Origin of the sequence: Streptomyces sp. HUAS CB01 (assembly GCF_030406905.1) — a bacterium.
GTDB classification, from domain to species: domain Bacteria; phylum Actinomycetota; class Actinomycetes; order Streptomycetales; family Streptomycetaceae; genus Streptomyces; species Streptomyces chengbuensis.
Map to the genome: position 1 here is coordinate 56,060 of NZ_CP129137.1, position 228,460 is coordinate 284,519.

Genomic DNA, 228,460 nt, shown 5'->3' on the forward strand with positions numbered 1-228,460 from the left:
AGCTTCCCGTCGAGGTCGAGGTACGCCGCGGAGCCTTCGATGCGCTTGAACTTGACCGGCTCGTTGCGCCGGTACAGGTACGCGTCGCGGCCCTCGAACCCCTGCCTGGTGATCATGTCCTCGTAGATGCCGACCAGATCCTGTCGTCCCACGCCCGCCTGCCGAAGGACTTCGCCCCGGCTGTGGTGAATCCACGAGCGCATTGGCCTGATTTCCACTGGAATACCTCCTGGGCTGTGTCCAGCTGTTGAACACGATGCTGCACGCCACGTGCCGGCAGTGGAACGCCCGATGTATACGGGTACTCGCAGGGAGACGCCGCCGCACGATCGAGCCGTTCGTATCTCCAAGTAGCCGCGTACGTCCGCTCTTCGTGCCTTAGAGGACATCTCATTTGGCGTGTTCGATAGTCTGCGGTCGTGGACATCGTGGAGCGTCTGGTGCCGGATGAGCTGTGGGAGTTGTTCGCGCGGGTGGTGCCACCGGCCCCGACCCGGCCTCAAGGTGGTGGCCGACGGCGGTATGGAGATCGCGAGGTACTGGCCGCGATTGTGTTCGTGGCCACGTCAGGGTGTACATGGAAGCAGTTACCGCCGTCTTTCGGCCCGTCGGGGCCGACCGCGCACCGCCGGTTCAGCGAATGGAGCAGGGCCCGCGTCTGGGCCAAACTGCACCGCCTGGTGCTGGACGAACTCGGCGCCCGCGGAGACCTGGACTGGTCGAGGTGTGCGATCGACTCGGTGAACATGCGGGCTCTGAAAGGGGGGACCTGACAGGTCCGAATCCTGTCGACCGGGGCAAGAAAGGCTCGAAGATCCACCTGATCACCGAGCGGACCGGTCTGCCCATCTCCGTCGGCATATCAGGCGCCAACCTCCACGACAGCCAGGCCCTGCAGCCCCTGGTCCGTGGGATCCCGCCGATCCGCTCCCGCCGCGGCCCACGCCGACGCAAGCCCGCCAAGCTGCACGCCGACAAGGGCTACGACTACGACCACCTGCGTCGATGGCTGCGCAAGCGCGGCATCACCCACCGCATCGCACGCAAGGGCATCGAATCCTCCACACGACTGGGTCGTCACCGCTGGACGATCGAGCGCACCATGGCCTGGCTCGCCGGCTGCCGTCGGCTCCACCGCCGCTACGAACGCAAGGCCGAACACTTCCTGGCCTTCACCGCCATCGCCTGCACCCTCATTTGCTACCGCCGACTCGCCAAATGAGACGACCTCTTAGTGTCGGCGGTTTGGGGCGGTTGCTACCGCATCTGGCTGCAGTGATGGTGGAGTCGGCCGAGCCGGCGGATCGCCGGTTCACATCCTTGGCCTGCCGGACGAGACCCTCAGTTCGGTTCGGTCAGGTCTCCGTGCCGCCGACGGCCGCCCGACCGGAGTGGCACGGACTCTGGTGCCTTACGGACAACGCTTCCGCACCAACGGACTTGGCCTGCTGCTCCTGCCCGGTCCGGGCGGCATGACGGAGGACGCGCAGCGGCCCGTCGAACAGCTCGCCCGCGTCGTGGGCCGGAAACTCACGTCGTCGGGATCGTCACCGAGGCCGGTCGTCCACGCGTGGATCCGCTCTTCAAGGCCACTGTCAAGGACGACACGATCGCCAGCGTCACCTTCACCAAGAACCCCCTCTACCGGGGCAGTTTGAAGACAACGACAAGGTCGTGGTACGCGCCTTCGAGGGCCCCGAAGCCATGGGCGCCGCGATCGACAAGGGTGACATCGAAATCATGGCCCGCGCCATGTCCCCGGAGCAGATCAACAGGCTCGATGCGGGCACCGACGGAAACGTCGAACTCGTCGACCTGCCGGGTCTCGAGATCAGGTGCCTGGCCTTCAACACGGCCGCGTCCACAGTGAAGTCCAAGGCCGCCCGCCAGGCCATGGCAGAGATCATCGACCGCAGCGAACGTCGCGGCCTGCCGCCGGCGGGGTCGAGTCGCCGGCCCACACCCCGGGCGTCGGCCGATGTCCGCCGGGTGGGTCAGCTGGCAGGGCCCACTTCTGGTTGGCGCTGCCCGCGGAGTCCCAGATCTGCAGTCGGGTTGCGTCGGCCGAGCTCGGCCCCGTCGCGTCGAGGCACCGCCCGGACTGCGGTTGACCAGGACGCCGGACGCGCCCGTGGGTCCAGCTGTCGAGGGCGTACCTGGCCCACGTCTCCGCTGTCGCCGGGGCTGAGGCCCAAGCAAGTCGGCGACGACGATGGGCGTGCTGTCGTTGAGGCAGCGGTGCGGCCTTTGGTCGTACTCGTCGGCCGTTTGGAAGTTGACGGCGAACGAGCATCCTCGCCTGGGCAGGTCGAGTGGGCCGGTCAGGCCCCGGGCTGTGGCCCAGCGGATGAGGTTGCCGTTCACGGCGTGCGGGGTGGTGTGGCTGGCGAGCCAAAGGTCGAAGTCCGTTTGGTCCAGAGTGCCCGGTTGCCGCTGAAGGCGGCACGGATGGCCGGCATGCGTTTCACGCCCTCATGCTGCTGATCCGCACAGGGAGGCGTGGTGGGCCGTCGAGGTGAGGCCGCGCCGTTCGGTGTTCATTGGGGTTCTCGGTGGCCTCGGGTCGGTCCTTGCGTACCGATACGTCACTGTTTAGGATGGTGACATGCACGCATTTCCTGGAGGTGCCCTGGCCCTCGACTTCGCAGGAACGCTGCGCTACCGGCACCGCTCCCAACCGCGTGAGGACATGCCCACACCCGAGAGCCTCGGCGCGTGGTTTCGTGAAAGCGGAATCACGGAGCGCGAGATCACCGTCAAGGCCGCGGACCTTCGAGAGGCCCTGACACTCAGGGAAGCCGTCTATCGGCTCATCCTGGCGACCATGTCCGGCCAGGACTACGACCGGGACGCCTTGACACTCGTCAACGACTACGCGCGCAAGCCCACCCCAGTTCTGCAGCTCACCTCGAGAGGGCGGCACGTCGAAGCGTCTGTCGAGCAGGCATTCGCCGCTGTTGCCCAGGACGCCGTCTCGGTCCTCGGAGGGCCGGACGTGCGACTGCTGAAGGAGTGCAGCGATCCCGAGTGCTCGCAGGTCTACATCGACCGATCCCGGGGTGCGCGTCGGGAGTGGTGTGCCATGGACCCGTGCGGCAACAAGTTCAAGGCCGCGGCGTACCGCGCCCGCAAGCGGTTGGGTGGAAAAAGCAGGGCATCCAAGGTCTCGCCGTAGCCCTGGAAGGCTCGCGACAGGTTCGGCCCCGTCGCGCCATGACGCCCCTTGCCGTGGTGCCGCCGTCGAGCCTGGCCCCGTCCGTTCCCGCCCGGCGCGGGTTGCGCCCCGTGGGGCCGACGGGCCCCGGGGCCGTCGTGGATGTGCGCCACTGCCGCTCGGCGGGCGTCGAGATGCGAGGCGCGCTGAGCGATCGTGATTCGTCACTAGCTTGACTGGTGACCTCTTTTGATGCCATCATGCCGTCACCTGATGAACAGGTGATGAAAAAGTCGCCTGAGGACGCTCGTGGGCTGCGGATGATTTGCAGCTCACGCCATGAAGGAGATGACATGGCGCGATACACGGGCAACATCCCCGTCGTCATCGACGCCGCCGCCGTCTGGTGCCGAGAAGTCCGGTGACGGTTCGGGGGCGGAACTTCTCGCCGTCGTCCTTCGTTCAGCGGATCACTAGGGTATGTGCCCCTCTTTCGCCGGGGCGCGGCATGTCGGGCCGAGCACGTCGGTCCGTGCCGCTCCTGGATCCGCAGGACCGTCCGGCGTATCCACCTCAAGGATCCACGTGGGCCTCTGTCACCCACAGGGGACGGACCGCAGTCGAGCACCCCGCGAGGGGTCTGCCAGGAGGCGTTGAAATGGAACAGGAAAGCAAGTCGGTGGACGCGGCGCAGTTGCAGCGCAGCCTGAGGTTCTCCAAGCTTCCGGACCGCATCCGGCTGGAGGACACCGTGGAAGAGCGGCCGGCCGTCCCGCACGACGCGGACGGCGGCGCCTACAACGCGGACTGGTGGCTCATACGCATGGGCGGTCTGTGACCCGACGCCTTCCGGCCGGGCACGGCGCATTGACGCACCGGAGTCCTGACGGCGTACCGCGTCGACACGACGGCGGGCCCGGACTCCCGGCGGTCGCCTTCACCGTTGGCCGGAGTGCCCCTGGCGGAAATCGAGACATGAGCCGTCCGGCCCGTGACACGGAGACGTGACGCTCCGCGAAAGGAACCCTTTGAAGCCCCGGAGAATCCTCCTCAAACTGACGTCGATCGCGGCCGCGGGCGCGGTCACGAATCGACGAGTGCGGCCTGCTGGACCTGACCCGCACGGTCCTCGACTCTGCGTACGTCCGGGCCAAGAAAGGGGGGCGAACTCACAGGTCCGAGCCCCGTGGACCGGGGCAAAGCGGGTTCCAAGATGCACGTCCTGTCGGACGCGAACGCACTGCCCCTGGTCGTCGGCATCTCCGCAGCCAACACGCACGACAGCCGCGGACTGAAGCCCATGGTGGCCGGTCTCCAATCGAGACACGACCCCGACCGCGGCTGGCACTACAAGCCCCGCAAACTCCACGCCGACAAGGCCTACGACATACCTGAACTGCGAAAATCGATACGCGGCAAACGCATCGCAGTCCGGATCGCCCGCAAAGGCACCGAATCCAGCAAACGACTCGGCCGCCGCAGATGGGTCATCGAACGCACCATGTCCTGGCTCACCGGCTACCACAGACTCAACCACCGCTACGAACGCCACCCCCGCAACTACCCGGCCTTCCTTGGCCTCGCCACCGCCCTCTGCTGCTACAAACGACTACTCATCCGCCTCACCACATAGGACACGGCCTTAACGCAGAGCGCGGTCCCCTTGTCGACTGGGCGGCAGACATGTTCCGGAAGGCACATAGAAGTGGAGACGCCTCAGAAGAGTACTGGGCTGTCGAATCGCCCATCGCAGCGTTCGACTTAGTAATCGAAGCTCTCAAACTTCACGTACTCTCCAACTGTCCATTCCAGTACTGACCTTCTCAGGCTGGGGCCGGTGCATACGTAGAACCGTCGCCGTCCCGCCACTCCTTCGGCCAGGACGTCGGCTTTCTCGATTCTCCGGGTGTGTACTTGAGCACCAAGCCGCCGGAGATTTTCGATCTCTCCGTCCTGTCCGGCATCGACCGCGCCGGTCACGAACAGCTTGGTCGTCGTTCCCAGCCCGTCGAGTCGGCCCAGGACATCTACGGCAAGAGGCAGGTCATCCGCTCTCAAGCTCCAGAGGACCTTCAGTCTCCGGCCGGATTCCAGTGCCGGTTGCGCCTGCGCCATGAGAGGCGTGATTCCTACACCGGCAGCCACCACAACGGTGTCGTCGTCCGCGTCGGCTTCGGCTGTGGTATCAGCGAATCTCATGTCCGCTTCGCCCCCGAAGCCCAGAACAGCGACCTCAAGCGATGAACCGGGGTTCCACCCGGCGAGGAGATTCGTGACCGGACCCCTTTTACGGACCGTGATTTCGAACTCGGCACCGGTCAACGACTCCGGCTGCTCCGTTCCTGCGGTGTGCCCTGTGAGAGGAGCGGGCGGGCTCGTAATGGTGAAGGACCTGATGTAGTCATCGTTGAGCGATCGGGGGTCGTGCTCGCGCATGTGCGAGTAGCCGCGATCAAGCTTGGCGGAGAAATCCAACAGGACATGCTGTCCCGCACGCCACGGCTTGAGGTTCGAGAATTCATCGCTCGACCTGGAGGAAGACGGGTCCGGAGCGAGACGGAAGGTGTACCGCGATATCGTCGGCGTGACAGCGGATTTGCGAATCAGTGTCGCGGTGGCTACACTTGTCGCCTTTCCGTCCGCATCCGTCTTGATAAAACCGGAGTCCGATCCGTTGATTTCGCGAGTCAGCTTGCGTACCGGCGGGTTGTAGGGAGACTGGTCCAGCAGTCGCCCACGGAACGGCAGCCCGTCCCTCACGAAGCGGGCCGCTTCCACCTTCACCCGGACAGCGAGCTTGCTGTGCGGCAGCACCGACGCGGCATCTGCGCCGATCAAAATCTCTGCCCGCCCCGCGACATAGAGAATGTCGCCGGTTTCGAAATCGGGAAAAGTAATTCCCACGGTCGGGTCGGACTTCAGATTTCCCAGCGTCTGATAGAGCTGGTTCCCAGAATACTCAGGATAGACCAGGCTGACATCGTCTGCGGCGGAGTTGCTGAAGACCCGCACGAACCCGGGTGCCCCACCGCGGACATTGGTGTCCATGGTCTCGGTGCCGTGCCTGCTGGTGATGAGGAAAATATCGGATTTGCCGATGAGTGCCACGGCCTCGGGCGGCAACGGGAGCACATCACTCACCAGGGTGGGAGATGCTTCATGGGGCCATACGATTTTCCTGTTCAGGTACTTCGGGCAGTTGCCCAGTGTTTCATCGACGGCAACAGCCATCTGTACGTTCACCGGTCCCTCGTCTCCGACGGCAGCCGCATTTTCTTCCGGCTGCCTTGCCAGGACCGCACCACCGAGCATTCTGCCGGCGAGCTTGACTCGTGACCTGGTCTCCAAGTTGATCGCCAAACCGGAGACCTGCTTTCCGCTCCCTCCATGATTGACGACTCTTGCGTCGCGGGAAGGTCCGTCCCCACTCGCTTCTCTTATCCCGTCATCAGCTTCGGAGATACGGCTGCCCTTGTCGGAGAACAGCGCCTCCAGTACGGGGTCGAATCCAATTCGCTCCCCGTTGCCCTCCTCCGGTCGACGTTCCAGATGAGCGAGGGAGCTCAGTGCCAGCACTCCGGCCCCGATGGGCCTGGTTGTTCCAGGCTGGCCGCCGAGAATGGTCGTCCAGAGATGGCCGTTTTCGTCGACTGTTCCCAGCGCGAAAAGGGGGCTCTGTGCCATCCAGAGCCCGTACTCCATCGGCAGGCCGCGCGTCGTGGGATTATCGAAGTACGGCACCCCGAGAAGCCGCTGCATCGTTACCTCGCCGTGGTGCCATGGGTACCGGGAATCAGAGAGGTTCGTTGACATGTTGTTGTCCCTTCCAGCTTCTGGCTTACGCGAGCGGGCGGTTTTGAGGGGGCGGTGCGGTGTCTTTGTGTGCCGGCCGCGACTGCCGTATTTCAAGGAGCCGCGATCAAGCGCCTGGAGCGGTAAGCGGAGCGCGTGTCAGTTCGGGACGGCCATGACGAGGGCGAAGCGGGTGGCCGGATCGGTCCACCAGTAGCGGACGGTGAAGCCGCCCGTCTTGAGTTCGGCGGTGAGAGTGTCGCGGCGGAACTTGCACGACAGTTCGGTGCGCAGGTCCTCGCCCATGGCGAGGTCGAGGGAGAGACCGAGGCCGGGGATGTTGACGGTGTGGGCGGTGCGGGAGCGCAGTCGCACCTCGATGCGTTCGCATTCGGTGTTCCACGGGGGCGATGTGGTCGAAGAGGCCGAGGTCGAAGTCGGCGCCGAGTTCGCGGTTGAGGACGTGGAGCACGTTCTTGTTGAAGTCGGCGGTGACGCCGGCCGCGTCGTCGTATGCGCGGACGAGGACCTCGGGGTCCTTGACCAGATCGGCGCCGAGCAGCAGAGCGTCGTCGCTGCTGAGCGTGTGGGACAGGGTGCGGTAGCCGCGCTGCTCGGCGTCGAAGTTGCCGAAGGTGCTGCCGAGGAAGGCCAGCAAGCGCGGGCCCGGCTCGTCGGACAGAGCGAGGTCTGTTTCGAAATCGGCCACCGTGGCGGAAACGGTGAGCCCGGGGTAGTCACGGCCGATCGCGCGGCCTGCCTCGTCGAGGGCGGTCGCGCTGACGACCAGGGGCGCGTAGCGACGGAGGGTGCCGTCGGCGCTGAGGGCGTCGAGCAGCAGCCGGGTCTTGCGGGAGGAACCGGAACCCAGCTCGACCAGGGTGGCGGTCCGGGTGAGCTGGGCGATCTCAGGGGCGCGGCGGGTGAGGATCTCCTGCTCGGCCCGGGTCGGGTAGTACTCCGGCAGCCGGGTGATCTGTTCGAACAGCTCGCTGCCCCGTTTGTCGTAGAACCACTTGGGCGACAGGGTGCCTGGCGCGCTGCCCAGGCCGTCGCGGACATCGGCGTGGAGGGTGGTGGTGAAATGGCCGGCGGGCAGCCGGTCGGCGAGGGTGAAACCGCCTTCGGCCATGGGGCGTTGTCCCTCGGGGTGTGGGTGCGGGGAGTGCAGGGGGACGATCCGCACGCCGACGGCGGTCGCCAGGAGCAGGGAGCGGTCCGGGACTTCGCGCCAGTCACCCGATGTGTCGTCGGGTTCGGAGGCGACCAGCGCGGTGGCGGGGCCGGAGCGGTACCACAGGTGCGGAAGGCGACGTGGCCTGCGATCGCTTCCACGGCCTCGTAGCGTTCTTCGTAGACCCACACCACGTCCGCGATGGCCTTCTCGGGGGTGACCAGGCTGAAGTACGACGCCTCCACCTCGTGGAGGCCCGGTATCTGCCGGAGGAACCCCGGCGCCGGCCGCGAACTGGCGCCGACCCTTCCGGCGACGACCGCCGCCTCGGAGGTGAGGTTGAGACTCATTCCCGATTCTTGAACTGCGGCTACAAAACTTGACCATAAAAAACTCCGCCAGTTGCGACGTCCGGGGTGTGAGCTAAAGAGAGTCGACCGTCGCGTCAATCACCCGGCGAAGCCGACCCGGCTCCTCGGTGACGCGCGCCAGGAGCCGCAGCCCCACCATGATGCTCAGGAGCATGCTGCCCAGGGGTACGGGGTCACGTTCCGGAGCGATCTCTCCTGCCCGCTGGCCTTCCTCGATCAACGCCTGGAAGACACTCTCGACCAGGTCGAAGTCGCGGCGGACCACGCGGACCGCCTCCTCGTCGGTTCCCGCGAGTTCGCCCGCGGTATTAACGACCATGCAGCCTCGGGCACCCTCCTCGGCCATGAACACCAGCGCCTTGCGGAGGCGCTCCTTGACCGGGGTGGGCTCCTCCAGCAGCTCCGCCAGGGCGCGAAGCCGGACGTCGACATAACGGCGCAGCGCCCGTTCGAACAGCGCACGCTTGCTCCCGAACGCGTTGTAGAGGCTCCCCATGCCGATGCCGACTGCATCCGCGAGGTTCTGCGGGGTGGTGGCGGCGTATCCCTTCCGCCAGAACACCTCCATGGCCTGCTCGACGGCAACATCCGGATCGAACTGCTTGGGCCTTGCCATGGCTACACGCTAACACCATTCTTGAACTGTAGCTCAAATTGGTGAGTGTGATGAAGCACATCAATTTTGTGTGCCGGCAGGCCCGAGCGGAAGCCCAGACGCCCCAGAGGGGCGCTCGCGAAAACCTGCCGGTCCCATCCAGCCGCAAGAGCCGGGCCACCGTGGTGGGCACCACCCAGAGTGAGACTCTCCGCGAAATCGCCGACCGTCACAGCCGCGCATACAACACACTCCGCAACCAGTGGGCACGCTCTGCGGGCCACTTCTAAAGGGGCGTCGGCGGGGGACGAACTGGAAGATCCGGAACGCGCGGCGGCTGGTCAGGCGCTCGGTCGGTCCCGCGGCGGGCCGGCCACCAAGGTTCACCTCGCCTGCGACGGCCGGGGCTTGCCCCTGGCCGTCGTCGTCCCGCCGGGCAACGTCAACGACTCCACCGCCGTCGACGCGGTCCTGGACGCGGTGAGAGTGCCCCGGACCGGCGTCGGGCGGCCGCGTCGCAGACCCGACGCGGTCATCGCCGACAAGGCGTACTCGTCACGGGCGATCCGCCAGACGCTGCGGCGCCGGGGCATCCGGGCGGTGATCCCGGAAAGGGCTGATCAGAGGGCCAACCGGATGCGGCGCGGCCGGGCCGGCGGCAGACCGCCGGCCTTCGATCGTGACCTCTACAAGGTCCGCAACGTCGTCGAACGCTGCTTCAATCGGCTCAAACAGTTCCGGGCCATCGCGACCCGCTTCGACAAACTCGCGGCCCGCTACCGGGCCGGACTCCACCTCGCAGCACTCGTTCTCTGGCTCCGCGAACCCAGCCAAGATCATTTTTCAGTCAGGTCCTAGGAGTTCCGGGCTTCCTTGGCACGCTGATAGTGGCGCCGGGCCTTCATCCGGTTACCGCATTCGGCCATGGAGCACCATCGGGCACTGTTGGGCTTGCTTCGGTCGAGAAGGAAGCGTTGGCACTGCGGGTTTGCGCAGGGCCTGAGCCGTCCCGGCTTGGTCTCCTGCAGGCTGGCCCAGGTCAGCACCGACTCAACTGCCATGCGGCGCGCGGCGGGTACCTGAAGGGACCATTCGAGCTTCCCGTCCGCGATGTCGGGAATGCTGTTGACTCCCTTGAGGAACTCACCCAGGCACGCCGGTTCGCGCTCCCCTCTCACGACGTCTTGAAGGGCGTCGCGTGCGGCGATGAGGCAGCTGAGTTCGTCACTCGCCCCGCTCCCCCCATGCTGGCGCGCCCATGCTCGACCCTCGGAAGGAGTGCCGAGAGCATCGCGCGTCGAGCCCGCGACCACGGGGGTCGTGTTGAGTAGCTCCAGCAGCAGGTCTTCTTGATTCCTGTCTATCACCACGACCGGCCCCTAACCCCTTTTCCACTGTCGACAGGTTACCTGACTTTGTTGCCTAATCTAACCATCACGCCTCAGTATACAGGTTAAGGTGCGGGTCGGCGGGACACCACGCTCTCGCCCCAGCCCCCACCAGCCGCTCACCCTCCGTACGCCACTCGCAACCATCGGCTACAGGCAGGGGGGTTGCATGCAGACAGCAGCACCCCCGTGCGCATACACGGCACCCCGGGGCAGCCCCCGTCCCCGGGGGTCGAGGCCCGAGTCCGAGTCCCGGTCCGCGAGGCAGATTCCGGCCGCGGACAGGGTGCGCCGGTCCCGCACGGGCCCTCGAGCGGCGCCTTCGTCACCGTCCTCGCCGTGCCGGGGGCGCTGATCTGGTCGAACGCCAGCCTGCGGCGTACGAGTCGCGGCGACGCTGTCCGATGCGATCGAAGGGGCACGGGCACGCACATCACCTCGCCGCTCCGGCGGCTCCCAGGGTCCGAGCCGAGGGGGCGTCGGCGCACTCCCGCGTGATTCTGCGTCAGGCTGCACTCGCCGTACCGTGCACCACCTTCCCGGCCGGCGAAGCGGCCGAGGGCACAAACAGGGCAGCCGCAGGCGTGAGCGGGCAGGCAGCCGCATAGCCCGATCATGGCCGGGCAGTGCGCGGGTTCGCACCGGCCGCCCTGCAACGGCGACGGCGGCGATGCAGATCTCCTGAGGGAAGGCCGTCGCCTCGGCTCGCGAATCCGCCCCGCTGCGGCCGCGCATGCCTTCCGTTGCATCTTCACCGGTCTGCGACGCCCAGAGGGAGCCACCGGCCGGGGAGGCACCGAGGGGCCGCAAAAACCCGTCGGCCGCATGCCGCGGACACCGTCCCCTGTCCCGGGTTCTGGCGGATCTGCCGACTGTTCGCCCCCTCCCTGCTCGGCCCGCAGGGATGCGTGGGGCTCGGCGGATTACGGGCCACCACCGAGCCCACCGGCTCCGGCCGCCGTACCGGGCACGGGCCTCTAGGCGGAATCCACACCCCCTGCAGACCGATGACCTGCCCAAGGGGCCGGGTCATCCGCGAAGGGCCGGGCACTGCGAGGGCCGGAAACCAGCAAATCTAACCATTAAAAATCACTTGACAGGTTAGTCATTGCGTGTTGAACTGCTTCTAACTACTCAAAGAAAACATGGAGGTCGACATGAGCAGCGTTGTGCATCACCGCACCGCCACCGTCAACGGCATGGATGTCTTCTACCGGGAGGCCGGAGACCCGCAGGCGCCGGCGCTTGTGCTGCTTCACGGCTTCCCCACGAGCTCGCACATGTTCCGGAACCTGATCCCGGCACTCGCCGACGCCTACCGCGTCATCGCGCCCGACATGATCGGCTTCGGACAATCGGCCATGCCGACGATCGACGAGTTCGACTACACCTTCGCCGCCCTCACCGACGTGACCGCCGGCTTGCTTGAGCAGATCGGTGTCGACCAGTTCGCGGTCTACGTGCAGGACTACGGAGCGCCCGTCGCCTGGCGGCTCGCCACGCGGTCTCCGCAGAGCATCACCGCGATCGTCACGCAGAACGGCAACGCCTACACCGACGGGTTCGTCAAGGAATTCTGGGACGGGCTGTTCGCCTACACCGAGAACCCGACACCCGAGACCGAAGCCCCCGTCCGTGGAGCCCTGTCCCTCGAAATGACCCGCTGGCAGTACCTCAACGGGGTCGCGGATCCGAGCCTTGTCAGCCCGGACAACTGGACCATCGACCAGGCGCTGCTCGACCGCACGGGCAACGACGCCATCCAGCTGGCACTGTTCCGCGACTATCCGACCAACGTCGCCCTCTACCCCCAGCTGCAGCAGTACTTCCGCGACAGCCAGGTGCCGCTGCTGGCCGTATGGGGGGCCAACGACGAAATCTTCGGCCCCGACGGAGCACGCGCCTTCCAGCGCGACCTGCCCGACGCCGAGATCCACCTCCTGGAGTCCGGACACTTCGCCCTGGAGAGCCACTTGGAGGAGATCGCGGGCCACATCCGCGGCTTCCTCGCCCGCGTCACCTCCTGACACGCACAGGCTGCGCGCCACCCGCTGACCGGCCGACAGGTAAGCCCTCCGGCCGGTCCGCCACAGCAGAGCATTTTCAGCAACCGCCCAGGACCGGACATGTACCACCTGCAGCGCACCTTCGATCCGATACCGCAATCCGTCGGCCAGGCGCGAGGGTTCGTCACCTCCGCCATTGGCTGCCACGTAGACACCCCGCGATGCGACGACATCCGCAGCTGTGTCTCCGAGCTGGCCAGCAACGCCATTCTGCACACCGGCGGCAGCGGCAACCCTTTCGTCGTCCGGGTTTCCACCGACCAGCACGGATGTGTCCGTCTGGAGGTTCACGACCAGGCCCGCGATACGGGACCAGTACTGGCGGACCACCAGGACACCGACGCGACGGACGGACGGGGAATGCTCATCGTTCAACTCCTCTCGGACGACTGGGGCGTCGATCCATCCCCCACAGGCAAGGTGGTGTGGTCACACTTCGCCAGCGCAGCGCAGGCCGCGGAACATGCCGCCTGCAAGCCACCGACCGGGCCGGCCGCGCGACCCGGCCTCCCGACGACCTGACACACATGGCTCCCACAAGGCAGCGCTGATCGAGGCTCGCCTCGACGCGGGTCCGGCGGCGACTTCGGCAATAGCCGACTTCAGCTCCAACATCGCCGGCCTGGTCAATGCGGCTGACTACCTGCGCAGCACGTTCCGAGCGCCCAGCATTCTCGTTCGTCGGCCGGTGAGCATTTTCAGCATCGTCTCTCCAGGGTGAGGACGGTTTTGGCGATGACGCTCTGCGGTTGGGGCTGATGCGGGATCTGCGGAAGATCTGCCAGGACTTCAGCCGTGCCATACCGCGTTCGACGGGAGCTCCGGCCTGGTCGAGTGTCCGGTTGACGGTCCGTTGGGTGAGGGTGAACTCCCCGCATCGCCCACGACACCATCATGATTCTCAACATCCTCGGGCCCTGCCCCCGAAGAGTGGACACCTGTTCATGTCGTTATGCGGCGATTGTCAGGGTAGCTGACTGTCGCTCGTAGGCGATCGGCGTTGCTGTCCGTTCGCCGAGTGCCGTCGGCGGGTGTTGTAGCGCGTGGTCCAGCGGAAGACGGCCAGGCGGCAGGCGCGGGCCCCGTCGAAGCGGCGGGCGCCACGGCGTGTCTCGCGTTTGAGGGCCGCGTTGAACGATTCGGCGAGGGCGTTGTCCGCGCTGGTGCCGACCGCGCCCATCGACTGCCGCACCCCAACTCGGCACAGACAGCGGCGAATTCGCGAGAGGTGTACTGGGCTCCGTGATCACTGTGAAAGACGGCGCCGGCCAGGCTGCCGCGGACCTGGGCGGCTGCCCGGAGCGCGTCGGTGACCAGCGAGGGCGCATGTGGTCGGCGATCGACCAGCCCACCAGGCGGCGCGAGAAGCAGTCGGTCACCGTCGCCAGATACAGGAATTCGCCGTCGCCTACCGGCAGGTAGGTGATGTCCCCGACGTACTTGGTGTTCGGCACCGCGGCGGTGAAATCGCGCCGGAACAGGTCCGGCACGGGCCTGGCGGACGACTCGGGCACGGTAGTGACCTGGCGCTTGCGCAGCCGCAGCCCGGCGATGGCGACCTTACGCATCACCCCTCCGACACGCTTGTGGTTCACGCACTCGCCGTCGCCGCGCAGCTCGGCGGTGATCCGGGGGCGGCCGTAGGTGCCGTCCCACTCGGCATGCACGGCCCTGATCCGCTCAGCGAGCCGCGCATCGGCCCGCTCCCGCGCGGCGCGGGCCACGCGGCCGGCCCGCCACTTGTAGAAGCTGGAGCGGGCGACCTCCAGCACAGCGCACAACCGCTTCACGCCCCAGGCGGGGTGGTGGTCCTCAATGAACTGGCCGCGGTTCACCAGGTCATCTCTTGTGCGAAAAACTTCGTCGCCTTGCGCAGGATGTCCCGTTCCGTGGACAGTTTCTGGTTCTCCTTGCGTACGGTCTTCAGTTCCGCGCGCAGGGCCGCGATCTCGGCCTCCAGTTCCTGCCTCGTGGCCTCGCTCACTGGTCCCGGAACAACTGCCGGGTGACTTCGCGCATCCACGCACCCAGCAGGTCCTCCGACTACGCGTGCGTCATCACCGCAGCTTCCGGAGCCGCCAACTCCGTACACGCCGCAGCGAACAGACCCGCCGAGGCGGCGAAAGCGTCCTCACACTCCGCGAGCGCGTCTTGGGCCAGCCCCCACGACGCTCACCACCCTTGCTTCCTGCCCTCGACCTTGAACAGCCCGGATGAAGGCTCGGCCAGGATCCCGCGCTCCACCAGCCGCTTCCGCTTCGAGCGCATCCCCTCGACATGGCGCGGCTCGGTGCCCAGACCCAGAGAACCTTGACGCGGCATAGCCGCTTCGCGGATATCCACGGGTAGGGCAGGGTGCGGGCGGCGTATCACTCGCACCCTGCCCACTGATCGGTTCGGCAGTCCCGTTCGCTGCCTACGGAGCGAGGACCACCTGTGCGGCGTAGGCCAGTCCGGACCCGAATCCCAGTAGCAGGGCGGGTGCACCGGAGGGGATGTCGCCGGCTTCCTTCATCCGCGACATGGCGAGAGGGATCGTGGTGCCGGAGGTGTTGCCGGAGGTGACGATATCTCGCGCGATCACTGCGTTGGGCAGACCTATGCGGGTGGCCAGCGTATCGATGATGCGCAGATTGGCCTGATGAGGTACGAAGACAGCGATGTCCTCAGGGAGGAGCCCCGCCCGCTCGATCGCGGCTGTGGCAACGGGCGCCATCTGAGTGGTGACCCAGCGGTAGACGGTCTGTCCTTCTTGTCGGAAGTAGCGGGTGTGCTCGTCGATGGTCACCGCGTCGTGAAGGTCGCCGGAACTTCCCCAGACCACGGGGCCGATGCCGACGTGATCGGCAGGGCCGACAACGGCGGCGGCGGCACCGTCACCGAGGATGACAGAGGTCTTCCTGTCGTTCATATCCAGCCACCCGGAGAAGCGTTCAGACGCGACGACCAACACGTGGCGGGCCTGCCCTGTCTGGACCGCAGCGCTGGCGACACCGAGACCATAGACGAAGCCGGAGCAGCCTGAACCGATATCGAATGCGCCGGGTGCAAGGGCGCCGAGCCGGTGGGCCAGTTCGGGTGCGGCTGCCGGGACCGGGGAGGGGAGCGTGGAGGTCACGACGAGCACCAGATCGATGTCACGTGCCTCGACTCCGCTGTCGGCCAGGGCTTTGCCGCTGGCGCGCTCGGCCATGTCGATGACCGTCTCGTCGGGGTCGGCCCAGTGTCGCTCGGTGATGCCGACGCGGGTGCGAATCCATTCATCGCTGGTGTCGACACCGCGGTCGATGAGATCGAGGTTGGTGACCGTGTTCGTCGGGCGGTAGTGGCCAACGCCCAGAATGCGCGTTCCGGGGGTGATGGGGGTCGCGTTGAGGTGGACGGTCATGGGAAGGCTGCCTCGGGTCTGTTTGTAGCGAGTCGTCTAACGGGAAATGGTGAATGATCCCGTGATACTAGACTGTTGTCGTGTTCGATATCCAGTACGCGCTTGGACCGGCCAACCGGACTGGTCGACCAGCTCGCCGACCGTGACGCTACGGCCGGATGGCTCGCCGGAGAGCTTGGCTACGACTCTCCCGATTTCGGGACGCGACCACGCGGGCTGCTTGAAGACCGACCACCGCATCGTGGTCCTGGGTGCCGGATCGGCGGCGATCGGGGTTGCCGACATGATCTCCACCGCACTCGTGGATGAAGGCCTCACCCAGCAGCAGGCGGCCGACCGCTTCTGGTTCGTCGATATCGACGGCCTGCTGGTGCGATCCCGCAGCGAACTCACGCCCGAGCAGCGCATCTACGCGCGCGACGACACGGAGGTACGGCACTGGGGCGCGGGTGCACAGGCGGCCGGTGTCGCGCGGGTGGAGGGGGCCCAGTTTCGCCAGGGCGGCAGGGATCGCGGAGAATGGGACGGCAGGCACGGGACCTCGTTGTGATCAGCCGGCGTAGACACGCTGACGATCACCGGTCTCGTGCCTGTGCTGTTGCCACGTCAACTCCTGCTGAGCACGGACGATCTACGCGATCCCGGAACCTGCAACCGCCCTGTCACAGTGACCCTTCGCCGAAGGGCTCGGCCAGCGGTGGTGGTGCGGGGTCGGCGCGAAGAGGACGCACTGGACCGAAGAGCACGGCAACCAGGATCTCCGACAGAGTCAGGCCACCGCAGTGCGGCCACGCACCCATGTCGGGCAGGGTGGCGACCGCCACACGGATCTCCTCCGAGCACTCCCCCGCCGCGGCCGGCCCACCTCCGCCCGCTCCATCGAACTGCGGGATCAGCCTGTCGTCCGGCCCCGGCGTTCTGAGGTCAGAGGGCGACGGAGGTACTGAAAACGCGCTGTGCCGGGGGCGCGGCGAGGAAGGCTCCCAGCTCGCTGGGCGCGCCTTCGGGGGTGGCCCGCCATGCGGCGTAGGCGTCGTGCGCGGCTGCGGTCTCCCATCGCTCGATCACGATGTACCGCTGCCTGTCCGCGTCGTCGATGATGACTTCGAGTCCCAGGCAGCCGGGGAAGTCGGCTGTCTGTGCCAGCAGCCGCTGAATGACAGCCGTGACGTCTCCGGCGTCTTCGCGGATCACGAGTTCAAGCAAAACTGTTGTAGACATGGTTGATCTTTCGGGTGGTATGGACAGACCCCCCCAGAACGGGGCCGGGTCAACGGATGTGCATCTGGCGGTGCCGACGGCACGGCGTGGTGGAGGAGGAGGTCCCCGCGCGTGATGCCGTTGCGCGGTGCCGTAGTTCTTCCGTGCCTCGTCTTGCAGTATGCCGATGTCGGGCGGGCCTCCGTGCGTGGAGGCGGGTCCCTGACGTCAGCCTCGGAACAGCGCGCCCGAATCGGGAACCGGGGCATAGGCGTTGAGTGAGGACAGCAACTGCCACGACGTGGCGGTCGCAGCGGTGACGACCGGCAGGTCGACGACGGCTTCGGCCGCGGGAATCGCCTCCAGGGACGGCATCTGCACGCACGCGCTCAGCACCACCGCGTCGGCCCCGCGCGTGTCAAGTCGACGCACGATGTGGGGCAGCCGTTCCGGGTCGAGACGTCCGACGGCGAGGTTGTCGTCCACTTCCAGGCTGATCGCGTCCTGGACCTCGATGCCTTCGCCCTCGATGTAGTCAACCACGAGGGCGGTGAGCGGCTTGAGGTACGGGGTCACGATCGAGACCTTGCGGGCGCCGAGTCGGTGCAGGCCGGCGATGAGAGCCCCCGCGCTCGACACCACGTCCACGGGCGAACCCACGTCCGCCGATGTGTGGGTGAGCCGCTTCTCGATGTCTCGGTGCGCCCCACGGCCTTGGGACATGATGGCGACCAGGCAGGCGTAGGCCATCACGTCCACCGAGGCGTCGGCCAGTTCGACCACCGCGCGGTCGGCGTCCGCGTTCATCGCGGCGAGCTCTTCCGCACTGACCGTCTTCATCCGCATCCGGCTGGAATGGAAGGTGAACCGGTCGCCGGTCACTGCCGAGACCCGTCGCAGTACTTCGGGGACCTCCGTCTCCATCGTCGTGTTGGAGCTCGGCACCAAGAGTCCAACGCGGTAGTCATTCATGACCATTCACCTTTCGCGAGCGACCGGGTATGGCACAACCGTTTCACCGAGTACCTCGTCGTGGAACGCCCTGCCGATACCCCCTCCTCGCGGGGCGAGGACCGCGTTCTCCCGAGGTACGGAGGAAGGTCGTCAGTGCGGCGGCTCACACATGCAGGACGGTGTGCCGCGGGGCGTAGTAGGCGCTCTCGTGCTCCGCGATCGGCACGGCGCGAGCCCAAGACCGTGTCCTATGTGGTGAGTCGAAGGAGTCGTTTGGAGCAGCGGAGGGCGGCGGCGAGGTCGAGGAAGGCCAGGTAGTTGCGGGGATGGCGTTCGTAGCGGTGGTTGAGTCGGCGGTAGCCGGTCAGCCAGGACAGGGTGCGTTCGATGACCCACCTGCGGCGTCCCAGCCGCTCGCTGGACTCGACGCCTTTGCGGGCGATGCGGACTCCGATGTGCTTCCCCCAGAGCCACTTCCGCTACGACTCGCGCTCCTGCCAAACCCCGGCTGAGCAGGAACGTCCACCGTACCGACGACAACATCAGCCGCCCCGGGCGGTGGAACCCGGCGCCCACCCGACGCGACAGCCGGGCCACCGGCCTGCCCACCATCAACTCCGGCAAGCGTGAGGGTCCGCCGACTCCGTCGGCGGACCCTCACGAAAGATCGAGATCAGAAGCGCAGATCGGGTGCCCTGCGGCCGACGAGCGCATGGGCGTCGGCGGACTCCGGCGGATAGGCGACCGACAGGGCCGAGACGGCCTCCGACCGGTACCGCGAGAATGCGGGCTGCCGCGCATGTGGTCGAGGAGCGCGACGTCCCTACGGCCGTGTCCGCGAGGCGGTGCGGCCGGCCACATGTCTACGCAGTTGTCTGAGGTACTGCCGGACTTCGCCGACGTGGACGGGTTGGGCGGCGCGGACTGTCCGGCGGGCGGGCACTGCGCGGCGCTCGCCCGCGGCGGAGCCGGGTTCGCGCTGAACCGCGGGCCGGCCGCCCGAACCAGCGGGTGTCCGCCGCCGAGGCAGCGGGCACCCGGCACCCGTGCCGAGCGGATCGGTCACTGGGACGCGGCGAGCGTGATGGCCGTGGCCACCGCGACGATGACGAACAGGACCGGGACCATGGCGGCGGAGCGGGAGGCGGTGTCACCGTAGTCGCCCCACTTCACGTGGAAACCGATGGCACCGAGGAACAGGACGGCCATCCCGACGGCGGCCGCGATGCCCAGCGGCTGCCACCAGATGCCCGCCACGAGCCCGGCCGCCGCCGCCACCTCGGCGAGGCCGATGAGACGGACCAGCGCGGAGCTGAGCCCCTTCGCGACGAGACCGTCCGGGACGTCGCCCTTGAGCTGCGCCTTCGGGGCGCCCGCCGCAAGGGAGACAAGGGCGAGGAGAACACTGAGGATGACAGCGGCGATGTACACGAGGGTCCTTGAGGAGAGAGCAGAGGAAGACGGGGATGGGTGTGCGGGGCCGCACCGGTCCGTCCGCGCGGATGCCGCGGGGACAGGGGATTCGGTGGTGCCGCCCCTGTGGATGCGCGCCGACCGTTCGTACGGCGGCGGTGACCGCCGCCAGGGCGTGCCGGATACGGGTGCGTCGGCGCGGGTGACGCGCTTGACCGCGCTCCCGGACCGATGTGTTGCGAACCCCTGGACCTGTGTCAGCCGCGGGGATCGTGGCCGTGCCGCGCGTCAGGTACCGATGGTGCGCAGGGCCGCCGCGAGCTTGCCGAGGTCGAGCCCCGCCAGATGGTCCAGGAAGTTGTGCCGGACGGAGGCCAGGTGGGTCGGCCAGGCCGTCCGCAGCCGGGTGAGGCCCTCATCGGTGAGGACGGCGTTCCAGCCGCGGGCGTCCTGAGCCGACTTGACCCGCTGGATGAGCCCCTCTTTCGCCAACCGGTCCGCCAGGCGCGACATACCGCTGCCCGACATCTCGACCGCGGAGGCCAGGTCGCCCATGCGCATCTGCTGGTCCGGAGCTTCGGAGAGGAAGGCCAGGGCCATGTATTCGATCAGGGAGAGGCTCTGCTCACGCAGCATGTCGGCGTCGACTGCGCGCGGCAGGGCGTAGATGACACGAGCGAGCGACCTCACGACGGCCTCTTCGTCCGTGGTGAGGGGCTGTGGCACGGGCACGGCGGAATCCGGCTGCCCCTCGTCGTTCGACACGAGGACATGATAGTCGGCTGTCAGGGGAACCCGCCAAGCTTGCTCGGGTGGGAGCAGAGCTCAAGTCGCCACGACGTGCTCTCACCGGCCGCGGACCGCGCCGTGGCGGTCCGTCACGGCGCATGCGGACGACGACCGGACGGGCCCTTCTGCCGGCCCGCCGCCGTGTGTCCTGTCGAGAATGGGCGACCGCCGGGCTCCCGCAGCGCCGTCCACGCTGTCGGCCGGGAGCCGCCCGGTCGCACCTGTGTGTCGTGTGCCCGCTACGGGCTCCGCGGCCGCTCGGGGGAGGCCGCGGATGTGGGGACGTTACGCGGCGCGCAGCGGGGCGAGGGCCTTGCTCCAGGCCAGCACCTGGTCCAGCGTGGTGTTCAGGGCCTCGAGCTGGAACTCGCCGGGCTTGAACACGCTGAAGTTCTCGAAGTCGTGGAACAACGACAGCGACACCTGCGAACGCACATCCGCCATCTGCAGCTCACCCGCGATCAGGCGCAGGTGCTCCACGGCGCGGGCGCCGCCCAGACCTCCGTAGCCGACGAAGGCGACGGCCTTGTTGTTCCACTCGGCGTAGAGGTAGTCGATGGCGTTCTTCAGGGCGCCGGACGTCGAGTGGTTGTACTCGGGCGTCACCATGACGAAGCCGTCGAACGAGGCGATCTTGCTCGCCCACTCCTGCGTGTGCGGCTGGGCATACTGGCCCAGCGACGGCGGAAGCGCCTCGTCCAGGTGCGGGAGCTTGTAGTCGAGGAGGTCGACCAGCTCGAACTCCGCGTCGGTGCGCTTCGAGGCGACGTCGTGCACCCAGCGGGCGACAGCCTCGCCGTTGCGTCCCGGACGGGTGCTGCCGAGGATGATTCCGATCTTGGTCACGTCAAAACCCTTCATGGATGATGGCCCCGTGCCCGTACGGGCGTGCATGCAGCCCTGACAACCGGACGGGGGATATACTTGCTTCGACAAGCAAGCTAGTAGGAAGAGATTGTTTCGTCAAATAAATGGATCGCCCTCGCGACGGGTCCGGGATGTGACCTGCCTCGCCCCACGGGGACTCCTGGCCGGCCCCTCCCGACGGACGGCCGCCGACCAGGTCCGCTGCGAGCGAAAGGTCATCACCGCAGGCCAAGACCGATCCGGTTTCACACGGTGAGGAACCGCGGGGCTCGGACGAGAGCACCACGGCGAAGCACGGAGCCGGACCGGTCGACCGACGGAAGCATTTTTCACCGCACACACACGAGGTATGTCCCGATGGCACGCAAGCCCACCCCGCCCACAGAAGCACCGCAACCGCTCACTCCCGAGGAGGAAGCAGTCGTCCGGGCTCTTCCCTCCCTCCTGTACGCCCTGCCACGCGCCATCGACGCCCAGATGTCACGGGAGCAGGGGCTGTCGAACACGGAGTATCTGACCCTGATGCGTCTGTCGGAGGCACCCGATCGACAGTTGCGCATGCACGAGCTCGCCCGCGCCATCGAGATGTCCCTCAGCGGTACGACCCGCATCGTGAACCGGTTGGAGGGCGAGGGCTACATCCAGCGGCTGCGCTGCGACAGGGACGGCCGCAGCTGGCACGCCTCGCTGACCGATGCCGGCTTCGCCCGCCTGGAAGAAGCCTGGCCCACCAATCTGGCCGCGATACGCCGGCACTTTCTCGACCACCTGACGGAGCTGGACCTCAAGCAGCTCGCGACCGCCCTGCAGAACGTCGCGACCTGAGGCGTCACCGCGGACGGCCACGGCGCGATCGCACCCGGCCAGCTTCGGACGACCGGCGGTGAGCGGCCGACGGTGAGCCGCTTACGGCCCGTCGGCTTCCGGCCGGCGGCGAACGGCGGTCGGCAGTCCGTCGGCGACGAGCGTGCGGTCCGCGGTGAGCGGCCGGCAGTCCGTCGGCGCCTGGTCGGCGACGCGCGTGCGGCCGGCAGTCCGTCGGCGGTGCGCCTCCGGCCAGTGGCCGACGGCCGGCGACCGCGCGTCCGGGGTGCGTGAGCGGCGGTCACGGCCGAAGGAATCGCCCACGTGACCCCGAGCGCACCCCTCGTCCATCACGGCCGCGACGCGGCGCAGCGTGGACCACGCCCTTCGGGTGTGACGCAAGGTACAGATCCCCGATACCCACAACCGCTCCCGAGCCGGTTATATTTGCTTCGCGTAGCAAGTAAACGCCTGTGCGCCCTACCGTGTCGTCACCTCGCGGTGCCGTGCCGAACGGATCCGAACCGATCCACTCGTGCAACCGTCACTCGTCGCACGCCGCGCGGCCGACCTCCGATTCCGCAAGACGGCGCACGACCGATTCTCGGGAAGGAAACCCATGACTCTCATCATCGCCAACGCGCGGACCGGCCTCTCCCTGCCCGGGAGGGCCGTCGACGGGACGGGCTCCGGGCGGCACCGGGGCATGCGTGCCGATGAGGACGGCTGGGCACCGGAAGGCGAATTCGCGGGACATGGGCGGCACCGCAGAGTGGACGGCACCGGATGGCTGCCGTCGGCGGACGCCCCCGGCGACACCCGCCACAACGACGCCGGCCAGACCGGCCAGGACGAGAGCGCGGGCCCGGACTGGGAGCACCGCGTCGCCGGCGACCTCGCGGCCCTCGAGGCCCTGATCCTGCGGGAGAAGGCCCTGTGGACCGACCGCGCGCAGGATCTCTGACCCGCGCGCGGCGTATCGCTCAACAACCGGACACACAGCCCTCCGCGCGCCGAAAGACTCGCTGCCCCTTCGCCGACGACACGGCGGAGTCCACCATCGACCCAGACCCAGCGAACAGGATGTACTTCGGAATCGCTGACGTCGTCCAGCGCTCCAACCCCCTGTACGCGATCTAACGGCAGCACCGAGGCTTCTCCCCCATCGCCATCAACGTCGGCTTCGACGTGTACGCGATGGACGTGCTGGTCTCGCTCCTGGTCTTCGGGAGGATCTCCGATCAGGTGGGCCGACGCCCGGTGTCCCTGACGGCCCTGCTCGCGCAGGCCCTGGCGACGGACCTGGCCGTATGCCCGCCGCCGTCGCCGACCGCGCCGGCTCCCGTAGCCGACCGCGCCGGCCGCCGGTGCCGACGGTCCGCGACGCCCGGTCTCACGACGACGAAACCGTCACCCCCTTGACTGGTTACGCAGGAAGGGGCCACGATCTCACCTGTCCAACCGGTGACGCACACGATGTGCGCCCCGTCCACGAACAGAGAAGCGAAGATGGATCTGAAACTCGAAGTTGTGGTGCTGCCCGTCTCGGACGTCGACCGGGCCAAGGCCTTCTACGAGAAGGCGGGCTTCCGTCTCGACGTCGACTACGTCGCCGACGGCAGCTACCGCGTGGTGCATCTGACACCCCCCGGATCGCAGTGCTCGATCCTCTTCGGCACCGGGGTCACCACGGCCACACCCGGTTCGGTGCAGGGCCTGCACCTCGTCGTCTCGGACATCGTGGCGGCCCACGCCGAACTCGTCGACCGCGGCATCGAGATGAGCGAGGTCTTCCATGACACGAGTGGGGTCTTCCACCGCGGCACCGAGGAGGGACGCGTCAGCGGCCCCGCGCCGAAGCGCGCCAGCTACGGTTCCTTCGCCACGTTCAGCGACCCGGACGGCAACGGGTGGGCGCTCCAGGAAGTGACGACCCGGCTTCCCGGCCGGTGACAACCGCCCCGCACCCGCACCCCCTCAAGACACCGCCCCGGCCGGCTCGCTTCCGGCGGAGCCGCACCCTCCCCTGAGCGACAGGAGCAGTGACGGACGAGGCCTTCCGCGCCTACGACGTGATCGTCATCGGCGCGGGCCCGGTGGGTGAGAACGTGGCCGACCGGGCCAGTGCCGCCGGGCTCACCACCGTGATCGTGGAGCGCGAACTGCTCGGTGGCGAGTGCTCGTTCTGGGCCTGCGAACCCAGCAAGGCTTGCTGCGGCCCGTGGTGGCCCGCGCCGACGCGCCGCGTACCGGGACTGGGTGACGCGGTGAGAGGACCGCCGGACGTGGACGCCGTCCTCGCGCACCGCGACAGGAGGGCCGCCCACTGCAAGGACGAGGACCAGGTCGACTGGCTCGACCCGGTCTCCGTCGACCTGATACGCGGTCACGGCCGCCTCACCGGCCCCCGGGTATCGGTGAGGACCCCTGACGGAGACACCGCACGGCTGACCGCGCGCCACGCCGTCGCGCTCTGTACCGGTACCGGCACCGCCCTGCCCGACATCCCCGGCCTCGACGCCGCGGCCCCGTGGACCAACCGTGAGGCGACCAGCGCCGGCCGTGTGCCCTGCCGCCTGGTCGTGGTGGGCGCGGGTGTGGTCGCCGTCGAACTGGCCACCGCCTGGCAGGCGCTCGGCTCCCAGGTGACCCTCCTCGTACGCGGCGACGGCCTGCTGACGAGGAGGGAACCCTTCGCCGGCGAACTGGTGGCGGACGGACTCCGCGAGGCCGGCGCCGACATCCAACTGGGAACCGAGGTCGTCTCCGTGGAGCGCCGCCCGGGCGGATCGGGCGAGGAGGTACGCGTCACCCTGACCGACGGTGAGGAACTGAACACGGACGAGATTCCGTTCGCCACCGGCCGCGCACCGCGGACGTCGGCCCGGAGACCGTCGGCCTCACCCCCGGGGACTGGCTGACCATGGACGACACCTGCCGGGTGACCGCCGTCACCGACGGGTGGCTCTACGCCGTCGGCGACGTCAATCGCCGGGCGCTGATGACCCACCAGGGCAAGTACCAGGCCCGGATCGCGGTCGCGGCCATCGCCGCCCGCGCCGCGGGAACGCCGCTCGACGACGGCCGCTGAGGCGCCCACGCCGCGACGGCCGACCACACCGCCGTGCCACAGGTGGTCTTCACCACGCCCGAGGTGGCCTCCGTCGGCCTCACCGCGCACGAGGCGATCGGCCGCTCCACGGTGCGCCAATCCGGGCGGCCGCCCCCGCTACCCGTTCTTGTCGCTCCGTCAAGGGGGCCTCCGGTCTTCGGGTCCGGCATGACTTCCCCCTTCCGTTGATCATCCAGGGGTGCCGCCACCAGCTCCGGAGGCATCGACGGACCGCTGACGAGAGAGTCTTGAGCACCGGCTTTGCCCAAGGCCGCAAGAGGCCTCCGTGACGTGGATGCGGCGCCTCGGCGCCCGGGCAAGGCCGGACGAAAGCGTGACGGAGGAGCCTGCCGTCATCGACATAGGCGACATCGACGTCTTCCTCGGCGCGGACGTCGGCAAGGGCGGCCACCAGGCCACCGCCGTCACCTCGGCCGGGAAAGAGACCTTCGACAAGCACCTGCCCAACACCGGACCCAGCTCCACGAGTTGTTTGCGAAACTCCGGACCGAACACGGGACCACGCTGGTCGTGGCCGATCAGCCGGACTCGATCGGGGCCCTGCCGCCGGCGGTCGCCAGGGACATCGGCTGCCCGGTCGCCGGCCTATTGGCCAGCCTGGACAATTCCGGCGTAGACGCGCAGGTCAGAGTGCCTGGTCGGCACCTTCCACCGGCGGAAAGCGTCCATGACACCGGACGGCCAGCCGGCCTCGTCCTGGTCGGCGACGAAGCGCACGCCACGCCGCTGCACGTCGCTCAGGTCGCCGAAGGACTGAGGCGGTCCGAAGGGATCGTCCGGGAAAACCAGCCTGAACAGCGTCTCCGCCGTGTAGTACCTGTCGTCGAACGCCTCGACGCGCCTGCAGTCAGCCAGGCCGACCAGCATGGCATCGACCGCCCGGAGCGTCGTGGCTTCGGATCACCACGCCCGCCGCCCCTGCCGTCAACGACGCCGCCGCCGGCTGGGATCCGGGGCCGCCGTGCCGCGAAGTCGAGCGGCACGGCGGGCACTCCCTCAGCGCAGGACGACCGCGCTGACCCGGTTGGTGTTGGCGTCCTCGATGCAGCCACGCAGACGCATCACGTCGTGCGGGGTCAGCGCGGGACGGATGACCCCGACGTAGACGCCGTCGCGCACCCGGGTGAGGTCGGCGTCGTTGTTGTGGGCGGCCGTGGAGCGACGGCACGTCGCCCAGAGGTTGTCGGCGGCGAGCGCGATGTCGCCGTCCCGGGTCTGCACCGTGAACACCATGGTGGTGCCCTCCGCGCTGGACGCGGGCTCGGGCCGGGTCTGGGTCGCGTCCGCCAGGGCGGACCAGAGCAGGGGGACGATCAGCAGGCCGACCACCGTCACCACCGCGTTGAGCGCTCTGCGCCCCGGCCGTGCGGACGGCAGCGCCGGGCGATCGTCCCAGGCCGGCGTGCCGCCGGTCGGCGGCGCGGTCAGGCCCGTCAGCCGTCCGGCGAGACGGCGCTCCGCTCCTCGTCCGACGCTCGCGCCCGCGATCTTCTGGATGACCGTCGCCAGGCCGGAGAGGACCGCGCCGGCCACCATCAGCACCGGGACGAAGACGAAGGTGCGCTGGGTGTCCCCCAGACCGTTCAGGTCGGCCGGGGCCAGCCAGGCGAAGCGGTCGCGCCGCGCGCCCCGGGTCTGGTCCAGTCGGCCGCGCACGTCCTCGATGCGGCTCTCGGACCGCTCCAGCCGGGTCTCCAGCCCGGAGACCCGGGCGATCAGCAGGACCGTGGCGAGGAAGACCTCGATGATGAGGAAGAGCATCGCGCAGATCAGCGCCCGCTGCCATTCCCATCGGGTCAGGTAGAGGACCGTGTAGTAGCCGGCGTAGGCGCCGGAGAGGCCGCCGAAGGTGTATCCGACCAGTTTCAGTGTCTTCACGCCGCCGGCTCCTGTCCCGCCGTCACGGAGGCGATCCGGGGCACGTCGCGTCCGGTCACCGCTCCCGTCCCGCCGTCGACGGTCAGCGGTGTGCCGGCCGGGAAGCGCACGGTCGCGCCGATCACACCGACGGCCGTGGGCACGTGGTACTCACGGGCCAGGACGGCGAGGTGCGACAACGGGCTGCCCGTCTCCGCCACGAGCCCGGCGAGGTCCGGCAGCAGAGGTGCCAGAGCGGGGTCCAGGGAGGCGACGATCAGGACCGGACGCTCGGGGCGCTGGCCCTGCCCGTCCCAGGCCGTGCCGGCGCCGAAGCCGCCGCCCGCCCCCTGTCCCTGGTCCGGCGCCGACGACGCCCCGGTGGGCGCGGCCACGGGCACGCCGTCGGCCAGACGAAACGCGACGGGGAGCGTACCGGCGTCCGGGCGGGACACTCTGTCGGCGAGGTCGGCAGGCAGTCCCCCACCCTGTGCCGCGTGCACCACCTCGTCCCAGCGCAGCAGTGCCAGCCGGGACACGGGGAGCGTCCCGTGCCCGCCAGCCAGCCGGTCGGCCAGCTGCGCCAGCATCCGTACCTGCATCTCCTGCACCCATCGGATGCGCAGCCGCAGCCCTTCACGCGCGGGCAGGACACCCACCCCGCGCGGCAGCGCGGTGACCGGGTCCGTCGCCGGCAGTGGCGGGCGGGCGGCCAGTGCGGGGGGCAGCAGCGTCAGCACGACCGGGTGGCGTGCGATGAGCTGCTCGTCGGTGAGCTTGCGGCTACGGCCCTCGGCCAGTTCGGCCAGCGCCTCGCCCGCGGCGGTGGCGCCGTGGTCCGCGCGCAGGAGCGCGCCGGCCAGGGCCTCCTGGGCGTGCAGGGCGGACAGCGTCTGCCGTCCCCAGGCGACCGCGTCCACCAGCCGGCCGCTGAGCATCTCGGCGGGCGGCGGGAACTCGGCCAGGGCACGGTCCACGTCGGCCATGAGGTCGAGCGCCAGCAGCGGGAGCGCGGAGCGCAGCCGGCCCACTCGCCAGGCCGCCGCCGCACGCCGTGCTCCGGGTGCGGGATTGACGCGGTCGAGGAGGGGATGGGCGGGGGGTACGACTCCGAGCAGCCGCAGGTCGGCGACGGCCCTTCCTCGTACGGTGCGCACCACGGGCAGGCCGCGCAGTCGGCGCCGTGGCGCGGCTCCGGCGATGTCGAGCGCCAGTGTGAGCCCCTGGGACATGGGAGTCAGCCAGAGGTCTTCCTCCAGGGGCTGGAGCACTCCGGGAAGTGTCTCGGCGACGGGCCCGGGTCCGAGCAGGCGGGCGCCGCGCGGCGGACGCCGGGTCATCGCGGTGATGGGACGTGCCTGGAACAGCCACAGGCGCCCCTCACCGTCGAAGCCGAACTCCATGTCCTGCGGGCTGCCGAAGAGACGCTGGGTCTTCCTGGCGAGGCTCACCAGCCGGACCAACTGCCCTCGGGAGAGCGGGCCGTCGTGCGCGGCCGAGTCGCCGCCCACCACGCGGGCGTACCGGGTGAGCTGGTAGCGCGTACCTTGGGTGCCGCCCCCGACGAGCTGGTCGGGGCCGCCGCGCACCGCGCTGACCAGGATGCGGTCGGTACGGCCCTCGACGGGGTCGGCTCCGAACATCACACCGCCGACGGCCGAGGTGAGCATCGGCTGCACCAGCACCGCCATGTCGTCGCCGGTCGGAGGCTGTTCCGCGGTCGGGCGCAGCGGCCTGATCCGCCGGGCGGAGGCGAGGACGGTCCTTACCGCCGAGACGAAGTCCTCCCAGCCCCGCACGTCCAGTACGGAGTCGAAGTGCCCGGCCATCGAGGACTCCGCGGAGTCCTCGTGGCGGGAGGAGGAGCGCACGACGAGCGGCAGTCGCGTGTCCCGCTCCTCGGCCAGCGTCCGCCAGGCGGCGCGCAGCGCCTCGTGACCTGTGCGCGGTGGCTCCGGGCCGATGGTGGCTCCGGACACCCGCGAGGCGGGCACCAGGACGAATCCCGGCAGGACGGGCAGTCCGGCCATGGCGGCGCGGGCCAGGTGGGCGGCCTTGGCGCCGATGATGGACGGATCGTGGGCCAGTGGGTTGTCCAGTGGCACCACGGCCCAGTCCGCAGCCTCGAATCGCATGGCTCATTTCTCCTGTGCGTGGGTGAAGTCGTGGAGGGCTCTGCGCACCGAGGGCCTGCTGGGCCCGCCCGACGCGACGACCGCGGAGCTGGCGGGCGGTCGGTGGCGTCGGCGGCGCGCGCGGATCTTCACGACGATGAGGGCCGGCACGGTGACCGCGGAGAGGGCCAGGGCGCCGACCAGGCCGGCCGAGTGCAGGAATTCGATCGCCGCGGCACCGGCGAAGCAGCCGAGGGCCACCGTGCCGCAGCCCCAGACCAGTGACGCCGCGGCGCTCCAGCGCAGGAAGCGGCGGTACGGCATGCCCGACGCGCCAGCGGCGTAGGGCACGAAGGTCCTCGCGAAGCCGATGAACTTGCTCGTGAAGACCGCGGCCGCACCGTGGTGGGTGAGGAAGGCACGGGCGCGTCCTGTCCCATGGCCGGTGAGGGCGTTCGACGAGCGCCGACGTCCCTGATCGGTGGTCGCGTGCGACGAACGCCGGCGTGCTTGGCCGGTGGTGGCGTTCGACCCGCGCCAACGTCTTTGGCGGGTACCGGCGTTGTACGTCCGTCGGCGTTCGCGGTGGCCTCGCGCGCACCGGCGGCCCAGTGCGTAGCCGAGGCTGTCGCCGGTGACGGCACCCGTCACCACAACAGCCGCGAGGAGGAAGGCGTTAAGTTCGCCCCGGCCCGCGATCGCGGAGGCGAGGAGAACGACCGCCTCACCGGGCACCAGGAGCCCGATGAAGGCGCTCGTCTCAGCGGCCGTCAGGAGGAACATCACGGCGTACGACCACCAACCGGCCGCCTCGATCACACCGTTGAGGTGCATGGCGGTCAGCCCGCCCGTCCCCACCGCACGGTGTCGGGGGTGTGGGCGTGAGCCGGTGCCCCGGCCGCCCGGCCCCGGGGCGGGGACTGGCCGTCGTGTCGCAGCTCGGCGCGCGGCCTCAGCGGCGCGACACGTCCTTCCGGCTCCCAGGCGTCGGCGGGGCCCGGGCCGCGGACGTCCTTGCGCGGCAGGCGCCCTGCGGCGAACCAGGTCAGAAGCGGTACGACCGCGCCCAGTACACCGGCGGAGGCCGGGTGAGGGGAGGTCAGGACGGACGTCGCCACGCCGCACACCGCGGTCACCGCGAGGGCGATGCGTGCGCGGACCGAGGCGATGGCGGTGATCACGGCCGAAGCCAGCAGCAGGTACCAGCCGGTGAGCGCACCGGGCATCGTCAGGTACTCCCGGAAGAGCGAACTCTCGTGCGCCGGGAGGTGCTCGAGGGGAACCGACCAGGTATAGGCCAGGCCGATCGCGCTGGACAGCAGCAGCGCGACGGCTGCACGGGTGTAGACGGCCAGCCGTTGGTGCGCCAGCCAGAGCAGGATCAGCGCCGTCAGGGGCCAGGGGGCCAGCGCGTAGACGGAGGCCATCACCCGCGTCGTGTCCGTCCAGGCGAGGTCGGGATAGGGGTCGGCACCGGAGGAGAGACCGAGCAGGGCGGCGTGCAGCATCGCGATCGCCGCAGCGCCCGTCGCCACGTGCCGCAAGGTCGTGCGGACGATCGCTTGTTGTGCTTGTCGCGCTTGTCGGGTGTCGCGGGGACGGCTTCCGGCCGGCCTGCCGGCCGCCAGGGCGGCGGCGTGCGGCATCTGCGTGGGATGGGTCACGACTGGTCACCTCGCTTAGTTGATGAATAGGCACGTTTTGTGGTGGGTCCGTCGGGCGTGCGGCCGACCGGCCTCGCGGTACGGGTGGCGACCCCGTGGACGCGAGGCGCCGCGGTTCCGGCGCCGGGCGGCCGAGCAGCGCACCGACCCGCACCCCGACCGGGGGCGGGGCCGCGCTCCCGACTCGACGGCGGGCACGTCCGCACCACCGGGCGCCTCGCCTCGCTGATTGACACGTCAAGCATGCAGGGCAGATACTTGTTTCGTCAATCAATAACTTCGAGCGGCCGACGCCAGCGCGATCACCGGTGGAGGAGAGCATGACGCCCCAGACCTTCGAGATAGGCCTCAACTCTTTCGGGGAGGTCGCCACGGACCACGGCCGGACACTCAGCGACGCCGAGACCGTCCGCCTCCTCGTCGAGGAGGCGGCACTCGCCGAGTCCTCGGGGCTGGACGTCTTCAGCGTCGGCGAGCACTACCGGGCGGGCCACGTCGACAGCGCCGCTCCCGTGCTGCTCTCCGCGATCGCCACCGCCACGGAACGCATCCGCCTCGGAACGTCGGTGACCGTACTGAGCACCAACGATCCCGTACGGCTGTACCACGACTTCTCGACCCTGGACGCCGTGTCGAACGGCCGGGCCCAGCTCGTCCTCGGACGGGCGTCGGCCACGGAGTCCTTCCCCCTGTTCGGCTACGACCTCGCCGACTACGAGGAGTTGTTCGAGGAGAAGCTCGAACTCTTCATGCGTCTGCAGCGGGAGGAGACGGTGACGTGGTCCGGCGCGCTGCGGACACCGCTCGTCGAACAGCGACTGCGCCCCCGGATGCCCTCAGGAGGTATCCCCACCTGGATCGGCGTGGGCGGCAGCCCTCACTCCGTGGTCCGCGCCGCCGGCTACGGCCTGCCCCTGATGATGGCCATCATCGGCGGACGCCCGCAACGGTTCGAGGGCCACGTCAAGCTCTACCAGCAGGCACTGCAACAGGCCGGGCACGAGCCGCTGCCGATCGGCCAGCACTCCCTGGGGCTCGTCGCCGACACCGACGAGGAAGCGGTCGAGACCTGGTGGCAGTACTGGCAGCCGGTCGTGGCCCACGTTGCCGAGGAGCGCGGGTTCTACAAGCCCACCCGCGAACGGTACGAGGCGGAGATCGAGCAGGGAGCACTCTTCGTCGGCTCCCCGGAGACCGTCGCCCACAAGATCGCCCAGACCGCGCGCGACCTGCACCTGAACCGCTTCGACCTCAAGTACGACATCATGCACCTGCCCCGTCAGGCCCGCGCCCGCACGATCGAACTGCTGGGCCGCGAAGTCGCCCCCCGGGTCAGGGAACTGCTCACCAAGGAGTCCACCCGTGGATGACCTCGCTTTCGGCCTGGACACATTCGGGGACCTGCCCTTGGACGACTCAGGCGTCCCGGTCTCCCACGGCAGGGCGATCCGGCAGGTCGTCGCCGAGGCCGTCCTCGCGGACGACATCGGCGTCGACGTCATCGCGCTCGGCGAACACCACCGCCCCGAGTACTCGATCTCGTCCCCCGAGACCGTGCTCGCCGGCATCGCCACCGCCACAAAGCGCATCCACCTGTCCTCCGGCGTGACAGTGCTCAGTTCCGACGATCCCGTCCGGGTGTTCCAGCGCTTCGCGACGGTCGACGCCCTCTCCGACGGCCGGGCCGAGATCATCCTCGGCCGCGGCTCCTTCACCGAGTCGTTCCCCCTGTTCGGCTACGACCTCAACGACTACGACGCGTTGTTCGAGGAGAAGCTGGAGCTGTTCGCGAAGCTGCTGGAGGAGAAGCCCGTCACGTGGTCAGGCACCCTGCGCGCGCCCCTGGAGAACGCCGAGGTCTTCCCGACCACCGAGTCGGGGCACCTGACCACCTGGGTCGGCGTCGGAGGTTCACCCCAGTCGGTCATCCGCACCGCCCGCCACGGGCTGCCGCTCATGCTCGCCGTCATCGGCGGCTCCCCCGAACGCTTCCTGCCGTACACGGACCTCTACCGGCGCGCCGCGGCCCAGTTCGGCACCACGGAGCATCCGGTGGGCATGCACTCCCCCGGATTCATCGCCGGCACCGACGAAGAGGCCCGGGAACTGTTCTGGCCGGGCTACCGGCTCATGCGTGACCGTATCGGTGCGCTGCGGGGCTGGCCGCCGGTGCGCCGGGAGGAGTTCGAGGCCGAGATCGAGCACGGCTCCATGTACATCGGGTCGCCGGAGACGGTCGCCCGCAGGATCGCCGCAGCGGTACGCGGACTCCGCGTCGGCAGATTCGACCTCATATACACCGCGGGCTCACAGCCGGTCAGCGCCCGTCTTCACGCGGTCGAGCTCTACGGCACGAAGGTCATCCCCATGGTCCGCGACATCCTCGCCGGTTGATGCCATGGAAGGAAAGGCAATGAACACGCAGGACATCCGCACGATAGGCATCCTGGGCGCCGGAAAGGTGGGCACCGTGGTGGGCCGGCTGGCAGTTTCGGCGGGCTTTCACGTGCTGATCGCCGGCTCCGGGGCGCCCGAGGACATCGCGCTGACCGTCGAGATCCTCACGCCCGGCGCGAGCGCGGTCACCGCGACGGAGGCGGCGGCCCGGGCCGATGTCGCGATCCTGGCCCTGCCCCTGGGCAGGTACCGCGGCATCCCGGTCGACGCGCTGCACGGCAGACTGGTCGTCGACGCGATGAACTACTGGTGGGAGGTCGACGGTGTACGCGACGACCTGACCGACCCGCGCACCTCCACCAGCGAGATCGTCCAGGCGTTCCTCCCGGGCTCCCGCGTGGTCAAGGCGTTCAACCACATGGGCTGCCACGACCTGGAGGAGGAGGCGCGGCCCGCGGGGGCGCCCGGCCGCAAGGCCATCGGCATCGCCGGCGACAGCCCGGCGGACCGGGCCGCGACCGCACACCTCGTCAACGCTCTCGGCTTCGACCCCGTCATCGTCGGCCCGCTCGCGGACGGCGTACGACTCGAACCTGGGACCGAACCCTTCGGGGCCGACGTCAGCGCCGACGAGCTGCGGGCCATGCTGGACCGCTTCCCCTCCTCGGAGCGCGGCCGGGCGGTCCTCCGGGCCCGCGCGTCCGCCACGGCCCGGCCCGCCGACGCCGCGTAGGGGCCGCCTGTGCCGAGGTCTCGGCAGGGGGACGGGACCCGGCCCGAAGGAACCGGTTCCCGATCCGAAGTAGCCCGGCCCGCCGGGGACCTGCCGAAGCCTCGGGATCAGGCCGGCCTCGCGGGCGATCCGGGCCGTCTCCGCGACGGCGTGGTGACGAGGGCCGGTGGCACACGCCACCCACCAGCGCCGCCCTGGTCGCGGCCGTTGAGGACCACCGCCGTACCACCGGCGCGAGCCTGCTCGCGGTCGGCCACGACCGCACCCTCCTACAGCGCTGGTGCGACCGCACGGTCCACTGGGACGGCACAGGGAAAGACGTATCGGCCCGATGACCCGGACCGTCACCGCGCCACCGCGCGCCACGGGCCGCCGGTGAGGACGACGGATTCCGTCACCCTGCGCCAGCGCCTGGCCCTGTCGGCCTCCTCGCCTGTGCGGGCCTCACCAGGACCAGTGCCGTCGACGAGCACGCCCCGAGGACAAGATCAAGATCACCGAGCCTCGGTGGGCGGCGCCTTCGGCGACATACGGCGGATTTGTCTGCCCCGTTCGGGCACCTCCTCGACTGCTTGCCGCGCAGCAGGTCACCGCCACTACGAGGACCTGTTCGAGCCCTGCGTCCGCCGGCAGACGGTAGCCAACACCTGATTCGGCTGCCGAGACAGCGAGTCGTGTCCTATTTCTACGAATCGGTCTCGATCCGGGCCGCCGCTTGGGCGCCGAGGGCGGTGCGGCAATCATGGGGCCATGCACCGGCCGCCGCTCCGCCTCCACGCTCCCGAGTGGTTCACAGTCGACGAGTCGACCCTCAATGTCGCGTTCGTGTATCCGATGCAGGGGCCTGCCGGGATCTTCGGCCCCACCTGCGAGGCATGCGCGCGGCTGGCCGCCGAGGAGATCAACAAGGCGGGCGGTGTGCTCGGCAAGGAACTGCGACTGCTGGAGGTGGACGGCGGCGCGGATCCCTGGCGGGTCGCGGACGAGGTCGAGGCCCTGGTGGCGACGGGTGCGGTGCAGGGCGTCACCGGCTGGCACATCTCCTCGGTGCGGCAGGCGGTGGCTCCGCGGATCGCGCACCGTGTGCCGTACGTCTACACAGCTCTGTACGAAGGCGGCGAGCGTACCGAGGGTGTCTTCATGACCAGCGAGACCCCCGCCTGGCAGCTGCTGCCCGCGATGCGGCTGCTCGCCGAGGCGCGGGGCGTGCGCCGCTGGTTCGTCGTCGGCAACAACTACGTCTGGCCCCGGCGCACCGCCCGGGCCACCCGCCGTTACGCGCGCGACTGCCGGGGCCGGGTCTGCGGCGAGGCGTACCTTCCGTTGGGCACCGACGACTTCACCGACGTCCTGCGGCGCATCGAACGGGCCGACGCCGACGGCGTGCTGATGCTCCTGGTGGGCAGCGACGCGGTCCGCTTCAACCGGGCCTTCACCGCTGCCGGACTCGACCAACGGTGCCTGCGGCTGAGCACGCTCATGGACGAGAGCATGCTGCTGGGCAGCGGCCCCGAGGCAACCGCCGACCTCTACAGCACGGCCGGGTTCTTCGCCTCACTGGCGGATCAGAACACGATGGACTTCCACGGCCGGTACGCCGGCCGCTACGGGGTGGACGCTCCGGTGCCCGGCAGCCTGGGCGAGTCCTGCTACGAGGGTGTGCTGCTGCTCGCGGCGCTCGTCGAACGGGCCCGCAGCCTGGATATGTCCGCCATCGCAGCGGCCGCCGAGAATGTCGCGTACGAAGGTCCGCGCGGCCTGCTGAGTCTGGACGGCCGGCATGTGCGCCAGCGCATCTACCTGGCGCAGGCGGACGGGCTCGACTTCAACGTGCTCGCCCAACTGCGCGCTCCGCACGAGCTGTTGTGACGCTGCCGTCGCCTTCCAGTGTCCCGGCCAGCTGATCGAGCAGGGTCTTCAGCTGCTCGCCTTCGTCCTGCCCGGGCGGGGGCTTCAACTCACCCCAGTCGTCTCGGACCGCGCGGGACAGCCGCTGCGAGCGCTGCATGCCCCGTGGGGTGAGCTGGGCCAGGATGCGGCGACGGTCAGCGGGGTCGACGCGGCGGAAGACCAGGTTCTCGTCGACGAGTTGGTCGATCAGCTTCGTCAGGGTCGGTGCCGGCAGGAAGGCGTGGTCGGCGAGGGCCGTCATGTTGTGGCCCGCGCCGTCGGAGAGCAGGTCGAGTACCCGCCACGCCTCGATGGAGCAGTCGAACTCGTCGAGCACCGACTGGACTCGGCGCACCGAGAGGCGCTCGGCCCGTGTCAGCAGGTGGAGCAGTTCCTGGGGCTGCCTCGCCATTGCACTCCTCGGCTCGCATCCGCACGGTCCCCGCCGCGGGGATGCCGTGAGCCTACCGTCGATCACCTCACTCTTGACAGAAAATTCCCCGAATCTGATCCTTTCTGATGGAAGCAATAAATGCCGTTGCTGAGATGCCGTCAACCGTGCGTCTTCAGTGACGGCTTTTCTCTTTCTTGGCCCACGGCAATACTTCCGCTGGAAACTGTTCTTCAATTGCGCCGAAACGCGGTTGAAACAGTTCCGCCGCAGGCTGTGGACGCACTTCAGCGACCAGCCCGGAGGTCACCCCGGAACGGCTGGGGGACTCGTGCGCCAACGCCGCCGTCTCTGAAGCGCGTCCCGTCCACTCCTTCCATCCCTTCCCCAGCGTCTTCCGCTCACTTCGCACCGCCCTTCGGGGCAAGGAGGTTTTGCATGTCCGGGCTCAGCATCAGCAGACGCGGTCTCCTGGCAGGCGTATCCGCCCTCGGCGCATCGGCCGCCCTCAGTGCGTGCGGCGCCAAGACCGGCAGTGACACGTCGTCAGGCGCCGGCGCCAAGGCGGACACCTCAGGCGACACCGTCAAGGTGGGTCTGCTGAACTCCCTCTCGGGCACCATGGCCATCAGCGAGGTGACCGTCCACAACGCGCTGCTGCTCGCGGTCAAGGAGATCAACGCCGCCGGCGGCGTGCTCGGCAAGAAGCTCAAGCCCATCAGCCAGGACGGCGCCTCCGACTGGCCCACCTTCGCCGAGAAGGCGCAGACCCTGATCACCGACGACAAGGTCGTCGCCACCTTCGGCTGCTGGACCTCCGCCAGCCGCAAGGCCGTCAAGCCGGTCTTCGAGCGCAGCAAGTCGCTGCTGTTCTACCCCGTGCAGTACGAGGGGCTGGAGCAGTCCCCGTACATCTTCTACACCGGCGCGACCACCAACCAGCAGATCGTGCCCGCGCTGGACTACCTCAAAAAGCAGGGCCTGACCAAGCTCTACCTGGTCGGCAGCGACTACGTCTTCCCGCGCACCGCCAACAAGGAGATCAGGGCGTACGCGAAGGCCAACGGCATGGACGTGGTCGGCGAGGACTACGCGCCGCTGGGCTCCACGGAGTTCAGCACCATCGTCAACAAGGTCAAGGACGCCGGCGCGGACGCCGTGTTCAACACCCTCAACGGCGACAGCAACGTGGCCTTCTTCAAGGAGTACAAGTCCGCCGGGCTGACCGCGAAGAGCCTGCCGGTGCTGTCGGTCTCCATCGCCGAGGAAGAGGTCAAGAGCATCGGCACCCAGTACCTGGAGGGCCAGCTGACGGCCTGGAACTACTACCAGACCACTCCGGGCGCGGCGAACGAGAAGTTCGTGAAGGCGTACCAGGCCGCGTACGGCAAGGACAAGCCGACGTCCGACCCGATGGAGGCCGCCTACATCTCGGTCTACCTGTGGAAGGAGATGGTCGAGAAGGCCGGTTCCTTCGACGTGGCGAAGGTGAAGGCCGCCTCCGACGGCATCACCTTCGACGCCCCCGAGGGCAAGGTCACCGTCGACGGCGCGACCCAGCACGTCTACAAGACGGCCCGGATCGGCAAGGTCGGCTCGGACGGCCTCATCGAGGAGGTCTGGAACTCGGGCAAGCCGATCAAGCCGGACCCGTACCTGAAGGGCTACTCCTGGGCCTCCGGTCTTTCTTGAGCCCAGTCCTCTCGTGGTGGGACCCGGCCTCGTCGCGAGGCCGGGTCACGCCCTCGGAAAGCCCGCACCTTTCGCCCCCGACCCGGAGCCGCTTCATGACGGTCATCCTCAACCAGTCCTTCACCGGCATCAGCATCGGCGCCGTGCTCCTGCTCATCGCGCTCGGCCTGACCCTGACCTTCGGGCAGATGGGCGTGATCAACATGGCGCACGGCGAGTTCATCATGACCGGCGCCTACACCACCTACGTGCTGCAGAAGTCCATCAGCAGCGCCGGCCTCTCCCTGCTCGTCGCCCTGCCGCTGGCATTCCTCGTCGCCGGCGCCATGGGAGCTCTGCTGGAGTGGCTGCTCATCCGGCGCCTGTACACCCGGCCGCTGGACACCCTGCTGGTCACCTGGGGCGTCTCCCTGATGCTCCAGCAGCTCGCCCGTGACATCTTCGGCGCCCCCAACGTGCAGACGCACGCCCCCGACCTGCTGATCGGCAACGTCTCGGTCGCGGGCGTCACGCTCGCCAACAACCGGCTGTTCATCCTCGGCCTCGCCCTGCTGTGCGTCCTCGGCCTCACGCTGATCCTGCGGCTGACGTCCCTCGGGCGCCGCATCCGGGCCGTCGTGCAGAACAGGGACCTGGCCGAGGTGTCGGGCATCGCCACCGAGAGGGTGGACCGTACGACGTTCTTCATCGGCTCGGGTCTGGCGGGTGTGGCCGGCGTCGCGCTGACCCTGGTCGGCCCGATCGGCCCGACGATGGGCACCAACTACATCGTCGATGCCTTCCTGGTCGTGGTCGTCGGCGGCATCGGCCAGCTCAAGGGCAGCGTCATCACGGCGTTCGGACTCGGCGTACTGCAGTCGGTGCTGGAGTACTCGAGCACCGTGAGCGTCGCGAAGGTCGTCGTGCTCGTGGCGATCGTCGCCTTCCTGCAGTGGCGGCCCCAGGGCCTCTACACATTGCGCACCCGGAGCCTGGCATGACGACAACGACTTCCCCGACCAAGACGACGTCCGTGGCGCAGCCGTCGGTGTCCCTGCTGGAACGCTTCCGCGTGCCCGGCGCCTTCCTCCTCGGCGCCGTGCTACTGCTCGGCATCGCCCCGCTCGTCCTCTCCGACTTCCGCCTCAACCTCCTGACCAAGTACCTGTGCTACGCGATCGTGGCCGTCGGCGTCAGTCTTGCCTGGGGCCGCGGCGGGCTGCTCGTCCTCGGCCAGGGCGTCTTCTTCGGCCTCGGCGGCTACGCCATGGCCATGCACCTCAAGCTCGCCGACGCCGCCGACACCGGCCAGACGCTGCCCGACTTCATGCAGCTGTACGGCACCTCGGACGCGCTGCCCTGGTGGTGGAAACCCTTCGCCAACCCGGCCTTCGCGCTCGCCGCGACCGTGCTGCTGCCCATGGCGGTCGCCGCGCTGCTCGGCTTCCTCGTCTTCCGCCGCCGGGTGAAGGGCGCCTACTTCGCGATCCTCAGCCAGGCGCTGGCCGCCGCGCTGTCCATCTGGCTGATCGGCCAGCAGGCCACCACGGGCGGCACCAACGGACTGACCGACATCCAGGGCTTCTTCGGCTACTCGCTCAACGACCCGGTCAACCAGCGGATGGTGTACTTCATCATTGCCGCCGTGCTGCTGTTGCTGATGGCCGCCGCCCGCCAGCTGTTCGTCAGCCGCTACGGCGAACTCCTCGTCGCCGTACGGGACTCCGAGGAACGGGTCCGCTTCCTCGGCTACAACCCGGCCAACGTCAAGCTGGTCGCGTACGTCGTCGCGGCCGGCATGGCGGGCCTGGCAGGCGCGCTGTTCGTCCCGGCCGTCGGCATCATCTCCCCGGCCTTGATCGGAATCGTCCCGTCCATCGGCTTCGTCGTCGGCGCGGCCGTCGGCGGACGGGCCAGCCTGGTGGGCGCTGTTCTCGGCGCGATCGCGGTGGCCTGGGCGCAGAGCACGCTCTCCGACGCCTTCCCCGCCGCGTGGACGTACCTCCAGGGCCTGCTCTTGGTCCTGGCGGTCGGCTTCCTGCCCGGCGGCCTTGCCTCCCTGGTGACCCTCCTGCGCAACCGTCGCACCCAGACCCGCACGACTCCCACAGCTTCCACGGCTCCTACAGGAGAGACAGCATGAGCGGCCCGGGACTGATCGTCCGCGACCTGCGGGTGACGTTCGACGGCTTCAAGGCCGTCGACGGCGTGGACCTGGACATCCGCCCCGGCGACCTGCGCTTCCTCATCGGCCCCAACGGCGCCGGAAAGACCACCCTCGTCGACGCGGTCACCGGCCTGGTGAAGGCGACCGGGTCGGTCCGCTTCGGCGGCGAGGAACTCCTCGGCAAACCCGTGCACCGCATCGCCCGCATGGGCATCGGCCGTACCTTCCAGACGGCCACGGTCTTCGAGGAATTGACCGTCCTGCAGAACCTCGACATCGCGGCGGGCGCCGGGCGCGGTCCGCTGACGATGCTCCGGCGCCGCAAGGGCACCCCCGAGCCGGTGACGAAGGCGCTGGAGACGACCGGCCTGACCGACCTCCGTGACCGCCCGGCGGGTGTGCTGGCCCACGGCGAGAAGCAGTGGCTGGAGATCGGCATGCTGCTCGTGCAGGACGTGAAGCTGCTCCTGCTCGACGAGCCCGTCGCCGGCATGAGCCACGATGAACGCGAGGCCACCGGCGAACTCCTGCAACGGGTCAGTGGTGACCACACGGTCGTCGTCATCGAGCACGACATGGACTTCATGCGCTCCTTCGCCCGCAGCGTCACCGTCCTGCACGCCGGCAAGATCCTCAGCGAGGGCACGGTCACCGAGGTCCAGGCCGACGCCAAGGTCCAGGAGGTCTACCTCGGCCGCGCCTCCGAACCCGAGCCCGCTGCTATTCCTGTCGCCGAGGAGGCGTGACGCCCATGCTGGAGATCAACACCATCCGAGCGGGCTACGACCGCACCACCGTGCTGCACGGAGTGACCGTCGCGGTGCCCAAGGACGGCGTCGCGGCCGTCCTCGGCCACAACGGTGCAGGCAAGAGCACCCTGCTGCGGGCGGCCATGGGGTTGATCAAGCCGACTGGCGGGACGATCCTGCTGCACGGCGAGGACATCACCCGCCTCGCTCCGCACCAGCGGGTCGCCCGCGGTATGGCGTACGTCCCCCAGGGCCAGCAGTCCTTTCCGCACCTCACCACCGCCGAGAACCTCCAACTCGTCGCCGACGGACGCCCCGACGGCAAGGAGGCCATCGCCGAGGCACTGGACCTCTTCCCGGTCCTGCGGGAGCTGTCCGGCCGCCGCGCAGGGCTCCTCTCCGGCGGCCAGCGCCAGCAACTCGCCATCGCCCGCGCTCTGATCACCCGGCCCAGGCTCCTCCTCCTCGACGAACCGACCGAGGGCATCCAGCCCTCCGTCGTCGCCGAGATCGAGGAGACGATCCTTGCCCTCACCCGGCGAGGCGGGCTGTCCGTCCTCCTCGTCGAACAGCACGTCGGCTTCGCCATGCGGGCCGCCCAGCAGTACTACGTACTGGAAGCGGGACGCGTCACCTCCTCCGGAGCGGGAGGCACCGAGTCCGAGCAGACCGTACGAGCAGCGCTCAGCGTGTGACGGAAGGGGTAGGCGCCACCGAGTGCCTGCCCCGCTCACTACCTGACCTCCCCGCGGTAACGCCGACGCGCGTCAGGCCAGGGCCATGCACCGCATGCGTTCGCCTCGCGCTTTCACGAGACGGGCTGTCCAGCTGGTGATCAAGAAAGCGGAAAGCGCCTCTGCCGAGTAGCCGAGGGGATTTCACCCCTCGGCCCTCACAGAGCCTCTTTCATCCTGAATAGTTGCAGGTCAGTATTGATCAGAAACTCATGGGGTTCTCGTCCAGGACGTAGCGGACGTGCGAGCCGCCGAAGTAGCCGGACGCCCGCGTGGCGCAGGGAGTACGGCACGTCAGCCAGCAGCGAGGCTGCCTCGGACTCCGTGAGCACCGCGAGCCGGGCCGCCTTCCACACCTCTCCGTACTCCTTGGACAGGAGGTGGCCGCCCTGTGCGGCACGGAACAGTCGGCCATCCTCGGCGGTGCCGAACTCCTTGATGTGCTCGCGGACCAGGCGCACCAGGACGGGTGGGATCGGAACCGGCCGGGTCGCCTTACGGGCCCGCTTCTTCAGGCCGCGCGTATCGAACGACTCGCCTGTGTCGGTCCAGCCGGAGCCGACTCGGGGCATGCTCGTCGACAACAGGACTTCGCCCCAGCATTCTTCGGGAAGAGTGAAGTCGTCCTCAGGAGGCTGGCGGCCTCCCCGGGGCGGTTGGCCGCGTACTAGAGGCAGCCGAAGAACGCCATCAGGTGTCGTCCGCGTGCGCCCTGCTCACCGACGGCGTCAATGAGCGACTTCGCCAGCTTTGGCCCGGGGACGAACCGGAAGTCGATCTCGTCGTCAGTGAGCCCTTTCCAACTTGTGGCAGCAGCGAGCCAGTTGGGATGACAACGTGGTGAAGCCCCTGGTAGATGGGTTTTCGACCAAGAGAACCGTCTCCACCAGAGGCTTCGCATGCTTGTCTACCCTTCGGGCGTCGACGTGTCCAGCTCTGCCCTGCGCTTTCTGTCCGCCCGTCTGCGGCAGCACCGTCGCGCGATCGGCTCCCGCTGGAGGCGTCTGAACCCCGGCCGCCAGGCCCTGCTCGCACTCGCCCACCTGCGGATGGGAAACACGTATGCCCAGCTCGCGGCCGGATTCGGTATCGGAACCACGACCGCCTACCGGTATGCCACCGAGGCTGTCGAACTCCTGGCAGGCCTCGCGCCCACCCTGGCCGACGCGATCCGGGTCGCGTCGACGAAGGCGTTCGTGATCCTCGACGGCACACTCCTGCCGACCGACCGCATCGCCGCGGACCGGCCCTTCTACTCCGGGAAACACAAGAAACACGGGATGAACCTGCAGGTCCTCACGGATCCCTTCGGCCGGCTGCTGTGGGCCTCGCCGGCCCTGCCCGGCGCCGTCCACGATGTCCGCGCGGCCCGCGAGCACGGCATCGTCGACGCCCTTGCCGCAGCCGACATCAAGTGCTGGGCGGACAAGGCATATCGGGGTGCCAGCGGGACCGTTCGCACCCCCTACTGGGGCCGCTGGGAAACCCTTTCCACCGGTCAGCAGGCCGTCAACCGGTCCCACGCGAAGATTCGCGCACTCGTCGAGCAGGCCATGGCCACCCTCAAATCCTGGCGGCTCCTCCGCAAGCTCCGGTGCTCGACCGCCCGCGTCACCAGCCTCGTCCGGGCCGTCCTCGCCCTGCATCTGGCCAGCTCAGAGTGAGGATGGAAAAGGCTCAGTCTCGGGCGGGGTCCAGTCGACCTTGTCCAGGGGCAGAGCCGTCAGCAGCTCCCTTTCCACGGCGTACCGGAGACCGTTGCTGAAGACCGTCCGCTTGCGGTTCACCGTGTTCTCGGCAGCGGCGGTGCCGTCCTGCTTCAGCTTGGGCGCGTCGAGCGCCGTGCGCACCACCGAGCCCTGCCTTGCCTGAGTCCCCTCGGGACGGCTGCTGCGCGTTCGGCCCTTGCTGCCTCGAGTGCGGCTCTTGACCCTCACGTGGCGTCAGACTGCATAGTCGGTGCCGTGGAGGATCACTGGACCGTGGGACGCGTGGCCGGGCTGGCCGGCGTGAGCGTCCGCACACTGCATCACTACGACGAGATCGGGCTCGTTCGGCCGTCGGCGCGGACCGCGGCCGGGTACCGGGCCTATTCAGCGGGCGACGTGGAGCGGCTGCGGGAGGTACTGGCCTATCGGCGACTGGGCTTCGGGCTGCGCGAGGTTGCGGCACTGGTCGGCGACCCGTCCGCCGACGCGGTCGCGCACCTGCGCCGACTGCGCGGCCTGCTGCTTGAACGGCGCGATCGCGCCGACGCGATGGTGACGGCCATCGATACGGAAATCGAGGCACGGGCAAAAGGACTGAGGGTGACACCGGAGGAGCAACTGGAGATGCTCGGCGCACGGCTGTACGACGCGATCGGCAACGCGTACACCGCGACACGGCGTACCGACCCGCGGATCGCCGCGCAGATCTGGGACGCGCTGGGCGACGCGCAGACGGTGCTGAACGTCGGGGCCGGCACCGGCTCCTACGAGCCTGCTGATCGGGACGTGACCGCGGTGGAGCCATCGGCGGTGATGCGTGAGCAGCGGCCTGCCCGCGCGGCGCTGTGCGTGGCCGCCGCCGCGGAGCGTCTGCCGTTCGAGGATCAGTCCTTCGACGTCGCGATGGCCGTCTCAACTGTTCACCACTGGGGTGACCCGATGGCGGGGCTGCGCGAAATGCGGCGCGTGGCCCGCCGCGCGGTGGTACTCACGTTCGACACCGACGAGCCAGGATGGCAGGACCGGTTCTGGCTCACCCGCGACTATCTGCCCGAGTTCACCACCGTCCTTGCTGAATTCCCTTCACTTGCCGGGATGGCCGACGCGATCGGCGCCCGCGCTGAACCGGTACCCATCCCGTGGGACTGCATCGACGGCCTGTTCGAGGCGTACTGGCGTCGGCCGGAGGCGTATCTGCAGGATCACGTGCGCCGTGCGATGTCCGTGTGGACGAGGGTCGGGCCGGAGGCCGAGCAGCGGGCGGTGCGAAGCCTGAGCGACGACCTCCGCTCCGGCCGGTGGGCCAATCGCAACAGCGACCTCGCCGACCTCGACACGGCGGACCTCGGCCTCCGCCTGCTCATATCGGGACCAAACGCCAATCCCGGTCATTGAACTGGTGCCTTGGGCGCGGCTCAGGGAGTGTGCGGACGGCGTCTGCACGGCGACCAGGTCAACTGCTGTGATCCGGTCGGCGCCCTCTGCCGATCGCCCCCACGGGCCAAATGCTCGAATCAGCTGCCGGTGAGGGCGCCGCGCCCGGTGTCCGACGCGTCGGTGTACGGGTTCGGCCACTCTGGCGAGGGGCGAGGCCGACTCCTCCTGCGCGAGGGCGCGCTCGTACAGGAGCTCGCCTGTCATCCCGGGAAGGAAGCAGCCGGCGGGCCAGCTCCTCTGGCACGGGGGCGGGTCGATGACCACCAACCGCGCCCCGTCCACGGCCGGGATGTCCGTGGGTTTGCCTTCGTTCCACACCCACTCTGCTTCGGTGCGCTGACGAGATTGAAGGAGCCACAGGTCGCCACCATCCCGGACTGGTCGCGGCAACAGACGACGGCTTCGGGCGTCGAGGCCTCGCCCTCGACGAGGCCCCTGCGATCAGAGCGTCGCCAAGGAGGGTGTGCAGTTGGAAGTTGTCGCCGATGCCGGACAAGCGCAGCACGAACCCGGCGCCGCTCAACCGTTCGAACGCGATCAGCGGCTCAACACCGGCTGCTCCCGGCGGACCTCGGCCGGTGTGAAGGATTCGCCGGGCCCCGGTCAGTCCCAGAGGGAGATCGCCAGGACCAGGGCGGCGACCGGGAGCAGCAGCCACGGCTCTGCCAGGACCAGGAGGCCGATGGAGATCAGGGCCAAGTACGCCAGTGCCTTGGCGGTGCGCCGCCGGGCTTTGCCCTGCTTCTTCGGGCCCTTGTCGTGCGGCGCCGCCGCTGCGGCGAGGGGCGCATCGAGGACGCCGGTGCCGGCGGCAGTGCCCGCGGCGGTACCGGTTGCGGTTGTCGCGGTGCCGGCTGCGCTTGCGGTGTTCGTGTCTTCGTTCGTCATGGGATTCAGCCTCGTCGTGGCAGCACCGTCCTCGCGTCGGCGATCGCCGCCTATCTGGGTGATGACCACCGACGCGTACGCAGTACCGGTGCGGCGAGAGTCGGCCCTTGGACACGGTCTTGGATCGGACGGAGATCATCTTGTGGGTACGACGTGCGGACGGCCGCTGGTCGGACAGGACGGTCTGGGTGGTGGTGCTCGACGGGGAGGCGTACGTCCGCTCGGCGTTCGGGCGACGCAGTGCCTGGTACCGCCAGGTTCTGCGGCACGCGGAGGTCGAGGTGGAGGTGGCCGGGGCCCAGCTGACCGCCACCCTCCGGCCCGCGGAGGACCCCGAGCTCGTCCGACGCGTCTCCGACGCCTACCGGGCCAAGTACGGGCTGAACTGGCTTGGCCCCGTGGACTCGATGAACGCGCCCGAGGCCGCGGCCACCACCATGCGGCTGACTGATGTCGGGCAGGTCGCGCAACTGCCTGCGTGACGTGAGCTGGAGCTTGCGGAAGATGTTGCGCAGGTGCGCGTCGACGGTCCGCGGGCTGAGGAACAGCTTTGCCGCCACCTCCTTGGAGGTGGCGCCGTCGGCGACCAGGCGTGCGATGTGCACCTCCTGCATCGTCAGCTGGTCCGACGCCTTGGCGGTCCGGCTCCGGGCCTGTTCGCCCGTGGCCCGCAGCTCGCCGGCGGCGCGCCATCATGAAGCCCAGTGACGGCCGCTTGGCCCACACCTCCTCGTCGGCGTCGGCGAGGACCGGTCGCAGCATGTCCCCCGCCACCGGATGCCCGTCACCGACCAGACTGATCATGCCGGTCAGGACCGCCGCCGCGCCGGATGCGGCTCGTCCGCCGGCGGGGCCTTCCGTGCGGCCTCCACCACCTGGTCGAGGCCGCCGAGCAGCAGGCCCATCTCGATGGCGTCCAGACAGCACTCCCGTGACCAGGCGGGGTCGGCGGCCGCCAGGTGTCCGGCGGCACGCAGGAGGTACGCAGTGGGGCCGTCCTCTCCCCGTCGGCGGACGAACGACAACCTGCCGCGGAGCAGGTCGGCCCTGGTGGCCTGGCGCGGATCGTCGGTCACCGCTGTGGTGAGCAGGTCGGCTGCGGTGTCGTAGTCGCCCACCGAGAGCTTGGCCCGGACTGCGGCGAGGACCCGCTCGGTGCGTCGGTCCGGGCTGGTCGTGAGCGCGGCGGACCGTTCGAGGAAGGCCGCGGCGAGGCCTTCGTCCGGCTCACCGCGATGGCCTCCGCAGGTCTCGCGGCCGCCGACAGCGGCCTGGCCGGCGGGCTGGTCAACGCCACCCGGCAGATCGGCGGAGCCGTCGGCCTCTCCTTCCTGACCCTGTTCCCCTCCCCCGGCGCCGCCTTCCTGGCCTGCGCCGCCCTGACCCTGCTCATCTCCGCACTCGTGACCCGAAAGGCATGAGCATGACTCTGGAAAAGCCCTACATCAGCGGCCACTTCACACCCGTCACCGACGAGATCACCAGCCACGGTCTGAACGTGCGCGGCACTCTCCCGCCCGAGCTGAACGGCCGCTACTTCCGCAACGGCCACAACCCGAAGCCGGGTGTCACCCCCAGCCACTGGTTCCGTGGCGAGGGCATGATCCACGGCATCCGCCTCAAAGACGGCCGGAGTTCGTCGGGCGGCATGTCGATGTCGGCCAGCGTTCGGACGGCTGTCCGCAGCCGTCCCATGGTGGCGGCGGCGTGAATGCCGTGTCCGACCACATCGCCCACCACCAGGGCGACGCGGGCTCCGGACAGTGGGATGACGTCGTACCAGTCGCCGCCGACGCCGGCCTGGGCCTCTGCGGGCGGGGAGCGACAAGCGATCTCCACGGCCGACTGCTCTGCGGTGTGCTGCGGGAGCAGAATGCGCTGCAAGGTGAGGGCAGTCGCACGCGCGTGCGTGTAGCGGCGGGCTTTGTCAACGGCCGCCGCCGCCCTGGCGGCGATCTCCTGCGCGAGGAGCAGGTCCTCGTCGTCGAAGGGATCGGGGTTGCGGTGCCGGATGAACTGCGCGAAGCCCAAGGTGGAGTCTCGGGCCCGCAGTGGCACCACCGGCGTCGAGTGGGACCGGTGGTCGCCAGCGTCACAGGGCGCTGGCGGGCCGGTCTGCCGGGAGGGCTGTCAGCCCGCGCGGTTCACCGTCGGCTCGCGCTCTCGACACCGGTCAGCCTTGCCGATGAGCGGCGAGCCATGGAGCGCGGGAAGGTGGGCGCTGCGAAGCAGGTAGCGGGTTGCTTCCGCACAGCGGCTGGTCTCACCGGGGCGGGTCGGCCACGGAGTGGCCGCGAACATCCTGACCGAGGCCCGCGTCGACCCGGCCGCCCACGACGCCCCGACCGCGGACATCCACTCACCATGGCGGGTAACACCGTGGCGTAGACGTCCGTGTGCCTGCCTCAGGTCGCCCCCTGACGCGACTCACCCTTCGGCGAGGAAGTGCGCCAGCAGGCGGTCGAAGTCGCTGTGGCGGAGTTCGGCCCCCCGTGGCACTACTGCCTCCGTTTCCCGCAGGAACGCCTTGAATTCCCGCTCTGGGGCCTTGAGCAGGGCCGTACCGGACGGCGAGTTGAGAAGGATGTACAAGTCGCGGTAGCCCTCCTCGCCGGTGGGCCATATGCGAACGTCTCCCTCACCGGCGGGACCCTCCAGGCCCTCGATCAGCAAATCGCGCCCGATGATCCATTCCACCGACTCGTCGCTGTCGACATCGGTGGTGAATGCGGCATGGACCACATAGGGATCACTCGGCTCGTACCGCAGATTCATGATCATGGGCAAGGACGTCGCATGCACGCCGACAAGCTTCACAGGTAGCCCCTGGATCACAGTTCTCAATGACTTCATTGGGTCTTACTCCTGGCTCTTCGAGTCACCCGGGGAGGGCCGCCGGAAGGGCTGTCGTCGGATTCAAAGGGGCTGCACAGAGACGTGGTTACTGCGAGGACTGGTGGCGGTCGGCACGAGGACACCTGCAGGGGCAGTTCGTCGTGCCGTCGCGCCCGGCCGGCGGGAGCGGGCGAGGCCACCACTGCCTGGCCGGATCCATCACGAAGACAAAGGGCGCCCTTGGTCTCAGCGATCGACGCTGTACCGGTCGTGGTTGTGGTGAACCGACTCGTCACGGTCCCCACCTTGACGCCGGCGTGATTGCCGTCCCACACGTAGCTGACGCCGCGGCCTCAACCGCAGTCTGCCTTCTGGCCGCATCATTCGTCACAGGCCGACCGTCAGCGCAGGGGTGAGTCCACGGTGGGCGTCAGGAGGGTCTCGTCGAGGCCGACGATCTGGCTGATGTCGAAGCCCTCCATGTCCGCGCGGAATTCAGGACTCGACAGGTATGCCCCCAGCCGCTCCTGCACGTCGTCGGCGTCCTTGTAGGAAACAAGGGCGTACAGCCGGGGAGTGTCGCTTTCGGGCGCCGCGGGCACCGTCCAGACGCCGTGGGTGGTGATCCGGTGCTTGGCCATGCCGGGAATGTGCTGCGCCCAGATCTTCTCGTAGGCGGCGAGCGCGTCGGAGTTGCGCAGGGTGTAGACGCGAAGTTGGTACTGGGACATGACACTGGTTTCCTTTTCTTCTGAGCTTCTTCTGAGCATGGATGGTCGGCGGTCAGAGCCTCGGGGCAGGAGGTGTGCCAGTTCGGCATCCCAGTCGATGAGTCCGGACTCGGTCCCCCGTGGCACCAGAGCCTGGGTGTCCTGAAGGAAGGACGAGATGTCCTGCACGCAGGCCTCGAGCAAGGCGGTGCCTGCGGAAGACCCGAGGGCGATGTAGATCGACTCGTCGACCCGCCCCGCGGACGACCAGATCCGGACATCCGCGTGGCCTGCGGAAGCCTCCAGCCCGTCAGCCAGAAGATCCCGCCCCAGTACCCATTCGACCGGTTCGGCACAGTCGACGAAGAAGGCGGCACGGACGACATGGGGATCAGCGGGCTCGTAGCACAGATGTACGCAGAGGGGCAACGAGTGGACGTGCGAGACGACCAGTTGCACGGCCACCCGCCGTTCTACGGACTTCAAGGACTTCTTCATCGGCTTCCCTGGGTAGGGCTCAGCGGTGCCTCTCATCGGCCTGTGATGAAGAGACAGCGCGGGCGGGAGGCGGTAAAGCAGGGGGCGGGCGCAGGACGGCACCCGCGCACCGCATGAGGAGTGGCGCTGAACTCACTCGGCCGGCGGTCGGGGACGTCGCCCCCCGACCGCCAGCGGGATCCCCGCCGCCGGCAGGGACAGAGCCGAGGGGAACTTCTTGCGCACACGACCGATACCCGTCTCACCGGTCGTCGTCGCGGCTCAGGTCATGGTGGTGCCTGCCCGCGCCGTCGTGCTCGTTTCGGTTCCCGTCGTGGCGGTAGGACCTGTCGTACGTCCGGCCGTGCCCCTCGCCCTCCCAGCGGTAGAAGTGACCATCGCGGTAGTAGAGACCGTCGCAGTCGTGCCGGGTCGAGTCGGTGCCGTGGTGGTCCTGGTGCCAGCCGCGGGCCTCGTCGCAGGAGTAGCCCCGCTCGAGCAGGTAGCCGACACCGTGGTCCCAGCTGTAGTCAGCGGCCACGGCCCCGTCGGTCGGGCGCTGGGCGTGCGTGGACGCAAGGGGTGCGGCCGAAGCGGTGCCACCGGCACCGAGGACGGCGGCACCGGCGACCGCGACGGAGGAGACAGCGAGGGTGATGCGCTTCGCGAGCTTGTTCATGATCTTTCCTTCACGAGGGGATCTGCGCCAACGGCGGTTCTGACAGGTGATGCATGACGCCCGGTGGGGTCCGAGCGAGCAGTTCCATACGTCGTACGGAAGAACGCTTTCATTGTTACCATACGTCGTATGGAAATGTCGAAGTGACGAAGGTAACCGCGGCTGGCGCGAGCGCCGACAGGTGTCGCTCTTCAACGTGACCTGCCCGTCGCCGTCCCCCTCGGCACGCCGACCCTCCTTGTCATGACCGCGGTATTGCGTGTCCACCCGGGGCCCGCGCCAGGACGCAGCCGGGTTGGCGAGTGCGCGAGTTCCGGGCCAGCGGCCGGATCGTCATCGTGGGTGCTTCTCTGGCCGGGCTGCGGGCCGCGGAAACACTGCGCGAGGAGGGCTTCACCGGTTCCCTGACCATCATCGGGGACGAGCCGTACGAGCCCTACGACCGGCCTCCGCTGTCCAAGCAGGTACTCAAGGGCTGGGTGCCGGCCGACCACACCAAACTGCCCCGCATGCGAGAAGTTGACGCGGACTGGCGGCTCGGGACGGCCGCCACCGGGCTCGACCGCGCCACGAAGCAGGTAGGCCTGGCCAACGGCGAGCAGATCCCGTACGACCGGTTGCTGATCGCCACGGGCACCCGCGCACGCCAGTGGCCGAACCTGGACGAGGCAGCCCTGCACGGGGTCCACACGATCCGCTCGCGTGACGATGCGGAGCAGCTGCAGAAGGAGCTGGCCGAGCCGCCAACCCGGGTCGTGATCATCGGCGCGGGGTTCATCGGCTCGGAAGTGGCCTCAGTCTGCCGGGAACTCGACGTCCCGGTGACCGTCGTCGAGCGGGGTTCGGCGCCGCTGGTCGGCGCGCTCGGCGGGGTGATCGGGGAGATCGCCGCGCAGATGCAGCGCGATCACGGCGTGGACCTGCGCTGCGGGCTGGGCGTGTCGTCACTGGAGGGCGACTCGGGCGGGCACGTGCGGCGGGCGCACCTGTCCGACGGCACCACTGTCGACGCCGATGTGGTGGTGGCCTCCTTGGGGTCGATCCGCAACGTGGAGTGGCTGGAGGGCTCCGGGCTGGCCGCCGGCTTCTGGGGTGTCGGGTGCGACGCCGGTGGTCGTGCCTTCGACATCAACGGAGTGGTGACCGACAGCATCTACGTGGCAGGGGACGTGGCGCGTGCGCCGCATGTGCTGTACGAGTACCAGTTCCTGGCGATGGAGCACTGGGACAACGCCGTTCTCGGCGCCGAGGCCGCCGCGCACAACATGGTGAACCTCGAGCCACACTATCGCCCGCATCTGCTGCTGCCCGGCTTCTGGTCCGGTCAGTTCGGCGTGAACATCAAGTCCGTTGGCGTGCCGCCCTTCGGTGACGAGATCGTCTTCACCCAAGGGTCTGTCGCGGAACGCCGTTTCGCCGCCGCCTACGGTCACCGAGGCCTCATCGTCGCGGCCGTCACCTTCGATCACGGCAAGTGGCTGGAGTACTACGGGAAGCTGATCGAGCGATCCGGTCCGTTCCCGCCCCCGCCGCCGGGCTGGGACCAGCCGCCCGACATGAAGCCGGTGCCGGCCGAGTTCCCGGACCCGAGGGCCCCGACGGCGGCCCCAGACGTCGTCCTGACCGGCCACGCCCCGAGCGAGCGGACGGCCAAGTTCCGGCCCCGGCGCCACTGACGCGCTCGTCGGGCCAAGCCGGTAGGCGGACAGCATCGACAGGAGAAGGAGGGGAGCCTCGTGGTCGAGGAAACCCCCTGGCAACAGGCCCTCCGTTACGCCAACCGCACCAATCCGTACCCGTTCTACGAGGAACTACGCAAGACACCGGTGGCGCGGCAGCCGGACGGCACCTATGTCGTCAGCACCTACCGGGAGATCGTCACGCTGCTGCACGACCCCCGGGTCAGCTCGGATCCACGCAAGTGCCCCGTCCCGACCGCGGCCCCGACCGAGGGATCGGTGGAGGCGGAGGCGGAGCCGATCACGGAGGCGGTCATCTCTTTGGAGCCGAACATCATCACCCAGGATCCACCCGAGCACGATCGAGACCGCCGGATGATGATGCCGCATTTCGTCGGCCCTCCCCATTCCCCTCACCTGATCTCCGACCTTGAACCCGAGATCCATCGCATCGTGGCCGGACTCCTGGACGACATGCGGGGCAAGACCCGGATCGACGCCGTCGACGACTTCGCCTACCCCCTGCCGGTGACCGTGATCTGCAAGGTCCTGGGCGTGCCACTGGAGGACGAGCCACGCTTCCACCACTGGATCGAAACGGCCCTGGACGCTTTGGACTTCGGTCCCGAGGCGAGACCCGGCGGCGAAGCAGGCCGCGGACAGTCGACCGGGATGAACCTCCGCAGAGCCGATCGAGTGACCGAACGCGGAAGAGCGGTGGGCCCTCTGGATATTGCACCCGCCGCAAAAAGAATGGAGGCACTTTCCGGGAGAGAACAAATCGAATAGGAGTGAGTATGCGACCTGGACAAGGGGTCATGCGGTCGCGAGTGCACCGCTCTCGCTGGTCACGTCCGGCATCCGTTGCCTTCATCGCGCTGCCCGCCATCGCGCTCGTAGGTGTACTGGGCGCGGTACCGGCGGCGGCTCAGGGCCTGATCACCGACCCCGAACCGACCGTCGTGTACGCCGACGGGGCCGCCCTCCCCTCCGTCAGCTCCGCCTTCCCGTGGGACAGGGACAGGGACAAGGACAAGGGCAAGGACGGGGACGGGGACGGGTGCTTCGAAATCGACACCGTACGTCAGGAAGCAGCCGGCGGCGGGGCCTTCTACGCCGCGACCAGTGGCGGAATCGCCTACGTCGGCGACGAAACGAGCCCGCTCGGAAGCATCGACTGGGACGACCTCTCTGATGAAGGCGGAGACGTCCCCGAGGGTGCCTGCGGAGTGTCCATCGACGTAGGCCCCACCAGCCAGGGCAGCGACGTCGTCATCGACGTGATCACGACGGCCGGCACCGTACACACCATCACCTGCGACCGTATGGGTTCCGTGATCACCGACTGCGGTACCTGGGTCCAGCGCGACACGCCGACGCCCGGCGACGGCTGATCCGCGGCCCGCGATGGGCGCGTGGTGAAGCGGTTCCGGTCTGGCGTCGGGACGAGAACCGAGTGCCGTGCCCGGCTCCACCCGGACACGGCACTCGCGCTGGGCCGCTGCAACTGCGCCCGTCGCGTGCACCATTGACTGCTGTGGTGTGTGCTCACCGCGCTGGATTTGGTTGCGTCCTGGGAAGTGGTGTACGGGTTCGACCTGATCCGGGGGTTTGCTCCGGCATCGGGATGAGGCCCGCATAGACGAACGGCCACCGGCTGATCTTCGAAGTGTCGAAGCCTCGAAGGAGATCAGCACGATGACCGCACCCGACAGTCTGCCCCTGCACGCCCTCGCCGAGAACAACCTCGCCGCGGCGAGTCCCGATCTGCTGCGCGCGATGGTCAAGACGTTCGCCGACGCGCTCATGTCCGCGGAGGCCGACGCCCTCTGCAACGCCGAGTACGGCCAGGTCAGCGACGAACGCGTCAACCACCGCAACGGATACCGCCCACGCGAGTGGGACACCCGCGCCGGCACCGTCGAACTCGCCGTCCCCAAACTCCGCAGCGGGAGCTACTTCCCGCACTGGCTCCTCGAACGCCGCCGCCGGGCCGAGCAGGCCCTCATCTCGGTGGTCGCCACCGCCTACCTCCTCGGCGTCTCCACCCGCCGGGTCGAGAAACTCGCCGAGTCCCTCGGCGTCACCCAGCTCTCGAAGTCCCAGGTCAGCGCGATGGCCAAGCATCTCGACGAGCAAGTCACCGCGTTCCGCAACCGACCGCTCGACGCCGGCCCCTACACCTTCGTCTGGGTCGACGCACTGACCCAGAAGGTGCGCGAAGGCGGCCGGATCATCAACGTCCACGCCCTGGTCGCGGTGGGCGTCAACGCCGACGGACACCGGGAGATCCTGGGCCTGGACGTCGCGACCGCCGAGGACGGCGCGGGCTGGCTCGCCTTCCTGCGCTCGCTCGTCGCCCGGGGCCTGTCCGGCGTCCAGCTCGTCGTCTCCGACGCCCACGCCGGCCTCGTCGACGCGATCGGCGCCACCCTGCCCGGCGCGTCCTGGCAGCGCTGCCGCACTCACTACGCGAGGAATCTCCTGAGCCAGGTCCCGAAGTCGGCCCAGCCCTGGGTGGCGACCCTGCTGCGGACCGTGTTCGAACAACCCGACACCGACGCGGTGACGGCCCAGATGGCCCACGTTCTGGACGCAATGGAGGCCAAGTTCCCCAAAGCGGCAGCCCACTTGGACGCCGCCCAGCACGATCTGCTGGCATTCACGGGCTTCCCACGTGAGCTCTGGCGGCAGATCTGGTCGAACAACCCCCAGGAACGGCTGAACAAGGAGATCCGCCGCCGCACCGACGTCGTCGGCATCTTCCCCGACCGCACCGCCGTCGTCCGCCTGGTCGGCGCGGTCCTCGCCGAGCAGAACGACGAGTGGACCGAGGCCCGCCGCTACATGGGCCTCGACCTCCTCGCCAAAGCCCGCCTCCACCCGATCGAGTCAGAAACCGACGACACCGCCCTGCCCACCGAACTCACCGCATAGCCTCAACACGAGATCACCGAGTGGCCGTCGATACACCACTCCAGCGGACGTGACCCTGGATTTCGGCAGGGACACGGGACAACTCTGGCGAGCCGTCCTGGCACATCTCCGATCGCGTCCCCCTGTGGGTCGAATTCGCCATCCCCACAAGACGAGCGCCGCTACCGCCGGTCCTCCGTCAACGGCTGATCTTGGTTGTTGAGGTTCAGTGAGTCCCCTGGCGGAAGAGTCGTGGCTTCCCGCACGACGCCTCGGCTGGGCTGCGAGGTGAGTTCGCCGCTGACGGCGGCCCTCCCCGGGATGTGCACGGGAGCACGTGGTTGACCTGGGCCGAGCTGGACACCACGGAAGGGCAGGAGACCGACGCCTCAGGCACACGGACCCGCGCCTCAGCCGCAGGGATCGACACCGAGTGGGGCCGGGTCTGGACCGTCATGCACATCCTCAGCGAAGTCCACGGAGCCGGGAACGTACGTCTCGTCGTCTGGTTCCACTCACTCGTGGCTGCGTACTTGGTTGGACGGACTGGCCAAATACGACGCTCATTCACAGTGGTCGGGGTCGGCGTCATGCGTGGCCGGCCTCGTGGTCGGGCCTGCGGTCGCCCCAACCGCGACGGCCCGACCCGTGCAGGGCCGGCACCCCGGCAGGTGATCTTCCCCTCGCGTACGCGGGCGCGGTCCCAGCGGTGCGCATCCAACTCGCTTGCTTTTAGGATGTATTCATAGTTTTCATGTGTTCTGCCATGTCCTGTCCGACGCTTCCGGCAAACGAGAGGTGATCTCGCTGTTGCGCCGACCGGTTGTTGGCCATCTCGATCCACAGGTGGCCATCGCCCCGTTTCGGCTTCCCCGTAAGGGCTCAGGTGTCTGACGGAAACTCATCCGCTCGTCTCAGCTCGGTGACCCTCGTCACACCCGGCTCCTGTCAGCAAACGGGGCGCCGTCTCGTTCAAGGGGCACACGAACGAGACAGGAGCAACGCCATGAAGCACCGCATCGTCGTCCTCGGCGCCGGATACGCCGGGGCCTTCGCCGCCGGAAACCTGGCCCGCCGCCTCTCGCCCGCCGACATCGAGATCACCGTCGTCAATGCCGTGCCCGACTTCGTCGAGCGGATGCGGCTCCACCAGCTTGCGATCGGCCAGGACCTGGCGGTCCGCAAGCTCGCGGACGTCTTCGCGGGTACCGGGGTTCGGCTGCGCCTGGCGCGCGTCACCGGCGTCGACCCCGGGCGCAGGACCGTCGCTGTGACCGGCGAGGACGGCGACGGCGAGCTCGTGTACGACACGCTCCTCTACGCGCTCGGCAGCTCCGTCGCACACCATGGCGTCCCCGGCGTGGCCGAGTACGCATTCGATGTGACCGGTCGGTCCTCGGCCCTGCGACTGCGCGAGCGCCTGGCCGGCCTGGGCGACGGCGGCACCGTGCTGGTCGTCGGTGAAGGGCTGACCGGCATCGAGACCGCCACCGAGATCGCCGAGGCGCGGCCCGACCTCTCGGTCGCACTCGCCGCCCGTGGCGAGCTGGGCACATGGCTCTCCTCGAAGGCCCGCCGCCATCTGCGCCAGGCCTTCGACCGGCTCAGCATCACCGTCCACGAGCACAGCGGAATCGAAGCCCTCGAGCCCACACGGGCGATCGCCGCCGACGGTACGTCCCTCCCGGCCGACGTGACCGTGTGGTCGGCCGGCTTCGCCGTGCACCCCATAGCGGCCGCCAGCGGCCTGAAGGTCGCCGAGACCGGCCAGATCGTCGTCGACCGGACGATGCGCTCGGTCTCGCACCCGGACGTCTACGCCGCCGGCGACTGCGCCTACGCGATCGGCGATAACGGCCGACCACTGCCGATGTCCTGTGGCACGGCCGGCTACACCAACATGCAGGCGACCGCCGCGATCATCGCGCGCCTCACGGGCAGCGAGGTCCCCACCACCGGGCTGAAGTACTACGGCAACCACATCAGCCTCGGGAAGCGGGATGCGATCTTCCAGATGGTGGACGGGAACGCCCGGTCGAAGTCCTGGTACCTGGGCGGCCGGACCGCCGCGCGGCTCAAGGCGGGCGTGCTCAAAGGAGCAGGGTGGAGCATCTCCCACCCGACCTTCGGCATGCCGAAGCGCAGGCGCCGCCTGGCCACCGTGCCTGACCGGTCCGGCGTGAGCGTTGCCGCCTAGTCTGTTCCACATGGACAGCGCAGCCCTCGATCGGTTCGAGGCCAGCCGAGGCCGGCTGGCCTCGCTCGCGTACCGTCTACTCGGCTCGGCCGCCGACGCCGAGGACGCCGTGCAGGACACGTTCCTGCGCTGGCAGGCCGCGCACCGCGACCGGGTCGAGGTGCCGGAGGCGTGGCTGACCAAGGTCGTCACCAATCTCTGCCTCGACCGGCTCCGCTCGGCGCAGGCGCGCCACGAGCGTACGGCCGGTGTCTGGCTGCCCGAGCCACTCCTCGAGGGCGACCCGATGCTCGGCCCGGCCGACACCTTCGAGCAGCGCGAATCGGTGTCCTTGGCCGTACTGACCCTGATGGAGCGCCTCTCGCCGGTCGAGCGGGCCGCTTACGTCCTGCGTGAGGCCTTCTCGTACCCCCACGCCGAGATCGCCGTGATCCTCGACATCACCGAGTCCGCGAGCCAGCAGCATGTCCACCGTGCCCGGCGTCGGGTCACCGCCGAGCGCCGCGGCGGCGGCGAAGTGGATCCCGCGTCCGCGCGTCGAGTCGTCGAGGAGTTCCTCGCCGCCGCCACGTCGGGGCGTACCGAACGGCTGGTGGCACTGCTCACCGACGACGTGACGGCGGTCTCGGACGGCGCCGGACTCGCCAGGCGGCTGCTGCTGTACAAGACGCGCGAGCGCGTCGCCTCCTACGTGCGGGCCGGCTTCAAGCCCACGCCGGCGAAACGGCGGCTGGCCGGCGGCTCGCCCGCGCTCCATATCGCGCTGGTCAACGGCTCCCCGGCCGTCCTCGCCGTCGTCGACGACCGAGTCGTGGGCGCCGTGGCGTTCGAAGTCACCCACGGCAAGGTCGCGTCCCTGCGCGGTATCGCCGCCGCGGACCGGCTCGCGCGCCTCAACGCGGCCTGGCGGCAGCACGAACCAGAAGCGCCGGTCATCCAAGCATGGTGACCAGAGCCACCGGAATCCAGTGACCTGAGCCGGAGCGAGGACGGCACCCCCTTCGGCCCCCCGCGCTGCACAGCAGCACGGGCGCGAAGCACGTCCGCCTCCCGAATCGGTGCGCGGTTGTCCAGGTGGTGCAGCAGTTCCAGGGTGAGGGACACGGCGAGGCGGTGCTCGGCGCCCGGGTGCCCCCGGAGCGTTTCGGCGCCGGCGATCCCTGCAGCACGGTTCTTGCGGTGGGTATGCAGGAGTTCGGTGTTCGTGGAGCGTTGCCGCCTTCGTCGAGGTGGACGCGCAGGGTGGTGCGGAGCGTCGCTTCCGCCGGGGCGCCGCCGCACAGGGGCCCCGGGGTGGGGGTGATGAACTCTCGCTGCCCAGCGGGGCCTTGCGGGCAACCCGGCCGGAGAACAGCTCACCGCCTGTCCTCCAGGCAGGCGTCGAATGCGTCGGTCCCCTGTGAACTGCTCAACCCCCTTCTGTGGCAACAGAGTTGTCAGACAGTCGAGGACGACGCGACATCGAAGCCGTCGCCCTTGCCGGCCAGGACGAGCAACGCATGGAAGGCCGCACCGCGCCCGGGCGCGTGTCCGGCTGCACCACCGCGAACGGCTGCCCGCGATCTTCCACTCCGCACTCCGCGGCTGATCAGGAACGAGCGCCCTCATGAACCTCAATGAAGGGCTTCTCCCACTAGATACGTGACTGTCAGTTCCGTTATTGTCCCCGTCATGCCGGAGCGGCACTGAACTCTGAACGGCCGCGCCGCGGCATCGACTTGTCACGCTGCGATCCCCCCACTCCGAGGGAGCCGCCATGCCCACGCTCGACCGCCAGGACAATGTCTTCGTCCTCAATCTCGGAGACGGCGAGAACTGTCTCCACCCCGACTGGATCGCTTCCGCCAACACCGCGCCGGACGAGGTGGAGAATGCCGACGCACCGCATGCCCTGGTGACCGCCGCCACGGAGTTGACCGTGCGGCCCGGCACGTAGACGGGCTTGTGGCCGCGGGCTGCGAGGAGGGCCAAGCAGCGCGGACGCGGTGGTGAAGATGCGACGGCCCGATGGCCGGCATCGGCCCGCCCATATCCGGCCCCTCGCTCATTCATCCTCCCCTCCTCGTTCCGAGCACTTGCCGTCGGCTCGCGGAACACCCCGCCCTCAGCTGCGTCATCAGCGACTACAGCACACCCCTCGATCAGCAGTCAGGGAGCCCCGAAGAGCCGGACGGCCACTCCTGCCGAGTCACAGAGGACAAGCCGCCATCAGCCATGCCCGACCCTTCTGGACCGCCACCAACGTACGGAGACCGCCATGACCCACCCGCACGTCCCCCGCCTTCGTCATCGCCCGCGGCCTCACCGCCCGGGTGTGTCCTTCGCCCTGGTCAACGGATCGGCCTTCGCCGTGCACGTGCTGCTCGCCTGCTCCGCAGCCGAGTTGATGGCCACCCGCGTCTGGGGAGAGACCAGCATCGGCGTCCTGGCCCTGCTCTTCCAGGGCTCCCTCCTGGTGTGGACGGCGACGCGGTACGACCGCCGCGCGGACGGACACCCGACTTCCCAGGGTGAAGGGCAGGAGAGCAGATGAGTCCGCGGATCCTGCTCGCCGCGCCCGGCGCCCTGGACAGCGACACGCAGGCCTTCGTCCTGGTGGGCTTTCTGACGCTCATCGTCCCCATCCTGTTCATCTGCGTCCTCAGCGGCCCCGAGAGGGACCGGATCAACGACTTCTACACAGCGGGGCGCGGGCTGAAGCCCCTGCGCGGGGCCCTCGTCCTGTCCGGTGTCTACCTGCCCGCGGCCGCGGTGCTCGGCACCACGGGAAGTGTCGCGGTCTTCGGCTACGACGGGCTGTTCATCGCCCTGTGCACCGTGCTGTCACTCGGCGTGCTCCTCCTGCTGGCGCGCCCGCTGCGCGAGCGCGGCGGCTACACGCTGGGCGACACGTTCGCCCTGCGGGCTCCGGGGCCCGGGGCGAGGATCGCGACCGCCGTCGTGACCTTGAGCGTGTGCGTTCCCGTTCTGGTCGTGCAGCTCTCCGGCGCGGGCGTGACCACCACGGCGCTGCTGGGAATGACCGGGCCTGGCGCCGAGAAGACAGCCATCGTCATGATCGGCGCACTGGTCGTCTGCGCCACGGTGTTCGGCGGCATGCGCGGCACGATCGTCATTCAGGTGATCAAGACTGTGGTGCTGCTCGGCTCGGCCCTGACGGTGGCGGCGGTGCTGCTCCATCGTTTTCACTGGAGCGCCGATTCCTTGATCGACGCCGCCAGAGAGGGCAGTGGCCGTCCCGCCGGCTATATGCGTCCCGGCCTCCGGTACGCCGCGAGCAACGACCCCGAAGGCACGCTCGACTTCATCGGCCTGATGATCACCGTCGTGCTGGGAGTGGCGTGCCTGCCCCACGTCGCCATGCAGCTCAGCACCGCTCCCGACGGGGCCACCGCGCGCCGTACGGTGCGCCACAGCATCGGCATCGTCGGCACGTTCTGCCTCACCACTGCTCTGATGGGCCTCGCGGGCGCCGCGTTGATCGGCGCGCCGGCGATCGTCGCCGCGGACCCCGGCGGCAACAGCACCCTGCTGCTGCTCACCGGCGAACTGGCGGGCGGCTCGTCGCCCCGGACGAACGGCGCGCTTCTCGTCGTCCTGGTTTCCTGCGCCGTGTTCCTCACCACGCTGGCCGCCGTGGCGAGCATCACCCTGGCGGCCGCGGGGGCGATCGCCCACGACCTGTACACGAAGGCGCTGCGCCGTGGGTGCACCACCGAGGGCCGCGAGGTGGCCGCCGCCCGCCTGGCGTCCACCGGGGTCGGAATCCTGAGCATCGTGCTGGCGGTCTGGGTGCAGGGATGGAACGTCCTGTTCCTGACGACGATGTCCCTGGCGGTGGCGGCCTCCTGCCTGCTTCCGGCGCTGGTGTACTCCCTCTTCTGGAGCGGTTACACCCGAACCGGGCTGCTCTGCACTCTGTACGGGGGCCTGTGCTGCACCGTCGGACTGCAGATCTCCAGTCCGGTCTTCTCCGGCACCCCCTTGGCGCTCTTCCCGGAGCGGCACATCGACTGGTTCCCGCTGGAGACGGTGGCCCTCGTGTCGATTCCCGCCGGCTTCCTGTTCGGCTGGCTGGGCAGCGGCGCCGGAAGGCGAGGAAGGAAGGGAGGGCAAGGACGTCCGGGACAGCCGAGTGGTCGACGGGAGCCCCAGACCACCGAGGCCGACTGGGCCACTTGACCTCGTGGCGGCCGGAGCCCGCGATCCAGCGGTGTGCCGCCCGGACCCGTATCCCGAGGCCCTGCGCCACGCCTGCGCCTACTGGTCCGAGGACGGCACGAGATCACCGGCTCCACGGCGCACGCCGGCCACCGGGGCCCGCCGACGGACCTGCAGCGACCGGCACCGGGCCGCACGGGCCGGAGAGTCCGGTCGGCGTGACGACACGGGGTCGCTGCGCCGGCCCGGGCCGTCTTCCCGGCGCGCTCCGCTCACTCGCCTGCGTCGAGGGCGTCGGCGAGGTGCGGGTCGATGTGTCTGAGCGCCGCCACGGCGAACTGGGTCGTGAACTCGGCGGCCGATGCCGGATTCAGCGAGTCTGCGACGAGCGTGTACCTCGCACCCTCGACGACCAAGCCGACGACGAAGGAGGCGCAGAGCTCGGCACTCGTCCCCCAGGTGCCACGGCCGTGGCGCTTGGTGAAGTACCGGATCCGGCGCGTGATCTCCCGGGAGGCGGCCGACATCAGCCGTTGCCTGGCCTCGGCCGCCGACCCCGTCGCGTGCGCGCCGAAGAGCAGCCGGAATCTCGCCGGATGAACGTCCGCGTAATCGAAGAACGAGGCCACGCCGGCGCGCACCTGCTGTTCGAGCGGGAGATCGGCCGCTGCCGCGTAGGCCTCGAAGAGCGCACTCGCCAGGGTGTCGGCTGCGAGGTCGGCGCATCTGCCGAACAGGTCCTCCTTGCTGCCGAAGTGTGCGTACAGCGTGGGTTTGGTGGATCTCGCACGTGCGGCAACGACGTCCATCGTCGCCGCGTGGAATCCGGCCTCGCTGAAGACCGCGGCGGCCGCGTCCAGCATCTCGTCGTCGGTCGGGCGGGCCGCAGGGGGGCGGCCCGTTGGACGCCGTGGCGCGGAGCCGGCCTCGGGCAGGTGATCAGCCATGACCACCACTTTACTTCCGGGTAAACCGGGATTACGGTTTACTCCGTAGTAAATGCGGATGTGCACGACTCCCTGACTGGAGAAACCGGCCAGGGCCTTGTGGAGGCTTTCATGCACCACACTCACCTCATACGGCCCGCCGCGACCGCCGCAACGCGCCCCGTCCCCGCCGCGCCCCTGGGACTCGCCGCCGACCGGGAGCTGACCGTCGCCGGCCCCTGGCGGCTCCCACGGACCCCCGACGCCTGCGGCCAGGCCCGGAGTGCGGTGTGCGGCATCCTGGCCGACTGGGGCCTGGACCAGCTTGCGGACACGGCCGAACTCCTGGTCAGCGAACTGGTCGGCAATGCGCTGCTGCACGCGTACGGTCCCGTCTCCCTCACCGTGGTACGCCGCGAGGTCATTTGTTGCCAGGTCCGGGACGGCAGCCGGAAACTGCCGCAGCTCCGTCCGGCGCAGACCACCGACGAATTCGGCCGCGGCCTGCGTTTGGTTGACCAGATCGCGAGCAAATGGGGAGCCGACCCCACACCCTGGGGCAAGGAAGTCTGGTTCGAACTTCCGGAAGCGCCGGACCCCCTCGCTGGAGGGTGGGACTGAGCGAGGCGCCCGCGCCTGAGGTTGCGTCCTGAGAGGTGCTGTACGGGTTCGACCTGATCCGGGGTTTGCTCCGGCGTCGGGGTGAGCCCCGCACAGACGAAGGGCCACGGGCTGATCTTTCAGGACGGCCAGGTGGGGGCTCGGTGCACCGTTGACGCGGGGCCGATGAACGCAGGCCCGGCCCTGGGCCCGGACTGACGGACGTGACCGACAGGTGGGTCCCCCATGTCCGGGAGCCCTGCGTGATCGCGGGCTGCCACGGCGCCGGGAAGTGGGCAGCAGTGGCATCGCGCGCACCCCCGGTCCGACGTGGTCGGGCGAGATCGTAGGCTCTTGGCATGGCGGGTACACAGTCGCGCGGGGCGGAGCGGGGGCCGGGACGGCCGCGGGAGGAGCGGGTCACCGGGGCGGTCCTGAACGCGGTCGTCGACCTGGTCACCGAACAGGGAATCGGGGCCGTCACGATGGATGCCGTCGCCGCACGCGCCGGCGTGAGCAAACCCGCCATCTACCGGCGATGGCCCACCAAGCAGGACCTGATCATCGCCGCTGCCGAGACCCGAATCGGCGTCCTGTCGGTACCTGATCTGGGCGACTTCCGTGCGGAACTCCGTTTGATACTCACCACTCGTCTGGAGGCGTACCGCCTGCCGGGATCGGACCGGCTGATCGCGGGCCTGATCGGCGCGGCGGCCGAGACGGGCGCGGTGCGGGGCCAGTACGTGGAGTACACCGAGCGGATCACGAGCGAGACCAGGCGCATCCTGGAGCGCGGGATCGCGCGCGGTGAGGTGCGGCCCGACACCGACGTCCGGGCCGCGGCGACCCTGGTGGCCGCACCGCTGCTCTTCCGGCTGATCGTCGAGCAGGAGCTGCCCGACGCCGCGCTGGTGGACACACTGGTGGACCTCGTCAGCCGCGCGGTCCGCTCAGCCGCCTGAGCGGTCTCCCGCCCCGGATCTCCGGCTCGAATTTCGATGCCTGCGGACCCTTGTCTCCGCGCACCCTAATAACGATACTTCCAGTAACGATTTCCCCCCCGTTACGGAGGACTCATGGACAACGTCGTGACCGCCCCCGCCCCCGCGCTCGACAAGCCCCTGATGCACTACGGGAAGCGCACGCTCGAGCGCATCGCGCCCGGCATGCCCCAGCCCGACTACCGGCTCCTGGACGTCTGCCCGCTCACCCCGCACATCGGCGCCGAGATCGAGGGCGTCGACCTCTCGCTCCCGATCGGCGAGGACCTCGCGGAGGAGATCAGGCAGGCCCTGCTGGAGTGGAAGGTGCTGTTCTTCCGCGATCAGCACGCCTTCGACCCGCAGTCCCAGCTCGCTGTCGCCGGCCTCTGGGGCGAGCCGGAGCCCAACCCCTTCTTCCCCAAGGGCGACACCGTCGGCGTCTCCCGTCTGGCCAAGGACGCGATGGCCATCGGCACCGAGAACATCTGGCACAGCGACCACTCGTTCATGGCCGCGCCGGCCCTCGGCTCCGTCCTGCGTGCCGTCGAGGTCCCGTCCGCGGGCGGCGACACCATGTGGGCGGACATGTCGGCCGCGTACGACAACCTCTCCGAGGCCATGAAGGCCCGGATCGAGGGGCTCACCGCCGTGCACGACTGGGTGCCGAGCTGGGGCTGCTTGATGACCGAGAGCCAGATCGCCGCGCACCGCGAGAACCTGCCGGCCGTCGAGCACCCCGTGGTCGTCCGCCACCCGCGCACCGGCCGCAAGCTCCTCTACGTCAACGAGCCCTTCACCACGCGGATCGTCGGGCTGTCGGACCCCGAGAGCCGCGAACTGCTCGAGGAGCTCGTGCTCCAGGCCCGGATCCCCGAGTACCAGGTGCGCTTCCGCTGGCAGCCGGGCTCCGTCGCGATCTGGGACAACATCGCCACCCAGCACTACGCAATCAGCGACTACTTCCCGCAGCGCCGTGTCATGGAGCGCATCGCAATCGCCGGCGTCCCGCTGTCCTGAACAGGCAGGCACCGGCCCTCCCCTCCCCATCCAGCCTCCGCGGAGCCCTTGTGACCGACACCGAAGTCGCACCCGCTGTGCCCGTCGGCATCCCGAAGCCGACGAACAGATCGAGACGCCGAGCGTGGATCGTCACCGCGCTGCTCGTCGTCTTCATGATGATCAATTTCGCCGACAAGTCCGTGCTCGGTCTGGCCGCAGACCAGATCCGCGAGGACCTCGGCCTGTCCGCAGCAGCGTTCGGACTCGCCAACAGCGCCTTCTTCCTGCTGTTCTCGGTCTGCGGCGCCGCGGTGGGGCTGCTCGCCGACCGCATACGGCCCAAGTGGCTGCTGCTGGCGATGGCCGTTCTGTGGTCCGTCTCCCAGGCTCCGCTGGCCGTGGGCGGAGGGTTCGCGGTGCTCATCACCTCGCGTGTCCTCCTCGGCGCCGCCGAGGGGCCCGCCTTCCCCGTCGCGCAGCAGGCCACCCTGTCCTGGTTCCCCAATCACCGACGGAACCTGCCCGGGGCGCTGATCGTGCTGGGGGTCACCCTGGGAGTCCTGGTCGCCGCTCCCGTACTGACGTGGGTGATCCACCACCACGGCTGGCGCTCGGCCGTCGCCGTGGTGGCGCTCGCCGGTGTGGTGTGGGCTCTGCTGTGGATCCCCTTCGGCGGGGAGGGACCGTACGCAGCCGCGTCGGACAAGGGCTCCCCGGCGTCGGCCGGCCCCGGCGACGGGACGGGGACGGGTGAGGGGACGGGGGCCGGAACCGGGACGGGCCCGGCCCGGCACAGGACGCCGTACCGCCGGATCCTCGCCACCCGTACCTGGATCGGTGCGACGACCGCCTACTTCGGTACCTACTGGGTCATCGCCTTCGCCCTGGTCTGGCTCCCTTCCTACCTCCACGACGGGCTGGGCTACTCCTCGGCCGCGTCCACCCGGTTGCTGATGCTGTTCTGGGGTCTGAGCGGCGTCGTCGTGCTCGGACAGGCGGGCCTGACCGGATGGCTGCTGCGCCGCGGGATCGCGAGCCGGTGGGCCCGTGGCAGGGTCGGCGGAATCCTTCTGCTCATCGGCGCCGCAGCATGCCTGGCCCTGCCGTCGGCCCCGGCCGGCGCCGCGTCCGTCGTGCTTCTGGTCGCCGGATTCGGGCTCGCCGGAGCGATGGGCAGCGTCGCCGCCACCACTGTCGCAGAGCTGGTCCCGGCCGATCGCCGGGGCGGCGCCCTGGGCATCATGAACGCCGTGGTGACCATCGCCGGTCTGATCGCCCCGACACTGATCGGCCGCCTCGTGGACACCCATGGAGCGGGGGGCTACCCGTACGCGGTCCTCATCACCGGTGGCGTGCTGCTGCTGAGCGGAACCGCCGCCGTCACGCTGATCGACCCGGACCGCGACGCGCGCCTGCTGTCCGCGTGACGACGCACCCTCGTCCGGTCATCTGTGCGCCCGGGGCCGGTCCCCGCACAGCGCCGGGAAGCAGCCCCAACCGCCCGGCTCCCGACCTTCCACAGGGAATGACATGAACACCAGCACCCTCGACACCTCCTTCCTCGACCGCACCGTGACCGACGTACGCGGCAGCGCCGAGTCCTGGTCCGCCACCCCGCTCACCGAACGCATCGCCCTCCTGGAGCGCCTGCTGCCGCGTGTGGTCTCCCGTGCCCCCGAGCTGGTCGCGGCCGGTGCCCGCGCGAAGGGGTACGCCCCCGATTCGCCGTGGGCCGCCGAGGACTGGATCGGCGGGCCGTGGGCCCTGGCGCAGAACGCCGCAGCGTATCTGCACGTGCTGCGGCGGATCGCCGCGGGCAAGGATCCCGTCGGCGCCGAGGCCGTCCACGAGGAGGACGGCCGCACGCGGGTCGACGTCTTCCCCGCCACCGGCTGGGACACCCTCCTGTTCAACGGCTTCACGGCCCAGGTGTGGATGCGCCCCGGCACCACCGCGGAGCAGGCACGGAGCCGTGCGGCGGGCGAGTACCGGGACAGGCCCGGCCGCCCGGCCGTGGCTCTGGTGCTCGGGGCCGGCAACGTCGCCGCCATCACCGCGCTGGACATCCTGCACAAGCTCTACGCCGAGGGCCAGGTCGTCATCGCCAAGATGAACCCGGTCAACGACTATCTACGCCCCCACTTCGAGTACGTCTTCGCCGAGTTCGTCGAACGCGGCTGGGTGCGTTTCGTCGACGGCGGTGCGGCCGAAGGCGGTTACCTCGCCGCCCACGGGGACGTGGACGCCGTTCACGTCACCGGCAGCGACCGCACCCACGACGCCATCGTCTGGGGCACCGACGAGGAAGCCGAGCAGCGCCGCCATGAGGACCGGCCGCTCATGGACAAGCCCTTCAGCAGTGAACTGGGCGGTGTCAGCCCCTGCATCGTGGTGCCGGGGCCCTGGAGCGACGCCGACTTCCGCTTCCAGGCAGAACACATCGTCACCAGCAAGATGAACAACTCCGGGCACAACTGCATCGCCAGCCAGATTCTGGTCGTGCCGCGCGACTGGGACGGCACCGAGCGGCTCCTGGCAGAGATCCGGCGGCTGCTGCGCGAACTGCCTCCGCGCACCGACTACTACCCGGGCGCCGGCGGGCGCCTCGCCTCCGTCCTCGCCGCCCACCCGCAGGCGGAGACTCACGGCGACGGCTGCCGACTGCTCGTCCCCGACATCACCGACCACGACGACGTCCTCATCACCGAGGAGGTCTTCGGCAGCGCGCTGGGCGTCGTACGCCTGCCCGGACCGACTCCGGCCGCATTCCTGCGCCACGCCGTCGACTTCGCCAACGACACTCTCCCGGGCACGCTCGGCGCCACTCTGATCGTCCACCCGAGGACCGAGAAGGCCCACCGGGAGGCGGTGCGCACCGCGATCGCCGACCTGCGCTACGGCACCTTGGGCGTCAACTGCTGGTCGGCGGTCGGCTTCCTGCTCGGCTTCACCCCGTGGGGCGCCCACCCCGGGCACACCCGCCAGGAAATCGGCAGCGGCATCGGCTTCGTGCACAACGCGTTCATGCTCGAGGACATCGAGAAGACCGTGCTGCGCGCCCCGTTCACCCCCGCTCCGCGTGGTCTGGTCACGGGCGACCCGTCACTGTCCCCCCGCCCGCCGTACTTCGTCACCAACCGCACCGCACTGACCACCGTGGAGCGCGTCACCCGCTTCTCGGCCGCACCCAGCGTGAGGAAACTGCCCGCTCTCCTCGCATCCGCGTTGCGGGGCTGACGACTTTGCGCCTGCTGCAGGCATCAGTTCAGCGCAGCGCACCAGGAAGTTCCGTCCGCGCACCGCCCTTGCCGTGACGTGCCGTTCCACGGACCGGCTCCGGTGGCCGATACCTCTTTCCGCCGCTTCCACCGACACACCCCACGGAGACCTCACATGCTGAATCTCGCCGTCGCGCTGGAGAACAGTGCCCGTGCCGTGCCCGACCGCACGGCAGTCGTGCTGGGCGTCCAGCGGCTGACCTATGCGGAGCTGGACGCCGCGGCCCGCCGCGTGGCCGGCCTGCTCCGCTCACGCGGCATCGAGCCGGGCGACAAGGTCGCGCTGTCCTGCCCGAACGTGCCGTGGTTCCCGATCGTCTACTACGGCATCCTCAAGGCCGGCGCGGTCGTCGTCCCCCTCAACGTGCTGCTCAAGGGCCGGGAGATCGCGTACCACCTGACCGACTCCGAGGCCAAGGCCTACTTCTGCTTCGAGGGCGGCGCCGAGCTCCCGCTGGGGCAGGAGGGCTGGGCAGGCTTCGGCGAGACGCCGGGCTGCGAGCACTTCTTCCTGATGCCCGCCGCCCCCACCGAGGACTCCCCGATCCCGGGCGCCGAGACCCTGACGGCGGCGCTGGCCGGGCAGAGCGCGGACTTCGAGACGGTGGCGACCGAGTCCGGTGACACGGCGGTCATCCTCTACACCTCCGGCACCACAGGCCGGCCCAAGGGCGCCGAGCTCACCCACTCCAACCTGATGCTCAACGTGCTGACCTGCCACAAGCTCTTCGGCGAGATCGAACACGACGTGCATCTGATCGCCCTGCCGCTGTTCCACTCCTTCGGCCAGGTCGTTCAGATGAACGCCGGCCTCGCCTCAGGGGCGACGCTGGTGCTGCTGCCGCGCTTCGACGCCCGGGCCGCCCTGGCCCTGATGCAGCGCCATGCTGTCACCTTCTTCGCGGGCGTGCCCACGATGTACTGGGCCCTGCTCGAAGAAGAAGCGTCCGACCTTGACCTGCCGCGGATCGCCGAGAATCTGCGCATGGCCGGCTCGGGGGGCTCGGCGCTCCCGGTCGAGATCCACCGCCGTTTCGCCGAGCGGTTCGGCGTCACCATTCTGGAGGGGTACGGCCTGTCGGAGACCAGCCCGGTGGCCACGTTCTCGCCGCGCGGCGAGAAGGTGCGGCCGGGCTCCATCGGACGCCCGGTCTGGGGCGTGGAGGTGGACCTGGTCGGCAAGGACTGGACCCCGGTCCAGGGTGCCGACGCGATCGGCGAGATCGTCATCCGCGGGCACAACGTGATGAAGGGCTACTTCAACCGGCCCGAGGCGACCGCCGACGTGATGCGCGACGGCTGGTTCCGCACCGGTGACCTGGCCCGCCGGGACGCCGACGGGTGGCTCTACATCGTCGACCGCGCCAAGGACCTGATCATCCGCGGCGGTTTCAACGTATACCCGCGGGAGATCGAAGAGGTGCTCCTCACCCATCCCGCCGTGAGCATGGCGGCCGTCATCGGCATGCCGCACGAGCGCCACGGTGAGGAGATCAAGGCCTGCGTGGTCCTCGCTCCGGGAGCGGCGCTCTCCGAGGAGGAGCTGATCGATTGGTGCAAGGAGGAGATGGCCGGCTACAAGTACCCCCGCCTGGTGGAGTTCTTCGCGGTCCTGCCCACGAACGCCACCGGCAAGATCCTCAAGCGCGAGCTCCGGGACGCGGGCATCGCGGATACCGCCGCGATCGAGGGGGCCCGATGAGTGCGCCGCCCGGCGACGTCGACCACGTCGTCGTCGGAGCCGGCCCGGCCGAGCCGCGATCGCCGGGAGGCTGACCGAGAAGGGCGCGGCCGCGGTCTTGCTTGCGGAGGCGGGCGGCACAGGCGAGAAGGCGGCCGCCCCGCCGCCTTCTCCCAGCTCTTCGAGACCGGACCCGACTGGAGGTCACTTTTCAACGTCGGTCTTGACCTGGTTGGTTCCGCCGGCTCCCGGCACTCACGCCGATCTCCCGGGCGGCCTCCGTCACGCCCGAAGGGCCGGATCAACGACCGCGCCCCGTGAGAACTCAGGCATACACCGCTTGCTCGCGTTGCGCTTCGTGCTCACTGCCAGGGACCGCCTTCTCCGACCGGCCAGTCCCAGTGCCAAGCTGTCCGGCTCAGCGGGGGAACCTCACCTCTCCGGCCCTCATGCACCACTGACACGATCCCACCGTACGTCGGGCCGTTGAGCTGATGATTCAGCGTGCCTCACTCGGCCGGTGACCGGCATTGCTCGACCATGAGCTTGGAAGACGTCGGAGGACGTGCCCTTCGGCGCCTTGAGATGCGCCGACTACGAAAGCAGCTCCACCATGTTTGCTGGACCCCGACTCCGGTCCCTCTCCCGAGGTACAACAGTGCTGACCGGCGGCCTCTTGGTCTCGACGGCTCTGTTCACCATGGTCACTCCGGCTCTGGCCTCCGTTCCGGCTCACGGGACTCCGGCTCAGGCACCCGCGGCGCCGGTATCGGAAGACGACCGGTGCGACAGACACCCCTACGACGGCTCACTCGCGCCGGCACTGGGCGACCGAGACAAGTGCAGGGGCAAAGCCGGTCGACCCGGCCCTCCCGGCCCTCCCGGCCCTCCCGGCCCTCCCGGCCCTCCCGGCCCTCCCGGAGTATCCGGCTACCAACAGGTTTCCAACACTCAGACCTGCGGGGCCGACACCTTCTGCACGTTCACGGCAACCTGTCCGCCTGGGACGGTGGTCACAGGCGGCGGCCTCAACACCAGTACTTTCATCAGTAGCGGTGTGTACCTCTATGAGTCCGGACCGATCAACAACACCACATGGAGAAGCACCCTGCGCAACACCTCCGGCTCCTCCTTCAGCGTTACTGTCCGGGCCATCTGCGCCAACGCCAGCTGAGGGGCGTGCAGGCGAAATGGTGCGCGGGCGGGCCTCGGAGGGCGTGGGAGGTCAGGGCGCGTATCGGGTCGTGATCAATCTGTCGATTCGCCCCCGTGGTGAGGCCCGGACCCGTGGATCCTCTTCCGTGACGCGAGTGCAACCTACCTCGAGGGTATCGATGACCGCCTCGATCCACTGACGGACCCGGGCGATCCTCCCGTGTCGGGACCGGCTCGTCCTTACGGTCGGGCCGGACCCGGTGGACGCCGAGCCGCTTGGTGAGGAAAGCCTCGAACTCCTTTCCCGCGAAACCCTTGTCCGCGAGGATCACCTGCCCGGCCCGCACGAGGCGGTGGTCGCGTTCCAGCAGCGCGGCCACCACCTCCCGCTCGCCGATCTTCGGGTGAGCCAGACACCAGCACGGGCTGCCGAACCTCCTGCACACGTACATCGACTGCTCCCGGACGCCGACGCAGATGCCGAGGGGCTCTCGCGCTGGATCGTCCAGGCCCGCGCAACCGATCTGCCCCGAAACCGGCTCGCCCTGACCCGGCCGATGCGTGCCTCGCACTCATCGTGGGTGACGTGGAGGGCGGACGGGGCATCGCAGGCGAGCCGGGCGTCGGCGCACCAACGGACGAAGACCGGAAGGCCCTGCCGGAACTGCCCGCGAGGTCCTGGCGGCGGGCACCGCAGCGCCCCGGCCGGTCAACGGCGCACGGAGTTGCGCGGGGTGACCAGACCGGATTCGTAAGCGAGGACCACGAGCTGGGCGCGGTCACGGGCGTGGAGCTTGGCCATGGCCCGGTTGACGTGGGTCTTGGCGGTGAACGGGCTGATGACGAGGCGATCGGCGATCTCGTCGTTCGACAGGCCCTGGGCGGCCAGGGCGACCGCCTCGCGTTCGCGGCTGGTCAGCGCCTCCAGCCCGCTGCCGACGCGGGTCAGGGGAGGCTGGGTGACGTACCGGTCGATGAGCTTTCGGGTGATCGCGGGCGCGAGCAGGGCGTCGCCGCGGGCGGCCACGCGGACGGCGTGCAGGAGGTCTTCCGGCACGATGTCCTTGACGAGGAAGCCGGCGGCGCCGGCGCGCAACGCGTCGAAGACGTGCTCGTCCATACCGTAGTTGGTCAGCATGACCACGTGCACACCGGTCAGCGCCGGGTCCGCGGCGATGCGCCGGGTCGCTTCGATGCCGTCCATGACGGGCATCTGGATGTCGATGAGCGCGACGTCCGGCAGATGCTCCGTGACGAGGGCGCAACCCTCTTGGCCGTCGGCGGCCTCGGCCACCACCTCGATGTCGTCTTCAAGGTCGAGCAGCGCGCGGAAGCCGCTTCGGATGAGCGGCTGGTCGTCGACCAGCAGGACACGGATCACGACGCTCCGTTCACGGGGAGTTCGGCCTGGACGGTGAAGCCGCCTGCGCGGCGCGGTTCGGTGCGCAGGCGGCCGCCGAGAGCCGCGACACGTTCGTGCATGCCGCGCAGCCCGAGGCCGGGCGTCAGCGCGGGATGCGAGGTCGCCTTTCCATCGTCGTCGACGCGGATGGCGAGGGCGTCCGACCGACAGTCGATGAGCACCGAGACAGTGCTCGCGGCGGCGTGCCGGGCGACGTTGGTGAGCGACTCCTGAACGATCCGGTAGGCGGTACGGCCCACTCCCGCCGGCACGGCCTGCGGACGTCCTTCGATCGTCAGCGTCGTCTCCAGGCCCGTCGTTCGGAACCGTTTCACCAGGTTCGGGATGTGGTCGAGTCCGTGCGGCGGGGCGGTGTCGTCGTCGCGCAGCGCCTCAAGGGTCGTGCGCAGCTCCCGGCTCGCCTCCCGGGCCGCCTCCTGGATCGCCAGCAGGGCCTCCGGCACCTGCTCGCCCCGCCGCCGGGCCACGTGGACCGCGACCTCGGACTGCACCTTGACGACCGAGATCTGGTGGGTGAGCGCATCGTGCAGTTCCCGTGCGATGCGCAGCCGCTCCTCGTCAGCCCGGCGTCGTGCGGTCTCCTCGCGGGTGCGCTCGGCTTCGTCCGCCCGGCGTTCGGCCTGCCGCACCGCCTCCCCCGCGGCGAACGCGGCGATCAGCCAGGCGATCTCAAGCGTGTTCCGGGCCTGCGCCACGACCTCGCGCGCGGACCCGTCATGGAAGACCAGGGCGGTGAGGTGGAGCACGGCCAGCAGGCCCAGGGACGCCGCCAGCGTGACGGCGCGGTACCCGGCGCGTACCGCGCCGAAGACCGCGACCAGGTACGAGACGGCGAGCACCTCGAACCCGGTCCCCAGGTAGCCCACTGCGCAGAGTCCGGCGGCAGCCAGGACCACGAGCGGTGCCCGGCGGCGGGCTGCCAGCGCCAGCCCGCCGGTCACCAGCAAGGTGGCGCCGAGCAGTTCGCGGCCCCCGGCAGGGTGCGGCCCGGACAGCCCGGTGACCAGCAGCAGCGCTGCCACGCCCAAGGCGGTCGCCCAGTCGGTGACTGCGGCCGGGACAGCGAACCGTCCTTTGTCCATGGCTGCACCGTAGCCGGATCCGGTCGTGGTCGAGTCCGACCCTGGGACGAACGCCGGCTACTGCGTGTGCGGTACCAGCGCGCCGTCTGCCGCAGCCGGAGCATCCGGATCGCCCGGCGGTGGCAGCGGGAGGTGCCTGCATCTGCTGGATGACGCGCGCGGGTCCCGGCGCGCATGCTCTCGAGGCACACCGAACGTCGGAATCGACGGAGAAGGAGGGGATCGGCGTGAGTGCTTCAGCAGCACTGATGGCGGCCGCCGAGGGCGGGATCATCGGCGACGGGCGGACCGGGGCCAACCTGGCTTTGGGGGCAGGGCTGCTCGGCCTGGCTGTCGGCCGGATGGCCCTGGCCCGCGCCGGCCGCCGGATCGGCGGCCGCAACGCGCGCATCGGCGGGATGTCGGCCATCGCGATGGGGCTGGCCGGCACGGTCCTCGCACTGCTGCACGTGGCAACCACCAGTGGCGGTCCCGGCACGGGCAACGGGCTCCTCGGCGCCGTCGTGGCCGTCCCGCTCGGGCTCGGCGCCGTGCTCCTCGGCCGCCGGGCCCTGACCCGTGGCCACCACGCCGACCGGCAGGCAGATCGGACGTCCGTCTGACCGCCACGGTCACGGCGTGCGTACGGCCGTCGCGCGCCGGACCCCGCGGGCTTGCCACCGACACCCGGCAGGAGACGGTCTTGCCGACCACGAACCCCCAGTCCGCCGGCCGTCGCTCAGTCACGACCGCCTCATCGACGCCGCGGTACAGGTCGCCGACCGCGGCGGCTCGCCCAAGTGAGATCCAGGACCAGCTCTCCCCCGATGCCCATCCGCACCTGGCCGAGCTGATCACCGAGCACGTCATGCATCGGGACTGCTCCTACGCCGACGAGTTCGGCCACGGTCTCCGCCTCATCCGCGACAGCCTCGAGTCACGCCCGGCACAACGGTGAGGCGCCTCCGACAACGCAGTCGGGGCTCGGACGAGCAGCCTTGGAGAGCGACGAGGCGGTTGAGGCGCGCGGTATTCGCCAGAGGTGTCACAACGAGCGAGCCCGGCACTGCCCACCGACGCGGCGAGAGCCGTGAACGCGAGGGTGATGTCCGTTGCTTCGGCTCGAGGGCCGTCTTTCCGTCAACTCCCGGGAACGGGAGTCCGGATCGGGTGGTCGCGGGGTGCTCGGCGCATACGAGCAGAGCCTCCTGAACAGCTCCGGTCCCGAACAGGTCGTCGCTCACCAGGCCCGCCGGCAGTTCACGGCGGGCACCGCGAGGCGACCGTGGCCGCTTCCCGGCCCGGGGAACGACCCAGAAGGCATACACTGTCCGGGCATTCATTGACATGTACAGACGCGGTGCCAGGGGGAGGCATGACGTGTCCGAGCCAGACCGGCGCTCCGGCGGCGGGCCGACGTCGGCGAAGGTCCTGGAGTCCGGGTCCGGCCTGACGCGCCGGGGCGGTCCCGCGAACGAGCTCCCGACCCGTACGAGGGCCACCCGCAAGACCCGGAAAGCATGGTCGTCGCCCCGCCTCCGACGCCGCACCGAGGCGGCAGCCTGTGCCCTCGCCGCTCTCACCTGGGCCGGTACGGCCGTCGCACTCTCCGGCCCGGTCCTGGAGCGCGGCTGGATCGGAACCGTTCTGCACGGATTCGGGGCGCTGGCGATCCTGTGCGGACTGGTCGTCCGGCTACGCTCCCCCACGCCCGGAACCGGTCGGCTGCTGATGATCTGCGGCGCCGCGTTCCACCTCGGGGACCTGCGGGCGAGCCACCATCTCGCGCTCTTCGCGACCGGCTACTGCCTCGCGTACCTGTGGACGGCGGTGCTGGGCCACCTCGTGCTGGCGTTGCCGGACGGGCGCCTGGCGGACCGCCCGTCAAGGATCCTCGCGGCGGCCGGCTACGTCGGCGCGGTGGGCACCCAGATCGGCCGGTACGTCGCGGAGTCGCCACGACCACCCTGGTGGTGGGACATGACGCCCGGCCCCAACACCGTCTGGGCGCAGGCCGGCAGCTGGGTCTACATCGGGCTGACGGTGGCCGTACTGGCGGTGGTGGCCCGCCGGTGGGCCTCGTCGACCCGGCTGCGCCGTCGTCACGCCACGGCCATGTGGGTCGCCGCGGCGGTCGCCGGGGTCGGCGGCACCGCTGCCGCGACGGCCGGCGCATTCGGCGCACCCGTCCGCGTCCGCGTGGCGATCCTGCTCGCCGCGCTGGCCGTTGATCTGCTCGTCATCCCGCTGGTGGCGGTGGCCAGGCTGGTCCAGCTGGAGATCGCGCAGGGACGGGCCGCTCGTGCGGTGCTGCGGATCGAGCAAGGAAACCCGCACCTTCCGCCCCAGCGGCTCCAGCAGGTGCTCGCCGACGCCCTGGGCGACCCCACGCTCACCCTCGTCCACCCGTCCGGCACCGCGGACGGCACGCAGCCGCGCCCGCGGCGTCCCCCGAGCGGCCGGGCCGTCACGGGGGTCCGCCGCCGGGGCGCGCTCATCGCCCTCGTCGAGCACGACGAGGCGCTGGCCGCGCAGCGCCCGCTGGCCGAGGCCGCGGTCGGGGTCGCCGGGTTGGCCATCGACAACGCCCGTCTGTACGCGGCTCAGCAGGCCCAGTTGGAGGAACTGCGGCGGTCGCGGGAACGGATCTCGACCGCCGCGTACGAGGAGCGCCACCGTATCCAGCGGGATCTCCACGACGGGGCACAGCAGGAGCTCTACACCGTGCTTCTGCTCCTCGACGTCGCCCGGCACGCATTGACCGGCACGCCGACGCCCGACCCGGCGGCAGCAGGGGCGACGGTCGAGCGGGCGCACCGACTGCTCGGCGAGGCGATCGCCGGATTACGGGACCTGACCGAGGGCATCTACCCGACCGACCTGGTCGCGCACGGGCTGGCGGCGGCCGTGGACCGACTGGCCGACAGCGCGCCGGTGCCGCTCCATGCCGAGATCCCCCCGTGCCGGTGGCCCCGGCACATCGAACTGACCGCCTACTTCCTGATCGTCGAAGCGCTGACGAACGCGTACAAGCACGCCGACGCCCAGCGAATTGGACTGGTGGTCCGTCCGGTGGACGGCGGCGTGGTGATCGAGATCAGTGACGACGGACGAGGCGGGGCATCCGCGGGTCCGGGCTCGGGGCTCAGCGGATTGCACGACCGTCTCGCGGCCGTCGGAGGGACCATGACCGTCACCAGCCCGGCCGGGTGCGGCACCCGGCTGACCGCCCTGCTTCCCGTGGAGGATCCATGCGCGTAGCCGTCGTCGAGGACCAGCCGCTCCTGCAGGACGTTCTCGCCGAAGGCCTGACCAGCCGCGGCCTCACCGTGGTCGGCCGGGCCCGGGACGCCACCGAGGCCCTGCTCTTCCTCGAGCGGACGGAACCCGAAGTGGTCCTGCTCGACATCCGCTTGCCCCCGGGCTACTCCGACGAAGGGCTGTGCCTCGCCGAGACCGTACGGGCCCGGTATCCGGCGGTCGGACTGCTCGTCCTCTCCTCGTACGCCGAACTCCACTTCGCCCAGCGGCTGCTCGGGATGCAGGAGGACGCCCGGGCGGTGGGGTACGTACTCAAGGAGCGGGTCGGGGACCTCAACGAGCTCATCGAGTCGATCCGGCGAGTTGCCGCCGGTGAAGTGGTGGTGGACCGTCATCTCATCAACCGGCTGATGGCCAGGCAGCGTACGAGCGACCCGCTGGAGCGGCTGAGCCCGCACGAGCGGCGGATCCTGGCCCTGGTCGCCGAGGGGCGCTCCAACCTGGGCATCGCCGAGCAGATGGCCTGCCGGGTGAGCACCGTCGAGAAGCACCTCTCGTCGATCACCGCGAAGCTGGATCTCGCCCCGATCGGCGAGGCGACGCGACGCGGGGTGAACGTCCGGGTACTCGCCACGCTCGCGTTCCTGCGAACCGTCGACAGCAGTGCCGCTGCCGCCGAGGGGCCGCGGTGACCGCAGGCCGCCCGTGGTGCGGCGGCGCGTGCCACCCAGGTTTCCCCACCGTCGTGGTACGGGGTCGCCTCCGCGACTCCCGTGGCTTTCCCGGTCGTTGCGCGGGCTCCGAGCGGCGATTCTCGTTGTGCCCGCCGCCGATGGTGCGGCGCGGTTCATCGCCATTGACCAGGAAGGAAGCCATCGTGCGTGGCCGACCCGACATCTCCCTGAAACGACTCTCCGTACTCGCCACGGCGACCGTGCTCGCCGCGGTCGGCATGGGCGTCACCGCCGCACCGGCGAGTGCCGGGCCGATCGGGCCCTGCACCTCCCTGCGTTCGTTCAACCTGGAGTTCAGAACCGGCGGCGACGACCTGCGAGGCAACTCCGAGGTCATCGTGTGGCTCAGAACCACCAGCGGAACCATGGAGCTGCAGCACGTGTGGGGTCGGTTCGCCGACCACACGAGCACCTCGCGCCTGGTCACCTTCCAGAACCCCAACTGGGCGGTGAACTCCTGCACCATCACCGGGGTGTCGGTCCGGATGGCGTCGCACCCCGAGTGGCACGAGACCGCCGACAACTGGAACATGGACGGCTTCGCCCTCCAGGGCTACTCCTCGACCGGCACGTACGGGTACTCCCTGTCGCGCAACAGCGCCAACAAGCGGTTCACCGCCGGCTCCCCCTGGTGGCACGCGACCGAGTAGTGCGGCGGCAGACCCCGGCCCGCACCCACCCGCCGGCCGGTGGGCCGCGGCGCCGGCACACCGCGGCGGATTGACGGAAGACACGGGGAGCGGGCGCCGGTCGGCCCAAGGCCGCAGCAGTGCCGATACACGGCCGGCGTCCGCCCCACCCCAGCACGCGGCCACAGCCGTACGGCTCGGCGGCGTGGCCGACGGTGAACAGGGGCGTGGCGGCGCAAGGCCGGCAGACGCACACCGACAGCGGCGGCCACCGCTCCCGAGCCGCCGCCCGGCGACCGCAACGACGGCCGACCGGCCTTCAATGCCGCATGTCCGGTACGGGGTGCAGCGTGCCCTCCCCCGTCACCCGGACCCCGGTTCTTCCGCCGGGGCGCACGGACGCCGGGCCCGGCACGCGGATGTCGACCGGCGCGTCCATGCCGTCGACGGCGACCGTGACCATGGCGTCGTGGCCGTAGAAGCGGACGTCGGTGACCGTGCCACGGGCGTCCGCCGAAGCGGCGTCGCTCAGCCTGAGCTGTTCGGGACGGAGAAGCACCAGGCCCTCGCGCAGTCCGCTCGGCCGGGCGGCGAGCGCGACGCGTCCCAGGGATGTGGTCGCCATGTCCTTTTCCGCGGTGCCGGAGACGATGACGGCGTCGCCGACGAAGGCGGCAACCCACGGGTCGGCGGGGCGGTGGTAGACGTCCTGGGGGGCGGCGCACTGAGCCACGCGGCCGTCCCGGACGACCGCGACCAGATCCGCCGTGGACAGGGCCTCCTGCTGGTCGTGGGTGACCAGGACGGCTGTGGCGCCGGTGGCCTGGAGGGCGGCGCGTACATCGGCCCGCACCCCTGCCCGCAGGGCGCTGTCCAGGGCGTTGAAAGGCTCGTCGAGGAGCACCAGTTGGGGTTCGGGGGCCAGGGCGCGCGCCAGGGCGACACGCTGTTGCTGGCCACCGGAGAGCTCGTGCGGCATACGGTTGCCGTAGCCGCTGAGCCCGACGAGGTCCAGCATCTCGTCGGCACGTCCGCGGCGCGCGGCGCGGTCGAGGCCGGTCAGGCCGAACGCGACGTTGCGTGCCACGCTGAGATGCGGGAACAGGGCACCTTCCTGGGGAACGATGCCGATTCGGCGGCGCTCGGGCGGCAGATGCACACCGGGGCCCGTCAGAGTGCGGCCACCGAGCGTGACGCTGCCCGCGTCGGCGCGCAGGAAGCCCGCCACGATGCGCAGCAAGGTCGTCTTGCCGCACCCCGAGGGGCCGAGGACCGCGGCCAGGGAGCCGCCGGGGACGGTGAGGTGGAGTCCGTCGAGCACCGTGGTGCTCGCGCCGTACGCCTTGCGCACTGCCGTGATCTGAAGGTCGGTCATGTTCTGTGCCTTCCGAGCAGGTAGGACGGGACGGCAGCCAGCAGGATCAGCGCGGCGGCGTAGGGGGCCGCGGCGGCGAAGGATCCGGCGCCCGTCTCCGTCCAGAGGCGGGTCGCCAGGGTGTCCATGCCGGTCGGGCGCAGCAGCAGGGTCGCGGGGAGTTCCTTCATGCAGACCACGAAGGTCAGGGCGGCCCCGGCGGCGATCCCGGGGGCGGCGAGCGGCACGGTCACCTCGCGCAGCGCCCCGAGCGGTGAGCGGCCCAGCGAACGGGCGACGTCCTCCAGCACGGGCGGGGCCTGGACGACGGCCGCCCGGGTGGCGGCCACCGCGACCGGCAGGAACAGCACGGCGTAGGCGCAGACCAGGAGCGGCAGTTCCTGGTAGAGCGGACGGGCGTAGCGGACCGCGAAGAACACCAGGGAGAGGGCGACGGTGATGCCGGGCAGGGCGTGCCCCGCGTATGCGGCCTGCTCCAGCAGATGCGCTGCCCGGCCCCGGTGGCGCGCGGCGATCACGCCGACCGGCAGGGCCAGCAGTGTCGTCAGCGCGGCGCCCGCGGCGGCGACACCGAGGGTGGTGAGCGCGGTGTCGGTGAGCGCGGTGGGGTCCCAGGTCGCGGAGGAGCCCACGGCCAGCCAGTAGCCGAGCGTGCCCAGCGGGAAGGCGACGGCGGCGGCGACGACCGTGCCGCACCAGGCCAGCGCGGGCAGGCGCAGCCGGCCGAGGACCGCGGGTGCCGCCGGACGTGACGTGCCTCTGCCGGTCCCGGAGTGCCGGCCGCGGCCCCGGGTACGGGACTCCGCGGCCACCAGTGCCACGGTCATGATCACGAGGACGGCGCTGAGCGCGGCGGCGGGGGTGCGGTCGAAGCTCGCCCGGTACGACGTGTAGATCCCGCGCGTGAAGGTGTCGTACCGCATCAGCGACACGGCTCCGAAGTCGGACAGCACATACAGAGCCACCAGCAGTCCACCACCGGCGGCGGCGGGGCGCAGCTGCGGGAGCGTCACCCGCAAGAACGTGCGCAGCGGGCCGTGTCCGAGCGAGCGGGAGACCTCCTCCTGCGCGGGGTCGGTTCCGCGCAGCGCGGCGGAGACGGGCAGATAGACGTAAGGGAAGCTCACCAGGGTCAACGCCAGCGCCGCACCGGTGAATCCCGCGAGTCCGGGTGCCGCGGACAGCCAGGCGAAGGCCGCGACGTAACTCGGTACCGCAAGCGGCAGAGTCACCAGCACGGACCAGGCGCGGGCGCCGGGCAGCGCTGTTCTGACGGTCAGCCAGGCCAGGGACACGCCCAGCACCAGACAGGCGGGCACCACGGCGGCGGTGAGGGCCAGACTGCGGCCGAGCAGTGCGGCCGTACGCTCGTCGGCGACGATGTCCCAGGCATGGGCAGGGCCGCGCTCCAGGGCGCGTACGGCGAGATAGAGGAGCGGAAGCACCGCGAGCAGTGCGGCGGCGCAGGCGGGGACGAGCAGGGCCGGGGAGGGGCGCGCGCCCGCGCCTCGCCGTCCACGCCGTCGCCCGGCGGGCGCCGGGGCGCCCGCCGGGTGGGCGGGACCGCGCGACGGTGCCGCGGAGTCCTGTGCGGCCGGGGTTTCCGGTGTGGGCACCGTCAGACCATTCCGACGTCCTGGAGCATGGCCAGGGTTTCCTTCAGCGAGTCGAGCCTGCCGAGGTCGATCTTCGGGGGCTGGAGGGAGTCCAGCGGCGGGAGCCCGTTGGCGGCCTTGACGCCCGCTGCCAGCGGGTACTCCTTGGTCTCGTCGGCGAAGTGCTTCTGGGACTCGGCCGAGAGCAGGAAGTCGACGGCCTTCTGTGCGTACTCGCTCTGCTTCTTGTCGGCGCCCTTCAGCTTGCCCACCCCGGCCACGTTGACCAGTCCGCCCGGGTCGCCCTCGGGCAGGAAGTGGATCCTGGCCTTGATCTTGTCCTCGCCCTCCTCGGCGGCCTTCGCGAACCAGTAGTAGTGGTTGAGCAGGCCGAGTGAGACCTCGCCTTCGTCCACGGCCCTGAGCACCTCGTCGTTCTTCTCGTACGCCTTGGGCTTGTTGGCCTTGAGGCCCTTGAGCCAGGTACGCGTGGCGTCGTCGCCCTCCAGGACGCGCATGCCGGTGACGAACGCCTGGAAGGAGGCGTTCGTGGGCGCGTATCCGACCTTGCCCTTCCACTCGGGCTTGACCAGGTCGTGGACGGAGTCCGGAGGTGTGGCGGCCTTGTCGGGGTTGTACGCGAGGACACGGACGCGTCCGCTGACGCCGACCCAGTCACCGGCCGCGCTCCGGTGGGACGGTGCCACCTCGTCCAGGGTGCTGCTGGGCAGCGGCGCGAGGCGGCCCTCCTTGGACAGCGCCCCGAGGGCCCCCGCGTCCTGCGAGAGGAAGAGGCCGGCCTCGGTCTCGTCACCCTCTTCCAGGAGCTGGGCGGAGAGTTCGGCGCTGTCGCCGTAGCGGACCTCGACCCGGGTGTTGAGGGAGTCCTCCAGCTTCTCGATCAGCGGCCCGACGAGGTTCTCGTTCCGGCCCGAGTAGATGACGAGCCCGGCGGGCTCGTCGCTGCAGGCCCCGAGAGCGGGGATGAGCAAGGTCGCCGCGGCGAGCGCGGTGAGGCTGCGGGCCAAGGGGCGGCGCATGGCGGGTGATGCCTTCCTGCCGTGCCCACCGCCGTCACCGCACGGGGCGATGCCATGGGTGAGCGGCGAAACGGTGCCGGGGAACCTGTGAACAGAGTATTGATAAGGTAAACCTTGCCTAACGGTCAAGGGTGACCTGTATAACAGCTCGGCCGCAGAAGGCCCACCGAGCGGGATCCGCCCGGATCACTCACCCCCAACCTTCGGGCGCGTCCGGACAGTTGGGGTTCACACGGCCCATCCGGCCGCACCCCCCGCCCCGCGGGGGGCGCCCCCGCCCCCTTCCGCATAAGGGAAGCCTTACCTACGATGCGCCCGTGACGCTCCACCTCGCACCGCCCACCAGCGGTAAGACGCTCCCCCTCGCCGCCGACCTGGCCGTCCACGGCGACCGGCCCGCCCTGATCACCGCGGACGGTGAGATCTCCTACCGCGAGCTGGCCGCACGGGTGGCGGAGACCCGCCTGCGCCTCGGCTCCGAGCGTCGGCTCGTACTGCTGCCCGGCGCCAACAGCGCCGAGGCCCTCGTCGTCCATCTCGCCGCGCTGTCGGCGGGCCATCCCGTGCTGCTCGTGCCGGGTGATCATGCAGGGGCCGTCGAGTCGCTGACCGCCGCGTACGACCCCGATGTCGTCGTCCACCCGGCGGCGGGGCAGTGGGTCATCGAGGAGCGGCGCGCGGTCTCCGCCCATGCGCTCCACCCGGACCTGGCCCTGCTGCTCAGCACATCCGGCTCGACCGGGTCGCCGAAGCTGGTCCGGCTCTCGCACGAGAACCTGCAGTCGAACGCGGAGTCGATCGCCACCTACCTCGGCATCCAGGACACCGATCGCGCCGCGACGACCCTGCCCATGCACTACTGCTACGGGCTGTCCGTCATCCACAGCCATCTGCTGCGCGGAGCGGGCCTCGTCCTCACCGGCCTGTCGGTGGCGGACTCCTGCTTCTGGGAGCTCTTCCGGGAGACCCGCGGCTCCTCCTTCGCCGGCGTCCCGTACACCTTCGACCTGCTCGACCGGGTCGGCTTCGCCGACATGGACCTCCCCCATCTGCGGTACGTGACCCAGGCCGGCGGCCGGCTGGCACCCGACCGCGTGGCGCATTACGCCGGGCTCGGAGCGCGCCGCGGCTGGGACCTGTTCGTCATGTACGGCCAGACCGAGGCGACCGCCCGGATGGGCTACCTCCCGCCCGAGCTGGCAGCCGCGCACCCCGGGGCGATCGGAGTGCCGGTACCCGGCGGGTCGTTCCGGCTCGAGCCCGTGGAGGACCGGACCGGCCGGGAACGCGGGGAAGGGCCAACCGGGGAGACCGAGGAGACCGGAGAACTCGTGTACACCGGGCCGAACGTCATGCTCGGCTACGCCCGCACCCCGGACGACCTCGCCATGGGCAGGACCGTGGACGAGCTGCGCACCGGCGACATCGCGCGGCGCACCCCCGAGGGCCTGTACGAGATCGTGGGCCGGCGCAGCCGGTTCGTGAAGATCCTCGGCCTGCGCATCGACCCGCAGCAGATCGAGGCGACGCTCGAACGGCACGGCGTCACCGCGCTCTGCGCGGGCGACGACGAGGCGCTCGGTGTCGCCGCCGTCGGTGCGAGCGACTCCGACGGGCGGCGGATACGAAGACTCGTCGCGGACGAGTGCGGCCTGCCGGCGCGCGCGGTCCGCGTCCGTCTCGTGGCAGACCTCCCGCGCCTGCCCACGGGCAAGCCCGACCACCGGGCCGTGCGTGAGCTCACCCGCACGGGCGACGACGCCCTCCCCGGCGCGGAACCCGCCGCGGGCAGGGGCAGCACCGAGGACCTGTGCGCGCTCTACGCACGGGTCCTCGACCGCTCCGACGTGACGGAACACAGCACCTTCGTCGGGCTCGGGGGCGACTCGCTGTCGTACGTCGAGATGTCCATCAGCCTCGAAGAGCGGCTCGGGCACCTGCCGTCCGACTGGCATGTGACGCCGATCCGCGACCTCGAGCCGCCGAGCCGGAAACGCCCTTCACGCGTACGCGCCCTGGAGACCGGTGTCGCCCTGCGAGCCGTGGCGATCCTCTGCATCGTCGGCTCGCACATCCCCGTCTTCAACATCAAGGGCGGAGCGCACCTGCTGCTCGCCGTCGCGGGGTACAACTTCGCGCGATTCCATCTCACCACCGCCGAACGACGTGACCGCATCCGCCACATCCGGACGAGCATCGCCCGCGTGGCACTGCCCAGCATGGTCTGGATCGGCTTCGCCCTTCTCGTCACCGACCACTACACCCTCACCAATCTCTTCCTGCTGCACAACGTCCTCGACCCGCAGGACACCGGTCCGGGAATCCACCTCTGGTTCATCGAGGCCCTCGTCTACATCCTGATCGCCGCCGTCGCCCTTCTCGCCCTGCCGGTGGTGGACCGCACGGAGCGGCGCTTCCCCTACGGCCTGCCCCTGACGCTCGCGGCCCTCGGCCTCCTCACACGCTACGACCTCGTCGGCCTGCCCGACCGCTCGCACATGACGGACGCGGTGACGGTCTTCTGGCTGTTCACGCTGGGCTGGGCTGCGGCCAAGGCCCGTACGGTCGCCCACCGGTTGCTCGTCACCTTCACGGCGCTGGCCACCGTGCCCGGCTTCTTTCCCGACGAGCCGCTCCGCGAGGCCTTCGTCGTCGCCGGTTTCGCACTGCTCGTCTGGGTGCGCACCCTTCCCGGCCGCGAGCGCGTGAACCAGATCGCCGGTCTGCTGGCGACCGGCTCGATGTACATCTATCTGACCCACTGGCAGATCTACCCGCTCATCGACGATTTCTCCAGGCATCTGGCGTTCCTCGCCTCGCTGCTGTTCGGCATCGCCTACGCGACCGCCGCGACCCGCCTGATGCGGGGACGACCGCCCCTTCCGCCCGGGCTGCGCCGGCCGCGGCTGCTCAGCCTCGCCCACGGACGTCTCGTCCCCGGCCGGAGCAGGTCGTGACCCCGGCGCCCGACCCGGTCGAAATCCAGCCAGACTCGTGGGCCGATGGTGAACAATCGGCCCACGATGCCGTTCTTCCCGCACCGCCGGCCCGACGGAAACGGTGAGACGGCATTTCGCCTGCGGCACCGTCCGGCCAACGGCCCTCAACAGCCCCCGGAGAAGATTCCGCATTCCATGGAATCACTCGCTCCGGACATCCTCCGTCATCGCGCCGTCATAAACGGCCGCCGATTTTCCGCCATCACGCACAGCGACCCTCCGTCAACGACGAGTGGTGATCGTCACAGGCCCGCGGCGTGAGACCGCCCGGACCGGTGCGATAACGTCGGTGCGCAGCGCGCCGATGTCCGGGATTTCCCTGTCGCCGGACCACGTCCCGCCGACGGTGAAACCAGAATTTATCGATGGGTTCACCGCACGAGAACATGACGCGGACAAAGGTTTCCTGACGTCTGTTCATCATTCACCGCGACGCCGCGCCGCGTGAACGAGAAACCACCGGGAGAGGTTTGTGTACAACAGTCGCTTAGCATCCATCGGGGCCTATCTGCCCTCGGCTTCCATGAGCACTCCGGAACTCCTCTCCCGCATGGAGAAGGCGCCTGAATTCGACCTCTTCAAAATTACCGGAATGGCCGAGCGCCGGGTCGCTGACGACACCCGCGACAGCCCCGAGGACTGTCTCACCATGGCCGTCTCGGCGGCCCGTGAGTGCCTTGGCCGCTCGCGCTACGCCGCCGACGAGATCGACATCGTGATCTCCTGCTCCATCAGCCGTACGACGGACGGCCGCCGCCACCAGTTCGAGCCATCGTTCGCCCGTCGCATCGCCGGGGAACTCGGCGCGGACAGGGCGATTCACTTCGATGTGTCCAACGCCTGCGCAGGCATGATGACCGGTGTCTATCTGCTGGACCGCATGATCCGCTCGGGTGAGGTGCGCAACGGCCTGGTGCTCAGCGGAGAGCACATCACCCCGATCGCCTTCACCGCCGCGCGCGAGATGGAGGACAGCCGGGACCCTCAGTTCGCGTCACTGTCCGTCGGTGACTCCGCCGTCGCCGTCCTCGTCGACCGCGCCACCGACGACGCCGACGTCATCCACGACATCGAGCTGATGACCTGCTCGGAGTACTCGCACCTGTGCCTGGGCATGCCCAGCGACGACACCGGCGATCTGGCCATGTACACCAACAACAAGGAGATGCACGCCGAGGATCGTCTCGCGTTGTGGCCGGCCTTCCACCGCGACAGACTCGCCGCCGACGGCCGCCGGTTCGCCGACGAGGGGTACGACTTCGTGGTCCAGCACCAGGTCGGCAGCCGCTTCATCGACTACATGAACCACGTGGGCGAAAGCACCTTCGGGACACCGATGCCCGAGTCGCTCTCGATCGTCGAGAAGTTCGCCAACACCGCGACCACCTCCCACTATCTGGTCCTGCACCAGGCACTCATGGAGCGCCGCATACCCAGGGGCTCGAAGATCCTCATGGTCCCCGCCGCCTCGGGCGTGGTGACCGGGTTCCTGTCCGCGACCGTCTCCTCGCTGGAGGTGTGACCATGGCCACCGTCATCACCTCGACGGCACTCAGCCCCGCCGACGAGACGGGCAGCTCGATCGGATACGCGGCATCCGCCGGAAGTGCGTGTCTGCGGCGAGCGGGTCTCACCCCCGCGGACGTCGACGTGCTGATCAACGTCGGTGTCTACCGCGACTCCAACGTCTCCGAGCCGTCCGTCGCCGCGCTCATCCAGAAGCGCATCGGCATCAACCTGGACTACCTGCACGCCACCGACAGGCATGCCGCATTCTCGTTCGACCTGATGAACGGTGCCTGCGGCGTGCTCAACGCCGTCCAGGCCGGGGGGTCACTGCTGGTGGCCGGCAGCGCCCGCCGCGTGCTGGTGGTCTCGGCCGACACCCACCCCTCGATGGACCCGGCCAGAGCGGGCACGGCCGCGTTCCCGTATGCGAGCACCGGCGCGGCACTGCTGCTGGAACGCAGCGACGACGCCCGCGGCTTCGGACGAGTGCACCACCGTTCGCTGCCGGGCGGCCACGGCGTCAACGGATATCTGCCGCTGCACGAGGCGGGCTCCGAAGGCCGGAACACCATCGCCGTCGACCGCGACAGCGGCGTGCTGGAGCGGATGCTCGATCTCGCCGTCGACTCCGTGCGCGACGCGCTGGCCGCCGAGTACGGCGCGGAAGCGGCTCAGGCACCGACCGCCCTGGACCGCACCCTGCTGATCACCTCTCAGCCGTCGCACGACTTCGCCTCCCGCCTGTCCAAGCGCCTGGGCCTGGCAGCCGATGCCGCGGTGACCGTCGAAGGGCTCAAGGGCGACCCGCACACCTCGGCACTCACCTACGGCTTCACGCAGGCCCGGGACTCGGGAAGGCTCGCGGGCCACGACCGGATCCTCTTCCTCGCCGTCGGCGCGGGCCTGAGCTCGGCGACGTCCCTCTACCGTCTGACCGGCGACACCGAGGGAGCCGTCCGCTGATGTCCGGCACCATGACCGGGCCGAGCCGGAACGCGTCCCTGGCCGAACTGCTCGCCCGGCACGCCACCCGTACCCCCGACAGGGCAGCCGTCGTCCATCCGGCCAGGAGGCAGGGCTCGTCGGGGCCACCCGCCTACACGTCGATCGGCTACGGCGACTTCGCCACCCGGGTCACCGCATGCGCCGCCGGTCTCAGGGCTCGTGGCATCGGCCGCGGTACCCGGACCGCCCTGCTGGTGACTCCCGGCGCCGACCTGCTCGTCCTGGTCTTCGCCCTGATGCACACGGGCGCGGTTCCCGTGGTGGTCGACCCCGGCATGGGACTGGGCCGCATGCTGGACTGCATCCGCCGGGTGGGGGTCCAGGCCTTCATCGGCGTACCGTCCGCGCACCTGCTCCGGCGGCTTCGGCCGCGTGCCTTCGCCGGAGTGAGGAGCGTGATCACGCTACGCCGGGGGAACGGCAACGGACTCGAGGAGCTGTCCGCCCTCGGCGCGGACCAGCCGCAACTGCCTCCGCAGGCGTCCGGGCCGGACGACGTCGCGCTGATCGGCTACACCACCGGCAGTACGGGTCCGGCCAAGCCGGTCGAGATCACCGTCGGCATGCTGCGGGGGATGGCCGACGGCGTCGAGGCCGGCCACTTCACCGCCGACATGACCAGCACCCTGGTCACCATGCCGCTGATGGGTGTGTTCGACCTCGCGGCGGGGCGCACGGTGGTGGTGCCGAGGATGAACATGGGCCGGGTCGGCGCCGCCGACCCGGCGCTGCTCACCGACGCGATCCAGCGCTTCGGTGTGAACGCCATGTTCGCCTCGCCCGCCCTGCTGGGACCGCTCTCCGCCCATCTGGCGGAAACCGGCGCCCAAGTGCCGTCGCTGCGACTGATCGTCTCCGGTGGGGCCCCGGTGAGCCCGGGGCTGATGAGCGCGCTGCGTGCCGTACTGCCGGACGCGGCACGCGTGTTCAGCACCTACGGGTCGACCGAGGCACTACCGATGGCGCTGGTCGAGAGCAGGGAGGCACTGGCCGGACCCGCCGGCGGCCCCGCCTCCGCCCTCGGTGTCTGTGTGGGGCGGCCCGCACCCGGCACAACGGTCCGCACCATCGAGGTCAGCGACGGGCCGGTTCCCTTCTGGACGCCCCAACTGCCGGTCGAGGACGGTGAGATGGGCGAGATCGTGGTGAGCGGCCAGGCGGTCAGCCCGCGCTACTTCCGCTCTCCCGGGGCCGATGCGGAGCACAAGATCCAGGACGGCGGGCGTCGCTGGCACCGCACCGGTGACGTCGGATGGATCGACGGCGAGGGCCGCATCTGGTTCTGCGGACGCAAGAGCCACCGTGTCCGCACGGCGAACGGCGACCTGCACACCGTGCGCTGCGAAGGCGTCTTCAACGCCCACCCGCAGGTCAAGCGCACAGCACTGGTCGGCTTCGGCCCGCACGGCGAGCAGCGACCCGTGCTGTGCGTGGAGCTCGAACCGGGCACGGGTCCGGCACACTGGCCGCGCATCGAGCGCGAGTTGCGCGCTCTGGGCGCCGACAACCCGGTGACCAAGGGAATCGAGGACTTCCTGCCGCACCCCGCCTTCCCCGTGGACATCCGCCACAACGCCAAGATCCGCCGGGAGCTGCTGGCCGGCTGGGCCGAGGACCGGCTCACCGGAAGTCGCCGCCCGACCGCCGCGGACCGGGCGCTGCGCACCGTCCCGCTGCTCGGCTGGGCCTATCTGCCGGCCTGGCCGCTGCTGCCCTGGGACCACGTGGCGCTGACCGCCCTGTGGTGGATCGACGCCTTCCTGAGCGTCGTCGTCCATGCGCTCCAGATACCGTCCGCCCTGCGCGTGGAGCAGGAACTCGCCACCGGGCGAAGGCCCTGGGCCACGGCCGCGCTCACGATGCTGTTCGGTGCGACCTGGTGGCGCCGGCGCGGCGGCAGGCCGAAGGGGGCGGCCGCGTGAAGGTACTGGTGACGGGCGCGTCCGGGTTCCTGGGCAGCCACATCGTCGATGCCTGTCTGCGCGCGGGCGACGAGGTGCGGGTCCTCGTCCGCGAGGAGAGCGACCTCAGCCATCTGCGCACCGTCGCCGGCATCGAGTTCGCGTACGGAGACCTGCGTGACGCCGCGTCCCTGCGCAGGGCGACGGAAGACATCGACGTCGTGCACCACAGCGCGGCCCGGGTCACCGACCGAGGCACCCGGGCCCAGTTCCGGGACGAGAACGTCGCGGGCACCGAGCGCCTGATGACGGCGGCCCGGCGGGCGAGGGCACGGCGCTTCGTGTTCATCAGCAGCCCCAGCGCGCTGATGGGCGTTCGCGGCGGTGACCGGCTCGACATCGACGAGAGCGAGCCCTACCCCGCACGGCACCTCAATCTCTACTCGGAGACCAAGGCCGAAGCGGAGCGTCTCGTCCTGGCCGCGGACAGCGGGGAGTTCACCACCGTCGCGCTGCGCCCGCGGGCCGTGTGGGGGCCGCGTGACCACTCCGGTTTCATGCCGCGGCTGATCGCGAAGATGATGACGGGAAGTCTGCCCGACCTCTCCGGTGGCAGGCCGGTGTACGCCTCGCTGTGCTACTGCGAGAACGCCGCCGATGCCTGTGCAAAAGCGGCACGTGCCGACGGGGTCGGCGGCCGGGCGTACTTCATCGCCGACCGCAAGCCGGTGGAGGTGTGGAGCATGCTCGCCGTCCTCGCCGGACGGTTCGGCGGCAAACCCCCCACCCGGCAGGTCTCGCACCGTCTGCTGCGGGCACTCGCCTTCACGGCGGACACGGTCTGGAAGCTGCCGCCGCTGGCCAGGCACTCCTCCCCGCCGCTCTCCCGGTACACGCTGGCCCTGCTGACGCGTTCGGCGACGTACGACACCTCGGCCGCACGGCGGGACCTGGCCCCGCCGCCGGTCGCCCACGAGGTGGGGATGGCACGGCTCGAGGCCTGGATCGACAGCATCGGCGGCGTCAACGAGTACATCAGAAGGGTGCAGTAGTCATGAGCGCGCAGCACGCCGCCGTGGGCGGCGGTGCCGGTACCGGGTCTCGCGGCCCGGCGGCCTTCCGCCGGGCCGTCTCCCCCACCGAGTGGTCCTATCTTGCCGCCGCCCGGCTGGGCGAACTGCTGGTGCTCCAGCTGGTGGTCGAGGGCACGGGGCCGATCGACGCCCTGGCCCTGAGCCGTGCCGTGGCCGAGGCCTCGGCGTCCTGCCCCGGCTCGCGGCTGGTGCGCCGCGGCAGGACGTGGGTCGACAGCGGACGTCCGGCACGGGTCGTGGTCGTCGAAGGAACGCCGTTCGACCGCACGGCGCTCGCGGGACCACCGGAACTCAACGCCCCGCTCGCCCACGCGGAGGACCGCCCGGGCTGCGAAGTGCTGCTGCTCACCGGCGAACCCGCCACCGTGGTCTTCAGGGCGTCCCACTCCGTGATGGACCTCAAGGGCGTGTCGCTGTGGGCCACGGAGGTGTTCCGGGCCCTGCGCGGTGAACCCCCGCGGGGCGCCACGGACTCGCTGGCCGACTACACGCTGCTGGACGCGGTGGGCAGGACCGGGCAGCGGCCCCGTCTCGGGCTCGACCAGCGCTCACCGCTCGGCGGCCGGCCGGGCAGCGGTCCGGTGTGGCGGCGGCGTACGGTGGCGGGCCGCCACGCGGCGCTGGCCGCCAAGGTGGCGGCCGCGGTCGCGGAGGGCGTACCCGGTCCGGGGGCCCGGATCATGGTCCCCGTGGACCTGCGACGTCACGCCCCCGGTGTGTCGTCGACGGCCAATCTGGCCCTGCCGGTGTTCCTCGACATCCCGTCCGGTCAGGGCGCGGACGCCGTCCACCGGCGGTTGCTGGGCGCGCTGGCCTCCCGGCGGGAACTGGCCGCCGGCGCGGAGACGGCCCTGGCCCGCCTTCCGCTTCGGGCCGCTGCGGCCTTGGTGGGCGCGTCACGGGCCGCCGCCTCGGCACGACACCGGTACCTGGCGTCGGCCGTCGTGTCGAACGCCGGCCGGCTCGCGCCGGCCGACTTCAGCGCAGGGGAGTTCACCGCGACGACCGTCTACGCCCTGCCGGTGCACGCTCCCCTGGTACCGGTCAACATCGCGCTGCTGGAACTGCCCGAGCACGTCGAGCTCGTGGTCTCCGCCCGTGGAGCCGCGGACGTCGGCGAGCGCTGCGAGGCCCTGCTGGACCGCATCGACTCCGCGCTGGGCGCGGACGCAACGGCCTCGTGCACGCCGCCTCCGGCACCGCCGCGGAAGCCCGCTGCCGCCGAACTGCTGCTCGCGCCCGGCCCCGGCGGACTTCCTTCGCTGGACGACTCGGTGGTTCAGCTGTTCCGGGCGCAGGTCGCCCGCCGGCCGGACGCACCCGCCGTGCTCGGCGACGACCTGCGATGGTCGTACGCGGAACTGGACCGTCGCTCCGACGCCGTCGCGGCCGAACTGCTCGCCCTCGGCGTCCGGCGCGGCGAGGTCGTCGGTGTCCTGGCGGACCGTTCGGCAGCGGGCCTGGCAGGAGTCTGGGGCGTCCTGAAGGCGGGCGCGGCCTTCCTGCCCGTCGATGTGCGCAATCCGGCGCGGCGGGTCGAGGAGCTGCTGCACGACGCGGGGGCCGGCATCTGTCTCGCGGAGAAGGCCTCGTGCGACCGGGCTCAGGGCAGCGGATGCACGACGATCCTCCTCGAGGACGTCGCGGGCGACGGAGCGACCGTCGACGAGGAGGGTCGCGCGGCCCTCGCCGCCGCCGCTCCCGGCCCCGACGATCCGGCGTACGTCATCTACACGTCGGGCTCCACGGGCAGGCCGAAGGGCGTACAGATCGAGCACCGCAGCCTGACCAACGTCGTCGGGTGGATCGCCCCCTTCATGCGCTGCGACGAGGAGACCCGGGCCGCGTACTCCTTCTCCCCCGGGTTCGACCTCTCGATCATGCAGATCTTCCCGCCCCTGGTGCACGGCGGTGCCGTCGTGCCCGTCCCGGGTGAACTCGACCACGTCAAGCTGCGCGAGATGTTCTCCGGAGGGCTGGCCAACACCCTCGGGCTGACGCCGACCCACCTCGCTCTCGCCCGGCGTCTCGGAATCCGCGCCACGGGCATCCGCGCCCTCCAGTCCGGCGGCGAGAATCTCACCGCGGCCGACAGCAGCCGGGCACGCGCGTCGTTCGGACCCGACTGTCTCTTCGTGAACATCTACGGCCCCACCGAGGCCACGGTGGCCTGCACGGTCGCCGTCGTCGACGACGCCACCGGACGCCCGTCCGCACCGATCGGAGTGCCGGTGCACCGCACGTCCGTGGCCGTACTCGACGAGCGGGGACGCGAAGTCCCGGACGGCGAGCCGGGCGAACTCCATGTGACCGGCGTCCAGCTGGCCCGGGGCTACCTCGGGCGCCCCGACCTGACAGCCGACCGTTTCGTCTACCTCCCGGACGGCCGCCGCGCCTACCGCACGGGTGATCTGGTGCTCCGCCTTCCCGACGGACAGCTGGAGTACGCCGGCCGGATCGACTCCCAGGTGAAGATCCGCGGTCACCGTGTCGAGCCGGGTGAGGTCGAGGCCGCGCTCACTGCTCTGCCGGACATCGCGCAGGCCGCGGTGGTCGCCCGCCGCAGGAACGACACCGGCGCGCAGGCGCTGTGCGCTTTCGTCGTGCCGGCCCGGAGCGCGGCCGCCTTCGACGAGGCGGCCGTACGCGCCGATCTCGAGCGCTCTCTGCCGTCCCACCTGGTTCCCACGGTGATGTGTGCGGTCAACGGGCTGCCGGAGACGGCCAGCGGCAAGACCGACCGCAACGCGCTGCCGAATCCCTTCGACGAGGCACCCGCTCCTTCGAGGGCGGCCGAAGTCCCGGACAAGGCCACCGGACCGCGTACCGCGGGGGCGGCGGACGATCCGGGACCCGGTGTGGCCGCGGTGACGGCCGGGATCTGGGCCCGTGTCCTGCGCTGCGACGCCAAGGACCTCGATGCCTCGTCCGACTTCCATGCTCTGGGCGGCGACTCGCTCGCCGTCCTGGAGATGCTGGCCGCGCTGGGCGAGGAGCTGCTGGGCAGGGACGCGGAGCAGCGGTTCCTGACCCGACTCGGCTCCCTGAGCGAGAGACTGACGCTCGGCCGGGTCGTCGAAGCCGTCGAGGCGCTGCGGAGCGGGTCGTGATCTTCGTCGGAGAGGGCGCTCTCCTGTGGCGCGCCGTTCAGCACACCCTCGACAGCGACCTGCCGGTGGACCTGGTCTGCGGGCCTCCCCCGGCTGTGAACACCACTCGGCCCGATGTCCCCTTCCGCGCCGTCGCGGACGTCAACTCCGTGGCGGCCGAACTGGTCGCCGCCAGCACGGACGGCGTCGTCTGGTCGCTGAACAACCGGATGATCTTCCGTGCGCCGGTACTGTCCCGCGGGCTGCGCGTCCTCAACGTCCACCACGGTCCGCTGCCCGCCTACCGGGGGCTGCCGGAAGTGGCCCTGGTCTACGCGATGTTGCGTGGCGAGCGGGAGTTCGCCGCGACCCTCCACCAGGTGGACGACGGAATCGACACCGGCCCCGTCCTGGCCGCCGACCGCTTTCCGATCGGGCCCGACGAGCCGTTCCACATGGTTCTGCGCCGCGGACTACGGGTCTGCCACCGGCTCTTCGAGCGTTGTCTGCCCCTGGTGGCAGCCGACCCCGCCTGGAGCGGCGAACCGGCCCGCCCCGGGGGTGCCGGCGCCAACGGGTACTTCGGCCGCAGGGAACTGGCCCGTCTGCCCGACCACCGGGACCACCCGGAGTTCAGCCGGGCCACCAACCTGGGCTTCCTCGCGGACTACCTGCCGGAGCTCGCTGCGGTCCTGGAATGAGGCGACCGCGGATCCCTCCAGGCCCCGAGCAGCGCGGCCGCCGACCGTCGCGGCGCGGTCCGTCCGTGCAACGTTCTCGCGACCCCGCGGGGACACGGCTGGATCACCTGCCTCCACGCCGGCCGAGCGGCCGGGCCGACCCGGTCCCGGTCGCGCCGCGGTCGGCATCCGTCTCGCCGGCCAGGAGGAGCACGGCCCATGGAGCACCACACGACCGGGGATCCGCCGCCGGGCCGGTCACCGCGGAAGGCCGGGAAGTCAGGACGGGTGCGCCGACGCCGGCGGCGGCAAGCGCTCAAGCCACCGCGCCAGGCATCGCGCCCTCGGCAAGCTTGATGCGGGTCCAGATGTTCATGTTGACGACGACGGCGACGATCTCGAGCATCTCTTCGGGGCCGAAGTGCGCAGCGAGCGCGTCGTGGAAGCGCTGGAACGCCGTGTCGGGGTCCGTGTCGGCGACGCGGGTGAGCGCCTCGGCGTAGCGGAGCGCTGCCTGCTCCGCCTCGGAGTGGAGCTCGGTCTCCCACCACGCGGTCAGTGTGTCGATCTTGGCTCTGGGGACGCCCGCCTCGCGCGCCGCCTGGTAGTGCAGATTGAGGCAATAGGTGCAGCTGTTGAGCTGCGAGACCCGAAGACGCAGAAGCTGGGCCAAGCCGCGGTCGATCCGCAACTCCGCTGTGTAACCGAAGGACTCCGCGCCCATCCGGGCCATGCGGGTCAGCGCCTCGTTCCCCCGCGCGTCGAGCCGACGGTTCGTGATCTGGACATCGTCATCCATGGCGATCCTCTCGCTGCTTGTCATCCCCCGCGCTTTCCGACTCCACCCCGAGCCGGCTGCGACTGAACGAGCATGATCGGTGCGAGCCTCACGCGCGCATGCCCTGGGGCGCTTGGGCGGAACGCGTCGTAGCGGGCGATTGAACCGGCACCGCGTTGCATTTCCTGCTTCTGGCCCACCCGGCCCGATGCTCGTGCTGCTCGCGGTGCTGAGATGCCCGCTCACCGGCACATGTTCGTGCCGCTGACGGGGTGAACCCCGCACGGCAAGCCCCAGTCACGTGATGTCAGACGGGCGACCGCGAGATCCCCGCCGCCGTAAACACCGTCGAGCGATGCGTGCACTCGCGCGGCATTGCCAGGTACGACAAGACCGCCACCTCCTGTGCAGCGACGGTCGACCTGCCGCCGTTCCTCCGCCGGGCAAGGTCCGTGTGGAGGTGGATCCTAGTTGCGGTTGGCGAGGTAGTCATCGACCCGCCTGCGGAGATGGTGACGTCCGAGGGCAAGTCGACGACGCGCATCCGACGGCGACAAACCCAGGAACGCGCCGGCGCCAGCGAGTGTGTGCCCCTCCAGATCGACCAGATTCAGCAGATCGCCCGTCTTGGTCGAAAGATCATCCAGAGCCCCGTCCACCACCGAGTAGAGCTCAAGGGTTTGTGCCTCATCCTCTGGGAGCACACGCCGCAGTGGCGGCCATACGGTGGGAGCGCTGCTCCATCGGGAAACCTCTGATACGTCGTTGTAGAAGTCACCCAGGAAAAGTTCTGCCTGGTCGGCATCCGTATCGAGTCCATCGAGGTCGACCATCACATCACCCGAGTCGTCGAGGTCGTCATCCGGCGAAACGCCGCCAAATTCTTCTGCGGCCCCTTGAGATGAGTGATGTGCGAGCAAGCTGTCAGCCCAGATCTCCGGCTGTACGGCCACCTCGCGATCATGATGGCCCATTCGCTCGAGTAGCTGAGCAACCGCCTCCTGCCGAGACGGCGGAGCAGCGCCGGACGAGTCCCGAAGCAGGCTCGCCCAGGTTTCCTGCACCAGATCGTCCGCGTGCGCCGGGTCAGCAGCACGTGCGAGATCCGTCAGGAAGTGGTGGGTGTTCTCGTGCGTAGCCTCCCATTCCCCGATACCGAGACGCGCATCCCTGACTGACCCGGCGTGCTCGTCCGGTTGCCGCCAACCCATCACCGCCACGGTCTTTGCCAACTGATCGATGCACGCTGCACAGTCCCGGCAGTCGCGGACGTGGGCTGCGAGATCCGAGACGACATCGCGCGTCAGCGTCCCTTCGAGGGCCAGACTGCCGACGAATGCACTTTCCTTGCAGCCAACCACTTGGCCAACCCCGGAGTGAGAACGATGTGAATCCACTGGCTCTCCCCACAAAGCGCTCGCAGACACCAGTGTCCCGCACTCACGGCAATCGCACCTCTTGCTCCGGTCCGACTCCCGGGACCTGGGCCTGCACTCCCGGGGCCCTTCTCCGCACCTCGACGACATGTCCGCAGGCGGCCGTGACCAGCCGCAGGCGAGCCGGCCCGCACCCGGTGTCGAGTGCGCCAGGGGATGGAGGCACGGTGTCAGCAGTGACCGCGTTCGTGTGGGCGTCGCACTCCTGACCTCCGGTTGCGTGGACCGCCATGAGCCCGACCTCACCTCCTGTCGCCTGCTTGCCCGCGTGGTCGCGTGGAGGTGCCGCGCCGAGACGAAGACCCCGCCGGAGCAGTGCCCCCGGCACAGCTCCGGCGGAGCCTTCCGGCGGTGTGGATCAGTGGCCGTCGCCGGCCTCGACCGTGAACCGCTTGGTGAACATCCTGCCGCCGTCGCGGGACTCGTAGACGCCGCTCCGGGTGGCGGCCAGGATGTGCCGGTCGTCGACCGCCGTGAGCGCCTGGGCCTGCCCGCCGGGGACCGTACCCGCCTGCTGCCAGGTGGCGCCGCCGTCGCTGCTCCGGCTGAGCCTGCCCACGTCGTCGATCCCGTACAGAGCTCCGGACTGCGGCCAGGAGAGGAACGCCATGGTCGGCTGCTTGCCTGTGGCGAAGGTCCTGCCGCCGTCGGTGCTCCGCGCGACTCCGTCAACGGTGGTGGCGAGCACGGTGTCCGGGTCGTCGGGGCTCACGGCGATGTCCAGTGCCTGGAGGCCGGCCCGGTCGTCCCAGTCCGCGCCGTCCTTGCTGACACGCAGCAGGGCGTTCGTGCTGTCGTAACCGTAGATACTGCCGTGGGCGTAGTCGAGTGCGTGGAAGTCGACCTCGCCGGCAAGGGACCGGGTCTTCCAGGTCCTGCCGGAATCGGTGCTCTCGATCAGACCGCGGTTGGCGGGGCCGCCGGTGCCGGGGGCGGGGTGGCCGCTGGCCAGGAAGGTCTTCGCCTTGGCCACGGTGAAGCCCATGAAGTCGTCCGTGCTCGTGCCGACCTGCTGGGCCGCGCCGTCCTTGCCGAGCGTGAAGACTCCTTCGTGGGTGGCGACGTACAGCTGGTTGTCGGCGGGGTCGATGCCCAGCCCGTGGACGTGGCCGTGCAGCGAGGCGGACGGTTCCGCCGCACCGATGTCGCTGCCGTTGCCCGCCTCGGTGTCACTGCCGCTGAAGCAGGCGGTCAGCGTGAGTCCGAGCGCGAGGACCACGGCGGAGGCAAGGGGCCACCTGATGGTCGTGTTCTTCATCTTCTTCGTCCTGCCGGAAGTCGGGGAGTACGCCGCTGTTCCGGCCCTGGCACGAAGGGGCGCAGGGCCGGAACAGCAAGGCATCGTGTGCGGTTCAGAGCCGGTCGAGGATGCTGCGCATCTGTGCGATCTCGGCGGACTGGTTCTTGATGACCTCGTCGGCGAGCTTCTTGGCGGCGGCGTTGCGGCCGCTGGTCTGCTCGTCCTTCGCCATGTCGATGGCTCCGTTGTGGTGGTCGATCATCATCTGGGCGAACTTGCGGTCGAAGTCCGTGCCCTTCGCGGCCATGAGCGCGTCCATGTCCTCGTCGGACATCATCCCGGGCATCTCCCCCGAACCGTGGCCCGCGCCATGATCCACGCCCGGCGATTCGGGCTTGCCCCAGGCGCTGAGCCAGGACCGCATGGTCTGGATCTCGGGGTCCTGGGCCTTCTCGATCTGCCCGGCCAGGGTCCTGATCTCCTGGTCGGACGCGCGGCCGCCGACCAGCTCGGCCATCTCCAGGGCCTGCTGGTGGTGCGGGATCATCCCCTGGGCGAAGGCGACGTCCGCGTCGTTGAACGCGCCAGCGGCGGACGTCGCGGTGTTCGCCGGAGCGGCGGGGGAGCCGCTGCTGTCGGCACCGCCGCAGGCGGTGAGCAGCAGGGCCCCGGCGGCGACGGCTCCCACCACCGCGACTCGGCGGTGCGGGGGCATGCGGAAGGAACGCGTGAAGGCGATCATGTTCTGGGTACCTCGTGTGGTCGATTCTGAGCGAGTGGATGCGTAGGCGTGATGGCGGGCGGCCCTGATGAGCCTGTCCGCTCAGGGTTCGGCCTAGATCCGCAGAATCGACAGTCGTGCGAGGTCAGGAGGTCTGGGCGGAGGATCGGGACGCGCGGCTGCGAGAACCCTGGTGGCGAGCTTCGCGAACCAGTCGCGTCGGCCCAGGAACAGCGCGTGCAGCAGTGCGGCCAGAGCCCAGGAGCCGAGTACGGCCAGGCACAGCGAGGCCATGTCCATCGCCATGCCGGGCTCATCCGCCGGTGCGGAGACGATGATCAGCGCGGGGTCGGCGGCCGGTTCCGCAGCAGGTGGGGCTGGGGACAGGGCCATACCGGTGCCGGCATCTGCGCGGTGTCCGTGGCCGTGCGCGGGCATCCCGCCCATGCTTGCCGTGTGCGAGGAGGAGACCGTACCCGTGCCGGATCCGTCGCCGGGGTGACCGATGGTGTGCATGATGAACACACCGAGTGCCAGCACCAGGACAAGCAGGAGACGCGCTGCCACGCCCACCGCTCGTGTGTTCTGCTGCACCGCTGCGTTCACCTCCGCCGTCGACGATAGCCGAGACTCTGCGACCTGCCCTGTGGCGATCGGGTTCTCAGGGGATGGGGCCGTCACCATGCCCCGTCGTCTCCTCGGTGCGGGCTTCCGCTTGCGGGGAGACGCCGGCAGTGGGTGGCATCCGGCGCTCCGGGCATGGTGTCCGGCGCGTACTCCTCCTGACCCGACTCCTCCCCACACCGCCATGGCTGTGCCCCACCGGCCTCCGCAGGCTCCCCCCGGACGCGTCCACCTGCCGCAATCCCGACGATGGCGATGGTCGCGGCGATGAGCACGGCCGGCCCCACCCGGCTGAACAGGCGGCCCTCCTGGTCAAGGAACGCCATCCCGCATGGGAGCCGCGATCAGCCCGCGGAGGGACGCGGGGCGCGCCGGGGCGCGCGCTCCTTGAGCTCCTCCTCGTCGACCAACGTGAGCATCGGTTGGCCCGGCGCGCACACCATCGTCACCAGGAACGTGGTCGGTGCGTCCGACAGGGCGTTTCCGTCCTGGTAGTGGATCACGTCACCGCCCGGCTCCCAGAACGACCCACCAGCCTCGACCACCCGCTCCGGCTCACCCTCGAGCTCGAACCGGAGCGCGCCCTCCATCACGTATCCGAACGCCGGACCCGAGTGGCGGTGCGGAGGGAGCCCGGGGTGACCGGGAGGCCAGTCGACGAGGATGGTCATTCCCGACCCACCTTCGGGGAAGAAGGGCGGGGTGACTTCCTGCAGCAACTTGACTTCGGGCGGCAGCGCCACCTCGTGCCCCTCGGCAGGCGTCGCTGGCACCGGGTTCTGCTCTGACACTGTGATGCGCCTCCATCGGTCGGCCCCGAAGGGCGAATTTGCCTCTGCCGTCTCTTGAGGCCGGTGTCCGAACGTCCAACGGTGCGCTTGTGCCTGCGGGGCATACTCCCCGCTGGGGCGGAGCACCGCGCCCGGCCGCGTCGGCACGGCCGTGCGTTCGTCAGCCGAGGGCTTGGAGCAGTTCGTTGCACGCCGTCTCGCAGGAGCGGCAGGACTCGGAGCACAGGCGGCAGTGCTCCATGTGCGTGTGGCGGCCGCATTCGTCGCCGCACGCCTTGCACGCGGTGGCACACGCCTGCACGATGGCGCGGGTGATGTTGGCGTCGTAGCCGGTGTGGCGGGAAAGGACCGACGCGGTGGCATTGCAGATGTCGGCGCAGTCCATGTTGGTGCGAATGCACTTGGCCAGCTCTGCCGGCATGCCCTCCGACAGGCAGGCATCGGCGCACGCGGTACACGCCTGGGCACAGGCGATGCATTCCTCGATGCACTTGGTGAGCTTCTCGCGGTCGACTCGCCCGAGGTCTGCCGGATACGTGGCGAGCATCTCCTTCACCGACGTCACGGAGACCGCCTCCTTCCGTGCCGGAGGCCGGCGGGCCAGATGGCCACACCTCCTTGGTCTCCGGCCCCTACCTCATTCTCAACTGGCTCACAGGGCATCGCACACGCACCGCGGGCTTCGCTGACGCGTGCATGCGCCGAGCGGCCGCTCGCCGGCCCGCGGTCGGGCCCGGCTGTCGACGCGACCGCCGCGCCCGGCCCGACGGACGGAGGAGCGTCGGTGGGGATCAGCCCGTGCGGTGGTGGCCGTCCTGGGAGTCGCGGCCGCCCATCGTCGTGCCGGACATCCTCTCTTCCATGTGCTGCCGTGCCTTGTCGCGCTGGTCAGCGGGTAGATGGTCCGTGCAGTGGCGGATCATCTCGTCCATGTCCATGCCGTGGGCGTTGCCGGATGGCTGGGTGTGGGTGACGGGTGGTGTCGGGCGCGGCTCCCCGGAGGCCGATGCAGCGGTGGCGCCGTAGGCGCCGAGGCCGCCGAGGAGGGTGGTGGCCACGGCCACGCCGATGGTCCTTCGCCTGATCATGTCGGTGTCCCTTCCAGAATCCTTTGTCTCTCTCCGTAACTAGTGGGTCCGACGCTAGGAGCGGGGTGTGAAGAACTGATGAAGTGGCCGTGTGCGGGCCCTGTGCACTGATGACGCCCTGAATCGCAGGTGGAGCCGTCCGCAGGGGACCCTGCGCTCCCCGATTCGGCCGATGATCAGCGCATTTCTGCCCCGGGGATGTGATCACCGTTCGGCGGGCACTCTTTCGTCCCAGGCTTCCCTGCTTTGCTACCCCTGGGGGGTAGGCGTAGCTTCGGGCTCAGGAACCCAGGTGGCACCGCCCATCGCTCGGCGCACGGAAGGGAAGACGTCATGAGCGCCGCGGATATCGGGGTCGTGGCTGGCGCGTTCGTCCTCATCGCGTTTCTGGTCTGGTACTTCTTCGGCCCGAAGGAGTCGAGCCGGGCCGAGCTCAAGGGCGGCGTCCAGGAGATCGGCATCGTGGTCAAGGGCGGCTACACGCCGGACCTGATCCGGGTCCGCCAAGGGCTGCCGGTCCGGCTGGTCTTCGACCGGCAGGAGGGCGGGGACTGTACCTCTCGCGTGCTCTTCCCCGACTTCCGTCTCGCCGCCTCGCTGCCGGCGTTCGCCACGACCGTGGTGGAGTTCACCCCGGCCAGCGCGGGCCGGTTCGGATTCGTGTGCGGGATGAGCATGGTGCACGGCACGCTGCTCGTCGAGCCGGGCGACGGTGAGACGCCCGCGCCTGCCCCCGGGGCCACCGCGGCGAAGCCGGCTCCGCCCGCCCGGCCCGAAACCGGCGCTGCCGAGCGGGAGGATGCCGAGGCGGCCGCTCGGCGGGAGGAGATCGCCGATCTGACGCGGCGGGTCGCCGTCGGTGCGCTGCTGTCGCTGCCGGTCGTGGCGGCCGTCATGCTGCACGAGGTGTTCGGTGTGGACGTGCCCGCTCTGCTGCTCGACCGGTGGTGGCAGTTCGCGCTGATCACGCCGGTGATGTTCTACACCGGGTGGCCGATCCACCGCACCGGCTGGCACGCCCTCCTGGGCCGCACTGCCGAGATGAACGCGCTGATCACACTGGGCACTTCGGCGGCATACGGCTACAGCCTGCTGGCCACCGTGGCGCCGGGTCTGCTGCCCGCGGGGGTCCGCGAGGTGTACTACGAAGCGGTCGGCGTCATCCTCACCCTCATCCTGCTCGGCCGACTCTTCGAGGCGAAGGCCAAGGCGGGCACCGGACAGGCGATTCGCGAACTGCTGGACCTGCAGGCGAAGACCGCCCGCCTCGTGCGGGACGGCACCGAGGTGGAGGTGCCCGTCGAGCAGGTCACCGCCGGGGACGTCGTCGCTGTTCGTCCGGGAGAGAAGGTCCCGGTGGACGGTGTGATCGTGGATGGCCGATCCACGTTGGACGAGTCCATGGTGACGGGCGAGTCGATCCCGGTGACCAAGGGCTCGGGCGATGAGGTCGTGGGCGCGACCATCAACCAGACCGGGGCCTTCCGGTTCCGGGCGACCAAGGTCGGTGCGGACACGATGCTCGCGCAGATCATCAGGCTGGTGCAGCAGGCGCAGGCATCCCGGGCCCCCATCCAGCGGATCGCCGACCTGGTCGCGAGCTACTTCGTCCCCGTCGTGGTGTTCATCGCCATCGTCTCGTTCACCGTGTGGTTCCTCGTCGGCCCGGCCCCGGCAGTGACCCTGGGGCTGGTGGCGGCCGTGGCGGTGCTGATCATTGCCTGTCCGTGCGCGCTGGGTCTGGCGACGCCGCTGTCGGTGATGGTGGGCACCGGGAAGGGAGCCCAGGCGGGGATCCTGATCCGCTCTGCCGAGGCACTGGAGATCGCGCAGCGGCTGGACGTGGTCGTGCTGGACAAGACCGGCACCGTCACCCAGGGTCGGCCCGAGCTGACCGATGTCATCGCCGCCGACGGAGGCACCGAGAACGAGGTGCTGCGGCTGGTGGCCTCGGCCGAGCAATCCTCCGAGCACCCTCTCGGCCAGGCGATCGTCGCCGGCGCGACCGGCCGTGGCATCGTCCTGGCCCGGGCCGGCGAGTTCGACTCGGTCACCGGCCACGGCATCACCGCCACCGTCGACGGCCGTCGGGTGCAGGTGGGCAAGGCGGCGCTTCTGACCCGCCAGGGCATCGACACAGCCGCTCTGTCGGCGGAGGCGGACCGGCTGGCCGCGGCGGGCAGGACAGCGATGTACGCGGCCGCTGACGGCCGGCTGCTGGGTCTGGTCGCGGTCGCGGACACGGTCAAGGAGGACTCGGCGGCCGCGATCACCGCGCTGAAGCGGCTCGGTCTGGAGATCGTGATGATCACGGGTGACAACGCGCGGACCGCCGAGGCCATCGCGGCCGAGGTCGGTGTCGACCGGGTGCTGGCCGAGGTGCTGCCCGAACGCAAGGCCGACGAGATCCGCCGCCTCCAGGAGGAGGGCCGGCGCGTCGGCATGGTGGGAGACGGCATCAACGACGCCCCGGCCCTGGCCCAGGCAGATGTCGGCTTCGCGATCGGCACCGGCACCGATGTGGCCATCGAGGCGGCCGACATCACCCTGATCTCCGGGTCCTTGGGCGGCGTGGTCACCGCGGTGAGGCTGAGCCGGGCCACGATGCGCAACATCCGCCAGAACCTGTTCCTCGCATTCGTCTACAACACCGCCGGCATCCCCGTCGCGGCAGGTGTGCTGTACCCGTTCACCGGCCGGCTGCTCAGCCCGATCGTCGCGGCCGCAGCGATGGCCCTGTCCTCCCTGTCGGTGGTGGGCAACGCCAACCGGCTGCGCCGCTTCACCCCCAGGCCACTCCCCGGCGCCCCGCCCGCAGGGCCGAGGCCGACGTCCGGGCCCACGGGGCCGCACGAGCGAATCCGTGCGCAAGGAGAGGTGAACCCATGACGGCGACGGTGCTGGTCGTCGACGACGAGGCGAAGCTGCGCGGCCTGCTGCGCGACTACCTGGAGCGCGACGGCTACACGGTCCTGGAGGCGAGTGACGGCCCCGGCGCCCTCGACCTGGCCAGCGCCTCCCACCCCGACCTGGTCGTCCTCGACCTGGGCCTGCCCGGCCTGCCCGGCGAGGAGGTGGCCCGGCTGCTGCGCAAGGCCGGAGAGGTGCCCATCGTGATGCTCACCGCCAGGGCGAGCGAGAACGACCGGGTGATGGGGCTGCGCCTGGGCGCCGACGACTACGTGGTCAAGCCGTTCAGCCCGCGCGAGCTCGTCGCCCGCGTCGAGGCGGTGCTGCGCCGCGCCCGCGGCCCCCGTACCGAGCGCGAGGGGGCTGCCTCGTACGGGAACGGGCGGCTGCGGATCGACACCGAGCGCCGCGAAGTGCACGCGAGCGGCCGGCAGGTCGAACTCACCCGAACGGAGTTCGACCTGCTCGCCGCGCTCGCCTCCCGCCCAGGGCGGGCCTGGACCCGCATGGAGCTGGTGGGACGCGTCCAGGGTCACACTTTCGAGGCGTACGAGCGGACCATCGACGTGCACGTGAAGAACCTGCGCCGCAAGCTCGGCGACACCCCGCCCTCCACGGTGGTCGTCACCCTGCCCGGCGTCGGCTACAAACTCGGAGTCGATCGTGATGTGGACCGCGATACGTGAACTGCTGCGCGGCCGTTTCGCCCGCCGCCTGGCCCTGGCGTTCGCCGCTCTGGGCGTCGGCACGGCCGCGCTCACGGCCGTGCTGGTCAACACGGCCTTCACCAACCGGTTCGAGGACTACCTGGGCGAGCAGCAGCACGCGCGCCAGCAGCAGCTCGTGTCCCTGTTCGCCGCCGGCTACCGCCGCGACGGCGGCTGGAGCACGCAGTCCCTGGACCAGCTCGCGCCGACACTGGCCATGACCGGCTCCGAGGCCGAACTGCGCGACGCCTCCGGACGGCAGGTGTGGTCGCTGGCCGACGCCGACGTGGATCCCGCCATGTCGACCATGCACCGGCAGATGTCGGGCACCGGCGACCTCGGCCCGCCCCGCAGCCTGCCGGTCACCGTGGACGGCCGGCAGGTCGGCACCCTCGACGTCCGCGTGCCCGAGGGCGTGGTCCCGGCCGTGGACAGGGACTTCCAGGCGTCGGTGAACCGGCTGCTCGTCGGCGGAGCCCTCGGAGCCGCCCTGGTGGCCCTCGTGGTCGGCGTCTACACCGCGCGCCGGGCCACCGCCCCCATCACCGAACTCACCCACGCCGCCGACGATCTGGCCGCCGGCCGACGCGACCGGCGCGCCACCACCGTCCCCGACAACGAGATCGGACAGCTGGCCACCGCCTTCAACACCATGGCCGCCCGCGTGGAGAAGGAGGACGAACTGCGCCGCGCCTTCGCCGCCGACGTCGCCCACGAACTGCGCACCCCCCTCGCGATCCAGCGCAGCCAGCTCGAAGCCATCCAGGACGGCATCAGCAAGCCCACCGAGGACGTCCTGGCCTCCCTCCACGAGGAATCCCTGCGCATGGCCCGCCTGGTCGCCGACCTCGAAGCCCTCGCCTCCGCGGACGCCGCCGCCTTCACCATGGAACGCGAACCGCTGTCCCTGACCACGCTGGTGGCCGACACGGCCACCGGCCTCGCCGACGCCTTCACCGAGGCCGACATCACCCTGCACACCGACCTCGCCGCAGTGCACGTCGACGGAGACCCGGTACGGCTGCGGCAGATCGTCACCAACCAGCTCACCAACGCCCTGAAGTTCGTCCCCGCAGGCGGCACGGTCACCCTCACCCTGCACCAGGAGGACGGCTGGGCCGTCCTGAGCGTGGCAGACACCGGCCCCGGCATCCCCGACGACGAACTCCCCCGCATCTTCGACCGCTTCTTCCGCAGCCGCTCCGCCCGCGCCGACGGCTCCGGCATCGGCCTCGCCGTCGCCGCCGAACTCACCGCCGCCCACGGCGGGACCCTCACCGCCGACAGCGAAGTCGGCCGGGGCACCACCTTCACGACCCGCCTGCCCGTCCGAGCCGGCTGAGCCGGGCAGTCGCGATCCATTGAGCAACGCCGTGCTGCCCAGGCGCAGCCCAGGGCAGGGATCGGGTGGAGTTCCATGGAGCGCCCTGAGCGGAGCAAGGGTCGCGCCCAGTCACCGGCGGCGCGCCGGGCGACGACCACCACACCGCACCGACTGGTACGGCGTCGTCACCTGGCCACCTGGCCACCTGCACGGCCTACACGGCCCTGCCGACCCGCGCATCACCCGAGCGCCGTACACGGTGGTCCGGCCTCGGGCCATGACTGGGGCCGGACACCAGCGCACGGTCCACTGCCGTGCCCTCGAGCGGGCCTCACTCCGCGCCCGCTCACGGGCCGCTCCGCCGAGCCCCGTGCCGCCGTTGGTGCTTGGCTCGCAGGTGTGTCGCCCGACAGTGCGGGCGCAGACGTCTGTGGAGAACACCATGCGTAGAGCAGTCCTCGGTACAGCGCTGGCCGCTGCGGTCCTGTCCATCACGTCCTCGGCCCTCGCCGCGACCAGCCCTTCGGGTGGGTCCGAAGGCAAGGGACTGCGGGTGATCGGGCTGACCGCCGATCAGCGGCTGGTGGAGTTCCGGGCCGACCGGCCCGACTCCATCTCCTCGTCGCGTGCCGTCACCGGCCTGCAGGGAGACACCACCTTGGTCGGCTTCGACTTCCGCGTCCAGGACAACCTCCTGTACGCGGTCGGCAACGCCGGCGGTGTCTACACCCTCAGGACCCGCACGGCCGTGGCCACCAAGGTCTCCCAGCTCAGCGTGCCACTCTCCGGGGCCAACTTCGGTGTGGACTTCAATCCCGCCGCCGACCGACTGCGGATCATCAGCGACACCGGTCAGAACCTGCGCCATGACGTGACGGCAGCCGTCGGCGGGACGGTCACCGACACCGTGCTCACCAACGTCCCGTCGCCCAACCCCGCCCTCGGTGTGACGGGCGCGGCCTACACCAACAACGACCTCAGCGTCGCCACCGCCACCACCCTCTACGACATCGACACCGTGAACGACCTCGTGTCGCTGCAGTCGCCCGCCAATACCGGCACCCTCGCTCCCACCGGGAACATCGGCGTGGACGCGGGCCCCAACGCGGGCTTCGACATCTACTACGCGCCCAAGGAGGGCGTCAACACGGGCTACGCCGCGCTCCGGGTCGCCAACAGCCACCGCTTCTACCGCATCAACCTGCAGAACGGCGCGGCCAAGCGCATCGGCAGCTTCCCGGCCGGCCGGCAGGTCACCGACATCGCCCTGCCCCTGAACCAGAAGTAGCCGTGTCCCGCGCCCTCGTGCGCGGGGCACCCGACCCGGCCGGCAGACGGTTGGGAATGGCCGCCCACCCGATCACCCAGGCGGTGGCCGTTGGCGACAGTCGGGCTTCGCTCGGATGCGGAGCCCGACGGGTCACCCCTTCCGCCGGTCCGGTCTCGGGTCGGGGATCCCGGTGGAGTGCGTGCAGTGCTGCATCTTCCAGGTCCTGTCCCCATACGGGCGCCTGGTGCCCGCCGCATGCGGCGCACTTGGCCCACCGCCACCGCCGCCTCGCCCGGGACTACGAGACCATTCCGGCCCGGTCCGAGACCGTGATCTGCTGGGCGATGATCGGCATCCGGTTCGCCGACTCGCCCGATGTGTTCCCGCCCCGAACGGCGCAGCTCATGCAGCCGAGGAACACGGAAGTGCCGTTCGCCGTGGGGCCGTCCGGCAGGCGTCCCGACGCCGGACGGGCGACACCGGTCCCATGGCCGTCAGTCCCTTCCCGCCCGCACGATCTGCCGCCCGACCTCTGCCCAGACCGGCTCGGCCCAGTTCACGGTTCGTCACCCTGCGGAGTGTGCGGGGCCTGCAGTACCAACCGCGGTGAGGGTCGTGTCTCGAATGGAGACGTCCACCATCGGCTTCAGTGCGATGCCATCCTGCGTATCGGCTGCGGAACGCTCCCGACCACGGGCAGTGTTTTCGCGTCCGACGTCGGCGCGCAGCAGCCGCCCTCTGCGCGAGTGTGCGAGCCGGACGATCACGTTTCAGCCGTCGGACGGTGGCACCTGCCAGTCGCCAGCCCAGAGGCACCCAGTGATCGCCGCCGGCCGCGAGCAAACCGCAGAATTTGCTGAAGCCCACCCATGCCAGCCCGGGCGCGGCCCGCACGCACACCCCCCTTCATCTGCCGTGCGCCGCATCGCCACATGGGGAGAATCGCTCTCGGCTGCGTGGATACCGCGCCCCACGCGCGAGGATCTCGCCTGCGCCCCCCGCCGGGCAGGCGTCGTATCCGCGTTCCGCCATGTGCACGCCTCAACTCACCGCATCCGCAAAGTAGTTGACAGGCAATCCAGGACGACGCTTTGATCTAGCACTCGTAACGACCCAACACACGTACAGGGGGGCGCTTGATGAAGCGCAGCACGGTAGCTAAGGCTGGTATGGCTCTCGCGGCGAGCGTCATCATCGTCGGGGGCATGGCGGGCTCGGCCTCCGCAAGCGGAAGCAATGTGACCATCTCCCGGACCTGGGGCACGGCGACCTTCAAGACCTACGGCGACGAGCTGTGGGTGAAGGACCTCTCCGCGGACGGCTACTCCGTGCAGGCCAAGATCCAGCGCTGGCAGAAGGTCAACATCGACGCGTGGAGCTGGGTGGATCATCGGACCGGCTGCTACGACACGACCACCAAGAACGACACGACCGACGGCTACTCGTTCTGCAACTACGACCTGATCGAGAACGACCCGGTCCGGGTCTGCATCGTCCGCTCGAAGGACGGCGTCCGCTACGGCGACTGGGTCTGCAGCGCCGAGACGCAGGCCTGATTCCTGCCGCCCTTCGCTCCCCCGCCCGCCCTTGCGGTGTGCGACCGCGGGCGGGCTTTCGCCCGCCGCATCGCCGGCGGCGACAGAGACAAGACCAGGATTCCGCTCCGAAGCATCCGTGGTGAACAGGCGGGACTCCACGGAGCGGGCGACTTCGGCAAGAGAACCTCGCCACGTACACCGCCGGGCAGCACAGCGTGCCGCGCTGTGTCCCCGGCGGTGTGCGCTTCATCGCGATCGGCAGGGACACCCGCGGTCAGGCGGTGATCGCCGCCCAGGTCATCGAAGAGACCCGCCGCACCACCCAGGAGGCCTCCGAGGCCAGTCAGACCGCTCAGGCCGGGTCTCGGCCTGGCGCCCTGCTCGAGCAGCGTTCGCCGACGCCGCTCGTCCTCGACGACGTGTGGGAAGCGGAGCGGCTCGCCCCGTTCCTCATCGGCGGACACCGCTGCGCACGGGCCTGGACACCGCTGCGCCCGGAAGCGTGAACCAGGGTGCTGTTGACGGTGTCGGAAAGTTGGGTCCAATCGTGGACAACTCCACGGCACGACGAGAGGCGCCGCCCTCGGCGTCCTAGGCTCTGGCCCATGGAGCAGCGCGAGGTGATGAAGCGAGTCGTGGCCGTACTGACCGAAGCCGCTGAGGTCCACCGACGGCTGGTTGAGGACCCGGAGCGCCAGGACCTTGAGGACGAGAAGCGCCTCATGGGTGAGATGGTCTCCGAGACCCTCGGTCTGCGGGTCAGGCTCTCCGCGGATGCAGAGCCGGCCGCGGTGGCCAGGGCAGTGCACGACGCCATGGAGGACCGAACCGGCGTGCTCGCCAGCTGCTTCGTCACGGCGTTCCTGAGGCTCGCGGAGTACCACGATTCCGGTCGAACAGACGTGAGTTCGGCCGACGTCCTGCGCGAGCTGGCGCTGGAGTGGGGCGAAGAGAGGGACAGCGAGTAGCAGGCGGCCGCCAGGCAAGGAGTCGCGCGACCTCGGAACGATCACGGCTCCGGCAGTTCCTGCGGGTCGCGTTCGACGCTTTCGAGGCCAATCCCCGGGCCGGCACCGTGCATGACGAGCTGATGCTTGGAGGCGTCGTCGACCAGGAGCTCTGGTTCAGGAGAGGCCGGCGGCCGTGAGGGTGAGGCCCGGGCGGAGTTGGCCGCACGCTTCGTTGGGGTTCCTCTTGTACTGGTCCAGCACCCGTGGCACCTCCCGGGCCGCCCAAGACCTGGTGGCGGCAAGCCGCTGTGGGTCGGGAACAGCGTCTGCTCGAACCCAGTCGCCGCCGGTGCCCTCGGAGTACAGGCGAATGTAGCCCGCGGCTGTCAGCCGGGAAACGGTCAGGTCGGGTGTGGTGACCCAGATGCCGTGGGTGTGGATGAAGGTGGGCCGGAGGGTTGTGAAGACATGGTGCCGCAGGGCGGTCATGTCCCGGTCGGCGTAGGCGTCTGCGATGGTGGGCTCGGTCAGGCCCGCGAGGTCCCGTACGGCGAGGTTGCTCGTGAGGAGGGTACCGCCGAGGTCCGGGGCGAGAAGTGTGCCGTTGGTCAGCTCCAGTCGCTTCGCGTACTCGTTGAACACGGCACCGTAACGGTGGGCGACATGGCACACGGGCAGGGTGGGATGGGCCTGGAATGAGGCGGCGCGATCCCGCTGCCCGATCCAGGACACGAGCAACGCCGTGCAGACGGTGACGCCGGCCACGATCTTGGCGCGCTGCGATCCTCGTTCTACCTGGTCCGTCAGTGCGATGCCGACTGCGAGCGATGCCGGCGCCCATACCGGCGTCGCGAAACGGAACATGCGCATCCAGTCCGGATTGAGCACACCGAAGGCAGCGAGGGTGAGGGCAAGAGGCACGAGCACGCCCGGCAGAGCCGTCCGCACCGGTCCAGGGCGCCCCAGGGCCGCCCCCGTCACCACAGCGCCGGCCAGCACGGCCGTCCACCCCGCGAACGACAGGAGGGACCCGGTCCCGGCGAATGACTCCCACGTCGGGGTGTCCTGTGCCTTCGCCAGCGCGGTGTTGGGCACGAGCCGCCCGAAGACGGCATAGCGCCACCCGAGGAAGGCGGCATACGGCACGACGAAGGCAGCGACGGCACAAGCCGCCGCTCGTGCGGACGCGCCCAGCGTCGCTCGACGCACCCGCAGCAGCAGCACGACCGGGTAGGCGGCTGCCAGGACTGCCCCGTCCGGGCGGGTCAGGGCCGCCATCAGTGCCAGAAGGCCCGTCACCACAGCAGGCCCTGTCGCGGTGAGCCGGTTCTCCAGCAGGGCACGCGCGAGCACGGCACCCGTCAGCGTGGCCAGCAGGGCGTACAGAGGATTCTCCAGACCGGAGAACATCCAGGCCACGAACGACATGTTGCCCGCCAGGAACACACCGCAGAACAGCACCACGACCCAGGAATTCGACACCAACCGCCGCGCGACGCGGGAAATGGCGATCAGGATCCCCAGCGTGCACAGGACACCGAGGACCTTCGGGTACAGGACCTGATCCGGCACGCCGAAGTAGGTGCGGTGATCGAACAGCCCCAGACGCCTGCCCAGAACCAGCAGGGCGAGCCAGGCCGGGTTGGAGTAGCCCTCGACCGGAGGCGACCCGGCCTGTTGCACCGGGCCGAGACCCTCGTCGATGCTACGGGCGTAAGCAAAGGTGATCGCGGCGTCGTCGACCACCCAGCGACCGAGCTGCGAGCCCCGCACGGTGATCAGGACCGTGCCCAGCAGGACGGCAGCCGTGTCGCGAGGCGAGCGACGCATGAGGCCGGAGCTTCTCGCGGGCCAGGGCCGCGCGTCCTTCCGCGCGACGGCGGGGTGGACCACGCGAACACTCGAAGAAGGCAAGGCAAACCCATCGCTCGGCCGACCTGGGCACACAAGAGAGCAACGGCGTGCCATGCCCACCGGTTACGCCCGGTACGGCGCCAGTACGAGTGTGTGCGCAGCCGTGACGCCACCCGTTCGATGGTCGCTGCTGATCCGCGCTCACCTCCGGTCGGGCGCTCATGCGCTCTCCTGGGCGGGGGTGCCTCTATGTCTTCCGTCAAAGCACCCCTGTCGGGTTTGGGCTGGTTCGGGGTTGTTGAGATTATGCGGCGAGCTCGACGTCTTTCGGTGTCCGGGATTCGTAGAAGGTGCCGTCGCGGAGCATGGCGAACAGGACGCTGATGCGTTGACGGGCGAGTCGGAGGAGGGCCTGGGTGTGGGTCTTGCCGCGTGCTCGCTGGCGATCGTAGTAGGTGCGGGAGGCGGGGTCGGCGTTCATGCAGGCGAAGGCGGACAGGAACATCGCCCGTTTGAGCTGCCGGTTGCCGCCTCGGGGCGCGTGCTCACCGTGGGTCGAGGTGCCGGACGACTTCGTTGTCGGGGCGAGTCCTGCTAGGAGGCGAGGTGGGCGGCGGTGGGGAAGCTGGTGCCGTCGCCGACGGTGACCAGCAGGACGGCGGCGGTCCTGACGCCGACGCCGGGCATCGACGTCAGGACCGGGGAAAGAGGGTGAGCCTCCAGCAGGGCGTTGATCTGGGCTTCCATTGCCCGGCGCTGTGTGTGGACGGCGGCCAGGGAGGCGGCCAGGGAGGGGATGACGATGTCGAGGGTGCCGGTGCCGGGGACGATGACGGTCTGTTCGTCGAGTGCGTCGAAGACGTCGTCGATCAGCCGCTGGGTCATGCGCGGGGCCTTGGGCCGGATCAGCTCCACGAGTCTGCGGCGGCCGGCCTTGCGCAGGGCGGTCGGGGAGCCGTAGCGCTCAAGCAGCCAGGTCACGGCCTGGTGGTCGAGGCGGGGACCCAGGACGCGCTCCAGGCTCGGGTGGAACTGGGTGAGCAGGCCGCGTATCCGGTTGGACGTGCGGGTGGCCTCGGCCGCGAGATCCTGGTCGAAGCCCACGAGGACCGTGAGTTCGGCGGTGATCTCGTCGGTCAGTTCCAGGGACCGCAGGGTGTGCGGCATGGTGCGGGCCGCGTCCGCGATCACTGCGGCGTCCTTCGCGTCGGTCTTGGCCTCGCCCGGGTAGAGGTCGGCGATCCGGCGCATCGCGAGTCCCGGCAGGTAGGCGACCTGGCAGCCCGCGTCGCGGGCGACGGTCAGCGGCAGGGCGCCGATGGAGGCGGGCTGATCGACGATCACCAGGACGGTGCCGAACTTTTCGCGCAGCTTGTCGAAGACGGCCCGCAGCCTGGGCTCGCTGTTGGGCAGCGGCTTGTCGAAGACCTTCTTCCCGGCCGGGGTGAGTCCGTGGCCGTGGTGGGCACTCTTGCCGACGTCCAGGCCCAGGAACACGCCTACGTCTTCGATCTCGAACATCGCGCCCCTTCCCAAGGGGTGTTGGCGGTGCCGGCCTCGGCTCGGGTGTCGTGCTCGCGCATCCACGTTATGCAGACCTGCCGCCCGCGAACTGCCCGGCGTTGCGCCGGACCGGGCGGTGGCCGGACCTCTGATCAGCGTCTCCGACGGCACCTCCCGGGCCCGGTGACACCACCCCCCAGGTCATCCGTTCGACAGGGGGCAACAGTCATGCCAGGCCCGGAGGCCAGCGGCCCCGTTGCAGGACCGCAGAAAACATAACGGGGCTGCCGGCACCACGCGCTGCGCCCGTCTGGCCCGGCAGGCCCCCACGCGGACTACGTGGATCCCGTCGTGCGCCAGTCCAGGCCCGACCCGCCGCCGTCGGGCCGCGCCCTCGCGCCGTGGCGGGTCGGTCTCAGGCGAGGCGGCAGTCTGCACTGCCGCCTCGCCAGAATGATCACCAGTTCATGCCCGGACGCTGAGCCACGACCACCACAACGGACTCCTGTACGCACATGGTCCGGCGATCGGCAGGTGCGCGACAGGGGCGATCCGTCGCGGAGGGGCCGCTGCCCACGTCAGGACTTGGGCATGAGGACGGTGTCGATGATGTATACGGTGGCGTTGGCGGTGGGGACGTTGCCGCAGACCACCTTGGAGTTGTCGTTGACGGTGTAGTTCTCGCCGGAGCCGTTGGTGGTGAGGGTGGACTTCTGGAGTGTGTCGTAGCTGCCGTTGCCGAGCTGCCGCGGGGTGAGCTTCTGACCGACGACGTGGTAGGTGAGGATGTCGGTGAGCATCTGCTTGTCGGCGAGGACCTTGTCGAGGTCGGCCTTGGGAATCTTGGCGAAGGCGTCGTTGGTGGGAGCGAAGACGGTGATGTTCTCGGCGTTGTTCAGGGTGTCGACCAGGCCCGCCTTCTTCACCGCGGCGACCAGGGTCGACAGTGCGGGGTTGTTGGAGGCGGCGGTGGCGACGGGGTCCTCGGCCATCCCGTCGAAGGAGCCGGCTCCTTCCTTCGGCACGGAGGCACAGGCCGGTCCGAAGGGGCTGTCGGCGGGTACGGCGTCGTCCATGGCGGGCGTCGACTGCTCCTCGGCCGGGGCCGAGGTGGCGGCCTTGTCCGCGGCCGAGTCGGAGCCGCCGTCGCCACCGCCGCAGGCGCTCAGTGCGAAGGGCAGGACGACGGCCGCGGTGACGGCGACGGCGGTACGACGGAAGCGCAGGTGATGCATCGTTTTCTCCTTGGGTGTTCTCATGGTTGCTTGACGTGATGGCCAAGTGGCAGGGGGGCCTGCCGCACCGCGCCGGAGGCGCAGGCGGCCCCGCCCTGCGGGCGGACGGAGCTACTTTCGCCACGCGCCCTGGTCGACGTTGACGAGTACGGAGTGCCAGCCGCTCGCACCGTCGGGCACCGTCCCGGTTCGCTTCTCCGTCTGCGTCTCTCCGGTGCGGTCGGTCGCGCGAACGGTCAGGGTGTGGCTCCCCGGGGTGGCGTTCCAGGGGAAGGACCACTGGCGCCAGGTGTCGGTGGTGTGTTCGGCCGCAAGGTCGGCGGGTTCCCAGGGGCCGTCGTCGACCCGGATCTCCACACTGTCGATGCCCCGGTGCTGGGCCCAGGCGACTCCCGCGACCATGACGGTTCCGGGTCCCGGCCGGGCGAAGGCTTTGGGGGTGTCGATCCGGGACTGGGTTTTGACCGGAGCCCTCGGGGCCCAGTTGCGCTTCACCCAATAGGGGTCGTAGTCGGCGAAGGTGGTGAGCTCGATGTCCTCGATCCACTTGCACGCGGACACGTAACCGTACAGGCCGGGTACGACCATGCGGACCGGGAAGCCGTGGTCGAACGGGAGGGGCCGGCCGTTCATGCCGACCGCGAGGATCGCGTCCCGGCCGTCCATGACGTCTTCCACCGGGGTTCCCAGGGTCATGCCGTCGACGGACCGCGACACCAACTGGTCGGCGGGGCCGCCGCGTGACGGGGGCTTCACTCCTGCCTCCTGCAGGAGTGAGGCAAGCGGTACGCCTGTCCAGCGCGCATTTCCCACGTAAGGACCGCCGACCTCGTTGGAGACGCAGGTCAGGGTGATGTCCCGCTCGATCAGTTCACGTTCGAGCAGGTCCTCGAAAGAGAGGGTGAGCGGACGGCGTACGCCCTTGCCGTGGAGCCGCAGTCGCCAGGTCGTCGCGTCGACTTTCGGCACCACCAACGCGGTGTCGACCCGGTAGAAGTCCCTGTTCGGAGTGATGAACGGCTTCAGGCCCGGGACCCTCAGCACCGCGCCGGAAGGTACGGACCGGGCCGGGGCACCGGAAGCTGGCAGACGGACCGCCGCCCGGGATGCCAGGGCACCGCTGCTGCGAGCGGAGGCGAGTTCGCGTCCCCACGCGGTTGCCCCGGCAGATGCGGCCGCAGCGGCGGAGACGGAGATGAGGAACCCCCGACGGTCCCAGCCCCCGGCCGCGACAGGGCTGTCGGGCGCGATGTCGCGGTTCACTGCCAGACGGCCCGCCAGGAGGTACAGCAACGCGGACGCAGCGAGCGCCCCCACTGTCGACGGCACCGCGTCCGCCCAGGACGCCGAATCCGGTCGCCCGAGCGCGGCCGCGGCACCGGTGACGCCGAACAGCAGCGCCCCGACCGCGGCCGCCCGCCGGTGCCGCAGTGCGAGCAGGCCGAGTGCGACGGCGATCGCCGACACCACCACCACGATGCCGAGTTGCAGAACCGACTTGTCGCTGGTCCCGAACTGACGGATCGCCCAGTCCTTCACGGGCGCCGGGGTGACGTCGACGACCCAACCGCCGACCGCTTTCACCGGTCCGGCCTCCGGCCTGACAGCGGCGGCTGCGAGTTCCGCGGCTGCCAGCGCCGCGAAGCCGGCCAGCAGACCACTGGCACAGGCCAGTAGCCGGCGGCTCACTGAAGTGTTCTCGATCGTCACACCGGGGATTCGGCACTCCCGCCGCATGCGGATTGGTCCGTCCTGCGAACGGATGACCAGGGCGGGCTCGGTTGACGCGGGGCGACTGCGTCCACCCTTTGACGGGACCGAGGATCGGAGGAGCGCCCGTGCGTCGGTGCGGGCAGCCGATCCACGCTCTCGTGGGTCATTGGGTGGTGCGGAACCGGGCGGTGACCGAACCCGCGGGCCCCACGCCCACGGCCCGGACGGGCACCTGGACTGAACGCCGCGGATCGGGACAGCGGCGTACGGAGGGCTCCTGGACCGGATCCCTCACGCGGCAATCCGCATGGCGCTCAGCAGCGAATGGCTGAAGAGGGCTGCTTCGCCCTGATGCGTTGAGGAGATTCATGCCTGTCCCACGACCCGCACGGCCCAGCACGGCCGCCGCCGTACACGGTCCGTCAGCGGACGCTCTCCTCGTCCAGGTCGCGCGCGGCGACCAGGACGCTTTCGGTGAGCTCTACGACATGGTCAGCGGTGCGGTCTTCGGCACCATCCGCGGAGTTCTTCGCGACCCCGCCCAGTCGGAGGAGGTGATGCAGGAAGTGATGATCCAGGTCTGGCGCACGGCTCCCAGGTTCCAGGTCGACAAGGGCAGCGGAATGAACTGGGTACTGACGCTCGCGCACCGTCGCGCCGTGGACCGCGTCCGCTCGGAGCAGGCAACCGTCGACCGCGACCACAAGGCGGCCCTCCTCGACAGCACACCCGCCTACGACCACGTCGCCGAGCAGGTCGAGGCACGGCTCGAGCACCAGCAGGTGCGGCGCTGTCTGCGGTTCCTCACCCAGCTCCAGCGGGAGTCCGTCACCCTCGCCTACTACCGGGGCCTGACCTACCGAGAGGTGGCGGAACTCCTCGGCCTGCCGCTCGGCACCGTCAAGACACGGCTTCGTGACGGGCTCATCCGGCTCCGCGACTGCATGGGGGTAGAGGCATGATCCGCCGCGCTGACGGCGCCGGCCTGCACACGGCGACCGGCGCCTATGCCCTGCACGCGCTGCCCGAGAACGAACGCGACAGCTTCGAACGGCACCTCGTGGACTGTGGCGCGTGCGCCCAGGAAGTCCTTGAGCTGCAGGCGACGGCCGTCCGCCTCGGTCTGGCCGCGACGGTACGGCCGGCTCCCGAAGTGCGGAGCCGTGTCGTGGAGAAGATCCGGCACATCCGGCAGGAACCACCCCCGGTTGCGCAGTACCGGACACACCGGCTCCGCCGCCTCCCCCGCTTCACCCTTGCGGCCGCCATCGCCATCGGCATCGCGGGCGGTGTTGCGTTCCGGCAGCACCAGGAGGCCGGCGACGCCCGGACCCGGGCGGAACACGCACAGGCCGGGGCCGCCGAGGTGTCCCGAGTGCTGACGGCTTCGGACGCGACCTACACCAGCGGTCGGACGAAGGACGGTGCACGCGCGACCGTGGTCGTCTCGCGGGAACGCGACCAGGCAGTGATGCTCGCCTCCGGCCTACCGGCTCTGCCGAAGGGCAAGGTCTACCAGCTCTGGTTCGATGACGACGGCGCCATGCGCGATGCGGGTCTGCTGGACGGCGACACCGGCGCCCACACCGTCCTCATGCACGGTCCTGCACGTGCCGCGTCCGGCATCGGCATCACCGTCGAGCCGTCCGGCGGCTCGCCCGCGCCGACGGCCCGGCCTGTGATGGTCATGGAACTCCCCGTCTGACGGGGCACGGTGGAACCACCTCGGCAGGGTCGCGTCTCGCCGAGCACAGCGGCGCTGGGCCCTGCCGCCCGCGAGCACGGCGGCGACCGGCCGTTTCGGCATCACCACCCGACCGCACCGACCGACCCACCCATGCTGCCCGGCGACCCTTCCTTGCACTTCAACGAGGTCCCGGAACCCGAGTCGGCCGAGAACAGGCTGCATCTGTGCCTGCGCCCGGACACCTCACGGGACACAGAGGTTGACCGGCTGCCGAAGCCGGGCGTCCCCCTGGTCGCCGATCGCCGCAAGCCGGACGGCTGGGGACTGGTCGTTCACGCCGACCCGGAAGACAACGAGTTCTGCCTGCTGCTGTCGGGCGCTCGTGCACGACGTCCGACCCGGCCGTGTCCCCGGCCGAAGGGCCGAGACGCGGGAAGTCCACGTCGGCGTTCACCGCCTCTTCTCCACCCCGGGAGCTGCGACTTCCGGTCGCATCGGCGTCGGATCCTCCCTCCGCAGCGCACGACGACGTACCGTCCATCGCCGCATCTCGTCGGTGCCCCAGACGATGACGGGGAAACAGGTGATGAGTGCGATGACGTCCGCGGGCAGAGCGGCGGTGCCGAACATGTGCTGGAAGAGCGGTACATACACGAGCACGGCCGTGAACGCGATCTCGAAAGCGATCCCGTACAGCAGCAGGGTATTGCTGAACACACCTATCTGACGCAGTGAGGCGTGCTCCGTTCTGGCCGCCATGGCGGTGCCGACCTGGCAGGTGACGATTCCCGCGAACGTCGCCGTCGTCGCCGTGAGATACGCGTGGTGCAGGTCGCTGCCGGGGCCGGTGGGGTCTCCGGGCTGCCAGCCCGCCCGCCAGAGGACGTAGAAGTAGCCCGTCATGACGAGCACCGCCGAGACCGCTCCGAGATAGCCCCAGCCGCGGACCAGCATGGCGGGCGAGATGATGCTCTGCCGGCTCGATCGTGGCGGCCGCTTCATGACTCCCGGCTCCGCGCGCTCCCGTCCCAGAGCGAGGGCAGGGAGCGTTTCGGTTCCGAGGTCGATCGCCAGGATCTGCAGCACCGTGAGCGGCAGCGGGACGGTGCCGGCCGACAGCGCGAAGACGAGGAACGGAACGGCCTCCGGCGTGAGGTGGGCGAAGATGTAGACGATGAACTTGCGGACGTTGTCGTACACGCGCCGGCCGGACTCGACGGCGGTGACGATGGTGGCGAAGTTGTCGTCGGTGAGCACCATCGTGGCCGCCTCGCGGGCGACGTCGGTGCCCGAACGCCCCATGGCCACACCGATGTGAGCCCGGTGGAGTGCCGGGGCGTCGTTCACGCCGTCGCCCGTCATCGCGACGATCCGGCCGTGCGCGCGAAGGGTGTCGGCGACCTTCAGCTTCGTCTCGGGTGAGGACCGGGCGAAGACGATCTCCGACTCCGGTCCGGTGATGAGCAGGTCGTCCAGTTCGCGGTCCGTGACCCTTTCCGACTCCTGTATGACGAGCAGTTCCGGACGGCCGATTCCGACCTCCTTGGCCACGGCGGCCGCGGTGGCCCCGTTGTCGCCGGTCACGATGTGCACCCTCAGCCCCGCGTCGTGGCAGCGCCGGACGGCGGCCGCCACCTCCGGCCGCGGGGGGTCGTACAGTCCGACCAGGCCCACCAGCCGGAGTTCCCTTTCCGCCTGCTCACGGTGTTCGGGCGGTTCGGGAAGTTCCCGGTCCGCGACGGCGAGAACGCGCATCCCCTGACGCGCGAGGTCGTCCGCCGCGGCCCGCGCCTGGCTCACGTCGTGCCCGTTCCCGGCGCCGGCGTCCGCCGTGCGCGCCAGCACGCTCTCCGGCGCTCCCTTCACCACGAGCCGGAAGTGATCGCTTCCGGGCTCGGGCCGTACCAGCGTGGACATCAGCCGCAGTCGCGGGTCGAACCGGAACAGTGCCGCGCGGCGTTCGTCCCTGCGGGTGAGGTCGGGTGCACCACCGAGCGCCGCGGCACCTGCGACGAGGGCCGCTTCCGTGGGGTCGCCGTGCAGGTCTCCCCGCTCGTCCCGGGTGACGGTCGTGCACTCTGCCATGGCCTCGGCCAGCCCGGTCGTCCACGGTCCGGTTTCGGTGCCGTGCCCCGGCGTCCACGCCGCTTGCAGGCGCATGCGGTTCTGAGTGAGCGTCCCCGTCTTGTCGGTACAGATCACACTGGTCGAGCCGAGGGTCTCCACCGCACTGAGCCGCTTGACGACCGCTCCCTGCCGGGCCAGGAGCCGCACACCGACCGCGAGTGCCAGGGTGATCGTCGGAAGGAGGCCTTCCGGCACGTTGGCGACGAGGAGCCCGATGGCGAACATGAGGGCGTCGGTCAGCGGGAGGCCGATCATCCATCCGATGAGGAGGAAGGCCACGCCGATCGCGACCGCGGCCGCGGCGATCAGCCAGGCGACCCTCTTGACCTGCTGCTCCAACGGCGAGGACTCACGCCGCGTACGTTGGCTGAGAGCCGCGATACGGCCCAGCTCGGTGTGGTTTCCTGTGGCGAAGACGATGGCCTGCGCCTGTCCGCCCGTGCAGGTGGTGCCGCTGAAGACGAGGTTGGGTTCCTCGAGCAGCGGCTTGCCCTGCAGTGCCGGACCGGCGAACCGGTCGACCGGTGCCGACTCGCCGGTGAGCATCGACAGGTCGGCTTCGATACCGCCTTCGGTGAGTCGAGCGTCCGCGGGGATCTTGTCGCCCTCCTCGATCAGGACGATGTCGCCCGGCACCAGTTCCTTGGCGAGGACGTCGAGGGTTCTGCCGTCCCGCACCACCCGGGCGTGCTCGGGGAGGTAGCGCGCAAGGGTCTCCACCGCGTGTTCGGCCTGACGCTCCTGGAGGAGGGCGAATCCCGCGTTGACGAGGATCACGGCGACGATCGCCCATCCCAGCACGGCGATGTCGGCGATGAAGGCCAGGGCGCCGGCGGCCCACAGGAGCAGTGCGAGCGGATGCGCGAGCTGCCGTGTCAGCTCCCGCCACACGGACTCGCCGGCGGTGGACCGCACCTCGTTCGGTCCGTACACGGCGAGACGCCGCTCCGCCTCCCGGCCGGACAGTCCACGAGCCCCGGTGCCCAGTTCGCGCCGCAGCAGTGCCAGGGGCTCCAGGGGGTCGGGTTCCGGAGCCGGCGTCGAGTGCGGCTGTGGCGCAGGGTGCCTCACACCATCGACACTCCGCGCGCCGGGACGGACTCCACAGGGCCGACAAGGGGCCCGGTCTGGTCCGAACGTCCCTTGCCGGGGCTCGGCGGAGCAAGAGGGCTGCCCCCGTCGGAGGGGTCGAGGATGGGTACGGGGCCGTCCGGCCCAGGTCTCCTGCCCGGGCAGCCCTGTGACAGGACCTGCCCGGACGTCACGCTGGGAGGCGCCACCGGGCCGTCCGTGCGCCCGTCACCGGGACACGGACCATGGCCGAGCCGCCCGAGTGCGTGCGGGCACTCCTCCGGCCGAGCGACTGCTCGGCCGGCTGCGCCCGTGAAGCGCGCCAACGACGACACACAACGCCACCGTCCCGACCAGGATCCGTCTCTCCTCGCCTGACAACAGCCGGACCGGCCCCCGGACCGCGTTCAGAGCCTCCTCAGCCGATCCGAGCGGTGGTCCAGCGGATCCCGCTCCCCCGGCGTCGGCGTCGCGCATGCCCGGGGCAGCAGCCCTGCGCGTGGGAAGAGGGGCGCATCGGGCTCACGGTGGGGGCCTCTCGGCCCAGGGTGCACGGCCCGCCGGTGACGCAGTCTGGGGGTGGACGGAGATTGCCCAGCACGACGCCACCAGCGGAACGGAAACTCGGGAGGCCCCATGAACAGCTCCTTTCTCCACGGACTGCCTTCGGACGGCCAGGACCGTCTGATGGCGTGCTCGCACGAGGTCTCGTTTCCGGCAGGTACGCGGATATTCGACGAGGGCGACCCGGCCGACCGGTTCTGGATCATCCGCACCGGCTCGGTCACCCTCGACCTCCAGGCCCACGGCCGGCGGGCCGCCACGGTGGAGACACTGGGCCACGGTGATCTGCTCGGATGGTCCTGGCTGGTGCCGCCGTACAAGTGGCGGCTGGGAGCCGAGGCCTTCAGTCTCGTACGAGCACACGAGTTCGACGCCAGAGCGGTACGCGGGCTGTGCGACGTGGATCCCGTGTTCGGACTCGCCCTGACCCGCCACGCCCTGGAGGTCGTCGCCCACCGGCTGCAGGCGACCCGGATCCGCCTCCTCGACACCTACGCGCCCCACGGGAGCGGAGTGATGCAGTCCCCACGCTGATTCGCTGGTGTCGGCACCTGGCCCCTGGCCAGGGGGCCGACTGCGAACCCCTGCCCGGTGACGGCGGCGCCCGGCTCGCCCGGCCCTGCGCGGGCGTGGTGCACGGCTCGCCCGGCCCGGCATGGGCCTGGTGCCCGACTCGCCCGGCCCGGCGCGGGCGTGGTGCCCGACCGTTGCCCCCGTGAGCGCGCAGCATCGGCTGTGCCCATGCGGCGGCGTGCCAGCAGCCGCGTCCTGCAGCGCTTCGCTCGAGCTCCGGAGACGCCGGCGGAGCTGCCGGCCACCGACCGGAAACGGAGTCGGCTGGTGAGGGAGGCGACCGAGGAACCCGTGGGACCCGGCGGGGAAGGCCGTGCGGACCGCGGGTGAGATGCGGTTGCCGTGAGCCGGTCCTCGGTCATCGACGGGGCGGACGGGCACACGGGCACACGGCAAGGGCCGGACGCCGAAAACCTCTCGCCGGTCCCCACCGCTGCCTCAGCGCGGCCGCCGTGTCGGCTTGCTTCCGGACACCCGGCTTCCGCTCTGCCGGAGCCTCCGTTCGGCAGACGTCACCGGACCTCCTGTCGGGCGCCGAGGTGTACGGACTGGTCATGCTCCTGTCGCGGCCACGGCTTCGGCCCGCGCGCCCGGGAAAACGGACAGGGGCATGCCGGACCCCACGACACCACGGCCAGATATACCCCCGGGGGTAATAGTGCTACGGTGGATCCAATACCCCAGGGGGTAATTTCCACACGAAGGGAGTATCCGCGTGTTCTTCGTCGACACCATCGAGTTGGAAGGTCTGGGCAACCGCAGCTACCTGGCCGGCGGTGAGCAGACCGCAGTGGCGGTGGACCCGCCCCGCGACATCGACCGCGTGCTCGCCGCAGCCGCCCGGCGAGGTGTGCGGATCTCCCATGTGGTGGAGACCCACATACACAACGACTACGTCACCGGCGGCCTGGAACTCGCCCGGACGGCCGGCGCCGCGTACCTGGTGCCGGCGGGTGCACGCGTCTCCTTCCCGCGGGTCCCGGTGTCCGACGGTGACACGGTCGGCGTCGACGCCGGACTGACCCTCACGGCCATGGCAACGCCGGGCCACACGCCCCACCACACCTCGTACGTACTCCACGACGGGGGCAGGCCGGTGGCGGCCTTCACCGGCGGCTCCCTCCTCATCGGCACGGTCGGGCGGCCGGACCTGGTCGAACCGCGGCTGACCGAGCAGTTGGCCCGGGCCCAGCACGCCTCGGCGCACCGCCTGGCCACCGACCTGCCGGACGCGACGGCCGTGCTGCCCACACACGGCTTCGGCAGCTTCTGCTCCTCGGCGCAGTCCGAGGGCGACGCGAGCACCATCGGCAAGGAGAAGGCCGGCAACGCGGCGCTCACCGCCGACGTGGACACCTTCGTCGCCGACCTGCTGGCGGACCTGGACGACGTGCCTGCGTACTACGCCCACATGGGCCCGACCAACGCCGCGGGCCCCGCGCCGGTGGACCTGACCCCGCCCGCACCGGCGGACGCCGAGGAGATCGCCGCACGCCTGGAGGCCGGAGAGTGGGTGGTGGACCTTCGCAACCGCATCGCGTTCGCCGAGGGGCACGTGGCCGGAGCTTTCAACTTCGAGGCCGACGGCAAGCTCGCCACCTATCTCGCCTGGATGATCCCGTGGGGCAAGCCGGTGACCCTGCTCGCGGAATCGGCGGGACAGCTGGCCGACGCACAACGTGAACTGGTCCGCGTCGGCATCGACCGCCCGGCCGCCGCTGCCACCGGAGGCCCGGACCGGTGGGTGCGTGAGGGCGAACCGCCCGCCTCGTTCCCACGGTCCACCTTCGCCGGGCTCGCAGGGCTGGGCGCCGACCGTGTCGTGGTCCTCGACGTACGCCGCGACGCCGAGCGTGCCGGCGGCTGGATCGAAGGCTCCGTGCACATCCCCCTCCACGAGCTGCACCGCCGCCTCGGCGAGGTTCCCGACGGAACCGTGTGGGTGCACTGCGCGGGTGGGATGCGGGCGGCCATCGCGGCCTCACTGCTGGACGCCGCGGGCCGGGACGTCGTCGCCGTCGACGACGGCTTCGACTCCGCGGCCGACGCGGGTCTGCCCCTGATCTCCGGCTGACTGCCGGCCATCCCCAGCCCAGGAAGGAGTGCAATGTTCCGCTTCCGCCGGAACGCGTCCCGGATCACGGTCGACCAGGCCCGGAGCCGCACGAGGGGCAAGGAGCCCGCCGCCGTGCTGCTGGACGTTCGCGAGCAGGCCGAATGGAACGCCGGCCACGCTCCGGAAGCCGTCCACGTCCCGCTGACGAGGCTTCTCGCCGGCGGCGGTCCACCGCCTGAGGCGGAGGGCAAGGCGCTGGTGGTGATCTGCCGCAGCGGGCACCGTTCGCAGCAGGCGGTTCAACTCCTCAACGAACACGGAGCACACGCCGTGGACGTCAAAGGGGGCATGAACGCATGGGTGGACGCCGGACATCCGGTCGTCGACGTGCGCGGGAACAGCGGCCGGATAGCGTGACGCCGCTCGTTCTCGCCCTCGTCGCCGGTGCCGTCATCGGCCTCGCCCTGGGGGCTCTCGGTGGCGGCGGCAGCGTTCTCGCCGTCCCCGCACTGATCTACCTGCTGGGCTTCACACCGTCAGCGGCCACCACGGCCGGCCTGATCATCGTCACCGCGACCTCGGCCACCGCCCTGTACGCTCACGCGCGCGACGGCAACCTGGCCTGGCGGACCGGGGCGCTGTTCGCCGCAGCAGGCATCGCCCCCGCCTTCCTCGCCGGGGCCGGCGCCGGACACCTCCCCGAACCGGTACTGACCGCAGCCTTCGCCGCCATCGCCGCCCTTGCGGCACTGCGCATGCTCCGCCCCTCCCCCGCCGCCCTGCCGACGCGGATCCGCCCCGCCAAGGCGGCCGGCGCCGGGGCCGGCCTGGGAACCGTCACCGGACTCCTGGGGGTGGGCGGGGGGTTCCTCGCCGTCCCCGCCCTGGTGAATGTCCTCGGGCTGCGCATGAGGCAGGCGGTGGGCACCAGCCTGCTGGTCATCACCGTCAATTCCCTCGCCGCGCTCATCGCGCGCACGGGAACCGGCGGCGATCTGCGGTGGGAGGTGATCGCGCCCTTCACGGGGGCCGCGATCCTCGGCGCGTGGGACGGCAAACGCCTCGCCGCGAAGCTCTCCGGCGAGACCGTGCAGAAGATCTTCGCCGGCGTCCTGCTCACGGTGGCCGCGTTCATGCTGGTCGATGTGATCGCATGAGCACGCACCGGCGAAAGAAGTCAGGCCAGCGACAGGAAGAGCTTCTCGAGACGACCCCGCATCTCGTCACGGTCCTCCTCGGAGCGGCGGCCGTCCTCGATGTCCGTCAGGCACTGCTGCAGACCGGTTGCGATGATCGCGAAACCCGCACGGTCAAGCGCCCGGGACGCGGCGGCCAGCTGCGTGACGACCTCTTCGCAGTCCCGGCCCTCCTCGATCATCCGGATCACTCCGGAGATCTGGCCCTGCGCCCGGCGCAGCCGATTGAGGACCGCCTTCAGTTCGGCTCCCGCCAGATCAAGCTCCACCGCAACTCCTCACGAAATACCCCCAGGGGTAATATAGACCCCTGGGGGGACACCGTCGACCCCGAAGGATGACACCCGCCATGACCACGCCCACCGCCCTCGGCATCGACGAGGTCCGCAACCGCCTCCACGAGTTGACCGTCATCGACGTGCGCACACCCGGCGAGTACGCCGGCGGCCATCTGCCAGGGGCCCTCAACATTCCCCTGAGCCAGATCCAGCAGGCGCTGCCCGACATCCGCCACGCCGCCGCACGAGGTGACGTACTGATCGTCTGCGCTTCCGGGGCCCGCTCCGAGAACGCCTGCAGGATCCTCGCCGACAACCACGTCACGACCGCCACGCTCTCCGGCGGAACCGCCGCGTGGGCAGCCGGCGGCAACGAACTGCGCCGCGAGAGCACCTCACGCGCCACCTGGGGGATGGAACGCCAAGTACGTTTCACCGCAGGCATCCTCGTCCTGCTGGGCCTTCTGCTCGGACTGCTCGTTCACCCGGCCTTCCAGCTCGTGTCCGCCGGAATCGCGGGCGGTCTGGTCTTCTCCGCCCTGACCAACACCTGCGGCATGGCAGCACTGTTGGCCAAACTTCCCCGCAACCGGCCCCGCGCGGCCGACCTCACCGTCACACTGGCCGCGTTGCGCAGCCGCTGACGGCCTTGCCGGGAAGGCGGCCCCGGGACAGCTCCCATCCCGCCTTCCCGCCGGGCCGCACAGGTTCCGGGCACGCCCGTCAACCCCGCGAGACCACGCACCCGGCGACAAGCACCACCGTCAGCACGATGCCCGCGAGCCCGGCCCATCCGCCGACGAGAGCACACCCGACCACCATCACGAGGCCGGCGGCGAGAAGACCGGCGAACGCAGCCGCAGACAGGCCGCCCACATCCTCGGGCCGGCCGGCGGGCTTCCGGGTGCGTCGCGCTTTCTGGTCCCTGTTCTTCAGCATCGTGATCACGCTACCGGTCGGTGCTCCTCCGGCCGCCTCCGCCCCCGGAGCGCAACGGCGTGCTGCCCGCAAAGGACCGGCCCCTGTCGCCGTGCTCCTGGACGATCTCCTCCAGCGAGAGGGCGAGCCGGCGGAAGGGTCCGCACCATGCCGCCCAGAAGTCGACGAGGACGGGCTTGTCGCACTTCAGGACCTCCGACTCGAACGAGTCGTCCGTCACGCCCTTGAGGGCCGTCCCGGCCTCCTGTCCAGGCTGATGCAGAATCAGACAGCGGCCGGGAGGCGCTCCGGCCCGGCAGGACCGGTGTGCGCGAGTGCGGCCAGGTAACGCTCGGCGTCCAGGGCCGCCGCGCAGCCGGTGCCGGCCGCGGTGACGGCCTGCCGGTAGGTGTGGTCGACGACGTCGCCCGCGGCGAAGACGCCGGCGATGTTCGTTCGGGTGGAGGGGGCCGCGACCTTCAGGTGTCCCTGGTCGTCCAGGTCCAGTTGGCCCGCGAACAGCTCGGTGCGCGGGTCGTGGCCGATGGCGATGAACAGGCCGGTGGCCGCGAGCCCGCGGGTCTTGCCGGTGAAGGCGTCGCGCAGGGTGAGGCCGGAGAGCATGCCGTTCTCCTCGTGGAGTTCGGCGACCTCGGTGTCGAAGGCGAAGGTGATCTTGTCGTCGGCGAAGGCCCGGTTCTGCATCACCTGCGAGGCACGCAGGGTCGAACGGCGATGGACCACGGTGACCGAGCGGGCGAAGCGGGTCAGGAAGGTGGCCTCCTCCATGGCGGTGTCGCCGCCGCCGACCACCACGATGTCGCGATCACGGAAGAAGAAGCCGTCGCAGGTGGCGCACCAGGACACGCCCCGGCCGGAGAGCGCGTCCTCGTTCGGCAGGCCGAGCTTGCGGTAGCCGGAGCCGGTGGCGACGATCACGGCCTTGGCCCGGTGCACGGTGCCCCCGCTGTCGGTGACCTCCTTGATCGGGCCGGTCAGGTCGACGGAGACGATGTCGTCCTCGACGATCTCGGCGCCGAACCTCTCGGCCTGGGCCCGCATGTTCTCCATGAGCACGGGTCCGTCGACGCCCTGGGGGAAGCCGGGGAAGTTCTCGACCTCCGTGGTCGTCGTCAGCGAACCGCCGACGAAGACCGAACCGCCGAAGACCAGGGGCTTCAGCTGCGCGCGGGCGGTGTAGAGCGCGGCGGAGTATCCCGCCGGGCCGGAGCCTATGACGACGACGTCCCGAGTGTGCCGTCCCCCCTGGGCGTTCACCCGGTCTTCTCCGGGGCGAGCTCCTCGATCAGTCCCTCGACGAGCTTCTTGATCTCGTCGCGGATCGGGCGTACGGCCTCCACTCCCTGGCCCGCGGGGTCCTCCAGCGTCCAGTCCAGGTAGCGCTTGCCGGGGAAGACCGGGCAGGTGTCGCCGCAGCCCATGGTGATGCAGACGTCGGACTCCCTGACCGCGTCGACGGTGAGGATCTTCGGCGTCTCGGCGGAGATGTCGATGCCGACCTCGCGCATGGCCTCGACCGCGGCCGGGTTGACCTGGTCGGCGGGAGCGGATCCGGCGGAGCGGACCTCGATACGGTCGCCGGCGAGGTGGGACAGCCACCCGGCGGCCATCTGGGAGCGGCCGGCGTTGTGGACGCAGACGAACAGGACGGAAGGCTTCTCGGCCATCGCGGGTCTCTCTCTTGTCTCGCGTACGGTGTCTTGCCACGTCACGCGGGGGCAACAGGCACAAATGACAACAGCACCTGGTGGCATCAGCGGCCACTGATGTGAGAGTATCAGCCCATGATGACGTCAGTCGACACTGACCTGATTCGGGTTCTGGCCGACCCGCTCAGGCTCCGGATCGTGACCCTCCTCGCCAGGGAGACGCTCTGCACCAGCCATCTCGTCGAGGAGACCGGCGCCAGGCAGACGAACCTCTCCAACCACCTGAAGGTGCTGCGCGAAGCGGGCGTGGTCGAGACCGAGCCCTGCGGGCGCTTCACCTACTACCGGCTGAAGCCCGAGGTCCTCGACTCGCTGGCCGGCCAGTTCGCCGATCTGGCCAGGACCGCGCACGCCACGGCCGAGGCGAACATCAAGCGTTCCTGCCCCTGATTTCACCGCGCACCGCGCGACTGCACGCATCAAGGAGTTCTGTTGAGCGCCACCGAGGCCGCTTCCGCCCGCCCGGCCGATTCCCCCACGGCTCCGGCCGGGGACCCGCAGCCCGCGCCGGGCGCCACGCCGCCCCGTACCCCCCTCGTCGCCCGGGCGGCCGCCGAACTGGTGGGGACCGCGGCCCTTGTGGCCGTCGTCGTCGGTTCGGGCATCCAGGCCACCGGGCTCACCCGGGACGTCGGCCTCCAGCTCCTGGCCAACTCGCTCGCCACGGTCTTCGGGCTCGGCGTGCTGATCGTCCTGCTCGGCCCGGTCTCCGGGGCCCACTTCAACCCCGTCGTGACACTCGCCGAGTGGTGGACCGCCCGTCGCGGAGACGGCGGCGTCACCGCCCGCGAGGCCGCGGTCTACGTTCCGGCCCAGACCGTGGGTGCGATCGCGGGCGCGATCCTCGCCGACGCCATGTTCGGCGAGCCCTTGGTGGAGTGGTCCACGCACGAGCGGTCCGCCGGCAACCTGCTGCTCGGCGAGGTCGTGGCAACGGCCGGACTGATCCTGCTCATCTTCGGCCTGGCACGCACCGAGCGGCTCCGGTTCGCCCCCGTCGCGGTCGCCTCCTACATCGGCGCCGCCTACTGGTTCACGTCCTCCACGTCCTTCGCCAACCCGGCGGTGACCGTCGGACGGGCGTTCACCGACACCTTCGCCGGCATCGCCCCCGCCTCCGTCCCCGGGTTCATCGGCGCCCAACTCGCCGGCGCCGTCGTGGGCCTGGCCCTGGTCGCGCTCATCTTCATGCCCGCCCGCACCGCCGAGACGCAGTCTGCCGCATGACCCGGCTGACGCAGGTGGTGGTGATCGGCGGCGGCCAGTCCGGCCTGGCCGCCGGCTACCACCTGCGCCGCCTCGGCATCGACTTCGCCGTCCTCGACGCGGGGGCCACGCCGGGCGGCGCGTGGCAGCACGTCTGGGACTCGCTCCGCCTGTTCTCCCCAGCCGCCTTTTCCTCGCTGCCCGGCCGGCTCATGCCGCCCCGGCCCGGCGAGCCGTACCCGGACGCCCGGCACGTGGTGGACTACCTCGCCGACTACGAGAAGCGCTACGAACTGCCGGTGCAGCACGGGGTCCACGTCCGGAGCGTCCGCCGCGACGGCCGTCTCCTGCGCGTCGAAACGGACTCCGGCGCCTGGCGGGCCCATGCCGTGGTCAGCGCCACCGGTACCTGGTCGCGGCCTTTTCTGCCGGCCGTAGCGGGCCGTGCCGCCTTCCGGGGCGAGCAGCTGCACACGGTCGACTACCGCCGCCCGCGAGACTTCGCCGGGCGGCGCGTCATCGTCGTCGGCGGCGGCAACTCGGGCGCTCAGATCGCGGCCGACCTCGCCGGCCACGCCGACCTCACCTGGGTCACCCCGCGCCCACCGCGTTTCCTTCCCGACGACGTCGACGGGCGTGTTCTGTTCGACGTCGCCACCGCGCGCCGCAAAGCCCTCGACGCGGGACGCACCGACACCGGCGGCGTCGCGTCACTGGGCGACGTCGTCGCAGTCCCGCCCGTACGCAGGGCCCGGGACCACGGACTGCTCAAGGCCACACCCATGTTCACCCGTCTGACGGCGGACGGCGTCCAGTGGTCCGACGGCACCCGGGCCGCGGCGGACACCGTCATCTGGTGCACCGGCTTCAGGCCCGCCCTGTCCCACCTCGCCCCGCTCGGGCTCAGGGGCGCACGCGGCCACATCACCACGTCCGGAACCCGCGCCGCCGACGAGCCGCGAGTCCACCTCCTCGGCTACGGGGACTGGACCGGCCCCGCCTCCGCCACCCTCATCGGAGTCGGCAGGCCCGCACGGGACGCCGCACGCGAGATCGCCGCGCTGGTGACCTGAAGCGTCGCGACAACCGGACGTCGGCTGCGGCACGGACTGTGAAGAGTGGCCCCGAAGCCGAGTCAGGACCGGTTCCGGATGACCGGACGTACTCGCCCCGCCACGTTCTCGGGACAGGGGCGCAAGGGCGGCCGGGGTCCAGGACTCTTTGCCCGCGCGCGGACCATCTCGTAGGTGACCAGCACGATCGGGTACGCCCCTTGGCCTTGGTGGCGTCCTCGAACTCCAGGGTCAGGCCTCCTGCCTCGTCCACGACGTCGGCCGCGGCGATGCCGGCTGATGCCGTGGTGGGGGTGGGCTCGACCGGCTCCGAGGCTCCTGTGGACCCGGACGGCGGGGATCTTCAGGCCTACGGCGCAGGCGAGCTCGAAGCAGCCGATCGTTCCTTCATCGCCCGCGCACGGCGGACGCGACCCCATCGGAGCCGGCGGCGGAGTGACCGCCCTTGGCCTGCCACGCCCTTTCCGCCGGGTGGGACAGGCGCTGCTGCGGGGAGATGGCGTTGCGTGTCAGATGACGTGCGGGCTGCGGCGTTCCAGCAGCACGACGTCGCGCCAGACGCCGTGGTGGAGGCCGATGCGTTCACGGAGACCGATGACGCGGAACCCGGCGCGTTCGTGCAGGGCGAGGCTGGCGGTGTTCTCCGGGAAGATCCCGGACTGGATGGTCCAGACGCCTGCGGCCTCCGTCGAGTCGATGAGGGCTTCGAGGAGCGATGCGGCAATGCCCCGGCCCCGGGCATCGGGATGGACGTAGACGGAGTGCTCGACGACTCCGGCATACACGCACCGGTCGGAGACCTGGGTGGCCGCGACCCAGCCGAGCACCGCACCGTTCGCGTCGGCGGCGACGAAGCGGTGCCCCGGCAGTTTCGCGGCGTCGAACTCCGGCCAGTCGGGGGCCGTCGTCTCGAAGGTGGCATTGCCCTCGGCGATACCGGCCCGGTAGATCGCCAGGACCTCATCGGCGTGGTCGGCGGTCAGTGGCACGATCACCGGACTCCCCCCTGGGGTCGCACCGGTCACGGTCCGGCGTGTCCTCGACGTGTTCAAGCTGCTGCTGCGGTGGTGAGGAGCTTGCCCATCGCGGCGAGCACCGACGGCTCGACGCGGTAGTAGACCCAGGTGCCGCGCCGCTCCGAGCTCAGGAGTCCGGCTTCCTTGAGCTTCTTCAGGTGGTGGGAGACCGTCGGCTGCGAGACGCCGACGTCGGAGATGTCGCACACGCACGCCTCCCCGCCCTCGTGCGAGGCGATCGAGGAGAACAGCCTCAACCGGACCGGATCGCCGAGCGCCTTGAACATGCGCGCGGCCGTCTCGGCCTCCTCGGCCGTCATCGGCCGCTCGGTCAGCGGCGGGCAGCACGGCGCCACGCCCTGATCGGCGGGCTCGAGCAGCGGCAGCACCTTCGCGTTCGACATACGTCTATGTTGACATACGTCGAACCAAACGCCCAGGGGCTGCCCCGTCCTGCCAGTGGGAGCGGTACGCGATCCGCCGGGCCGCGCGTGGACGCGGTGACGCGGCGGCCGGTGCGGCTCCCCGCGTCCCGACGGTCGGCGTGCCGCACCAGACAGGCGATCACCTCGACTCGGTGCGGGTATCGCTCGGGATCACCGCCGAGGGCCATTCCGGGCGGAGACTGCACCTCGCCGGGGAGAAGAGGGTGAGGCCGTCGCAGAGGTGCGGCCAGGAGCCCGCCGGCCCCTCGGACGCCTCCGGCACGACCGGCTTCAGCCCTCTCCCACACAGGGCGTATGCGGCGGCGAGGCCGGACTGACCGCCGCCGATCACGGCGGCATCGACGTGTTCCCTGAACGACCCCTCCCAGTTCGACGAATGTCTATGTTGACGTTCATCGAAGCAGATGTCATGCTGACGGAACAAGCCATCGACAGATATCGAAACAGCATGGGGAGTCATCGTGAACGCACCCACCGCCGCTCTGCCCGTCGTGGTGATCGGGGCCGGCCCGATCGGGCTGGCCGCCGCTGCCCACCTCGTCGAACGCGGTCTGGAGCCCCTGGTCCTGGAGGCCGGAACCAGTGCGGGCAGCGCGGTGCGGGAGTGGGGCCACGTGCGGCTGTTCTCCACCTGGGCCGAGGTCGTGGACCCGGCAGCCGAGAAGCTCCTGGCCCCCACGGGCTGGGTGAAGCCGGACGGCTCCACCTACCCGACCGGTGGCGACTGGGTACAGCGCTACCTCCAGCCCCTGGCCGACGTCCTCGGCGACAGGGTCCGGTTCGGTGCCCGGGTCACCGGTGTCTCCCGGCTCGGCCGCGACCGCGTCGTGGACGCCGACCGCGAACGGCAGCCCTTCACCGTGCACCTCGCCCGCGCCGACGGCACCGAGGAGCGGATCACCGCCCGCGCCGTCATCGACGCCTCCGGCACCTGGGCGACTCCCGGCCCCGTCGGCGGCGACGGCCTGCCCGCCCTCGGCGAGCGCACCGCCGCCGACCGCATCTCCTACCGCGTGCCCGACCTGCGCGACGGCGCCGTACGCGCCCGGTACGCGGGCAGGCGCATCGCCGTCATCGGCTCCGGCGCCTCGGCCTTCACCGCCCTCGCCCAACTCGCCGACCTCGCCACGGACGCACCGGGTACCCACGCGGTGTGGATCCTGCGGCGCGGCATCTCCGGCTCCACCTTCGGCGGCGGAGAAGCCGACCAGCTCCCCGCCCGCGGCGCACTGGGCCTGGCGGCGAAGGCCGCCGTGGACGAGGGACACGCCGATGCCGTCACCGGCTTCCGGACCGACGCGATCGAGCGGGACGCCGACGGACGGCTGGTGCTCGTCGCCGAGGACGGCCGCCGCCTGGAGCCGGTCGACGAGGCCATCGTCCTCACCGGCTTCCGCCCCGACCTCACCTTCCTGACCGAACTGCGACTCGCCCTCGACGAGCGCCTCCAGGCCCCGGTCGAACTGGCACCGCTGATCGACCCGAACGTCCACTCCTGCGGAACCGTCTACCCCCACGGCGTGGGAGAGCTGTCGCACCCGGAGAAGGACGTCCACCTCGTCGGCATGAAGTCCTACGGCCGTGCCCCGACGTTCCTCGCCATGACCGGCTACGAGCAGGTCCGCTCCATCGCCGCCGCCCTCGCCGGTGACCACGAGGCCGCCGCCCGTGTCGAGCTCACCCTCCCCGAGACCGGAGTCTGCGGCGGAGCCGGCCTGTTCGACGAGCCCGAAGCCGCCCAAGCCGGCGGCGACGGCGGAGGCTGCTGCGCCACACCCGGCACAGTCCGGATCGGTGTCGGCACGCCTGCGGCGTCAGGCGGTTGCTGACCACCCACACGAGCAGGAGGCTCTCTCATGTCCCGTCTACAGCTTGCCCTCCGTGTCCCCGACCTTGCCGCGTCGGTCGCCTTCTACACCAAGCTCTTCGCCACCGAGCCCGCCAAACTCCGCGACGGGTACGCCAACTTCGCCGTCGACGATCCCCCGCTCAAGCTCGTCCTCATCGAGGGGGCACCCGGTGAGGCGACCCGCATGGACCACCTCGGCGTCGAGGTCGACAGCACCGAGGCGGTACACGCCGCCACCACCCGCCTGGGCGAAGCGGGCCTGGCCACCGAAGAGGAGAACGACACCACCTGTTGCTACGCCCTGCAGGACAAGGTCTGGGTTCACGGCCCGGGCCGGGAGCCGTGGGAGGTCTACGTCGTCAAGGGCGACGCCGGCGCCCTGACCAAACAGCAGGGCAGCACCTGTTGCTCCACGCCCACCGTCGCGCAGGCCGGCGCGCACGAACCGGTCGGCAGCGCCGGCGGCTGCTGCTGACCCGACGATGACCGACGTCCCCGTCGGCGAGGCCGCGACCGGATCGGGGGACCGGTCGCGGCCTCGCGCCGCCCTCCCAGCCCTCTGCGCCACCCAGATCACCGGCCGGGGCGTCGTCCCCTGCGCCTTCCCGGTCCTCAACCCGCCGATCACCGCCCGCCACCGGGTGGTCCGCCGGGCCGACCACGGCCGCGTTCTCCCTGGCCCTGGCCGTCTCCGCGCTCGCCGGCGTACGCGTCCACCGCATTCTCGACCCTCGCGGCCCCGCGCACCGTCATGACGAGCGGATCGGTCCTCGCCACCCTGAGCCTCCTGGTCGTCGCGGTCGCGCCGAAGCAGGCCGTCTTCCAATCCGGTTGGGCCCTGGGCCGGAATCGCCATGGCCCGCACGTTCTGCCGGCCCGCCTTCGCCGCGCTCACCCGCTGGTGGGCACCCGAGCACGTCCGCGCCCTGACCGTCGTCACCCTCGCTGCCCTGTCGGCAGCCGCGGCTGCATTCGCCGCCTTCAGCAGGGCAGCACGACGAAGTCCCCGACGTGCTGTACGGCCTGACCCTCCGTCGCCCTCCCCGTAGGCCTGCGGAGGATCCAGGACCTGGGCGCACGTCCCAGCCTTGGGCGGAACTGGCTCTCCACCCCGGGGAGGCCCGGCCAACCAGGCCCCTCGCATGTTGCCGGTCACCGGCAATGTCGGTCGCAGCGGGGGGCAGCCGCGACACCGAGTGCGTGGAGCAGGCGCTCGCATTCTGCCGACGGCTGCGGCAGAAGGGTCGTGGCCGTGCCGCCCACCAGTGCGTCCGCAAGGCCCCCGGTCGTGAGGAGTGCCCGACGGCCACCCAGCCTTGCCGTGTTTGCCGTCCACCGGCAATGATTACGTATCCTTGATGGCGGTCCGAGCACGCCGCGGCTTACCGCTTCCTCTGATGTTCGCGTGTCAGGAACTCGTCACGGACGCACCGAGGAACGGAAAGAGCCATGAGCGAGCCGGAAACGCCGGAGAAGTACCTGAAGGGGTACACCCAGGCCCTGACGAGTGCCTGCGCCACCGGTCGGCGGCTCACCCGCGACGAGCTGGATTCACTGCGGGGCCAGGGGGAACGGGCGGCGGAGACGGGCATCGGACTGCGTGCTCTGATCCGGGCCCACCTTGCCGCCGCGCAGGCCGTGCGCCGCACACTGGCGCCCCCTGCGGCCGAGTACCTCCTCGCCGCCGTCGAACAGGCCGTGGACGCCTTCGTCGAGGGCCATGAGCGAGCACAGCGCCTCGCGGTACGCCAGGAAGAGGCGGCGCGCCGGGAGTTCATCGACGACCTCCTCTACGGGCGCAGCGATCTGGGCCGTCTCGCCGAACGTGCCGAACGGTTCGGACTCCTCCTCTCCCGGGCCCACGCGGTCGCCGTGGCGCAGGGCAGCGGCCCGTACGACGACGGTCACCGCGTCACCCGTAGCGTGGAGACCGCCCTGGTCAGCCGTTTCGGAGACCGTCGCATCCTGCTCACCACGAAGGACGGACGGCTGATCTGCATCGCGCCGGGCGACCAGTCCGACGTGCTCGACTTCTTCGCCAAGCACGCCGGTGCGGTCACGGGCGGCGGCCGGGTGGCCCTCGGACGTGCCCACCCCGGTGCGGGTGGAGTCGTCCACTCCTACGAGGAGGCTCTCAACGCACTCGAACTGGCCGGCCGCATGGGTCTGGAGGAACCCGTGCTGCATGCGTCGGATCTCCTGGTCTACCCGGTACTGACCCGCGATCGGCAGGCCATGGCCGACCTCGTACGCACGGTCCTCGGCCCGCTCAAGGGAGCTCGCGGCGGCGCCCAGCCGCTGATCGAGACCCTCACCGTCTACTTCGACACAGGCTGCGTGTCCGCCGAGGCCGCTCGGCGGCTCTCGCTGAGCGTGCGGGCGCTGACCTACCGGCTCGAACGCATCCACAAGCTCACCGGCGCAGACCCGGCAGACCCCGTTCATCGCTACACCCTCCAAACGGCCGTCATCGGAGCGCGGCTCCTCGACTGGCCGAACCAGGAAGTCTGAACGACCCGCGCATTCGCCTCGTGCCTTCGGCCTGCTGATCACGACCTTGGCATCCGACGGGGGCCCTGACGGGCGGAATTCCGGCGATCGCGCCGTCCTGATCACGTCCGTGACGTCGAGCAGATGGATTTCCAGCGCCTCCGGCCGGCCAGGCAGTGCACCCATCAGCTTGCTCGTCGCCGGTTGGACGTTGCGCAGGCCGATCAAGGCAGCGACGGTGCACGCGGGCGACCGGCCCCATGGAGCACGCGTTGCGGAGCGAGCCGAGCCACCGGCGCCAGGATCGGTGAGAACGCTGGGATCGAGGCACGGGATGGCTCCGTGGGAGGAGATGCGTGCCCGACCGGGTCCAGCCCCCCATGCCCTGCAGGGGGCACACTGGGTCGGCCGGCAGGTGATCCGCGCGCTCTGGCGCGGCCCCTGCCCGTCGCGGTGGGCCACGGGGCATGCTGGGATTCCTGTTCACCGCGCCCTGGGAGACGCGTATGGGCTGGCTGGTCTCACTGCTCGGAGCGGGGATGGTCATGATGGCCCTGCGGGACGTGTTCCACACCCTGTGGCACCCGACGCGTCACGGCGGTCTCAGCCGGCACGTCATGGCGGGGCTGTGGAGGCTGTCCCAGCGTTTTCCCTTGCGGAGGCAGGCGGCGGGCCTCGCAGGGCCGATCGCGATGGTGGCCGTGGTGGTCATGTGGGCGGGCGGGGTGGTCGTCGGCTGGGCCCTGATCTACTGGCCCCATATGCCGGACGCCTTCTCCTTCACCGCCGGCCTGGAGCCCGGTGCTCACGACGGGCCGGTGGACGCGCTCTACGTCTCGCTGGTCACCGTGGCGACTCTCGGCCTCGGCGACATCGCGCCCGCTGAGCCCTGGCTGCGGATCGTCGCCCCGCTCGAGGCCCTTGTGGGCTTCGTCCTCCTGACCGCCACGGTCTCCTGGATCCTGGAGATCTACCCTGCGTTGACGCGCCGACGAGCTGTGGCCCTGCGGCTGTCCCAGCTGCAACGCAACGACCCGGCACCGGAGCAGCTGGACTCGGCGCTGGGAGCGGGCATCCTGGACGGCCTCGCCATTCGTCTCGCGGAGATTTCCGCCGACCTGCTGCAGTACTCCGAGTCCTACTACTTCCACGAGGGGCACGACCAGACCTCCCTCGCAGCGAGCATCCGGTACGCCGCCGATCTGGCAGAGCGCGGCCGTGGCGCCCAGTGCGCGGAGGTGCGCCTTTCCGCCGCTCTCCTCACCAGCGCCCTCGAGGATCTCGCGGCGGTCCTGGACCAGCGTTTCCTGCACGACGGGGGCACGACCCGCGACATCTTCCGGGCCTATGCGGAGGATCACGGCAGAAACCGCTTTTGAGCCTCCGGAGGTCGAAGTGTGACAGCACCCCGCTCGACCGTCACTGCACGGATACGGCAGCCTGACCGACTCAAACTCTGCCGGGTTCCGGAATTCCTCGCCCAACGCACCGCTGTTCCCCGTACTCAGGGCGCCACCCGCGAACCGCGGAACAGCGATCTCGCTGTTCAGAGAGCCGGAGGTGAAGTCATGATCACTTCTGCGACCACGTTCGGGTTGCGCGCGATGACGTTCGGTAAGCGAACACGAAGCTCCGGATAACGTTCCGGTCACGCTCACTGGCCCTTTCCATGGTTACTCATCGTTATGTGATTCACCTCACCCAAGGATTCGTAAAGCTCGTGTTAGAACTGCGCAACTCCGCACTCGGCCTTGCGTCGGGATGCGGAGCGCGCCGGCACCCGTCGGCGCGGCACGACCAGGGCGATCAGGTTCGAGTCCGCGGACCGAGGCGCCCAGGGTCGCCGATCGGACAACGGCGTTCGCTCCAAGACCGCACACCATCCGGCGCAACGTCCCGTGCGCCGGTCCTGCGCCACGAGGTAGCCAACTGTGTCACTCGACTCCATGACCGAATCCGTCGACAAGGCAGTCAGCGGGTTCTTCGAACCCATCGCCGGCTGGCTCGGAGACGTCGTCTTCTACTCCGTACCGGTCGCCGGGACGGAACTCCCCCTGATCGTCGCCTGGCTCGTCGTCGCCGGGCTGGTCTTCTCCACCTGGTTCGGCCTGGTCCAGATACGCAAGTTCCGACTCGCCGTCGACGTGGTGCGCGGGAAGTACGACGAGAAGGGGTCGGCCGGTGAGGTCAACCACTTCCAGGCCCTGACCGCGGCCGTCTCGGGCACCGTCGGCCTCGGCAACATCGCCGGTGTCGCCGTCGCCGTCTCCATCGGTGGTCCCGGCGCGACGTTCTGGATGATCCTCTGCGGTCTGCTGGGCATGGCCACGAAGTTCGTCGAGGTCACCCTCGGGGTGAAGTACCGCGAGGTCCACGCCGACGGCACCGTCTCCGGCGGCCCGATGCACTACCTCCCCAAGGGCCTGGCCGACCGCTTCGGCAAGAAGGGCAGGAGCCTCGGCAAGGTGCTCGCCGTCCTGGCCTCCTTCATGATCCTGTTCTTCGGCCTCTTCGGTGGCAACCTCTTCCAGGTCAACCAGAGCTACGCGCAGCTCGTCTCCGTCGCCGGCGGCGAGAACGGCGCTCTCGGCTCCTCCGCCGGCGCTCTCTTCTTCGGCATCCTCATCGCCGCACTCGTCGGAATCGTGCTCCTCGGCGGCATCCGCTCCATCGCCAACGTCACCAGCAAGCTGGTTCCCGCCATGGCGGGCATCTACATCGCCGCCTGTCTGGTCGTCATCCTCGTGAACGTCACGGCGGTGCCCGACGCGGTCGTCACGATCGTCGAGGGCGCGTTCAACCCCGAGGGTGTCGCCGGCGGTGTCCTCGGCGCACTGATCATCGGTTTCAAGCGCGCAGCGTTCTCCAACGAGGCCGGTCTCGGCTCGGCCCCGATCGCGCACTCCGCGGTGAAGACCAAGCACCCCGCGAGCGAGGGCCTGGTCGCCCTGCTGGAGCCCTTCATCGACACCGTCATCATCTGCACCATGACGGCCCTCACCATCGTGATCGCCAACCCGGCGAGCTGGGCCGAAGCGCGTGCGGGTGAGTCGATCGGCGGCGTCACCATCACCTCCGACGCCTTCGGCACCGTGCTGCCCTGGTTCCCGTACATCCTCACCATCGCGGTGCTGCTCTTCGCCATCTCGACGGTGCTGACCTGGGGCTACTACTGCCTCAAGGCGTGGACGCACCTCTTCGGCCGCAGCAAGGCCAGCGAGCTCACCTTCAAGGTGCTCTACACGCTGTTCGCCGTCGCCGGCTCCCTGCTCACGCTGCAGACGCTGATCGACATGGCCGACGCGGTCCTGTTCATGCTCGCGGTCATCAACATCATCGGCCTCTACCTGCTCGCCCCGGTCGTCAAGCGGGAACTGAACTCCTTCCTGGAGTTCGTCCGCGCCCGCAAGGCCGGCCAGACGGACGACGCCGACGACGACCAGGAGCCGGTGAAGACCACCGTCTGACCGCCCTCGCGGTCCGGCTCCTCGGGAGGGGTCGCATGCGCTCGCGCCTTGCGCATGCGGCCCCCACCCACGTTCCCGCAGATGGGACCCCGTCTGGTGGCGGGGCCCCCTCCTGGATAGGGTGTAAAGAACGCGTCAAGGGACGCGGGGTGTGCCGGGAAGTCTGGTCGGCGTCAAGGGCGCAGTGTGCCCGCTCCATCGACGGCCCGGAGGCCCCATCCCATGTCAGACGCCCCGCGTCAGCGCACCACGTTCCTCGGTCTGCTCCCGCTCCCCGAGCGCAACGCCGTGGCCGAGGCCCTGCGCACCGAGACCATCGGCGGACTGGTGCTGCTCGCCGCGGCAGTCGTCGCCCTCGCCTGGGCGAACACCCCGTGGAGCGACGTCTACGAGCAGATACGCGACTTCCACTTCGGCATCCCCGCCCTCGGCCTCGACCTCTCCGTCGGGCACTGGACCTCCGACGGACTGCTCGCGGTCTTCTTCCTGGTCGCCGGGATCGAACTCAAACGAGAGCTCGTCGTCGGTGAACTGCGCACCCCCGCCACCGCCGCACTACCGGTCATCGCGGCGCTCTGCGGCATGGTCGTGCCCGCCGCGCTGTACGCGGCCGTCGCCACGTCCGGCGGGGGTTCGCTCAACGGCTGGGCCGTGCCGATGGCCACCGACATCGCCTTCGCACTCGCGGTCCTGGCCGTCCTCAGCACCCATCTGCCGTCGGCACTCCGCGCGTTCCTCCTCACCCTCGCCGTCGTCGACGACCTCGGCGCGATCCTCATCATCGCGGTCTTCTTCACCAGCGATCTCAACTTCCTGGCCCTGGGGGGAGCCTTCGCCGGGCTGCTCGTCTTCTACGTGCTCCAGCGCCTGCGGGTGCGGGGCTGGTGGTGGTACGCGCCGCTCGGCGTCGCCATCTGGGCGCTGATGTACAACGGCGGGGTCCACGCCACGGTGGCAGGCGTCGCCATGGGCCTGATCCTGCGCACCACCCGAGACAAGGGCGAGGACGCGTCCCCCGCCGAGCGCGCCTCGCATCTGCTGCACCCGGTCTCGGCAGGAGTGGCGGTGCCTCTGTTCGCCCTGTTCGCCGCCGGTGTCGGAGTCTCCGGAGCCGCCCTGGGAGAGGTCTTCACCCGACCCGAGCCACTCGGGGTGGTGCTGGGCCTGGTCGTCGGCAAGACCCTGGGAATCTTCGCAGGCACGTACCTGGCAGCACGCTTCACCCGCGCCCGGCTGAACCCGGACCTGGCGTGGGCTGACGTCCTCGCGCTCGCCGTACTGGCCGGGATCGGTTTCACCGTCGCCCTCCTGATCGGCGAGTTGGCCTTCCCGGACCCGGCCCAGGCCGAGCACATCAAGGCGGCGGTCCTCGTCGGATCACTGATCGCGGCGGGCCTCGCCGCCCTGCTGATCAGACGCCGCAACGGCATCTACCGGCGCCTGTACGAGGAGGAGACACGCGACGACGACGCCGACGGCATCCCCGACATCTACCAGCGAGCCGGTTCGGGCCCCGAGGGCGCCGGAACCGTCGGGTGACGAGGCGCCTCATGCGCGCCCAGGACCTTGCGGAGCCCTGTCCCTTCGTGACCACGGACGACGACGCGCTCGTCGCGGCCCGGACGCTGACCGAGCAGCAGCTCCCCGCACTCCTGGTGCTCGACACGGACGGACTGCCCCACGCCGTGATTCCCGGTTCTCAACTCATCCGTGAACGGGTGTCCTTCTGTGCAGGTGACGTTCCGCTGCTCGCCGCAGGCGCCCCGGTCGCCCGTGGACGGAGGACCGTCCGGGGGAGTGACTCCGCCACCACATTCGCGTTAGTCTCTAACTATTGATAGCGACTAACGCTCGGGGTGGGGCATGTCCTCCGTGGTGATCGTCGGGGCCGGGCCAACGGGCCTGGCCCTGGCCTGCGGGCTCGCGGCTTCGGGTGTCCCGGTCCGGATCGTGGAGAAACGCGACAGGCCCGCGACCACCTCGCGGGCACTCGGCCTCCAGCCGCGCGGAGCCGAGGTGCTGGACCGGCTCGGCGCCCTGGCCGATCTGCCCGAACGTTCCGTACGCATCTCCCGGGTGGTCACCCACGTGGACGGCAGGCAGATGGCCAGCCTGCAGGTCGGTCGGCCCACGAAACTGGTGACGCGGCCCGGCCTGCTCATGTCCCAGACAGAGGTCGAAGCAGCCCTGCGACAGCGGCTGAGTGCGCTGGGGGTCGAGGTCGAGTGGGGCAAGGAACTGCTCTCCGTCACCCAGGACGCTTCCGGTGTGACGCTGACGTTCCCGGGGGAAGAGCTCCGGTCGGCCTGGCTGGTCGGATGCGACGGCGCCCACAGCCTCGTGCGCAAGGAGGCGGGAATCGACTTCCCCGGCGTCTCCGTCATCGAGAACTTCCTGCTGGCGGACGTGCAGGCCGATCTGCCCCTACCGTCCGACACGGTGTCCGTGTGGCTCCGGGCGGACAGCATGCTCGGCGCCTTCCCCCTGCCGGGCGACCACGTCTGGCGCCTCATGGCCCCAGCGCGCCCGGACGCCACGAGTCCCGGAGCCGAGGGCACGGTCGACGAACTCACGCGGCAACTCCGGCATCACGCCGGCCTCGACCCCTCGGTCGTGGGAAGAGTGCTCTGGTCCTCGACGTTCCGCATCCATCGCCGTCTGGCCTCCACCTACCGGCGCGGCCGGATCCTGCTCGCCGGCGACGCCGCCCACATTCACAGTCCGTTCGGGGGCCAGGGAATGAACACCGGGCTCGGAGACGCGGAGAACCTCGCCTGGAAGCTGGCCATGGTCCTGCACGACGCGGCACCCGGCGCCCTGCTGGACACGTACGAAGCCGAACGCCGGCCCATCGCCCGGGAGGTGCTGGCCTCGACGAGTTCCCTCACCCGCATGGTGGTCGGTGACACCCCCCTGGCCCGGGCCGCACGCGACCGTGTGTTCATACCGCTGATGAACCGGCCGCTGGTGCAGAGGCTCATCTGGGAGCAGTCGTCACAGCTGAAGATCCACTACCGTCGCGGTCCCCTGGGCGTCCGGCTCACAGAGCGGTGGCCTCTCGGCATTCCGCAGGCCGGTGACCGGGTGCCCGACGTGCCGTGCACGCGCGCTGACGGCTCCTCCACCCGCCTCCACGCCGAACTCGGAGCCCGCTGGGCGCTTCTGGTTCCCCCACTCGGCGACGGGGAGGCGCACCGTGCGGTGGCCGAGCGCCACCTCGGGCCGGACACCCCCCTCACTCCCCTGACGCCCTCCACAGCGCCGTGCCGTCACGTCACACTGGTGAGGCCCGACGGGCACGTGGCCTGGCGGGGCACCTCCACGGCCTCGCTCGACACCTGGTTGAGCACCAGGCTGGGCACCACGATGCACCACACCCCGGAGAACGAGGACACATGACCGGCCCGGCAACACCACCCGAGGGCCTGCGCGCACGCAAGAAGGCACAAACGCGCAGCACGATCCAGGCGGAGGCCCTGCGCCTGTTCCTGAGCCAGGGATACGAGACCACCACCGTCGACCAGATCGCCCGTGCCGCCGGCGTGTCGAGCATGACGTTCTTCCGCTACTTCCCCACCAAGGAGTCCGTCGTCGAATCGGACGACTACGACCCCCTCATCGTCCGGCTCATCGAGCGGCGACCGCCCGGGGAGCACCCTCTGACCGCTCTCCACCAAGCTCTCGCAGAAGGCCTGGCCGCCGTCTACACCACCGACAAGGAGGCACTCCTCGTCCGCACCCGTCTCATCCTGAGGACTCCGGCGCTGCGCGCCCGCCTCTGGGAGAACCAGCACGCGACGGAACGGATGCTGACGACCGCCCTCGCAGCCCGCTCCGGTGGGGAACCCGACCTCCCCCTCAGGGTCTACGCCTCCGCCGCCCTCGCCGCGCTCACCACCACGCTGGCCGTCTGGGTGGACGGAGACGGCGAAGGCCACCTGCCCGCCCTCGTCGACGAGGCCTTCCTGGCTCTGCGCCCGTAGACCCGCCCCGTAAGGGCGAGACACGCGGGTTCTCCTCACGGCAACGCGCTGGACGGCCTGACCACTGACGGCTGCGGGGCGGGCTGTTGGTCCGCCCGAGCGGTGGCGTCCGGAGCAGAGGCGACGGTCGCGAGGATGCCGGCCACGGAGTGACACGCGCTCGGTTCGAACCTGCCGCACGACCGTCCGGGGGACGGTGCCGCGCACCGGTTGCCGGTGTATGAGCGTTCTCGTGTGATGGAGACACAGGCTTCGCACCCCGTTCGTCAAGGCTTGGGCCGCGTAGGGCACTCGTGTCCGCGGAGTGGCCGGAAGAGGAGTCGAAGTGCATGATCAGCACGCGGCCGGATCGGTAGTGGTGGGAGTGGTCGAGGCCGAGGGGCAGGAGCAGGTGGCTCTTCGCGCGGCGCACGAGGCCACCCGAGCCGGTACGGGGCTTCGCATCATGCACGCAGCCGAGCGGCCGTCGACGCAGGGGCCGGCCGAGGCAGACACGGGTGACGGGACGGATCGGGCGGACCGTGTGATCGCCCGTTTCTCCGAAGCGGTCCACCGGCAGTTCCCGGGCCTGGCGGTCGAGCAGGAACTCGTCTCCGGTTCACCGGCGGCGGCGCTCATCCACCGGTCGGCCGAAGCGACGCTGATCGTCGTCGGTCATCGGGGGACGGGAGGCTTCGCCCGGCTGCCACTCGGCTCCGTGAGTCTGCAGGTTGCCACTCACTCCCGGTGCCCGGTCCTCGTCCTCCGGCCCAGTCTCGGCACCGAGCCGAGCGACAACCGGGTGGTGGTCGGTGTGGACGTCGACGACATTCAGCCGCACGTCATGGAGTTCGCCCTGCATGCTGCCGACACCCCCGGTGCCTGGCTGGAGGTCGTCCACGCCTCCACACGGCCCGAACTCCTCAGCACCGGCCCCACCGGCCCCCTTCTCCTCGGCCATGAAACACGACCGATCGCCGCGAAGGACCTGCTGGAGGAGAGGCTGGGCCCTTACCGGTCCCGCTATCCCGACGTGGACATCCGTACACGTGTCGAGCGGGGTCGGCCCGCGAACCTGCTGGTGGACTCCTCACGCCATGCGAACGTACTGGTGGTGGGCACGCACGGTCGCACCGGTCTGCGAAGACTGATGCTCGGCTCGGTGAGCGGCGAGGTGCTGCACACCGCGGAGTGCCCAGTCGTCGTGGTGCCCCCTCCGGTTGCGGAGAAGTGACGCTCTCGGACTCAGGTCCACAAGTCCGTGACCAGACGTGCATCCGGCATCTGCACAGCCGAAACGTCGAGGGACCGGGAAAGCCGCGCATGAAGGGTGTCCGCCGGCGTCCATCATGGTCTTGTCCTGCGCCGTGCAACTCTCAGCGAGCGAAGCCGGCTTGCGGGCGAGCACGCGGGCGTCGACGGTCTTGCACTCGGCGAGCGCCTGACCACGGTGCTGCCGTGAGCATCCGCTCCGTGCCCTTCGCTCACTCTCCCCGACGGCCGGACCATCGTGGTTCGACGGCCGCCCACTCGGCCTCCCACGCCTCCAGCGTCCGACCCTCGAGCCGACGGTCACGGAAGCCGGTCACGGCCGCGGCTGCACCGGCGAGCACGGTGAACACCGACACGCCCGCGAGTGCCGAGGCCATGGCCATGTCGGCGTCCGTAGGAGGCTTCGGGACAACACGCCCGTGTTCGTCGACCCAGATCAGGACCACGCTTCCGGCCGCGGTGCCGAGCGGCACCTCGACGACGCCCCGGTGCGCGCCGCTCCCCGGCCGGCTCCAGGTCGCGTCGGCCAGTGCCGCATCCGGCACCCCGGAGCGGGTGTCACTCGCGCTCGTCACGGCCTCGGTCACCGTGGTCGCCCTCACCTGGTGCCGCTCTTCGTCGAGCACGCGGCGGTGCTCGCTGGTCCACGTGGCCCGGACGGCCGCCACCGCCAGCACCAGCGCTACGAGCACGGCGAGGGCCCCTTCCACCATCAGGCGGCTGTGGGCCCGGTCCGCCGGGCGGACCAAGGGCCTCGCGTCCCTGCCTGCCGCACGGACCAGGTGCCTCCACAGAGTGTTCCCTGCCGCGCCGTGGGGCCTCGGCTCGGAGAGTTCGTTCGTCATGACGGGCCTCCCGTCGTGGACCGCCCGGAGCCGGCAGCAGGCAATGCCCTCCGGCTCGATGTCGCGCTGCCTCCACCCTCGGTGGTGTGCTCCCGTGCGCGTAGGGGGCGACCTTCCCTCTCCCAGGGGCCGGTCGGCCCAGGATGAACAGGATGAAGAGGCCTCGGCGGGCACCACGCCCCGCCTCCCGCCCCCGCGGCGGGCCTCTCGGCCCTTGGGCACGGCCCCATCAGCCCTATCCCGGGTGGGGGTCGCCGGCTGACGCTGGGGGTGCCGGGAGACGGGGCGCTCCGGACGGCGCCGAAGGGAGCCCGTGATGAGGCACAGCAAGATCGGCAGTCTCATGGTGCGGAACGTGGTCGCGGTGGCGCCCGAGTCGTCCTTCAAGCAGATCGCCGGACTGCTCGATGAGCACCGGATCAGTGGCGTTCCGGTCGTGGATTCCGAGCGCCGGGTGATCGGGGTGGTCTCCGAGACCGATCTGGTCCTGCGCCGGCCAGGTCTCGCGCCGGAGTGGGAGGCCGCCCCGGGTGCGCAGACGGAACTCGTCGCGGGCTCCCCGGACAGCGACGGGCCCGCGCCGACCGCGGCGGACCTGATGTCCGCGCCCGCCGTCACCGTCGACGTCGAGGAAACCGTTGCGGGGGCGGCACGCACCATGGCCGCCCATCGCGTGGAACGCCTGCCCGTTGTCGACCGCGAGCGACGTCTGATGGGAATGGTGACCCGGCGCGATCTCCTGCAGGTGTTCCTTCGACCGGATGCCGAGATCCGGGAGGAGATCGTCGAGGATCTCTTCGAGCGCACACTGTGGTTGCCGCCGGGGAAGCTCACGGTCCGCGTGGTCGAGGGAGTGGTGACCCTCGATGGGCAGCTGGAGCGGCTCAGCGACGTTCTGGTCGCCGTCCGACTGGTCCGGCAGACGGACGGAGTCGTCACCGTCATCGACAGGTTGCGTCACGACTTCGACGACACGCCTGTGGGCCGCGCAACCGGTCCGGCAGGAGAGGCCCGGCGCCGGAAGGCAGTCGGGGAGCGCTCCCCCTGAACCTGTTTCGGAACACGGGTCGGCGGTGCCCGGTCCGGGTCAGGGCCTCGGTGACGATCGTGACGCGGTCAGGCCGGCGTATCGCGTGCCCGGTGGCTGCGTCGCGCCCCTCAGGTGCGCCCGCTTGATCGTGGATCGAGCGGGACCATCTGTCCGCCCCGTCGGCCAGGGCCCGCAGCGCGTCCAGGGCCTGGTTCCGCACGCCCTCGCGCTGGTAACGGCGGAGCACCCGATACAGGTTCGACCACAGCCGATACGGTTCGGGCACGTCTCGCCACGGGCACCCCGCCCGGACCGGCGCCGGATCCCGTCGACCTGCCGACACAGATTCCGCGCCGGCCGAGCGCACGCTGCGACCGCTAGGAACGCCTCGACCGCCGCCCCGGGCCCATCCGTGAGCTCATGCCGCCCAACTACGTCGACCACAGGCCTGCAGCGTGGCGAAACCGCAGGTCACGAGCCCCTTCCGAACCAGCCCCAGCCGCGGCGGGTCGTCAACGATCAGACGGTCGGGTCGGGCATGATCTCCCGGACCTCTTGCGCACAGCGGCACGCGGCAGCGATCTTGGCAGCCCACTCCAGCGCGGCCTCGCGTGAGGGCACATCGACGACCGCGAACCCGCCGAGCACCGCCTTGGTCTCCGGGTACGGTCCATGGGTGACGGTCCCGTCGGTGGCCACGACGCTCGCCTGCTGCCTTTCCAGTCCACCACCGAAGACCCACACACCGGCGTCCTGAGCCTCGCGCACCACCTCGTGCGAGGCCTCAACCACCTCGGGCAACTCCTCCTCGGGGAAGGTCATCGCGCCGTCATCGAACGAGATCAGATACCGCGTCACACATGGCTCCCTCGGTCGTCGGCCGCTTCGGCCGCCTCCCACCCTACGAGGAAGGCCTCTCTTCAGAACCGACACTCCCTCTGGCTGCCCGGTCAGGCCCTTGTGAGCGCCTGAGGTTCCCGGCGTCGTACGTCGTCGGGCTTGAGGGTGCTCGGCGGGGCGCGGCCGACGTGCGGAGAAGGCCGACGTGCAGAAGGGTCCTCAGGCAGCCGTCAGGTGATCGACGACCGCGGTGACGTCGGCGATGCCTTCGATCCGGTCGAGCAACCGCCGGGCGTCGGCCGGCTCCATCCGTCCCCACACGTCCACCGTCCCGTTGCGAACCACGATCTCGATCGCCGGCCTGGTACCGGGAAACTCCTCCGTGAGAATCCTGGATTCGATCTCTTCACGGATCCCCTCGTCGTCCCTCACGAGCGACGCAAGAAGAGTGTTCCTGCGCACGACACCGACGAGGTGCCCCTCCCTGTCCGTGACAGGCACCCTCTTCAGCCGGGAGAGCGCTGCGAGCCACGCCGCCTCGGCGACGGTGGACTCCGGGAACACCGTGATGGCAGGAGCGGTCATCAGGTCCTCCGCCGTGTACGCACGGGCGCTCTCGTTGAGGCGTCGACGGGCGAGCGCACCCGTCACGCCGGGCCGATGCCCGGTCGCCTCAACCGCCGCCTTGGCCAGCAGGTCCGATTCCGACACCACACCCATCACCCGGCCCTCCGGGTCCGTCACGGGCAGCGATCCCACTCCGGCATCGGTGAGGGTTCGAGCAATGGCCATGAAGGGGGAATCCCTTGAGACCGATGCGGCAGAGGCGTCCATGACGTCCCCGACCAGCAGCGGATCGGCTTCCACATCGGATGCAGAAGGTGCCCGGTGGCCCGTCCTGCGGGGCCGCGCCGGTGCTCCGCGGCCGGTCGGAGTCCGGGACTGCTGGTGATGGGAGGACGCCGCCGCCATGGCTCCGATGTACCGGAGCAGCAGGTCCTCCCGCAGGGGTTCGTCGATTCGGCTCGCCCTTCCGGGCACCGCACGACGCGCCTCGACACCGGCGGCAGAGCCCTCACGCTCATGCATGGCCTGCCTCCTCATCCCGACGTGCTCCCCCCTCGTTCCCATTCTTGACTCCCGCGAGGCGTCGCGTCCCGGGACCGGTCAGCCCTTCCGGGGACCGATCGGCCTCTGCCGTCGCCGCTCCCGGCAGGGCGGCCGGCACCGCGGCGAAGGGCACGATCACGAGGACAGTGCGGCATGTCGCCGTCCGACCGGCGTCCGTCCGACAACGGAACGCCCTCCGGGACCTCCTCGGCCGCCCCGGGCGTGTCAGCCCCTCCCCCGCACCTCATCGGCGGAATGCTTGCGCCATGAACACCGCCGTCGCGGTGCCGGCCGCTCTCCTCTCCGCCCTCAGCTTCGGCATCGGATCGGTGCTTCAGCAGCAGGCGGCGAGCGAGGCTCCCACAACGGACTCCCTGCGGCCCCGACTGCTGCTCGAGCTGGCCCGCCGTCCGAAATGGCTGACCGGCATGGGACTCGTCGTCTCCTCGTACGCCCTGCTCGGCCTTGCCCTGGCCTCGGGCCCTCTGGTGCTGGTCCAGCCGCTCGCGGCCACGGACCTCGTCTTCGCCCTTCCCTTCCTCGCCTGGCGGCGGGCCGTCCCCCTGACGCGTCCGGAGGTCGCGGGAATCATGTGCACAGCGGGTGGTGTGGCGATGTTCCTGACCGTGCTGCCCGTGCCTTCCCAGGGGAAGGTTCCGGACCTCGTCGACTGGGTGCCCGTGCTCGCCGCCGTCGGTGGCGCCGTGCTGCTCCTGGCCCCTGCCGGCCTCCGGCGGCGCGGCAGGACGAGGACCGCACTGTTCGCCGTCTGCGCGGCGCTCCTGTTCGCCTTGCTCGACAGCCTGACCAAGAGCACGGCCGACAGGTTCCAGACGGAGGGCGCGGGCGCGTTCCTCGCTTGGGAGCCGTACTCGCTGATCGTCGTCGGCGTGCTGGGCCTGACCATGTCGCAGAGCGCCTATCAGGCCGGTTCCCTGGCCATCAGCCTGCCGATCATCGACACGCTGGAACCGATCGGCGCCGTTCTGATCGGCATCGCCGTCTTCGGCGAACGGCTCGCGCAGACCCCTTCCGCGCTGGCCGTGCAGATGCTGGGAGCAGCGGTGGCCGTGGCGGGCATCCTGCTCCTGGACCGATCGCCGCTGGCTCGTGCCTGAACACGTCGGACTCCGGCCCGTGTCGTGCCCGACCTCGGACCCGGTCGTTCCAGGACCCGTGCTCCTGCGGGTCCGAACGTCCCCACGCAGGGACGAATGGCCCCTCTCCCTCAGGACCGTGTCCCGTGGACAGTGGATTCAGGTGGCCCCGGTCCGTGCCGGAGACCGGTCCACCGCGGAAGCAGGCATCCATGACCGACTACGTGTACGACTTCGCTCACGGCGGCCGCGCGATGGCCGACCTCCTCGGGAACAAGGGCGCGAATCTCGCGGAGATGACCCGCCTCGGCCTGCCCGTGCCGAGCGGGTTCACCATCACCACCGAGGCGTGCCGGGTGTTCCTGTCGACGGGTCAGCCTCCGCCCGAACTGGAGCGCCAGATGGCCGACCATCTGTCGGCCCTCGAGCGTGCCGCCGGAAAGCGGCTGGGGCAGGCGGACGACCCACTGCTCCTCTCTGTCAGGTCCGGGGCCCAGGTCTCGATGCCCGGAATGATGGAGACCGTCCTCGACATCGGGCTCAACGACTACTCCGTGCTCGGGCTGGCCAAGACGTCCGAGCGCGAACGATTCGCGTGGGACTCCTACCGACGCCTCGTGCAGATGTTCGGCAGCACGGTGATGGGAGTGGACGGTTCCCTCTTCGAGGAAACGCTCACGCGCATCGAGGACCAGCACCACGTCCCCGACGACAGCCGACTGGACGTCTGCGACCTCATCAGGACCGTCGAGTCGTTCAAGGACCTGATCGGCGAACGGACCGGCCGCGACTTCCCCCAGGCACCCGCCGAGCAGCTGCGGCAGGCCGTCCTGGCCGTGTTCGCCTCCTGGAACGGGGAGCGCGCACGGCTGTACCGGCGCCGGGAACGGATCCCGGATGATCTGGGTACCGCGGTCACCGTCCAGACCATGGTCTTCGGCAACCTGGGCCGCGACTCGGGGAGCGGTGTGGCCTTCACCCGGGACCCGGCCACGGGACTCAAGGGAATCTACGGCGACTACCTTCCCAGCGCCCAGGGAGAGGACGTCGTCTCCGGCGTACGCAACGCCGTGCCCCTCCAAGAGCTCGCCGCACTGGATCCGGCGTCCTTCGGGCAGCTCCAGGAGTACATGGACCGCCTGGAGAGCCACTACCGCGACGTGTGCGACGTCGAGTTCACGATCGAACGCGGCAGACTCTGGATGCTTCAGACACGCGTCGGCAAACGCACCGCCGAGGCTGCCTTCACCATCGCCGCGGACATGGCCGACGAGGGTCTGATCACGAACCGTCAGGCTCTGGCCCGGGTCAACGGCGACCAGCTCACGCACCTCATGTTCCCGCGCTTCGCCGTAACCGGCGGAGGCGACGTGATCGCCCGGGGTGTCCCCGCTTCACCGGGGGCGGCCGTGGGGGCGGTCGTCTTCGACTCTGCGGAGGCGGTACGCAGGGCGGACGCCGGGGAGAAGGTGGTGCTCGTACGCAACGAGACCACCGCCGCGGACCTCTCCGGCATGATCGCCGCCCAGGCCGTGCTCACGTCTCGCGGAGGGAAGACGAGCCACGCGGCGGTCGTCGCGCGCGGCATGGGCAAGGTGTGCGTGTGCGGGGCGGAGGACATGATCGTGGACACCCGTGCGCGCTGCCTCGTCGCCGACGGCCTGACCGTGGGCGAGGGCTCGGTCGTCTCCGTCGACGGCACGGAGGGCGTCGTCCGCCTGGGGGCCGTGCCCCTGGTCGAGTCCGACGTCATGCACTACTTCGACAGCGGCGCACCCCCGGGCGGAACCGTGCGGGACTCCGTGCGCCACGTGCACCGGCTCATGCTGGAGGCCGACGCGGCGCGGCACCTGGAGGTGCGGGCGAACGCGGACACCCCGCAGGACGCGGCCCGGGCACGCCGATTCGGAGCCGAGGGCATCGGGCTGTGCCGCACCGAGCACATGTTCCTCGGGGACCGGCGCCGGCTGGTCGAGGACATGATCCTGGCGGAGGGTGACGCGGAGAGGAGCGCGGCGCTCGCCGCACTCCTGCCGCTGCAGCGCGCGGACTTCACCGGCATTCTCGAGGCCATGGACGGACTGCCGGTGACCATTCGGCTGCTGGACCCGCCTCTGCACGAATTCCTGCCGGACCGGACCGATCTGGCCGTCCGCGTCGCCCGGAGAGAGGCTTCCGGAGCCCCGCCGGATGCGCGCGACACGGACCTGCTCGCAGCCGTCACCCGCATGCACGAGAAGAACCCGATGCTCGGGCTGAGGGGCGTCCGGCTGGGACTGGTCGTGCCCGGTCTCTTCGCCATGCAGGTGCGCGCCATCGCCGAGGCGGTCGCGGAACGTGTGCGGGCCGGCGGAACGCCACGCGCCGAGATCATGGTGCCGCTCGTGGACACGGTGCAGGAACTACGGCTCGTCAGGGACGAGGTGGAACGGGTGGTCGAGGCCGTGTCCACCGAGACCGGTGTCGACGTCTCCTGCCCGATCGGGACGATGATCGAGCTGCCGAGGGCAGCGCTGACCGCGGGGAGCATTGCCCAGGAGGCGGAGTTCTTCTCCTTCGGCACGAACGATCTCACCCAGACGACCTGGGGGTTCTCACGCGACGACGTCGAGGCCGCCTTCTTCTCCGCCTACTTGGAGCAGGGCGTGTTCCAGGCGTCCCCGTTCGAGACCATCGACCGCGAGGGAGTGGGCCGACTCGTACGGATCGCGGTCGCCGAGGGCCGCGCGGCCCGCCCCGGGTTGGAGCTCGGTGTCTGTGGAGAGCACGGAGGCGATCCGGCATCGGTGCACTTCTTCCACGAGGCAGGGCTCGACTACGTTTCCTGCTCGCCGTTCCGCGTACCGGTCGCCCGGCTGGAAGCCGGCAGGGCGGCCATTGCGAGTTCACCCGAGGCGGCCGGGCCCGCCATGCGCCCGGACCGTCACACCGGGGGCGCGCCCCGGCCCCGGGCGGATCAACCAGACACGCACGGACTCACGGGCGCATGATGGAAAGGGGGCGCGAGTGGGGTGGGTGGCGAACGCCACCCGGTCGGCGACCGGCACGGTCGCGGCAGTCGTGAGGCATGTGGTGCCCGTTGCACCGGCCGGACGCCTGCGCCCATGCGGCGTCCCGCAGCGAACAGGAGGCTGACGATGACCCGAACCTCGACCCTCGAACGCAGTCAGTGGCAGGCGGCCCTCGACGGCGTCACAGCCGACCACGACGGAAAACTCGTATCCGTCGAACTGCTGGACGTCTCGGTCGGCCACCAGTACGAGGCCGAGCGGATGCCGTTCGCCGATCTCTCGTACGACCCCAAGGACGATGTCGTGATCGTCGCCGTCGGCGGGAAGTCGCCACGCTATCCGGTGGTGCTGCGCCACATGGTGGCCCACCCGAAGGAGATCGACATCGCGACCGAGGACATTCCGGAGACCGCCGTGCGCGTGGTCGCCCCGGACGACACAGCTACTTTGATCACCTTCTTCCCGGCGGGATAGGGCTCGGCGCCCCGGTTGCGCAGCCGCCCCTCCCGCACGACGCTCCCCACAGGTCGGCGGGCGGGCGCCGCCGATCGCGCCCGCGTAATCCCCCGTCGGGACTCGCAGCAGAAAGGCGGAAGGACATGAACAGGCACGACTCCGGTGCCCGCATCGTGGTGGGTGTCGACGGTTCGCCTTCCTCACGTGCGGCGCTGCGCTGGGCAGTTCGGTACGCCGGACTCGTCGGGGCCACGGTGGACGCCGTCGCGGCCTGGGACGTGCCGGGCGCGCGCAGTTGGTCGGCCCCTGCCGTGGACACCGAGTTCGACGAGGAGCAGGCCGAGCGCGGCCTGGTGGAGGAAGTACGCGACGTCCTCGGCGAGTCGGGGGCCTCCCAGGTCCACGAGCGCTTGGTGCGTGGGGACGCGGCGGAGGTGCTGCTCGACGCCGCCGAGGGGGCCCAGGCACTGGTGGTGGGAAGTCGTGGCCGAGGCGGCTTCCGTCGTGCGCTGCTGGGCTCGGTGAGCCATCAGTGCGCCATCCACGCCACGTGCCCTGTCGTGATCGTGCGCCCGGAGACCTACGCAGGGAAGGGAGATGAGCCCCGGGCATCGTGATCGGCGTGATCGGCGCGCGAGCGTCCCGGACGCAACGGGCTCACAGCACGTCCCGCCGGCCCAGCACGTCCCGCCGGCCGCACACAGCGCCAGGTACGCCGGCGGATCGGCCCTCGAAGGTCACGAGGGGGCCGTCGCATCCGTGGTCGGTCCGGACGGAGCGGCGAGTTCGCAGCGCACCACGACGACGCCCTCGACGGCCTGAGCCAGGCGGCAGGCAAGGGGCACGAGGCTGCTGTCACCGACCGCGCCCCCGAGCGTGACGACCCCGTCACGGACACGTACGCCCGGTCCAGAGCCTGCGAAGAGGCGGTCGAGTACATCCCGAACCTCTGCCGCGATGTCGTCGTCCGCGCGGAAGAAGACCTTGAGGAGGTCGGCCCGGCTGACGATGCCTTTCAGAAACCCCTGTGCGTCCACGACAGGCAGGCGCTTCACGTGTCGTCGCGCCATGAGGCGGGCGGCGTGCGGCAGAGTCGCGGCGGCCCGGATCGTGACGGGTGGAGCGCTCATGAGGTCTTCGGCCCTCACGGCACCCGCCCTCGCGGCGCCCGGACTCCGGTCCGTGAGGACCTGATCGGTTCCGCGGAGCTCCTCCGTGCGCAGGAGATCGGCTTCGGAGACGATTCCGACCACACGGCCCTTGCCGTCGACGACCGGGACGGCGGTCACGTTCCACCGGCCCATGGCCGTCACGATGTCCTTGAACCGCGCATGCAGGGCGACCGCGACGACGGTCTTCGTCATCACGTCTTCGACGCAGTGCGGGGCTGACAACATCACCCATGCCTCACCGGGGAACAGGCTGCACCAGGTCGTGCGAGCATCTGGAACGACTTTCGCATGCCCGGGACACGTCGCGGATGGGCCGACAGGGGCCGCCTCGGGGCCGTCCGGCCCAAGCGCCGCACACCACGTGCAGGTCACGCTTGCGGTGCAGGGACCTGATGAGGAGAGGTGGACCACGATGAGCGGCACTTCCGCGCCCGGTTCCGCCGCCGAGCCGTCGCGCTCGCACACCGACATCGGCCGCCGACTCGCCGGCCGGCGCGAACAACTCGGGCTGTCCCGGGAGGACGTGGCCGAGCGCAGCGGGGCTGCGGTCACCTATGTCGCGTATCTGGAGGAGCAGCCTGCGGCGCCCGACACGGCCACGCTGCAGCAGATCGCCGCCGCCCTGGAGACGACCGTGGCCGAACTGACGGGCGGGACGGCGGACCAGCCACCGGGGCTGGGCGTCGCGCTCAGGGATGCAGGACTGGCCGAGCTCGACGAGGCGGAGTGCCGGACTCTGATGTCCGGCCACGGTGTCGGGCGCGTCGGGGTCCTCACGCCCCAGGGGCCGGCGGTGGTACCGGTGAACTACGTGGTCGACGGAGCCGAAATCGCCTTCCGCACCGCACTGGGGAAGGTCCCCGCCTTCGCCGCGGGAAGCGAGATCGCCTTCGAGGTGGACCGCATCGACGACGCCTTCAGCAAGGGGTGGAGCGTGCTGGCGGTGGGAACCGCGCGCGCCGTCACCGAGGAGGACGCGATCCGACGGCTGACGGAACTCGCCCCTACGGCGCCGTGGGCAGGAGGAGCGCGTGACCTGTGGGTCGAGCTCTCGCCGTCCCGCATCACCGGACGCAGGATCGTCGCGACGGGCGGCGGCTGAGCGGGGTGCCCGGGCTGCACCGGGACGCGGTCCGACGCTCACCGACGGCCAGCGACGCCATGGCCTCTCGCCGTGCGTACACCGCCGAGGGGCATGTCCGGAGGGACCGCAGGCAGGCCCTCGTCCGCTGGTGCCGGCGTCGGACAGGAAGGGAGTACGGCATGACCACCAAGCGCGTTCTCGTGGCCTACGGCAGCAAGCACGGTGCCACCGCAGGCATAGCGGAAGAGATCGGCGCCACCCTCCGAGCGGACGGCTACGACACCGCCGTGCTGCCCGCCCGTGACGTGAAGGACGTCGAACACTACGACGCCGTGGTGCTGGGTGGGTCGCTCTACGCGAACCGCTGGCATCACAGCGCCCGCCGTTGCGCGAGGCGCAACGCGGAAGCTCTCGAAGGGCGACCGGTGTGGCTGTTCAGCAGTGGCCCGGTCGACAGCTCCGCCGAACAGCACGACATTCCCCCCGTGCGCGGGGTGGCACGGCAGATGGAACGGTTGCACGCCCGCGAGCACATCACGTTCGGCGGCAGCATCACGGCGTCGACGCCCGGTTGGGTCGCTCGACATCTCGTGCGCCACGGTGAGGGAGGCGACTTCCGGAACCCGGAGCGCATCCAGGCGTGGGCACACCACATCGGGTCCGAACTCGCCGCTTCCGTGTAGCAGTTGCCGGGCGGCACGCACCGGCACGAGGCCGGTCCTGGGTCGGGGCGGAGATCCGGCACGCACAACGGCCTGCCAGGCGCTCGGCCGGTCCTGCCCAAGCCCGTCCGGCCGGGCCGGGCCTGCCCGTGGTCCGTCGTCCCGACACCTGCCCACGTCGACGATCCGCTGTCTCGGCGCAGTCGTGGACCGGTCGCGGTACCTCGGCCTGCGGTCGGCGGACCGCCGCGGGCCCACAGCGGTCGTCGCGCGCAAGGGCGCGGTGTCGCCGATGCCCGGGCCCGGCGGTCCTGCGGACGCCCACAACCTGGTTCACCGCTCTAACGGGCCGTCGCCCAGCACCGCCGCTGCCTCCGTGCCCTTGTCCCGGCGGCTTCCGAACCCGAGCCGGAGCCCGCCCCGGAGGAGGAGCCGCCCGGTTCACCCTGGCCGACCGGGCACCGGTTCGCCGACCGCACCCGGGCCCGGCATGCCGCTGTCCACGCACTGCTGGAGGCCGGGCACAGCCGCCGCTCGATCCAGCGTCAGCTCGGCATGACCTGGCGGACCGTCAAGCAGCTCGTCGAGGCGAAGGCTCCGGAGGAGCTGTTCACCGGCCAGTGTCAGAACCGGCCCTCGGTCCTTGATGACTACAAGCCCTACCTGGACGACCGGTGGAGCGAGGGTTTCACCAACGCCTGGAAACTGTGGGAGGAGATCGTGCCGCTCGGCTACAAAGGCAGCTACCAGCGTGTCCGTGCCTACCTGCACAAGAAACGCACCTCACCGCGACCGGTGACCGCCCGGCCGCCGTTCGCCCCGGACGGTCTCCGGATGGATCCTCAGCCGCCCGGAGACCCTCACCGATCCTGAACAACTCCAGCTCGAGACCGTCCGCACCCACTGTCCCGAGCTCGATGCCCTCACCCGGCACGTCCGGTCCTTCGCGGTCATGCTCACCCAGCGCCAGGGCGAACACCTGCTGGCCTGGCTCGACGCCGTCCGGCAGAACGACCTGCCCAGTCTCCATACCCTCGCCGCCGGCATCGACCGCGACCTTGACGCGGTCATCGCCGGACTCACCCTGCCCTGGAGCTCGGGCGTGGTCGAAGGGCACGTCAACCGGATCAAGATGCTCAAGCGTCAGATGCTCGGGCGTGCTGGCTTCGCCCTTCTGCGGAAGCGCGTACTGCTCGCACAGTGATCGCGATGTCGGCGGCTGATGCGAGGATCCTGGCGCAGCTACACGAGGAGATCAACATGGGCACCTGGGACACTGGCCCCTTCGACAACGACACGGCCGCGGATTTCGCCAATGCTCTCGACGACGGCAAACCCGAGGAGCGCGAGGCACTGGTCCGTGGCATCCTCACGCGCACCGTCGACGCCACCGGCTGGCTCGCCGAAGGGGAAGAGGCGGTGGCCGCCGCCGCGCTGATTGCGGCGCAATGCCCTGGCGGCGGCCCAATCGACACACCTTACGGCCCTGAAGAACCCATGCCCGCCTTCCCTGACGATCTCCGGACGCTCGCTGACGAGGCCCTCGCTCGCGTCATCAGCGAGGAGGCCGGGCCAGCCTCGAACTGGGTCGACCCGGAAGACTGGAAGCAGTGGCGAGCCAACCTCAACCGCCTTCGCACAGTCCTTGCTCCGCCATCGCCGTCCATCCCGCTGTTCGATATCGAGCAATGACAGAGCGTCACCCGCCACAGAACCTGAGCCAGAACCCATTCCCGTCAGCGAAGCCCCCCGGGGCGCGGGGCGCGGTCCGTTCCACGGTGCGTCATGCGCGTGTCCCCTTTTCCCGTTTGCCCAGTGAAGGGAGTTCCCGTGCCCCCCCGTGGCCCGGTGGTTCACCCTCAGCTCGGACACCCGCCGCGGGCGAGGTCACGTGCCCGGACCGGGGCCGGCTGTCGTCGGTCGAAGAGTGAAGCCCCCGGCGGTGCCATGCCGTTCCTCGGCCCGGTGGGACGGCTGTCAGTCGTGGGCGATGACGGCCACCGGAGCGGTGGCGTGGTGGAGTACGGCGTGGGCGACGTGCCCGAGGTGCCCGGCGACCGGGGCCCGCCGGATGCGGCGGCCGACGACGACGAGTTCCGCGTCGGCGGCTTCGTACAGCACCTGCTCGGCGGGCGCGCCGACGAGCACTCTCTCCTCGGTCTTGACCGAGGGGTACTGCTCCCGCCACGGCCGGAGCCGCTCGGCGAGAGCACCGGAGATGCCGTCGGCCACCTCCTGCCTGACACCGGGATCGAGCCCGGGCGCGTAGCTGAACGCGAACGGCAGCGACCACCCGTGCACCGCACGGACCCCGCAGCCCCGCCGCGCCGCCTCGCCGAAGGCGAACGCCAGCACCGCATCGGCGTTCTCGTGGATGTCCACCCCCACCACCACGTCCCGCCCGGAGTGCTCAGGGGGTCGCGGCGCCTCCTCGTCCGGCGGGCGCACGACCACGACCGGAGTGTCCGTGAGCCCGATCGCGGCGGACCCGACGGATCCGGTCACGAATCGCTCGACCGCCCCCCGCCTGCGCGACCCGAGGACCAGCAACTGGGAATCGGCGGCTTCGACGGTGAGGACTGCGGCCGCGCGCCCGGTCAGGCGTCGCGCGGACACGGCGAGGCCGGGGTGCCGTCGGCGCAGGTCGTCCGACACCTCCTCGAGAACCCCGTCCACCTGCCGCCGGAACTCCTCGATGTCCGGCCACTCGACGCTCTCCAGGTGATCGACCGGGGGCACGGACGGAACGATCGGCCACTCCTCCACGTGCACCAAGCGCAGAGGCGCTTCCCTCAGCACCGCCTCCCGCGCGGCCCATTCCGCCGCAGCCCGGCTCTCCGGGAACCCGTCCACTCCGACTGTCACAGGGGGAGTCATGTCCGTACGCCTCCTTACCGGCCGCCCGTGCGGCCGAAGGACCCTCCGACCGCTCCGTGCCGGACGGCCTCTCCGGGCGACGGGCGGACGGTTCCCGTCCGGCGCGGCACGAGTGCCGCCCGGGGCGACAGCAGGATCCGGAAGGCCGCCGTGCCGCCGGCGTCACCCGCAACGCCATGGCCGCACCCACGTTCATGATCGGCCTCTTGCCACCGCGTCGCGGTTGTCTTCCTGACACCACGATGCGACCGACGGAGGGCTGCCGCGAGAGCCGAACGGTCCCGTGCCGGGGTCAGGAGGCCCCGTCCTCAGACGGGCGTCGCCCGCTCCGCGCACGCGTCATCCTGACGGCCTCCTCGATCTCGTTCCGCGTCCTGGCCGTCAGGGCGGCCAGGCGTGGGGAGACCCCGGGGCGTGGTGGGGGCTGGACGCCGCGGATACGGCGTGCTGTTTCCGGCAGGGACGCCAGGTCGGCCTCGAAGCGCGCCCGGGCGGCTGCCAGGGTGTCCGGTGGTCCGGTTCTCCGGCCGCCCAGCATGACTGTCCGCAGCAGCGGCTCCCCGCCGTCCGGCGGCTCCTCACCCTCCAGCCCCACGACGTCCCGGCCGCCCGGTCCGCGGAACACCTGCTTGGGGGCAGGCGCGGTGGCCTTCGCCGACGACAGCTTCATGACCGGCCGCCCGGCGTACTCGACGAGCTTGTAGGCCGCGTCCAGATAGGGTGCGTCCGCGGCGGTACCCACCTTGGTGCCCACCGCGTACACGTCGATCGGCGCGCCGCCGCGCACCAGTTCGTCGACGGCGTACTCGTCCAGGCCGCCACTGGCGATGATGCGGACCTCGGCGAGCCCCGCCCGGTCGAGAATCCCCCGTGCCCGGTGGGCCAGAGCGCCCAGGTCACCGCTGTCGAGGCGGACGGCGCACCCTGCTCCCCTTCGGATGTCGGCCAGTACCCGGGCGGCCGTCCTGACACCGAGGTCGGTGTCATAGGTGTCGACGAGGAATGTCACCGGGCCGGGATGCGCGCGGGCGAAGGCTCTGAATGCCTCTTCCTCGCCGGGGAAGGCCTCGACGTAGGAGTGGGCCATGGTCCCGGATCCCGGAATCCCGAGTTCCGCCGCGGCGGCCACATTGCTGGTACCCGCGAACCCGACCATCACGGAGACGCGAGCGGCCTGGAAACCCGCCTGCGGACCGTGCGTGCGCCGCAGGGAGAAGTCCACGACGGGTCGTCCGGCGGCGGCCATGACGCAACGCGCGGCCTTCGAGGCGACGACCGTCTGATGACAGATCTGTCCCAGCAGGTAGGTCTCCACGAACTGCGCCTGCGGCAACGGCGCGGTGACCTCCATCAGCGGCTCTCCGGCGAAGACCAGTCGGCCCTCGGGCACCGCACGGACGTCACCCCGGAACTCCATGCCGAGCAGCTCCTGCAGATCCTCCTCGGGGCGATGCAGCGTCGCTGCGAAGTCCCGCACGTCCTCCGGTCCCACATGGAGGCGGGACAGGTAGTCCAGGGAGGGTTCGAGGCCTGCAGCGACGAGAAAACCCCGCTCAGGTGGCAGGTCTCGTACGAACAGACTGAAGGTCGCGGGCCGGTCCATGCCCTCCCGGAGGTAGGACATGACCATGGTGACCTCGTACAGGTCGGTGGTGGTCGCGTCGGTCACGGCGAGCACCCTCCTCGAAGTGCACTTCGCGGGACGAGCGATCCGGGACTCCGGACTGTCGAGCAACGCCCTGCCGCCCCGGTCGGTTGCAGCCATGGGGAACGCGGTTCCAGCCTGCGCCGGGACCACCCCCACCGGGCAGGGCTGATCGGCCCCCGGCCGGAACCGACCGGCCCCCGCGCCCACCGCGCCCCGAACGGGCAGGATGAGATGAGAGCCCGTTCGCCCGGCTCCGACCCGGAGTGCTCGAACCGCGGCCCCGTCCGGGAAGACGGAGCCGTCCGGGACCGTGTCCTCCGCGGTACGGGGCCCCGACACCCTGCCGAACCGACGGGAGGGGAGCGTGACCTCTCATCGCACGCGGATCATGGCGCCCGACGACACACGGCCGGCCGGTCTGACGGACGAGGAAGCGGCGCGGCGGCTGCGCGAGCACGGTCCGAACGAGGTGGAGGCGCGTCGCAGGCTGCCCCTCCGCAGTCGTGTGCTGGCCCAGCTTCGCGATCCGCTCATCATGGTTCTGCTCGGCGCGATCGTCCTGACCGTCGCGGTCGGGGACCATGCCGATGCCGTGGTGATCGCCCTGGTCGTCGTCGTCAACACCACCGTGGGTGTCGTCCAGGAGATCAGGGCCGACAACGCCGTCGCGGCGCTCTCGGCGCTGTCCGCGCCGGCCGCACGCGTGGTGCGGGACGGGGCCGACCGGGAGGTGCCGGCGAGGGACGTCGTGCCCGGAGACGTGCTGCTGCTCGGTGAGGGCGACATCGTGGCCGCCGACGCACGACTTCTCGAGTCGTCGTCACTCCTGGTGGACGAGTCCATGCTGACCGGGGAGTCCGTTCCGGTCGACAAGGACGTCCGCTCCGGGAAACCGGGCGCCTCCGTCCTCAGTGCCGGGACCGTCACCGTCAGGGGCAGGGCCGTGGCCGAGGTTCTCGCCACGGGCAAGGGCAGCGCACTCGGCCGGATCGCGTCCCTCCTGGAGGGCCGGCCCGAGCCCACTCCCCTGCAGCGCCGACTCGCGGCACTGGGCCGGGTGCTGGCGCTCGTCACCGTGGCCCTGTGCGTGCTGGTCTTCGCCCTCGGGCTGTTGCGGGGGCTGCCGCCGGCCACGATGGCCGTGACGGCGATCAGTCTCGCCGTCGCCGCCGTACCGGAATCGCTGCCGGCCGTCGTGACGCTCGCGCTCGCGCTGGGGGCGCGGCGGATGGCGGCACGGCACGCCGTGGTACGCCGGCTGCCCGCCGTCGAGACCCTCGGTTCCGTGACCGTCCTCGCCACCGACAAGACCGGGACGCTCACCGAGGGCCGGATGGTGGTGGAGCAGATCTGGACCCCCCGTGGGCGGGTGGAGTTCACCGGGGTCGGCTACGAGCCGAGGGGCGAGGTGCGCATCGCCGGAAGAGCGGCGAGGGCCGCGGAACTCGGGCCCGTTCGTGATCTGCTGACGGTCGCGACGCTGTGCAACGACGCCGCCCTCCGGCCGCCGGGCGGGACGGGAGGATCCGGCGACCGCTGGACGGCGCTCGGGGATCCGACCGAAGCCGCGCTGCTCACCGCGGCGGCGAAGGCGGGCTGCGAGGAGCGCAGCCTCCTCCGGGAGAGATGCCCGAGGACCGGCGAAGCGCCGTTCGACAGTCTCCGGAAACGGATGACCACCGTGCACAGGACGCCCTCCGGACGATCGTTCGTCTGCCTCAAGGGCGCGCCGGAGACCGTGCTCGATCCCACCGTGCTGGACGACGGCTCCGAGCTGATCGCCGAAGCACGGCAAGAGGCGGCACACCTGGCGTCCCGTGGCTTCCGCGTCCTCGCCGTGGCTTCCGGCGAGCGCTCGGGTCGACCGCCGGAGGCCTCGGACGCGGAGCACGGCCTGCGGTTCCTCGGTCTGGCCGCCATCAGCGACCCCCCGAAGCCCTCCGCGGCCACGACCCTCGCCGCCTGCCGCGCCGCCGGGATCACCCCCGTCCTGGTCACCGGGGACCATCCGGCAACCGCCCGTGCGGTGGCCGCACGCGTCGGTCTCGTGGGCCCGGAGGACTCCAACGAGGCGGTCGCCACAGGAGCGGACCTGGCGGCCGGCCGTGTCGGTGATCCGACTGCGGTGACGGTCTTCGCCCGCACGGACCCGCAGCAGAAGCTGGACATCGTCCAGGCGTGGCACGCCCGCGGCCACGTGACGGCCATGACCGGCGACGGCGTCAACGACGGCCCCGCTCTGCACGCCGCGGACATCGGCGTGGCCATGGGGCGCCGCGGCACCGAGGTCGCCCGTCAGTCGGCCGACCTGGTGCTCACCGATGACGAACTCGCCACCGTCGTGGCTGCTGTCGAGGAGGGACGACGGGTGTACGACAACATCCGCAGGTTCCTCGTCTACGCCCTCGCCGGCGGCACGGCCGAGATCCTGGTGATGCTCGTCGGGCCCCTGCTGGGGCTGGCCCTGCCGCTCCGGGCCGGCCAGATCCTGTGGATCAATCTCCTGACCCATGGCCTCACCGGCGTCGCGGTCGGAGCGGAGCCCGTGTCCCCGCAGGCCATGCACCGGCCGCCCCGTCCGCCCGACCAGCACGTGATGGGCCACGGCCTGTGGCAGCGCGTGCTCTTCCTGGGCGCCGTGGTGACCGCGGTCTGCCTGGTCGTCGGGCTGCTCGCGCGTACCGTCGGCTCCCCCTGGCAGACGGTGCTCTTCCTCTCCCTGCTGGCGGCCCAGCTGGGGGTCGTGCTGGGACTGCGCAGCCGCCTGTTCACGCGGGCGAATCTCTTTCTCCCGCTGTCGGTACTGGCGTCGGCGGCCCTGGGCGTCGCCGCGGTGTACGTGCCCTTCCTGCGTTCCGTTCTGGAGACGCGCCCCCTCGAAGCGATGGAGGTGGGACTCGCGTGCGCTGCGGGCCTGCTCGGCTTCGCCGCGGCACGCCTGAGCCGGCAGGCATGGGTGGGGCGGCTCATCGGGCACGCGCCCGCCGGGGACGGACGTCCGGACCCCCGGCGCCGTCGTGCGTGACCCGTGCGGCCCGCCGTCACCGGCCGGACACACGAGCCACCCGAGAGCGAAGCGGTAACGTAGGACAAACGAAGGCTTCCCCTGTGTGACACGACAGGAGAGCACGTGGGCGAGGACATCCACGCGGTGAATCGTGTGCCGCGGCTGCGCCTGGACGAGCTGCTGGACGAGCTCGAGGGGCGCATCGACGAGGTACGCGAGACGAGGGACCGCCTGAACGGTCTCCTGGAAGCCGTGCTGTCGGTGGGACGGGAGCTCGATCTCCCTCAGGTGCTCCAAGGGATCGTCGAGGCCGCGGTTTCCCTCGTGGACGCCGAGTACGGGGCGCTCGGGGTGATCGGGGACGGGGACAGACTGGCGCAGTTCCTTCCCGTCGGCATCGGCGACGAGCTGCGCGCGCGCATCGGCGACCTCCCCACCGGTCACGGTCTCCTGGGCGAGGTCATCCGGCACCCCGAACCGCTGAGGCTGAGCGACATAGCCGAGCACCCGGCGTCATCCGGATTCCCGTCCCACCACCCGCCGATGCGGACGTTCCTCGGGGTACCCGTCAGGGTGCGCGACGAGGTGTTCGGCAACCTCTACCTGACCGAGAAGCGAGACGGCGCCGAATTCGACTCCGACGACGAAGCCGTCCTGTCCACGCTCGCCGTCGCCGCCGGCATCGCCATCGAGAACGCCCGCCTGTTCGAGGAGCTCCGACTGAGGGGGCAGTGGATGGAGGCCAGCGCCGAGTGCACGAGTGCGCTTCTCTCCGGGACACGGCAGTCCCGAGTGCTCGAGCTGATGATCAGACGGGCTCGTGACATCACAGGAGCGAGCCTCGGAATGGTCCACCTGCTCACCTCGGCGGGTGAGCTGCACGGCGTCGTCGCGCTCGGGGACGGCGCCGATCAGCACCGGGGCGTGACGCTGCCGGCGGAGGGCACACTCGCAGGCCTCGCTCTCGCGGAGGGCGCCCCGGTCAGGAGTCCCGACGTGGCCAACGACGCCCGGTTCGCCCCGCAGGCCGGGGCGTGGAAGAAGTTCGGTCCCGCGGTCGCCGTGCCGGTGGTGACGAAGGAGAGGACCCGCGGCGTCCTGACGCTCGCGCGTCGTTCCGGTCGCCCCCCGTTCTCGGACGAGGAGACCGGGCCCCTGTCCGGTTTCGCGGGCCAGGCCGCCGTGGCCCTCGAACTGGCCGACCACAGACGCGAAGCGGAACAGATGGTCCTGCTCGCCGATCACGACCGAATCGCCCGGGACCTGCACGACCTGGCCATCCAACGCCTGTTCGCGACGGGGATGACGCTGCAGAGCGCACAGCGCTTCGTCGACCACCCGGAGGCGTCCGAGCGGCTGGGCCGGGCCATCGACGACCTCGACGACACCATCAAGATCATTCGATCGACGATCTTCGGACTGCGGCAGCACGATGCGCCCCGGGGCGGGAGCGGTCTCCGCGCGCGGGCCGCGCGCCTGCTGGGAGAGGAAGCACAGGCGCTCGGCTTCGCGCCCGCCTTGCGCATCGAGGGTTTCGTCGACACCGATGTTCCGGGCGACCTCGCGGACGAGGTGGTGGCGGTGCTGAGCGAGGCACTCACGAACGTCGCACGGCACGCTCACGCCGACCGGGCGGAGGTCTCGATCACGGCCCGGTCCGGAACGCTCACGGTGAGCGTCGTCGACGACGGGGTCGGCATCGAGAACGGCGGACGGCGCAGCGGCCTGCGCAACCTCCGGGAGCGGGCGGAACGGCTGGGTGGTGAGCTGAGCGTCGCACGCGGCGCGAACGGCGGAACCCGTCTGGAATGGCGTGTGCCGCTGCGCGGCCGGGTCTGACCGGCCGGACTCGAGCGCCTGCCTACCGCTGGTGCTCGTGGTGCGCCGCGATGACCGCGGCCTGGACACGGCGCTCCACACCCAGTTTGGACAGCAGCCGTGAGATGTGGTTCTTGACGGTCTTCTCGGAGAGGTAGAGCTCCTTGCCGATCTGACGGTTCGTCATTCCGCGCCCGATCAGCTCAAGGACCGCGCGTTCGCGCGGGGACAGCACGGCGAGCCGTTCGTCCTCGGGTGCCGGGGCTTCTTCGGGGAATCGCAGCGAGTGCATCAGACGAGCCGTGGTGGCGGGGTCGAGCATCGACTGGCCGGTGGCCACGGTTCGTACGGCGGAGACGAGGTCGGAACCCTTGATCTGTTTCAGCACGTACCCGGCCGCTCCTGCCATGATCGCGTCCAGCAGCGCGTCCTCGTCGTCGAACGACGTCAGCATGAGGCAGGCCAGCTCCGGCATGCGAGACCGCAGTTCCCGGCAGACCGTGACGCCGTCACCGTCGGGAAGGCGGACGTCCAGCACCGCCACGCGCGGTCGCACCGCAGGTCCCCGTGCCAGCGCCTGCTGCGCTGTGCCGGCCTCGCCGACGACCTCGATGTCCGGTTCGGCGTCGAGCAGATCTCGCAGACCGCGCCGGACCACCTCGTGGTCGTCGAGCAGGAACACGCGGACGGGCGCCTCGGCCGAAAAGGCCGGTGCCTCGGACATGTCGGCCCCCTGACGGTCGGCTCTCCTCGTCGAGGATGCCGTACGCCGGACCCGGGCCACCAGGGGCCGAACGGCCCCGGCCCGCGCCTGTGCCTCAGTCTTCCCCGCCTTCGTGAAGGGGGTGGGGTCGATCGGGTCGAGCGACGCCCCCGGTCAGATCCACGCGTATGTCCACCACGCCTTCCACCGCGCGGACGGCCTTGGCCAGCAGGGGGACCAGCCGGCGGTCCCGAAGCTCCCCGCTGAGCGTGACCACCCCGTCCGTGACGGACACGTCCACCCCGACGGCGGCCGGAAGGTCCGCGAGGACATGGCGGCGGATGTCCTCGGCGAGCTCGTCGTCCGTACGCAGGAACACCTTCAGCAAGTCGCTGCGGCTGACCACTCCCTCCAGCATCCCGACCCGGTCGACCACCGGGAGCCGCTTCACCCGGCGCCGTGCCATGATCCGCGCGGCCTCCGCGATGGTCGCCCCCGGCTGGACGGTCACCGCGGGGCTCGACATCAGCTCGCCGGCCGTCACCGCACCCGCCTTCCACAGGTCCGACCGGGCCCCTTCGCCGAGCGTGGGGGCGTCGAGGTGGAACTCCTCCTTCGGCAGGAGATCGGCTTCGGACACCACGCCTATGACCCTTCCGTCGCCCTCCACGACCGGCAGGGCACTGATCTTCCACTGGTCCATCAGTTCCACGATCTCCTTGTACGCGGCATGACGACCCACCGCGACCGCGGTGTGGGTCATGACGTCGCTCACCGTGCGCGGAGAATCGGTCATGACAGTGCCTCTTCCTGTGTCGGCGGGAGCCCACCGGGCGGGCCGGAGCCTCCGTGGCACGAGCCGGTCAAGTGGTGACGGGCGCGGGGCGGGCGCGCGTGCGCCGTCCCTGCGTCCACGCTGACTCCGCGCCGCGGCCGGGGACATGGGCCGAACGGCCCCGGAGCGGGGGCCGCCCCGCCTGCCCTGCGCGAAGCCTTGTCCTCGGCGCCTGCTGACCCATGGATTCCGCATCCGCGCCCCTGCGACACGTACGTCGACGCGCCGCGCGCCCTCGCCTGCGTCGTCGACGATGGCTGCGGCCGACCCGCTCCGGCAAGAGCGTCCGCCGGAGCACGTCGGCACCGGATGTGGAGGCCACAGCAGCAATGATCGATTGATGATTCCGGACGAGGAAGCAGGTATCGATGGAACCGATCGCCCGCACGGCGGTCATCGGGATCGGCAACGAGTTCCGCCGGGACGACGGGGTCGGATGGGCCGTCGTCGCCTCGTTGAAGGACCGGGCCGCGCGGCGGCCGCTGCCCTCGGGCACCGTACTCGCACCGTCCGAAGGGGACCCCGGCCGGCTGATCGGCCTCTGGGAGAACGCCGCCCTGGCAGTGGTCGTCGATGCCTGCTTTCCCCCGTCGGCGCAGCCGGGGCGGACGCACCGGTGGTCCGGGACCCCGGGCGGCTCGCTGCACGCGGCGGGCCCGGGGAGGCACAGCACGCACGGACTCGGCCTCGCCGAGGCGCTGCAGCTCGGCGACGTCCTCGGGCGCAGTCCTCTCCGCCTCGTCGTGTACGCGGTCGAGGGAGCGGACCGTTCGCTGGGCACCGGACTCACCCCGGCGGTGGCACGGGCGGTGCCGGGTCTGGTCCGGCGGATCGAGGCGGACATCCGGGGCCACTGCGCGATTCCGGCCCACGGTCCTCGGGACGAGTGAGCACCGGCGCCACCCTCCGGGGACGCACCGAGGACACGCCGGGACCCATATCGGAGGCGGAGAGGCGGGTACCTGACACCCTGTCCACGACCGACAGCACACCGTACGGCCGTGTCCCAGCGGATCGCGGCGTAGGGGTCTGTGCCTCCCGGGCCGTACGGCCCCCGGACGAGCGGCAAACCATGACGGATCCCGAGAACACCGGTGTCGTACCCGGCGCTCCGACCGACGCGGTGCTCGACCGCGACGGACTGGACGAACTCGTCCGCGTCCTCGTGCGCCGCGGCCGCACGGTGATCGGTCCCACCGTCCGTGACGGCGCCATCGTCCTGGACGAACTCGAGTCGGCCGAAGCGCTGCCTTACGGGTGGGGTGTCGAACTCGAGGCGGGGCAGTACCGGGTCCGCCGACGTGCCGACGAGGCCGCCTTCGCGCACAGCGCGGGGCCGCAGTCGTGGAAGTCGTTCCTCCATCCGGAGCGCGTCCGCCAGTGGAGCGCCGATCGCCGCCCCGACGGCGGGCTGAGCGTGCACCCGGAGGCACCCGAGAGCGTTTCCTACGCCTTCCTCGGCGTGAGGCCCTGCGATCTGCGGGCCATTCGGATTCTCGACCGGGTGATGGCCGGGGGCCGTTACCGTGACCCTGCCTACCTCTCCCGGCGCACGGGTGCCTTCCTGATCGCGGTCGAGTGCACCGAGCCGGGTGCCACCTGCTTCTGCGTCTCGGTGGGCACGGGACCGGCCGCGGACGCCGGATTCGACCTCGCGCTCACCGAGGTCGTGGACGCCGCCGGCCACCGCTTCCTGTGCCGCAGCGGCAGCCCGGAGGGTGCGGCGGTGCTCGCGGAGCTCCCGCGCCGCGACGCCGACGAACCCACCCGCGCGGCAGCCGCCTCCGCGGTGAGCGAGGCGGCCGAACGCATGGGCCGGTCCATGCCGCCGGTGGACCTGCGCACGCTGATGCGGGACACCCTGGAGGCGGACCGCTGGGACGATGTCACGGCCAGATGCCTGAGCTGCGGGAACTGCACCATGGTCTGCCCCACCTGCTTCTGCACGACCACCGAGGACGTGACCGACCTGACCGGCGACCACGCGGAGCGTTGGCGCCGCTGGGACTCCTGCTACGACCTGGACTTCTCGCTCCTCCACGGCGGACCGGTCCGGGCCACCCCGCGCAGCCGCTACCGCCAGTGGCTCACCCACAAACTGGGCACCTGGCACGACCAGTTCGAGAGTTCCGGATGCGTCGGCTGCGGCCGGTGCATCGTCTGGTGCCCCACCGGCATCGATCTCACCGAAGAGGCGCATGCCCTCCACCAGGAGGCCACGCGGACGGAGAGCGCACCGTGATCCCGGGGACGGGCGAGCCCGCCGGCGAAGGGGCGCTCACGGCCCTGCCGGCCGAGCACCGCGGTCGGTTGATGGCCCTCGCCCGCGAAGCCGCCTTCCCGGGCGCCACGCGGATCTTCGAGGAGGGCGAGGAGGCGGACCGCTTCTGGATCATCCGCTCGGGCACCGTCGCGCTCGACGTCCACGTGCCCGGCCGCGGTCAGACCGTCGTCGAGACCATCGGCAGGGGCGCCCTGCTCGGCTGGTCGTGGCTGTGCCCGCCCCGGCACTGGCACCTCGGTGCCGAGACCCGGGGACCGGTGCGGGCCTGGGAGTTCGACGCCGCCGCCGTGCGTGGTCTGTGTACCGAACGCCCCGAACTGGGGCTGGCGTTGGTCACGGTCGTCGCCGAGACCATCGGCGACCGGCTCAGGGCGACCCGGACCCGCCTGCTCGACCTCTACGGGCCGCCCGGAACCCCGGGGAGCGTGACCAGCCCATGACCCTCACTCCCCTCCCCTACCGGGTGGTTGACCGCCGGGACGAGACGCACGACACCGTCACGCTCGTCCTGGAGCCGGCCGGAGAGGCCCTGAGCCCTTTCACTCCGGGCCAGTTCGCGATGGTGTACGCCCTCGGCGCAGGCGAGATCCCCGTCTCGGTGTCCCGCATCCCCGACGGGCAGCGGCTGACACACACCGTGCGCGCCGTCGGCGCCGTCACCCGTGCGCTGTGGACCCTGCGCACCGGTGCGTGGGTCGGCATGCGCGGCCCGTTCGGCACACGCTGGGACCTGGCGGCCGCCCGAGGCAACGATCTGCTCGTCATCGCCGGCGGCATCGGCATCGCGCCGCTGCGGCCCGTGATCGACGCGGTTCTCGCCGAGCCGCACGGGTACGGGCGGCTGAACGTCCTCGCAGGTGCCCGGACTCCCGCCGACCTCCTGTACCGGGGCGAGTTCCCCACCTGGGAACGGCCGTTCAGCGCCGTCACGGTCGACCGGCCCGACGACGACTGGACCGGTCGGGTCGGAGTCGTCACCACACTCCTCGGCGAAGCCCACTTCACGCCGGCGGACACGACCGCCTTCGTCTGCGGCCCCGAGGTCATGATGCGCGCGACCGCCCGCGACCTGATCCACCGAGGAGTCCGCCCCGACCGCGTCCAGGTCTCCCTCGAACGCAACATGCGCTGCGCCACCGGCCATTGCGGGCACTGCCAACTCGGCCCTCTGCTGCTCTGCCGCGACGGCCCCGTCGTCGGCTACGACCGGGCCGAACCACTGCTCTCCGTACGGGAACTGTGAGATGACCACCCCCACCACGCCCCGGCCGCCCGCCCGCCCCCGACTGGGCGTGTTCAAGTTCGCCTCGTGCGACGGCTGCCAGCTCACCCTCCTCGACTGCGAGGACGAACTGCTCGGTATCGCCCACGAGCTGCAGATCGCCCACTTCCTGGAGGCGTCCAGCGACGTGGCACCGGGCCCGTACGACCTCTCGCTCGTCGAAGGGTCCGTCAGCACCCCCGAGCACGTGGAACGCGTGCGGCGCATCCGCGCCGAGTCCCGCCACCTCGTCACCATCGGCGCCTGCGCCACCGCCGGAGGCGTCCAGGCCCTGCGCAACTACGCGAACGTCGAGGAGTACCTGGCGACGGTCTACGCCCGTCCCGACTACATCGAGACACTCGCCACGTCCACACCGATCTCCGCTCACGTACCGGTCGACTTCGAGCTGCGCGGCTGCCCCATCGACCGCGGGCAGCTCGTGGAGGTCATCACGGCCTTCCTCGCCGGACGGAAGCCCGGCATCCCGAACCACGCCGTCTGCTTCGCCTGCAAGCGGCGCGGCAACGTATGCGTCACCGTCGCCCACGGCACGCCCTGCCTCGGCCCGGTCACGCACGCGGGCTGCGGTGCCCTGTGCCCGACGTACGGGCGCGGCTGCTACGGCTGCTTCGGGCCGGCCGGGACGACGAACATCCCGGCGCTCGTCCCTCTCATGCACCGCGACGGGATGAGCGACGAGGACGTCGGAAGGTTCCTGCACACCTTCAACGTCACCGCCTTCACCGCCGTGGAGGAGGAAGGACCCGGTTGACCTCTTCCCCCTCGTGAACGAGGGGGATTCCTACGGTTCGCGCCGTGGGGTTTTCTGCTTCGTCGCCGACTGCCCGCCCGGAGTGCTCCGTTGAGGTCTTATACCGGCTCCACAGACTGCCACCGCCGGCCCGGCGGCCAGAATGTTCTTCGCCGCGTTCACGTCCCGGTCGTGGGTCGTACCGCAGCCGTCGCACGTCCAGGTGCGGACGTTGAGCGGCATCTTCTCTCGCAGAGTGCCGCAGGCGGAGCACAGCCTGGAGGAGGGGAAGAAGCGGTCCACCGCGATCACTTCCCGCCCGTACCAACTCGCTTTGCACTCCAGAAGGCATCGGAACTCCGACCACGCCACGTCGCTGATGGCGCGGGCCAGACTCCGATTCATGACCATGTTGCGCACGGTCAGGTCCTCGATCACGATCGTTTGGTTCTCACGAACGAGACGAGTGGTCAGCTTGTGCAGGCCGTCACGGCGTCGGTCGGCGATCCGGGCATGGATCTTCGCGACCTTGCGCCGGGCCTTGGCCCGGTTGGCGCCGTCCCCGTTGGACTTCTTCGCCAGACGGCGCTGGGCCAGAGCGAGCCGGGCACGATCCTTGCGTTCGTGCCCAGGGTTGGCGATCTTCTCCCCGGTGGACAGGGTCAGCAGATGGTCCAGGCCGACATCGATACCCACCGCGTTGCGGTTGGCGGGGAACGGCTTCACGGACGCGTCTTCGCACAGCAGGGAGACGAACCAGCGTCCCGCAGCATCCTGCGAAACGGTCACGGTGGACGGCTTCGCCCCCTCGGGGAGCGGGCGCGACCACACGATGTCCAACGGTTCGCCGATCTTCGCCAGCGTGAGCCGGCCGTCGCGGAAGCGGAACCCGCTGGTGGTGTACTCGGCGGACTTGTGCGACTTCTTCCGCGACTTGAAGCGCGGGTACTTGGCCCGCTTGGCGAAGAAGGTGGCGAACGCGCTCTGCAGGTGCCTAAGACACTGCTGGAGCGGCACCGAGGACACGTCGTTCAGGTAGGCCAGCTCCTCGGTCTTCTTCCAGACGGTCAGCATGGCCGAGGTCTGGTTGTGGTTGACCCGCTCCTGCCGCGCCCACGCCTGCGTACGGGCGGCGAGCGCCAGGTCGTAGACCTTGCGCACACACCCGAACGTACGCGACAGCTCAGCTGCCTGCGCATCGGTCGGACAGAAGCGGTACCTGAACGCCCGCTTCACGCATGCCGTGGTCACGCCCACAAACTGGCAATGCTGCAAGTGAAGATCAAAACTGCGGGTCAGAGCACTGCGATCCGCCCTGGCGGCGCATCACGGCTCCCTGCCCCAATCCGCAGGAGACCGACTCCTCCCCCGCCTGAAGGCGGGGGTCCCCTCGGAGGTATTCGATGAGCGAGTCACAGGCCCGGTCCCAGGTGCTGCGCGTTCCCGCCCTCTCCCGAGTCGAGGGCGAGACCGCACTGCATCTGCGCATCCACGACGGCATCGTCACTCAGGCCCGGCTCGGCATCTACGAAGCTCCGCGGTTCTTCGAGGCCTTCCTCCGAGGAAGGGCCCACACCGAGCCGCCCGACCTCACCTCCCGCATCTGCGGCATCTGCCCGGTCGCCTACCAGCTGAGTGCCTGCCGGGCCGTCGAGGACGCGTGCGGCATCGTGGTCGACGGACAGATCGCCGCCCTGCGCCGCCTGCTGTACTGCGGCGAGTGGATCGAGAGCCAGACGCTGCACATCCACCTGCTGCACGCCCCGGACTTCCTCGGCCACGAGGACGTGATCAGCATGTCCCGCTCCCACCTGGCACACGTCGAGCGCGGACTGCGTCTCAAGCAGGCCGGCAACGCCGTCGTCGAACTGCTCGGGGGACGCGCGATCCACCCCGTCAACGTCCGGCTCGGCGGTTTCCACCGCGCCCCGACCCGTACCGAACTCCGTCCCCTCACCGAGCGGCTGCGTACCGCCCTCGACGACGCCTGGGACACCCTGCGCTGGGTCGCGGGCTTCGACTTCCCCGACGCCGAGTGCGACGCCGACCTGCTCGCCCTCAGCGAGCCGGGCACCTACGCGATCGAGTCCGGAACCCCGGCCGTCCTCCCGTACGACCGCACGCTCCCACCACGCGGCTTCCCGCTCCGATCCTTCTCCGAGCACGTCATCGAGGAGCAGGTCCCCCACTCCACGGCCCTCCACTCCCGGCTGGACGGCCGAAGGCACCTCACCGGCTCCCTCGCCCGTTACGCCGTCAACGGCCACCTGCTCTCTCCGACGGCCCTCGAAGCCGCACGCGAGGCCGGGCTGGGCACTCCCCCGCTGGCCTCGCGACCCGAGGGCGCCGGGCCGGGAGAGGTCTGCAGAAACCCGTACAGGAGCATCCTCGTCCGTGCTGTGGAGGTTCTCTACGCAGTGGAGGAGGCCCTCCGGATCATCGCGGCGTACGAGCGTCCGGCCCGGCCCTACGTGGAGGTGCCCGCCCGGGCGGGCGTCGGCCACGGTGCGACGGAGGCACCGCGCGGCCTGCTCTACCACCGCTACGGCTTCGACGGCGAGGGACGCATCACCGACGCCTGCATCGTGCCGCCGACCGCTCAGAACCAGGGCGCCATCGAGGAGGACCTGCGCAGAATCGTCCAGGCCGGGCTCGACCGCGGCGAGGAGTCCGAGGCCGAGCTCACCCGGCTGTGCGAGCTCGCCATCCGCAATCACGACCCGTGCATCTCGTGCTCGGCCCACTTTCTGGACCTGGACATCGAGCGGACGCGGGGACCTGCCTGAGTCCGTCCCGTGGAGTGCCGCCGTGGCCTCGGCAGGCCACCCCGTCCACCGCATCACCCGAACCGTCCACCCGTCCGAGCGCAGCTCGTGCAGCCGCCGGCGGTGGTGGCGGCCGCGCGGCAGCCGGGACGGGCCGTTGGGCGCTCTTCGCGAGACGACGGGATCGGCGCCCTCCGTCACGGGGAGAGGCGAAGGGGGAGTGCCAGGGCCGTTCGGCCCCGTCGCTGCCCCGAGCAGCCCTCGGCCCGTCCGCTCCCGCGTCGGATTCTGGGTGAGAGGCTCCGTTCGAAGGCTGCGGGAGTGGGACATGTCCGATGCCGATCCGGACCGGACCGCCCGGACAGGGGACGCCGTGCACGTGCTGCTCTCGGACGGCGCCACCGTCCGCGTGCGGCCCGTCGAACCGGATGACCAGGATGCCGTGCGCTGCCTGTACGAGGACATGTCGCCGGAGAATCTTCGCCTGCGCTTCTTCACCCTCGGCCGCGACTCCGCCCGGAAGGCCGCCGAGCGCTTGTGCGCCCATGTGCGACCCGGAACCCGTGCCCTGCTCGCCGAGTCGGGTTCCCAGGTCGTGGGACTCGCCCAGTACGAACGGCTCGACGGCGACCACGCGGACGTGGCCCTCGCTGTCGCGGACCGGTGGCACCACCGGGGCGTGGGAACGCTGCTCCTCGAACACCTGGTGTCCCTGGCGCGAGCCGACGGCATCACCGCCTTCGACGCGGACGCCCTGTCCGAGAACCACGACGTCCTCAAGGTGTTCGCCGACCTCGGCCTGCCTGTCAGGAGGCACTTCGACGGACCGGAAGTGCACTGCGTCGTCGGGCTCGCCGTGGACGAGTCGTATCTCTCCGCAGTCGAGAGACGGGCGCGAACAGCCGACGTGGCCAGTCTGGAGCCGCTGCTTCGCCCGCGATCCGTCGCGGTGATCGGGCCGGGGCGCCACCCCGGGTCAGTGGGCCGGGCGGTACTGCGCAATATCCGCACCCGCTACGGAGGGCGGCTGTACGCCGTGCATCCCGAGGCCTCCGTGATCCTCCCTGCCGACCTACCACTCGGTCACCGCGCTTCCCCAGCCACCCGACCTCGCCGTCGTCGCCGTGCCCGCCAGGGCTGTACCCACCGTGGCCGAGGAGTGCGGCGCCTGCGGGGTGCGGGCCTTGCTGGTCCTCTCCGCAGGCCTCGACGCCGGGCAGGGACGGGAACTGCTGGCTGCGTGCCGCCGACACGGCATGCGGCTCGTGGGACCCAATTGCCTGGGACTGACCAACACCGAGGAGTCCGTACGGCTCGACGCGACGTTCGCCGCCGCCCCGCCCCGCTCCGGATCCGCCGGGGTCGCCGTCCAGTCGGGCGGGGTCGGAATCGCCCTGCTGGCCGGACTCTCCCGGCTGGGCATCGGAGTGTCGAGCTTCGTGTCGCTGGGCGACAAGTACGACGTCAGCGGCAACGACATGCTGCAGTGGTGGGAGGGCGACGGCAGAACCGATCTCGCCCTGCTGCACCTGGAGTCGTTCGGCAACCCGCGTCTGTTCTCGCGCACCGCCCGCCGCGTCACCCGCCGCATTCCCGTGCTCACCGTCGATGCGGGCCGAACGGACGCCGGCCGGCGGGCCGCGGCCTCGCACACCGCGGCGGCCGCGTCCTCCACCATGATGCGGCAGGCGCTCTTCCTGCAGGCAGGCGTCACGGCGACCCGCAGCATCGCCGAGCTGCTCGATACCGCCGCACTGCTCCACGCGCAACCGCTCCCCACTGGACGCCGGGTGGTGGTCGTCTCCAACGCCGGCGGCACCGGGGTGCTCACCGCGGACGCCTGTGTCGAGGCCGGGCTGCTGGTGGACGCGCTGCCGCAAGGACTGGTGGAGCGGCTGCGCGCCGTGCTGCCGGAGGGAGCGTCGGCAGGCAATCCGGTGGACACCGGTGCGGCGGTGCCGGAGGCCGAGCTGCGTGACTGCCTCGACCTTCTCGTCGCACACGAGGAGGTGGACGCCGTGGTGGTGTGCCTCGTGCCCACCGCCGTGGGCACGGCGACGGGCGAGGACCTGACACGGGCCGTGACCGATGCCTCGGAACACGCGTCATGCCCGCTGGCGGTGGTGCTGCCGGACCAGGAGGCATCCGTGCGCCTGCTCCCGGCGGGCAGCCGTGCACTTCCCGCGTACGCCGATCCTCAGGCCTCCGCGCGGGCACTGGGACACGCCGCGACACGCGCGGAATGGCTCGCCCGGCCCGCCGGAACCGTACCCGCACTCGACCGGACCGACACCCGCGGGGCGACGGCGGTCGTCGAGGCGTTCCTCGCCCGTCACCCCGCAGGCGGCTGGCTGTCCCCCCGGGACTGCGCGGCGCTCCTCGACTGCTACGCAGTTCCACAGCTGCCCTGGGTCTGGGCCGAGAACGAGCGGGACGCGGCGACCGGAGCCGCTGCGCTGAGCGGGCCGGACGGCGCCGTGGCCGTCAAGGCCCATTGGCCCGGCCTGGTGCACAAGAGCGAGGAGCACGCGGTGCGGCTCGGCCTGCATGGTGAAGAGCACATACGGTCGGCCTACCGGGACTTCGTCGCACGCTTCGGGGACAAGCTCGACGGCGTGCTGATCCAGCCCATGGCCGAGCGCGGTGCCGAACTCTTCGCGGGAGTCACACAGGACGAGGTATTCGGGCCCGTGGTGCTGTTCGGTCTGGGCGGCACGGCGACGGAGGTCCTGGGGGACCACGCCGCCCGGCTCGCCCCCTTGACGGTCGAGGACGTCCGTGAGCTGACGGAGGCGCCTCGTTGCGCACCACTGCTTCACGGCTACCGCGGCGCCGAACCCGTGGACCTGGAGGCGATCGAGCAGCTGCTCCTGCGGCTCTCCCGCATGTCCGCGGACCTGCCACAGCTGGCCGAAGCCGACTTCAACCCGGTACTGGCGGGACCCACTGGCGCGGTGGTGGCCGACGCCCGCGTACGGTTGGCCCCTCGCACACCCCATGACCCATACCTGCGCCGACTGCGCTGAGGATGGCCGGAAGTCAGGCGAGAGGCGGGACGGGTGGACGGGGCAGCCGGAGAGACGGGCTGCTCGGTGCGTCGGCTGCGGCACCGGTCAGACCGCGACGGCGGGAGGGGCCCATCCGCTTCTCGCGGATCCTGATTGCGCGGTGCGCGATGGTGTGTCGGCCACGTCCACCGCTCCCCCGCGTCCCTCACGGCCCCTCCCGTCATCCACAGGAAAGCAGTCCTCCCGGGGTGGGAACCAGGACCGACCGGGCCGGCCCGGCGGTCCGATCGGCCCATTCGAGCCTGCCGATCGGCGCCCCACCGAGTCGTGGCCCTGCCACACGCACGCGGCACACCGTTGTGGTCCCGACACCGGGCGGGGTCGCCGACGCCCCGGCGTCGTGCCCTTCCCCTCGCACGCGGCGAATCGCTAGGCGGGAACGGTCACCACCGGGCAGAGGGCCCGGTGCAGCAGGCCGTGAGGGACGGAGCCCAGTCGCATCCCGGCGAAGCCCTCCCGTCCCCGGCGGCCGACGACGAGGGCCAGCGCGTGCTCGGCGGCGCCGGCCAGTACGTCGACCGGGTGGCCGGTCAGCACCTCACGGCGCAGGGAGACGTCGGCCCACGCACCGGACCGCCTCTCGGTCGCCGCGTACAGGTGGCGTTCGCATGCCTCCCTCGCGGCTTCCTCGTCGCAGAAGCCGAATCGTGGCCGCTGCCATGCCCACACCGCGCGCACCGAGGCCCCGGACCGCACTGCGGCCCCGCAGGCGTAGTCCACCGCGGCGTCGGCCGACTCGCTGTCGTCCACCCCCACGACGACGAACGGCGGGTCCTCCACCGTGCGGTCGGCTTCCGGCACCACCACCACCGGACAGGCGGCATGGGCGCTCACCGGAACGACCGTCGAGGCCACGCTGAGCACCTCGGCCAGGCGGCCCAGACGTCGGGACCCCAGAACGACCGTGTGAGCGTGCGCGGACTTCCGTACCAGGACCGGAGCCGGGTTGCCCGGCACGACGGACATCGTGACATCGAGGTGCGGATGGCGTTCCCGTGCTCGCCCCGCCGCTTTGTCGAGCGCTTCCTCACCGAGCGCGCGCATGGCCTTGTGATGTGCCGTCTCCTCGGCACCCCGGACGTGATGGGTCACGGGCAGCAGTGCGTGCACGAGATGGAGACGCACTCCGCAGCGCGCGGCTTCGTCGGCGGCCCAGTCCAGGGCTGCGTCGGCGGGCTGTGCCGCGTCGACGCCGTACATGATCGGGAGTACTCCGCTGTCGGACGTCATGGCTCCTCCAGCCGCTTGCGAACGAGTACGTCCCCCGCAGGACGATGTCCGCACCTGCACGTTACGCAAGGGTGAGGGCCGGTTGCGAGGACCGACCGGCCCCCTCCGAAGCTCTGTTGGTCCCGAACGAGCGGTCCGCCGGGACCATCGGGCCCCGCTACGGGCTGTTCGGCCCCTGCGGGGGAGGCGGGGGCGGCGGTTGACTGGTCGTGTCGCAACCGCAAGACCGAGGAGGCCGGATCATGGCTGTACTCGCACGCAAGCAGAGGTTCCCGTTCCCCGATCTGCCGGACTGGTTCGAGGACTTCCCCGCCCGGTTCAGCATGCCGGCCATGGCCGATCTGCACAGCATGAGGATCGAGGAGTACACGGAGGACGGCAGGCACGTCATCCGCGCGGAGCTCCCGGGCGTCGAGGTGAAGGATCTGGACGTGACCGTGGAGGACGGCATCCTCACCATCAAGGCGGAACGCACTGAGCGCGAAGTGGACAAACACCGCAGTGAGATCAGGTACGGATCGATCACCCGAGCTCTCGCCCTGCCGAAGAGTGCCGACGAGGGCGACGTCCGCGCCGAGTACACGGACGGCATGCTCACGGTGAGCGTGGGTTTGGGCGAGGAGAAGCCGGAACCCAAGCACATCGAGATCAAGCACGCCACGTGAGCCACAGGAACGGGCGGTGCCGTCCGGGCGGGCCGTGGAATCTCGTACCATCCGGCGACCCGCACCGGGGCCCGGTTCCCAGGTGTGTCAGCGCCCTGGCTCCGGGCCCTGGCAGGACCCCTCACGGCCTCTGCGCATCCCGAATCACAGCCCCGTGACAGGCCACCAGGAGGGGCGATGACGAAGCACAGCAAGGTCGGAGGCCTGATGACGGGTGAGGTCGTCTCCGTCGTGCCGTCAACGCCGTTCAAGGAAGTCGCCAAGCGGCTCGCGGAGCACGACATCAGTGGCCTGCCGGTTCTCGACGAGGACGACCGGGTGGTGGGCGTGGTCTCCGAGACCGACCTTCTGGTGCGCCAGGCCCTGGCCGCGAACACGGTACGGGGACCACGGCAGCCCGGAGCGGGAATCGGCGCAGTGAGCCGCGACGAACGCGACGCGATCACAGCAGGCCGGATGATGTCGGCTCCGGCGGTCACCGTCCATGCGGACGAGACCGTCGCCGCGGCCGCACGCACCATGCTGCGGCGCTGCGTCGACCGGCTGCCGGTCGTCGACGACGAGAACCGGCTCGTCGGCATCGTCACCCGGCGAGACCTCCTCCGCGTCTTCCTCCGCCCGGATCCGGAGATCCGCCTGCGGGTGATCGAGGAAGTGGTGGTGGACACGATGGGCCTGGCGCCGGATGCGGTAGCCGTCCATGTCGTCGACGGACGGGTCACCCTGGAGGGTGCGTTGGAGACCCCGGCCCAGATCCTCGTCATGAAGAAGCTCACGGAGCAGATGGACGGGGTGGTCGCCGTGACCGACCGCCTCACCGCCCGGGGCGACGGGTCCCCCGCCGCGGGGGGCGTCGCCGAACGGTCCGGGTCGTCAGGGCCCAGAGGCACCTAGCGCTGTCGGTTCCGCCGGGCGCGGGCAGGAGCACGGCTGCCCGGTCGCCCACACAGGGAAGACGGGCCAGTACTGGAGGGCTCCGGTGGCATGCGACGCAGCCGGTATCGAACGGCCGGAGGCCGTGTTCGACCGAGAGGCCGAGTGGAAGGCGCTGACGGCCTTCGTGACCGACCAGCGGCCCGGGCCCGCTCTCGGCCTGGTCACGGGTCGGCGCAGGCAGGGGAAGACGTATCTGCTGGAGGCGCTGGCGAGAGCGACCGGGGCCTTCCTCTTCAGGGCACACGAAGGCACGGAACGGGAGAGCCTCCAGCGTCTTGCCGAGGCGTTCGCCGGCCACACCGGGTCACCGCGCGTGCCGGCATGGCGCAATTGGGACGACGCCGTCGACGCGCTGCTCGGGTCCGGCGGCAAGAACCCTGCTCCCGTCGTCATCGACCAGTTTCCGGATCTCGTCAGGCAGAGCCCCGCCCTCCCCTCCGTCGTCCACCGAGCCTTCACACGGGCCGGGCACACCCTGCGCACCCGGCTCCTGCTCGGCGGCGACTCGTCTCTGGTGGCGAACAGGCTGTTCACCGACCACTCGGCACTGCGCGAACTGGCCGGGATGTCGATCACCGTCGAGCCCTTCGACTTCCGGCAGGCGGCGGCCTTCTGGGACATCGACGATCCGCGCCTGGCCACGCTCCTGCACACGGTGGTCGGCGGCACCCCTGCTCACCGCAGCCTTGCGTCCGGCGAGGGTCCCACCGGATTCGAGGACTTCGACGCCTGGATGTGCAGGACCGTCCTCAGCCCGAGGACCCCCCTCCACTGGGAGGCCACCCGGCTCCTGAACGAGGAGGCGGATCAGCAGGACCGCCCCTTGTGCCATTCGATTCTGACGGCGGTGGTCCTCGGCCACGCCACCACCTGGGCCGTCACACGGCACGTGAGCCGACCCCTGACGGACGTCTCGCACGCCCTGCGGCTCCTCGAGCACTGCGGACTTCTCCGAGGCGAACCGGACGCGTTCCTCACCTCGGCACTCCGGTACCGCATCGCCGAGCCGCTGCTGGCCTTCGACCACGCGGTGGTCGCCCCTCATCGTTCGACCCTGGAGGAGGAGGCCACCGACGGTGCCTGGGAGAGGCTCTCGTCCGACTTCCACGGCACCGCCGTGCCTGCTGCCTTCGCGCAGCTCTGCCGCGACTGGGCGCTTCGCTTCGCGGACCCCGACACGTTCGGGGCGCCTGTCGCCACCGCTGCCCACGGCACCCTGCCACGCGGGGAGAGCGGTCCGGAGCGCGAGGCCGAGGTGGTCGTTCGCGGCGGGGGAGGCCACCGGCCCCTGCTGTCCGTGGGTCAGACCCGATGGAACGAGATCATGGACATCCATCATCTGGACCGCCTGCGCCATGTGCTCGCCGTCCTCGCCGTGCGGGGCGAGGACATCAGCCGGACGAAACCCGCCTGCTACGGCGGCGCGGGCTTCAGCCCCCGGCTCCGCGCGGCCGAGGACCGGGGAGAGGTGGTGCTCGTCGACCTCGATCGGCTCTATCACGGTGGGTGATTCACCAGGACCCCCGTCCCTCGGCTCGGGGGCGGTCGGGGGCTGTGCGAGTCCGAAGGGTGCGGAGGTCCGAGACCGTCGCACGCGGCCGGAGGCCCAGTGGGACACGCCGCTCTCCGCTCGCCGGAGGCGTCGCTTGGGGCCATCAGCCCCATGACGGGACCGTTCGGCTCTGATGCCGTGACGGGATCCGGAAGGAGAGTCGGGAGGGAGGGCAGTCCGCCGAGGCGGCGTGAACGGCTCCAGGGCGGAAGGAGTGAGGACATGCAGCACCGCAGGATCTCGGAGGTGATGACACGGCGTGTCGTCACGGTGAACCACGACTCGTCCTTCAAGGAGATCGTGAGACTCTTCGACGACAACGACATCACGGCCGCACCGGTGGTGGACGACGACGGCCGGCCTCTGGGCGTCGTCTCCGAGGGAGACCTGCTGCGCAAGGCGTCGAGCCTGCCGGACCCGGACGGACGTTGGACCCGGCTGCGACTTCTGCCCATGGACGAGGCGCGGGCGGAGGCCGAGACCGCCGGGGCCATGATGACCTCCCCCGCCGTCACCGCCAGGCCGGACTGGAACATCGTCGAGACGGCACGGACCATGGACCGCCACAAGGTGAAGCGACTGCCGGTCGTCGACGAGAGCGGCAGGATCGTGGGCCTCGTGAGCCGACGTGACCTGCTGCGCCCCTTCCTGCGCCGCGACGAGGCCATCGCCGAGGAAATCAGGACGGAGGTGCTCGACCGCACCCTCGGAGTCGCGCCCGACAGCGTTCGGGTGTCCGTCCACCAAGGGGTGGTCACCCTCACCGGCCGGGTTGCCGAACGCGCCGACATCCCGGTCGTCGAACGGCTCTGCCGCTCGGTGGACGGGGTGGTCGCCGTGCACCACACGCTGGAGTACGAGTACGACAACCTGGCCCTGGACGTCGAGCCCCCGAGCGAGCACCCGGCGACGGCGGCCGGCACACGCGAACGCCCGGCATGAGGGGAGGCGCGTCTGCGCGTGGTGGGCCGTGGAGGACCGGCTACGGGCCCGTACCGCTCCTCGGGGAGCGAACCCGCTTTCCGCACGCACGCTGAAGGACGGTGTCGTCGTGGAGGAAGACCGCCGCACAACGCACTCGCACCACCTGCACACCCATTGCGGCCGCGCGATCCGCGTAGCGAGATTCGCGCCGCACGAACTGCCCCCGGGGATGGGACGCGTGGTCCTGGACACCCTCCGTGCACCGTACGACGACCGCGAGGTATGGGCGTCCCTGACTCCGGAGGAAGCCAGGCGGCTCGCCGGACTCCTCCTCTCGGAGGCGGAGGCGGTCGAGAGCCGCACGCGCACCTCCGAACCGCATGTCGCCGTCGTGCCGCTGAGCGGTGACGCCTTCCAAGCGACGGTGCGAGGTCACGCACTGAGGGTCGATCAGCCGCTCGATGACGGCGGCCAGGACACGGGTCCTACACCCGTCGAGATCTTCGTGGCGTCGCTGGCCACGTGCGTCGCCCACTACGCCGGGCGCTTCCTCGACCGGCACGGCCTCGATCGCGGAGCACTGCGCGTCACCGCCGTTCACACGATGGCCGCCGACCGCCCTGCGCGCGTCGCCGCACTGACCGTCGACGTCGAAGTGCCCGAACTGCCGCCGGCCCGCGCCAGGGCCCTGGAGGCGGTGGCTTCCCGCTGCACCGTCAAGAACACGCTCGAGCACCCTCCTGCGATCACGGTCCGACTCAACGGTGACGGCCGCGCTCCGCGGCCGGTGCCCAGTTCCGCGGCCGGCGGCGACCGGCCTCGCCGGTGACGCACGGCGGGGCACGCATCGGCGTCACGTGCGGACCGGGCCCGTTCGGACCGTCAGTGGGACCGGTTGGGCCCTGTGCCGGGGACCTCGCGCATACGAGATTGGAGGGAGACCAGCGCGACGAGGGGCGTCGGACCCGGGCCGACCAGTACCGCCCGAAGGCGCTCGGAAAGGGCTGACGAACGATGAGGCACCGGCACGTTGCCGACCTGATGACTCCTGATGCCGTCACCGTCCCTCCCGGCACCACTTTCAAGGAGATCGCCCGGTTGCTCGACGAGTTCGGCATCAGCGCCGTACCCGTGGTCGATGTCGACGGGCGACCGCTGGGCGTGGTGTCCGAAGCGGATCTGGTGCGCCGTCAGGCGTCCGGTGGGGGCGCTCCCACGGCCGAGGGACTCATGACGAGTCCCGCCGTCGTCGCGCGTCCGGAGTGGAGCGTGGTCAAGGCCGCCAGAGTGATGGACAGACACCGGATCAAGCGGCTTCCGGTGACCGACGACGCCGGCCGCGTGATCGGAGTGCTCAGCCGCAGCGATCTGATCCAGCTGTTCCTCCGAAGGGACAGGGCGATCCAGGAGGAGATCCTCGAGGACGTCCTCACCCGTACGCTCCGTCTGTCGCCGTCAGCGCTCTCCGTCGAGGTCACGGACGGCCGGGTGACTCTCAGCGGCACGGTTCCGCGCAGGAGTCTGGTTCCCGTGACCGTGAGACTCTGCGAGAGCGTCGACGGTGTCGTGGACGTCACCGGCCGGCTGACCTTCACCTGGGACGACACCGTGGACACCTCGAACCAGCCGACCGCCGCGGCCGGCGAGGCGCCCCACGGAGCGCGGTGACCGCCGGATCGGCGACGATCGCGCTGCGAGGACGCCGAAGGAACATCGGGGTCCCGCGGTGTTCCTCTGCCGTGCACCACGGGCGTCCACCGCACGACCCGCCTCAGCCGGGCGTCATGTAGGGGCGCCGGAACGGCGGCCGCTGTCCGGCTCCCTCGGGGTGGATCGCCGCCAGCGCCTGTCCGACCGCCGTGGCGAGAACTCCGCCCGTGTCCACCTGCACCGCCTCGGGCCACGGATCGGCCGCCCTTGCCATCGCCTGCGCGACGGCGGCGTCGGCGTCGGACGGGCCCGGGCGCCGCACGGTCAGCCTGCGGTCGGCGACCGCCTGCGGCACGGAGCAGACGAGCGGGACCAGGTCGGCGCTGCACAGGCGCGCCGCGTCAGCCGCCCTGTCGCGCAACTCGCGGGACGTCCAGGTGGCGTCGACGACGACCGATTCACCGGCGGAAAGCAGTGCCGTGGCTCGTGCGACCAGTTCGCCGTATGTCCGCCGGGTCCACGACGGGGAGTAGATGCCTCCGCCGTACTCCGCTCCGGCCGGCGCCTCCGGCGGCTTCCCGGACAGCTCCTTCCGGACCCGGTCACTGCTGAGCAGAGTGAAGCCCAGCCGGTCCGCGAGCTCGGCGGCCAGGGTGGACTTGCCGGAGCCGGGAAGCCCGCCGACCAGAATCATGCGCACTGCTGAGGTGCGCAGGTGGCCCACGGTGATCCCGGCCAGTCGTGCGGCCTCCGCACGGGCCTCGGGCGCTCCTTGGCGGGCGCGGAGGACGGACACCTTCTCCCTGACGAAGGCCCGGTAGGCGACGTAGTGATGCCAGAGCGAGGTGGGGGCCGGGTCGCCGGCGTACTCGCTGTAGCAGGAGAGGAAGTATGCCGCCGTGTCCGGCGCGCCGAGACGTTCCAGGTCCATGGCGAGGAATGCCGCGTCGTCGAGACCGTCGACGTGGCGAAGTGTGTCGTCGAACTCGAGACAGTCCAGCAGCCGCGGCCCGTCGTCCAGACAGAAGATGTCCTCGGCCAGCAGATCCCCGTGCCCGTCCACCACTCGGCTCTGTCGGATGCGGCGGTCGAACAGGTCCTCACGCCCTGCGAGGTAGCGCCGCACCCGCTCCTCGGTCTCCTCGAGGCTGGGCATGGGAGCGACGCCTTCTCCCAGTTCGCGCACCTGCGCGATGCCGGCCTCCCACCGCGAGAGAAGAGCGTCCCTGGTGCCGTCCCGTGAGATGTCCGCGCTGCGGGACGAGCGGGCGTGGCAGGTCGCCAGCAGCCGCGCCACCTGACGCACGTGCTCCGTGACGGGGGCGCCGACGGCCACGAGGTGTGAGAGCCGACGGGAGCCGGGCATCCGACGCATCACGACGACCGGCTCCGGCTGGAGGCCCCCCGGCCCTCGGAACTCACCCACTCCCTCGTACACATCAGGGGAGAAGCGCCGGTTCAGCTCGACCTCCCGGATGCACGCCCGCTGACGGGCGGATGCGCTGCTGAAGTCGAGGAACCCCATGTCGACGGGCTTCTTCGCCTTGTACGCCCGGTCTCCGACGAACACCACGACCGCCGTGTGCGTCTCGGCGACGGCCGGATGCAGGTCCGCGGCGGCTGCGAGTGGTGTCTCGGCACCTCGCGCCGCGACGGTTCCCGTGTGCGGAAGTGTCACGTCCAACCCCGTCCTTCGCCCCGAGTGGTGGGCACTTCCAGCATCATCGCCGCACGGCCGCCGGCCCATGGGCTTCCCGGGCCCTCCGCAGGACCGTGTGGCCCTTCCCGCCCGTCGTCACCCCCCGCGAGCGGCAGGTCGAGCCGCAGACCGTGTGCTACCGCTGCCTCAGCCTCGCCCCCGGGCACGCGCCGGGGCGAGGACGGCATGCTCCGGCCGCTCCGGGGAAGCCGGAGGGGACCCCGACCTGAGGAGTGCATCATGATGGCTGCCGGAATCATCGCCCTGTGCGCGGTGCTGCTTGTCCTGGCCTTCGTTCTGCCGCGTCTGTCCAGGCACCCGCAGAACGGCGCTCAGCGTGTGCTGGGCACGGGTGCCCGCGCGGGCGGGAAGGCGCCGGGCTTCCTGGGACGCATCTTCAGCAGGTCGTTCCACAGCAGTTCCCGGGCTGTCGGACGGTCCGGATCGGCGGGGCGCCGGGCGAGGAACCGGCTGCCGTTCTGAGGTCCCACAGGTGATGGATCTGCTGTCGCGCGGGTGACGGAGTCGTCCAGGCCCTTCCTGGGCCGGGCCCGAGACCTGTTGCGCCCCTTCGGCGCACTCCGCCACGCTCGGATCGTCCGCCGGATCGCCCGCACCGACACGACCACGGTGCGGGCGCCGCATGTGACGATCCTTCGCGCCTGCCCGACCGTCTGTGCGCCCGTCCCCGCGGACTGCGGAAGCACCGGGGTGGCGAGGCTCTCGAGTCGGTTCCCGGAACGCCGACGCCGCCTCTGCGAGGGCCATGAGGGCCGGCACCGGCACGGGGCCGGGGACCCGAAGTGCCGCACCCGGGGCGGCCGGTCCGGACCGTGCGCCGGGGAAGGACCGGCCGGCCCGACGATGGGGCCGTGTGGCCCCTGATCACGCCGGGGCCGGGGCGCCACGCTGGGTATGGCAGAGCTCACCACCGGAGGTGGAGACCATGTCCCGAACCGTCACCGTCGGCCTCGACGACTCACCCGAGAGCCGGGAGGCAGCGGAGTGGGCGGCACGCGAGGCACTACTGCGCGGACTTCCCCTGAAGGTCATGTACGTCCAGGAGCACGTGTCGCGGTACGTCGCCCGCACTCCGCTGCTGGACCTCGACAGCCACCAGCGCTGGGCCGAGCGGATGACGCAGGAGTCGGCGGACGCCATACGGCTTCGCCATCCGGGCGTCGAGGTGGTCACCGAGCACCCCACGGGGACCGCGGCTGACGTCCTGAGTGAGGCGGCGGGCTTCGCCGAGCTGCTGGTGCTGGGCTCGCGCGGACTCGGCAGGCTCACGGGGTTCATGGTCGGCTCGGTGAGTCTGGGGGTCGTCGCCCGCGCCGAGCGACCGGTCGTACTGGTACGGACCGCAGAGCGGGCCGACGACGAGCACACGCCGGATGCGGCGGGCGTGCCCTCGGCAGCGACGCCGTTCCGGCCCGTCGTCCTCGGCCTGGACATCGACCGCCCGGACGACACGCTGCTGGACTTCGCCTTCGACGCCGCCGCCCGCAGAAAGGCCCCCCTGCGGGCCGTCCACGCCTGGCCCGAACCGCCGCCTTCCTTCTACGGCCTCTCGGGGGGCGCGGAACTCCATGAAAGGCTCGAGCGCGAACAGGCCTCGCTCCTGAACGAGGTGCTGCATCGCTGGCGGCAGAAGTTCCCGGACGTCGAGGTGATCGAGGCGAGCCGTTGCGGCAACGCCGCGCAGGTCCTCGTCAACGAGGCCCGTGACGCCTCCCTCGTGGTCGTCGGCCGACGCATCCGCTCCGGAGCGCTGGGTCCTCACATCGGCCACGTCACCCACTCCGCCCTGCACCACATCGCCGCTCCCGTGGCGGTCGTCGCCCACGCCTGAGGCGCCCGGCAGCGAACCGGGCGCGGCACGGGCCCGGCCCCCGATCGCCGGCCGGCCCCGTCCCGCCGGGCGGGCGGTCCGTGCCGGGGCCCGTCCCGCAGGCGCCGGAGGAGGCCCCGCGGGGCGAGGTGGAAGACGTCCGTCAGCGCGAGGAGGCGGCACCCTTGATGGACCCCATGGCGGCCGGTACCGGCGCGTACCGCTTCCGGCCACCCCGGCCGGCACTCCTGAGCTTCCTCGGCGGCGTGGGCACCGTCACGGGGAGCAAGTTCCTCGTCGAGAGCGACCACGCCCGCATCCTGGTCGACTGCGGACTCTTCCAGGGGCTCGCGGACCTGCGCCGCCGCAACTGGCGTCCGCTGCCGTGCGACGCCGCGGACATCCACGCCGTGGTCGTGACCCACGCCCATCTCGACCACTGCGGCTATCTGCCCCGCCTCGTCCGCAACGGCTTCCGCGGCCCGATACTGACCAGTCCGTACACGGCCCGGCTTGCGGAGATCGTGCTGCGTGACAGCGCGCGCCTCCAGATGGAGCAGGCCCGGCACGCCAATGAGCGGGCCTGGTCCAAGCACCGGCCCGCCAGACCGCTGTACGACGATCACGACGTCGAAACCACGCTGACGTACTTCGACCCGGTGCCACCCGACAAGGAGATCGAGATCGTGGCAGGGATCCGACTGACGCTTCGCGGCGCCGGCCACATCCTCGGATCGACCTGGGCACACCTCACGCTGGAGGACGGGCACAGCCTGGCCGTCAGCGGAGACCTCGGCCGCCCCGGGCACCCGCTGCTCCGCCCGGCCGAGCCCTTCTCCGGCGCGGACGTGCTCCTCGTGGAATCGACGTACGGCAACCGCCGGCACGACGACGAAGCGGGACGCGCCCGCCTCTCCGACGTACTGACCCGTGTGCTCGGCCGCGGCGGCACGGTGGTCGTCCCCGCCTTCGCCGTCGACCGCACCGAGGTCGTCCTGCACGAGCTCGCCGGACTGCGCCGCGCGGGTGTCCTGCCCGTGTCGGTGCCGGTGTACGTGGACAGCCCCATGGCCCTCGCCGCCCTGGACGTGTACCTGGAGGCCGTCCGGGCACGGGCGCCGGAGCTGCGTCCCGACGTCGCCACGCACGGCGCGGCCGACCTCGGCCCGGAGCCGTTCGTGGTCGCACGCACCGTCCAGGAGTCCATCGAGATCAACCGCGCCCCGGGCCCGTCCGTCATCGTCTCCTCGGCCGGCATGGCGACCGGCGGCCGTGTACTGCACCATCTGCGGCGTGTGCTGCCCGATCCGCGCAACGCTGTGGTGATCGTGGGTTTCGCTGCCGAGGGAACCCGGGCCCGGGACCTGGTCGACGGGGCACGCACCCTCAAGATGTTCGGCGAGTACGTGCCCGTGCGCGCCGAGATCGCCGACGTCCCGCACTTCTCGGCGCACCCCGACGCCGGACAGCTCCTGGACTGGCTGCGGAGTGCACCCGCCCCTCACACGACCTACCTGGTGCACGGCGAGCCCGACGCCGCCGCGACCCTGCGCGAGCGCATCGACCGGGAGCTGGGCTGGACCGCGGTCGTGCCCCGGTCGGGGGAAGCCGTCCTCGTACGCTGAGGCCCTGCTGTGTCCCTTGGGCCCGCCCTCAACCGGCTTCGCACGCTGACGCCGTACAGGGTGTCTGGTCGGGGCATCATCACCTTCCCGGCGGAACTTGGGCATCGACCGAGAGCAGCAGCCATGGCGCACGCGCATCCGATGGATCGGCAAGCGGTGTACGACGACCTCGAGCGGGTCCGGCGGACCTTCCATCATCTCCTCGACACCGCCTCCGAGTCCGACCTGGCCCGACCCACCAGCGGAACCCGGTGGAACAACGAGCAGTTGCTGTGGCACATGCTCTTCGGCTACATGGTCACCGTGCGGCTGCTGTTCCTGGCGCGCTTGTTCGGGCGGCTTCCCGCGGTCGTGGGGAGGTGGTTCGCCCGGCTGCTGGATGCGTCGACGGTGCCGTTCGACCTCATCAACCATCTCGGTCCGTGCGGGGCCGTCAAGGTCTACGGGCGGCGCCGGATGGGCGCCGCGTTCGACGACCTCGTCGACACACTGCACCGCAAGCTCGTGGCGGAGCCCGAGGATGCCCTTGCCTGCGGGATGCACTACCCCACGCGCTGGGATCCGTTCTTCAAGGACTTCATGACGCTCGCCGACATCTACCGCTACCCGACGCAGCATTTCGACTTCCACCACGCCCAACTCACCTTGGACGGTGGCGCCGCCGGCGCTGAGGGCGCCGGTTCCCCGGGCTGAACGCCTGCGACTGCGCGAGACGGCGAGGCGTTGTGCCAGGCCGGGTGAGCGGGACCAGGAGGGCGTCGTGCGGCCTTCGCCCGAGTACGACGACGTGGTGCCGGGCGCGGCCGGCCGGCCACCGTCGTCTTCGCAGCCGTCGTCGCGGACGAGTTCGACTTCCCGGCCTTCCTGTGCAGCCCCACGCAGGCGACCAGGTCCGGGCCGATCGGTGCACCCGCCGGGCCCGGACGGCCCTGGGCGGGTCGTGCACCCCGGAGGGAGGCTGAAACGGACGGACCCGCAGGCGCCCGCTCCAGCGGCCGCAGCAGGAACGGCCGGAAGGGTGATGATCATGCCCAGCACGAGCAGCCGGGCCGCCGCCGCGCTGGCGGCCCTCGCGCTGGCCGGCACGCTGGCCGCCGGATGCGCGGAAGTCGGCAACACCTCCCGGGGCGCCTCTCCTCGCCCGGCCGCCGTGCCAAGTCCCTCCGGCAGCGATTGCTGGAGGGCGGGCACATCGGGCGACGACTGGGACGACTGGGACTCGTGGGGGCCCGGCATGGGGCCGGGAATGATGGGCCGCGATGACTGCTCGTGGGGGCCGGGCATGATGGGCGGGCACTACTGGCAGCGGGGCGACGGCACCCCGGTGACCACCCTGGACCAGGCCCGGCAGCGGGCCGATGCCTTCGCCGACAGGCTCGACCTGCGGGTCGGTGAGGTCATGCAGTTCTCGAAGAACTTCTACGCCGAGCTGGAGACCCCCGGCGGTGAACTGGCCACCGAGATCCTCGTCGACCCGACCGACGGTGACACCGGGATCGAGTACGGCCCGGCGATGATGTGGAACACCGGCTACGGCATGCACGTCGGTGGTCAGACCCGGACCCGCGTCTCCCCCGACCAGGCCCGGGACCGCGCCCTGAAGTGGCTGCGCGACCGGGGCAGCGACCTGGTTGCCGGCGAGGCCGAGGCGTTCCCCGGCTACTACACCCTGCACACGCTGCGCAACGGGAAGATCGACGGCATGCTCTCGGTCAACGCCTCCACCGGCGCGGTGTGGGACCACACCTGGCACGGGACCTACGTCGCCACCAGCGAGCACTGACAGTCGCCGAGGAGGACACCGGGCCCCTGACCAGGTCCTGCCGCACCCGCACCCCAGCACCCCACCCGCGATCCGTCGTTCAGCTCGGCGGGCGACCTCCGAGAACGAGGCCGACACAGGTGCGCAGCGCCACGTGTCACTTCGTCGTGGCCGTACGGGAACAGGGCCCTCACGCGCGGCCGCTTCGCCCGGGGCCGGGGTTCATCAGCCACGTCACGGTGCGGCTGATGTCCGACGCGGAGAGGATGCCGACGAGCCGGCTGCCGTCGAGGACCAGCACTCGATGGGCGCCGCCCGGCTGGATGCGGGGCAGCAGCTCCGCCAGCCCCTCGTCCGGAAGCGCCACGGTGACCTCGGCCAGCGGCAGCATCACGTCGCCCACGGTCACGACCGCCTGCCGTTCACGCCGTACCGCCCGCGCGGCCTCCAGGGTCACGAGGCCGACGGGGGCGCCGTCGTCCCCGGTCACCGGGAACGCGGAGTGCCGGAACCGGTACAGCGGGTCGGACAGGAATCCTTCGACGGTGAGGCCGGCCCGGACCGAGACCGGATCAGCAGTCATGGCATCACGGACCGGGACGCCGGTGAGCGTGGCGCGCAGCTCCGCCTGCCTGCTCTCCAAGGTGGCCGCCGCGATGAGGAACCAGCCCAGCACGGCAAGCCAGAGCCCGCCGAAGGAACCCGTCCTCATCAGCAGGAGCAGTCCCCACAGTGCAAGGAACCATCCGAAGAGCCGGCCTGCGGTCGCCGCCCCCTTCGTCGCCCGCAGCCGGTCCCCCGTCCGCCACCAGAGGAAAGCCCGCAGGAGCCTTCCGCCGTCGAGCGGTGCCGCAGGAACGGCGTTGAACACGGCGAGCAGCAGATTGATTCCGGCCAGCCAGGTCATGCCCTCCACCACGAGACCTGGCGCGGAGGCCCGGGCGGCCAGCCATGCCCCGGCCGCGAAGACGCCGCCGAGCGCCAGACTGAGGAGCGGGCCGATACCGGCGATGCGCACCTCTGCGGCGGGGCTGGAGGCCTCCGTCTTGAGCCGGGCAGCTCCACCCAGCAGCCAGAGGACGATGTCCTCGACTTCGACGCCGTTACGGCGGGCCACGACGGCGTGGGCGATCTCGTGGGCGAGCAGGGAGGCGAAGAAGACGACCGCCGCGGACAGGCCGGTCAGCCAGTACAGGACGGCGGGGTGGCCGGGGTGCGTCTCCGGCAGGCGCCCCTGGGCGAGGCCCAGCGCGATGACGGCGAAGACGAGGAGCACGCTCCAGTGCACTCCGACCCTGACGCCGGCGATACGTCCCATGGGAAACGTCGCTCGCACCTCGTACTCCCGACTCGACCGTTGTCGGCGCAGACCGGTGGAAGGGGTGTCAACCGTCGAGCAGCGGAGCCTTGTCCGTCCCGTGGAAGACCTGGGGCACCTTCCGGGCGGCGTCCACCACGACTGCCAGATCCGAGAGCTCCTGAGTGAGCTGCCAGAACAGGTCGTCGAAGGAGACGATGCCGATGAGGCGTCCCTCCGCCACCACCGGGAGGTGACGCACCCGGGCCGATCGCATGATGAGGATGGCGACCGCCACGGCGGTGTCCGCCTCCACGGTCACGGGGTCGGTCGACATGACCCTTTTGACCGGAGACCCCGTCGACAGGCCCCGGGCCATCGCCCGGACCACCAGATCTCGTTCGGTGACGACGCCGATCACCCGGTCGCCGTCGACCACCGGGAGCGCTCCGACGCCTGCATCGGCCATGTGGCGTGCGGCGCTCTCGAGCGGTTCGGCTTCGGACACACAGACCGGCGGCGTGTTCATCATGTACTGGATCTGCATCTGGCAGCCCCTTCGATGCCGAGTCGGCGATCACCGCATGACCGGACCGGCTCGTCGGTGACGCGGGGTGTGGTGCTACAGCCCTTGCGAGAGCAACAGCTCATGGGCCATGCGGGCGCCGCGGGCCGCTTGCTCGTCCTGCTTCACGTCCTGGGACGGAATCGGCTCGAGGCCTTCGGCGAGAGCCTTGATGGCACCGGCGAGCGTCTCCACCTGCGATTCCAGCCGGCGCAGACGCTGATCGGTGGTCTGTGGCGTGTGTCCGCCGTTCCCTGTCGTCATCGTCTACCTCCATCAGCAGCGGAAGTGCGGGACTGGAGTGCCGGGCGACGGCCGGGGCGCGAGGCCTTTTCGCGCGTTCACCGCGGCGTACTCCAAGCGTCACTTTCGGGGACGCACTTGCCGAGGGCCGAACGTCCCTCCCTGGCGCCGAACGACCCATCGCCGCTCATGGCGAGGGATGCGCCCGGAGCGGTCCGGCCTGGGCTTGTCGGACCCACCGGACTGGACCGGTCGGCCCTGCTGCGCGGCGGGTGGGCGGAGGTGCCATGACGACGAGAGGCGCGGCGAAGTGGTGCAGCGCCGTGCCTCCGGAAGCACGGGAAGCGACGTCCGAGTCCACGGGCTGCCGTGTCCGCACGCCGTATGCGGTTCCGGACCCCGCCGGACAGGCAGACCGCGTCGCCGTGCGCCGCGGTTCCCGATCCGCGACGCTGGAGGCGGGGCAGTCGTCGGGAGGAGCGCATGCGCGGGAAGACGATCCACAAGGACGCGGTGCCCGGCGTCCCGCCCAACCTCGCCGACTACGAGAAGGCTCGCGCCGGCTTCACGTGGTCGCAGGCGCGCAGCGAACTGGCGGGCCTGCCCGGAGGCGGCCTGAACATGGCGCACGAGGCGGTCGACCGGCATGTCGCCCAGGGCCGCGGAGACAGGGTCGCGCTGTGCTGCATCGCCCGCGACAACGCCGTCTCGACGGTCACCTACGCCGAGCTGGCGGTTCGCACATCACGCTTCGCCGACCTTCTGCAATCACTCGGCATCGGCCGCGGCGACCGGGTGTTCACCCTGCTCGGACGCTGTCCCGAGCTGTACACGGCTGTGCTGGGCACGTTGAAGAACACCAGCGTGCTGTGTCCGCTCTTCTCCGCGTTCGGCCCTGACCCGGTCGAGCAGCGGCTGCGTCTGGGCGATGCCCGGGTCCTGGTGACAACCGCCACCCTGTACCGGCGCAAGGTGGCGCAGCTGCGTTCATCACTGCCCGGGCTGAAGCATGTACTCATCGTGGGGTCCGGAGCGGAGGAACTACCCGGAACGGTCTCCTTCGACGGCCTGATGTCCGCCGCGGCCGCCACGTTCGCGATCCCGCCGACGTCGCCGGAGGACATGGCCCTGCTGCACTTCACGAGTGGCACCACCGGCACCCCCAAAGGTGCCGTCCACGTGCACGAGGCGGTGGTGGCCCACTACGCCACCGCCGCGTTCGCACTCGACCTGCACCCAGGAGACGTGTACTGGTGCACCGCCGACCCCGGCTGGGTCACCGGCATGTCGTACGGAATCATCGCTCCGCTCGTCCACGGCGTGACCGTCGTCGTCGACGAGGGGGATTACGACGCCAGCCGGTGGTACCGGATTCTCGCCGAACAGCGGGTCACCGTCTGGTACACCGCCCCGACGGCGCTGCGTATGCTCATGCGCGCCACCCCCCGCCAGGGACCGTACGACCTGCCACGCTCGTACGATCTCTCTCATCTGCGGTTCATCGCCTCGGTCGGCGAACCGCTCAACCCCGAGGCCGTGCTGTGGGGCCGGGACGTGCTGGGTCTTCCGGTCCACGACAACTGGTGGCAGACCGAGACCGGCTGCATCATGATCGCCAACTTCGCGGCGTGCGACATCCGTCCCGGCTCGATGGGGCGCCCGCTGCCCGGGGTCGAGGCAGCCGTGCTGGAGCAGGGCGAGGACGGCCGGGCGTTGATCGCCGACGGGCGGGCCAGGGAGGTCGACAGCCCCGGTGCGGTGGGTGAGTTGGCGTTGCGGCCCGGTTGGCCTTCGATGTTCCGCGGCTATCTGCACGACGAGGAGCGCTACCGGGCCGCGTTCGCGGGCGGCTGGTACCTGACCGGTGATCTGGCCAGGCGGGATGCGGACGGCTGGTACTGGTTCGTCGGACGGGCCGACGACGTCATCAAGTCGGCGGGACATCTGATCGGCCCGTTCGAAGTGGAGAGCGCGCTGATGGAGCACGTGTCGGTCGCGGAGGCGGGAGTGATCGGCCGACCGGACCCCGTCGCCGGGAGCATCGTCAAGGCGTTCGTGTCGCTGCGCCCCGGCATCGAGCCGTCCCTCGATCTGGAACGGGAACTGCTGGCCTTCTCCCGGCGCAAGCTGGGTCCCGCTGTCGCGCCGAGGGAGATCGCGTTCGACCAGAACCTGCCGAAGACCCGCAGCGGCAAGGTCATGCGCCGTGTGCTCCGTGCGCGTGAACTCGGCCTGCCGACCGGCGATCTGTCGACCTTGGAGGAATCCGCATGACCGTGGCCCGCGGCAGCCGCCCCCGGAAGACCTCATCCACGTCGAAGCCTGCGAGGAAGACCGCGACCGGCAGCCGGAACGCGGTGGGCGCCGACCAGTCGAACGCACGGCACAGGGCGGCACTGCTCGAGGCGATGCTGCGCATCCGGCGCTTCGAGGAGCGATGCGTCGAGTTGTACAGCGCCGCGAAGATCCGCGGCTTCGTCCACCTCTACATCGGCGAGGAGGCCGTCGCCGTCGGTGTCAGCGAGGCGCTGACACCCGAGGACGCGGTCGTCTCCACCTACCGTGAGCACGGCCACGCGCTCGCCCGCGGCATCCCCGCCGAAGCCGTCATGGCGGAGATGTACGGCAAGGCGACCGGCTGCAGCGGGGGCCGCGGCGGGTCCATGCACCTGTTCGACGCGAGCCGACGCTTCTACGGTGGCAACGCGATCGTGGCGGGCGGCATCCCCCTGGCCGCCGGCCTCGCCCTCGCCGATCACATGCGTGCCCGGCCTCATGTCACCTGCTGCTTCTTCGGCGACGGCGCTTTCGCCGAGGGCGAGTTCCACGAGACCGCGAACCTCGCCGCCCTCTGGGGCCTGCCGCTGCTTCTCGTCTGCGAGAACAACCGGTACGCCATGGGTACCGCCCTCGAGCGGCACGAGGCCCAGACCGACCTGGCCCTGCGGGCCGCCTCGTACGGCATGGTGGCATGGGCCGTGGACGGCATGGACGTGGAGGCCGTCGAGTCGGCCGCCCGCCGGGCGGCCGGTGCGGTCCGGGCGGGCGCCGGACCGCACTTCCTGGAGCTGCGCACGTACCGCTTCCGTGCCCACTCCATGTACGACCCCGACCGCTACCGGGACAAGGCGGAGGTCGAGCAGTGGAAGGCCCGCGACCCCATCACCCGGCTCGCCGACCGCATGCGCGAAGAGGGCCGGCTGGGCGAACGCGAGCTCGCGCGGCTCGAGAAGCAGGTCGCCGAAGAGGTCGACCGCGCTGTCGAAGCGGCGGAACAGGCGCCCGAGGAACCGGTCCGGGATCTGCTGCGCCATGTCACCAGCGCTTCGCCGGAGGGGGACTGACATGGCTGCCGGCGGAGGGCCCCGGGAAGCGACGACCACCTACCGGGAGGCATTGCGGGAGGCGCTGCGCGAGGCCCTGCGCTCCGACGACCGCGTCTTCCTGATGGGCGAGGACGTGGGCCGGTACGGCGGATGCTTCGGTGTCAGTCTCGGCCTGCTGGAGGAGTTCGGTCCGGAGCGGGTCCGCGACACCCCCCTCTCGGAGTCCGCGTTCGTGGGCGCGGGGATCGGCGCGGCGCTGGCGGGGCTGCGGCCGATCGTGGAGATCATGACCGTGAACTTCAGCCTGCTGGCCCTCGACCAGATCCTCAACAACGCGGCCACGCTGCTGCACATGTCGGGCGGCCAGCTGCCCGTACCGCTGGTGATCCGCATGACGACGGGGGCGGGACGGCAGCTGGCCGCGCAGCATTCGCACAGCCTGGAGGGCTGGTACGCGCACATCCCCGGCATTCGCGTCGTCGCTCCGGCCACCATCGACGACGCCCGCACCATGCTGGCCCCGGCACTGACCGACCCCGATCCGGTGCTGATCTTCGAGCACGGCAGCCTCTACAACGCCTCCGGTGAACTCGACGCGTCCGCCTCGCCCGTGGGCCTGGACCACGCCGCGGTCCGCAGGCCCGGCACCGACGTGTCCCTGATCGCGTACGGCGGTTCGCTGCCCAAGGCCCTGGAAGCGGCGGACGAGCTGGCCACCGACGGCATCAGTGCCGAGGTGCTCGATCTCCGCACGCTCCGGCCGCTCGACGACGCGGCGATCGCCTCCTCGGTGGCCCGCACGCACCGGGCGGTCGTCATCGACGAGGCATGGCGCAGCGGAAGTCTGGCCGCCGAGGTGTCCGCCCGTATCGCCGAGGACTCTTTCTACGAACTCGACGCCCCCGTGGAGCGCGTGTGCAGCGCCGAGGTCCCCATTCCGTACGCCAGGCGCCTGGAGGAGGCGGCCTTGCCCCAGACCGCCGACGTCGTCGCGGCGGCGCACCGGGCGGTGGGCTGACCATGGGCGCGTTCACCATGCCGTCCCTCGGCGCCGACATGGACGAGGGAACTCTCCAGGAGTGGTTGGTAAGGCCCGGTGAGCGGGTCCGCAAAGGTGAGGCAGTCGCGGTCGTCGAGACCGCGAAGTCCACCATCGAGGTGGAGTGCTTCGAGAGCGGCACGGTGGAGGAACTGCTCGTCGAGCCCGGTACGACGGTGCCGGTCGGCACGGCGCTCGCGCTGATCGTGCCGTTCGCCAGGGCACGTGAAGCGCGTGGGGAGCCGGAGGAGCCGGAGGAGCCGGAGGAGCCGGAGGAGCCGGAGGAGCCTACGCCGCCCCTGCCGCAGCCGCATCGTGCGGCGCCGCCCTCCGGAACCGAGGCGGCCCGTGCGCCGGCGCCGAACGCCGCCCGCGCGCACGGGCACGCCGAAGCGGGCCCGCTGCTCCGGCACCTCGCGGAGCGCAGCGGCCTGGACTGGGCGGCGCTGCACGGTTCCGGACCCGGAGGGCGCGTCACCCGGAGCGACGTCGAGCGCGCCGCCGGCGGTGCCGCGCGGCCCCCGCGGGTCCGGGCCACTCCGCTGGCCAGACGGCTCGCCGCCGAACTGCACGTCGATCTGGGCTCGCTGAGAGGCACGGGCAAGGACGGCGCCGTCCGTGCCGCGGACGTGCGCAGCGCCGCGCCGGGTGGCGCCACCGCGCCCGCGCCCGCGCACCGCGCATCCCGGCCGCGGACCGCGGAGGACCGGGCCTCCGCGATGCGCCAGGCGATCGCCGCACTGATGACCCGCGCCAACCGGGACATCCCGCACTACTACCTGTCCACGAACGTCGACATGGCCGCCGCCATGGACTGGCTGCACGAGCACAACCGGCGCAGCCCGGTCGGTGAACGGCTGCTGCCCGCAGCCCTGCTGCTCAAGGCGGCCGCCTGTGCGGCCCGCGAGGTGCCCGAACTCAACGGCTACTGGGTCGACGGCGGATTCGTGCCGGGTGACGGTGTGCACCTCGGCGTGGCGGTGTCCCTCCGCGGGGGCGGCCTCGTCGCCCCGGCCCTGCACAACGCCGACACCCTCGATCTGCGGCAGCTGATGGCCGGGCTGAAAGACCTGGTCGTCCGCGCCCGCACAGGCCGGCTGCGCGGATCCGAGGTCTCGGCCCCCACGCTCACGGTCACCAACCTCGGCGACCAGGGGGTGGAGACCGTCTACGGCGTGATCTACCCGCCCCAGGTGGCCCTCGTCGGCTTCGGACGGGTCGGCGACCGGCCGAGCGCCGTGGACGGCCTGCTCGGCGTGAGGCCTGTGGTCACGGCCACCCTGTCCGCAGACCACCGAGCGACGGACGGAGCTGTCGGTGCCCGCTATCTGACGGCGGTCGACCGTCTGTTGCAGAATCCGGAGCAATTGTGAACCGCACCGAAGCACTGGAACTGGTCAAGGACTCGATCTCCCGCGTCGTACCGGGCGCCGACTTCGATGCCCTGGGCCCCGACGACTCCTTCCGCGATGCCCTGGAGATGGACTCGCTGGACTTCCTGGGCTTCGTCGAGGCTCTCAGCGATCGTTCCGGAGTCCGCATCGAGGACGAGGACACGCCACAGCTCACGACTCTCTCCGGTACCGCCGACTTCCTGGTCGCCCGTGCCGGATGAGGGCAACCATCCAGCTGTGGTGCGGCGACCGGGACCCACTGCCGGGACGGCCGCAAGCGAGGTCGGTTCACCCACCAGTCACCTAGGCAGCGCCCTGCCGTCGGGCTCGCGGCGTTCGACGTCGCCGCCAGTGGCCGCCCGAGAGCCGGAGCCTGGTCACGGGCTCCCCGGCCGGTGGGCCGCGAGGCGTTTGCGCGCTTCGGCGTACGAATCCGGGTCGATCTCGCCGGAGGCGAAGCGACGGTCGAGGATCTCTTCCGGCGTTTCCCTCGATGTCTTCCGGCGGTCCGCCGCGTCGTGGCGACCGGAAGACTGCTGCGTGAGCCGGATCACCGCCCACACCACCAGGCCGATCAACGCGATCCACAGCAAGGGCATGAAAGTCATCCAGGCCCAGCCACCATTCCAGTACATCATCGTGACCCACCTCCCGGGACCCTTCCACTCTCCACCCGTTCCGAGAGAGAGCACCAGGGCACATCGGACCCACCTCAGGGGTCACTCGGGCCCTGAGTGCCCGCCTTCCCGGGAGCGGCTCGTTCCCCGCCGGTCGCGGTGGATGGGCCGAGGACGTCGCGGCCCTGCGAACGGGTTGCGAGGAACCCGCACCCTCCTCGGGAGCACGGCGACGCCGTCGTGCGAACGCCACCAGCCTCGTCCGGTCGCAGCCGGCAGTCGCCCCTCGGCTGTCGGCGAAGGCGCCCCGGCCGTGTCAGTCAGGAGGGGTGAGGAGCGCGTCAATGAGGTAGACGGTGGCGTTGGCGGTGGTGATGTTGCCGCAGACGATGTCCGCCGTGTTGTTGACCTTGAACGATGTACCGGAGCCGGAGGTGGTGAGCTGCGAGCCTTCCAGCGTCTTGAACGAGCCGTTCGGCAGCTCGCTCGGGGTGACGTCAGCGTCCACCACGTGGTAGGTCAGTACCTTCTTCAACCGCTCCGGGTCGTTCAGCAGTGAGTCGCGCTCTGCCTGGGACATGCTGTTGAAGGCGTGGTTGGTGGGCGCGAAGAGGGTGATGTTGTTCGATCGGTTGAGGGTGTCGTCCAGTCTGGCCTGCTTCAACGCCGCCGTCAGCTGTGCCAGCTGGCGGCTTCCTGCCGCGGCGTCCGCCACCTTCTGCTCGGCCATGGCGGCGACACTTCCTCCTCCGCTCCGGGGCAATTCCGAGCAGTCGGGCCCGAACGTTCCCGTCGGACCGGGCGTCGGCGCCTGCGCGTAGGTGTGGGGGGCGAACGCGCCCAGCAGGAGCGGGACGGCAACCAGCGGGGCGGTCACGGCATGTGCCGTGCGAACTCGCGAGAACCTCATGATGACACTCCTTGGACGAACTTCCGAGCATGCGGCCGAGGTCCCCGATCGGCGCGACGAGCATGTGTCGCCGCTGCTCTCGGTCCCCCGCAGACACGCCGCTGAGAGGGATGCGCGTGAACGGAGCGGGGCGCCACGGTGACGGCCCGTTCGCGCAGCACCGGCCGGACGGCGATTCCTTCGAGTCCGGTGGGACGGTGGTCACTTCGCAGCACACACGGCCTCGACGAAATGCCCCACCTGCTCTTCCGGCAGCCGGCGTGCGAGGTCCGATTCGCTGATCATCCCCACCAGGCGGTGGTTCTCGACGACCGGCAGCCGGCGGATCCGGTGCTGCTCCATGGCCTGCAGGACCTCGCCCGAGTCGGCACCGGCGTCGATCGTGACCGGCTTGCCCTGCTCGAGCATGCCCGCGGTCATGGTCTTCGGGTCCTTGCCCTTGGCAAGGCACTTCACCACGATGTCGCGATCGGTGATGATCCCGTGGAGCCGGTCGTCCGGCCCGCAGATCGGCAGTGCGCCGACGTCCAGCTCACTCATCCGGCGCGCCGCGTCCGCCAGGGTCTCGCTCTCCTGGATGCACGTGGCACCGGCGTGCATGATTTCCCGTGCCGTGGTCATAGCCGTCTCCTTCGTGCCTCGCGATCTGCGCGGAGGGGGAGCACCGCCCTCCCTACCGGCCCCCCATGCCAGTGTGGGTCGTCGGCATCCCGTACGCATGCCAGGCGCACGCCGTCCCGGCCCAGGCGGCATCATGCCGTCGGCAGCACCAGCGTGCAGGTCTCCCCCGGTGCGACGGTGACGGCCCGGTCGGTCAGGACCACCCGGATCGGCAATTCCTCCGAGGCGGGTACGACGATCCGCAACTGTCCCCGTCGCAGTCGTACGCCGACGCCCCAGTGGCCGCGATACCGCAGCGAGAATCCGTACTCGGACAGCGCGGGAAGCGGCACCGGATCCAGCCACAGTGCCTCCTCGCGGGTCTCCAAGCCGGTCAGGCCGCGTTGGACCAGGTCGAGGGTTCCGGCCATGGCCCCGAGGTGGACGCCTTCGCCGGTGGTGCCGCCCTGGATGTCGGCGATGTCCGCCTCCAGTGCCTCCCTGCAGTACTTCCAGGCGTCGGCCCGTCTGACGCGGGCAAGGACCCAGCCGTGGACGAGACCGCTGAGGGTGGAGCCGTGGCTGGTGCGCCGCAGGTAGTAGTCGACCGTCCTGCGCCAGAGTTCGTCGTCGAGCTCGTATCCGAGACGGTGGAACAGTTGCCGCAGCTCGGCGGGCGAGAAGAGGTAGCCGAGCATGAGGACGTCGGCTTGTTTGGAGGCCTGATAGCGGTTGACCGTGTCCCCCTCGGCCTCGAGTATCCGGTCGAGGCGCCGGATGTCGTCGTACCGCTCCCGGTAGGCGTCCCAGTCGAGCTCCTCGAGGTCGCCGTAGCCGTCGAACTGGCTGATGACGCCCTGGTGGTGAGGCACCATCAGCCGCCGCGACACCTCTTCCCACCTGGGAAGCTCGCCGATGTCCAGCTCCACGCGCTCGAGGAGTTCCCGGCGGCGCCATGCCGGAAGGCGCCGCACGAGGTCCACGGCACAGCCGATCACCCAGGCGGCGGTGACGTTGGTGTAGGCGTTGTCGTCCAGTCCGGGCCGGTCGGCACCCGGGTAGCTGTCGTGGTACTCGTCGGGGCCGACGACCCCGCGGATGCGGTAGCGGCCCGGCTCGGGGTCGAAGGCGGCGGTGTCCACCCAGAAGCGGGCGATCTGCAGGACCATCTCCGCACCCTTGGTGTGCAGGAACTCCGTGTCACCCGTGGCCTCGCAGTACCGCCAGACGTTGTACGCGATCGCCGAGCCCACGTGGTGCTGGAGGTGGGTGTGGTCCGGCAACCACCGGCCCGAGCGGGGGTTGAGATGCAGTCTTTGGGTCTCCTCACGGCCGTCGCTGCCGCTCTGCCACGGGTACATCGCCCCGGCCCGCCCCGCCTTCCGGGCGGAGCGGCACGCCTGCGGAAGGCGCCGGTACCGGTAGTTCAGCAGCGCACGGGAGACCTCGGGGAAGTGCAGGTTCAGATAGGGCAGCACGAACAACTCGTCCCAGAAGACATGCCCGCGGTACGCCTCACCGTGCAGTCCTCGGGCCGGCACGCCGACGTCGAGGTCCGCGGTGTGCGGCGACAGCGTTTGCAGGACGTGGAAAAGGTGCAGACGCAGGACGCGACCGGCCTGGCCCGGCACCTGGACGTCGGCGTGCCGCCACAACTGGGCCCATGCGGTGACGTGGGACTCCATCAGGGCGGCGAAGTCGGCGGCCGTGGTCGCCCGCTCGACCGCTGCTCCGAGCGGATCGCTGATCGCCGGGTCGCGTGAGGTGTGCAACGCCACGGTCTTGTCCACGACGACGGGTACGCCGGGAGCAATGGGGATCACCAGACGGCGGACGGCTCGGTGTCGCGAGGGATGCAGCCGCGACGACGTCGGCTCCCGACCGTGAACGACCGTACGCGCCGCCATGGCGACACCGACGTCGGATCTGTTGGTACGGCAGCGCAGCCACACGGTGTCGGACTCCTCCACCCCGGTCTGCACATGGGCCAGGTGGCTCCGGTTGAGGGACCGGTACCGGTGCACGTTGGCGTTGACCACATCACCGTCGATCGCCGACTCGACTTCGATCTCTCCCGACCAGTCCTCGGCGGTGAACACGGTGCGCAGGACCGCCAGATGAGGATCTGCCATGTGCACCAGGCGGACCTGCTCCACCCTCAGCACGCCGGCCACCTCGTCCTGGTAGCGGAACGTGCGCATGAGCGTGGCACGCCGCAGATCCAGGCTGTGCCGATACTGCAGGAACGTGCGGGAGTCCGCGGTGAACCACCGCCCGGCCGGACCTCCGGCGGAGCGGAGACGGAACCGCAGGGGCAGCCAGTTCGGGAGGTTGACCAGGTCCTCGTTCACCACCGGGCGGCCTGCCACGGTGGACTCCAGGCGGTTGTAGCATCCGGCCAGGTAGGTCCCCGGGTAGTGCACCAGGCCGGCCCTGCTCTCGGGTACGGCCCCCCGTGTGGCGAAGTATCCGTTGCCGAGCGTGCACAGTGATTCACGCAGCCGCTCGGCCGCGGGGTCATGGCCCTCGTACTGCCAGGTCCACTCCGGCATGCGCCGTCCTCACCCCTCTCCTTCCCGCGGCGTACGGGAGCCCGGTCGGCGCATCGGGACGTCAGGTGCGCTCGGGGACGACGGCGACCGGGCACTCGGAGTGATGGAGCAGGGCGTGGGCGACCCTGCCGATCTGCAGACCGAAGTGGCCGTGCGGTCTCAGGGCGCCGACGACCAGGAGGTCGGCGCCGGCCGAGGCGTTCAGGAGCACCTTGTGGGCCGGTCCTTCCACCACGCGCCTTTCCACCTCGACCTGGTCCCGCACAAGATCGCGCAGCACTTCGTCGAGGATCGCCGAAGCCCGCTCCGCGTGCGAGCGGCCGGCTTCCTCCCCGAGGAGAGGGTGGTCCACGTGCTCGTGTACGGGGCAGCGCCATGCCCTCACTGCCTCCAGAACACAGCCACGAGCCTCGGCCTCGCGGAGGGCGAACCGTACGGCTCCCACGTCCTCGGCCGATTCGCCGACGCCGACCACCACCCGTCCGTTGACTCCGTGCCGGTTCCGCTCCGAGCCCCGCACCACGACGACGGGGCACATCGCGCGGGCCGCCACCGTGAGGCCGACCGATCCCAGCAGCAGTCCGCCCAGGTCGCTGCGCCCTCGGGATCCCGTGACCAGGGCGGAGGCGTCGTGCCCTTCCCGCAGCAGCACGGACGCGGCATCGTCGGGCAGCACCTCGCCGGACACCTTCACCTCCGGGTCACGCAACCGGGCTCGCTCTGCGGCGGAGGCGACGATGTGCTCCCCCATGAGCTCTTCCGCCGGACGATCCGTGCTGAAGGACGGCCGCCTGCCCTCGTAGCGCTCCCACAAGGAGGCGTAGACCAGGCGCACAGGGAGCCCGCGCCGTGCCGCTTCGTCGACCGCCCAGTCGACCGCCCGCAGGCTGCCGTCCGATCCGTCCACGCCCACGACCAGTGGGAGATCCATCCTCCCCACCGCCTTCCTGTCCTACCCCGACGAGCGCCCCCTGTGATTACCGTGGCACCACCCGGGCACCGCCGCGACACGCCCGCGGCCGGCTCTCGTACCTCCGCGGCTGGTGGCACCGCCCCTGGAGGACGGTCAGGGCCGTGTGGTTGCCCCATCGGGAACGGCTCAGTGGTCACCGTCACCGTGCAGCCGCCCGCCCCCTCACTGCGAGGCCGGGCCGATACGACGACCGGTGAGACGCTGGGGCCGGATCGACACCCACATCTCCCGCTCACCACCCGCCCACGGTTCGGTGTGAGCACCGTCGGCAAGCTGTCGCACGGCGTCGGTTTCGGTGACGTGCCGCGCCGGGCCGACGGCGAGAACGCTCCAGCCCTCGCCGGCGCTCTCGTCCACATGATCGACCTCGAAGGCCACCTCGGACCCCACAGCCGCCGCGGGTGCCGAGCCCGGCGCGGTCCGGAAGGCGATCTCGTCGTCGACGACCTCATAGTTCACCGGAAGGACCGCCGGGCCGTCGGGGGTCGTCAAGGCGATACGGCCCACACCATGGGTGGAGAGCAGAGCACGGCACTCCTCCGCGCCGAGTTCCCGCAGCTCAGGGTGCAGGAGGGCCTGGCCTTGCCCAGGCGGCAGATCGATGCCTCCCCCACGCAGGGCTTCCACACTCGTTCCCAGCGCGCCGGCCAGTCGGGTCAGCGTGCCCAGACTGGGGTCGGCCGGGCGTTCTTCCAGGTACGCGAGGTACTCCGGAGCCATTGCGGCGCGGCCGGCCACGGTGGCCCGGGTGAGCCCCTGCCGCTCGCGCTCGGCGGCCACCCGCCGGCCGATGTCGCCAGGACTGGGCGCCCGGTCCGGCCTGGGCCCTCCGGACGTCCCTGCCGCTCCCTCGACGTCCGACGTAGAGGGCGCAGACGCCGCGGACGCGTGCTCCAGGTGATGGACATGGGCATCGGGCCCGGGGAACACCATCGTCACCTCGTCCGTGTCCGACCAGCGCACGTCGTAGGGGGGTGTTCCATCCGCATGGTGGAGTCCGACGATCTCGCCGTCGCGCCTGGCACCGCCGGTCGCCGGGCTTTCGATGACGAGTTGGTCGCCGAGGTGAGCTCGCATGACCGCCGCCCTTTCCTCAGAATGTTGCTGTGACCCAACGTGCCACGCACGGCTTGCCGCCGCACGGGCCGGAAAGCCCTGATCCTGGGCCGACCAGTCCCTTCTCGGGGCGGGCGCCGGTGGGGGTCCGCGCCGCGCCACGTCACGGGGCCGGCTCCGACAGCTCGACATGATCACGTTCTCCGGCACGGGCCTCGAAGGGACAGGTGTCATGCACCACCGAACGGTCGCAGAGCTCATGACCCGACAGGTCGTCCGGGCGCGGCGTGATCTGCCGTTCAAGGAGATCGTCAAGTTGCTGGCCGAGAACGACGTCACCGCCGTGCCGGTGGTGGACGAGCAGGACCGCCCGATGGGTGTGGTGTCCGAGGCGGACCTGCTGCGCAAGTCCGCGGACCAGGCCGACCCGTCCGGAAGGCCGGGGATTCCGCAGCCGGAAGCCTGGGACCGAGCCAAGGCCGAGGGAGTGAGGGCCGAGGAACTGATGTCGGCTCCCGCGGTGTGCGCGCGCCCGGAGTGGAACGTGGTCGAGGCGGCCCGTCTCATGGAGGCCCATGGCGTCAAGCGGCTGCCCGTGGTGGACGAGACGGACAAGCTCCAGGGCATCGTCAGCCGCTGCGACCTGCTGCGGATCTTCCTCCGCCGCGATGACGCCATCGGTGAGGAGATCACTCGGGACGTGCTGCAGGAGACCTTGGGCCTCGCTCCCTCCGAGGTGTCGGTCGGCGTCCGTGAGGGGCAGGTCGCCCTGGACGGAACCGTCGAGTTCCGCAGCCTGATCCCCGTCATCGAGCACCTGTGCACGAGTGTGGACGGGGTGGTCTCGGTCTCGTCGCACCTCACGTACCGGACCGACGACGCCCGGGGGTCCGGCACAGGCCGGTGAACCGCCTGGCACGGGATCCGAGCACATCTCCCGATCCCGTCCTGAGCTGGACGATTGCGGCGAAGCGTCCGCGCGGCACGAGGTCTCGGGGCGGGTCGACAGCACGCGCGCCACAGGCCCGGCAGGCCGGTCCCCCTCTGCGAGTCGTCACATCTGCGGAACAACGGCGATCGGACACGGCGCGTGATGCAGCAGCGCATGGTTGATCAAGCCCAGTTGGAGCCCGAGATGCCCACGTCGCCTGCGGGCGCCCACGACGAGCAGATCGGCGTCGGACGCGGCCTCCAGAAGCGCCTGACGTGCCGGCCCTTCGACGACATGACGACTCACCGAGGCGTTCGCGTACCGCTCTGCGGAGCCCCTCAGCGCGTCGTCGAGCACCTGCGCCGGCGGGCGGCGCAGCGTCTGGACCCCGTATCCGGCCGGGGGCGGCGGCTCGGCGAGGCCCCCGAACGGGACGCTCCAGGCGTGCACCGCGACCAGCCGGCAGCGCCGCACGTGGGCTTCACGCAAGGCGAACTCCACCGCGGTGCCACTTCCTTCGCCGTCCTCGACACCGACGACGACGCTTCGGAACCGGACGTCGCGATGCGCTGGTCGGCCGCGCACCACGACGACCGGGCAATCGGCACGCGCCGACACGGCAAGACTGACCGACCCCAGGAGAAGCCCCGCGAGGTCCCCGAGGCCCCTGCATCCGAGGACCAGGGCGAAGGCATTGCGCCCCTTGCCGAGCAGGGCTGCCGCAGGGTCCTCGTGCAGCACCTCGCTGGACAGCCGAGCCGAGGGTGCGTTCCTCCTGGCCCGTTCCGCGGCAACGGCGATCAGATCGGCCGCCTCGTGGTCCGGCGCGACGGCGTGAACGAGGAGGAGCGGTACGTCGTGCCGCGCCGCCTCAGCGGCGGCCCAGTCGACCGCCTCCAGGCTCGCCTCGGACCCGTCGACGCCGACCACGAGCGGGATCGCCACTGATGCCACCTCCGTGCCGGATGGACTTCATGCGCTCCTCGGCCCTGCCGAGGCGGCCGCGCCGAAGCATGCTACGAGCGCCGTGAGCGAGAAGGGCTCCTCCACTCGGGGTGCCGCCTCGCACGACGTGCGATCTCGTTCACTGTCATTCCAGCTTCATACCAGTCGGATTCGGTCGCCATGGGTGCCGACACGGTCGGGAGTCCTTCCTTCCCTCGGCACGCTGTGGTTCGAGGCCGCGCCAGTTCGGAGGACTCCGGGGTGAGACGTCGGCTGATGGGATCGATCGTCGCGGCCCGGACCACGTCGCCGAACTCCGGCACTGGCATACGCCCGGCGGAAGTCGGACGGCGTTGCCCGCCGTGTGTGCCGTGGTCGACGAGATGGCTCACCGCGTCGGTGATCTGCCGGTGAGGGTGGCAGGGCGCCCGCCCCGGCCCGCCGGCCATCACGGCACCGTCGGCAGTACCCGGACCCGTGCCCTCTCGGCATTGCTCGGGTTACGAGCCATGCCGGGACCGGCGTTCCGGCCGGTCGGCCGCGCCCCCGCACCGATGGGCGAGACCCGAGCAGCTCACCACGCTCGGCATCACCCGGCCCCGCACTCGCAGGATGGCCTTGCCCGGTTGCGGTGGGCCTCCGCATGCAGAGCGTGACAGAGGAGCGGCAGAGGGTCGAGCGCGAGGTCACACATGGCTGCCGTCACGTCACCGTAGCGACATCCCGAATCCCACAGTGACGAGAGCCCCGAGGTGCCGGAGGCGCGGGAAACCGGACCGCGAAATCACGGCACGTCATAATCCCTTGGCCGCCAGTTCCCTTGCGCAACTCCCTTCCCCTTCTCCCTCCGCTCGCGCCCTCCTTTTCGACCCGTCGTACAGTGAACTTCATGACCATGGTTGAAGTGATTCAGCTCTTGTTGTCACCGAACCATCGCTACATAGGTCGGCCGGCCGACGGCCCGGCTCCGGCGCAGGAAAACGAGCTGGTGGACAGTGTCGAAGTCCGGCGGACTCTGGGGATCGTCGGCGACCGATACTTTGCTCATCCGGCGCACCGCCGCGCCGCCGTTACTCTGATGGCGGTGGAGAATCTTCCGTTGCACATCAATGCAGCGGTCGACCTTCGGCAGGTGCGTCGGAACGTGCTCCTCAAGGGGGTGGACATCGATGCGTGTGTGGGATCGACGGTCAGCCTGGACAGCGGCAGCGGCCCGGTCCTCCTGGCGGTCAACAGCGCGGCGAGACCTTGTGCCTGGATGGAGACCACTATCGGAGCCGGTGCCCAGCGCGCGCTGAGAGGTAAGGGCGGCGTGCGCTGCACACCGCTTTCTGATGGTGTTCTGACTTTGGGGACCGCAGCATTCACCATTACTGGCATGGACTCGCAATGAGCACTCTGAGGAGCGCCCGACCCGAGGCGCCTGGGCCCCATTGGCGCGCAGGTGGGGCAAGTCGGTGGTGCAGCGCGGGCTCCAGGGCATCATCCCGTACTGACGCTCGGGCAACGACGAAGATTGCCGACCGACACGAAAGAGCGTCTTCGGCACCCTGAAAAAGCAGCGCATCTTCACCACGCCCGCTCCAGGGCCGGGCATTCCCCCGGGTAAGCCTGCCTTCCCTCGACCGGGAGCCTCCCCCGGAGAGCCGCACGTCCAGCCCAGCCCCGCTCGCGAGAGTCCGCCGGGCCCGATGGGAGGACCGCACAGTGACCAGACACTTCGACGGCGTGGCCGCTGGAGACGGCGCACGAGTGCCGGCGGAGCACATCCCCGCCGCCGTCACCGCCGGAACCCTCGTCTACAGCGACGGCGCGACGCAGACCTTCGACGCCGACGGGTCCACCCGCTACTTCGAGACCGGGCGCCGGACGGAGGGGACGTGGTCCGTCGACGAGAACGGCGACTTCTGCTCCTACTGGCCCCCCTCCTACCGGGCTTCCTACCGTCTTGAATGGGTGGTGGAGGAAGGAGAGGTGGTCGGCCTCCGGTTCTCGGACCTCAAGACCGGAGCCCGCTTCGACGGCCGCTACCAGTGAGCGCCCGGCGTCCTGGGGCCGGATGCCAAGCGCGGACGGCAGAGGCGGCCAAGGCGACATGACACGGGAGTTCGTCGCCGCGTCACGTCTTCCGCAGCGCGGCTCCGGCCACCTCCCACAAGCACCGCCCCGATCGGGTTTCGGGGGCTTCCGCGATCCGCCGCAGGCGGGCAGACCCCGGCACCCGGTGTCGCGTGAGCCGGGGGGCATGGGCGGGGCGGCTCAGCAGTCACGACGTCGGCGCGGGAGTCGCGCTCGGAGATCGGTCCATGGCCCGGATCCTGCCACTGGTGCCCCGGCCCATCGCTCCGCGCGAGCGCTCATCCGGATCCGGACTCGAGCCAACTCCTCCAGACGCGGCGGGTGTTGGGCACCTCGGGGCGCTGGAGGAGCCACAGGACGTAGCCGGCGTGGCGACGAGCGCTCGGGCTGTCCGAACCGGCGGCCGCGGCAAGGCGGTTGCGCAAGTCGTCACTGTCAATGGCCCGTGCAACGCGTACGTACTCGCGGTCCTTGCAGCGATACGGCCGCCGGACGACGACCTCGATCAGGTCGACGAGCCGCCGTACGACCGCGTCGTCGTGGCCGACGACAGCGAGGCCGCGAATCAGGCGCTGCTTCGTGCCCCAGCACTTCGCATGGCGCGTCCACTCCTGCGGGTGCCTCGCCTCCCACTCCAGATAGAGCAGCGCGTAGGGCAGTCCGGGCCACGTGACCACGCCCTGCCCCACGGGAGATTCTGCCAATGCGGCCGGGAAGGACTGCCTCACTGCCCGGCTGTAGCGTCTGCTCGCCATCACACGCCCCGGCTGCCGTCCACGTCGCCACGTCTCGTTCCAGTGAGCGGCAGCGTCCGCGACGTTCTTCCGGGCCTCGACCAACCGGCCGAGTGCCGCAGACCGTACCGCCGCGTCGTCCGCCGTCAGCCCGTACGCCCAACCCAGCCTCGCGTCCCACCCGCGCGCACGCCTCCTCGTCGCCATGCGGGAATCATCTCCCAAGCACGGCGGACCGTGCGACCCACTGAATGCCGGCGTTACTGGTTCGCACCTCCGCTCAGAACGCCGGTTCACACCTCCCTGACTGGTTGCCAGGTGGGCGTTGAGCAGGCTCCCCGGCCATCCGGCAGCCAGGGCCTCCCCGATGCCCGCATGATCTGCCCCACGACCACGGCAGCGTCCCCTGCTGCGCTTTCCACTGCTGGACCTCGACGTCGTGCTACCCGGGCCCGCTCGAGCAGGCGGGCCCCGGTTCCGTGGGCCTCCCCGCGAGCGAACCGCTCACAGACCGTCCGCCGCGGCCCGTGCCGTTGCGGCAGGTCGCGCGACGGAGCACCCCTCCGCACCACCACAACACCCCGTTGGTCACCTGCCGGTGATTCCGCCACAGCCGCGCTTGGCTCTCAACACCCTGCGGCACGGGCACGGTCCGCTCCCACGCTGCACCACTCAGGCATGGAAGCGTCCTGCCTCCGGTTCGCGGAGGGAGGCGGCCGGGGTGCCGTCGCGGTGGAGCGCGAAGGGCTGGACCCGGGCGATGAGCAGGGCGACGTCGTCGTGGTCGTTGGGGTGGCGCAGGGTGCGCAGGAGCAGGTCGCAGGTGTCGTGCGGGGAGCGTTCGGGGTCGTCCAGGAGGGCGAGCAGTCTGTTCAGACGTGCATCGATGGGCTGGTCTCGTCTTTCGACGAGTCCGTCGGTGTACATGACGAGCTGATCGCCTGGGGACAGGTCGAGCGTCCCGGCGTGAAAGGTGCCGGTTCCGACTCCCAGGGGTGTGCCGGTGGGCAGGTCGAGCAGTCGGCGTGTCCCGTCGGCGCGGAGCAGGGCGGCGGGCAGGTGGCCGGCCAGCGAGATGCGGCACTGGGCCGTGTTCGGGTCGTAGACGGCGTAGAGGCAGGTGGCGATGGTTTCCTGCTCGAGATCCTCGGTGATGTGGTCGAGGTGGCGGAGCACCTGGGCGGGATCGAGGTCCAGAGTGGCGAGGGTGCGGGTGGCGGTGCGGAGCTGCCCCATGGTGGCGGCCGCGCTGACGCCGCTGCCCATGACGTCACCGACGACGAGGGCGGTCTTGTCGCCGTCGAGGGCGATGACGTCGAACCAGTCGCCGCCGATCTCCATGGCGGCTCGGGCGGGCCGGTACCGGGACGCGACCGTGAGGCCCGGCCGCGGCTGCGGTGAGCGGGGCAGCAGGCTGCGCTGGAGGGTGAGCACGGTGCGGCGTTGTTCCTGTACGGCGCGGTGGCGTTCGGTGACGTCCACGCTGGAGGTCACCACTCCCAGCACCTTGCCGTTGGGGGCTTCGAGCCGGTGGAAGGAGATCGACCAGGCGTGCTCGTTCTCCGGGTCCGCCGGTGTGCGGCCGACGGTGTACTGGTCCAGGACCGGGGTGCCGGTGTCGAGGACCTGGCGCATCGTCGCTTCGAAGGACGGGTCCAGGAACGGCAGTACCTCGTGGACGTGCCGGCCCTTGTGCTCGGCGGCGGGCACGCCGTTCATGCGCTCCTCGGCGGGGTTCACCGACAGGTAGCGAAGGTCGGTGTCCAGCACTCCGAGGCCGATCGGCGACTGCGACACCAGGCGGGCGGCCAGGGCCAGGTCCCGTTCGACCTGCCGTAGCGTGGCCTGGTCCGCGGCCAGTCCCAGGGCGTAGTAGTCGCCCTGGTCGTCCATGAGCCGCATGCTGCGGAACTCCACCAGCCGGGTGCCGCCACCCTTCTGCCGGGCGGGGAAGACCCCCGCCCAGCCCTCCCCGCTCTCCATGACCTGCGCAAACAGGTCCAGCGCGACCTGCAGGTCCTCCTCGTGGACCAGCAGGCGGCCCGCGAACTCGCCCAAGGCCTCCTCCGCGCTGTAACCGAACAGCCTCTCGGCCTGCGGGCTCCACAGATCGATCCTTCCTTCGGCATCGAGGAGCACGGCAGCCACGCTCAACAGGTCCAGGAGGCCGCCGGGCGCGGTGGAAGCAGGATCCTCCCCTGCCGGATCGCCCCTGGCCTCGGCTGCACACATAACGGCTCTCCTCACGCCCACACTGCGGCCCCGCAGTAGCGTGCGGCTCCCACTCCAGCCCAGGTCAATCGGCCGCAGCCTTGCCTTGCCCTATCGTCCCCCTGCCAGGGTCACCCCTGCAGCCTCAGCCGGGCAGCCATGGAGCAGCGCCGCACACCCCCGGTGTGATCGGGCATCACCTGCGGCAGGTTCCAGGAGTACGTGTCGGCGGCAGACAGGTCGAGGCGCGACGCAACGACCGCCCGTTGTCAAGCCCCGAACGTTGGAGGCATGACGGAGGACCGGGACGCAGGCGTAATGGAGTCACGGGTTCACACCGAGCGGTTGGCCCATCCCGGAACGTCCGACCGAACGGCGGCGGACAGCGCACCCCTTCCCCCTTGGAGGAGATTTCTCATGGCTCGCACCACCTGCACGCAGCGCATCGCACTGATCACTGCCACGACCGCCCTGGCCGCAGGAGGTGCCCTCCTCCCCACCAGCGCATTCGCCGCCCCGGCACCCCAGGTGAGCACCGCGGCCGCCCAGGCCAACGCCTTCGACCAGCACAAGCACCACGATCGGGACGACAACCGAGGAGAACGGAAGAAGACCAAGATCGTCATCAAGATCAAGGACAAGAAGATCGTCATCAAGGTCACTTCGCGGAAGTGACGACGATCCACCCGCTGCGGGTTCGGCCGGAGAGACGCACCGCTCTCCGGCCGAACCCACAGCGCGTCGCAACGGGGTGTTGCCGACAGGGGGCGGCGCAGTCCCGCGACGCCAGGTCGGACAGCCGCAGGCACGACATACCGGGTTCGGGCGGCGAGAGCCTCCTCCCCTGGCTGGACCGCACTTCAAGAGCACCGCCATGCCGTCGGGCAGAAGCGGCCGGGGCCGGGCCGATCGTCCCGTCGCCGCTCCCCCGAACCGTCGCGCCTTGACCGTGACGGGGACCCGCTCGGCGACCGCCTGGAACCAGCCGGCGTACGCGGGCCTGCCGCTCGGTCACCCGTCCCGCGCCTCCCCGTCCGAAGGCGGCGCCGGGCTGCTCGGCGCAGCGACGCGCGTTCCGCGGTCCCGCCCGGGCCGTCCCAGAACTGGTGCTCGGCAAGCCGGCAGGACAGCGCGATCAAACTCCGTCGCATCGTTGTGGTGCTTGCCGTGGGCGACTGCTGCGCTAGGCCCTCGTATGTGCGGATCCAGTCGGTCTGCAGGCGTAGCAGGTCATCCGGGAAGAGGTGTCGCGCCATGACCACATTAGAGCACATGTTCGATTTACATCGCATGACGAGGACTCCCCACGCTCCGCTGTCACCGGAGGTGGCTTCATCGCTCGGCCGGGAACGGGCGAGGACTGGTGGCACTGGACGCGGATGCGGCCGAGCGGCACGCCACAGCCGCTGAAAGGCGGAGCAGCCCGTCGCCGTCGCCGGCCCCTCGGTGGCCCGGCCTGACGGTCGAGTACGACGGCGGGCGGAGGGGCATACGGTGGAATTGCTGCTCGCCGGATCGGTCACGGACCCGCAGAGCGTGTGGTGGCGGGGGCTGCGCAGCGAGAGTCAGCGGTGCACGACGTCGCTCTGCAATCTCCCGGGCCGACCGGTCCCCCACCGACCGGACAGGGAGCCGGGCCTCATGGGCGCCGAACAACCGGAGCCGTTCATCGCCAGAACCGGCCGCCGGCTCGCGAGGGTCCAAGCCTCCGCTCTCGGGATGCTTCGCCCGGAGACGACCAGGTGCCGAAAGCACCGAGGGCGGTCACGGTAGGTGTTGTCAGCCGACGTTCGGCGGCCGTCTTCAGGCCACGAGGAGGACGAGGACCATGCGTATCGCCGTTGCCGGTGCCACCGGGAACATCGGTGCCCTCACCGTGGGCGCCCTGGAGCGAGGCGGACACGAGGTCGTGCGCATCAGCCGCTCGCTCGGCGTGGACCTGATCACCGGCGACGGTCTCGACGCCGCCCTCGCGGGCGTCGAGGCCGTGGTCGACGCCACCAGTTACACGGGGGCGGACCGGGATGCGGCGACGGCGTACTTCGGCACCGCGACGCAGAACCTGCTCGCCGCTGAGGAACGTGCCCATGTCCGTCACCACGTGCTGCTCTCGATCGTGGGGGTCGACCGTGTCGTGGGCAACGCGCATTACGCCGGCAAGCGGGAGCAGGAACGTCTCGTGGCCGAGGGCGGAGTGCCGTGGACGATCGTCAGGGCCACCCAGTTCCACGACTTCGCCGCGACGGTGGTGGGCTGGACCGAGCAGAACGGCGTCGCCACGATCCCGCCTCTGCTCGTACAGCCGATCGCACCGGAGGACTTGGCCGACATCCTCGCCGAGATCGCCACGGGCGCGCCCCGGGGGCGCTACCGCGATGTCGCCGGCCCGGAACCGCAGGATCTGGTGGACATGGCCCGACGAACCAACGACGTGCGAGGGCATGCGGTGAAGCTCGTACCCTCATGGTCGTCGGTGCTCGGCTCCGAGACGGCCGGAGACGTGCTTCTCCCCGGTGAGGGCGCCCGCGTCGCGCCGACCACGTTCGACGACTGGCTGGCCCGACAGCGGTAGCGAAGCTCCGCAGGCGCGCACCGCTCAGGCGGGGCACGCCGAGACGCCCCCCGATCATGTCCGCATGCCGGTGCGCGTCAGCGGCGCTGCGGCGCCATGGAGCTTCTACGCGCCGGGCTCAGACCCGTTCCCCACCTTGGAGACCAGGGCTCACCGGGTCAGGTGGACCGTGAAGTGCCGCTCGGTCTCACCTGCGGGCACGGTACGAACGAAGCCCTGGGCGTTGCGGTACTCGCCCGATCCACCGGTGATGCCGACGTCGACGGAGGAGGGGGCGGGCAGATGGAGCAGTGCCTGTGCGGCGATCTGGCCCTCAGGCAGGGAGAAGGTGCCCAGGCACTGCAGCGCGCCCGGCTCGACTCGGGTGTAGGTGCAGACCACGCTGTGATCTCCCACCTTCTCGCCGTCGCGGTAGAGGTCCTCGTGGATGACGCGCTGGTCACCCACGCTGACCCCGGCCGCGCCCAGGTCGAGATCTCCGATCGAGGTCTGCTTGCCCACCAGCTCGAAGACCTGGTCGTGACGGGTCGACATGTCGGCCGAGGCCATCGGGGCGACGGTGACGCCGACAGCGACTGCGGCAGCCATCCCGGTGGCAGCCGTCAGGTAACGCACCTTGTTCTTGGTCCATGTGCTCGGCAACGTGTCGCTCCATTCATGCGCGGCGATCGAGGGCCGACGGAACGCCTGGGCGCCAGTCCGTCGGGAAGGCGACAGCGCCGCCCCAGCGGAAGTGGGGCAGCCCTGACGGGTCGTTCCTTCGAACAGTCACACAACCTATCGTCACCGGTCAAGATGGTGACCAGTGGCATGCGTCACCCTTCAAAACGGTGACGACACCGCGCCTTTCACCCTGGTGCCGGCCGACACCGAAAGGCCTGTCCGCAACGCTCCACGGCATGACGCCGGGCGCGGGCTCCGGGCGCGCGACGGGTCCCTCCGCGTCAGCAACGCAGGCGAAGCGATCACGACGGCCTGCCCCTACGCCGTTCCCCCCGCCGCAGTTTGAGCAGCGGGCGAAAACGGTACAGACAGCTCCACCGCTCACACCCAAGGACACCCCTCATGGATCTGAAACTCGAAGTCATCGTGCTGCCCGTCTCCGACACCGACCGGGCCAAGGCCTTCTACCACAAGCTTGGCTTCCGCCTGGACCTCGACACGGGTCCCAGCACCGACTTCCGCTGCGCGCACTTCACCCCGCCCGGCTCCGGGTGCTCGATCATGTTCGGGGAGGGGATGACCGCCGCCGAGCCCGGCTCGGTACAGGGCCTGTACCTCATCGTCTCCGACATCAACGCGGCCCGGGCCGAGCTCGCCGACCGGGGCATCGACATCAGCGACGTCTTCCACGACGCGAACGGCGTGCTGTTCCACGGTCACGAGCGCGGGGACGTCACCCACAACCTTCCCGGCCAGGAACGGCTGGCGGGCCGCCACCCGGAGGGCAACACCTACTCCTCCTTCGCCTCGTTCGCCGACCCGGACGGCAACGGCTGGGTGCTGCAGGAGATCACGGAGCGGTTCCCCGGCCGCTGACCCGGGCAGCAGGTCCCAGGATCGGCTCGCCCCGGCTTGTCGACCTTTGCTCGAGCGCGGTGGGCGCGCCGGCGGGGGTCGGTGAAGGTCCCGGTCCGTCCACCGAACGGCTCATCGTCGGCGCTGCCGTCGACCGGCTGCCGGCCCGCGGGGCTGACGTCGTCGCAGGGGAAGCCCGAGTCACAGCTGAAGACGTCCGACGATGCGGGCTTGGCGAACGACCTGTCCAGGCCGGGGAACGTCAACGAGCCGTTCTGTACGCGTCCGGCGAAGACGCCCAACCCTCCGGCGTCCACGCGAAGGTCGGTCGACACGCACTTCTCCCAGACCGCGTTGGTGTACGAAGCGGTCGAACGAGCCGCGCGCCGGAGGAAGCTTCTGCGGGGACATCGCACGCAGACCCCGCCTCCGTCACCGATCACCAGCCGGTCCCGGGGGGTGTCTCTATGTCCTTCGTCAAGGACGTGGCGTCGGGTTTGGTGTTGTTTGGGGTGGTCATGCGGCGAGGGTGATGTCGGGGGTTCTGGATTCGTAGAAGGTGCCGTCGCGGAGCATGGCGAACAGGACGCTGATGCGTTGGCGGGCAAGTCGGAGGAGGGCCTGGGTGTGGGTTTTGCCGCGTGCTCGTTGCCGGTCGTAGTAAGCGCGGGAGGCCGGGTCGGCGTTCATGCAGGCGAACGCGGAGAGGAACATGGCGCGTTTGAGCTGCCGGTTTCCGCCCCGTGGTGCGTGCTCACCATGAATCGAGGTCCCCGACGACTTGGTCGTGGGGGCGAGGCCGGCGTAGGAGGCGAGGTGGGCGGCGCTGGCAAAGCCGGTGCCGTCGCCGACGGTGACCAGCAGGACGGCGGCGGTCCTGACCCCGACTCCGGGCATCGAGGTCAGGACCTGGTGAAGAGGGTGGGCCTCCAGCAGGGTGTCGATCTGGGCTTCCAGGGCCCGGCGCTGGTCGTGGACCGCGGCGAGCGAGCGGGCCAGCGAGGGGATGACCACGTTGAGGGTGTCTGTGCCGGGGACCACGACGGTCTGCTCGTCGAGGGCGTCGAAGACGTCGTCGATCAGGCGGGCGGCCATGCGCGGGGCCTTGGGCCGGATCACCTCGACGAGTCTGCGGCGGCCGGCCTTCCGCAGTGCGGCCGGGGATCCGTAGCGCTCGAGGAGCCAGGTGATGGCGGGGTGGTCCAGCCGCGGGCCCAGGACCCGCTCGAGGCTGGGGTGGAACTGGGTGAGCAGGCCGCGTATCCGATTGGAGGTGCGGGTGGCTTCCGCGGCGAGGTCCTGGTCGAAGCCCGTCAGGACGGTCAGCTCGGCGGTGATCTCGTCGGTCAGCTCCAGCGACCGCAGAGTGTGAGGCATCGTCCGGGCCGCGTCCGCGATCACCGCCGCATCCTTCGCGTCGGTCTTCGCCTCTCCGGGATAGAGATCGGCGATCCGCCGCATCGCCAGTCCCGGCAGGTAGGCGACCTCGCAGCCCGCGTCTCGGGCGACGGTCAGGGGCAGAGCGCCGATCGACGCGGGCTGGTCCACGATCACCAGGACGGTGCCGAACTTGGCCTTGAGCTTGTCGAAGACGGCCCGCAGCTTCGGCTCGCTGTTGGGCATCGGCTTGTCGAAGACCTTCTTCCCGGCCGGCGTGAGCCCGTGACCGTGGTGGGCCGTCTTGCCGACGTCCAACCCGAGGAAGACGCCTATGCCTTCGGTGTCTAACATCGCACCCTTCCGCAGGTGTTGATCGTGCTGGCCTCGGCGGTGGCACCGTGCTCGCGCATCCACGTTATGCAGACCTGCCGCCCGCGAACTGCCCGGCATTGCACCAGGCCGGGCGGTGGCCGGGTCTCTCATCAGCGTCTCCGACGGCACCTCCCGGGCCCGGCGACACCACCCCCCAGGTCATGCCTTCGACAGAGGGGACACAGTCATACCGGGCCCGGAGGCCAGCAGCCCCATTGCAGGACCGCGAAAAACATAACGGGGGATACCCGTCCTCGGCGGCTTGGGCCCTGAGAGCCTCTGCGATGCGCTCGGCGGCGTTCAGCTCCAGCGGGGCCACTGTACGGGTGGCGTTGCCGGTGAGTGTGAAGCCGATCGGCACAGCGGTGACGAGGTCGACGCAGCTGAGGTTGGCGTACAGCTCCGCGGAGTTGAAGGTGAACTCGCAGCACGACCAGACCTTGGCGTGGATCACGTCCGCGTCGGCGGCAAAACTCGGTTCGACGAGCTGACCGGTGGTGTTGACGACCGGCGAGCAGAGTTCCCGCGAAGGGGGCGGTGACCGCCGCGGCGCCGGTCGCAGTCCCCTGCGGGGTGCGGGTCGCAGTGGCGATGCGGCGGCGCGCGCCCCTCCCCCCGAAGGTCCTCTCAGCCACCTCAATGGTCGGCTCGTCCGCGCCGACCAGCCGGGGGACCGCCTCGTGCACCGCAACCTGGCGGCATGTCAGGTCGACCGCGGCAACCGCCGCCGGCCGCTCGTCACCCTCACCGACGCGGGAAAGGAAGTCGTTCGAGTCCCATCGTCGTTCCGCTCAACGAAGCGTGGATTCCGCTCATTCGCAGGCCACTGCCGTGACCGACGGGCACCACGTGAAAAGCCGCAGAACCGGACCCCAAGAATCCGGAATGTTAAATTCTTAACAGCACGACTTTTGGGCGATCCTACTCAAGATATTGCTCGACAATCGCGGGAGACCTATGGCACTCTTCAAGAGAGCCGAGGTCTCGGGGGACACCTGGACGGCACACCGGGGGACACAATCTCTTCTGCACGCCCGCGCCCGATCAGCGCGGGTGACGCGTATGGGCAAGCGCATCTCTGCGCGCATCGCGCGTTCGCATGCCCACAATCAACGGGGTAGATTTCAGTGATAGCGGAAGAAGTCTATGATCTGGTATTGGATGACGTGTTCATCCGAGCCGATCATTTAGCACCAGGAAGCTCCGTCTTCCTCAAGATCGAGGGCCTGAATCCAGCGGGCTCGGTCAAACTCAAGACCGCCATCGCACTGGTGAGCCAGGCCGAGAAATCGGGGCGCGAATTCCCGCGCACCCGGCTGATCGAATCGACATCGGGAAACCTCGGGGTGGCCCTCGCCATGGTCTGTGCGGCGAAGGGATACCACCTCAGCTGCGTGACCGACCCCCATGCCAACGCCCAGTCGGTGCGCCTGATGAAGGCGCTGGGGGCCGAGGTCGTGGTGATCGACCGACGGGACGGCAACGGCGGCTTCCTGCAGTCCCGCATCGACTACATCGGCGAGCGCCTGCTGCGCGAACCGGACACCTACTGGCTCAACCAGTACGCGAACCCTGCCGGTCCCCGGGCGCACCGGGAGCGCACCGGCCGCTCCATCGTCGAGGAGATCGGCCATGTCGACCACGTCTTCATCGGCGCCGGCACCACCGGGACCCTTATGGGGTGTGCGGAGTTCTTCCGGCAGCACAGCCCGCACACCCGGATCATCGCGGTGGATTCGGTGGGATCGGTGACGTTCGGCGGCCCCGCGACCCCGCGCCACATCCCGGGTCTGGGCACCAGCCGACGCCCGGAAATACTGGACGAGAAGTTCGTCGACGAGGTCGTCCTGGTGTCGGAATCGGCCACCGTGGAGATGTGCAGAATGCTCGCCGAAGAGCGCGGACTACTGCTCGGAGGATCCTCCGGAACGGTACTTGCCGCAGTTGCCGGAAAATCCAAGGACATTCCCGAGGGAAGCGTCATCGTGGCGCTCTCTCCGGACTTCGGCGAACGCTATCTGGAAACCGTCTACAACGACGACTGGGTGGCCGAGCGCTGGCCCGAGGTAACGCACGCCGAAATCTCAGCGATTTCTCGGGTCCGGGCTCGGACCTGAGGAGAGGAATAGAAACGTGTTCGACTTCGATGTGGTGGCGGGCGAGACCGTCCGCAACGTTCTCAGCGGTAAACGTGCCGAGGTCCTCGGCATTGTCGGCGATGCCTACCGTAGCCATGCGGCCGGGGAATCCGTGAACCCGGACAGCTATTTCCTGCGTTTTCCCGAGAAGCCCGAATCCCGGATCATCGCCCTGCCCGCCTATCTCGGCGCCGATGTGCAGCTCGCCGGGATCAAGTGGATCGCCAGTTTCCCCAAGAACACACAGGCCGGAAAGCCCCGCGCCTCGGCCGTACTGATCCTCAACGACTACGAGACCGGCTACCCGGTCGCCTGCCTGGAAGCCGCGAACATCAGTGCGGCCCGCACCGCTGCCTCCGCCGCCGTCGCGGCGACCGCGCTGCGCCCGGGCGGCTTCGCCGGGACCCGGGTGGCGATCGTGGGCGGCGGCGTGATCGCCCGTAACATCTGCGACTACCTCCACGCGGCGGGCGTGGCGCCCGACGCGTACGTCGTGCACGACCTCCACCGGGAGTCGGGCGAGGCGCTGGTGGAGTATCTGCGCAGCACCCAGCAGCATTCCGCCTCGTTCACCGACGACCTGGGCACCGCGCTGGACGCCGAGACCGTGGTCTTCGCCACGACCGCGCTGGAGCCGTACGTCACCACGCCGTTCAAGCCCGGCCAGGTCGTGCTGAACGTGTCGTTGCGGGACCTCGCCCCCGAAGTGGTGCTGGCAGCCCAGAACATCCTCGACGACGTCGACCACTGCCTGAAGGCCGACACCTCCCCGCACCTGGCCGAACAGCTCACCGGCTCACGGGACTTCGTGACCGGCACGCTCGCCGAAGTGCTCAACGGCGAGGTTGCGGCGGCCGCCGACAGGCCGGTGATCTTCTCGCCGTTCGGCCTCGGCGTCCTCGACCTGGCTGTCGGCGCCTATGTGCTGACGCAGGCGCGCGAGCAGGGCCAGTCCATCCCGATCCCCAACTTCTTCGGGGAGACGCGACGGTGGTGACCACACAGCTCACGGAAGGGGCCGGCCCCACCACTCAGCACACCGGGCACCACGACGACCGGCACACCACCCTCGCGGTCGTAGGCGGTGGCTCTCGCGGCCTGGGTGTCATCGAGCGCCTGGTCAGCCTCTGTCTGGCGGACCCGTTCCCGGTCACCGTCCACCTGGTGGACCCCCGGCCGCTGGGCCCCGGATTCCACGTCGCCGACCAGCCCGACCATCTGCTGCTGAACACCGTCTGCACGCAGATCACCGCCTTCGCGGACGCCGAGATGGTCGACGGTCCCACACGGGTGACCGGCCCCTCCCTCTACGAGTGGTGCCGGGCAAGGGAGTTACGCCTTGCAGCGGACGGCTGCACCGTGCGCGAGGCATCCAAGGACGGTGCGTCGGCCGGCCGGGACATCCGCCCCAACGACTTCCTGCCCCGCCGGCTGCTGAGCGAGTACCTGCTCTGGGCCGCGCGGCGCATCGTCGCCGCCGCGCCCCCCTGTTTCACCCTCGTACCGCACGCCACCACCGCCCGTGAGGTGCGACGCTCCCCCGGCGGCGGGGAGGCCGTGCTCCTGGACGACGGCGGCCTGATCGACGCCGACGCGGTCTTCGTCACCGTTGGGCACCACTCGCTGTATCTTCCGGCCGAACCGCCGTCCGAGCCGCGGCTGGTCACCCGGCCGTATCCGCTGCCCGCGGCCCTGGACGGGATCGCGCCGGGCGACCGGGTCGCGGTGCTGGGCATGGGGCTGACCGGCATGGACGTGATCGCGTCCCTGACGCTGGGCCGCGGCGGCCGGCACGAGACGACGGGCGAGGGCCGGACGCGCTACGTGCCCGGCGGCGACGAACCGCTGATCGTGCTCGCCAACCGCTCCGGTCTGCCGTCCCGCAGCCGCCCCCACCTCCACCCGGGGCGGGTCCGTTTCGCGCCGCTGGCGCTCACGCCCGAACGGATCCAGGAGCTGCGTGCGCGGCGGCCCGACGGCCGCATCGACTTCGTCGAGGACGCGCTACCGCTGGTCGAGGCCGAGATGGAACTGGCGTACTACCGGACGCTGTTGGGCCACCGAAGTGGTGATGTGCGCGCCGTGGGCGAGGAGTTCGCCCAGCGCGTCACCGCGTACGGCTGCGAGGGGCTGCTGGCCCAGCTGCGCGGGGACCACGGTCCGTTCCCGCTCCGGGGGGTCCTCGGCGCGCGGTTCGCCGACCGGCAGTGGAGCGAACAGGGCGACTACACCGCGTGGTTCACCGCCCAGGTCGCCGACGATCTCGCCGAGGCCCGGGCGGGGCTGGGCGTGAGCCCGGTCAAGGAGGCCCTGGAGGTGCTGCGCGACCACCGTGACGCGCTCCGGTCGGTGATCGACGCCCCGGGTGTCGACGAACCGTCGCTCGAGCACTTCTTCGGCACCTTCGCGTCCACGGTCAACTCTCTGGTGATCGGTCCGCAGCTGGAGCGGTCGGCGGAAATGCTGGCTCTGCTGGACGCCGGGGTGCTCCGGCTCGGCCCCGGCCCCCGGCCCAAGGTCATCGCGCCTTCCGGGCAGGGACCGTGGCGTCTGGAGTCCACCTGTCTGGCCCGGCCGGAGAGCGTGGAGGTCGACCATGTCGTCCTCGCCCACGTGGCCGAATCCGCCGCCGACCAGCTGCCCGGCTCACTGCTCGGCCGGCTCGTCGCCGCGGGCCGCGTCACCACCCTGGGGGGCCGCGGCACCCGGGTCCCCGGTCTGCGCGTGACCCGGGAGGGCCAGGGCATCGGCCCGGCCGGGGACGTACAGCCCCGGCTGTTCTTCCTCGGGCCGCACACCGAGGGCTCCAGCTACTACAACCACTACGTTCCGTCACCCGGCGCGCCCTCCCGTGCGCTCAAGGACGCCGAACTCGCCCTTCGCACCGCCCTGACCACCCTGCCCGTCCCGACCGCGAGGACCTCATGAGCGACAACCGTGACACCTACACCCCGTGGACCCGGGGCTACCGGCCCGAGACGCGTGCCGCACAAGGCGACGGCTGGCGCTGCCCGACCACCGGAGCGATACCGCCGCCGATCGGGCTCGGCGCCACCTTCGCCCGGGACGACCAGTACCGCACCCGCACCGGCCACGCCTATCTGCGCGACCAGGGAACGCCCGGCTACGAGCAGGTCGAGGACGTGGTGGCGGGCCTGGAGGGCGGCTCGGAGGCGCTGGTGTTCTCGTCGGGTATGGCCGCAGCCACCGCCGTCTTCCAGGTCCTGCCCGCCGGTTCCCGGGTGGTGGTCCCGCAGACCATGTACTTCGGGCTGACCAAGTGGCTGCTGGAGTTCGGGCCGCAGCGGGGCCTCGAGGTCGTCCCCGTTCCCATGGACGATCTGGACGCGGTGTCCGCCGCGGTGGCGGCGGCACCGACCGCGCTGCTGTGGGCGGAGTCGCCGGCCAACCCCACCTGGCTGGTGACCGACCTGGCGGCGTGCGCCGAGATCGCGCACCGCGCGGGAGCCCTGTTCGGTGTGGACAACACCGTCCCCACCCCGGTGCACACCCGGCCCTTCGAGCTGGGCGCCGATCTGATCATGCACTCCGGTACGAAGTACCTCAACGGCCACACCGACGTCGTGGCCGGCTTCCTGGTCGCCGCGCCCGCTCCCGCCGAGGACCGCCACGCCCTGTGGGAGCGGCTGCGGCTGCACCGGCGGCTGACCGGTCCGATCCTCGGCCCGTGGGAGACCTATCTGCTGATGCGCGGCATCCGCACGCTCTACCCGCGGATGCGTCAGATATCAGCCACGGCCATGGCGCTGGCCGAGCACTTCGACGAACACCCACTGGTCAGCCGGGTTGCCTACCCCGGACTGCCCAACGACCCGGGGCACGGGGTCGCCGCCCGGCAGATGACCGGCGGCTTCAGCGGCATGCTCTCGCTGCACGTCGCCGGGGAGTGGCAGCGTTCCCTGCGTGCTGCCCAGCACTGCGAACTGTTCATCCGCGCCACTTCCCTGGGCGGGGTGGAAAGCCTCATCGAACACCGATACACCTTTGAGGGACCGGGCAGCTCCTCTCCGAAGGACATGCTGCGCCTGTCCATCGGCCTGGAGAGCCCGACCGACCTCGTGGCCGATCTGGAGCAGGCATTGGAACGCGCCGCTAAGGACGAACATTGAGCTCTGACACCTCCCACGCCGACAGCACCGGCGAGGCCGGCGGCAGCCCTGCCGCCGCCCCGGCTGGGGCCACCACGGCGTCCCCTCCGGCCGGCTCCGGGGGGCCGCCGGAAAGCTCCGGCCGACAGGACGGCCGCCCCGGGCTGTTCCGCGACATGTCGCTGTCCGCGGTGCTGGCCGGGTTCGTGGCCGTGGTCGTCTCGTACTCCGGACCGCTGGTCATCGTCCTCGCCGCAGCCGCGGCCGGGCATCTGGACAAGGAACAGACCAGCTCGTGGGTATGGGCCATCTCCATAGGCAGCGGCCTGACCTGCATCGGGCTCAGCCTGCGGACCAGGATGCCGGTCATCACCGCATGGTCGACACCCGGTGCCGCGCTCCTCGTCACCAGCCTGGGTGCCTACTCCTACGAGGAGGCCATCGGGGCGTTCATCGTCACCGGGGTCGTGATCACCCTGGTCGGACTGACCGGGGTGTTCGGCCGGCTGATGCGGCAGGTGCCCACGGCCGTCGTCGCGGCGATGCTCGCGGGCATCCTGTTCTCCTTCGGCACCGGCGTGTTCACCTCACTGAAAACCGCGCCCTGGATCGCCGGGACGGTGCTGGCCGGCTATCTGCTCGGCAAGCGTTACCTGCCCCGCTACGCGGTCCTGATCGCTCTGGCGGTGGGAGTGGCGTGCAGCGCGGCCACCTCGCGGCTGGACATGCGGCTGGACCATCTGGAGCTGGCCCGCCCGGTGCTGACGGCTCCTCACTTCTCCGTGTCCTCCCTGATCGGCATCGCGGTACCCATGATCCTGGCGACCCTGGCCTCGCAGAACGCCCCCGGCATGGCCGTGCTCACCGCGTCCGGCTACCAGCCCAGGGACCGGCTGCTGATCGGCTCGACGGGCCTGATGTCCACCGCCCTGGCGCCCTTCGGGTCGCACGCCATCAACCTCGCGGCCATCACCGCGGCGATCTGCACCGGCCCGGAATCGCACCGCGACCCCAAGCGCCGCTACGTCGCCGGTGTCGCGTGCGGAGCGTTCTACCTCCTGATCGGGGCCTTCGGAACGACCCTCGTGGTGTTCTTCGCGGGCCTGCCGAAAGAACTGGTCGCCGCCATCGCCGGTGTCGCGCTGTTCGGCGCGCTGGCCGGCGGGCTGACCGGAGCGGTCACGGAGGAGAGGGACCGCGAGGCCGCCCTGATCACCTTCCTGGCCACCGCGTCGGGAATGACCCTCTTCGGCGTCGGATCGGCCTTCTGGGGCCTGGTGTTCGGTGTCGTGGCCCATCTCGTACTGACCCGCTGGAGGTCCCGCCCCGCCACCGCCTGAGCTTGCGCTCAGGGCGAGTACGGCGGCCGCCCCGGTGTGTACGGGGGCGGCCACCGTACTGCCTGCGTCCGTCCACGAGCGGGCGTCTCCTCGATCAAGCCCCCTGCCCCGTCGCGGACCGCCTCTCCCCGCCACCGTCGACGCATCGGCGCGGAATCCGAGATCCGCGGCACGATCCGCGTCCGAGGACGTCGAACCCGCGGTCGTGACCCCGTCCGGTCCGCCGGCAGGTGTTGCTCCAGTCGGACGCACGCGGCCCTCGGTCCGTCATGGCTGCGACCCGCACCCCTTGCTCCGACCGTGGGAGCGGCGCAGTGTGCGACGGAGATCCGGGTGCGTGGATGCGCTTTGCGCTCGAGTTCGCCCACGAAGGCGGCCGCGTAGTCCTCGGCGCCGGTGCGGCTGCGCCCCTCGTCGTCACTCAGCAACTGGTCCCCACCGAGACGGAAGTTGCCGGTCCGCTCTCCCGGGGCGATCTCCACCGGCGGCGACCCATGGGTCCAGTCGGGATCTCCGACCGTGCGGCAGAAGGCGAGAACGTCGCGACGTGCGAGCGCTTCGCCGCGGAGGTCGGTGGGTAAGCCGGGCTGGTTCACCAGCTCCTCCCCCGGCGCCACCTCCAGGCTGCCGCCGCCGACCACGACGAGCCGGGACACGCCGGCCGCCCGCACGGCGTCGACCACGGCGCGGTTCAGTGCGAGGAAGGGCTCCCTCGGATCTCTGCCGTCGCGCGGGGGTACCAGCGCGGTGGCCCCCGCATCGTGACCGGCGGCAAGGGCGGCGACCCGGCGCGTGTCCCCCGCCCGGTGTACCTGGCTCACCGCGCAGCGGCTTGCCCGGTGCTGGTCGACGCACCCCGATGCCCGCCACCGGAATCACGACAGGCGCCCCTCCGCTGGGCACCTGCACCTACTCCGCCGCGACACCGACGAGACCGATCGCCGACGCGGTGGTAGTGACCGTGCCGCGTCGCGTGCTGCGGGCTGTCCGTGGCCTGGCTGATCTCCTGGTGAGTGGGCAGGAGCCTGTCCGATGCGGCCGGGACCGGGCTCGGCCGGCTTGATCCTCGAGCGCCTGGAGCCGAACCAGCCGGAGTGCACCGGGAGCATCCTCTCTGCCGCTCGTGATCGGGCAGCGACCCCGTTTGACCTTGACACGGTGACAAGGTCTTCACTGCTTCCCAAGGAGGTGGTCCCGATGACCGCGACGAGGCAGGAGACGGATGCGCTACGAGCGCTTCGGGGACTGGAGGACAGCCGTTCATCAGTACGCCTGCGCGCTGCTCTGGCGGTAGGCACGGCTCCTGACCCGTGCTTCGTCGACAAGCTCGTCGAGCGATGCGCGATCGAGCCCGAGTTCTTCGTCCGCGACATGCTGACCTGGGCACTCGTCCGCCACCCGGTGTCCCTGACGCTCCCCGGTCTGCTCCGCGAGGTCCGTTCGGAGCGTGCGCAGGCACGCAGCCAGGCGCTGCACACACTGTCCAAGATCGGGGACCAGCAGGCATGGGCTGCGATCACCCAGGCAGTGTTGTCCGACGCCGACGACGAGGTGGCGAGGAGCGCCTGGCGGGCCGCGGTCGTGCTCGTGCCGGAGGGCGAGGAGTCCGCATTGGCCACGGTGCTGGCAACGCAGCTCGGGCGCGGTGAGCAGGAGACACAGCTCAGTCTCAGCCAGGCCCTGGTCGCCCTGGGGGAAGTGATCGTGCCGGCCCTGCATGCCGCGACGACCGCCTCCGATCCGCGCAGGCGTGCGCACGCGGTCGCGACACAACGGCTGCTGCGCGATCCGGACGCCGGATTCGAGTCGGCGATCGAGGAGGCCAAGCGCGTCGTGGCCCTCGCCGGGGCCCCCAAGACTGAAGATCGAGAACTGTGCTGATCGGTGAGGTGGCGAGACGGTCCGGGGTCAGCGCCCGCATGCTCCGGCACTACGAGTCGCTCGGTCTGGTGCGGCCCTCGGGTCGTTCGGGCTCCGGATATCGGGAGTACTCCGCGAAGGACATCCGGCGCATCTTCCACATCGAGAGCCTGCGGTCGCTGGGCCTGTCGCTGCGTGAGATCGGGCGCGCGCTCGACGATCCCGGTTTCACGCCGTCGGCGCTCGTCGGCGACCTCATCCGTCAGACGAGTGACCGCATCGCGGCCGAGACCGAGTTGCTCACGCGGTTGCGCCGAATCGACGCCGCGGACCCTGGCGGCTGGGAGGACGTCCTCCAGGTCGTCGCGCTCCTCCAGGCACTGGGGTCGCAGAGCGCCGACGCCCGCCAGCGCGCCGCCCTGGCCTCGGTCGACCGGGTTCCCGTGCCGGTGGAGGCTCTGGTCGAGGCGGCACTGAGCGAGACGGAGCCGAACGTCGCCGGCGCCCTGCGGTGGGCACTTGCGCAATCGGGCGAAGGCGGCGCGGAACTGCTGGCGAAGGGCCTCGGCTCACCGGTGGCCGCGGTGCGGAAACGTGCCGTTCAGTCCCTCGCCGCGATGCCGGGTGGTGAGGCGACCACGCACCTGCGGGACGCCCTCACGAACCCCGACATCG

The 228,460-nt window shown here is 70.4% G+C and carries 199 protein-coding genes and 19 pseudogenes (2 of these 218 cut by a window edge); 131 read left to right on the forward strand and 87 right to left on the reverse strand.

Annotated features, from left to right (window positions below; all coding sequences use genetic code 11):
• Positions 1 to 152 carry the 5' end (the start) of a homogentisate 1,2-dioxygenase gene (locus QRN89_RS00300; RefSeq protein ID WP_244529905.1) on the reverse strand. The gene continues 934 nt to the left of window position 1, outside the view, so the window shows 152 of its 1,086 coding nt (coding positions 1–152); the start codon lies at positions 150 to 152; its stop codon lies off the left edge, out of view.
• Between the two features lie 276 nt (positions 153 to 428).
• Between QRN89_RS00300 and QRN89_RS00305 the strand changes: the two genes are divergently transcribed.
• The 4 genes and pseudogenes from QRN89_RS00305 to QRN89_RS00320 all read left to right on the forward strand — a co-directional run.
• A protein-coding gene (locus tag QRN89_RS00305; protein ID WP_435833292.1) for an IS5 family transposase occupies positions 429 to 1,222 on the forward strand; the annotation gives its coding sequence in 2 pieces (ribosomal slippage) (positions 429 to 761 and positions 764 to 1,222; 792 coding nt in all).
• A 1,383-nt stretch (positions 1,223 to 2,605) separates the two neighbouring features.
• Positions 2,606 to 3,175, forward strand: coding sequence for a CGNR zinc finger domain-containing protein (locus QRN89_RS00310; RefSeq protein WP_290347320.1), 570 nt, complete (start codon positions 2,606 to 2,608; stop codon positions 3,173 to 3,175).
• A 637-nt stretch (positions 3,176 to 3,812) separates the two neighbouring features.
• Positions 3,813 to 3,992 carry a hypothetical protein gene (locus tag QRN89_RS00315; RefSeq protein ID WP_093662230.1) on the forward strand — a complete coding sequence of 60 codons (180 nt, stop codon included), beginning with the start codon at positions 3,813 to 3,815 and terminating at the stop codon, positions 3,990 to 3,992.
• A 248-nt stretch (positions 3,993 to 4,240) separates the two neighbouring features.
• Positions 4,241 to 4,787: pseudogene (locus QRN89_RS00320) on the forward strand (IS5 family transposase); the annotation flags it as partial.
• Positions 4,788 to 4,915: 128 nt separating this feature from the next.
• Here the strand turns inward: QRN89_RS00320 and QRN89_RS00325 are convergent.
• The 4 genes and pseudogenes from QRN89_RS00325 to QRN89_RS00335 form a co-directional block, all read right to left on the reverse strand.
• A complete protein-coding gene (locus QRN89_RS00325; RefSeq protein ID WP_290347321.1) occupies positions 4,916 to 6,967 on the reverse strand; it encodes a pyridoxamine 5'-phosphate oxidase family protein in 2,052 nt (683 codons plus the stop codon).
• Positions 6,968 to 7,105: 138 nt separating this feature from the next.
• Positions 7,106 to 8,078 (reverse strand): annotated as a pseudogene (egtD, locus tag QRN89_RS00330) (L-histidine N(alpha)-methyltransferase).
• 224 nt (positions 8,079 to 8,302) lie between these two features.
• A pseudogene (locus QRN89_RS35525) lies at positions 8,303 to 8,470 on the reverse strand (hypothetical protein); the annotation flags it as partial.
• A 73-nt stretch (positions 8,471 to 8,543) separates the two neighbouring features.
• Positions 8,544 to 9,107: a TetR/AcrR family transcriptional regulator gene (locus QRN89_RS00335; protein ID WP_290347322.1), complete on the reverse strand. Its 564-nt coding sequence runs from the start codon at positions 9,105 to 9,107 to the stop codon at positions 8,544 to 8,546.
• A gap of 246 nt (positions 9,108 to 9,353) precedes the next feature.
• Here QRN89_RS00335 and QRN89_RS00340 point away from each other — a divergent pair.
• Positions 9,354 to 9,944: pseudogene (locus QRN89_RS00340) on the forward strand (IS5 family transposase); the annotation flags it as partial.
• Here the strand turns inward: QRN89_RS00340 and QRN89_RS00345 are convergent.
• Positions 9,941 to 10,453: a CGNR zinc finger domain-containing protein gene (locus tag QRN89_RS00345; protein ID WP_290353523.1), complete on the reverse strand. Its 513-nt coding sequence runs from the start codon at positions 10,451 to 10,453 to the stop codon at positions 9,941 to 9,943. The pseudogene QRN89_RS00340 and the gene QRN89_RS00345 overlap by 4 nt on opposite strands.
• Before the next feature lie 1,178 nt (positions 10,454 to 11,631).
• Here QRN89_RS00345 and QRN89_RS00350 point away from each other — a divergent pair.
• Complete coding sequence (locus QRN89_RS00350) at positions 11,632 to 12,501, forward strand: alpha/beta fold hydrolase (RefSeq protein WP_290347323.1); 870 nt, start codon at positions 11,632 to 11,634, stop codon at positions 12,499 to 12,501.
• Positions 12,502 to 12,600: 99 nt separating this feature from the next.
• Positions 12,601 to 13,062, forward strand: coding sequence for an ATP-binding protein (locus QRN89_RS00355; protein ID WP_290347324.1), 462 nt, complete (start codon positions 12,601 to 12,603; stop codon positions 13,060 to 13,062).
• A gap of 176 nt (positions 13,063 to 13,238) precedes the next feature.
• On the opposite strand, the pseudogene QRN89_RS00360 reads toward QRN89_RS00355, so the two are convergent.
• The 4 genes and pseudogenes from QRN89_RS00360 to QRN89_RS00375 form a co-directional block, all read right to left on the reverse strand.
• A pseudogene (locus QRN89_RS00360) lies at positions 13,239 to 13,414 on the reverse strand (IS5/IS1182 family transposase); the annotation flags it as partial.
• Between the two features lie 76 nt (positions 13,415 to 13,490).
• Positions 13,491 to 14,560 (reverse strand): annotated as a pseudogene (locus tag QRN89_RS00365) (IS3 family transposase); the annotation flags it as partial.
• A 152-nt stretch (positions 14,561 to 14,712) separates the two neighbouring features.
• Positions 14,713 to 14,862 carry a hypothetical protein gene (locus QRN89_RS00370; RefSeq protein ID WP_290347325.1) on the reverse strand — a complete coding sequence of 50 codons (150 nt, stop codon included), beginning with the start codon at positions 14,860 to 14,862 and terminating at the stop codon, positions 14,713 to 14,715.
• Between the two features lie 94 nt (positions 14,863 to 14,956).
• Positions 14,957 to 15,928, reverse strand: coding sequence for a beta-ketoacyl-ACP synthase III (locus QRN89_RS00375; RefSeq protein ID WP_290347326.1), 972 nt, complete (start codon positions 15,926 to 15,928; stop codon positions 14,957 to 14,959).
• Positions 15,929 to 16,148: 220 nt separating this feature from the next.
• Between QRN89_RS00375 and QRN89_RS00380 the strand changes: the two genes are divergently transcribed.
• A complete protein-coding gene (locus QRN89_RS00380; RefSeq protein ID WP_390702239.1) occupies positions 16,149 to 16,478 on the forward strand; it encodes a malic enzyme-like NAD(P)-binding protein in 330 nt (109 codons plus the stop codon).
• Between the two features lie 374 nt (positions 16,479 to 16,852).
• Here QRN89_RS00380 and QRN89_RS00385 read toward each other — a convergent pair whose 3' ends face one another.
• The 6 genes and pseudogenes from QRN89_RS00385 to QRN89_RS00410 form a co-directional block, all read right to left on the reverse strand.
• Positions 16,853 to 17,149, reverse strand: a complete 297-nt coding sequence (locus QRN89_RS00385; protein WP_290347327.1) for a putative quinol monooxygenase — start codon at positions 17,147 to 17,149, stop codon at positions 16,853 to 16,855.
• A 207-nt stretch (positions 17,150 to 17,356) separates the two neighbouring features.
• Positions 17,357 to 18,100, reverse strand: a complete 744-nt coding sequence (locus QRN89_RS00390) for a maleate cis-trans isomerase family protein (RefSeq protein WP_093662210.1) — start codon at positions 18,098 to 18,100, stop codon at positions 17,357 to 17,359.
• 230 nt (positions 18,101 to 18,330) lie between these two features.
• Positions 18,331 to 18,528 (reverse strand): annotated as a pseudogene (locus tag QRN89_RS00395) (transposase); the annotation flags it as partial.
• A 616-nt stretch (positions 18,529 to 19,144) separates the two neighbouring features.
• Entirely contained in the window at positions 19,145 to 19,513 is a 369-nt protein-coding gene (locus QRN89_RS00400; RefSeq protein WP_290347328.1) for a DoxX family protein, read from the reverse strand.
• Positions 19,514 to 19,783: 270 nt separating this feature from the next.
• Positions 19,784 to 20,260, reverse strand: a complete 477-nt coding sequence (locus QRN89_RS00405) for a MarR family winged helix-turn-helix transcriptional regulator (protein WP_290347329.1) — start codon at positions 20,258 to 20,260, stop codon at positions 19,784 to 19,786.
• 309 nt (positions 20,261 to 20,569) lie between these two features.
• The gene (locus tag QRN89_RS00410; protein ID WP_290347330.1) at positions 20,570 to 21,130 is read right to left on the reverse strand and encodes an NADPH-dependent FMN reductase; all 561 of its coding nucleotides are present in this window, start codon (positions 21,128 to 21,130) and stop codon (positions 20,570 to 20,572) included.
• A gap of 378 nt (positions 21,131 to 21,508) precedes the next feature.
• Between QRN89_RS00410 and QRN89_RS00415 the strand changes: the two genes are divergently transcribed.
• The 6 genes and pseudogenes from QRN89_RS00415 to QRN89_RS00435 form a co-directional block, all read left to right on the forward strand.
• Positions 21,509 to 21,976: a MarR family winged helix-turn-helix transcriptional regulator gene (locus QRN89_RS00415; protein ID WP_290347331.1), complete on the forward strand. Its 468-nt coding sequence runs from the start codon at positions 21,509 to 21,511 to the stop codon at positions 21,974 to 21,976.
• Between the two features lie 598 nt (positions 21,977 to 22,574).
• Positions 22,575 to 22,919, forward strand: a complete 345-nt coding sequence (locus tag QRN89_RS00420; RefSeq protein ID WP_290347332.1) for a hypothetical protein — start codon at positions 22,575 to 22,577, stop codon at positions 22,917 to 22,919.
• A 545-nt stretch (positions 22,920 to 23,464) separates the two neighbouring features.
• The gene (locus tag QRN89_RS00425) at positions 23,465 to 23,908 is read left to right on the forward strand and encodes a VOC family protein (RefSeq protein ID WP_290347333.1); all 444 of its coding nucleotides are present in this window, start codon (positions 23,465 to 23,467) and stop codon (positions 23,906 to 23,908) included.
• An 89-nt stretch (positions 23,909 to 23,997) separates the two neighbouring features.
• On the forward strand, positions 23,998 to 24,876 hold the full coding sequence (locus tag QRN89_RS00430) for an FAD-dependent oxidoreductase (RefSeq protein ID WP_435833231.1): 879 nt from the start codon (positions 23,998 to 24,000) through the stop codon (positions 24,874 to 24,876).
• Positions 24,877 to 24,878: 2 nt separating this feature from the next.
• Positions 24,879 to 25,046 (forward strand): hypothetical protein, encoded by a 168-nt coding sequence (locus QRN89_RS35755; RefSeq protein ID WP_390702237.1) that lies wholly within the window; start codon positions 24,879 to 24,881, stop codon positions 25,044 to 25,046.
• A gap of 316 nt (positions 25,047 to 25,362) precedes the next feature.
• Positions 25,363 to 25,649: pseudogene (locus QRN89_RS00435) on the forward strand (IS110 family transposase); the annotation flags it as partial.
• Positions 25,650 to 25,673: 24 nt separating this feature from the next.
• Here the strand turns inward: QRN89_RS00435 and QRN89_RS00440 are convergent.
• From QRN89_RS00440 to QRN89_RS00460, 5 genes are all read right to left on the reverse strand, one after another.
• Positions 25,674 to 25,955, reverse strand: a complete 282-nt coding sequence (locus QRN89_RS00440; RefSeq protein ID WP_290347334.1) for a hypothetical protein — start codon at positions 25,953 to 25,955, stop codon at positions 25,674 to 25,676.
• 129 nt (positions 25,956 to 26,084) lie between these two features.
• Positions 26,085 to 26,966, reverse strand: coding sequence for a hypothetical protein (locus QRN89_RS00445; protein ID WP_290347335.1), 882 nt, complete (start codon positions 26,964 to 26,966; stop codon positions 26,085 to 26,087).
• A complete protein-coding gene (locus tag QRN89_RS00450; protein ID WP_356948596.1) occupies positions 26,963 to 29,080 on the reverse strand; it encodes a PEP/pyruvate-binding domain-containing protein in 2,118 nt (705 codons plus the stop codon). The genes QRN89_RS00445 and QRN89_RS00450 overlap by 4 nt, the downstream gene beginning before the upstream one ends.
• Before the next feature lie 3 nt (positions 29,081 to 29,083).
• On the reverse strand, positions 29,084 to 29,893 hold the full coding sequence (locus QRN89_RS00455; protein ID WP_290347336.1) for a DedA family protein: 810 nt from the start codon (positions 29,891 to 29,893) through the stop codon (positions 29,084 to 29,086).
• 5 nt (positions 29,894 to 29,898) lie between these two features.
• Complete coding sequence (locus QRN89_RS00460) at positions 29,899 to 30,594, reverse strand: hypothetical protein (RefSeq protein WP_290347337.1); 696 nt, start codon at positions 30,592 to 30,594, stop codon at positions 29,899 to 29,901.
• Positions 30,595 to 31,043: 449 nt separating this feature from the next.
• On the opposite strand from QRN89_RS00460, the gene QRN89_RS00465 reads away from it, so the two are divergent.
• From QRN89_RS00465 to QRN89_RS00485, 5 genes and pseudogenes are all read left to right on the forward strand, one after another.
• The gene (locus QRN89_RS00465; protein ID WP_290347338.1) at positions 31,044 to 32,093 is read left to right on the forward strand and encodes an LLM class flavin-dependent oxidoreductase; all 1,050 of its coding nucleotides are present in this window, start codon (positions 31,044 to 31,046) and stop codon (positions 32,091 to 32,093) included.
• Positions 32,086 to 33,117: an LLM class flavin-dependent oxidoreductase gene (locus QRN89_RS00470; RefSeq protein ID WP_290347340.1), complete on the forward strand. Its 1,032-nt coding sequence runs from the start codon at positions 32,086 to 32,088 to the stop codon at positions 33,115 to 33,117. The genes QRN89_RS00465 and QRN89_RS00470 overlap by 8 nt, the downstream gene beginning before the upstream one ends.
• Before the next feature lie 19 nt (positions 33,118 to 33,136).
• Entirely contained in the window at positions 33,137 to 33,853 is a 717-nt protein-coding gene (locus QRN89_RS00475) for an NADPH-dependent F420 reductase (RefSeq protein WP_290347341.1), read from the forward strand.
• Positions 33,854 to 34,035: 182 nt separating this feature from the next.
• Positions 34,036 to 34,188: pseudogene (locus QRN89_RS00480) on the forward strand (ABC transporter ATP-binding protein); the annotation flags it as partial.
• Between the two features lie 415 nt (positions 34,189 to 34,603).
• The gene (locus tag QRN89_RS00485) at positions 34,604 to 35,722 is read left to right on the forward strand and encodes a substrate-binding domain-containing protein (protein ID WP_290347342.1); all 1,119 of its coding nucleotides are present in this window, start codon (positions 34,604 to 34,606) and stop codon (positions 35,720 to 35,722) included.
• On the opposite strand, the gene QRN89_RS00490 is transcribed toward QRN89_RS00485, so the two are convergent.
• On the reverse strand, positions 35,679 to 36,155 hold the full coding sequence (locus QRN89_RS00490) for a MarR family winged helix-turn-helix transcriptional regulator (protein ID WP_290347343.1): 477 nt from the start codon (positions 36,153 to 36,155) through the stop codon (positions 35,679 to 35,681). The two genes, QRN89_RS00485 and QRN89_RS00490, sit on opposite strands and share 44 nt — an antisense overlap.
• Positions 36,156 to 36,572: 417 nt before the next feature.
• Here QRN89_RS00490 and urtA point away from each other — a divergent pair, with 417 nt between their 5' ends.
• The 5 genes from urtA to urtE all read left to right on the forward strand — a co-directional run bounded on the left by urtA (position 36,573) and on the right by urtE (position 41,416).
• Positions 36,573 to 37,826 (forward strand): urea ABC transporter substrate-binding protein, encoded by a 1,254-nt coding sequence (gene urtA, locus QRN89_RS00495; RefSeq protein WP_093660606.1) that lies wholly within the window; start codon positions 36,573 to 36,575, stop codon positions 37,824 to 37,826.
• 95 nt (positions 37,827 to 37,921) lie between these two features.
• On the forward strand, positions 37,922 to 38,806 hold the full coding sequence (gene urtB, locus QRN89_RS00500) for an urea ABC transporter permease subunit UrtB (RefSeq protein WP_290347344.1): 885 nt from the start codon (positions 37,922 to 37,924) through the stop codon (positions 38,804 to 38,806).
• Positions 38,803 to 39,948 (forward strand): urea ABC transporter permease subunit UrtC, encoded by a 1,146-nt coding sequence (gene urtC, locus QRN89_RS00505; protein WP_290347345.1) that lies wholly within the window; start codon positions 38,803 to 38,805, stop codon positions 39,946 to 39,948. The genes urtB and urtC overlap by 4 nt, the downstream gene beginning before the upstream one ends.
• Complete coding sequence (urtD, locus tag QRN89_RS00510) at positions 39,945 to 40,718, forward strand: urea ABC transporter ATP-binding protein UrtD (RefSeq protein ID WP_290347346.1); 774 nt, start codon at positions 39,945 to 39,947, stop codon at positions 40,716 to 40,718. The genes urtC and urtD overlap by 4 nt, the downstream gene beginning before the upstream one ends.
• A 5-nt stretch (positions 40,719 to 40,723) precedes the next feature.
• Positions 40,724 to 41,416 (forward strand): urea ABC transporter ATP-binding subunit UrtE, encoded by a 693-nt coding sequence (gene urtE, locus QRN89_RS00515; RefSeq protein WP_290347347.1) that lies wholly within the window; start codon positions 40,724 to 40,726, stop codon positions 41,414 to 41,416.
• Positions 41,417 to 41,613: 197 nt separating this feature from the next.
• Here the strand turns inward: urtE and QRN89_RS00520 are convergent, their stop codons facing one another.
• Positions 41,614 to 42,039, reverse strand: a complete 426-nt coding sequence (locus tag QRN89_RS00520) for a site-specific integrase (protein ID WP_290347348.1) — start codon at positions 42,037 to 42,039, stop codon at positions 41,614 to 41,616.
• A gap of 315 nt (positions 42,040 to 42,354) precedes the next feature.
• Here QRN89_RS00520 and QRN89_RS00525 point away from each other — a divergent pair, with 315 nt between their 5' ends.
• Positions 42,355 to 43,119 carry a transposase family protein gene (locus QRN89_RS00525; RefSeq protein WP_093654803.1) on the forward strand — a complete coding sequence of 255 codons (765 nt, stop codon included), beginning with the start codon at positions 42,355 to 42,357 and terminating at the stop codon, positions 43,117 to 43,119.
• Here the strand turns inward: QRN89_RS00525 and QRN89_RS00530 are convergent.
• On the reverse strand, positions 43,111 to 43,308 hold the full coding sequence (locus QRN89_RS00530) for a hypothetical protein (RefSeq protein WP_290347349.1): 198 nt from the start codon (positions 43,306 to 43,308) through the stop codon (positions 43,111 to 43,113). The two genes, QRN89_RS00525 and QRN89_RS00530, sit on opposite strands and share 9 nt — an antisense overlap.
• 129 nt (positions 43,309 to 43,437) lie before the next feature.
• Between QRN89_RS00530 and QRN89_RS00535 the strand changes: the two genes are divergently transcribed.
• Entirely contained in the window at positions 43,438 to 44,559 is a 1,122-nt protein-coding gene (locus QRN89_RS00535; RefSeq protein WP_290353525.1) for a MerR family transcriptional regulator, read from the forward strand.
• A 645-nt stretch (positions 44,560 to 45,204) separates the two neighbouring features.
• Here the strand turns inward: QRN89_RS00535 and QRN89_RS00540 are convergent.
• Entirely contained in the window at positions 45,205 to 45,489 is a 285-nt protein-coding gene (locus QRN89_RS00540; RefSeq protein WP_290347350.1) for a hypothetical protein, read from the reverse strand.
• Between the two features lie 119 nt (positions 45,490 to 45,608).
• On the opposite strand from QRN89_RS00540, the gene QRN89_RS00545 reads away from it, so the two are divergent.
• Positions 45,609 to 45,971, forward strand: coding sequence for a DUF2255 family protein (locus QRN89_RS00545; RefSeq protein WP_290353526.1), 363 nt, complete (start codon positions 45,609 to 45,611; stop codon positions 45,969 to 45,971).
• Here the strand turns inward: QRN89_RS00545 and QRN89_RS35530 are convergent.
• Together QRN89_RS35530 and QRN89_RS00555 are read right to left on the reverse strand one after the other, a co-directional pair.
• A pseudogene (locus QRN89_RS35530) lies at positions 45,945 to 46,178 on the reverse strand (helix-turn-helix domain-containing protein); the annotation flags it as partial. The gene QRN89_RS00545 and the pseudogene QRN89_RS35530 sit on opposite strands and share 27 nt — an antisense overlap.
• A 120-nt stretch (positions 46,179 to 46,298) precedes the next feature.
• Positions 46,299 to 46,607: a hypothetical protein gene (locus QRN89_RS00555; protein ID WP_290347351.1), complete on the reverse strand. Its 309-nt coding sequence runs from the start codon at positions 46,605 to 46,607 to the stop codon at positions 46,299 to 46,301.
• 117 nt (positions 46,608 to 46,724) lie between these two features.
• Between QRN89_RS00555 and QRN89_RS00560 the strand changes: the two genes are divergently transcribed.
• Positions 46,725 to 46,910, forward strand: coding sequence for a hypothetical protein (locus tag QRN89_RS00560; RefSeq protein WP_290347352.1), 186 nt, complete (start codon positions 46,725 to 46,727; stop codon positions 46,908 to 46,910).
• A gap of 2 nt (positions 46,911 to 46,912) precedes the next feature.
• A complete protein-coding gene (locus tag QRN89_RS00565; protein WP_356948597.1) occupies positions 46,913 to 47,200 on the forward strand; it encodes a carotenoid oxygenase family protein in 288 nt (95 codons plus the stop codon).
• On the opposite strand, the pseudogene QRN89_RS00570 reads toward QRN89_RS00565, so the two are convergent.
• From QRN89_RS00570 to QRN89_RS00585, 4 genes and pseudogenes are all read right to left on the reverse strand, one after another.
• Positions 47,122 to 47,574, reverse strand: a pseudogene (locus QRN89_RS00570) (PP2C family protein-serine/threonine phosphatase); the annotation flags it as partial. The gene QRN89_RS00565 and the pseudogene QRN89_RS00570 sit on opposite strands and share 79 nt — an antisense overlap.
• A gap of 342 nt (positions 47,575 to 47,916) precedes the next feature.
• Positions 47,917 to 48,270, reverse strand: a complete 354-nt coding sequence (locus QRN89_RS00575) for an SsgA family sporulation/cell division regulator (protein ID WP_290347353.1) — start codon at positions 48,268 to 48,270, stop codon at positions 47,917 to 47,919.
• Between the two features lie 455 nt (positions 48,271 to 48,725).
• Positions 48,726 to 49,532 (reverse strand): SsgA family sporulation/cell division regulator, encoded by an 807-nt coding sequence (locus tag QRN89_RS00580; protein ID WP_290347354.1) that lies wholly within the window; start codon positions 49,530 to 49,532, stop codon positions 48,726 to 48,728.
• A gap of 241 nt (positions 49,533 to 49,773) precedes the next feature.
• On the reverse strand, positions 49,774 to 50,190 hold the full coding sequence (locus tag QRN89_RS00585) for a hypothetical protein (protein ID WP_290347355.1): 417 nt from the start codon (positions 50,188 to 50,190) through the stop codon (positions 49,774 to 49,776).
• Between the two features lie 329 nt (positions 50,191 to 50,519).
• Here QRN89_RS00585 and QRN89_RS00590 point away from each other — a divergent pair, with 329 nt between their 5' ends.
• The 9 genes and pseudogenes from QRN89_RS00590 (at position 50,520) to QRN89_RS00630 (ending at position 61,164) form a co-directional block, all read left to right on the forward strand.
• A complete protein-coding gene (locus QRN89_RS00590) occupies positions 50,520 to 51,866 on the forward strand; it encodes an NAD(P)/FAD-dependent oxidoreductase (RefSeq protein WP_435833293.1) in 1,347 nt (448 codons plus the stop codon).
• A 60-nt stretch (positions 51,867 to 51,926) separates the two neighbouring features.
• Positions 51,927 to 52,658: a cytochrome P450 family protein gene (locus QRN89_RS00595; protein ID WP_290347357.1), complete on the forward strand. Its 732-nt coding sequence runs from the start codon at positions 51,927 to 51,929 to the stop codon at positions 52,656 to 52,658.
• Between the two features lie 29 nt (positions 52,659 to 52,687).
• The gene (locus tag QRN89_RS00600) at positions 52,688 to 53,263 is read left to right on the forward strand and encodes a hypothetical protein (protein WP_290347358.1); all 576 of its coding nucleotides are present in this window, start codon (positions 52,688 to 52,690) and stop codon (positions 53,261 to 53,263) included.
• 304 nt (positions 53,264 to 53,567) lie between these two features.
• The gene (locus QRN89_RS00605) at positions 53,568 to 54,806 is read left to right on the forward strand and encodes an IS256 family transposase (RefSeq protein WP_290347359.1); all 1,239 of its coding nucleotides are present in this window, start codon (positions 53,568 to 53,570) and stop codon (positions 54,804 to 54,806) included.
• A 985-nt stretch (positions 54,807 to 55,791) separates the two neighbouring features.
• Positions 55,792 to 56,982 carry an NAD(P)/FAD-dependent oxidoreductase gene (locus QRN89_RS00610; protein WP_290347360.1) on the forward strand — a complete coding sequence of 397 codons (1,191 nt, stop codon included), beginning with the start codon at positions 55,792 to 55,794 and terminating at the stop codon, positions 56,980 to 56,982.
• A 10-nt stretch (positions 56,983 to 56,992) separates the two neighbouring features.
• Entirely contained in the window at positions 56,993 to 57,931 is a 939-nt protein-coding gene (locus QRN89_RS00615) for a sigma-70 family RNA polymerase sigma factor (RefSeq protein ID WP_290347361.1), read from the forward strand.
• Between the two features lie 807 nt (positions 57,932 to 58,738).
• Positions 58,739 to 58,891: pseudogene (locus QRN89_RS00620) on the forward strand (enoyl-CoA hydratase/isomerase family protein); the annotation flags it as partial.
• Positions 58,892 to 59,296: 405 nt separating this feature from the next.
• Positions 59,297 to 59,515 (forward strand): hypothetical protein, encoded by a 219-nt coding sequence (locus tag QRN89_RS00625; RefSeq protein WP_244529766.1) that lies wholly within the window; start codon positions 59,297 to 59,299, stop codon positions 59,513 to 59,515.
• Positions 59,512 to 61,164: a sodium/solute symporter gene (locus tag QRN89_RS00630; RefSeq protein ID WP_290347362.1), complete on the forward strand. Its 1,653-nt coding sequence runs from the start codon at positions 59,512 to 59,514 to the stop codon at positions 61,162 to 61,164. Before QRN89_RS00625 ends, QRN89_RS00630 begins: the two co-directional genes overlap by 4 nt.
• Before the next feature lie 251 nt (positions 61,165 to 61,415).
• Here the strand turns inward: QRN89_RS00630 and QRN89_RS00635 are convergent, their stop codons facing one another.
• Positions 61,416 to 62,090 carry a TetR/AcrR family transcriptional regulator gene (locus QRN89_RS00635; RefSeq protein WP_290347363.1) on the reverse strand — a complete coding sequence of 225 codons (675 nt, stop codon included), beginning with the start codon at positions 62,088 to 62,090 and terminating at the stop codon, positions 61,416 to 61,418.
• A gap of 111 nt (positions 62,091 to 62,201) precedes the next feature.
• On the opposite strand from QRN89_RS00635, the gene QRN89_RS00640 reads away from it, so the two are divergent.
• The 6 genes from QRN89_RS00640 (at position 62,202) to QRN89_RS00665 (ending at position 69,631) form a co-directional block, all read left to right on the forward strand.
• A complete protein-coding gene (locus tag QRN89_RS00640) occupies positions 62,202 to 62,690 on the forward strand; it encodes an ATP-binding protein (protein ID WP_290347364.1) in 489 nt (162 codons plus the stop codon).
• Positions 62,691 to 63,028: 338 nt separating this feature from the next.
• On the forward strand, positions 63,029 to 63,631 hold the full coding sequence (locus QRN89_RS00645; RefSeq protein ID WP_093660672.1) for a TetR/AcrR family transcriptional regulator: 603 nt from the start codon (positions 63,029 to 63,031) through the stop codon (positions 63,629 to 63,631).
• A 114-nt stretch (positions 63,632 to 63,745) separates the two neighbouring features.
• On the forward strand, positions 63,746 to 64,669 hold the full coding sequence (locus QRN89_RS00650) for a TauD/TfdA dioxygenase family protein (RefSeq protein WP_290347365.1): 924 nt from the start codon (positions 63,746 to 63,748) through the stop codon (positions 64,667 to 64,669).
• Positions 64,670 to 64,719: 50 nt separating this feature from the next.
• On the forward strand, positions 64,720 to 66,078 hold the full coding sequence (locus QRN89_RS00655; RefSeq protein ID WP_290347366.1) for an MFS transporter: 1,359 nt from the start codon (positions 64,720 to 64,722) through the stop codon (positions 66,076 to 66,078).
• A gap of 103 nt (positions 66,079 to 66,181) precedes the next feature.
• Positions 66,182 to 67,888 carry an aldehyde dehydrogenase family protein gene (locus QRN89_RS00660; protein ID WP_290347367.1) on the forward strand — a complete coding sequence of 569 codons (1,707 nt, stop codon included), beginning with the start codon at positions 66,182 to 66,184 and terminating at the stop codon, positions 67,886 to 67,888.
• 156 nt (positions 67,889 to 68,044) lie between these two features.
• The gene (locus QRN89_RS00665; RefSeq protein WP_290347368.1) at positions 68,045 to 69,631 is read left to right on the forward strand and encodes a long-chain-fatty-acid--CoA ligase; all 1,587 of its coding nucleotides are present in this window, start codon (positions 68,045 to 68,047) and stop codon (positions 69,629 to 69,631) included.
• Between the two features lie 1,300 nt (positions 69,632 to 70,931).
• Here QRN89_RS00665 and QRN89_RS00670 read toward each other — a convergent pair.
• The 3 genes and pseudogenes from QRN89_RS00670 to QRN89_RS00680 all read right to left on the reverse strand — a co-directional run.
• A pseudogene (locus tag QRN89_RS00670) lies at positions 70,932 to 71,211 on the reverse strand (IS982 family transposase); the annotation flags it as partial.
• Positions 71,212 to 71,474: 263 nt separating this feature from the next.
• Entirely contained in the window at positions 71,475 to 72,146 is a 672-nt protein-coding gene (locus tag QRN89_RS00675; RefSeq protein ID WP_290347369.1) for a response regulator, read from the reverse strand.
• Positions 72,143 to 73,270 (reverse strand): sensor histidine kinase, encoded by a 1,128-nt coding sequence (locus QRN89_RS00680; RefSeq protein ID WP_290347370.1) that lies wholly within the window; start codon positions 73,268 to 73,270, stop codon positions 72,143 to 72,145. Before QRN89_RS00680 ends, QRN89_RS00675 begins: the two co-directional genes overlap by 4 nt.
• Positions 73,271 to 73,497: 227 nt before the next feature.
• Here QRN89_RS00680 and QRN89_RS00685 point away from each other — a divergent pair, with 227 nt between their 5' ends.
• The 5 genes from QRN89_RS00685 to QRN89_RS00705 all read left to right on the forward strand — a co-directional run bounded on the left by QRN89_RS00685 (position 73,498) and on the right by QRN89_RS00705 (position 77,894).
• On the forward strand, positions 73,498 to 73,872 hold the full coding sequence (locus QRN89_RS00685; protein WP_290347371.1) for a DUF6223 family protein: 375 nt from the start codon (positions 73,498 to 73,500) through the stop codon (positions 73,870 to 73,872).
• Between the two features lie 80 nt (positions 73,873 to 73,952).
• Positions 73,953 to 74,207 carry a hypothetical protein gene (locus tag QRN89_RS00690; RefSeq protein WP_290347372.1) on the forward strand — a complete coding sequence of 85 codons (255 nt, stop codon included), beginning with the start codon at positions 73,953 to 73,955 and terminating at the stop codon, positions 74,205 to 74,207.
• 422 nt (positions 74,208 to 74,629) lie between these two features.
• Complete coding sequence (locus tag QRN89_RS00695) at positions 74,630 to 76,510, forward strand: sensor histidine kinase (RefSeq protein ID WP_290347373.1); 1,881 nt, start codon at positions 74,630 to 74,632, stop codon at positions 76,508 to 76,510.
• A complete protein-coding gene (locus tag QRN89_RS00700) occupies positions 76,501 to 77,202 on the forward strand; it encodes a response regulator (RefSeq protein WP_290347374.1) in 702 nt (233 codons plus the stop codon). Before QRN89_RS00695 ends, QRN89_RS00700 begins: the two co-directional genes overlap by 10 nt.
• 185 nt (positions 77,203 to 77,387) lie before the next feature.
• On the forward strand, positions 77,388 to 77,894 hold the full coding sequence (locus QRN89_RS00705; RefSeq protein ID WP_093658458.1) for a hypothetical protein: 507 nt from the start codon (positions 77,388 to 77,390) through the stop codon (positions 77,892 to 77,894).
• A gap of 298 nt (positions 77,895 to 78,192) precedes the next feature.
• Here QRN89_RS00705 and QRN89_RS00710 read toward each other — a convergent pair whose 3' ends face one another.
• The 3 genes from QRN89_RS00710 to QRN89_RS00720 are packed head-to-tail and all read right to left on the reverse strand — an operon-like array spanning position 78,193 to position 81,883.
• Positions 78,193 to 79,248, reverse strand: coding sequence for an ABC transporter ATP-binding protein (locus QRN89_RS00710; protein WP_290347375.1), 1,056 nt, complete (start codon positions 79,246 to 79,248; stop codon positions 78,193 to 78,195).
• Positions 79,245 to 80,864, reverse strand: coding sequence for an ABC transporter permease (locus QRN89_RS00715; RefSeq protein WP_290347376.1), 1,620 nt, complete (start codon positions 80,862 to 80,864; stop codon positions 79,245 to 79,247). Before QRN89_RS00715 ends, QRN89_RS00710 begins: the two co-directional genes overlap by 4 nt.
• A 2-nt stretch (positions 80,865 to 80,866) precedes the next feature.
• Entirely contained in the window at positions 80,867 to 81,883 is a 1,017-nt protein-coding gene (locus QRN89_RS00720; RefSeq protein WP_093658462.1) for an iron ABC transporter substrate-binding protein, read from the reverse strand.
• A gap of 317 nt (positions 81,884 to 82,200) precedes the next feature.
• Between QRN89_RS00720 and QRN89_RS00725 the strand changes: the two genes are divergently transcribed.
• From QRN89_RS00725 to QRN89_RS00755, 7 genes are all read left to right on the forward strand, one after another.
• Entirely contained in the window at positions 82,201 to 84,840 is a 2,640-nt protein-coding gene (locus QRN89_RS00725; RefSeq protein ID WP_290347377.1) for an AMP-binding protein, read from the forward strand.
• A gap of 565 nt (positions 84,841 to 85,405) precedes the next feature.
• Entirely contained in the window at positions 85,406 to 86,404 is a 999-nt protein-coding gene (locus QRN89_RS00730) for a 3-oxoacyl-ACP synthase III family protein (protein WP_290347378.1), read from the forward strand.
• A 2-nt stretch (positions 86,405 to 86,406) separates the two neighbouring features.
• Positions 86,407 to 87,354, forward strand: coding sequence for a beta-ketoacyl-[acyl-carrier-protein] synthase family protein (locus tag QRN89_RS00735; protein WP_290347379.1), 948 nt, complete (start codon positions 86,407 to 86,409; stop codon positions 87,352 to 87,354).
• Entirely contained in the window at positions 87,354 to 89,318 is a 1,965-nt protein-coding gene (locus QRN89_RS00740) for a fatty acid CoA ligase family protein (protein WP_290347380.1), read from the forward strand. The genes QRN89_RS00735 and QRN89_RS00740 overlap by 1 nt, the downstream gene beginning before the upstream one ends.
• Positions 89,315 to 90,349 carry an NAD-dependent epimerase/dehydratase family protein gene (locus QRN89_RS00745; RefSeq protein ID WP_290347381.1) on the forward strand — a complete coding sequence of 345 codons (1,035 nt, stop codon included), beginning with the start codon at positions 89,315 to 89,317 and terminating at the stop codon, positions 90,347 to 90,349. The genes QRN89_RS00740 and QRN89_RS00745 overlap by 4 nt, the downstream gene beginning before the upstream one ends.
• Positions 90,350 to 90,351: 2 nt before the next feature.
• Positions 90,352 to 93,501: a non-ribosomal peptide synthetase gene (locus QRN89_RS00750; protein ID WP_290347382.1), complete on the forward strand. Its 3,150-nt coding sequence runs from the start codon at positions 90,352 to 90,354 to the stop codon at positions 93,499 to 93,501.
• Positions 93,498 to 94,181: a formyltransferase family protein gene (locus QRN89_RS00755; RefSeq protein ID WP_290347383.1), complete on the forward strand. Its 684-nt coding sequence runs from the start codon at positions 93,498 to 93,500 to the stop codon at positions 94,179 to 94,181. The genes QRN89_RS00750 and QRN89_RS00755 overlap by 4 nt, the downstream gene beginning before the upstream one ends.
• Before the next feature lie 295 nt (positions 94,182 to 94,476).
• Here the strand turns inward: QRN89_RS00755 and QRN89_RS00760 are convergent, their stop codons facing one another.
• The 8 genes from QRN89_RS00760 to QRN89_RS00795 form a co-directional block, all read right to left on the reverse strand.
• Positions 94,477 to 94,959, reverse strand: a complete 483-nt coding sequence (locus tag QRN89_RS00760; protein WP_290347384.1) for a carboxymuconolactone decarboxylase family protein — start codon at positions 94,957 to 94,959, stop codon at positions 94,477 to 94,479.
• 446 nt (positions 94,960 to 95,405) lie between these two features.
• Complete coding sequence (locus QRN89_RS00765; RefSeq protein ID WP_290347385.1) at positions 95,406 to 96,299, reverse strand: RNA polymerase sigma factor; 894 nt, start codon at positions 96,297 to 96,299, stop codon at positions 95,406 to 95,408.
• Positions 96,300 to 96,732: 433 nt separating this feature from the next.
• Positions 96,733 to 97,632, reverse strand: a complete 900-nt coding sequence (locus tag QRN89_RS00770; RefSeq protein WP_290347386.1) for a F510_1955 family glycosylhydrolase — start codon at positions 97,630 to 97,632, stop codon at positions 96,733 to 96,735.
• A gap of 94 nt (positions 97,633 to 97,726) precedes the next feature.
• Positions 97,727 to 98,356, reverse strand: coding sequence for a DUF305 domain-containing protein (locus tag QRN89_RS00775; RefSeq protein ID WP_290347387.1), 630 nt, complete (start codon positions 98,354 to 98,356; stop codon positions 97,727 to 97,729).
• A gap of 93 nt (positions 98,357 to 98,449) precedes the next feature.
• Positions 98,450 to 98,929 carry a DUF6153 family protein gene (locus QRN89_RS00780; protein WP_290347388.1) on the reverse strand — a complete coding sequence of 160 codons (480 nt, stop codon included), beginning with the start codon at positions 98,927 to 98,929 and terminating at the stop codon, positions 98,450 to 98,452.
• Positions 98,930 to 99,303: 374 nt separating this feature from the next.
• The gene (locus QRN89_RS00785) at positions 99,304 to 99,702 is read right to left on the reverse strand and encodes a cupin domain-containing protein (RefSeq protein ID WP_435833294.1); all 399 of its coding nucleotides are present in this window, start codon (positions 99,700 to 99,702) and stop codon (positions 99,304 to 99,306) included.
• 208 nt (positions 99,703 to 99,910) lie between these two features.
• The gene (locus QRN89_RS00790; RefSeq protein WP_290353527.1) at positions 99,911 to 100,297 is read right to left on the reverse strand and encodes a four-helix bundle copper-binding protein; all 387 of its coding nucleotides are present in this window, start codon (positions 100,295 to 100,297) and stop codon (positions 99,911 to 99,913) included.
• Between the two features lie 244 nt (positions 100,298 to 100,541).
• Entirely contained in the window at positions 100,542 to 100,838 is a 297-nt protein-coding gene (locus QRN89_RS00795) for a hypothetical protein (protein WP_290347390.1), read from the reverse strand.
• Between the two features lie 333 nt (positions 100,839 to 101,171).
• On the opposite strand from QRN89_RS00795, the gene QRN89_RS00800 reads away from it, so the two are divergent.
• From QRN89_RS00800 to QRN89_RS00830, 7 genes are all read left to right on the forward strand, one after another.
• Positions 101,172 to 103,727 carry a heavy metal translocating P-type ATPase gene (locus QRN89_RS00800; RefSeq protein ID WP_290347391.1) on the forward strand — a complete coding sequence of 852 codons (2,556 nt, stop codon included), beginning with the start codon at positions 101,172 to 101,174 and terminating at the stop codon, positions 103,725 to 103,727.
• The gene (locus QRN89_RS00805) at positions 103,724 to 104,434 is read left to right on the forward strand and encodes a response regulator transcription factor (protein ID WP_290347392.1); all 711 of its coding nucleotides are present in this window, start codon (positions 103,724 to 103,726) and stop codon (positions 104,432 to 104,434) included. Before QRN89_RS00800 ends, QRN89_RS00805 begins: the two co-directional genes overlap by 4 nt.
• Positions 104,415 to 105,797 (forward strand): sensor histidine kinase, encoded by a 1,383-nt coding sequence (locus tag QRN89_RS00810; RefSeq protein ID WP_290347393.1) that lies wholly within the window; start codon positions 104,415 to 104,417, stop codon positions 105,795 to 105,797. Before QRN89_RS00805 ends, QRN89_RS00810 begins: the two co-directional genes overlap by 20 nt.
• Positions 105,798 to 106,221: 424 nt before the next feature.
• Complete coding sequence (locus QRN89_RS00815; protein WP_290347394.1) at positions 106,222 to 107,067, forward strand: DUF4394 domain-containing protein; 846 nt, start codon at positions 106,222 to 106,224, stop codon at positions 107,065 to 107,067.
• A gap of 1,121 nt (positions 107,068 to 108,188) precedes the next feature.
• Positions 108,189 to 108,605, forward strand: coding sequence for a hypothetical protein (locus QRN89_RS00820; protein ID WP_290347395.1), 417 nt, complete (start codon positions 108,189 to 108,191; stop codon positions 108,603 to 108,605).
• A gap of 197 nt (positions 108,606 to 108,802) precedes the next feature.
• Positions 108,803 to 109,093: a hypothetical protein gene (locus QRN89_RS00825; RefSeq protein WP_290347396.1), complete on the forward strand. Its 291-nt coding sequence runs from the start codon at positions 108,803 to 108,805 to the stop codon at positions 109,091 to 109,093.
• Between the two features lie 99 nt (positions 109,094 to 109,192).
• Positions 109,193 to 109,555, forward strand: a complete 363-nt coding sequence (locus tag QRN89_RS00830) for a hypothetical protein (protein ID WP_290347397.1) — start codon at positions 109,193 to 109,195, stop codon at positions 109,553 to 109,555.
• 156 nt (positions 109,556 to 109,711) lie between these two features.
• Here the strand turns inward: QRN89_RS00830 and QRN89_RS00835 are convergent, their stop codons facing one another.
• The 4 genes and pseudogenes from QRN89_RS00835 to QRN89_RS00850 form a co-directional block, all read right to left on the reverse strand.
• Entirely contained in the window at positions 109,712 to 111,367 is a 1,656-nt protein-coding gene (locus QRN89_RS00835; RefSeq protein ID WP_290347398.1) for a glycosyltransferase family protein, read from the reverse strand.
• Positions 111,368 to 111,695: 328 nt separating this feature from the next.
• Positions 111,696 to 112,912 (reverse strand): annotated as a pseudogene (locus QRN89_RS00840) (IS110 family RNA-guided transposase).
• 560 nt (positions 112,913 to 113,472) lie between these two features.
• Complete coding sequence (locus tag QRN89_RS00845; protein WP_290347399.1) at positions 113,473 to 114,129, reverse strand: fasciclin domain-containing protein; 657 nt, start codon at positions 114,127 to 114,129, stop codon at positions 113,473 to 113,475.
• A 111-nt stretch (positions 114,130 to 114,240) separates the two neighbouring features.
• Positions 114,241 to 115,866: a molybdopterin-dependent oxidoreductase gene (locus QRN89_RS00850; RefSeq protein ID WP_290347400.1), complete on the reverse strand. Its 1,626-nt coding sequence runs from the start codon at positions 115,864 to 115,866 to the stop codon at positions 114,241 to 114,243.
• Between the two features lie 344 nt (positions 115,867 to 116,210).
• Between QRN89_RS00850 and QRN89_RS00855 the strand changes: the two genes are divergently transcribed.
• From QRN89_RS00855 to QRN89_RS00865, 3 genes and pseudogenes are all read left to right on the forward strand, one after another.
• Positions 116,211 to 116,804 carry a sigma-70 family RNA polymerase sigma factor gene (locus QRN89_RS00855; protein ID WP_290347401.1) on the forward strand — a complete coding sequence of 198 codons (594 nt, stop codon included), beginning with the start codon at positions 116,211 to 116,213 and terminating at the stop codon, positions 116,802 to 116,804.
• Positions 116,801 to 117,547: an anti-sigma factor gene (locus QRN89_RS00860; RefSeq protein WP_290347402.1), complete on the forward strand. Its 747-nt coding sequence runs from the start codon at positions 116,801 to 116,803 to the stop codon at positions 117,545 to 117,547. Before QRN89_RS00855 ends, QRN89_RS00860 begins: the two co-directional genes overlap by 4 nt.
• 9 nt (positions 117,548 to 117,556) lie before the next feature.
• Positions 117,557 to 117,886, forward strand: a pseudogene (locus QRN89_RS00865) (VOC family protein); the annotation flags it as partial.
• A gap of 93 nt (positions 117,887 to 117,979) precedes the next feature.
• On the opposite strand, the gene QRN89_RS00870 reads toward QRN89_RS00865, so the two are convergent.
• Positions 117,980 to 120,727, reverse strand: coding sequence for a cation-translocating P-type ATPase (locus tag QRN89_RS00870; protein ID WP_290347403.1), 2,748 nt, complete (start codon positions 120,725 to 120,727; stop codon positions 117,980 to 117,982).
• A 636-nt stretch (positions 120,728 to 121,363) separates the two neighbouring features.
• On the opposite strand from QRN89_RS00870, the gene QRN89_RS00875 reads away from it, so the two are divergent.
• The 4 genes from QRN89_RS00875 (at position 121,364) to QRN89_RS00890 (ending at position 125,077) form a co-directional block, all read left to right on the forward strand.
• Entirely contained in the window at positions 121,364 to 121,825 is a 462-nt protein-coding gene (locus QRN89_RS00875) for a cyclic nucleotide-binding domain-containing protein (protein ID WP_290347404.1), read from the forward strand.
• Positions 121,826 to 122,579: 754 nt separating this feature from the next.
• Entirely contained in the window at positions 122,580 to 123,938 is a 1,359-nt protein-coding gene (locus QRN89_RS00880; protein ID WP_290347405.1) for an MBL fold metallo-hydrolase, read from the forward strand.
• Between the two features lie 33 nt (positions 123,939 to 123,971).
• Complete coding sequence (locus QRN89_RS00885; protein WP_290347406.1) at positions 123,972 to 124,337, forward strand: rhodanese-like domain-containing protein; 366 nt, start codon at positions 123,972 to 123,974, stop codon at positions 124,335 to 124,337.
• Entirely contained in the window at positions 124,334 to 125,077 is a 744-nt protein-coding gene (locus QRN89_RS00890) for a sulfite exporter TauE/SafE family protein (protein WP_290347407.1), read from the forward strand. Before QRN89_RS00885 ends, QRN89_RS00890 begins: the two co-directional genes overlap by 4 nt.
• Positions 125,078 to 125,097: 20 nt before the next feature.
• On the opposite strand, the gene QRN89_RS00895 is transcribed toward QRN89_RS00890, so the two are convergent.
• Positions 125,098 to 125,385, reverse strand: a complete 288-nt coding sequence (locus QRN89_RS00895; protein ID WP_093658567.1) for a metal-sensitive transcriptional regulator — start codon at positions 125,383 to 125,385, stop codon at positions 125,098 to 125,100.
• Between the two features lie 80 nt (positions 125,386 to 125,465).
• On the opposite strand from QRN89_RS00895, the gene QRN89_RS00900 reads away from it, so the two are divergent.
• Complete coding sequence (locus tag QRN89_RS00900) at positions 125,466 to 126,038, forward strand: rhodanese-like domain-containing protein (RefSeq protein ID WP_290347408.1); 573 nt, start codon at positions 125,466 to 125,468, stop codon at positions 126,036 to 126,038.
• Between the two features lie 79 nt (positions 126,039 to 126,117).
• On the opposite strand, the gene QRN89_RS00905 is transcribed toward QRN89_RS00900, so the two are convergent.
• The 4 genes and pseudogenes from QRN89_RS00905 to QRN89_RS00920 all read right to left on the reverse strand — a co-directional run bounded on the left by QRN89_RS00905 (position 126,118) and on the right by QRN89_RS00920 (position 128,000).
• Entirely contained in the window at positions 126,118 to 126,342 is a 225-nt protein-coding gene (locus QRN89_RS00905) for a hypothetical protein (RefSeq protein ID WP_390702207.1), read from the reverse strand.
• A gap of 73 nt (positions 126,343 to 126,415) precedes the next feature.
• Positions 126,416 to 126,595, reverse strand: a pseudogene (locus QRN89_RS00910) (thioredoxin family protein); the annotation flags it as partial.
• A gap of 2 nt (positions 126,596 to 126,597) precedes the next feature.
• Positions 126,598 to 127,590: a thioredoxin-disulfide reductase gene (gene trxB / locus QRN89_RS00915; RefSeq protein ID WP_290347409.1), complete on the reverse strand. Its 993-nt coding sequence runs from the start codon at positions 127,588 to 127,590 to the stop codon at positions 126,598 to 126,600.
• On the reverse strand, positions 127,587 to 128,000 hold the full coding sequence (locus QRN89_RS00920; RefSeq protein ID WP_290347410.1) for an arsenate reductase ArsC: 414 nt from the start codon (positions 127,998 to 128,000) through the stop codon (positions 127,587 to 127,589). Before QRN89_RS00920 ends, trxB begins: the two co-directional genes overlap by 4 nt.
• 117 nt (positions 128,001 to 128,117) lie before the next feature.
• On the opposite strand from QRN89_RS00920, the gene QRN89_RS00925 reads away from it, so the two are divergent.
• From QRN89_RS00925 to QRN89_RS00935, 3 genes are read left to right on the forward strand one after another with little or no spacing between them, the layout of a single operon-like run.
• Complete coding sequence (locus QRN89_RS00925; protein WP_290347411.1) at positions 128,118 to 128,432, forward strand: ArsR/SmtB family transcription factor; 315 nt, start codon at positions 128,118 to 128,120, stop codon at positions 128,430 to 128,432.
• A 42-nt stretch (positions 128,433 to 128,474) separates the two neighbouring features.
• Positions 128,475 to 129,269, forward strand: coding sequence for an aquaporin (locus QRN89_RS00930; RefSeq protein WP_290347412.1), 795 nt, complete (start codon positions 128,475 to 128,477; stop codon positions 129,267 to 129,269).
• Positions 129,266 to 130,321: an ArsO family NAD(P)H-dependent flavin-containing monooxygenase gene (locus QRN89_RS00935; protein WP_290347413.1), complete on the forward strand. Its 1,056-nt coding sequence runs from the start codon at positions 129,266 to 129,268 to the stop codon at positions 130,319 to 130,321. The genes QRN89_RS00930 and QRN89_RS00935 overlap by 4 nt, the downstream gene beginning before the upstream one ends.
• A 509-nt stretch (positions 130,322 to 130,830) precedes the next feature.
• Here QRN89_RS00935 and QRN89_RS00940 read toward each other — a convergent pair.
• The 3 genes from QRN89_RS00940 to QRN89_RS35935 form a co-directional block, all read right to left on the reverse strand.
• A complete protein-coding gene (locus QRN89_RS00940) occupies positions 130,831 to 131,316 on the reverse strand; it encodes a GNAT family N-acetyltransferase (RefSeq protein ID WP_290347414.1) in 486 nt (161 codons plus the stop codon).
• A 53-nt stretch (positions 131,317 to 131,369) separates the two neighbouring features.
• On the reverse strand, positions 131,370 to 131,741 hold the full coding sequence (locus QRN89_RS00945; protein WP_290347415.1) for an ArsR/SmtB family transcription factor: 372 nt from the start codon (positions 131,739 to 131,741) through the stop codon (positions 131,370 to 131,372).
• Between the two features lie 160 nt (positions 131,742 to 131,901).
• Positions 131,902 to 132,243, reverse strand: coding sequence for an NAD(P)-binding protein (locus QRN89_RS35935; RefSeq protein WP_490236237.1), 342 nt, complete (start codon positions 132,241 to 132,243; stop codon positions 131,902 to 131,904).
• A gap of 1 nt (position 132,244) precedes the next feature.
• On the opposite strand from QRN89_RS35935, the gene QRN89_RS00950 reads away from it, so the two are divergent.
• From QRN89_RS00950 to QRN89_RS00995, 10 genes and pseudogenes are all read left to right on the forward strand, one after another.
• On the forward strand, positions 132,245 to 133,612 hold the full coding sequence (locus tag QRN89_RS00950; RefSeq protein ID WP_290347416.1) for an FAD-dependent oxidoreductase: 1,368 nt from the start codon (positions 132,245 to 132,247) through the stop codon (positions 133,610 to 133,612).
• A 27-nt stretch (positions 133,613 to 133,639) separates the two neighbouring features.
• Positions 133,640 to 134,107, forward strand: coding sequence for an ArsI/CadI family heavy metal resistance metalloenzyme (locus QRN89_RS00955; protein ID WP_290347417.1), 468 nt, complete (start codon positions 133,640 to 133,642; stop codon positions 134,105 to 134,107).
• A 7-nt stretch (positions 134,108 to 134,114) separates the two neighbouring features.
• Positions 134,115 to 134,609 (forward strand): annotated as a pseudogene (locus QRN89_RS00960) (MFS transporter); the annotation flags it as partial.
• Between the two features lie 472 nt (positions 134,610 to 135,081).
• Positions 135,082 to 136,143, forward strand: coding sequence for a PucR family transcriptional regulator (locus tag QRN89_RS00965; RefSeq protein WP_290347418.1), 1,062 nt, complete (start codon positions 135,082 to 135,084; stop codon positions 136,141 to 136,143).
• A gap of 446 nt (positions 136,144 to 136,589) precedes the next feature.
• On the forward strand, positions 136,590 to 137,501 hold the full coding sequence (locus tag QRN89_RS00970) for a potassium channel family protein (protein WP_290347419.1): 912 nt from the start codon (positions 136,590 to 136,592) through the stop codon (positions 137,499 to 137,501).
• 552 nt (positions 137,502 to 138,053) lie between these two features.
• On the forward strand, positions 138,054 to 139,589 hold the full coding sequence (locus QRN89_RS00975) for an alanine/glycine:cation symporter family protein (protein WP_290347420.1): 1,536 nt from the start codon (positions 138,054 to 138,056) through the stop codon (positions 139,587 to 139,589).
• 222 nt (positions 139,590 to 139,811) lie between these two features.
• Positions 139,812 to 141,128 carry a Na+/H+ antiporter NhaA gene (nhaA, locus tag QRN89_RS00980; RefSeq protein ID WP_290347421.1) on the forward strand — a complete coding sequence of 439 codons (1,317 nt, stop codon included), beginning with the start codon at positions 139,812 to 139,814 and terminating at the stop codon, positions 141,126 to 141,128.
• A 324-nt stretch (positions 141,129 to 141,452) separates the two neighbouring features.
• Complete coding sequence (locus tag QRN89_RS00985; protein ID WP_290347422.1) at positions 141,453 to 142,988, forward strand: FAD-dependent oxidoreductase; 1,536 nt, start codon at positions 141,453 to 141,455, stop codon at positions 142,986 to 142,988.
• A complete protein-coding gene (locus tag QRN89_RS00990) occupies positions 142,985 to 143,572 on the forward strand; it encodes an acyl-CoA-like ligand-binding transcription factor (RefSeq protein WP_290347423.1) in 588 nt (195 codons plus the stop codon). The genes QRN89_RS00985 and QRN89_RS00990 overlap by 4 nt, the downstream gene beginning before the upstream one ends.
• 325 nt (positions 143,573 to 143,897) lie before the next feature.
• Positions 143,898 to 144,785 (forward strand): universal stress protein, encoded by an 888-nt coding sequence (locus QRN89_RS00995; protein WP_290347424.1) that lies wholly within the window; start codon positions 143,898 to 143,900, stop codon positions 144,783 to 144,785.
• Positions 144,786 to 145,035: 250 nt separating this feature from the next.
• Here the strand turns inward: QRN89_RS00995 and QRN89_RS35760 are convergent, their stop codons facing one another.
• The gene (locus tag QRN89_RS35760; protein ID WP_435833232.1) at positions 145,036 to 146,013 is read right to left on the reverse strand and encodes an Rv1733c family protein; all 978 of its coding nucleotides are present in this window, start codon (positions 146,011 to 146,013) and stop codon (positions 145,036 to 145,038) included.
• Between QRN89_RS35760 and QRN89_RS01005 the strand changes: the two genes are divergently transcribed.
• Positions 145,985 to 146,716 (forward strand): CBS domain-containing protein, encoded by a 732-nt coding sequence (locus QRN89_RS01005; RefSeq protein ID WP_290347426.1) that lies wholly within the window; start codon positions 145,985 to 145,987, stop codon positions 146,714 to 146,716. The two genes, QRN89_RS35760 and QRN89_RS01005, sit on opposite strands and share 29 nt — an antisense overlap.
• A 501-nt stretch (positions 146,717 to 147,217) precedes the next feature.
• Here the strand turns inward: QRN89_RS01005 and QRN89_RS01010 are convergent.
• Both QRN89_RS01010 and QRN89_RS01015 read right to left on the reverse strand, forming a co-directional pair.
• Complete coding sequence (locus QRN89_RS01010) at positions 147,218 to 147,556, reverse strand: YciI family protein (protein WP_290347427.1); 339 nt, start codon at positions 147,554 to 147,556, stop codon at positions 147,218 to 147,220.
• Between the two features lie 201 nt (positions 147,557 to 147,757).
• Positions 147,758 to 148,405 (reverse strand): CBS domain-containing protein, encoded by a 648-nt coding sequence (locus QRN89_RS01015; RefSeq protein ID WP_290347428.1) that lies wholly within the window; start codon positions 148,403 to 148,405, stop codon positions 147,758 to 147,760.
• Between the two features lie 509 nt (positions 148,406 to 148,914).
• Here QRN89_RS01015 and QRN89_RS01020 point away from each other — a divergent pair.
• From QRN89_RS01020 to QRN89_RS01035, 4 genes are all read left to right on the forward strand, one after another.
• Complete coding sequence (locus tag QRN89_RS01020; protein ID WP_290347429.1) at positions 148,915 to 149,766, forward strand: DMT family transporter; 852 nt, start codon at positions 148,915 to 148,917, stop codon at positions 149,764 to 149,766.
• A 191-nt stretch (positions 149,767 to 149,957) separates the two neighbouring features.
• A complete protein-coding gene (ppdK, locus tag QRN89_RS01025; RefSeq protein WP_290347430.1) occupies positions 149,958 to 152,735 on the forward strand; it encodes a pyruvate, phosphate dikinase in 2,778 nt (925 codons plus the stop codon).
• Between the two features lie 147 nt (positions 152,736 to 152,882).
• Complete coding sequence (locus tag QRN89_RS01030) at positions 152,883 to 153,230, forward strand: DUF5335 family protein (protein WP_290347431.1); 348 nt, start codon at positions 152,883 to 152,885, stop codon at positions 153,228 to 153,230.
• 125 nt (positions 153,231 to 153,355) lie between these two features.
• Positions 153,356 to 153,829: a universal stress protein gene (locus tag QRN89_RS01035; RefSeq protein WP_290347432.1), complete on the forward strand. Its 474-nt coding sequence runs from the start codon at positions 153,356 to 153,358 to the stop codon at positions 153,827 to 153,829.
• 120 nt (positions 153,830 to 153,949) lie between these two features.
• On the opposite strand, the gene QRN89_RS01040 is transcribed toward QRN89_RS01035, so the two are convergent.
• Entirely contained in the window at positions 153,950 to 154,576 is a 627-nt protein-coding gene (locus QRN89_RS01040; protein WP_392858400.1) for a CBS domain-containing protein, read from the reverse strand.
• Positions 154,577 to 154,796: 220 nt separating this feature from the next.
• On the opposite strand from QRN89_RS01040, the gene QRN89_RS01045 reads away from it, so the two are divergent.
• The 4 genes and pseudogenes from QRN89_RS01045 (at position 154,797) to QRN89_RS01060 (ending at position 157,822) form a co-directional block, all read left to right on the forward strand.
• On the forward strand, positions 154,797 to 155,486 hold the full coding sequence (locus QRN89_RS01045) for a helix-turn-helix domain-containing protein (protein ID WP_290347434.1): 690 nt from the start codon (positions 154,797 to 154,799) through the stop codon (positions 155,484 to 155,486).
• A 161-nt stretch (positions 155,487 to 155,647) separates the two neighbouring features.
• Entirely contained in the window at positions 155,648 to 156,151 is a 504-nt protein-coding gene (locus tag QRN89_RS01050) for a flavodoxin domain-containing protein (protein WP_290347435.1), read from the forward strand.
• Between the two features lie 324 nt (positions 156,152 to 156,475).
• Positions 156,476 to 157,334: pseudogene (locus QRN89_RS01055) on the forward strand (ISL3 family transposase); the annotation flags it as partial.
• A 56-nt stretch (positions 157,335 to 157,390) separates the two neighbouring features.
• Positions 157,391 to 157,822: a DUF4259 domain-containing protein gene (locus tag QRN89_RS01060; RefSeq protein ID WP_290353529.1), complete on the forward strand. Its 432-nt coding sequence runs from the start codon at positions 157,391 to 157,393 to the stop codon at positions 157,820 to 157,822.
• Between the two features lie 285 nt (positions 157,823 to 158,107).
• Here the strand turns inward: QRN89_RS01060 and QRN89_RS01065 are convergent, their stop codons facing one another.
• Both QRN89_RS01065 and QRN89_RS01070 read right to left on the reverse strand, forming a co-directional pair.
• Positions 158,108 to 159,007, reverse strand: coding sequence for a universal stress protein (locus QRN89_RS01065; protein ID WP_290347436.1), 900 nt, complete (start codon positions 159,005 to 159,007; stop codon positions 158,108 to 158,110).
• 292 nt (positions 159,008 to 159,299) lie between these two features.
• Positions 159,300 to 160,676, reverse strand: coding sequence for a nicotinate phosphoribosyltransferase (locus QRN89_RS01070; RefSeq protein WP_290347437.1), 1,377 nt, complete (start codon positions 160,674 to 160,676; stop codon positions 159,300 to 159,302).
• Positions 160,677 to 161,019: 343 nt separating this feature from the next.
• On the opposite strand from QRN89_RS01070, the gene QRN89_RS01075 reads away from it, so the two are divergent.
• The gene (locus QRN89_RS01075; RefSeq protein WP_356948599.1) at positions 161,020 to 163,680 is read left to right on the forward strand and encodes a cation-translocating P-type ATPase; all 2,661 of its coding nucleotides are present in this window, start codon (positions 161,020 to 161,022) and stop codon (positions 163,678 to 163,680) included.
• A gap of 105 nt (positions 163,681 to 163,785) precedes the next feature.
• Entirely contained in the window at positions 163,786 to 165,501 is a 1,716-nt protein-coding gene (locus tag QRN89_RS01080) for a GAF domain-containing sensor histidine kinase (RefSeq protein ID WP_290347438.1), read from the forward strand.
• A 22-nt stretch (positions 165,502 to 165,523) separates the two neighbouring features.
• On the opposite strand, the gene QRN89_RS01085 is transcribed toward QRN89_RS01080, so the two are convergent.
• Both QRN89_RS01085 and QRN89_RS01090 read right to left on the reverse strand, forming a co-directional pair.
• Positions 165,524 to 166,204, reverse strand: a complete 681-nt coding sequence (locus tag QRN89_RS01085; RefSeq protein ID WP_290347439.1) for a response regulator — start codon at positions 166,202 to 166,204, stop codon at positions 165,524 to 165,526.
• Between the two features lie 94 nt (positions 166,205 to 166,298).
• Entirely contained in the window at positions 166,299 to 166,979 is a 681-nt protein-coding gene (locus tag QRN89_RS01090) for a CBS domain-containing protein (protein WP_290347440.1), read from the reverse strand.
• Positions 166,980 to 167,386: 407 nt separating this feature from the next.
• Between QRN89_RS01090 and QRN89_RS01095 the strand changes: the two genes are divergently transcribed.
• From QRN89_RS01095 to QRN89_RS01115, 5 genes are all read left to right on the forward strand, one after another.
• Positions 167,387 to 167,908, forward strand: a complete 522-nt coding sequence (locus QRN89_RS01095) for a hydrogenase maturation protease (RefSeq protein WP_290347441.1) — start codon at positions 167,387 to 167,389, stop codon at positions 167,906 to 167,908.
• Positions 167,909 to 168,090: 182 nt separating this feature from the next.
• A complete protein-coding gene (locus tag QRN89_RS01100) occupies positions 168,091 to 169,260 on the forward strand; it encodes a 4Fe-4S dicluster domain-containing protein (RefSeq protein ID WP_290347442.1) in 1,170 nt (389 codons plus the stop codon).
• 71 nt (positions 169,261 to 169,331) lie between these two features.
• Positions 169,332 to 169,742 carry a cyclic nucleotide-binding domain-containing protein gene (locus QRN89_RS01105; RefSeq protein ID WP_290353531.1) on the forward strand — a complete coding sequence of 137 codons (411 nt, stop codon included), beginning with the start codon at positions 169,332 to 169,334 and terminating at the stop codon, positions 169,740 to 169,742.
• Complete coding sequence (locus QRN89_RS01110; protein ID WP_290347443.1) at positions 169,739 to 170,545, forward strand: FAD/NAD(P)-binding protein; 807 nt, start codon at positions 169,739 to 169,741, stop codon at positions 170,543 to 170,545. The genes QRN89_RS01105 and QRN89_RS01110 overlap by 4 nt, the downstream gene beginning before the upstream one ends.
• A gap of 1 nt (position 170,546) precedes the next feature.
• A complete protein-coding gene (locus QRN89_RS01115) occupies positions 170,547 to 171,338 on the forward strand; it encodes an NADH-quinone oxidoreductase subunit B family protein (protein ID WP_290347444.1) in 792 nt (263 codons plus the stop codon).
• Positions 171,339 to 171,368: 30 nt separating this feature from the next.
• On the opposite strand, the gene QRN89_RS01120 is transcribed toward QRN89_RS01115, so the two are convergent.
• Entirely contained in the window at positions 171,369 to 172,574 is a 1,206-nt protein-coding gene (locus QRN89_RS01120) for an RNA-guided endonuclease InsQ/TnpB family protein (RefSeq protein ID WP_290347445.1), read from the reverse strand.
• Between the two features lie 146 nt (positions 172,575 to 172,720).
• Between QRN89_RS01120 and QRN89_RS01125 the strand changes: the two genes are divergently transcribed.
• A complete protein-coding gene (locus tag QRN89_RS01125) occupies positions 172,721 to 174,103 on the forward strand; it encodes a Ni/Fe hydrogenase subunit alpha (protein ID WP_290347446.1) in 1,383 nt (460 codons plus the stop codon).
• 307 nt (positions 174,104 to 174,410) lie between these two features.
• Positions 174,411 to 177,108: pseudogene (locus QRN89_RS01130) on the forward strand (bifunctional acetate--CoA ligase family protein/GNAT family N-acetyltransferase).
• 411 nt (positions 177,109 to 177,519) lie between these two features.
• Here QRN89_RS01130 and QRN89_RS01135 read toward each other — a convergent pair.
• Positions 177,520 to 178,380, reverse strand: coding sequence for a universal stress protein (locus QRN89_RS01135; RefSeq protein WP_290347447.1), 861 nt, complete (start codon positions 178,378 to 178,380; stop codon positions 177,520 to 177,522).
• Between the two features lie 242 nt (positions 178,381 to 178,622).
• Here QRN89_RS01135 and QRN89_RS01140 point away from each other — a divergent pair, with 242 nt between their 5' ends.
• The 6 genes from QRN89_RS01140 to QRN89_RS01165 all read left to right on the forward strand — a co-directional run bounded on the left by QRN89_RS01140 (position 178,623) and on the right by QRN89_RS01165 (position 184,125).
• Complete coding sequence (locus QRN89_RS01140) at positions 178,623 to 179,045, forward strand: Hsp20/alpha crystallin family protein (protein ID WP_290347448.1); 423 nt, start codon at positions 178,623 to 178,625, stop codon at positions 179,043 to 179,045.
• A gap of 177 nt (positions 179,046 to 179,222) precedes the next feature.
• Entirely contained in the window at positions 179,223 to 179,939 is a 717-nt protein-coding gene (locus QRN89_RS01145; protein ID WP_290347449.1) for a CBS domain-containing protein, read from the forward strand.
• A gap of 85 nt (positions 179,940 to 180,024) precedes the next feature.
• Positions 180,025 to 181,491 (forward strand): ATP-binding protein, encoded by a 1,467-nt coding sequence (locus QRN89_RS01150; protein WP_290347450.1) that lies wholly within the window; start codon positions 180,025 to 180,027, stop codon positions 181,489 to 181,491.
• Positions 181,492 to 181,755: 264 nt separating this feature from the next.
• Positions 181,756 to 182,475, forward strand: a complete 720-nt coding sequence (locus QRN89_RS01155; protein WP_290347451.1) for a CBS domain-containing protein — start codon at positions 181,756 to 181,758, stop codon at positions 182,473 to 182,475.
• A 211-nt stretch (positions 182,476 to 182,686) separates the two neighbouring features.
• Entirely contained in the window at positions 182,687 to 183,286 is a 600-nt protein-coding gene (locus QRN89_RS01160) for an OsmC family protein (RefSeq protein WP_290347452.1), read from the forward strand.
• 185 nt (positions 183,287 to 183,471) lie between these two features.
• Complete coding sequence (locus QRN89_RS01165; RefSeq protein WP_290347453.1) at positions 183,472 to 184,125, forward strand: CBS domain-containing protein; 654 nt, start codon at positions 183,472 to 183,474, stop codon at positions 184,123 to 184,125.
• Between the two features lie 103 nt (positions 184,126 to 184,228).
• On the opposite strand, the gene QRN89_RS01170 is transcribed toward QRN89_RS01165, so the two are convergent.
• The gene (locus QRN89_RS01170; protein WP_290353532.1) at positions 184,229 to 185,716 is read right to left on the reverse strand and encodes a bifunctional aminoglycoside phosphotransferase/ATP-binding protein; all 1,488 of its coding nucleotides are present in this window, start codon (positions 185,714 to 185,716) and stop codon (positions 184,229 to 184,231) included.
• A 330-nt stretch (positions 185,717 to 186,046) separates the two neighbouring features.
• On the opposite strand from QRN89_RS01170, the gene QRN89_RS01175 reads away from it, so the two are divergent.
• From QRN89_RS01175 to QRN89_RS01195, 5 genes are all read left to right on the forward strand, one after another.
• Complete coding sequence (locus tag QRN89_RS01175) at positions 186,047 to 186,289, forward strand: DUF6411 family protein (RefSeq protein ID WP_290347454.1); 243 nt, start codon at positions 186,047 to 186,049, stop codon at positions 186,287 to 186,289.
• A 463-nt stretch (positions 186,290 to 186,752) separates the two neighbouring features.
• Positions 186,753 to 187,658, forward strand: a complete 906-nt coding sequence (locus QRN89_RS01180) for a universal stress protein (protein WP_290347455.1) — start codon at positions 186,753 to 186,755, stop codon at positions 187,656 to 187,658.
• 167 nt (positions 187,659 to 187,825) lie between these two features.
• Entirely contained in the window at positions 187,826 to 189,262 is a 1,437-nt protein-coding gene (locus tag QRN89_RS01185; protein WP_290347456.1) for an MBL fold metallo-hydrolase RNA specificity domain-containing protein, read from the forward strand.
• 156 nt (positions 189,263 to 189,418) lie between these two features.
• Positions 189,419 to 189,955 (forward strand): DinB family protein, encoded by a 537-nt coding sequence (locus tag QRN89_RS01190; RefSeq protein WP_290347457.1) that lies wholly within the window; start codon positions 189,419 to 189,421, stop codon positions 189,953 to 189,955.
• Positions 189,956 to 190,289: 334 nt separating this feature from the next.
• Positions 190,290 to 191,045, forward strand: coding sequence for a hypothetical protein (locus tag QRN89_RS01195; protein ID WP_290347458.1), 756 nt, complete (start codon positions 190,290 to 190,292; stop codon positions 191,043 to 191,045).
• A gap of 169 nt (positions 191,046 to 191,214) precedes the next feature.
• Here the strand turns inward: QRN89_RS01195 and QRN89_RS01200 are convergent, their stop codons facing one another.
• The 3 genes from QRN89_RS01200 to QRN89_RS01210 form a co-directional block, all read right to left on the reverse strand.
• Positions 191,215 to 192,342 (reverse strand): site-2 protease family protein, encoded by a 1,128-nt coding sequence (locus QRN89_RS01200; RefSeq protein ID WP_290347459.1) that lies wholly within the window; start codon positions 192,340 to 192,342, stop codon positions 191,215 to 191,217.
• 67 nt (positions 192,343 to 192,409) lie between these two features.
• Positions 192,410 to 192,868, reverse strand: coding sequence for a CBS domain-containing protein (locus QRN89_RS01205; RefSeq protein ID WP_290347460.1), 459 nt, complete (start codon positions 192,866 to 192,868; stop codon positions 192,410 to 192,412).
• A gap of 75 nt (positions 192,869 to 192,943) precedes the next feature.
• Positions 192,944 to 193,150 (reverse strand): hypothetical protein, encoded by a 207-nt coding sequence (locus QRN89_RS01210; protein ID WP_290347461.1) that lies wholly within the window; start codon positions 193,148 to 193,150, stop codon positions 192,944 to 192,946.
• A gap of 462 nt (positions 193,151 to 193,612) precedes the next feature.
• Here QRN89_RS01210 and acsA point away from each other — a divergent pair, with 462 nt between their 5' ends.
• From acsA to QRN89_RS01235, 5 genes are read left to right on the forward strand one after another with little or no spacing between them, the layout of a single operon-like run.
• On the forward strand, positions 193,613 to 195,403 hold the full coding sequence (acsA, locus tag QRN89_RS01215; protein ID WP_290347462.1) for an acetate--CoA ligase: 1,791 nt from the start codon (positions 193,613 to 193,615) through the stop codon (positions 195,401 to 195,403).
• The gene (gene pdhA, locus QRN89_RS01220) at positions 195,400 to 196,473 is read left to right on the forward strand and encodes a pyruvate dehydrogenase (acetyl-transferring) E1 component subunit alpha (RefSeq protein ID WP_290347463.1); all 1,074 of its coding nucleotides are present in this window, start codon (positions 195,400 to 195,402) and stop codon (positions 196,471 to 196,473) included. Before acsA ends, pdhA begins: the two co-directional genes overlap by 4 nt.
• A 1-nt stretch (position 196,474) precedes the next feature.
• On the forward strand, positions 196,475 to 197,473 hold the full coding sequence (locus tag QRN89_RS01225) for an alpha-ketoacid dehydrogenase subunit beta (RefSeq protein ID WP_290347464.1): 999 nt from the start codon (positions 196,475 to 196,477) through the stop codon (positions 197,471 to 197,473).
• 2 nt (positions 197,474 to 197,475) lie between these two features.
• Complete coding sequence (locus QRN89_RS01230; protein WP_290347465.1) at positions 197,476 to 198,867, forward strand: dihydrolipoamide acetyltransferase family protein; 1,392 nt, start codon at positions 197,476 to 197,478, stop codon at positions 198,865 to 198,867.
• Positions 198,864 to 199,109 carry an acyl carrier protein gene (locus QRN89_RS01235; protein WP_290347466.1) on the forward strand — a complete coding sequence of 82 codons (246 nt, stop codon included), beginning with the start codon at positions 198,864 to 198,866 and terminating at the stop codon, positions 199,107 to 199,109. Before QRN89_RS01230 ends, QRN89_RS01235 begins: the two co-directional genes overlap by 4 nt.
• 156 nt (positions 199,110 to 199,265) lie before the next feature.
• Here QRN89_RS01235 and QRN89_RS01240 read toward each other — a convergent pair whose 3' ends face one another.
• The 6 genes from QRN89_RS01240 to QRN89_RS01265 all read right to left on the reverse strand — a co-directional run bounded on the left by QRN89_RS01240 (position 199,266) and on the right by QRN89_RS01265 (position 205,617).
• Entirely contained in the window at positions 199,266 to 199,526 is a 261-nt protein-coding gene (locus tag QRN89_RS01240) for an SHOCT domain-containing protein (RefSeq protein WP_290347467.1), read from the reverse strand.
• Positions 199,527 to 199,821: 295 nt separating this feature from the next.
• Entirely contained in the window at positions 199,822 to 200,415 is a 594-nt protein-coding gene (locus QRN89_RS01245; protein WP_290347468.1) for a fasciclin domain-containing protein, read from the reverse strand.
• A gap of 201 nt (positions 200,416 to 200,616) precedes the next feature.
• On the reverse strand, positions 200,617 to 201,036 hold the full coding sequence (locus QRN89_RS01250; RefSeq protein WP_290347469.1) for a CBS domain-containing protein: 420 nt from the start codon (positions 201,034 to 201,036) through the stop codon (positions 200,617 to 200,619).
• Between the two features lie 131 nt (positions 201,037 to 201,167).
• Entirely contained in the window at positions 201,168 to 203,567 is a 2,400-nt protein-coding gene (locus QRN89_RS01255; protein ID WP_290347470.1) for a glycoside hydrolase family 65 protein, read from the reverse strand.
• A gap of 61 nt (positions 203,568 to 203,628) precedes the next feature.
• Positions 203,629 to 204,498 (reverse strand): universal stress protein, encoded by an 870-nt coding sequence (locus tag QRN89_RS01260; RefSeq protein WP_290347471.1) that lies wholly within the window; start codon positions 204,496 to 204,498, stop codon positions 203,629 to 203,631.
• 204 nt (positions 204,499 to 204,702) lie between these two features.
• The gene (locus tag QRN89_RS01265) at positions 204,703 to 205,617 is read right to left on the reverse strand and encodes a pyridoxamine 5'-phosphate oxidase family protein (protein WP_290347472.1); all 915 of its coding nucleotides are present in this window, start codon (positions 205,615 to 205,617) and stop codon (positions 204,703 to 204,705) included.
• A 211-nt stretch (positions 205,618 to 205,828) separates the two neighbouring features.
• Here QRN89_RS01265 and QRN89_RS01270 point away from each other — a divergent pair, with 211 nt between their 5' ends.
• Positions 205,829 to 206,503: a CBS domain-containing protein gene (locus QRN89_RS01270; RefSeq protein ID WP_290347473.1), complete on the forward strand. Its 675-nt coding sequence runs from the start codon at positions 205,829 to 205,831 to the stop codon at positions 206,501 to 206,503.
• A 147-nt stretch (positions 206,504 to 206,650) separates the two neighbouring features.
• Here the strand turns inward: QRN89_RS01270 and QRN89_RS01275 are convergent, their stop codons facing one another.
• Positions 206,651 to 207,472: a universal stress protein gene (locus QRN89_RS01275; protein ID WP_290347474.1), complete on the reverse strand. Its 822-nt coding sequence runs from the start codon at positions 207,470 to 207,472 to the stop codon at positions 206,651 to 206,653.
• An 889-nt stretch (positions 207,473 to 208,361) separates the two neighbouring features.
• Between QRN89_RS01275 and QRN89_RS01280 the strand changes: the two genes are divergently transcribed.
• The gene (locus tag QRN89_RS01280) at positions 208,362 to 208,865 is read left to right on the forward strand and encodes a molybdenum cofactor biosysynthesis protein (RefSeq protein ID WP_290347475.1); all 504 of its coding nucleotides are present in this window, start codon (positions 208,362 to 208,364) and stop codon (positions 208,863 to 208,865) included.
• A gap of 335 nt (positions 208,866 to 209,200) precedes the next feature.
• Positions 209,201 to 209,509, forward strand: coding sequence for a hypothetical protein (locus QRN89_RS01285; protein WP_290347476.1), 309 nt, complete (start codon positions 209,201 to 209,203; stop codon positions 209,507 to 209,509).
• Positions 209,510 to 209,829: 320 nt separating this feature from the next.
• Here the strand turns inward: QRN89_RS01285 and QRN89_RS01290 are convergent, their stop codons facing one another.
• Both QRN89_RS01290 and QRN89_RS01300 read right to left on the reverse strand, forming a co-directional pair.
• Complete coding sequence (locus QRN89_RS01290; protein WP_290347477.1) at positions 209,830 to 210,228, reverse strand: hypothetical protein; 399 nt, start codon at positions 210,226 to 210,228, stop codon at positions 209,830 to 209,832.
• A gap of 729 nt (positions 210,229 to 210,957) precedes the next feature.
• Complete coding sequence (locus QRN89_RS01300; protein ID WP_290347478.1) at positions 210,958 to 212,517, reverse strand: SpoIIE family protein phosphatase; 1,560 nt, start codon at positions 212,515 to 212,517, stop codon at positions 210,958 to 210,960.
• A gap of 396 nt (positions 212,518 to 212,913) precedes the next feature.
• Between QRN89_RS01300 and QRN89_RS01305 the strand changes: the two genes are divergently transcribed.
• The gene (locus tag QRN89_RS01305; protein WP_290347479.1) at positions 212,914 to 213,171 is read left to right on the forward strand and encodes a hypothetical protein; all 258 of its coding nucleotides are present in this window, start codon (positions 212,914 to 212,916) and stop codon (positions 213,169 to 213,171) included.
• A 185-nt stretch (positions 213,172 to 213,356) separates the two neighbouring features.
• Here the strand turns inward: QRN89_RS01305 and QRN89_RS35940 are convergent, their stop codons facing one another.
• On the reverse strand, positions 213,357 to 213,788 hold the full coding sequence (locus QRN89_RS35940) for a DUF8825 domain-containing protein (RefSeq protein ID WP_494478356.1): 432 nt from the start codon (positions 213,786 to 213,788) through the stop codon (positions 213,357 to 213,359).
• Between the two features lie 536 nt (positions 213,789 to 214,324).
• Here QRN89_RS35940 and QRN89_RS01310 point away from each other — a divergent pair.
• Positions 214,325 to 215,068 carry an SDR family oxidoreductase gene (locus QRN89_RS01310; RefSeq protein ID WP_290347480.1) on the forward strand — a complete coding sequence of 248 codons (744 nt, stop codon included), beginning with the start codon at positions 214,325 to 214,327 and terminating at the stop codon, positions 215,066 to 215,068.
• Between the two features lie 150 nt (positions 215,069 to 215,218).
• Here QRN89_RS01310 and QRN89_RS01315 read toward each other — a convergent pair whose 3' ends face one another.
• A complete protein-coding gene (locus QRN89_RS01315; protein WP_290347481.1) occupies positions 215,219 to 215,710 on the reverse strand; it encodes an allene oxide cyclase barrel-like domain-containing protein in 492 nt (163 codons plus the stop codon).
• A 423-nt stretch (positions 215,711 to 216,133) separates the two neighbouring features.
• Between QRN89_RS01315 and QRN89_RS01320 the strand changes: the two genes are divergently transcribed.
• A complete protein-coding gene (locus QRN89_RS01320) occupies positions 216,134 to 216,607 on the forward strand; it encodes a VOC family protein (RefSeq protein WP_290347482.1) in 474 nt (157 codons plus the stop codon).
• Here QRN89_RS01320 and QRN89_RS35535 read toward each other — a convergent pair.
• The 3 genes from QRN89_RS35535 to QRN89_RS01330 form a co-directional block, all read right to left on the reverse strand.
• Positions 216,523 to 217,029 carry a beta-1,3-glucanase family protein gene (locus QRN89_RS35535; RefSeq protein WP_356948600.1) on the reverse strand — a complete coding sequence of 169 codons (507 nt, stop codon included), beginning with the start codon at positions 217,027 to 217,029 and terminating at the stop codon, positions 216,523 to 216,525. The two genes, QRN89_RS01320 and QRN89_RS35535, sit on opposite strands and share 85 nt — an antisense overlap.
• Before the next feature lie 73 nt (positions 217,030 to 217,102).
• Complete coding sequence (locus tag QRN89_RS01325) at positions 217,103 to 218,317, reverse strand: IS110 family RNA-guided transposase (protein ID WP_290347483.1); 1,215 nt, start codon at positions 218,315 to 218,317, stop codon at positions 217,103 to 217,105.
• A gap of 64 nt (positions 218,318 to 218,381) precedes the next feature.
• On the reverse strand, positions 218,382 to 219,029 hold the full coding sequence (locus tag QRN89_RS01330) for a beta-1,3-glucanase family protein (protein WP_435833233.1): 648 nt from the start codon (positions 219,027 to 219,029) through the stop codon (positions 218,382 to 218,384).
• Between the two features lie 436 nt (positions 219,030 to 219,465).
• On the opposite strand from QRN89_RS01330, the gene sbnA reads away from it, so the two are divergent.
• The 7 genes from sbnA to QRN89_RS01365 all read left to right on the forward strand — a co-directional run.
• Positions 219,466 to 220,455 (forward strand): 2,3-diaminopropionate biosynthesis protein SbnA, encoded by a 990-nt coding sequence (gene sbnA, locus QRN89_RS01335; protein WP_290347484.1) that lies wholly within the window; start codon positions 219,466 to 219,468, stop codon positions 220,453 to 220,455.
• Positions 220,456 to 220,471: 16 nt separating this feature from the next.
• A complete protein-coding gene (gene sbnB / locus QRN89_RS01340; RefSeq protein ID WP_290347485.1) occupies positions 220,472 to 221,473 on the forward strand; it encodes a 2,3-diaminopropionate biosynthesis protein SbnB in 1,002 nt (333 codons plus the stop codon).
• Positions 221,470 to 223,404: an FAD/NAD(P)-binding protein gene (locus QRN89_RS01345; RefSeq protein WP_290347486.1), complete on the forward strand. Its 1,935-nt coding sequence runs from the start codon at positions 221,470 to 221,472 to the stop codon at positions 223,402 to 223,404. Before sbnB ends, QRN89_RS01345 begins: the two co-directional genes overlap by 4 nt.
• Positions 223,401 to 224,606 (forward strand): trans-sulfuration enzyme family protein, encoded by a 1,206-nt coding sequence (locus QRN89_RS01350; protein WP_290347487.1) that lies wholly within the window; start codon positions 223,401 to 223,403, stop codon positions 224,604 to 224,606. The genes QRN89_RS01345 and QRN89_RS01350 overlap by 4 nt, the downstream gene beginning before the upstream one ends.
• Positions 224,603 to 225,925 carry a benzoate/H(+) symporter BenE family transporter gene (locus QRN89_RS01355; protein ID WP_390702185.1) on the forward strand — a complete coding sequence of 441 codons (1,323 nt, stop codon included), beginning with the start codon at positions 224,603 to 224,605 and terminating at the stop codon, positions 225,923 to 225,925. The genes QRN89_RS01350 and QRN89_RS01355 overlap by 4 nt, the downstream gene beginning before the upstream one ends.
• Before the next feature lie 1,197 nt (positions 225,926 to 227,122).
• Positions 227,123 to 227,806, forward strand: coding sequence for a HEAT repeat domain-containing protein (locus QRN89_RS01360; RefSeq protein ID WP_290347488.1), 684 nt, complete (start codon positions 227,123 to 227,125; stop codon positions 227,804 to 227,806).
• Positions 227,800 to 228,460: the 5' portion of a MerR family transcriptional regulator gene (locus QRN89_RS01365; protein ID WP_290347489.1), read on the forward strand. It continues 344 nt past the right edge of the window; only the first 661 of its 1,005 coding nucleotides appear in the window; it begins with the start codon at positions 227,800 to 227,802; its stop codon lies off the right edge, out of view. The genes QRN89_RS01360 and QRN89_RS01365 overlap by 7 nt, the downstream gene beginning before the upstream one ends.

Excerpts from the sequence above, each read along its gene's own strand:
- urtB (WP_290347344.1), top strand. The coding sequence starts at position 37,922 with ATGACGGTCATCCTCAACCAGTCCTTCACCGGCATCAGCATCGGCGCC.
- QRN89_RS01155 (WP_290347451.1), top strand. The coding sequence starts at position 181,756 with ATGCAGCACCGCAGGATCTCGGAGGTGATGACACGGCGTGTCGTCACG.
- QRN89_RS01135 (WP_290347447.1), bottom strand. The coding sequence starts at position 178,380 with ATGACGTCCGACAGCGGAGTACTCCCGATCATGTACGGCGTCGACGCG.
- QRN89_RS00385 (WP_290347327.1), bottom strand. The coding sequence starts at position 17,149 with ATGTCTACAACAGTTTTGCTTGAACTCGTGATCCGCGAAGACGCCGGA.
- QRN89_RS35760 (WP_435833232.1), bottom strand. The coding sequence starts at position 146,013 with ATGAGACTGCCGATCTTGCTGTGCCTCATCACGGGCTCCCTTCGGCGC.
- QRN89_RS01280 (WP_290347475.1), top strand. The coding sequence starts at position 208,362 with ATGACCATGGTTGAAGTGATTCAGCTCTTGTTGTCACCGAACCATCGC.
- QRN89_RS01255 (WP_290347470.1), bottom strand. The coding sequence starts at position 203,567 with ATGCCGGAGTGGACCTGGCAGTACGAGGGCCATGACCCCGCGGCCGAG.
- QRN89_RS00735 (WP_290347379.1), top strand. The coding sequence starts at position 86,407 with ATGGCCACCGTCATCACCTCGACGGCACTCAGCCCCGCCGACGAGACG.
- QRN89_RS00985 (WP_290347422.1), top strand. The coding sequence starts at position 141,453 with ATGTCCTCCGTGGTGATCGTCGGGGCCGGGCCAACGGGCCTGGCCCTG.
- acsA (WP_290347462.1), top strand. The coding sequence starts at position 193,613 with ATGCGCGGGAAGACGATCCACAAGGACGCGGTGCCCGGCGTCCCGCCC.
- QRN89_RS00830 (WP_290347397.1), top strand. The coding sequence starts at position 109,193 with ATGGAGCAGCGCGAGGTGATGAAGCGAGTCGTGGCCGTACTGACCGAA.
- QRN89_RS00990 (WP_290347423.1), top strand. The coding sequence starts at position 142,985 with ATGACCGGCCCGGCAACACCACCCGAGGGCCTGCGCGCACGCAAGAAG.
- QRN89_RS00450 (WP_356948596.1), bottom strand. The coding sequence starts at position 29,080 with ATGCGATTCGAGGCTGCGGACTGGGCCGTGGTGCCACTGGACAACCCA.
- QRN89_RS00575 (WP_290347353.1), bottom strand. The coding sequence starts at position 48,270 with ATGATCATGAATCTGCGGTACGAGCCGAGTGATCCCTATGTGGTCCAT.
- QRN89_RS00315 (WP_093662230.1), top strand. The coding sequence starts at position 3,813 with ATGGAACAGGAAAGCAAGTCGGTGGACGCGGCGCAGTTGCAGCGCAGC.
- QRN89_RS00635 (WP_290347363.1), bottom strand. The coding sequence starts at position 62,090 with ATGGCTGATCACCTGCCCGAGGCCGGCTCCGCGCCACGGCGTCCAACG.
- QRN89_RS00440 (WP_290347334.1), bottom strand. The coding sequence starts at position 25,955 with ATGCTGGTCGGCCTGGCTGACTGCAGGCGCGTCGAGGCGTTCGACGAC.
- QRN89_RS00885 (WP_290347406.1), top strand. The coding sequence starts at position 123,972 with ATGTTCCGCTTCCGCCGGAACGCGTCCCGGATCACGGTCGACCAGGCC.
- QRN89_RS01350 (WP_290347487.1), top strand. The coding sequence starts at position 223,401 with ATGAGCGACAACCGTGACACCTACACCCCGTGGACCCGGGGCTACCGG.
- QRN89_RS00740 (WP_290347380.1), top strand. The coding sequence starts at position 87,354 with ATGTCCGGCACCATGACCGGGCCGAGCCGGAACGCGTCCCTGGCCGAA.
- QRN89_RS00640 (WP_290347364.1), top strand. The coding sequence starts at position 62,202 with ATGCACCACACTCACCTCATACGGCCCGCCGCGACCGCCGCAACGCGC.
- QRN89_RS00920 (WP_290347410.1), bottom strand. The coding sequence starts at position 128,000 with ATGGCCGAGAAGCCTTCCGTCCTGTTCGTCTGCGTCCACAACGCCGGC.
- QRN89_RS01195 (WP_290347458.1), top strand. The coding sequence starts at position 190,290 with ATGCCCAGCACGAGCAGCCGGGCCGCCGCCGCGCTGGCGGCCCTCGCG.
- QRN89_RS01175 (WP_290347454.1), top strand. The coding sequence starts at position 186,047 with ATGATGGCTGCCGGAATCATCGCCCTGTGCGCGGTGCTGCTTGTCCTG.
- QRN89_RS00560 (WP_290347352.1), top strand. The coding sequence starts at position 46,725 with ATGGCCTCCGCAGGTCTCGCGGCCGCCGACAGCGGCCTGGCCGGCGGG.
- QRN89_RS00790 (WP_290353527.1), bottom strand. The coding sequence starts at position 100,297 with ATGCTCGCCACGTATCCGGCAGACCTCGGGCGAGTCGACCGCGAGAAG.
- QRN89_RS00645 (WP_093660672.1), top strand. The coding sequence starts at position 63,029 with ATGGCGGGTACACAGTCGCGCGGGGCGGAGCGGGGGCCGGGACGGCCG.
- QRN89_RS01110 (WP_290347443.1), top strand. The coding sequence starts at position 169,739 with ATGACCCTCACTCCCCTCCCCTACCGGGTGGTTGACCGCCGGGACGAG.
- QRN89_RS00805 (WP_290347392.1), top strand. The coding sequence starts at position 103,724 with ATGACGGCGACGGTGCTGGTCGTCGACGACGAGGCGAAGCTGCGCGGC.
- QRN89_RS00370 (WP_290347325.1), bottom strand. The coding sequence starts at position 14,862 with ATGCCGCGTCAAGGTTCTCTGGGTCTGGGCACCGAGCCGCGCCATGTC.
- QRN89_RS01230 (WP_290347465.1), top strand. The coding sequence starts at position 197,476 with ATGGGCGCGTTCACCATGCCGTCCCTCGGCGCCGACATGGACGAGGGA.
- QRN89_RS00540 (WP_290347350.1), bottom strand. The coding sequence starts at position 45,489 with ATGACGAACGAAGACACGAACACCGCAAGCGCAGCCGGCACCGCGACA.
- QRN89_RS00455 (WP_290347336.1), bottom strand. The coding sequence starts at position 29,893 with ATGCACCTCAACGGTGTGATCGAGGCGGCCGGTTGGTGGTCGTACGCC.
- QRN89_RS00375 (WP_290347326.1), bottom strand. The coding sequence starts at position 15,928 with ATGACCGTCCACCTCAACGCGACCCCCATCACCCCCGGAACGCGCATT.
- QRN89_RS01040 (WP_392858400.1), bottom strand. The coding sequence starts at position 154,576 with ATGACGAAGACCGTCGTCGCGGTCGCCCTGCATGCGCGGTTCAAGGAC.
- QRN89_RS00565 (WP_356948597.1), top strand. The coding sequence starts at position 46,913 with ATGACTCTGGAAAAGCCCTACATCAGCGGCCACTTCACACCCGTCACC.
- QRN89_RS00955 (WP_290347417.1), top strand. The coding sequence starts at position 133,640 with ATGTCCCGTCTACAGCTTGCCCTCCGTGTCCCCGACCTTGCCGCGTCG.
- ppdK (WP_290347430.1), top strand. The coding sequence starts at position 149,958 with ATGACCGACTACGTGTACGACTTCGCTCACGGCGGCCGCGCGATGGCC.
- QRN89_RS01065 (WP_290347436.1), bottom strand. The coding sequence starts at position 159,007 with ATGACTCCCCCTGTGACAGTCGGAGTGGACGGGTTCCCGGAGAGCCGG.
- QRN89_RS00820 (WP_290347395.1), top strand. The coding sequence starts at position 108,189 with ATGAAGCGCAGCACGGTAGCTAAGGCTGGTATGGCTCTCGCGGCGAGC.
- QRN89_RS01180 (WP_290347455.1), top strand. The coding sequence starts at position 186,753 with ATGTCCCGAACCGTCACCGTCGGCCTCGACGACTCACCCGAGAGCCGG.
- QRN89_RS01160 (WP_290347452.1), top strand. The coding sequence starts at position 182,687 with ATGGGACGCGTGGTCCTGGACACCCTCCGTGCACCGTACGACGACCGC.
- QRN89_RS35940 (WP_494478356.1), bottom strand. The coding sequence starts at position 213,788 with ATGCGATGTAAATCGAACATGTGCTCTAATGTGGTCATGGCGCGACAC.
- QRN89_RS00600 (WP_290347358.1), top strand. The coding sequence starts at position 52,688 with ATGCGGTCGCGAGTGCACCGCTCTCGCTGGTCACGTCCGGCATCCGTT.
- QRN89_RS00350 (WP_290347323.1), top strand. The coding sequence starts at position 11,632 with ATGAGCAGCGTTGTGCATCACCGCACCGCCACCGTCAACGGCATGGAT.
- QRN89_RS00810 (WP_290347393.1), top strand. The coding sequence starts at position 104,415 with ATGTGGACCGCGATACGTGAACTGCTGCGCGGCCGTTTCGCCCGCCGC.
- QRN89_RS01305 (WP_290347479.1), top strand. The coding sequence starts at position 212,914 with ATGGCTCGCACCACCTGCACGCAGCGCATCGCACTGATCACTGCCACG.
- QRN89_RS00415 (WP_290347331.1), top strand. The coding sequence starts at position 21,509 with ATGGCACGCAAGCCCACCCCGCCCACAGAAGCACCGCAACCGCTCACT.
- QRN89_RS01085 (WP_290347439.1), bottom strand. The coding sequence starts at position 166,204 with ATGTCCGAGGCACCGGCCTTTTCGGCCGAGGCGCCCGTCCGCGTGTTC.
- QRN89_RS00425 (WP_290347333.1), top strand. The coding sequence starts at position 23,465 with ATGGATCTGAAACTCGAAGTTGTGGTGCTGCCCGTCTCGGACGTCGAC.
- QRN89_RS01030 (WP_290347431.1), top strand. The coding sequence starts at position 152,883 with ATGACCCGAACCTCGACCCTCGAACGCAGTCAGTGGCAGGCGGCCCTC.
- QRN89_RS00815 (WP_290347394.1), top strand. The coding sequence starts at position 106,222 with ATGCGTAGAGCAGTCCTCGGTACAGCGCTGGCCGCTGCGGTCCTGTCC.
- QRN89_RS01320 (WP_290347482.1), top strand. The coding sequence starts at position 216,134 with ATGGATCTGAAACTCGAAGTCATCGTGCTGCCCGTCTCCGACACCGAC.
- QRN89_RS01210 (WP_290347461.1), bottom strand. The coding sequence starts at position 193,150 with ATGACGACAGGGAACGGCGGACACACGCCACAGACCACCGATCAGCGT.
- QRN89_RS01270 (WP_290347473.1), top strand. The coding sequence starts at position 205,829 with ATGCACCACCGAACGGTCGCAGAGCTCATGACCCGACAGGTCGTCCGG.
- QRN89_RS00475 (WP_290347341.1), top strand. The coding sequence starts at position 33,137 with ATGAACACGCAGGACATCCGCACGATAGGCATCCTGGGCGCCGGAAAG.
- QRN89_RS01225 (WP_290347464.1), top strand. The coding sequence starts at position 196,475 with ATGGCTGCCGGCGGAGGGCCCCGGGAAGCGACGACCACCTACCGGGAG.
- urtD (WP_290347346.1), top strand. The coding sequence starts at position 39,945 with ATGAGCGGCCCGGGACTGATCGTCCGCGACCTGCGGGTGACGTTCGAC.
- QRN89_RS00835 (WP_290347398.1), bottom strand. The coding sequence starts at position 111,367 with ATGCGTCGCTCGCCTCGCGACACGGCTGCCGTCCTGCTGGGCACGGTC.
- QRN89_RS01300 (WP_290347478.1), bottom strand. The coding sequence starts at position 212,517 with ATGTGTGCAGCCGAGGCCAGGGGCGATCCGGCAGGGGAGGATCCTGCT.
- QRN89_RS01090 (WP_290347440.1), bottom strand. The coding sequence starts at position 166,979 with ATGACCGATTCTCCGCGCACGGTGAGCGACGTCATGACCCACACCGCG.
- QRN89_RS01060 (WP_290353529.1), top strand. The coding sequence starts at position 157,391 with ATGGGCACCTGGGACACTGGCCCCTTCGACAACGACACGGCCGCGGAT.
- QRN89_RS00700 (WP_290347374.1), top strand. The coding sequence starts at position 76,501 with ATGCGCGTAGCCGTCGTCGAGGACCAGCCGCTCCTGCAGGACGTTCTC.
- QRN89_RS00800 (WP_290347391.1), top strand. The coding sequence starts at position 101,172 with ATGAGCGCCGCGGATATCGGGGTCGTGGCTGGCGCGTTCGTCCTCATC.
- QRN89_RS00970 (WP_290347419.1), top strand. The coding sequence starts at position 136,590 with ATGCTGGGATTCCTGTTCACCGCGCCCTGGGAGACGCGTATGGGCTGG.
- QRN89_RS00945 (WP_290347415.1), bottom strand. The coding sequence starts at position 131,741 with ATGTCGAACGCGAAGGTGCTGCCGCTGCTCGAGCCCGCCGATCAGGGC.
- QRN89_RS01045 (WP_290347434.1), top strand. The coding sequence starts at position 154,797 with ATGAGCGGCACTTCCGCGCCCGGTTCCGCCGCCGAGCCGTCGCGCTCG.
- QRN89_RS01250 (WP_290347469.1), bottom strand. The coding sequence starts at position 201,036 with ATGACCACGGCACGGGAAATCATGCACGCCGGTGCCACGTGCATCCAG.
- QRN89_RS01035 (WP_290347432.1), top strand. The coding sequence starts at position 153,356 with ATGAACAGGCACGACTCCGGTGCCCGCATCGTGGTGGGTGTCGACGGT.
- QRN89_RS00730 (WP_290347378.1), top strand. The coding sequence starts at position 85,406 with ATGAGCACTCCGGAACTCCTCTCCCGCATGGAGAAGGCGCCTGAATTC.
- QRN89_RS00770 (WP_290347386.1), bottom strand. The coding sequence starts at position 97,632 with ATGAAGAACACGACCATCAGGTGGCCCCTTGCCTCCGCCGTGGTCCTC.
- QRN89_RS01310 (WP_290347480.1), top strand. The coding sequence starts at position 214,325 with ATGCGTATCGCCGTTGCCGGTGCCACCGGGAACATCGGTGCCCTCACC.
- QRN89_RS00665 (WP_290347368.1), top strand. The coding sequence starts at position 68,045 with ATGCTGAATCTCGCCGTCGCGCTGGAGAACAGTGCCCGTGCCGTGCCC.
- QRN89_RS00935 (WP_290347413.1), top strand. The coding sequence starts at position 129,266 with ATGACCCGGCTGACGCAGGTGGTGGTGATCGGCGGCGGCCAGTCCGGC.
- QRN89_RS00525 (WP_093654803.1), top strand. The coding sequence starts at position 42,355 with ATGCTTGTCTACCCTTCGGGCGTCGACGTGTCCAGCTCTGCCCTGCGC.
- QRN89_RS35935 (WP_490236237.1), bottom strand. The coding sequence starts at position 132,243 with ATGACTCCCCATGCTGTTTCGATATCTGTCGATGGCTTGTTCCGTCAG.
- nhaA (WP_290347421.1), top strand. The coding sequence starts at position 139,812 with ATGTCAGACGCCCCGCGTCAGCGCACCACGTTCCTCGGTCTGCTCCCG.
- QRN89_RS00355 (WP_290347324.1), top strand. The coding sequence starts at position 12,601 with ATGTACCACCTGCAGCGCACCTTCGATCCGATACCGCAATCCGTCGGC.
- QRN89_RS01325 (WP_290347483.1), bottom strand. The coding sequence starts at position 218,317 with ATGTTAGACACCGAAGGCATAGGCGTCTTCCTCGGGTTGGACGTCGGC.
- QRN89_RS00925 (WP_290347411.1), top strand. The coding sequence starts at position 128,118 with ATGATGACGTCAGTCGACACTGACCTGATTCGGGTTCTGGCCGACCCG.
- QRN89_RS00850 (WP_290347400.1), bottom strand. The coding sequence starts at position 115,866 with ATGCGGCGGGAGTGCCGAATCCCCGGTGTGACGATCGAGAACACTTCA.
- QRN89_RS00720 (WP_093658462.1), bottom strand. The coding sequence starts at position 81,883 with ATGCGCCGCCCCTTGGCCCGCAGCCTCACCGCGCTCGCCGCGGCGACC.
- QRN89_RS01005 (WP_290347426.1), top strand. The coding sequence starts at position 145,985 with ATGAGGCACAGCAAGATCGGCAGTCTCATGGTGCGGAACGTGGTCGCG.
- QRN89_RS01185 (WP_290347456.1), top strand. The coding sequence starts at position 187,826 with ATGGACCCCATGGCGGCCGGTACCGGCGCGTACCGCTTCCGGCCACCC.
- QRN89_RS00490 (WP_290347343.1), bottom strand. The coding sequence starts at position 36,155 with ATGGCGAGGCAGCCCCAGGAACTGCTCCACCTGCTGACACGGGCCGAG.
- QRN89_RS00605 (WP_290347359.1), top strand. The coding sequence starts at position 53,568 with ATGACCGCACCCGACAGTCTGCCCCTGCACGCCCTCGCCGAGAACAAC.
- QRN89_RS00615 (WP_290347361.1), top strand. The coding sequence starts at position 56,993 with ATGGACAGCGCAGCCCTCGATCGGTTCGAGGCCAGCCGAGGCCGGCTG.
- QRN89_RS00335 (WP_290347322.1), bottom strand. The coding sequence starts at position 9,107 with ATGGCAAGGCCCAAGCAGTTCGATCCGGATGTTGCCGTCGAGCAGGCC.
- QRN89_RS00325 (WP_290347321.1), bottom strand. The coding sequence starts at position 6,967 with ATGTCAACGAACCTCTCTGATTCCCGGTACCCATGGCACCACGGCGAG.
- QRN89_RS01265 (WP_290347472.1), bottom strand. The coding sequence starts at position 205,617 with ATGCGAGCTCACCTCGGCGACCAACTCGTCATCGAAAGCCCGGCGACC.
- QRN89_RS00630 (WP_290347362.1), top strand. The coding sequence starts at position 59,512 with ATGAGTCCGCGGATCCTGCTCGCCGCGCCCGGCGCCCTGGACAGCGAC.
- QRN89_RS00760 (WP_290347384.1), bottom strand. The coding sequence starts at position 94,959 with ATGGATGACGATGTCCAGATCACGAACCGTCGGCTCGACGCGCGGGGG.
- QRN89_RS00390 (WP_093662210.1), bottom strand. The coding sequence starts at position 18,100 with ATGAATGACTACCGCGTTGGACTCTTGGTGCCGAGCTCCAACACGACG.
- QRN89_RS00650 (WP_290347365.1), top strand. The coding sequence starts at position 63,746 with ATGGACAACGTCGTGACCGCCCCCGCCCCCGCGCTCGACAAGCCCCTG.
- QRN89_RS00855 (WP_290347401.1), top strand. The coding sequence starts at position 116,211 with ATGCCTGTCCCACGACCCGCACGGCCCAGCACGGCCGCCGCCGTACAC.
- QRN89_RS01050 (WP_290347435.1), top strand. The coding sequence starts at position 155,648 with ATGACCACCAAGCGCGTTCTCGTGGCCTACGGCAGCAAGCACGGTGCC.
- QRN89_RS00485 (WP_290347342.1), top strand. The coding sequence starts at position 34,604 with ATGCACCGGCCGCCGCTCCGCCTCCACGCTCCCGAGTGGTTCACAGTC.
- QRN89_RS00585 (WP_290347355.1), bottom strand. The coding sequence starts at position 50,190 with ATGAACAAGCTCGCGAAGCGCATCACCCTCGCTGTCTCCTCCGTCGCG.
- QRN89_RS00580 (WP_290347354.1), bottom strand. The coding sequence starts at position 49,532 with ATGAAGAAGTCCTTGAAGTCCGTAGAACGGCGGGTGGCCGTGCAACTG.
- QRN89_RS01100 (WP_290347442.1), top strand. The coding sequence starts at position 168,091 with ATGACGGATCCCGAGAACACCGGTGTCGTACCCGGCGCTCCGACCGAC.
- QRN89_RS00420 (WP_290347332.1), top strand. The coding sequence starts at position 22,575 with ATGACTCTCATCATCGCCAACGCGCGGACCGGCCTCTCCCTGCCCGGG.
- QRN89_RS35755 (WP_390702237.1), top strand. The coding sequence starts at position 24,879 with ATGGACGACACCTGCCGGGTGACCGCCGTCACCGACGGGTGGCTCTAC.
- QRN89_RS01145 (WP_290347449.1), top strand. The coding sequence starts at position 179,223 with ATGACGAAGCACAGCAAGGTCGGAGGCCTGATGACGGGTGAGGTCGTC.
- urtC (WP_290347345.1), top strand. The coding sequence starts at position 38,803 with ATGACGACAACGACTTCCCCGACCAAGACGACGTCCGTGGCGCAGCCG.
- urtA (WP_093660606.1), top strand. The coding sequence starts at position 36,573 with ATGTCCGGGCTCAGCATCAGCAGACGCGGTCTCCTGGCAGGCGTATCC.
- QRN89_RS01360 (WP_290347488.1), top strand. The coding sequence starts at position 227,123 with ATGACCGCGACGAGGCAGGAGACGGATGCGCTACGAGCGCTTCGGGGA.
- QRN89_RS01200 (WP_290347459.1), bottom strand. The coding sequence starts at position 192,342 with ATGGGACGTATCGCCGGCGTCAGGGTCGGAGTGCACTGGAGCGTGCTC.
- QRN89_RS01140 (WP_290347448.1), top strand. The coding sequence starts at position 178,623 with ATGGCTGTACTCGCACGCAAGCAGAGGTTCCCGTTCCCCGATCTGCCG.
- QRN89_RS01245 (WP_290347468.1), bottom strand. The coding sequence starts at position 200,415 with ATGAGGTTCTCGCGAGTTCGCACGGCACATGCCGTGACCGCCCCGCTG.
- QRN89_RS00660 (WP_290347367.1), top strand. The coding sequence starts at position 66,182 with ATGAACACCAGCACCCTCGACACCTCCTTCCTCGACCGCACCGTGACC.
- QRN89_RS00465 (WP_290347338.1), top strand. The coding sequence starts at position 31,044 with ATGACGCCCCAGACCTTCGAGATAGGCCTCAACTCTTTCGGGGAGGTC.
- urtE (WP_290347347.1), top strand. The coding sequence starts at position 40,724 with ATGCTGGAGATCAACACCATCCGAGCGGGCTACGACCGCACCACCGTG.
- QRN89_RS01020 (WP_290347429.1), top strand. The coding sequence starts at position 148,915 with ATGAACACCGCCGTCGCGGTGCCGGCCGCTCTCCTCTCCGCCCTCAGC.
- QRN89_RS01125 (WP_290347446.1), top strand. The coding sequence starts at position 172,721 with ATGAGCGAGTCACAGGCCCGGTCCCAGGTGCTGCGCGTTCCCGCCCTC.
- QRN89_RS00610 (WP_290347360.1), top strand. The coding sequence starts at position 55,792 with ATGAAGCACCGCATCGTCGTCCTCGGCGCCGGATACGCCGGGGCCTTC.
- QRN89_RS00845 (WP_290347399.1), bottom strand. The coding sequence starts at position 114,129 with ATGCATCACCTGCGCTTCCGTCGTACCGCCGTCGCCGTCACCGCGGCC.
- QRN89_RS01115 (WP_290347444.1), top strand. The coding sequence starts at position 170,547 with ATGACCACCCCCACCACGCCCCGGCCGCCCGCCCGCCCCCGACTGGGC.
- QRN89_RS00680 (WP_290347370.1), bottom strand. The coding sequence starts at position 73,270 with ATGGACAAAGGACGGTTCGCTGTCCCGGCCGCAGTCACCGACTGGGCG.
- QRN89_RS00310 (WP_290347320.1), top strand. The coding sequence starts at position 2,606 with ATGCACGCATTTCCTGGAGGTGCCCTGGCCCTCGACTTCGCAGGAACG.
- QRN89_RS00900 (WP_290347408.1), top strand. The coding sequence starts at position 125,466 with ATGACCACGCCCACCGCCCTCGGCATCGACGAGGTCCGCAACCGCCTC.
- QRN89_RS01105 (WP_290353531.1), top strand. The coding sequence starts at position 169,332 with ATGGCCCTCGCCCGCGAAGCCGCCTTCCCGGGCGCCACGCGGATCTTC.
- QRN89_RS01260 (WP_290347471.1), bottom strand. The coding sequence starts at position 204,498 with ATGGATCTCCCACTGGTCGTGGGCGTGGACGGATCGGACGGCAGCCTG.
- QRN89_RS00875 (WP_290347404.1), top strand. The coding sequence starts at position 121,364 with ATGAACAGCTCCTTTCTCCACGGACTGCCTTCGGACGGCCAGGACCGT.
- QRN89_RS00965 (WP_290347418.1), top strand. The coding sequence starts at position 135,082 with ATGAGCGAGCCGGAAACGCCGGAGAAGTACCTGAAGGGGTACACCCAG.
- pdhA (WP_290347463.1), top strand. The coding sequence starts at position 195,400 with ATGACCGTGGCCCGCGGCAGCCGCCCCCGGAAGACCTCATCCACGTCG.
- QRN89_RS01165 (WP_290347453.1), top strand. The coding sequence starts at position 183,472 with ATGAGGCACCGGCACGTTGCCGACCTGATGACTCCTGATGCCGTCACC.
- QRN89_RS00710 (WP_290347375.1), bottom strand. The coding sequence starts at position 79,248 with ATGACCGACCTTCAGATCACGGCAGTGCGCAAGGCGTACGGCGCGAGC.
- QRN89_RS01205 (WP_290347460.1), bottom strand. The coding sequence starts at position 192,868 with ATGCAGATCCAGTACATGATGAACACGCCGCCGGTCTGTGTGTCCGAA.
- QRN89_RS00860 (WP_290347402.1), top strand. The coding sequence starts at position 116,801 with ATGATCCGCCGCGCTGACGGCGCCGGCCTGCACACGGCGACCGGCGCC.
- QRN89_RS01095 (WP_290347441.1), top strand. The coding sequence starts at position 167,387 with ATGGAACCGATCGCCCGCACGGCGGTCATCGGGATCGGCAACGAGTTC.
- QRN89_RS00795 (WP_290347390.1), bottom strand. The coding sequence starts at position 100,838 with ATGATCAGGCGAAGGACCATCGGCGTGGCCGTGGCCACCACCCTCCTC.
- QRN89_RS01240 (WP_290347467.1), bottom strand. The coding sequence starts at position 199,526 with ATGATGTACTGGAATGGTGGCTGGGCCTGGATGACTTTCATGCCCTTG.
- QRN89_RS00750 (WP_290347382.1), top strand. The coding sequence starts at position 90,352 with ATGAGCGCGCAGCACGCCGCCGTGGGCGGCGGTGCCGGTACCGGGTCT.
- QRN89_RS00775 (WP_290347387.1), bottom strand. The coding sequence starts at position 98,356 with ATGATCGCCTTCACGCGTTCCTTCCGCATGCCCCCGCACCGCCGAGTC.